Origin of the sequence: Mucilaginibacter psychrotolerans (assembly GCF_004519315.1) — a bacterium.
GTDB classification, from domain to species: domain Bacteria; phylum Bacteroidota; class Bacteroidia; order Sphingobacteriales; family Sphingobacteriaceae; genus Mucilaginibacter; species Mucilaginibacter psychrotolerans.
Genome location: NZ_SOZE01000005.1, coordinates 49,190 through 277,487 on the forward strand (window position 1 = coordinate 49,190; position 228,298 = coordinate 277,487).

At 45.1% G+C, this 228,298-nt stretch carries 190 protein-coding genes, 1 tRNA gene and 1 pseudogene; 87 read left to right on the plus strand and 105 right to left on the minus strand.

The features are described 5' to 3' along the window. A partial coding sequence (locus E2R66_RS28775) for a hypothetical protein (RefSeq protein ID WP_204985880.1) occupies positions 1–216 on the plus strand: 216 nt, incomplete at its 5' end. Between the two features lie 411 nt (positions 217–627). On the opposite strand, the gene E2R66_RS07085 is transcribed toward E2R66_RS28775, so the two are convergent. The 4 genes from E2R66_RS07085 to E2R66_RS07100 all read right to left on the minus strand — a co-directional run bounded on the left by E2R66_RS07085 (position 628) and on the right by E2R66_RS07100 (position 3,137). Further along, entirely contained in the window at positions 628–1,089 is a 462-nt protein-coding gene (locus E2R66_RS07085; RefSeq protein WP_133228369.1) for a DUF3368 domain-containing protein, read from the minus strand. Further along, a complete protein-coding gene (locus E2R66_RS07090) occupies positions 1,073–1,300 on the minus strand; it encodes a UPF0175 family protein (protein ID WP_133228366.1) in 228 nt (75 codons plus the stop codon). Before E2R66_RS07090 ends, E2R66_RS07085 begins: the two co-directional genes overlap by 17 nt. Before the next feature lie 219 nt (positions 1,301–1,519). Continuing rightward, positions 1,520–2,413: a helix-turn-helix transcriptional regulator gene (locus tag E2R66_RS07095; protein WP_133228363.1), complete on the minus strand. Its 894-nt coding sequence runs from the start codon at positions 2,411–2,413 to the stop codon at positions 1,520–1,522. A gap of 55 nt (positions 2,414–2,468) precedes the next feature. Then, on the minus strand, positions 2,469–3,137 hold the full coding sequence (locus E2R66_RS07100) for an FtsZ/tubulin family protein (protein WP_133228361.1): 669 nt from the start codon (positions 3,135–3,137) through the stop codon (positions 2,469–2,471). Between the two features lie 250 nt (positions 3,138–3,387). Between E2R66_RS07100 and E2R66_RS07105 the strand changes: the two genes are divergently transcribed. From E2R66_RS07105 to E2R66_RS28935, 3 genes and pseudogenes are all read left to right on the plus strand, one after another. Continuing rightward, the gene (locus E2R66_RS07105; RefSeq protein WP_133228359.1) at positions 3,388–4,725 is read left to right on the plus strand and encodes an MBL fold metallo-hydrolase; all 1,338 of its coding nucleotides are present in this window, start codon (positions 3,388–3,390) and stop codon (positions 4,723–4,725) included. 161 nt (positions 4,726–4,886) lie between these two features. Then, positions 4,887–5,246: a helix-turn-helix domain-containing protein gene (locus E2R66_RS07110; RefSeq protein ID WP_133228356.1), complete on the plus strand. Its 360-nt coding sequence runs from the start codon at positions 4,887–4,889 to the stop codon at positions 5,244–5,246. Positions 5,247–5,567: 321 nt separating this feature from the next. Next, a pseudogene (locus E2R66_RS28935) lies at positions 5,568–6,110 on the plus strand (arylesterase). A gap of 144 nt (positions 6,111–6,254) precedes the next feature. On the opposite strand, the gene E2R66_RS07120 reads toward E2R66_RS28935, so the two are convergent. Next, a complete protein-coding gene (locus E2R66_RS07120) occupies positions 6,255–6,731 on the minus strand; it encodes a T6SS immunity protein Tdi1 domain-containing protein (protein WP_133228353.1) in 477 nt (158 codons plus the stop codon). 253 nt (positions 6,732–6,984) lie between these two features. On the opposite strand from E2R66_RS07120, the gene E2R66_RS07125 reads away from it, so the two are divergent. After that, a complete protein-coding gene (locus E2R66_RS07125) occupies positions 6,985–7,671 on the plus strand; it encodes a DUF4369 domain-containing protein (RefSeq protein ID WP_133228351.1) in 687 nt (228 codons plus the stop codon). 84 nt (positions 7,672–7,755) lie between these two features. Here the strand turns inward: E2R66_RS07125 and E2R66_RS07130 are convergent, their stop codons facing one another. Further along, a complete protein-coding gene (locus tag E2R66_RS07130; protein WP_133228348.1) occupies positions 7,756–8,400 on the minus strand; it encodes a hypothetical protein in 645 nt (214 codons plus the stop codon). Between the two features lie 382 nt (positions 8,401–8,782). After that, positions 8,783–9,715: a hypothetical protein gene (locus E2R66_RS07135; RefSeq protein ID WP_133228346.1), complete on the minus strand. Its 933-nt coding sequence runs from the start codon at positions 9,713–9,715 to the stop codon at positions 8,783–8,785. Positions 9,716–10,428: 713 nt separating this feature from the next. Between E2R66_RS07135 and pruA the strand changes: the two genes are divergently transcribed. Further along, positions 10,429–12,066, plus strand: coding sequence for an L-glutamate gamma-semialdehyde dehydrogenase (pruA, locus tag E2R66_RS07140; RefSeq protein ID WP_133228343.1), 1,638 nt, complete (start codon positions 10,429–10,431; stop codon positions 12,064–12,066). 127 nt (positions 12,067–12,193) lie between these two features. Here the strand turns inward: pruA and can are convergent, their stop codons facing one another. The 4 genes from can to E2R66_RS07160 all read right to left on the minus strand — a co-directional run bounded on the left by can (position 12,194) and on the right by E2R66_RS07160 (position 15,925). After that, on the minus strand, positions 12,194–12,868 hold the full coding sequence (gene can / locus E2R66_RS07145; protein WP_133228341.1) for a carbonate dehydratase: 675 nt from the start codon (positions 12,866–12,868) through the stop codon (positions 12,194–12,196). Positions 12,869–13,090: 222 nt separating this feature from the next. Then, complete coding sequence (locus tag E2R66_RS07150) at positions 13,091–13,825, minus strand: carbonic anhydrase (protein ID WP_133228338.1); 735 nt, start codon at positions 13,823–13,825, stop codon at positions 13,091–13,093. A gap of 15 nt (positions 13,826–13,840) precedes the next feature. Then, the gene (locus tag E2R66_RS07155) at positions 13,841–15,451 is read right to left on the minus strand and encodes a SulP family inorganic anion transporter (protein ID WP_133228336.1); all 1,611 of its coding nucleotides are present in this window, start codon (positions 15,449–15,451) and stop codon (positions 13,841–13,843) included. A 141-nt stretch (positions 15,452–15,592) separates the two neighbouring features. Then, the gene (locus E2R66_RS07160; RefSeq protein WP_133228333.1) at positions 15,593–15,925 is read right to left on the minus strand and encodes a hypothetical protein; all 333 of its coding nucleotides are present in this window, start codon (positions 15,923–15,925) and stop codon (positions 15,593–15,595) included. Positions 15,926–16,024: 99 nt separating this feature from the next. Here E2R66_RS07160 and E2R66_RS07165 point away from each other — a divergent pair, with 99 nt between their 5' ends. After that, complete coding sequence (locus E2R66_RS07165) at positions 16,025–17,566, plus strand: acyl-CoA carboxylase subunit beta (RefSeq protein ID WP_133228331.1); 1,542 nt, start codon at positions 16,025–16,027, stop codon at positions 17,564–17,566. Positions 17,567–17,770: 204 nt separating this feature from the next. On the opposite strand, the gene E2R66_RS07170 is transcribed toward E2R66_RS07165, so the two are convergent. The 4 genes from E2R66_RS07170 to E2R66_RS07185 all read right to left on the minus strand — a co-directional run bounded on the left by E2R66_RS07170 (position 17,771) and on the right by E2R66_RS07185 (position 22,300). Further along, on the minus strand, positions 17,771–19,132 hold the full coding sequence (locus E2R66_RS07170; RefSeq protein ID WP_133228328.1) for a lipopolysaccharide biosynthesis protein: 1,362 nt from the start codon (positions 19,130–19,132) through the stop codon (positions 17,771–17,773). Between the two features lie 149 nt (positions 19,133–19,281). Beyond that, a complete protein-coding gene (locus E2R66_RS07175; RefSeq protein ID WP_133228326.1) occupies positions 19,282–20,244 on the minus strand; it encodes a right-handed parallel beta-helix repeat-containing protein in 963 nt (320 codons plus the stop codon). 133 nt (positions 20,245–20,377) lie between these two features. Next, a complete protein-coding gene (locus tag E2R66_RS07180) occupies positions 20,378–21,145 on the minus strand; it encodes a WecB/TagA/CpsF family glycosyltransferase (protein ID WP_133228323.1) in 768 nt (255 codons plus the stop codon). A gap of 417 nt (positions 21,146–21,562) precedes the next feature. Then, the gene (locus E2R66_RS07185; RefSeq protein WP_133228320.1) at positions 21,563–22,300 is read right to left on the minus strand and encodes a ChbG/HpnK family deacetylase; all 738 of its coding nucleotides are present in this window, start codon (positions 22,298–22,300) and stop codon (positions 21,563–21,565) included. 377 nt (positions 22,301–22,677) lie between these two features. Here E2R66_RS07185 and E2R66_RS07190 point away from each other — a divergent pair, with 377 nt between their 5' ends. The 16 genes from E2R66_RS07190 (at position 22,678) to E2R66_RS07265 (ending at position 44,324) form a co-directional block, all read left to right on the plus strand. Beyond that, positions 22,678–23,457, plus strand: coding sequence for a polysaccharide biosynthesis/export family protein (locus E2R66_RS07190; protein WP_133228318.1), 780 nt, complete (start codon positions 22,678–22,680; stop codon positions 23,455–23,457). A gap of 9 nt (positions 23,458–23,466) precedes the next feature. Next, entirely contained in the window at positions 23,467–25,866 is a 2,400-nt protein-coding gene (locus E2R66_RS07195) for a GumC family protein (RefSeq protein WP_133228315.1), read from the plus strand. A 137-nt stretch (positions 25,867–26,003) separates the two neighbouring features. After that, positions 26,004–27,401, plus strand: a complete 1,398-nt coding sequence (locus E2R66_RS07200; protein ID WP_133228312.1) for a UDP-glucose 6-dehydrogenase — start codon at positions 26,004–26,006, stop codon at positions 27,399–27,401. Positions 27,402–27,434: 33 nt separating this feature from the next. Next, positions 27,435–28,877: a flippase gene (locus E2R66_RS07205; protein WP_133228309.1), complete on the plus strand. Its 1,443-nt coding sequence runs from the start codon at positions 27,435–27,437 to the stop codon at positions 28,875–28,877. A gap of 134 nt (positions 28,878–29,011) precedes the next feature. After that, complete coding sequence (locus E2R66_RS07210) at positions 29,012–30,073, plus strand: NAD-dependent epimerase (protein WP_133228306.1); 1,062 nt, start codon at positions 29,012–29,014, stop codon at positions 30,071–30,073. Between the two features lie 326 nt (positions 30,074–30,399). After that, entirely contained in the window at positions 30,400–31,758 is a 1,359-nt protein-coding gene (locus tag E2R66_RS07215) for an O-antigen ligase family protein (protein ID WP_158288350.1), read from the plus strand. 18 nt (positions 31,759–31,776) lie between these two features. Further along, positions 31,777–32,727, plus strand: a complete 951-nt coding sequence (locus E2R66_RS07220; RefSeq protein WP_133228300.1) for a glycosyltransferase family 2 protein — start codon at positions 31,777–31,779, stop codon at positions 32,725–32,727. A gap of 54 nt (positions 32,728–32,781) precedes the next feature. Next, the gene (locus E2R66_RS07225; RefSeq protein WP_133228297.1) at positions 32,782–33,918 is read left to right on the plus strand and encodes a glycosyltransferase family 4 protein; all 1,137 of its coding nucleotides are present in this window, start codon (positions 32,782–32,784) and stop codon (positions 33,916–33,918) included. 411 nt (positions 33,919–34,329) lie between these two features. After that, positions 34,330–34,857, plus strand: coding sequence for an acyltransferase (locus E2R66_RS07230; RefSeq protein ID WP_133228295.1), 528 nt, complete (start codon positions 34,330–34,332; stop codon positions 34,855–34,857). 148 nt (positions 34,858–35,005) lie between these two features. Beyond that, positions 35,006–36,106 (plus strand): glycosyltransferase family 4 protein, encoded by a 1,101-nt coding sequence (locus tag E2R66_RS07235; RefSeq protein WP_133228292.1) that lies wholly within the window; start codon positions 35,006–35,008, stop codon positions 36,104–36,106. A gap of 33 nt (positions 36,107–36,139) precedes the next feature. Further along, complete coding sequence (locus tag E2R66_RS07240; protein WP_133228290.1) at positions 36,140–37,156, plus strand: glycosyltransferase family 4 protein; 1,017 nt, start codon at positions 36,140–36,142, stop codon at positions 37,154–37,156. Positions 37,157–37,445: 289 nt separating this feature from the next. Beyond that, positions 37,446–38,828: a hypothetical protein gene (locus E2R66_RS07245; protein ID WP_133228287.1), complete on the plus strand. Its 1,383-nt coding sequence runs from the start codon at positions 37,446–37,448 to the stop codon at positions 38,826–38,828. A gap of 251 nt (positions 38,829–39,079) precedes the next feature. Continuing rightward, on the plus strand, positions 39,080–40,087 hold the full coding sequence (locus tag E2R66_RS07250; RefSeq protein WP_133228284.1) for a Gfo/Idh/MocA family protein: 1,008 nt from the start codon (positions 39,080–39,082) through the stop codon (positions 40,085–40,087). Positions 40,088–40,090: 3 nt separating this feature from the next. Continuing rightward, positions 40,091–40,954, plus strand: a complete 864-nt coding sequence (locus tag E2R66_RS07255; protein ID WP_133228282.1) for an aldo-keto reductase family protein — start codon at positions 40,091–40,093, stop codon at positions 40,952–40,954. 142 nt (positions 40,955–41,096) lie between these two features. Then, the gene (locus tag E2R66_RS07260; protein ID WP_133228279.1) at positions 41,097–42,599 is read left to right on the plus strand and encodes a hypothetical protein; all 1,503 of its coding nucleotides are present in this window, start codon (positions 41,097–41,099) and stop codon (positions 42,597–42,599) included. 324 nt (positions 42,600–42,923) lie between these two features. Continuing rightward, entirely contained in the window at positions 42,924–44,324 is a 1,401-nt protein-coding gene (locus E2R66_RS07265; protein ID WP_133228276.1) for an undecaprenyl-phosphate glucose phosphotransferase, read from the plus strand. 2 nt (positions 44,325–44,326) lie between these two features. Here E2R66_RS07265 and E2R66_RS07270 read toward each other — a convergent pair whose 3' ends face one another. From E2R66_RS07270 to E2R66_RS07285, 4 genes are read right to left on the minus strand one after another with little or no spacing between them, the layout of a single operon-like run. Then, complete coding sequence (locus tag E2R66_RS07270; RefSeq protein WP_133228273.1) at positions 44,327–45,514, minus strand: glycosyltransferase; 1,188 nt, start codon at positions 45,512–45,514, stop codon at positions 44,327–44,329. 4 nt (positions 45,515–45,518) lie between these two features. Continuing rightward, a complete protein-coding gene (locus E2R66_RS07275) occupies positions 45,519–46,379 on the minus strand; it encodes a glycosyltransferase family 2 protein (RefSeq protein WP_158288351.1) in 861 nt (286 codons plus the stop codon). Then, positions 46,363–47,640: a hypothetical protein gene (locus tag E2R66_RS07280; protein WP_133228270.1), complete on the minus strand. Its 1,278-nt coding sequence runs from the start codon at positions 47,638–47,640 to the stop codon at positions 46,363–46,365. Before E2R66_RS07280 ends, E2R66_RS07275 begins: the two co-directional genes overlap by 17 nt. 48 nt (positions 47,641–47,688) lie before the next feature. Beyond that, positions 47,689–48,360 (minus strand): CatB-related O-acetyltransferase, encoded by a 672-nt coding sequence (locus tag E2R66_RS07285; protein ID WP_204985883.1) that lies wholly within the window; start codon positions 48,358–48,360, stop codon positions 47,689–47,691. A 336-nt stretch (positions 48,361–48,696) separates the two neighbouring features. Between E2R66_RS07285 and rfbB the strand changes: the two genes are divergently transcribed. The 5 genes from rfbB (at position 48,697) to E2R66_RS07310 (ending at position 53,337) form a co-directional block, all read left to right on the plus strand. Beyond that, positions 48,697–49,749: a dTDP-glucose 4,6-dehydratase gene (gene rfbB, locus E2R66_RS07290; protein WP_133228268.1), complete on the plus strand. Its 1,053-nt coding sequence runs from the start codon at positions 48,697–48,699 to the stop codon at positions 49,747–49,749. Between the two features lie 9 nt (positions 49,750–49,758). Then, positions 49,759–50,313 carry a dTDP-4-dehydrorhamnose 3,5-epimerase gene (gene rfbC / locus E2R66_RS07295; protein ID WP_133228266.1) on the plus strand — a complete coding sequence of 185 codons (555 nt, stop codon included), beginning with the start codon at positions 49,759–49,761 and terminating at the stop codon, positions 50,311–50,313. Between the two features lie 48 nt (positions 50,314–50,361). Further along, positions 50,362–51,237 carry a dTDP-4-dehydrorhamnose reductase gene (rfbD, locus tag E2R66_RS07300; RefSeq protein ID WP_133228264.1) on the plus strand — a complete coding sequence of 292 codons (876 nt, stop codon included), beginning with the start codon at positions 50,362–50,364 and terminating at the stop codon, positions 51,235–51,237. Between the two features lie 9 nt (positions 51,238–51,246). Further along, on the plus strand, positions 51,247–52,107 hold the full coding sequence (gene rfbA, locus E2R66_RS07305; protein ID WP_133228262.1) for a glucose-1-phosphate thymidylyltransferase RfbA: 861 nt from the start codon (positions 51,247–51,249) through the stop codon (positions 52,105–52,107). 129 nt (positions 52,108–52,236) lie between these two features. Then, positions 52,237–53,337 (plus strand): endonuclease/exonuclease/phosphatase family protein, encoded by a 1,101-nt coding sequence (locus tag E2R66_RS07310; protein WP_133228260.1) that lies wholly within the window; start codon positions 52,237–52,239, stop codon positions 53,335–53,337. A 32-nt stretch (positions 53,338–53,369) separates the two neighbouring features. Here the strand turns inward: E2R66_RS07310 and E2R66_RS07315 are convergent, their stop codons facing one another. From E2R66_RS07315 to E2R66_RS07420, 22 genes are all read right to left on the minus strand, one after another. Further along, positions 53,370–54,626, minus strand: coding sequence for a WcaI family glycosyltransferase (locus E2R66_RS07315; RefSeq protein WP_133228258.1), 1,257 nt, complete (start codon positions 54,624–54,626; stop codon positions 53,370–53,372). Positions 54,627–54,831: 205 nt separating this feature from the next. Beyond that, entirely contained in the window at positions 54,832–55,644 is an 813-nt protein-coding gene (locus E2R66_RS07320; RefSeq protein WP_133228256.1) for a glycosyltransferase family 2 protein, read from the minus strand. Further along, positions 55,641–56,198, minus strand: coding sequence for an LbetaH domain-containing protein (locus E2R66_RS29250; RefSeq protein ID WP_133228254.1), 558 nt, complete (start codon positions 56,196–56,198; stop codon positions 55,641–55,643). The genes E2R66_RS07320 and E2R66_RS29250 overlap by 4 nt, the downstream gene beginning before the upstream one ends. 326 nt (positions 56,199–56,524) lie before the next feature. Beyond that, entirely contained in the window at positions 56,525–57,742 is a 1,218-nt protein-coding gene (locus E2R66_RS07330; protein WP_133228252.1) for a glycosyltransferase, read from the minus strand. Then, positions 57,739–58,854, minus strand: a complete 1,116-nt coding sequence (locus tag E2R66_RS07335) for a glycosyltransferase family 9 protein (protein ID WP_133228251.1) — start codon at positions 58,852–58,854, stop codon at positions 57,739–57,741. The genes E2R66_RS07330 and E2R66_RS07335 overlap by 4 nt, the downstream gene beginning before the upstream one ends. A gap of 9 nt (positions 58,855–58,863) precedes the next feature. Beyond that, complete coding sequence (locus E2R66_RS07340) at positions 58,864–60,225, minus strand: hypothetical protein (RefSeq protein ID WP_133228249.1); 1,362 nt, start codon at positions 60,223–60,225, stop codon at positions 58,864–58,866. A 33-nt stretch (positions 60,226–60,258) separates the two neighbouring features. After that, a complete protein-coding gene (locus E2R66_RS07345; RefSeq protein WP_133228247.1) occupies positions 60,259–61,500 on the minus strand; it encodes a glycosyltransferase family 4 protein in 1,242 nt (413 codons plus the stop codon). A 121-nt stretch (positions 61,501–61,621) separates the two neighbouring features. Then, entirely contained in the window at positions 61,622–62,743 is a 1,122-nt protein-coding gene (locus E2R66_RS07350; protein ID WP_133228245.1) for an acyltransferase family protein, read from the minus strand. Positions 62,744–62,797: 54 nt separating this feature from the next. After that, a complete protein-coding gene (locus E2R66_RS07355; RefSeq protein WP_133228243.1) occupies positions 62,798–63,955 on the minus strand; it encodes a glycosyltransferase family protein in 1,158 nt (385 codons plus the stop codon). Between the two features lie 7 nt (positions 63,956–63,962). Next, a complete protein-coding gene (locus E2R66_RS07360; RefSeq protein WP_133228241.1) occupies positions 63,963–65,093 on the minus strand; it encodes a glycosyltransferase family protein in 1,131 nt (376 codons plus the stop codon). Between the two features lie 435 nt (positions 65,094–65,528). Beyond that, on the minus strand, positions 65,529–66,647 hold the full coding sequence (locus E2R66_RS07365) for a glycosyltransferase family protein (RefSeq protein ID WP_133228240.1): 1,119 nt from the start codon (positions 66,645–66,647) through the stop codon (positions 65,529–65,531). A 9-nt stretch (positions 66,648–66,656) separates the two neighbouring features. Beyond that, on the minus strand, positions 66,657–67,721 hold the full coding sequence (locus tag E2R66_RS07370; RefSeq protein WP_133228238.1) for an NAD-dependent epimerase/dehydratase family protein: 1,065 nt from the start codon (positions 67,719–67,721) through the stop codon (positions 66,657–66,659). A 54-nt stretch (positions 67,722–67,775) separates the two neighbouring features. Beyond that, complete coding sequence (locus tag E2R66_RS07375) at positions 67,776–68,942, minus strand: glycosyltransferase family protein (RefSeq protein WP_133228236.1); 1,167 nt, start codon at positions 68,940–68,942, stop codon at positions 67,776–67,778. Continuing rightward, positions 68,932–69,786, minus strand: coding sequence for a DUF5672 family protein (locus tag E2R66_RS07380; RefSeq protein ID WP_134737912.1), 855 nt, complete (start codon positions 69,784–69,786; stop codon positions 68,932–68,934). The genes E2R66_RS07375 and E2R66_RS07380 overlap by 11 nt, the downstream gene beginning before the upstream one ends. A gap of 9 nt (positions 69,787–69,795) precedes the next feature. Further along, the gene (locus E2R66_RS07385; RefSeq protein ID WP_133228233.1) at positions 69,796–70,776 is read right to left on the minus strand and encodes a glycosyltransferase family protein; all 981 of its coding nucleotides are present in this window, start codon (positions 70,774–70,776) and stop codon (positions 69,796–69,798) included. A gap of 23 nt (positions 70,777–70,799) precedes the next feature. Then, on the minus strand, positions 70,800–71,414 hold the full coding sequence (locus E2R66_RS29200) for an acyltransferase (protein WP_204985884.1): 615 nt from the start codon (positions 71,412–71,414) through the stop codon (positions 70,800–70,802). Between the two features lie 55 nt (positions 71,415–71,469). Continuing rightward, positions 71,470–72,495: a glycosyltransferase family 2 protein gene (locus E2R66_RS07395; protein WP_133228231.1), complete on the minus strand. Its 1,026-nt coding sequence runs from the start codon at positions 72,493–72,495 to the stop codon at positions 71,470–71,472. Positions 72,496–72,536: 41 nt separating this feature from the next. Continuing rightward, a complete protein-coding gene (locus E2R66_RS07400) occupies positions 72,537–73,841 on the minus strand; it encodes an ABC transporter ATP-binding protein (protein WP_133228229.1) in 1,305 nt (434 codons plus the stop codon). A gap of 8 nt (positions 73,842–73,849) precedes the next feature. Next, positions 73,850–74,725: an ABC transporter permease gene (locus E2R66_RS07405; RefSeq protein WP_133228227.1), complete on the minus strand. Its 876-nt coding sequence runs from the start codon at positions 74,723–74,725 to the stop codon at positions 73,850–73,852. Positions 74,726–74,774: 49 nt separating this feature from the next. Beyond that, positions 74,775–77,255 carry a GumC family protein gene (locus E2R66_RS07410; RefSeq protein ID WP_133228225.1) on the minus strand — a complete coding sequence of 827 codons (2,481 nt, stop codon included), beginning with the start codon at positions 77,253–77,255 and terminating at the stop codon, positions 74,775–74,777. A gap of 14 nt (positions 77,256–77,269) precedes the next feature. Beyond that, positions 77,270–78,049, minus strand: coding sequence for a polysaccharide biosynthesis/export family protein (locus E2R66_RS07415; protein ID WP_133228223.1), 780 nt, complete (start codon positions 78,047–78,049; stop codon positions 77,270–77,272). A gap of 214 nt (positions 78,050–78,263) precedes the next feature. Next, the gene (locus E2R66_RS07420; protein ID WP_133228221.1) at positions 78,264–79,283 is read right to left on the minus strand and encodes a hypothetical protein; all 1,020 of its coding nucleotides are present in this window, start codon (positions 79,281–79,283) and stop codon (positions 78,264–78,266) included. A 201-nt stretch (positions 79,284–79,484) separates the two neighbouring features. Between E2R66_RS07420 and E2R66_RS07425 the strand changes: the two genes are divergently transcribed. Both E2R66_RS07425 and E2R66_RS07430 read left to right on the plus strand, forming a co-directional pair. Beyond that, a complete protein-coding gene (locus tag E2R66_RS07425; protein ID WP_133228219.1) occupies positions 79,485–80,081 on the plus strand; it encodes a GDSL-type esterase/lipase family protein in 597 nt (198 codons plus the stop codon). Positions 80,082–80,143: 62 nt separating this feature from the next. Then, the gene (locus E2R66_RS07430) at positions 80,144–80,872 is read left to right on the plus strand and encodes an esterase family protein (RefSeq protein ID WP_192901952.1); all 729 of its coding nucleotides are present in this window, start codon (positions 80,144–80,146) and stop codon (positions 80,870–80,872) included. 76 nt (positions 80,873–80,948) lie between these two features. Here E2R66_RS07430 and E2R66_RS07435 read toward each other — a convergent pair whose 3' ends face one another. The 7 genes from E2R66_RS07435 to E2R66_RS07465 all read right to left on the minus strand — a co-directional run bounded on the left by E2R66_RS07435 (position 80,949) and on the right by E2R66_RS07465 (position 96,128). Then, positions 80,949–82,577, minus strand: a complete 1,629-nt coding sequence (locus E2R66_RS07435) for a M1 family metallopeptidase (RefSeq protein WP_158288352.1) — start codon at positions 82,575–82,577, stop codon at positions 80,949–80,951. A 141-nt stretch (positions 82,578–82,718) separates the two neighbouring features. Beyond that, positions 82,719–83,486: a 3-keto-disaccharide hydrolase gene (locus E2R66_RS07440; RefSeq protein ID WP_133228216.1), complete on the minus strand. Its 768-nt coding sequence runs from the start codon at positions 83,484–83,486 to the stop codon at positions 82,719–82,721. A gap of 107 nt (positions 83,487–83,593) precedes the next feature. Further along, the gene (locus E2R66_RS07445) at positions 83,594–85,594 is read right to left on the minus strand and encodes a c-type cytochrome (protein ID WP_240049251.1); all 2,001 of its coding nucleotides are present in this window, start codon (positions 85,592–85,594) and stop codon (positions 83,594–83,596) included. Between the two features lie 10 nt (positions 85,595–85,604). Then, positions 85,605–87,440, minus strand: coding sequence for a 3-keto-disaccharide hydrolase (locus E2R66_RS07450; RefSeq protein ID WP_240049252.1), 1,836 nt, complete (start codon positions 87,438–87,440; stop codon positions 85,605–85,607). Positions 87,441–87,534: 94 nt separating this feature from the next. Continuing rightward, entirely contained in the window at positions 87,535–91,116 is a 3,582-nt protein-coding gene (locus E2R66_RS07455) for a VCBS repeat-containing protein (protein WP_133228214.1), read from the minus strand. 137 nt (positions 91,117–91,253) lie between these two features. Further along, complete coding sequence (locus tag E2R66_RS07460; protein ID WP_133228212.1) at positions 91,254–92,981, minus strand: RagB/SusD family nutrient uptake outer membrane protein; 1,728 nt, start codon at positions 92,979–92,981, stop codon at positions 91,254–91,256. Between the two features lie 21 nt (positions 92,982–93,002). Continuing rightward, complete coding sequence (locus E2R66_RS07465; RefSeq protein ID WP_158288353.1) at positions 93,003–96,128, minus strand: SusC/RagA family TonB-linked outer membrane protein; 3,126 nt, start codon at positions 96,126–96,128, stop codon at positions 93,003–93,005. A gap of 958 nt (positions 96,129–97,086) precedes the next feature. Here E2R66_RS07465 and E2R66_RS07470 point away from each other — a divergent pair. The 5 genes from E2R66_RS07470 (at position 97,087) to E2R66_RS07490 (ending at position 101,785) form a co-directional block, all read left to right on the plus strand. Beyond that, on the plus strand, positions 97,087–98,250 hold the full coding sequence (locus E2R66_RS07470; RefSeq protein WP_133228208.1) for a hypothetical protein: 1,164 nt from the start codon (positions 97,087–97,089) through the stop codon (positions 98,248–98,250). Positions 98,251–98,544: 294 nt separating this feature from the next. Continuing rightward, positions 98,545–100,281 carry a phospho-sugar mutase gene (locus E2R66_RS07475; RefSeq protein WP_133228206.1) on the plus strand — a complete coding sequence of 579 codons (1,737 nt, stop codon included), beginning with the start codon at positions 98,545–98,547 and terminating at the stop codon, positions 100,279–100,281. Between the two features lie 83 nt (positions 100,282–100,364). Continuing rightward, positions 100,365–100,820 carry a hypothetical protein gene (locus E2R66_RS07480; RefSeq protein WP_133228204.1) on the plus strand — a complete coding sequence of 152 codons (456 nt, stop codon included), beginning with the start codon at positions 100,365–100,367 and terminating at the stop codon, positions 100,818–100,820. Positions 100,821–100,952: 132 nt separating this feature from the next. Then, complete coding sequence (locus E2R66_RS07485) at positions 100,953–101,354, plus strand: hypothetical protein (protein WP_133228202.1); 402 nt, start codon at positions 100,953–100,955, stop codon at positions 101,352–101,354. Positions 101,355–101,386: 32 nt separating this feature from the next. Next, positions 101,387–101,785, plus strand: a complete 399-nt coding sequence (locus tag E2R66_RS07490; RefSeq protein WP_134737913.1) for a hypothetical protein — start codon at positions 101,387–101,389, stop codon at positions 101,783–101,785. A 213-nt stretch (positions 101,786–101,998) separates the two neighbouring features. Here the strand turns inward: E2R66_RS07490 and E2R66_RS07495 are convergent, their stop codons facing one another. Beyond that, a complete protein-coding gene (locus E2R66_RS07495; RefSeq protein WP_133228198.1) occupies positions 101,999–102,694 on the minus strand; it encodes a porin family protein in 696 nt (231 codons plus the stop codon). Positions 102,695–103,100: 406 nt separating this feature from the next. Here E2R66_RS07495 and E2R66_RS07500 point away from each other — a divergent pair, with 406 nt between their 5' ends. After that, positions 103,101–103,568: a hypothetical protein gene (locus E2R66_RS07500; protein ID WP_133228196.1), complete on the plus strand. Its 468-nt coding sequence runs from the start codon at positions 103,101–103,103 to the stop codon at positions 103,566–103,568. Between the two features lie 6 nt (positions 103,569–103,574). Here the strand turns inward: E2R66_RS07500 and E2R66_RS07505 are convergent, their stop codons facing one another. Both E2R66_RS07505 and E2R66_RS07510 read right to left on the minus strand, forming a co-directional pair. Next, complete coding sequence (locus E2R66_RS07505) at positions 103,575–104,168, minus strand: hypothetical protein (RefSeq protein ID WP_133228194.1); 594 nt, start codon at positions 104,166–104,168, stop codon at positions 103,575–103,577. A 431-nt stretch (positions 104,169–104,599) separates the two neighbouring features. Then, entirely contained in the window at positions 104,600–105,193 is a 594-nt protein-coding gene (locus E2R66_RS07510) for a hypothetical protein (protein ID WP_133228192.1), read from the minus strand. A gap of 146 nt (positions 105,194–105,339) precedes the next feature. On the opposite strand from E2R66_RS07510, the gene E2R66_RS07515 reads away from it, so the two are divergent. Then, complete coding sequence (locus E2R66_RS07515) at positions 105,340–106,593, plus strand: alpha/beta hydrolase-fold protein (protein WP_158288354.1); 1,254 nt, start codon at positions 105,340–105,342, stop codon at positions 106,591–106,593. A gap of 255 nt (positions 106,594–106,848) precedes the next feature. Here the strand turns inward: E2R66_RS07515 and E2R66_RS07520 are convergent, their stop codons facing one another. The 3 genes from E2R66_RS07520 to E2R66_RS07530 all read right to left on the minus strand — a co-directional run bounded on the left by E2R66_RS07520 (position 106,849) and on the right by E2R66_RS07530 (position 110,374). Then, complete coding sequence (locus E2R66_RS07520; protein WP_133228188.1) at positions 106,849–107,535, minus strand: PAS and helix-turn-helix domain-containing protein; 687 nt, start codon at positions 107,533–107,535, stop codon at positions 106,849–106,851. A gap of 317 nt (positions 107,536–107,852) precedes the next feature. Next, a complete protein-coding gene (locus E2R66_RS07525; RefSeq protein WP_133228186.1) occupies positions 107,853–108,926 on the minus strand; it encodes a lysylphosphatidylglycerol synthase transmembrane domain-containing protein in 1,074 nt (357 codons plus the stop codon). A 29-nt stretch (positions 108,927–108,955) separates the two neighbouring features. Next, complete coding sequence (locus tag E2R66_RS07530; protein ID WP_133228184.1) at positions 108,956–110,374, minus strand: alkaline phosphatase family protein; 1,419 nt, start codon at positions 110,372–110,374, stop codon at positions 108,956–108,958. 176 nt (positions 110,375–110,550) lie between these two features. Between E2R66_RS07530 and E2R66_RS07535 the strand changes: the two genes are divergently transcribed. The 4 genes from E2R66_RS07535 to E2R66_RS07550 all read left to right on the plus strand — a co-directional run bounded on the left by E2R66_RS07535 (position 110,551) and on the right by E2R66_RS07550 (position 114,098). Beyond that, positions 110,551–111,105, plus strand: coding sequence for a hypothetical protein (locus tag E2R66_RS07535; RefSeq protein ID WP_133228182.1), 555 nt, complete (start codon positions 110,551–110,553; stop codon positions 111,103–111,105). A 101-nt stretch (positions 111,106–111,206) separates the two neighbouring features. Further along, positions 111,207–113,384, plus strand: a complete 2,178-nt coding sequence (locus tag E2R66_RS07540) for a TonB-dependent receptor family protein (RefSeq protein WP_133228180.1) — start codon at positions 111,207–111,209, stop codon at positions 113,382–113,384. Between the two features lie 143 nt (positions 113,385–113,527). Beyond that, entirely contained in the window at positions 113,528–113,746 is a 219-nt protein-coding gene (locus E2R66_RS07545) for a hypothetical protein (protein WP_133228179.1), read from the plus strand. Then, positions 113,739–114,098, plus strand: coding sequence for a type II toxin-antitoxin system RelE/ParE family toxin (locus E2R66_RS07550; RefSeq protein WP_133228177.1), 360 nt, complete (start codon positions 113,739–113,741; stop codon positions 114,096–114,098). The genes E2R66_RS07545 and E2R66_RS07550 overlap by 8 nt, the downstream gene beginning before the upstream one ends. Positions 114,099–114,175: 77 nt before the next feature. On the opposite strand, the gene E2R66_RS07555 is transcribed toward E2R66_RS07550, so the two are convergent. Together E2R66_RS07555 and E2R66_RS07560 are read right to left on the minus strand one after the other, a co-directional pair. Next, positions 114,176–114,541: a response regulator gene (locus tag E2R66_RS07555; RefSeq protein ID WP_133228175.1), complete on the minus strand. Its 366-nt coding sequence runs from the start codon at positions 114,539–114,541 to the stop codon at positions 114,176–114,178. 247 nt (positions 114,542–114,788) lie between these two features. Then, positions 114,789–115,373, minus strand: a complete 585-nt coding sequence (locus tag E2R66_RS07560) for a thymidine kinase (protein ID WP_133228173.1) — start codon at positions 115,371–115,373, stop codon at positions 114,789–114,791. Positions 115,374–115,450: 77 nt separating this feature from the next. Between E2R66_RS07560 and E2R66_RS07565 the strand changes: the two genes are divergently transcribed. Beyond that, entirely contained in the window at positions 115,451–116,611 is a 1,161-nt protein-coding gene (locus E2R66_RS07565; protein WP_133228171.1) for a hypothetical protein, read from the plus strand. An 11-nt stretch (positions 116,612–116,622) separates the two neighbouring features. On the opposite strand, the gene rodA is transcribed toward E2R66_RS07565, so the two are convergent. From rodA to purH, 6 genes are all read right to left on the minus strand, one after another. Then, positions 116,623–117,900, minus strand: a complete 1,278-nt coding sequence (rodA, locus tag E2R66_RS07570) for a rod shape-determining protein RodA (protein WP_133228169.1) — start codon at positions 117,898–117,900, stop codon at positions 116,623–116,625. Then, entirely contained in the window at positions 117,893–119,905 is a 2,013-nt protein-coding gene (mrdA, locus tag E2R66_RS07575; protein ID WP_133228167.1) for a penicillin-binding protein 2, read from the minus strand. Before mrdA ends, rodA begins: the two co-directional genes overlap by 8 nt. Next, complete coding sequence (locus tag E2R66_RS07580) at positions 119,905–120,420, minus strand: rod shape-determining protein MreD (protein WP_133228165.1); 516 nt, start codon at positions 120,418–120,420, stop codon at positions 119,905–119,907. Before E2R66_RS07580 ends, mrdA begins: the two co-directional genes overlap by 1 nt. Further along, positions 120,413–121,246 carry a rod shape-determining protein MreC gene (gene mreC / locus E2R66_RS07585; protein WP_133228163.1) on the minus strand — a complete coding sequence of 278 codons (834 nt, stop codon included), beginning with the start codon at positions 121,244–121,246 and terminating at the stop codon, positions 120,413–120,415. Before mreC ends, E2R66_RS07580 begins: the two co-directional genes overlap by 8 nt. Before the next feature lie 105 nt (positions 121,247–121,351). Then, positions 121,352–122,374 carry a rod shape-determining protein gene (locus tag E2R66_RS07590; protein ID WP_067054626.1) on the minus strand — a complete coding sequence of 341 codons (1,023 nt, stop codon included), beginning with the start codon at positions 122,372–122,374 and terminating at the stop codon, positions 121,352–121,354. A gap of 292 nt (positions 122,375–122,666) precedes the next feature. After that, complete coding sequence (gene purH, locus E2R66_RS07595; protein WP_133228161.1) at positions 122,667–124,193, minus strand: bifunctional phosphoribosylaminoimidazolecarboxamide formyltransferase/IMP cyclohydrolase; 1,527 nt, start codon at positions 124,191–124,193, stop codon at positions 122,667–122,669. A 186-nt stretch (positions 124,194–124,379) separates the two neighbouring features. On the opposite strand from purH, the gene E2R66_RS07600 reads away from it, so the two are divergent. The 4 genes from E2R66_RS07600 to E2R66_RS07615 all read left to right on the plus strand — a co-directional run bounded on the left by E2R66_RS07600 (position 124,380) and on the right by E2R66_RS07615 (position 126,261). Beyond that, positions 124,380–124,814: a hypothetical protein gene (locus E2R66_RS07600; protein WP_133228159.1), complete on the plus strand. Its 435-nt coding sequence runs from the start codon at positions 124,380–124,382 to the stop codon at positions 124,812–124,814. 200 nt (positions 124,815–125,014) lie between these two features. After that, a complete protein-coding gene (locus E2R66_RS07605; protein ID WP_133228157.1) occupies positions 125,015–125,569 on the plus strand; it encodes an STM3941 family protein in 555 nt (184 codons plus the stop codon). Positions 125,570–125,629: 60 nt separating this feature from the next. Beyond that, positions 125,630–125,824 carry a hypothetical protein gene (locus E2R66_RS07610; protein WP_133228155.1) on the plus strand — a complete coding sequence of 65 codons (195 nt, stop codon included), beginning with the start codon at positions 125,630–125,632 and terminating at the stop codon, positions 125,822–125,824. A gap of 41 nt (positions 125,825–125,865) precedes the next feature. Next, positions 125,866–126,261, plus strand: a complete 396-nt coding sequence (locus E2R66_RS07615) for a hypothetical protein (RefSeq protein ID WP_133228153.1) — start codon at positions 125,866–125,868, stop codon at positions 126,259–126,261. Here E2R66_RS07615 and purN read toward each other — a convergent pair. Continuing rightward, positions 126,258–126,836, minus strand: a complete 579-nt coding sequence (gene purN / locus E2R66_RS07620; RefSeq protein WP_133228151.1) for a phosphoribosylglycinamide formyltransferase — start codon at positions 126,834–126,836, stop codon at positions 126,258–126,260. The two genes, E2R66_RS07615 and purN, sit on opposite strands and share 4 nt — an antisense overlap. Positions 126,837–126,881: 45 nt before the next feature. Next, positions 126,882–127,385, minus strand: a complete 504-nt coding sequence (locus E2R66_RS07625; protein ID WP_133228150.1) for a hypothetical protein — start codon at positions 127,383–127,385, stop codon at positions 126,882–126,884. Between the two features lie 175 nt (positions 127,386–127,560). On the opposite strand from E2R66_RS07625, the gene yiaK reads away from it, so the two are divergent. Genes yiaK through E2R66_RS07640 form a run of 3 tightly spaced genes read left to right on the plus strand, consistent with a single transcriptional unit; the run spans position 127,561 to position 129,292 of the window. Then, positions 127,561–128,589: a 3-dehydro-L-gulonate 2-dehydrogenase gene (yiaK, locus tag E2R66_RS07630; protein WP_240049253.1), complete on the plus strand. Its 1,029-nt coding sequence runs from the start codon at positions 127,561–127,563 to the stop codon at positions 128,587–128,589. Between the two features lie 11 nt (positions 128,590–128,600). Then, complete coding sequence (locus tag E2R66_RS07635) at positions 128,601–128,930, plus strand: type II toxin-antitoxin system HigB family toxin (protein WP_240049254.1); 330 nt, start codon at positions 128,601–128,603, stop codon at positions 128,928–128,930. Positions 128,931–128,935: 5 nt separating this feature from the next. Further along, positions 128,936–129,292 carry a helix-turn-helix domain-containing protein gene (locus E2R66_RS07640; protein ID WP_133228148.1) on the plus strand — a complete coding sequence of 119 codons (357 nt, stop codon included), beginning with the start codon at positions 128,936–128,938 and terminating at the stop codon, positions 129,290–129,292. Positions 129,293–129,314: 22 nt separating this feature from the next. Here the strand turns inward: E2R66_RS07640 and E2R66_RS07645 are convergent, their stop codons facing one another. Further along, positions 129,315–130,112, minus strand: coding sequence for a Fic family protein (locus E2R66_RS07645; protein WP_133228146.1), 798 nt, complete (start codon positions 130,110–130,112; stop codon positions 129,315–129,317). Positions 130,113–130,238: 126 nt separating this feature from the next. On the opposite strand from E2R66_RS07645, the gene E2R66_RS07650 reads away from it, so the two are divergent. Further along, a complete protein-coding gene (locus tag E2R66_RS07650; protein WP_133228144.1) occupies positions 130,239–130,457 on the plus strand; it encodes a hypothetical protein in 219 nt (72 codons plus the stop codon). Positions 130,458–130,510: 53 nt separating this feature from the next. Here E2R66_RS07650 and E2R66_RS07655 read toward each other — a convergent pair whose 3' ends face one another. Beyond that, positions 130,511–131,233 carry an RluA family pseudouridine synthase gene (locus E2R66_RS07655; RefSeq protein ID WP_133228142.1) on the minus strand — a complete coding sequence of 241 codons (723 nt, stop codon included), beginning with the start codon at positions 131,231–131,233 and terminating at the stop codon, positions 130,511–130,513. 122 nt (positions 131,234–131,355) lie between these two features. After that, positions 131,356–132,171 carry a 3-methyl-2-oxobutanoate hydroxymethyltransferase gene (gene panB, locus E2R66_RS07660; protein ID WP_133228140.1) on the minus strand — a complete coding sequence of 272 codons (816 nt, stop codon included), beginning with the start codon at positions 132,169–132,171 and terminating at the stop codon, positions 131,356–131,358. Between the two features lie 147 nt (positions 132,172–132,318). Here panB and E2R66_RS28285 point away from each other — a divergent pair, with 147 nt between their 5' ends. Both E2R66_RS28285 and carA read left to right on the plus strand, forming a co-directional pair. Continuing rightward, positions 132,319–132,489 carry a hypothetical protein gene (locus tag E2R66_RS28285; RefSeq protein WP_158288355.1) on the plus strand — a complete coding sequence of 57 codons (171 nt, stop codon included), beginning with the start codon at positions 132,319–132,321 and terminating at the stop codon, positions 132,487–132,489. A gap of 180 nt (positions 132,490–132,669) precedes the next feature. Next, positions 132,670–133,770, plus strand: a complete 1,101-nt coding sequence (carA, locus tag E2R66_RS07665) for a glutamine-hydrolyzing carbamoyl-phosphate synthase small subunit (protein ID WP_133228138.1) — start codon at positions 132,670–132,672, stop codon at positions 133,768–133,770. A 325-nt stretch (positions 133,771–134,095) separates the two neighbouring features. Here carA and E2R66_RS07670 read toward each other — a convergent pair whose 3' ends face one another. Further along, positions 134,096–134,629, minus strand: a complete 534-nt coding sequence (locus E2R66_RS07670; protein WP_133228136.1) for a hypothetical protein — start codon at positions 134,627–134,629, stop codon at positions 134,096–134,098. A gap of 263 nt (positions 134,630–134,892) precedes the next feature. Here E2R66_RS07670 and E2R66_RS07675 point away from each other — a divergent pair, with 263 nt between their 5' ends. The 4 genes from E2R66_RS07675 (at position 134,893) to E2R66_RS07690 (ending at position 138,260) form a co-directional block, all read left to right on the plus strand. Continuing rightward, complete coding sequence (locus tag E2R66_RS07675; protein WP_133228135.1) at positions 134,893–135,213, plus strand: DUF6686 family protein; 321 nt, start codon at positions 134,893–134,895, stop codon at positions 135,211–135,213. A gap of 705 nt (positions 135,214–135,918) precedes the next feature. After that, a complete protein-coding gene (locus tag E2R66_RS07680; protein ID WP_133228133.1) occupies positions 135,919–136,131 on the plus strand; it encodes a hypervirulence associated TUDOR domain-containing protein in 213 nt (70 codons plus the stop codon). 75 nt (positions 136,132–136,206) lie between these two features. Next, positions 136,207–136,971: an ABC transporter ATP-binding protein gene (locus E2R66_RS07685; RefSeq protein WP_133228131.1), complete on the plus strand. Its 765-nt coding sequence runs from the start codon at positions 136,207–136,209 to the stop codon at positions 136,969–136,971. 95 nt (positions 136,972–137,066) lie between these two features. Continuing rightward, positions 137,067–138,260 (plus strand): ABC transporter permease, encoded by a 1,194-nt coding sequence (locus E2R66_RS07690; protein WP_133228130.1) that lies wholly within the window; start codon positions 137,067–137,069, stop codon positions 138,258–138,260. Between the two features lie 326 nt (positions 138,261–138,586). Here E2R66_RS07690 and E2R66_RS07695 read toward each other — a convergent pair whose 3' ends face one another. Together E2R66_RS07695 and lspA are read right to left on the minus strand one after the other, a co-directional pair. Continuing rightward, the gene (locus E2R66_RS07695; protein WP_133228128.1) at positions 138,587–139,939 is read right to left on the minus strand and encodes a DEAD/DEAH box helicase; all 1,353 of its coding nucleotides are present in this window, start codon (positions 139,937–139,939) and stop codon (positions 138,587–138,589) included. Between the two features lie 368 nt (positions 139,940–140,307). Further along, positions 140,308–140,853, minus strand: coding sequence for a signal peptidase II (gene lspA, locus E2R66_RS07700; RefSeq protein ID WP_204985886.1), 546 nt, complete (start codon positions 140,851–140,853; stop codon positions 140,308–140,310). A gap of 146 nt (positions 140,854–140,999) precedes the next feature. Here lspA and E2R66_RS07705 point away from each other — a divergent pair, with 146 nt between their 5' ends. Then, positions 141,000–141,800 carry a hypothetical protein gene (locus tag E2R66_RS07705; protein WP_158288356.1) on the plus strand — a complete coding sequence of 267 codons (801 nt, stop codon included), beginning with the start codon at positions 141,000–141,002 and terminating at the stop codon, positions 141,798–141,800. A gap of 52 nt (positions 141,801–141,852) precedes the next feature. Here the strand turns inward: E2R66_RS07705 and E2R66_RS07710 are convergent, their stop codons facing one another. From E2R66_RS07710 to E2R66_RS07725, 4 genes are all read right to left on the minus strand, one after another. Beyond that, positions 141,853–142,221 (minus strand): type II toxin-antitoxin system HicB family antitoxin, encoded by a 369-nt coding sequence (locus E2R66_RS07710; protein WP_133228124.1) that lies wholly within the window; start codon positions 142,219–142,221, stop codon positions 141,853–141,855. After that, positions 142,214–142,477: a type II toxin-antitoxin system HicA family toxin gene (locus E2R66_RS07715; protein ID WP_133228123.1), complete on the minus strand. Its 264-nt coding sequence runs from the start codon at positions 142,475–142,477 to the stop codon at positions 142,214–142,216. Before E2R66_RS07715 ends, E2R66_RS07710 begins: the two co-directional genes overlap by 8 nt. Positions 142,478–142,732: 255 nt before the next feature. Next, positions 142,733–144,028 carry a phosphopyruvate hydratase gene (gene eno / locus E2R66_RS07720; RefSeq protein ID WP_133228121.1) on the minus strand — a complete coding sequence of 432 codons (1,296 nt, stop codon included), beginning with the start codon at positions 144,026–144,028 and terminating at the stop codon, positions 142,733–142,735. A 105-nt stretch (positions 144,029–144,133) separates the two neighbouring features. Continuing rightward, complete coding sequence (locus E2R66_RS07725) at positions 144,134–144,868, minus strand: DUF2490 domain-containing protein (protein ID WP_133228119.1); 735 nt, start codon at positions 144,866–144,868, stop codon at positions 144,134–144,136. Between the two features lie 454 nt (positions 144,869–145,322). Here E2R66_RS07725 and E2R66_RS07730 point away from each other — a divergent pair, with 454 nt between their 5' ends. From E2R66_RS07730 to E2R66_RS07740, 3 genes are all read left to right on the plus strand, one after another. Beyond that, positions 145,323–145,610 carry a hypothetical protein gene (locus E2R66_RS07730; RefSeq protein WP_394347173.1) on the plus strand — a complete coding sequence of 96 codons (288 nt, stop codon included), beginning with the start codon at positions 145,323–145,325 and terminating at the stop codon, positions 145,608–145,610. Positions 145,611–145,786: 176 nt separating this feature from the next. Beyond that, positions 145,787–146,083, plus strand: a complete 297-nt coding sequence (locus E2R66_RS07735) for an FtsB family cell division protein (protein WP_133228116.1) — start codon at positions 145,787–145,789, stop codon at positions 146,081–146,083. A 262-nt stretch (positions 146,084–146,345) separates the two neighbouring features. Beyond that, positions 146,346–148,754, plus strand: coding sequence for an ABC transporter permease (locus E2R66_RS07740; RefSeq protein WP_133228114.1), 2,409 nt, complete (start codon positions 146,346–146,348; stop codon positions 148,752–148,754). Between the two features lie 659 nt (positions 148,755–149,413). On the opposite strand, the gene E2R66_RS07745 is transcribed toward E2R66_RS07740, so the two are convergent. The 8 genes from E2R66_RS07745 to E2R66_RS07780 all read right to left on the minus strand — a co-directional run bounded on the left by E2R66_RS07745 (position 149,414) and on the right by E2R66_RS07780 (position 157,121). After that, on the minus strand, positions 149,414–149,971 hold the full coding sequence (locus E2R66_RS07745) for a hypothetical protein (protein ID WP_133228112.1): 558 nt from the start codon (positions 149,969–149,971) through the stop codon (positions 149,414–149,416). 4 nt (positions 149,972–149,975) lie between these two features. Further along, complete coding sequence (locus E2R66_RS07750) at positions 149,976–150,545, minus strand: MarC family protein (protein WP_204985887.1); 570 nt, start codon at positions 150,543–150,545, stop codon at positions 149,976–149,978. 13 nt (positions 150,546–150,558) lie between these two features. Continuing rightward, entirely contained in the window at positions 150,559–151,719 is a 1,161-nt protein-coding gene (locus E2R66_RS07755; protein WP_133228108.1) for an MFS transporter, read from the minus strand. Positions 151,720–151,794: 75 nt separating this feature from the next. Next, a complete protein-coding gene (locus tag E2R66_RS07760; protein WP_133228107.1) occupies positions 151,795–153,351 on the minus strand; it encodes an amino acid permease in 1,557 nt (518 codons plus the stop codon). Positions 153,352–153,730: 379 nt separating this feature from the next. Beyond that, a complete protein-coding gene (locus tag E2R66_RS07765; protein WP_133228105.1) occupies positions 153,731–154,759 on the minus strand; it encodes a YncE family protein in 1,029 nt (342 codons plus the stop codon). 92 nt (positions 154,760–154,851) lie between these two features. Continuing rightward, positions 154,852–155,172, minus strand: a complete 321-nt coding sequence (gene trxA, locus E2R66_RS07770; protein WP_133228103.1) for a thioredoxin — start codon at positions 155,170–155,172, stop codon at positions 154,852–154,854. A gap of 108 nt (positions 155,173–155,280) precedes the next feature. Further along, positions 155,281–156,087: a phytanoyl-CoA dioxygenase family protein gene (locus tag E2R66_RS07775; protein WP_133228101.1), complete on the minus strand. Its 807-nt coding sequence runs from the start codon at positions 156,085–156,087 to the stop codon at positions 155,281–155,283. A 257-nt stretch (positions 156,088–156,344) separates the two neighbouring features. Continuing rightward, positions 156,345–157,121 carry an SDR family NAD(P)-dependent oxidoreductase gene (locus E2R66_RS07780; protein WP_133228099.1) on the minus strand — a complete coding sequence of 259 codons (777 nt, stop codon included), beginning with the start codon at positions 157,119–157,121 and terminating at the stop codon, positions 156,345–156,347. Positions 157,122–157,502: 381 nt separating this feature from the next. Here E2R66_RS07780 and E2R66_RS07785 point away from each other — a divergent pair, with 381 nt between their 5' ends. Further along, positions 157,503–157,688, plus strand: coding sequence for a histone H1 (locus E2R66_RS07785; RefSeq protein WP_133228097.1), 186 nt, complete (start codon positions 157,503–157,505; stop codon positions 157,686–157,688). Between the two features lie 6 nt (positions 157,689–157,694). Then, positions 157,695–158,339 carry a redoxin domain-containing protein gene (locus E2R66_RS07790; protein ID WP_133228095.1) on the plus strand — a complete coding sequence of 215 codons (645 nt, stop codon included), beginning with the start codon at positions 157,695–157,697 and terminating at the stop codon, positions 158,337–158,339. An 86-nt stretch (positions 158,340–158,425) separates the two neighbouring features. Here the strand turns inward: E2R66_RS07790 and E2R66_RS07795 are convergent, their stop codons facing one another. Genes E2R66_RS07795 through E2R66_RS07810 form a run of 4 tightly spaced genes read right to left on the minus strand, consistent with a single transcriptional unit; the run spans position 158,426 to position 166,587 of the window. Beyond that, positions 158,426–160,702 carry a GH92 family glycosyl hydrolase gene (locus tag E2R66_RS07795; RefSeq protein WP_133228093.1) on the minus strand — a complete coding sequence of 759 codons (2,277 nt, stop codon included), beginning with the start codon at positions 160,700–160,702 and terminating at the stop codon, positions 158,426–158,428. Between the two features lie 3 nt (positions 160,703–160,705). Next, positions 160,706–162,826: an alpha-L-fucosidase gene (locus E2R66_RS07800; RefSeq protein WP_133228091.1), complete on the minus strand. Its 2,121-nt coding sequence runs from the start codon at positions 162,824–162,826 to the stop codon at positions 160,706–160,708. A gap of 5 nt (positions 162,827–162,831) precedes the next feature. Then, entirely contained in the window at positions 162,832–165,129 is a 2,298-nt protein-coding gene (locus E2R66_RS07805) for a family 20 glycosylhydrolase (protein WP_133228089.1), read from the minus strand. 12 nt (positions 165,130–165,141) lie between these two features. After that, positions 165,142–166,587: an alpha-L-fucosidase gene (locus tag E2R66_RS07810; protein ID WP_240049255.1), complete on the minus strand. Its 1,446-nt coding sequence runs from the start codon at positions 166,585–166,587 to the stop codon at positions 165,142–165,144. A gap of 202 nt (positions 166,588–166,789) precedes the next feature. Here E2R66_RS07810 and E2R66_RS07815 point away from each other — a divergent pair, with 202 nt between their 5' ends. The 6 genes from E2R66_RS07815 to E2R66_RS07840 all read left to right on the plus strand — a co-directional run bounded on the left by E2R66_RS07815 (position 166,790) and on the right by E2R66_RS07840 (position 179,311). After that, positions 166,790–167,425 carry an RNA polymerase sigma-70 factor gene (locus E2R66_RS07815; RefSeq protein WP_133228087.1) on the plus strand — a complete coding sequence of 212 codons (636 nt, stop codon included), beginning with the start codon at positions 166,790–166,792 and terminating at the stop codon, positions 167,423–167,425. 509 nt (positions 167,426–167,934) lie between these two features. Beyond that, positions 167,935–171,096 (plus strand): SusC/RagA family TonB-linked outer membrane protein, encoded by a 3,162-nt coding sequence (locus E2R66_RS07820; RefSeq protein ID WP_204985888.1) that lies wholly within the window; start codon positions 167,935–167,937, stop codon positions 171,094–171,096. Between the two features lie 5 nt (positions 171,097–171,101). Beyond that, positions 171,102–172,697 carry a SusD/RagB family nutrient-binding outer membrane lipoprotein gene (locus tag E2R66_RS07825; RefSeq protein ID WP_133228085.1) on the plus strand — a complete coding sequence of 532 codons (1,596 nt, stop codon included), beginning with the start codon at positions 171,102–171,104 and terminating at the stop codon, positions 172,695–172,697. Positions 172,698–172,818: 121 nt separating this feature from the next. After that, positions 172,819–176,136, plus strand: coding sequence for a VCBS repeat-containing protein (locus E2R66_RS07830; protein WP_133228083.1), 3,318 nt, complete (start codon positions 172,819–172,821; stop codon positions 176,134–176,136). Further along, positions 176,136–177,479 carry a vanadium-dependent haloperoxidase gene (locus E2R66_RS07835; RefSeq protein WP_133228081.1) on the plus strand — a complete coding sequence of 448 codons (1,344 nt, stop codon included), beginning with the start codon at positions 176,136–176,138 and terminating at the stop codon, positions 177,477–177,479. The genes E2R66_RS07830 and E2R66_RS07835 overlap by 1 nt, the downstream gene beginning before the upstream one ends. A 275-nt stretch (positions 177,480–177,754) precedes the next feature. Next, a complete protein-coding gene (locus tag E2R66_RS07840) occupies positions 177,755–179,311 on the plus strand; it encodes an FG-GAP repeat domain-containing protein (RefSeq protein WP_133228079.1) in 1,557 nt (518 codons plus the stop codon). Between the two features lie 77 nt (positions 179,312–179,388). On the opposite strand, the gene E2R66_RS07845 is transcribed toward E2R66_RS07840, so the two are convergent. Next, on the minus strand, positions 179,389–182,055 hold the full coding sequence (locus E2R66_RS07845) for a glycoside hydrolase family 2 protein (protein WP_133228077.1): 2,667 nt from the start codon (positions 182,053–182,055) through the stop codon (positions 179,389–179,391). A 420-nt stretch (positions 182,056–182,475) separates the two neighbouring features. Here E2R66_RS07845 and E2R66_RS07850 point away from each other — a divergent pair, with 420 nt between their 5' ends. Beyond that, the gene (locus E2R66_RS07850) at positions 182,476–183,597 is read left to right on the plus strand and encodes a FecR family protein (protein ID WP_133228075.1); all 1,122 of its coding nucleotides are present in this window, start codon (positions 182,476–182,478) and stop codon (positions 183,595–183,597) included. 113 nt (positions 183,598–183,710) lie between these two features. Here the strand turns inward: E2R66_RS07850 and E2R66_RS07855 are convergent, their stop codons facing one another. Then, entirely contained in the window at positions 183,711–184,580 is an 870-nt protein-coding gene (locus E2R66_RS07855) for an AraC family transcriptional regulator (RefSeq protein WP_133228073.1), read from the minus strand. Positions 184,581–184,919: 339 nt separating this feature from the next. Between E2R66_RS07855 and E2R66_RS07860 the strand changes: the two genes are divergently transcribed. The 3 genes from E2R66_RS07860 to E2R66_RS07870 all read left to right on the plus strand — a co-directional run bounded on the left by E2R66_RS07860 (position 184,920) and on the right by E2R66_RS07870 (position 192,389). Further along, positions 184,920–187,079, plus strand: a complete 2,160-nt coding sequence (locus tag E2R66_RS07860) for a glycoside hydrolase family 3 N-terminal domain-containing protein (protein WP_204985889.1) — start codon at positions 184,920–184,922, stop codon at positions 187,077–187,079. 360 nt (positions 187,080–187,439) lie between these two features. Continuing rightward, positions 187,440–190,880, plus strand: a complete 3,441-nt coding sequence (locus tag E2R66_RS07865) for a SusC/RagA family TonB-linked outer membrane protein (protein ID WP_133228071.1) — start codon at positions 187,440–187,442, stop codon at positions 190,878–190,880. Positions 190,881–190,889: 9 nt separating this feature from the next. After that, complete coding sequence (locus E2R66_RS07870) at positions 190,890–192,389, plus strand: SusD/RagB family nutrient-binding outer membrane lipoprotein (RefSeq protein WP_133228069.1); 1,500 nt, start codon at positions 190,890–190,892, stop codon at positions 192,387–192,389. Positions 192,390–192,395: 6 nt separating this feature from the next. Here the strand turns inward: E2R66_RS07870 and E2R66_RS07875 are convergent, their stop codons facing one another. Both E2R66_RS07875 and E2R66_RS07880 read right to left on the minus strand, forming a co-directional pair. Beyond that, a complete protein-coding gene (locus E2R66_RS07875; RefSeq protein WP_133228067.1) occupies positions 192,396–193,475 on the minus strand; it encodes a sialidase family protein in 1,080 nt (359 codons plus the stop codon). 105 nt (positions 193,476–193,580) lie between these two features. Next, positions 193,581–193,651, minus strand: a tRNA-Gln gene (locus E2R66_RS07880). A gap of 163 nt (positions 193,652–193,814) precedes the next feature. On the opposite strand from E2R66_RS07880, the gene E2R66_RS07885 reads away from it, so the two are divergent. The 5 genes from E2R66_RS07885 to E2R66_RS07905 all read left to right on the plus strand — a co-directional run bounded on the left by E2R66_RS07885 (position 193,815) and on the right by E2R66_RS07905 (position 197,315). Next, positions 193,815–194,783 carry a hypothetical protein gene (locus E2R66_RS07885; protein ID WP_133228065.1) on the plus strand — a complete coding sequence of 323 codons (969 nt, stop codon included), beginning with the start codon at positions 193,815–193,817 and terminating at the stop codon, positions 194,781–194,783. A 4-nt stretch (positions 194,784–194,787) separates the two neighbouring features. Beyond that, positions 194,788–195,543 (plus strand): nucleotidyltransferase domain-containing protein, encoded by a 756-nt coding sequence (locus E2R66_RS07890; RefSeq protein WP_133228063.1) that lies wholly within the window; start codon positions 194,788–194,790, stop codon positions 195,541–195,543. After that, positions 195,540–196,613 carry a DNA polymerase beta superfamily protein gene (locus E2R66_RS07895; protein ID WP_133228061.1) on the plus strand — a complete coding sequence of 358 codons (1,074 nt, stop codon included), beginning with the start codon at positions 195,540–195,542 and terminating at the stop codon, positions 196,611–196,613. The genes E2R66_RS07890 and E2R66_RS07895 overlap by 4 nt, the downstream gene beginning before the upstream one ends. 145 nt (positions 196,614–196,758) lie before the next feature. Further along, positions 196,759–196,953, plus strand: coding sequence for a hypothetical protein (locus E2R66_RS07900; protein ID WP_133228059.1), 195 nt, complete (start codon positions 196,759–196,761; stop codon positions 196,951–196,953). Then, the gene (locus tag E2R66_RS07905) at positions 196,947–197,315 is read left to right on the plus strand and encodes a type II toxin-antitoxin system VapC family toxin (RefSeq protein ID WP_133228057.1); all 369 of its coding nucleotides are present in this window, start codon (positions 196,947–196,949) and stop codon (positions 197,313–197,315) included. The genes E2R66_RS07900 and E2R66_RS07905 overlap by 7 nt, the downstream gene beginning before the upstream one ends. A 24-nt stretch (positions 197,316–197,339) precedes the next feature. Here the strand turns inward: E2R66_RS07905 and E2R66_RS07910 are convergent, their stop codons facing one another. From E2R66_RS07910 to E2R66_RS07920, 3 genes are all read right to left on the minus strand, one after another. Further along, complete coding sequence (locus E2R66_RS07910) at positions 197,340–197,753, minus strand: contact-dependent growth inhibition system immunity protein (protein WP_133228055.1); 414 nt, start codon at positions 197,751–197,753, stop codon at positions 197,340–197,342. A gap of 8 nt (positions 197,754–197,761) precedes the next feature. Then, positions 197,762–198,247 (minus strand): DUF1801 domain-containing protein, encoded by a 486-nt coding sequence (locus E2R66_RS07915; protein ID WP_133228053.1) that lies wholly within the window; start codon positions 198,245–198,247, stop codon positions 197,762–197,764. Positions 198,248–198,375: 128 nt separating this feature from the next. Continuing rightward, the gene (locus tag E2R66_RS07920) at positions 198,376–200,550 is read right to left on the minus strand and encodes a carbohydrate binding family 9 domain-containing protein (RefSeq protein WP_204985890.1); all 2,175 of its coding nucleotides are present in this window, start codon (positions 200,548–200,550) and stop codon (positions 198,376–198,378) included. 433 nt (positions 200,551–200,983) lie between these two features. On the opposite strand from E2R66_RS07920, the gene E2R66_RS07925 reads away from it, so the two are divergent. The 3 genes from E2R66_RS07925 (at position 200,984) to E2R66_RS07935 (ending at position 205,850) form a co-directional block, all read left to right on the plus strand. After that, positions 200,984–202,177 carry an aspartate aminotransferase family protein gene (locus E2R66_RS07925; protein WP_133228051.1) on the plus strand — a complete coding sequence of 398 codons (1,194 nt, stop codon included), beginning with the start codon at positions 200,984–200,986 and terminating at the stop codon, positions 202,175–202,177. Between the two features lie 390 nt (positions 202,178–202,567). Then, positions 202,568–204,844 carry a glycosyltransferase family 4 protein gene (locus tag E2R66_RS07930; RefSeq protein ID WP_133228049.1) on the plus strand — a complete coding sequence of 759 codons (2,277 nt, stop codon included), beginning with the start codon at positions 202,568–202,570 and terminating at the stop codon, positions 204,842–204,844. A gap of 1 nt (position 204,845) precedes the next feature. Then, complete coding sequence (locus E2R66_RS07935; protein WP_133228047.1) at positions 204,846–205,850, plus strand: glycosyltransferase family 4 protein; 1,005 nt, start codon at positions 204,846–204,848, stop codon at positions 205,848–205,850. A gap of 29 nt (positions 205,851–205,879) precedes the next feature. Here the strand turns inward: E2R66_RS07935 and E2R66_RS07940 are convergent, their stop codons facing one another. Both E2R66_RS07940 and E2R66_RS07945 read right to left on the minus strand, forming a co-directional pair. Further along, a complete protein-coding gene (locus E2R66_RS07940; RefSeq protein ID WP_133228045.1) occupies positions 205,880–206,266 on the minus strand; it encodes a hypothetical protein in 387 nt (128 codons plus the stop codon). 161 nt (positions 206,267–206,427) lie between these two features. After that, a complete protein-coding gene (locus E2R66_RS07945; protein ID WP_133228043.1) occupies positions 206,428–210,597 on the minus strand; it encodes a hybrid sensor histidine kinase/response regulator transcription factor in 4,170 nt (1,389 codons plus the stop codon). A gap of 205 nt (positions 210,598–210,802) precedes the next feature. On the opposite strand from E2R66_RS07945, the gene E2R66_RS07950 reads away from it, so the two are divergent. From E2R66_RS07950 to E2R66_RS07960, 3 genes are all read left to right on the plus strand, one after another. After that, positions 210,803–211,480: a response regulator transcription factor gene (locus E2R66_RS07950; RefSeq protein WP_133228041.1), complete on the plus strand. Its 678-nt coding sequence runs from the start codon at positions 210,803–210,805 to the stop codon at positions 211,478–211,480. Next, positions 211,477–212,724 (plus strand): sensor histidine kinase, encoded by a 1,248-nt coding sequence (locus E2R66_RS07955; RefSeq protein ID WP_133228039.1) that lies wholly within the window; start codon positions 211,477–211,479, stop codon positions 212,722–212,724. The genes E2R66_RS07950 and E2R66_RS07955 overlap by 4 nt, the downstream gene beginning before the upstream one ends. Positions 212,725–212,844: 120 nt before the next feature. After that, positions 212,845–213,441, plus strand: coding sequence for a tetratricopeptide repeat protein (locus E2R66_RS07960; protein ID WP_133228037.1), 597 nt, complete (start codon positions 212,845–212,847; stop codon positions 213,439–213,441). Position 213,442: 1 nt separating this feature from the next. Here E2R66_RS07960 and E2R66_RS07965 read toward each other — a convergent pair whose 3' ends face one another. Beyond that, a complete protein-coding gene (locus E2R66_RS07965; RefSeq protein ID WP_133228035.1) occupies positions 213,443–214,447 on the minus strand; it encodes an MBL fold metallo-hydrolase in 1,005 nt (334 codons plus the stop codon). A gap of 96 nt (positions 214,448–214,543) precedes the next feature. Here E2R66_RS07965 and E2R66_RS07970 point away from each other — a divergent pair, with 96 nt between their 5' ends. Continuing rightward, positions 214,544–214,849 (plus strand): hypothetical protein, encoded by a 306-nt coding sequence (locus E2R66_RS07970; protein WP_133228033.1) that lies wholly within the window; start codon positions 214,544–214,546, stop codon positions 214,847–214,849. A gap of 4 nt (positions 214,850–214,853) precedes the next feature. Here the strand turns inward: E2R66_RS07970 and E2R66_RS07975 are convergent, their stop codons facing one another. Beyond that, positions 214,854–215,948, minus strand: coding sequence for an AI-2E family transporter (locus E2R66_RS07975; protein WP_133228031.1), 1,095 nt, complete (start codon positions 215,946–215,948; stop codon positions 214,854–214,856). 199 nt (positions 215,949–216,147) lie between these two features. Between E2R66_RS07975 and E2R66_RS07980 the strand changes: the two genes are divergently transcribed. Both E2R66_RS07980 and E2R66_RS28670 read left to right on the plus strand, forming a co-directional pair. After that, positions 216,148–216,795: a CatB-related O-acetyltransferase gene (locus E2R66_RS07980; RefSeq protein ID WP_133228029.1), complete on the plus strand. Its 648-nt coding sequence runs from the start codon at positions 216,148–216,150 to the stop codon at positions 216,793–216,795. Between the two features lie 52 nt (positions 216,796–216,847). Beyond that, positions 216,848–217,024: a DUF6496 domain-containing protein gene (locus tag E2R66_RS28670; protein ID WP_192901953.1), complete on the plus strand. Its 177-nt coding sequence runs from the start codon at positions 216,848–216,850 to the stop codon at positions 217,022–217,024. 10 nt (positions 217,025–217,034) lie between these two features. Here E2R66_RS28670 and E2R66_RS07985 read toward each other — a convergent pair whose 3' ends face one another. The 8 genes from E2R66_RS07985 to E2R66_RS08020 form a co-directional block, all read right to left on the minus strand. Beyond that, complete coding sequence (locus E2R66_RS07985; protein ID WP_133228027.1) at positions 217,035–217,556, minus strand: hypothetical protein; 522 nt, start codon at positions 217,554–217,556, stop codon at positions 217,035–217,037. Positions 217,557–217,563: 7 nt separating this feature from the next. Further along, positions 217,564–219,663: a M48 family metallopeptidase gene (locus tag E2R66_RS07990; RefSeq protein WP_133228025.1), complete on the minus strand. Its 2,100-nt coding sequence runs from the start codon at positions 219,661–219,663 to the stop codon at positions 217,564–217,566. Positions 219,664–219,665: 2 nt separating this feature from the next. Next, on the minus strand, positions 219,666–220,640 hold the full coding sequence (locus E2R66_RS07995; protein ID WP_133228023.1) for a Gfo/Idh/MocA family protein: 975 nt from the start codon (positions 220,638–220,640) through the stop codon (positions 219,666–219,668). 171 nt (positions 220,641–220,811) lie between these two features. Continuing rightward, positions 220,812–222,833, minus strand: coding sequence for an NAD-dependent DNA ligase LigA (ligA, locus tag E2R66_RS08000; protein ID WP_133228021.1), 2,022 nt, complete (start codon positions 222,831–222,833; stop codon positions 220,812–220,814). A gap of 115 nt (positions 222,834–222,948) precedes the next feature. After that, on the minus strand, positions 222,949–223,791 hold the full coding sequence (locus E2R66_RS08005) for an endonuclease/exonuclease/phosphatase family protein (RefSeq protein WP_133228019.1): 843 nt from the start codon (positions 223,789–223,791) through the stop codon (positions 222,949–222,951). A gap of 341 nt (positions 223,792–224,132) precedes the next feature. Further along, positions 224,133–226,259, minus strand: coding sequence for a hypothetical protein (locus tag E2R66_RS08010; RefSeq protein WP_133228017.1), 2,127 nt, complete (start codon positions 226,257–226,259; stop codon positions 224,133–224,135). A gap of 87 nt (positions 226,260–226,346) precedes the next feature. Beyond that, on the minus strand, positions 226,347–227,024 hold the full coding sequence (locus tag E2R66_RS08015; RefSeq protein WP_133228015.1) for a hypothetical protein: 678 nt from the start codon (positions 227,022–227,024) through the stop codon (positions 226,347–226,349). Between the two features lie 69 nt (positions 227,025–227,093). Then, entirely contained in the window at positions 227,094–227,456 is a 363-nt protein-coding gene (locus E2R66_RS08020; protein WP_133228013.1) for a winged helix-turn-helix transcriptional regulator, read from the minus strand. 89 nt (positions 227,457–227,545) lie between these two features. Here E2R66_RS08020 and E2R66_RS08025 point away from each other — a divergent pair. Beyond that, the coding region (locus E2R66_RS08025) for an NmrA family NAD(P)-binding protein (protein WP_134737914.1) at positions 227,546–228,298 on the plus strand (753 nt) is incomplete at its 3' end.

The following is a 228,298-nucleotide window of genomic DNA, read 5'->3' on the forward strand; positions in this document are numbered from 1 at the left end:
TTGCAACTTATCCGTTCCATAAATGAAACGGCAATGAAGGTGCATCAATTTATCACTATAGGATTTACGCCCATCACTGCAAACCAACCTTCATTGCCGTCGACTTTAGTCGACGGAATACAATGGAACGGGAATGAAGGTGAATTGCTTTTTACTATACTTGATTTAAGCCTATCACCGCAAACCCAGCTTCATTGCAACTTATCCGTTCCATAAATGAAACGGCAATGAAGGTGCATCAATTTATCACTATAGGATTTACGCCCATCACTGCAAACCAACCTTCATTGCCGTCGACTTTAGTCGACGGAATACAGCTGCATTCGGGGTTAGCTAGTTTCAAATCAATCGGTAACTGCTTGACCACTATGCGCCGAACATTCGAGGTTTAAAACCCATCGGTATATTGCAAATTATTTCATAAGCGATTTGCCGCAGATGCATTTAGAGGCTTACCACTATTAAGAATGAGTATTTATAAGCTCCTGAGATAATAATTTACCTGCAGGGCGTTTATAAGTGTATCGCAGCACAGATATGAAAACAATCCCTGTAAATCGTTTCCTGGCAGCTTTGCTTAAATTATCGAGATTATCGGTAGTGCTGAGGTGGTTTAATAAATAGGGATTATAGCTCATTAGCGAGCGAAAGCATTTCTTGCAATACTTCTTCGGAATACCAAAAATTAGTTTTTCGTATTTTTTCGATTATCGGTCCTATGGCGGCGATGATGCCAGTTCGTTTTGCTTTTAAAAGTACGCCTAACGTTCCGGTAACGTGTAAATTTAATTTGCGTGCAGCTTTTCGCCCTTTGTTGTCGTCTAAAATAAGAAGAGACGCTTCTGATTCTATCGCAAGTGCGATAGCACTGGCTTCACCAGCATCGATATCGAGCGAGTTTTGAAAATGGGTATCTTTTACATTGTGTATTATTACCCATTTAGGTAGCGGTGTGCCAAACTCCTGTGCAATTACCGCTGTAGTAATTACTTGCCCAAAAAGAGCTTTTAAAAGTGTTAACTCACCAATTTTGTCGAGCAGTATAAAACAAGTGGTATCAGCAATAACTATCTTATATTCCGTCGGCATCGCTAAGCATCTCAGAAACAGGATAATTTTGCAAGGAAACGCCATAATCGCCCAACAATTCAGCAAAAGTACGTTTGGATAAACTTGCCATATCGGCAGCCTGGCCCAAAGAAAGTTTGCCCGACTCGTACAATTTTGCAGCGATAAACCTCACGGTATCATTCTGATACTCGCCAAGGCTATCGGGTACTTGCAGGGTTATCGTTGTCATAATGGTAAATATACGGATAATAAAATATCAGGTAAAATTCCAAACCCAATTCTTCACCCCGCTCAACATTCCCCTCTCCCACCATTGCGCCCGAAACATGAGCTTGTAGCCACAATCGGCTATGATAATACCCAGCTTTACAATAAGAGTTTGGCCTAGCATCATACGCTTTCATCAGCAATACCTGCATAGTAGTGATAGACCCTGCCCGCAATGTGCCTACTGCTCCGCAGCTCTTTTAAGCCGCTGTTTTATACGCTTTGCAAAATGTTCGGGCGACAGCACTTTTACCTGGTCGCCATAGCTTAGCAGTTCCATTTCCAGGTCGTAGTTGAGGCAGATGTTCAGCACGGTGAGTATCTCTCCATTCGGTCCTTTGATGTCGCGTTGGCTTTTGTGCAGCGGGTAGCTGGTAACGTACCGATGCTGCTGTTGCGAAAAGGCCAGTACCAATTCTTCGGGCTGCTGCCCATGGTACGGTGAGGTGATGCCGAAACAGTTTTCAAATAATTGCTGCGGGTTGTAGCTTTCGGGATAGTCGAACTTCTTTTTGGTAATCTCCAGCATGCTCATCCTATCCAGCCCGAATGTTTTGGTTTGCAAATCGGCCATATCCAGCGCCATCAGGTACCAGCGGCCTTTAAACTCCTTCATTGCATAAGGCTCGGCAAGGCGCTGGCTGTACGCTTCCTCATCAAATTTTTGATACCTGAATTTCACCAACACGCACTTTTTAATGGCATTTAACAGGGGCTGAAAATGCGCCATACCCTGCGCCCGGCGATGATCGAACAATACCCTGCCGGCAAAATCTTCCGTTTGCAATACGGCATTCAGCAGCTCAAAGGCCTCCATGGCCTGCCGGCCAACTTCGGCAGGGGTGTTTACGATACGGTACAGCTTATCAGCAGGGTTATACGCAATATCAACCTTGTAATTATCCAATATTGCCTTTTTATCCCGTTGAAAAGTGCGATCCAAATATTTATCGCCATCGATACACATCCTTGCCGCTATATACTCCCCTATTTGTTTCAAACTTGCACCAAGGCGCTTACTTTGAAGGAATTGGATAAGGGAAATGTGGCGGAGGATGGGGTGTAGGGCGGACATGGGGGGGATTAGTTATTTAAGCTTATTTCAAAAATGGCGATTAAACTAATATATACTATTCTCCCAGCATGGCGCTCATATTTTCAATCAATATTTCATCCATTTTATGGTAGCATTCCTTTAAAAACAGGTTGGTATTTTTAAATATTTCGGGGAAGTACAAAACAGTTACCGGCACGCCCGCCTCCCTAATCACATTTACGCACTTTGCGGCTAAGTTGGTCCCGGTTGGGTGCCATGTAAACCCATAAGGCATGGATGCCACCACCCTTACCCGGTTACCAGGAATTTTATCTAAATACTGCGCCAACATACAAGCCGCATGGCTACCTGTTTTACCGCCCATATTGGCCAGTAGGATAATATCACCAGTAATGTAGCTGGGCTGCGATTGAAAATATGGGCGGGCGATGTTGTGGTTCCAGTCGGCTGCTAATTGTTCTTCCAGCCTGCTTTGGTCCGGTAAAAAACGGCTGGTGATTTGCGATTCGTACCAGCAGGTTATATTCCCCTCCGAATTAACATTATTTGTACTGTCGATGCCATGATAATTCACAGAAAAACGCAGATTTCCGCAGATTTTTGCGGCAATACGGCAGGCACTCGTGCCAACGCCGATGAGGCAAACTTTAGCCCCGGGTGGCTTGGGTTTTGTTGTGAATGGCCACACTAAACTGCCTGTTAGGGCGAGCGTGGTAGTGTTGAAAAAGTCTCGTCGTTTCATTCTTTTGTTGTTTCAACACAAAATTAGGGGCCATGTACGACAAACCGTGTCGTAGTAAAAAATAAAAATATAATCATAACTATTTTATTATAAGTAGCTTAAATTATAAAATTAGGTTTATCGCACTTTTGTTTCGCCTTGGTCAGGCAAATTAAGTGAAACACTTTGCTGCAATAATCTTTACCTCCATCCAACATTCTCCTCCCCCATCATTTCGCGCTAAACATTATCTTTGCGGCCACAATCCGCTATGATAGTTAACCAGTTTTACGATAAGGGCCTGGCCCATGCATCATACGCCATCATCCGCAATGGTCGCATGGTGGTGATAGACCCTGCCCGCGACCCACAACCTTATTACGATTTTGCAGAGATCCACAGCGCCGATATCTTGGGCGTGATAGAGACCCACCCCCATGCCGATTTTGTAAGCTCGCACCTGGAAATACACCAAACTACCGGCGCGGTTATCTACGTAAGCAAACTGGCCGGTGCAGAATACCCGCACCAAACGTTCGACGACGGTGACGTAATAAAGCTGGACGATGTAAAGCTGAAAGCCATCAACACCCCCGGCCACTCGCCCGATTCTATCTGTATTTTGCTGGAAAACGAAAAAGGTAAAGACTGCGCCGTATTCACCGGCGATACCCTCTTTGCCGGCGACGTCGGCCGCCCGGACCTGCGCGAGAACGTCGGCAATATCACTGCCAAAAAAGAAGAACTTGCCCGCGATATGTACCACAGCACCCGCGAAAAACTGATGGTGCTACATAAGGACGTTACCGTTTACCCGGCGCACGGCCCCGGCTCGCTCTGTGGCAAAAGCATGAGCCCGGATTTACAGACCACCATCGGCAAGGAGCTGCGCGAGAACTACGCCCTGCAATTGATGGACGAGCTGAAATTCGTGCAAACCCTCATGGCCGACCAGCCTTTTATGCCCAAATACTTTGGCTACGATGTAGAACTGAATAAAACTGGCGCCCCCGGCTTTGAGGAAAGCATCAGCCACGTGGCAAGGGTCGACAGTAATTCCGATTTGGAAAAAGGGATTTTGATCATAGATACCCGCCCTAACACATTGTTCCGTAAGGGCCACGTAAAAGGCAGTATCAACCTGCAGGATGGCGAAAAATTCGAGACCTGGCTGGGTTCGGTAGTTGCACCTAATGAGCCGTTTTACCTGATAGCTAACAGCGAAGTGGAATTGGATATCGTAATCCGCAAGGCGGCCAAGATAGGCTACGAAAGGAACATCAAAGCAGCCCTGCTTACGCCTGAAGATGCCACGGAGAAATCAGTAACTTTCCACGAAGAAGAATTTAAAGCGCATCCAAATAACTATACCATTATCGATGCCCGCAACCGTGGCGAGATAAACGCCGGCAAGCTATTTGCCAATGCGCTACCCATCCCTCTGCCCGAATTGCGCGAACGCTTGAACGAAATTCCGACGGACAAACCAATTGTGGTACATTGTGCAGCTGGCTACCGTTCTGCCGCCGCAGCCAGCATCATCGCCGCCAAAATAAAAACCGTACCGGTTTATGATTTAAGCGAGGCGGTGAAGGAGTTTAGTCTATAGACAATAGTCGATGGTCCATAGTCGATAGCCGAAAAGCATATTTTCCATGGACTATCGACCATAAACTATGGACTTCGCTATAGCCAAACGTCAATATATATTTTTCTATAGACTATTGACCATAGACTATGGACTATTCGCTATAATTGCAGCGAAAGATTATGTCGGACGACGCAGTTGTAAAACGGATTAAGGTTATTGTAAAGGAGCATGGCGGGCAGCTTGCCCTAGCCAACGCTATAGGTGTAGATCAGGGTTTCATTAGCAAGGTGATCAACAAAAAGCAGGACATCAGCTACTACCTCATCAGCAAGCTATGCTTTCAGCTTAAATACTCACCCGAGTGGCTCATCCTGGGCACCGGCGAAAAAAACATCCACAAGCCCGAATCGGCCAAGCTTATTACAGAAATACAGATGCTACGTACCGAGGTAGATATCCTCCACGCCCGCATGCGCGCCTACGAGCTCGAACTACAGGAAATTAAAGGCCTTGCTGAACAGCAAAAGGCCGCAGGGTAAGCGGGCGTAAAAAAAGCTAATCCGGGCTTTCAGGACGAGACAATCGTTGCGGGTGTTCCGCTTTTGTAAGCGAAACAACTCAAAATTCGTTTACTATTGATTATCAATACATTAAGCAAAAAAGCGAAACATTTCGAAACACCCCTGTCCTTTCATTAAAACCCACAATATATTCATTATTAGTATATTATGAATGTCAAACATAAATAAGCGAAACACTTATTTATGCTAAAGCGAAACACTAATACCACGGCAGGTTTACACTGATGCCCCCTAAAACATCTGCAACTTTATGGCGTTAAACAAGTCATTCAGCATATTTTGTTCTTCGGCGATAGCTTAACTGCGGGTTACGGGCTTGCCGATGAGTCCTCGCAATCCTTCCCTGCACTGATAGGCGCAAAACTGAAAGCCGCGGGCACGCTATACCACATTACTAACGCCGGCCAAAGCGGCGATACCACCGCTGGTGGCCGTGCGCGGCTGGATTAATGGCTGAGCCAACCCGTAGCTATTTTTGTGCTGGAGCTGGGTATCAACGATATCCGTAGAGGCGTATCGCCAAACGTTATCGCACAAAACCTGCAAGCCATCATTAATAAAGTGAAGGCCAAATACCCACAGGCAAAACTGGTGATGCTGGGCATGGAGATACCTGTGTTTCTGGGTGGCGACATGGCCGTGCAGTTCAGCACCATTTATCCCCGGCTGGCCAATGCCAAAAACATGGCGTCGGTGCCCTTGCTGCTAAAAGGCGTAGCGGGTAAAAAGCATTTGAATTTATGGGACAGGGTGCGCCCCTCTGCCGAAGGGTACAAAGTAGCGGCAGATTTAGTTTGGCCCGTGCTGAAGGGGATGTTGTAGTTTTTTCTAAAGTTAACTATATGCAACCTTATGAGAATTTCGATGGTGCGGTGATAACACCGACCATAGGCTGAATATGCAACCGTAAAAGCATTTCGATGGTGCGGTGATACCTCCCATCATGGGCTGATGTGTTATAATCATCTAATCAACCAGTTTGATGGTAACTTTTGTTCCATTGGGCAAATCCTTTATCTGCTCTAAAATTTGCCCTGTAAAAGCAAAATGGACGCTTACATCAGTAGTTTTTAGATTAATTGCTCCGTATTCGCCACCTATTACCGGTGGCTTAATAAAACTGTAAACTTGGTTCTTAGCCAATATTTGGCCACTATCTTCAAGCGCCTCAATCAAGCGTGGAAGAAACCAATTATCAATATTGTCGTCATCTTGCAGTGCCAAATCAAATTCGTCGCTGTTACCGGCGACTTTCATTAGTTCGCCACTACTTGTATCCAGCCAATATATGGCGTCATCCTTTCCTTTCAGAAACATATCGCCCAATTTGGATATCATTAGAATTGCTGTCATATCGGCTATTAACCAGTCCCAACTTTTCCTTAAATCGGCTAAATTTATATTCGAGATATTGATTGTCAGGTCATCTAAATGAAGGTCCATGTTTGTTTAATTAAAGGCATAAGTTACAAATAAGATTACATTGCTTTACTTATCCTTTTTGTTTACCAGGGCTTGGTGTAATCATCCTGCTTACAGACATTACAATAACGCCTTATCATCATCCCTCTTCCATGCATTTTAGCCAGGCAAAAACACTTAAACCTATACAATTTGAAAACAGTTTTTATATTTGGGTAATGGTTAAACCTGATACCTTTTTTGCCTATTAACTACATCACAAAAACCCCAAATAATGAAACTACACACTACCATCTGCACAGCGCTTTTACTGGCATCTCATTTTTGCCTTGCACAAACGTATAAACTAAAAGGCAACGTAAAGGGCCTGAGTGTTGATAGTCTGTTGATACTGAAGTTTAAAGGCGATAAAGTGGAGGGTGCCAAAGTGAAAGTAAGCAAACAAAAGTTTTACTATGAAGATGCGATAACAGAGCCCTATTTTATCCAGATACTGAAGCTAAAAAACGGCAGCACAGAAACCACTGGTAAACTGGCCGACATACTGGTTGAGCCCGGCACCATACAAATCACCGGCACTGCCGACCAGTACGACAGCATAAAAGTAAAAGGCTCCACCGCCGATCTGGTATTGAAAAATTATCTACAGGAAGATAAAGCCCTGCTGGCGCGATGGGATAAACTAAAGGAAAGCTACGACGTTTACGTGGCCAACGGAGATACCGCCAGCCGCAAAAAAGTTGGTAAGGAATTAAACGCCATTACTTTAAAAGAAAGAGTACCCCTGCTGAAAGCGTATGTGGCCAAATACCGCAGGCAAATTGTTGGCGCGCTGATACCCAACTTTTGCACGCTTAAAGAGGTTTTGAAAAAGGAAGACTATTTAGAAATGTACAACTCACTTAGTCCTAAAATGCAGCAGACGGGTTACGGGCAAAGTGTTTTTAATAATAGTAAGTAAAGATCGTTTAGCTATGGTTGGCGAAAGTTCCAGCCTCGTCGGCGTTGCGATTGTGCCGGCGATAACATCGGCCATGTACTGAAATCAATAACCCGTCTTAATTTTGTAATCGCCGTTCTTTTGTATAATCACACCTACCGGAATACCCAAATCAGTCGCCGGGATGGAAAGGGAATAACTCACCTCAAAGCTATCTTCATCGTTACGATGCGACACACCCGGCCCCAAAAGGCTGCCATATTTTTTTAAGGCCCCAACAAATGGGTCTTTAAAAAACGGGTAAAAATCTTTGGCGGTAAATTGCTTGTTTAAAACGGTATCAGTGCCGTTTAGTAATATCACATTAGACACAAAAGGATGGGTTATAAAATCTGTTGGATTTTCGGCATCATAATACCTTTTTGGGATTACGATATTACTATCCTTTAAACAGTAATATTTCACACGCAATCCAATGCGTTCTTTGCCGCTATCGAAAACGGTGTCTATAACCTCCACGTTATCGTAAGTGCCTTCCAGCCGTATCCGCTCTTCCGCCTGTGATGGGGTAATGTCGTCACTCGCCAGCCCTATGCTATCATCTTGTGCTATCGGGGGCTTAGTCGATTTAACCGTACCACTATCAGTTGCTTGGCCCCGTTCTTTTACATTGCTACTGCAACTTGCAAACAGCACAATTGATAAAAAGGTAATAATTTTACCGAATACAGGTTTAAGTTTAATACTCATTGATTTGAATTTGTAATTGAGGCTTATGGGTACTAAAATACAAAATTAGGCTTTAAAATGCATTGTGGATTTGGAAGTGGAGAGAAAAGACGGTAGGGCATTATGCATTTATTCGGGTTTCCGAAGGTCGATTTCGGATTTGGCATTTCAGCAATTCTTCCCTCTGCCACACGTGTCCCCACCGTATGCAAGGTTGTCGATTGTAAGGCCGCTCTGCTTGCATAGAGATTGCTTCGTGCCTCGCAATGACGATGTGGTGATGAGGGGTGGCGATTAGATGCTTCATTTTAGCACATGCCCGCGTTAACTAAACCCGATAGCAGCGTAAAAGCGCTTCTATCAGTGGCTAGCAGCGAATAGCGGGGCTGGCGGAACTAAGGTGCTACTCCCCTGCTAAAAAACTCAGCATTGCTGTAAACTTGTCCGTTGGGTAAAATTGGATGGTATTATCTTCAATTTTATAGGGCAAATCCTCAAACCCTTGGTTTGTGTACCACAGCAAGGAGTTGCTGATAGAACCCGGACCTTCCTGGTTCATGCCGTTTATGAGCGGTATCAGTTTATTGATGGCATTTACTACATCAATATCGTTTATAGGGTAAATGATTGCGCCATGCCTGTGCGGTATGCCTATGAGCGAGCCATGCGCCCCTATCAGCTGAGGATAGTTCTCCAGATGGAAAACGATATTGCCGGTAAAAAAGTGGTCGCCTTCTGCAAGCCAGATAATAGTTCCGTCGAAATCTTCCTGAAAGGTGCTTATCGGGCAATTTGCCTTCACGTTGCTGATACCGGTAGCTATTAGTTCCTCAAACCCCTGGTCCCATTCCTGCCCCTGCTCGGGTGTTATTGAGCTGATACCATCGGGCAAATCGAAGACTAGCGCCATGTAGATATTAGCCACAAAATGTTTGCCGATAGTGTTCTCCTTACCTACTGCGGAAAAGTAAACTTCATCATATAACCGTACTGCGAGGTATTGTTTCACCTCCTCATAATTGCCAATTACCTTTCGGAACTCTTTATCGAATTTATTCGCACGGATCATGGTTTCGAAGTGGTCGTTAACCACTTGGCTGTATGTCCTATCCTCATCAAACTTGCACATCTGGGCAACATTCACCAAGCCCAGCCTGTCGAATTCGAAATCGTTAGGGCCTGCAACTATCTCGCCATCACCCATGATGTAGGTAATGTTTTTATCATAGAAGTATTTTTCTATTTCTTTTAAGAAACTGGTGTACTCATCAGGCTTGAAAAACGATGCCCAGTTGGGCACTTCAGGCTGTTTTTTTCGTTTCAGGAAGGAAAACATGGTCGATAGATTTAGGTTAGCAATATATGTATTAGGCAGATGAGTTGGAGTGGTGAGAGGTGGATAATTTGCAATAAAAACACGACCATATCATTGCAGGCACTACGCAATCCCTTCGCAAATGTCCCCGAATTGTGGCCCGAATTTAAGATTGCCGATTTGCAAGTCGCCCTGCCTATCGAGGATTATTGATATTTTTAATTTTTCTTTTTCAGGCATCAATGAGCTCCCTTCGGTCGGTTGTCTTTGCGCCCCGCAATGCCGTTGTGGTAAGGATGGGTGTGAATAGATACTTCGTTCCTTAGCAAGACAAGGATTCCTGAGCACAAGCCCGCGTTAACTAAACCCGATAGCAGCGTAAAGCCCGCTTCTATCAGCGGCTTGGAGAGAATAGCGGGACTGGCGATGCCGAAGCAACACTGCCTTTGCTTTTCAAATTACCCTATCTATCGTCGGTTAAAACCGACGGCAATGAAGGTGGCTGGCTAACTTATTTGGGCAATGTGGGAGGGATTAAGGATATGCATCAGGAAATCAAATAATCATGCGAATCAGGGTTCAGACATTAAGCGTAATAGCCCCCTATCCTATTCCCGATGCCCGCGCTATCAGAAATACGACGTGTTGAACTGCCCACCGCAATCCGCCTACTGCAAACTGAATTCGCACATCTATATATTTCCCCTTATCTTTGCGGCTTTAAATCATTACCTATGTTAAAAGGATTTTTTAATGTTCCGGCGCCGGTAAACGAGCCTGTTTTAAACTACGGTCCGCGCAGTGTGGAACGTGCAGCGCTTAAAGCGGCCCTTGCCGATGCCCGCGCACAGCAATTGGATATACCCATGTACATTGGCGCGGATGAAGTACGCACCGGGAAACTGGTAGAGCTTCGCCCCCCACATGATCATAAACACCTGTTGGGCTCATTCCACTACGGTGATAAAACACACGTTACTGCCGCTATTGATGCTGCCCTGGCCGCTAAAGCCGACTGGGAAAAACTGCCCTGGGAGCAGCGTGCAGCCATATTTTTAAAAGCCGCCGACCTGATTGCCGGCCCCTACCGCTACAAACTGAACGCGGCCACTATGCTTGGCCAAAGCAAAAATGCTTACCAGGCCGAGATAGATTCGGCTTGCGAACTGATCGATTTCCTGCGCTTCAACGTGCAGTACATGACGGAGATTTACGCCCAGCAGCCCCCAGTATCGGGCAAAGGCGTTTGGAACCGTTTAGAGCAACGCCCTCTGGAAGGCTTCGTTTTCGCGCTTACGCCATTCAACTTTACGGCAATTGCGGGTAACCTGCCAGCCAGCGCAGCCATGATGGGCAACGTAGTGGTTTGGAAACCTGCCGATACACAGGTGTACGCCGCCAACGTAATTATGCAAATATTTAAAGAGGCCGGTGTGCCGGATGGTGTGATCAATTTGATCTATGCCGATGGACCTGAAGTTGGCGATGTGGTATTTAACCACCCCGATTTTGCGGGCATCCACTTCACCGGTTCTACCAAGGTTTTCCAGCACATTTGGCAAACTATTGGTACCAACATACACAAATACAAAACCTACCCGCGCATTGTTGGCGAAACCGGCGGTAAAGATTTTGTACTGGCTCACCCCAGCGCCAATGCCGATGCGGTTGCCGTTGCCTTGTTACGCGGCGCGTTTGAATACCAGGGACAGAAATGTTCGGCAGCCAGCCGTGCTTACATCCCGGCAAGCCTTTGGCCTGCGGTTAAAGAGCACATGCAGCGCGAAATGGCCACCTTTAAAATGGGTCCGACGGAAGATTTCGAGAATTTCGTTAACGCGGTAATCAGCGAAGTAAGCTTTGATAAACTGGCTAAATACATTGATGCTGCTAAAACAGACGAAGGCGTAGAAATCATCTCCGGCGGCGGTTACGATAAAAGCCAGGGATGGTTTGTGCAGCCAACCGTACTGCAGGTGCAGGACCCGTACTACGTTACCATGTGCGAGGAACTCTTCGGCCCGGTACTCACCATTTACGTTTACGAGGATGATAAATGGGATGAGACGTTAAGCATCATCGATAAAACATCGATCTATGCCTTAACAGGCGCGGTGTTGTCGCAAGACCGTTACGCCATTGCCGATGCTACCTACAAACTTCGCAATGCTGCCGGCAACTTCTACATCAACGATAAACCAACCGGTGCCGTAGTAGGCCAGCAGCCATTCGGCGGTGCCCGTGGAAGCGGTACTAATGACAAAGCAGGCTCCATGATAAACCTGCTGCGCTGGGTATCACCAAGGACGATTAAGGAAACCTTCGATTCGCCAAAGGATTACAGGTATCCGTTTTTGGAGCCGGAGCGCTAAGCTGAGCCCCCCACCCCCCTGAAGGGGGAGCTTTTGATTAGCATAGACAAAACAAAGCCCGAAATTTAGATATTTCGGGCTTTATATTTGGGCAATCATCAGGGACAGAGAAACTTCTGCTCCCCCTTCAGGGGGCCGGGGGGCTAAACCTAAAAACCTCATCCAGTTTAGAGTTGTTGTCGGCACTCACGTTCATATCGGTAATAATGCCGGTAGCGAGGCTATACACCCAACCGTGTACGTTCAATTCCTGGCCGGTTTCCCAGGCATTTTGCACGATGGATGTTTTACACAGATTGCTTACATTTTCAATCACGTTCAGTTCAACCAGGCGGTCGCCGCGCTTTGTTTCGTCTTCTATGGCATCTAATTCGCGGGCGTGCACACGGTAAACATCTTTAATGTGGCGCAACCAGTTGTCTATAAGTCCAAATTGTTTATTGCTCATGCTGGCGATCACGCCACCGCAGCCGTAATGGCCGGTTACAATTACGTGGCGCACCTGTAGTACGTTCACCGCATAATCCAATACGCTAAGCATATTCATATCCGTGTGTATCACCATATTGGCAATATTGCGGTGCACAAATATCTCGCCCGGGTTGGTATTGGTTATCTGGTTGGCCGGTACGCGACTGTCAGCACAGCCTATCCACAAAATCGGCGGTTTTTGCCCATTGGCCAGCGTAGTGAAATAATCAGGGTCTTCCTGCAGCGTTTCTTCAACAAAGCGGCGGTTACCCTCCAGCAGGCTCTCGTAGGTAATATGGCTGGTATCGTGTATGAGGTGTTTTGGGCACATAGTGTTATTTGTTTCTTGTGGATGTTATCACGTCAACGGTACTTTGCTCTGCAAGGAAGCATCGTATTATAAAGCTGCTAAAAGTACTCTAAAAAGAATAATTTATAGCATAAATAGCCTAAGCCCATTATAATACCGCTATAGCTGCATATCCAACAAAAAACCCCCGGGTTGCATCGCGCAAACCGGGGGTTAAACTTAAACCTCTCACAATGAGAATCGTTAGTGCACGGCTAATGCCTCTGTGCTGTCAAGCTCGTAAAAATAGCCCAGGTTATCCGGGCTGCTGCTGCTTAGGCCCAGGTCTTTAACCTTGCCGCTGCCTAAATCTATCACCCAACCGTGCACTTCCAAGTCCTGGCGTTCCATCCAGGCGTTTTGTATGATAGATGTTTTGCACAAATTGTAAACCTGCTCAGTTACGTTCAACTCCACCAAGCGGTTTACCTTTTGGGTTTGATCGGTTATTCGGTCAAGCTCGTTGCTGTGCAGGCGGTAAACATCTTTAATGTGGCGCAGCCAGTTATCAATAATACCGAACTGCTTGTGGGTAAGCGCGGCTGCAACGCCGCCGCATCCATAGTGGCCGGCAACAATTACATGCTTTACCTTCAATACGTTTACAGCATAATCCAGCACGCTCAGCATGTTCATATCGGTATGGTTGCATACATTGGCAATGTTGCGGTGCACAAACACTTCGCCGGGCTTGGTGCCAGTAACTTCGTTGGCAGGTACGCGGCTGTCTGAGCAGCCTATCCATAACACCTCGGGGCTTTGGCCCTTCGCCAGCTTGGTAAAGTATTCAGGGTCCTCCTCCAGACGAGTACTTACCCAATTTGCGTTGCCCTCTTTCAGTTTTTCGTAGCTATGTTTTTGTGCAAGCTTTATCTGGCTTACATCTAATGTTGGCTTCAGGCTAGGGCTGCTGCCGTTTTTGTTTTCTATGGTCGACATATGGAATGTTTTTAATTAAGCTTTGTAAATTAATTCTTCGAAGGGTGGCACATCGTACCTGTCTTTAATATCAATCAGTTGAACGATGATCCCCTTAGTGTAAGCATTGTGTTTATAATTATGGATTGTTTCGAGCACATCGGGATCTATGTACCTGGAGTTGGAGCCATCTATAATAACATCGCTACCCTTGGGCAAGCTGGTCAATGTTACCTGTATGGCGGCCTTGTTCAGGAAAGACACCTCTTCGGCAAGCCTTATGGTGATTGTTTTTTTATCGCCTTTGGTGCTTATCTGGTAAAAATATGGGTTGCGCAGGTTGGTGCGCAGTATATAAAATACGCCTACCAGCATACCTATACCCACGCCTATAAGCAAATCGGTAAAATACACGGCTATGATGGTTACCACAAAAGGTATGAACTGATTCAACCCCTTATGCCACATATGCTTGAACAAGCCAATGCGGGTTAACTTATACCCAGTTAGCAGTAATATAGCCGCAAGCGACGAGTACGGGATTAAATTGATGAGCCTGGGTATAAAAAGCAACGATAACAATAACAATACGCCATGCACAACGGCGCTCACCTTTGTACGCGCGCCTGCGTTAACGTTTGCTGAGGACCGCACGATAACGGCTGTCATAGGTAAACCACCAAGCAAACCGCTCACTAAATTGCCAGCCCCCTGAGCAACCAGCTCGCGGTTTGTAGGTGATATTCTTTTAATAGGATCTATTTTGTCTACAGCCTCCAGGCTGAGTAAAGTTTCTAAACTTGCCACTACCGCTATTGTACCGGCCGTTATCAGCAACTGCACCAGGTCAACCTTGCTGAGGAGCGAAAAATCGGGCGTTTTGAACAAACCAAAAAAGTCGCTTCCGTTGGCCACTACCGGGATAGTTACTAATTGATCGGTATCCAGTGCAAGGCTCGTTCCTTTAAATAAAAGACTAAGCACCACCCCTGTTATTACTACTAATAAGGGCGCGGGCACTATAGCTACCCTTTTTATTTTAGGCCAGTAAATAAGCAATAGTATGGATACCGAACTGATGATGATGGCACCGTAATTTACCCTTGCAAGTGCCCTGTACACTCCCGAAAACGTGTTGTGTGTATCCATCTGAGCAAAACCCTCATCGCCCTCAAAGTCTTTGTCGTAACCAACGGCGTGCGGCAGCTGTTTCATGATGAGAATGATACCTATCGCAGCCAGCATACCTTCTATTACGGCGGATGGAAAATAATTAGCGATGGTACCCGCCTTAATAATGCCTAACAGCATCTGCATCAAACCGGCTATTACCAGCGCCAACATAAACGCCTCGTACGAACCTAGTTTAGTAATTGAATTAAGTACAATAACGGTTAAGCCCGCTGCAGGCCCGGCTACGCTCAGTTGCGAGCCGCTTAGCATGCCAACAACAACGCCACCAATAATGCCTGCCAATAAGCCCGAGAAAAGTGGCGCGCCCGATGCCAGTGCTATGCCCAAGCATAAGGGCAATGCCACCAAGAATACCACGATACTTGCAGGCAGGTCTTTTTTGAGGTTTTTAGACAGGAAATACTTTTTCAGGTTAAGATCGCCTCCGGCGATGCCTCCTTGATTAATTTGCATATTAGAATTTTTAGAATGTGTTGGGGACTAAACAAACATCAGCCACGCCGAAGCAGAAGCATACAATGAATGCCATTTGAGCGTACGCATAAAAACGTACAGCGTTTTTGCCCGGTCAGCATCGCTAACCGGCAATTAGAATTAAGCGTTTGGTGGAGGGGTGGGTACTATCGGGTGATAGACTTGCGCGTAAAGTGTATTTTCCTGGTTGTGCAGTACATTGGTTTCAACAACAAATGTTCTGTATGCAACAAAATGCATGAAGTTTTCGTCAAAAACCTTTTTTTCTTTAAAGGTATCCTTTTCGGGATCTTCTTTTTCGGTTTTGGATTCGTGCTCCAGTTGCATAATAACCGCATTCACTGCTTTATTATCCAGGCACAAAAAAGCAGGCGCTATGGATATGGCCATCTTTGCAACAAAGATGCTCATAAACAAAATAACTACCGAAAGTTTAAACTCTCTTGCTTTCATGCGTGGCAAATATAGTAAAATATGGATACAGAAAACAACGCAATTACAATCTTACATTTTAATTACTAATTTTAACGCCACAGCTAAAAAACCGTCGTAGTGAATAAAAAGTTAGAAATCTTAGCAGAAAAACGTCAAAAAGCTATGGAAGGCGGAGGCCTTGCCCGTATAGAAAGCCAGCATAAAAAAGGGAAACTAACTGCACGCGAGCGGCTTCACTTCCTGCTTGATGAGGGGAGCTTTCAGGAAATAGGCATGCTGGTGTCGCACCGCTCTACCGATTTTGGGATGGAAAAAGAAAAGTACCCCGGTGATGGCGTGGTTACCGGCTACGGCACGGTAAACGGTAGGCTGGTGTATGTTTTCTCGCAGGATTTTACCGTTTTCGGCGGCTCCTTATCAGAAACCCATGCCGAAAAGATATGCAGAATAATGGATTTGGCGCTTAAGAACGGTGCGCCTGTAATAGGCCTTAACGATTCGGGCGGTGCGCGCATACAGGAAGGCGTGGTATCGCTTGGTGGTTATGCCGATATCTTTTACCGCAACACTATGGCCAGCGGAGTGGTGCCGCAATTATCGGCCATTATGGGGCCATGCGCGGGCGGCGCGGTTTATTCGCCCGCCATTACTGATTTTATATTGATGGTGGAGCATACCAGCTACATGTTTGTAACCGGCCCTAGCGTAGTGAAGACCGTAACGCACGAAGTGGTAAGTTCAGAGGAGTTGGGTGGAGCAAATACCCATGCCACCAAAAGCGGCGTAACGCACTTTGCCTGCAGCAACGAGATAGATGCCCTACAGCACCTAAAAAAGCTACTGAGCTATATGCCGCAGAACTGCGAGGAAAGGGCTCCGACTTTGCCATATGAACCAGGCAACGAAAGCCGGCCAGCGCTTACCGATATCATGCCTCTAATTGCATCGCAACCTTACGATATCCGCGAGGTGATAGAAGAAGTGCTAGACGAGAACTCGTTCCTTGAAGTGCATAAAGAGTTTGCCGCCAACATTGTAGTGGGCTTTGCGCGCCTGGCCGGCCGTAGTATTGGCATGGTGGCCAACCAGCCCGCATTTTTGGCCGGGGTGCTGGATATCCACTCCTCGCAAAAAGCCGCCCGTTTCGTGCGCTTTTGCGATAGCTTCAATATCCCCCTACTGGTGTTCGAAGATGTGCCGGGCTTTTTACCGGGTACTGATCAGGAATGGAACGCCATTATTACCAACGGCGCCAAGCTGCTGTACGCATTTTGCGAGGCCACCGTGCCGCGTATTACCGTTATTACCCGCAAAGCCTATGGCGGCGCTTACGATGTAATGAACTCCAAGCACATCGGCGCGGATATGAACTTTGCCTGGCCAACAGCCGAAATTGCGGTAATGGGTGCTAAAGGCGCTGCCGAAATTATCTTTAAACGCGAAATAAGCACTGCAGAGGACCCTGAAGCCAAATGGCGCGAAAAGGAACAACAGTACGCCGATATTTTCACAAATCCCTACCGCGCTGCCGAGCGTGGTTTCATTGACGAGGTGATAGAACCTGCCGAAACCAGAGCAAAGCTTATCCAGGCCTTTAAGATGCTGGAGAACAAAGTTGTGAACAATCCGAGGAAGAAACATGGGAACATACCGCTGTAGGATTTGAGAAGTTGGAATATGATGACAAACAAAAACCAGTGCCTTTTACGAAGTATATAAACAAATATGCCGCTGAAGCTTTGCATACCGTACTCATCACAGCCTAAGTGATGAGGTTGTTTATCAGATACTGAACATCAAACCAAGGATAGGCGTGGAAATGGCATAAATTTAATTTATCAAGGATAGGTTTATGAAGAGGCATTATTTTGCCCAAATACCGGTTGCTTTATTAGCAATTATGAGTTTACATTGCCAGGTGATGAATACGTTGGTTACCAGCATCACGATAATGTTAGCCAGAACGGTGCCCGGTAAACCTATCTGTTTGATGAGGAATATAGACAAGGGTACGTTAATAATGCCGGTTGCAATTACTAATATCAGCTGCACGCGCAGTTTACCTACGCCATTGAGCAGGTAGGCGTGTATCACCATCCAGGTTTGCAATATGGCATACACCGCCATACTTAACGATAACATGTTGGGTACAACTATTCCGTTGCCTATCCAAAGCCTATAAACGATGCCCGAAAACAGGTACAGCACAAAAGCAAATACGGCAGCGGCTGCCCAAAGCTTGCGCATCTTGCGAATGGAGCCGCGTATCCACCCAAAATCTTCACGGGCGTACGCATCCGTAAACGCACTCCAGTAAGGGGTTATAATAATGTAGAATACAATATTGATAATGGAGAAATATTTGAACGGTATATTAAATGTAGTAACCTCGTGCGGGCCAAGTATACGGCTGATGACTATATTATCAGTCTCGTACAATATAAGCGCGCCTATCTGTATAAAGAAGAATGCTGCACTTACGCTCATGAGGCTCTTGGCATTCAGCAGCAATACGTTCCTAAGCCGGGGTATAAATGCTTTAAGACTGGTAGCAAACAGGTAAATATTTGCCAACAGCAGCACCAGAACCGGCGAGCCGGAAGCGACCAGCACCAACAAGTACAAGTTGCCCTTGGTAAAAATGGAGAGTACCCATATCAGTACGTAAGTTAGCACCTGCCCCAGCAGTAATATCAACGAAGCTTTAAATGGCTGGTGCATAGCAATAAGGATGCTGTTTACCGGCTGCAGTATAAATTGTATGCAGAAAGATGCCAGGGTGATAACCAGCACGGGCCAAATATCGAATTGCATGGTAGCGGGTACCCGCAGTAGCCAGTTCCAGTTGAAAAACAGGCCAACGCTATAAAACACCACAAATACCGCTACAGCTATTCCGCAAAGCAACGCATAAGTGGTACTAATGTCGCGCTGAACGGCATCATGCTCTCCAAGAGCCAGAGAGTGCGCTAGCTTATTGCGCAACCCGTTACTAAGTCCTATATCGAAAGTGTTTATCCACGCCACTAATGATGCTATGGTTACCCAAATGCCGTACTGCGTGGCGTTGAGGTAATTGATGGTTAAAGGTAAAAGCAAAAAACCGATAAGCACGCTTAGACCCCGTATTAAAAAAGTATATACGATATTCCTTTTTACCTTCAGGCTGCGCTCGCTGCCCGCGCTCCAGAATGCCTGCGCCTTATTTTTGATGAAGGAGCGCATTTTATAGGGGATAATTTATACGGATACTTTTTTTTGATTGCATAGCTATTTGACGCTCCCGCAAATTTATATAAACCAATAACATTATCGCTTTAAAGCGTTTGTTATTTAGTACCGCTTTTGTAAGTACATCATCCAGTGGCTGCAATTCATTGCGTTTGCGCCGGAATAATTTCTCCCGGCAATATCGAAGCATCTATTTTGGCATTGAAGATATTGGTATCCCAACCGGCAACTTTGCCGCAGTTACCCTGGTTCCAGCCTGCATTTGGCTTACCATTAGCTTTAGTAAAATTAACATGGTTACTGGCCATAGTATTTAATGAGCAGCCAGAGGTATGCTGTTTCCAGATATAAAGCCCCACATTGGTAAACTTTTGCTGTTTGCCGTATATCGTATTATTGATGATGCTGATATGGTTGCCCCCCGCTATGGCCATGCCATACTGTCCGGGATTTACGAGGATGTTGTTTTTGGCAACTATGTACGCGCCACCGTTGTCGCCCAACATAATCCCACCGCCTATGGTACTAGGGCCGCCGCCCCTTATGCGGTTGCCTATAACCTGTATAGGGCTGGCAGGCGTGCCAGCGCTTTTGAATACGTTTATAGCATCTTCAGGGGCGCTTTGGCCGGGTACGTTTTCGCCGTTGTTGTAGTTTATTTTACTGCCGGGGCCAATTACCTCGTCAAACTGTACCATCTGGCCGCGCGGAAAGGGGCCTTGTATATTTCTGAAATTATTGTAGCTAACATCTATCTGCCGGCACTCTACCGCGTACACGCCCGAGGCCAGCTTCTCAAAGTAACAATTCACCACCTTTATATTACATGAGCTTAGCAATATGATGCCATTTTTTTTGGAAAAACGGAAGCGGCAATTTTTTACGGTGATGTTATAACAATTGTTAAGCTCCAGGCAATCCAACGTGTCGCCTTGTATATCCAACCCGCTTATCACCCTGTCATGTGCGCCGTTCAGCTTAACAGGTTTTGATGACCGATAGCTTACAATCCGGGTAGTAGCACCGTTGCACGCAAGCAATAAGGATATCATCAACAAAGCTGCGGTAAAAATATAAGCCGCTTTCAACCTGCAAACAACATACATAATAAGTGATATATCAAATTCCGAAGGTACAACAACGAGTAGAGATTAACCTAACAACCCGGGCTTTTAGGCTAAAGGCCGAGGGGGACGGCCTGCCTGTTTAAACACATGATCCAACCAGCGCCAGAATCAGTCATTTGTCATATAAATACTTCTGCCCTTTGTTTCTCATGCCTATTTTTTCTTTAAATACCAGGTAAATAAACACCGGACCATAAACCAAATACCTGCGCCACAGGTGGTTTGGCTCGTGCAATAAACGGATAAACCATTCCAGTCCAAGGTTTATCCAGAATTTCCCCGGCCGCTTAACCGTTTCTGAATAGAAATCGAAAACAGCCCCAATAGAGCAAATTATATCAACATTAAGTTTGTCTTTATGCTTATAAACCCATTTTTCCTGCTTAGGCGCAGTCATGCCCACAAAGAGCACATCGGGCTTAAACTCATTGATATGCTTTACCATATCTTCATTATCAGCATTGCTAAACGTTTCCTTGAAAGGGGGTGAGTAAACACCAACCTTAATAGCTGGATACTCTATAGATAACCGCTCGCGTATGCCGGCAAGCGTTTCATGGGAAGAACCAAGATAAAAGCAACTGCCGCCAACTTGCTGCAACGATTTAAGAAGGTGGTTGTGCAAATCTGCCCCGGCTATTTTCTTAATCCTTTCGCCAACTAATATTTTTACCGCACCAACTATACCAACGCCATCAGGAAGCAGTAGCGTTGAATTAGTAAGTACCGTTTTAAACTCAGAATCTTTCTCTGCAATTACGTAAGAATATTGGTTTAGCGTATTTATAACACACTGCGACTCTTGTTTAAGGCCAATGTTGCTTAAGCTCGAGTTAAAAATATCGTAGTCGAATAATTTCAAAGTGCGGTATTTATCCATTGTTTCATTAAAAAGTAAATAAATCTGCGGCGCCCTGGAGTTTAATACCTTTCATATAAAAACACATCCGATAAACATATGAAAAATGCTTTGAATATCTCTAAAAAACTTCACTTAACACCTGGCTTACTGCCTACGGTTATCAACTATTCGATTTTTTATCTATCGCCCGTGTTTTATTAATTAAAATTAACGACCTACACGGCGCTAAAATTATAAATTTTATAACAAAACTGAATTTTCATTTTTAACTTAATATTATTTATTTTTAATAGATTACTAATCAATACGTTACTAACGCATAGCTTTACCGATCGGTTGAGTTAATAACTCAATATAAATTTAATAAACCATCAAATAATAAGTAAAAACGCGTTTTTTTATACAATAGAACGGCCTTCGAACAGACATACGAAATTAAACGTTTTGCAGTTGCCTAATATAATTTATCCAATTTTGCATAGTTGGCTTATCAAAATGATCGGTAAGGTCACCGGCAGCGTCAAAAGTAGGGTGCAGCATCACCTCTACCTTTTCACCGGCGGGGCGGGCTTGTACGTTAGCTAAAAAAAGGGCCACAGTTTCGAATTTATGGGTATAATTTAATCCATTATCTATAAGCTTTTGATTGATATACTTTCGATACCAGTATTTAAGATAGCTCCCTTCGCGGTAGGTTTGTGCCAGCCTTAGCTTCAGCTGGTAGTGGCGGGCGGCCTGCAAAAACAATCCGTTGAGCGAAGGCAAGGTGTGCAGGTGATAATGTGAATCGATGTGGCTTACGGGCACGCCATGCTGCAGTGCATTATTTATTTGCGCGTGTATCTCCTGTAACAGCGCTTTTTGTTCTTGCCTGCTAAATCGCGCAAATATATTGTTAGTTTGCTCCAGGCTCCAGGTTCCATCGGCATTCAACAGGCGCGCGGGTACATTGGTTAGTGGCCGGCAGTCGGCCAGGTTAACGTGCACGCCAACATTAATGATGCAGGAATTATCCTCAATTATCTGCACAGCTTCTTCAAAACCCGGGGTATTCGTTAACAAAGTGGCACTATTAATATATTCTTTTTCGAAGCAAAATAATATAGCTTTGTTTACCGAGGCGTTGAGGCCAAAATCGTCAGCGTTGGCAATGATATTTGAATTTAATGGCATAAAAATTATAAATTTACTAAAGAAAAGCAGAAGTGGAAAAAATAGCTAAAATTAAAAATTCGTAAACATATAGGTACTTAAACTATAATTTAAGCAAAAAAAATCTTTTAAAATTCACCTTTTCATATTTTTTGTTATTTTCGCATGAATTATATCGACGACATAGGAAATTTATAATCAACAAGAATGACTGGCTGTTTTAAAGAGATTTACCCCTCCCCTATCTTTAAATTAGCCCAATTATATTTAGTTTCATTAAAAATCATATCTTTCATCGCCCTTACTTTTAATATATTTAGCGCAAAAACCACCAATTATACCACCTTCCTTATGCAAACAGATCATTACCGTTTAAATCTATTGTTAAATTACTAAATATGAAATTGAAACACTTATTTGCCATTTTTATTGCTGCTTTAGTTCTTTTCAATCTGGCTTGTACTCCTTATAAAAACATCCCATATTTTCAGGATTTAAGAAGAGACAGTATCACCACGGAAGACATTACAAATTATAGCCCGGTTACCATCCAGCCGGGCGACCAACTGGGGTTACATTTCACAAGCTTAAACGTTGAGGCATCGGCGTTATTCAACTACAACCTGGAGCGGCCATCTGGTGGCAGTGGCAATTTAGACAGGAGTGAGCAAAACGCCGTTGTTGGCTATTATGTAGATACGGATGGCAACATAGTGCTTCCTCTTGTTGGCAAGGTGAAAGCAACAGGATTCACCACAACAGAGTTCGCAAAGGTAGTTGAAGAAAAAGTGTTGCCCTATTTAACTAAACCAACAGTTAGTGTACGCTACCAGAATTTCAAGGTATCGGTTTTAGGCGATGTTAGATCACCTAATCTTTTCAATATTTATAACGAGCGGACAACCGTATCCGAGGTTTTGAGTATGGCCGGCGATTTAAATATTACCGGTATCAGGCGGGTTGTACTTATAAGAGAACTTGAGGGAAAAAGGCAGTATATCCCATTGGACCTCACTTCTAAAAACATATTCAGTTCTCCTTATTACTATGTTAAAAAGAATGACGTTATATATGTACAGCCTAACGAACAACGGGCTGCTAACGATGGGTCTACATTCCAAAGAGCAAGTTTAGTCATTTCAGTTTTATCAGTTGTTGCTGTCCTTTTAACCAGATAATTATTTAGTATGAGCAAGCAAAAATCTCAATTAACAACGTTTACTTTACCTGCAGGAGATACCGAATCATCTGCATCAGGAGATGTTATAAAGAAATACCTTTTCCATTGGCCCCTGTTCGTATTGGGGGTAATTCTATTTATTATTCTGGCTTTTTTTTATCTACAAGTAACAAAACCCACCTACCCAATATTAGCTACCCTTGAATTTAAGGGGCCAACAAGCTCTGAAGGTACCGTAATCAATAAAAATGGCGACAATCAACAATTAGACCCTATAAGCACCCCTGTTATTGTGGAAAACGAAATAGAGGTAATGCAATCTAAGAAGTTAATGTACAAAGTCGTAAACGACCTTCAGCTTTGGGCTACTTATAAAGCAAAGGACGGCGGGGTAGACCTTTATAAGGAAACCCCCGTAAAATTTTCATTTGTAAAAGCCGTAGGTACTATTGACGGAAAAGGCGAGAAAATAGAGGTAATCTTAAAAGACGCAAACTCATTTACCCTTCTTGACAACGAAAGCGGCAATAAGGACTATGCTTATGGTAGCGCTATCAAAAGCTCTTTTGGGACATGGAAGCTAACTCCAACAACTAATTTTAATTCGTTTAAGGGCAAAACAATAGATATAACCGTTAGCGATCCAGATCAGGTTGCCGATGATTACCAAACCAGAGTAAAAGTTGAACTTGAAAATAAAGACGCACCGTTCGTGAATATTTCTACTTCCGATCAGGTACCTAGCCGTGGAAAAGACATCCTTAACGAGTTGATGGCGCAATACAAAGAAGACGCAATGTCATCCAAAAACAGGGACGCGCAAAAAGCCATTGATTTTATAACCCTGAGGCTTGATTCGCTTGACCGGGATTTAAATATAGATGAAAGGCAAATAGAACAATTCAAAAGTGCTCAAAGCATGACTGACATCAACTCGCAAAGCCAAGGATTCAGAGATATTAGCCAAGCCAATATTAAAGCGAATAATGAGGCCGATGTGCAGCTAAAAATCCTAAACGACATAGAAAAAACGATGAACAATCCGAAGAATTTCGGAGCCCTACCGCCTACAAGCGCGCATTTAGAAGACCCGAGTTTAATGGCTTTGTATGAAAAACTTACTGCCGTTCAGTTGCAAAAAGCGCAATTGCTTGCCACTACTCCGGAAACTAACCCTTTGTTCGACCCTATCAACCAACAGTTAGCTGCATTGCAAAAGGCATTCAAAGATAAAATTACGGCTATGAAGGCTTCGCAGGTAGCCATTAAAGAGCAGATAGCGAAATTTCAATCAGGAATTCAAACAGGCCTGAAAAAGATACCTGAGCAAGACCGCTTGTACACTTCGATGAAACGTAAACAGGAAAGTAAAGAAAAAATATATACTTTTTTACTTGAAAAACGCGAGCAAATATCACTAAGGTATGCATCTACCGTTTCAGATTCTGAAATAGTAGATGATGCCCATGCGGGCAAAGCAAAATGGCCAAAGCCAGCTATAGTTTATGCTATAGCATTACTGCTAGGTTTAGCATCGCCAATAGGATTGCTTTATGCACGTGAAAGCTTAAATGAGCGTATAAGCAACCGTAAACAAATTGAGGACGCTGTTAACGTACCAATTTTAGGAGAGCTTTCTTACCAGGAAGACACCACCCCTATCGTGGTTACGCAGGGTCGGGGAAAATTCGCCATCGGCGAGCAGTTCAGGGTATTGCGTACCAACTTATCGCATTTACACGGCAATAACGAAAAGGGCCGCGTAACACTGTTTACGTCAAGTATTGGCAGCGAAGGCAAAAGCTTTGTAAGCTCTAACCTTTCCGTTACACTTGCTTATGCATCCAGAAAAACCATCATTTTAGAAATGGATCTTCGCAAGCCGAAAATATCCGGAATATTCAATTTATCGCCGGAGCACCCCGGCATCAGCGATTACCTGGTAGAAACTCATAAAGATATTTCGAAACTCATACAGCCATCGGGCATACCCGGGCTTGATGTATTAGGCTGCGGCCCAATACAACCCAACCCGTCGGAGTTGCTTGAGAAAAATAAACTGGACGAGTTAATCAACACGCTAAAAGAAACCTATGATGATATCCTAATCGATTCGCCGCCAATACACCTGGTAACCGATTCTTATATTATTGCACGAACCGCCGGTGCCGTTGTTTACATGATAAGGCAGGGCCATACGCTTAAAGATGAGCTTGAATTTATCAACGGCGTTGACGAAGCTAAACGGTTCCCGAAATTCACTTTGGTGTTTAACGGTATAAAGCGCGATTCCTTTAACTACGGCTACGGGTACACTAACAGTTATTACAGTTCGTACAACACTAATGCAGTGGAAGAGAAAGACACCTTTGGATCTAAAATACGAACGTTTTTAAGAAGATTTTAAATTAACTTGATACCTGCTACTCCAATTTCAGCGTTTGCAGGCAACTTTAACATTAAGCTGATATGTCGATTATTTCGGCATTTAGTTTAAACTTAAAAAATTAAAATCCGTACAATACACTACCTCAAAAAATAAATATGGCTAAGAAGATAACTAAAATTTGCTGCATTGGTGCAGGATATGTGGGCGGGCCCACAATGGCTGTAATTGCACAAAAATGCCCCGGTATAAAGGTTACCGTGGTTGATTTGAACCAGGCGAGGATAGAAGCCTGGAACGATCCTGACACTAATAATATTCCTGTATACGAGCCTGGCTTAGCAGAAGTGGTAGCCGAGGCCCGTGGGCGCAACCTATTCTTCTCCACTGCCGTTGACGAAGCAATAGCCGAAGCAGAAATGATATTCATCTCGGTAAACACCCCTACTAAAACCTATGGCACTGGCAAAGGCATGGCAGCAGACCTTAAATATATCGAGCTTTGCGCACGCCAAATAGCACGGGTTTCAAAAACTGATAAAATAATTGTAGAAAAATCCACCTTGCCTGTAAGGACTGCCGAAGCTGTAAAAAGCATATTGCAGAATACCGGCAACGACGTACAGTTCCAAATTTTATCAAATCCCGAATTTTTGGCCGAAGGTACCGCAGTAGAAGATTTGCACGCTCCCGATCGTATTTTAATTGGCGGAGACACCACCCCCGAAGGCCAGGACGCTATACAATCTCTCGTTGATGTATATAGCAACTGGGTCCCTCGCGAAAGGATTCTTACAACTAACCTTTGGTCGTCTGAGCTGTCTAAACTTACGGCTAATGCATTTTTGGCCCAGCGCGTTTCGTCTATAAACGCCTTGTCCGAGCTGTGCGAGCACACCGGTGCAGATATTTCTGAAGTATCGCGCTCCATTGGTACCGATAGCCGCATTGGCCCCAAGTTTTTAAATGCCTCGGTAGGTTTCGGCGGCTCGTGCTTTCAAAAAGATATATTGAATTTAGTTTACATAGCGCGGTCTTATGGCTTACAACAAGTTGCCGACTATTGGGAACAAGTGATTATCATGAACGACCATCAAAAAAGGCGTTTCGGTAACAAAATTGTAAAAACACTTTACAATACCGTATCGGGCAAGAAGATTGCGTTTTTAGGTTGGGCTTTTAAAAAAGACACTAACGATACGCGCGAGTCCCCAGCCATATTTGTTGCGGATAATTTGCTAAACGAAGAAGCTAAAGTTGCAGTATACGATCCGAAAGTATCTGAACAACAAATCCTGGGCGATCTGAATTACCTGCAAAGCCGCAACGAAGCCAAAAATGCAGAACTGGTAACCACCTTTGATAATGCTTACGAGTGCTGCAAAGGCGCACACGCAATAGCCATTTTAACCGAGTGGGACGAATTTAAAACTTACGACTGGGAGCAGATTTACCAAAACATGACCAAGCCGGCCTTCTTGTTCGACGGGCGAAATGTAGTGGATAAGAAAAAGCTTACTGAGATTGGTTTTAAGGTATATACGATTGGCAAGTGAACACCCTTGTCAATCAATTAACCTACTTACTAAATGAATATAAAAAAGAACTTTCTATATAATAGCATTTTACTGGTCTCGCAATACATTTTTCCAATGCTTGTTTTTCCGTACACATCACGTGTATTAGGAGTAGATAAGATTGGTTTGGTAAATTTCGCCGATGGGATTGTTAATAACTTCATACTTTTTAGCACAATGGGTCTCACCATAACCGGTATTAGAGAGGTTGCTAGATATAAGAACGACCGGCTTCAAATAAATAGAGTTTTTTCTGAACTTCTTGTCATTCATTTAATAATGACTGCAATCGTATCGGTTATTTACGTTATAGCGATTTATAATTACGCAAAATTCAGTGATCATAAAGCATTGTATTTGATAGGGTTATCTAAGTTAATATGTAATGTATTTTTAATTGAATGGTTCTTTAGAGGAATTGAAAACTTTAAGTTTATTACCTTAAGAACTGTCATAATAAAAACGGTATATGTGGCGCTCGTCTTTTTGACAGTTAAACAAAAGGATGACTATAATATCTTCTTTATTTTAACATGTGGCATGACGGTTATTAACGGACTTGTTAACTGTTGGTACGCAAGAAATTACGTGTCGGTAGCGTTCAAAAATTTGGATTTAAACCGTCACTTTAAATTCTTTTTCACGATGGGCTTGTACCTGATTTTGACAAACATGTACACAACATTTAATGTAGCTTATCTAGGATTCGTTGCCAACGATACTTCGGTAGGACTATATTCAACATCGCTAAAAATCTTCACCATTATATTGGGATTGTTTACCGCATTAAATACTGTTTTAGTTCCGAGATTATCCTCGTTAATTGCCGAAGACAGGCATGAGGAATTTATCAGTTTGATAAATAAATCAACTATTTTGATATCTGCGATTTGCTTCCCTATTATAATGCTTAGCGAAGTTTTAGCGCCTCAAATTATTCATATCATAGCCGGAGAAGGTTATGATGGCGCAATTATTTGTTTCAGAATAATTATCCCTCAAATATTTTTAGTGGGTATTTCTCAGATTTTATCTAATCAAATATTAATGTCGCTTAAGTTAGACAACAAGTTGGCAATAACATCCTTCTACGGAGCAGTAGTCGGAGTTTTACTAACAATTATCTATGTACCCCGATACAGAGAAGTAGGAACTTCCATCGTTGTTTTGATTTCAGAGCTTGTTGTTACTTTCGTCCTCTATTACTTCTGCACCGTAACGGCCCGCGTAAAGTTGCCTTTACTTAACATATTAAAGAATTTGGTACTATCAGTTCCTTATTTATTGATTGCCTATTTGTGCGCAATATCCATTTCCAACGGATTGGTAACCTTGCTACTTGCAGGCACTATTTCTCTGATATACTTCGCTTTAAGTCAAATTTATTTAATGAAAAATGAAATCTTGTTGGCGTTTGTAGCAAAAGGACGATTAAAATTAGCCACGCTTAAATGATAATTTATCGTCATAAGCTTAAAACCTTGCGGTGTAGGTAACTCACCATAGTAATATTCTCAAGGCAAAATTTTACCAAAGCGAGCTAGACAAATTTCTCGCTGGTGATATTAAATTACACAATAAAAAATATTATGAAAATATTAGTTACAGGTAGTGCTGGTTTTATAGGGTATCATTTGGTAAAAAGTCTGGTAGCATTAGGCCATGAAATAGTTGGAATCGACAACATAAATGATTACTATGATCCGGAACTAAAATTCGGAAGACTTGCAGATTGTGGAATAGGCAAACCCACTATACATTGGCATCGGGAAGTCACCAGTACCACGTATCCTAACTACCGCTTTATCCGAATGAACCTCGAAAGTAAAGGCGAACTAATGTCGCTTTGTGATCGTGAACAATTTGACTATATCGTTCACTTAGCAGCACAAGCGGGTGTAAGGTATTCGATTTTAAATCCCGACGCTTACGCCCAATCTAATTTGGTTAGCTTTTTAAATGTATTGGAAGTTAGCAGGCATACCAACATAAAACATCTTGTTTACGCAAGTTCATCAAGTGTTTATGGTTTAAATGCAAATATGCCATTTTCAGTTCAGGACAATGTTGACCACCCTGTATCACTGTACGCTGCCAGTAAAAAAGCGAACGAATTAATGGCGCACACCTACAGCCATTTGTATAGAATACCGACTTCGGGCCTGCGCTTTTTCACTGTATATGGTCCTTGGGGGCGGCCCGATATGGCTTATTACTCATTCACCAAAGCGATAACAGATGGAACACCCATACAGGTTTTTAACAATGGGCAAATGAAAAGAGATTTTACATATGTAGACGATATTGTAGATGGGATAATAAAGATTACAAACCATATAGCAGAACCTGATACAGACTGGGATGCCAAAAACCCTGACCCTTCTAGGTCGACGGCACCATACAGGTTATATAATATTGGTAACAACAGCCCTGTTGAACTCATGGATTTTATCAGCGAGTTAGAAAATAACATTGGTATAAAAGCGAGAATAGAGTATAAGGAAATGCAAGCAGGAGACGTGACCTCCACCTGGGCTAACGTTGATGATTTAATCAATAACTTTAATTACAAACCCAATACCTCAATCCAAAAAGGTATCGCAGAATTCATCAACTGGTATAAAGATTTCTACAAAACTGCATGGCAATAATTATGCAAATAACGCCAAAAATGAATCCTTTTTTGGGGCTGATCCTGATAAAAAGTCGGCAAATTCGTTTATAATCATTTGCTCTGCTTATACCTGGAGTACTCTTGATGCAATAATTACCTGCCGCAAAACAATGTAAAATGGTCATCATGATAAGTTCATTACATACAAGTGTATTTTTATTTTAATTATGTTATTTGCACTTACAATAAATAATATAGCCAAATTAAAGAAAAGGTATTTCTAATTAATCGGTTACAATGGGCAAAATTATTTTCATACTTATCGCTGCAATCTTTGCAATCCAGTTAATAAGGTTACCTGGGGTGAAAAAACTCCCGTGGTTTTTTACGGGCATACTGCTATTCCCGCCATCGTTAGTTATCATCCCTTCGCCCAGTATGCCTTTCCCCAGGCTGATGTTATACATTTTACTATTTGTTACGCTTTTTAAGGAGAAAAACTGGATAAAACAATTTAAACAATTCCCATTTAAAGTACCGCTTATTATTCTGTTTTTTTTGTTGCTTTGCGTAGGTTTATTTGACGAACGCCTCACTTTATTCCTACAATTATATCGCCCGGTAACCTACTTTCTCGAGAACTTCTTCATCGTTTTTTTAACTTTCTATTATGTTAAAAACATCAATGACGGCTTATATGTGTTTGATTTTATAGTTAAATTATTTTTGCTGTTTGCTATATATGGGATGCTAAATTATGTTACTCGCAACAACGAGTACTCCGCTTATATTGCTAGTTTATATGGTACCCACGATTTTGCAAACGATAACATGATTACGGGTATTAAACGGTTTAGGGTATCGTCTTTCGCATGGCATGCTATCTACTATGGCTATTTGGTTATCACCGTTCTTTTATTGGAAACATTTATGTTTACTTCATTAAGACTGCCAAAAGCTAAAAAAGTATTTTACATCATTATAGGTGTAGCGCTGCTGATTAATCTATTTCTTTTAAATTCCCGAACACCAATATTATCCCTGGTTGTAGGCGCTTTTATTTATATAACATTTGCTATCAAATTCACCAAAAAAATTGCCATTGTGTTTTTCACAATTGTAATAGGTGCAGGTGCCATTTTCTTTATTCCGAAGGCGCAGGACGTTATGATGAATACCATAAACATCTTTACAGGGCGGGGTAATGTTAAAGAAGATGGGAGTTCAATGAGCATGCGTCAGGCACAACTGCGGGCATCTGAAAGGGAATTTATGAAAAACCCTATTTCAGGGAACGGTTTTGAATACATCACTGAAGGGTTGGGCTACTCCAGTGAAGAAAAGGACCGAAAAAGCAATAAAGATTTACAGGGCTTTGAAAGCTACTATTTTAAATTGCTGATAGAGCAAGGCATTTTAGGCATGGTGGGCAACCTGATTTTATTTGTCGCCCTAATTGTGTGGCTTGTAAAGCAATACTTAAAAGTAAGTACCTTCGGGCGTAAAGTTATCGTATTTACCTCGGCGGCAACAGCCGCATTCCTGGTGTTCATTTTTGGTACCGGCGATATGGGCACTTTCAATGTCTTTATGGCGCTGCTGGGCATTTGCATAAGGCTCGTTATGCTGAACGACCAACGTAAAGTTATATATTATTCTACAGTAACAAGGGAAGTTTTAGAACCAGCCGATAGCATCGGCCTTAGTAGTCAAAGTATTTAAAATAACTGTCAGCACTTTATGTTTTCAATAGCAATTCCCGCATATAAGAGTGATTACCTTTATGATTGCATCCAGAGTATACTTAATCAAAGTTATGCAGATTTTGAATTAATCATTGTTAATGATTGTTCACCCGAGCCAGTTGATGAAATAGTTGCCAAATTCACTGATAGCAGAATCAGGTATTTTAAAAACGAAACCAATATTGGTGGCAAAAACCTGGTTGATAACTGGAATAATTGCCTCAATATGGCCACAAGGGAATTTTTTGTGATGATGGGAGATGATGATAAACTCGATCCGGATTTTTTTACCGAGTTTGCCGCTTTAATTGCCAAATACCCGAATTTAGATGTTTACCATTGCCGATCGCGGATAATAAACAGCCAAGGAGAATTTATAGGCCTATCTCCATCCTGCCCGGAATTTGAATCAGTTTACGACAATATCTGGCACCGTTTAAACGGACACAGGTTACAGTTTATTTCTGATTTTGTATACCGAACAGCATCACTTAAACAAACCGGCGGTTATTTCAAGCTACCTTATGCCTGGGGATCAGATGAGATCAGCGCCTTTATTGCCTGCGGGCAAAAAGGCATAGCGCATACCAATAAACCGGTCTTTCAGTATCGTAAACATGCCACCAGTATATCAAGTTCTGGCAGCCAATTGATAAAAATGGATGCGGTGATGGCGCAATCTGCCTGGTACGATGCTTTTTTAAAACTACAACCTATTAATATTGATGATCAAATACAATATCAGGTTTTAAAAAAAACCATTAAAAAGTTAATGCAAAAAAAGAAAACTGTAGTGCTTACGAATGCATTGGAAGGCGGCATTACAAAAAATTTCTTCAGATGGTTTACTAAAAGAAATCAATACGGCTATTCGGTGTTTGAATTAGGCTATGCTGCTATAGAAAGTATTAAAAGAAATATTGCGAAATCCAGGTTTAAAAATTAAATACCACTGAAGTTTTTGGAGCCGTTTAGGCTCAATTTGATTTACGAACTCACAATGAAAAAAAAAATTGCCTATATATCACCAGACTATTTTGCTGATGTTGATATCCCCGTTATCAAATCGTTATGTGATATATATCAGATTCATTGGATAATCGCTTTCGACGTTCCTACGAAAGGTTATTCTAAGTTTGCCACCGATGAGCTTAAGCAATTTGCGGCCGATCACAACATCACTTGCGATATAATGGTGAAAAAATTCAGGCGACGCAACCCTTTGAACATATTTTACAATATTTCGCTTATTTACAAGGCTTTAAAATTTAAACCAGATCTTTTTTATATTGAGACGTTAACAGATATATATTTTTCGTTGATGTGTTTTTGCTTTAATAGAAAACGATCTGTATTGGCAATCCACAACGTCACAGAGCATACTACCGCAAAAAGAACAGTGTCGGATATTGTTATCGATGTATCTAACTATATCGAACGGCAATATTTTACAAATGTGCAGTTATTCAGTAAGTCTCAGGCCGAAATTTACAAAATTAAATACCACGGTAAGCAAATTTTTGTAGTTCCCCTATTCCTAAAAAAGTTTTATAATATTGAGCAACTACCTAACATTGAAACACAATATTTCTATTTTCTAAATTGGGGAACATTGCGTTATAATAAAGGCATCGATTTTTTAATACTCGCTGCGGAGAAATTGTATAAAGACGGATTCAAAAACTTCAAAGTTACCATAGCGGGCAGAGCAACAGAGGAATGGGAACAATGGAAGTCCCTCATTGTGCATCCGGAAATTTTTGATTTGCACATTGGTAGTACACTACTACCCATAGAACAAATTCCTGCATTGTTTTCCACCGCTAAATTCATGGTACTGCCTTACCGGGACGTTACGCAAAGCGGACCGCTTTTATATGCGTTAAATTATAGTCTCCCAGTAATTGCATCTGCCTTACCTGGTTTTGAAGAATATATAAAGGATGGCAAAAATGGTTATTTGTTTGAGAGTGAAAATGTAGAATCGTTATTTAAAGCAATGAAGCAAGCCATCACCCTGTCTCCACCATCACTAGTAGTGATGAAAGATAATTTAAGGGGTTTTGTTGCGGACAACGTATCTGACAAAAGTATCGCAAATAAGTATCAGCAAATGTTTCTTGAAATATTGTCTTAACTACAATTATTGCAACTTCAAAAATTCGATTATTTTTTACTAATATTGCAATAAAAATAACCCCATGTTAAAAATAAATAATCAAAAACTTTAAAAACTTATTAATTTTCTATTTTTAATGTAATTTTGGAGGTATAGCTTTACAAATATATTTATATTTGTAAAGCTATACCTTAGGTAGACAATACCGTCAACACATTGTAGTTAGATGTATATCGTGGAATTTAGTATTAAAGAGCGAATCTTATCGTCACTACTTATTGTTTTCAGTCTATTGGATGGCATGCTGAAAATTAGACTTTCCTTTTATAATAATTCCGTATTATCTATTTCAACAGGATTCGATTAAAGTAGAACGATAAGTAAAGTATAAATGACAGTTCTATATATAATATTAAAACCTAATTACCTATGATCAAAAAGCTACAACGGCTAATTTTTGAATTAAGAGTGCTTTTAGCCGGAGAGTATACACGGGCAAAAGTGTATGAAAAATATTTAGGCGTAAAATTTGGTAAAAACGTAAGAATGACCGGTGTACCTTTTTTTTCGAGTGAACCTTACTTAATTTCTATTGGCGATAATGTGACTATTACCCAACATGTTACATTTCATACCCACGATGGCGGAGTTGGTTTATTGCGACAAAAACATCCGGGCATAGAACTTATTGCGCCAATAACTATTGGAAATAACGTTTTTATAGGCAGCCATACCATTATTTTACCTGGTATTACCGTGGGCAACAATGTCATTATTGGCTCGTCAAGTGTAATCACTAAAAATATTCCAGATAATGTAGTCGTGGCCGGGGTACCCGCCCGAATAATAAAAACCATGGATGAATATGAAGAAAAATCTCTTGCAAACTGTGATTATACGAATAAACTTTCTCCCGAAGAAAAAAAGAATTTCTATCTGAAAAAATTCCGGTCTTAATATTCAAAATAGCTATACGGATCAAGATGCAAACCATTGGCCATTACTTTCAACATTAGGGCGACGAAGATTAAATTATCGAGCCACAATAGTGAATAGATTATAATAATTTTATAAACAGGCAGATTTTCTGCTGTAACAACTTTCTATGAAGGTAGTCATTCTATGTGCTAATTATGAACCCGGCGGAGCCCAACGCGCAGTATTAAGGCTTCATAATCAGCTAAACAATAACAACATAAAATGCATCTGCATTTTTATGCATCGCAAAAGCATGGATTTTTCTGACAGCCCTACCCTGCTGCTCGAAAAAAAGATCAGCTCAGCAGGCGATGTTTGGACGGTATGTAAAAACTGGTCCCGGGTTTTGAAGGCAGAAAAACCGGATGCCGTAATTTCTTTTCTGCCTTATGCAAATATCCTCGGGCAGCTTATCAGCTATTTCAGCGGTGTTAAGGTTCGTATCAGTTCGCACCGTAACCTAAGTGAAAAAGAACTAAGCAAGCCGATAAAAACACTTGATTATTTGTGGGCCAAACTGGGTATTTATACAGGCATTACAGCCGTGTCAAAATCCACAAAGAACTCATTTAGCTATTATGGCAAAGCTATTTTCAGCAAATTAAAAGTAATTAATAACGGCATATCATTCGCCCCCTCTGCCCTCTCCAAAGATGAGTGCCGCAAAAATCTTGGCATTGATCAAACCGCTTTTATTATAGGCAATGTTGGGCGGCTGGTTGAACAGAAGAACCAAATACTCCTGATCAATATCCTACCTAAGCTAAAAGATATTTTGTTGGTAATTGTTGGCAAGGGCCCGTTGCGCGCCGAGTTGGATAACAGGGCTGCCGAGTTGGGCGTTAAAAACCAGTTGCTCTTTATAGATGAACTCACTACCCATCAGATCCCGCTTTTCCTGAAAGCGATAGACATATTTGTAATGCCGTCTAATTTTGAAGGAATGAGCAACGCCCTGGCCGAAGCGCTTTACGCAGGCCTGCCGATTGTATCTAGCGATGTTGAATCGCAAAGCGACGTATTATTGCGTGATACCGACGGGTTAGAATCTGGTATAATGGTTTCTAACGATGATCCGGAAGGCTGGATAATACAGATAAATGCCATTAAAAACGACGAGGCACTACGGACCAGCTTGTCAGAGCGTGCTATTTTAAGATCAAAGGACTTTACTGTACAGCACATGGCAAATGGCTTTATAACCATGCTGCACCAAACGAAATCATAATTAGTAACTAAACAGGCCAAACACACAAATACAATGCTGAAAGTTTTACATGTTGGAGCAAAAAACTACCCACCAGCCCATGGCGGCACCGAGCGCGTTGTTTATAATATCGTAAAATCCATTGACAAGGTTGACTTTTATATTTTAGTAGAGTGGGACCAGGAGCAAACCGACCGCATCTTTATTTTGCCAAAAAACCTGGGTTACCTGGGCAAAATGAAGTATATCTCTGCATTTGCAAAACAGCACGGTATAGATATTATACATTTTCATAATGAAAAGTATATCCCTATGGCTCTTTGGTTATCAATTACGTTTAAAAAAATTGTATTAACCATACATGGCGTCCATTTTAGAAGCCCAAAATTCAGCATGCTTAGTCGTGTAGTATTTTGGTGCGTAGATGTTATTGGCACCATCTTTTTGCCGAGACAAGTTTACTGCTCTGAATACGATGAAAAAGCCTTTGCAAAATATATTTTTTTCAGGAAAACCTATTTTATAAACAACGGAACCAACATAAGCGAAACTGCACAAACTAAAGACGATATTTTGTATGATGATACCTACATTTATTTAGGTAGGGTAACTCCGGCAAAAAACGTGGTACGGCTGGTAGAAGCGGCAACCGAGCGCAACATAAAACTGCATATATATGGCGTGTTGGATAAACAAACTCCCGAATATTGCGACTTGGTGTTATCTAAAATAAACGAGAGCAACTGTGTAGAGTATAAAGGTGTTGTGCAATATGACCAGGTTTTTGAAACCATGAAGCAATATAAAGCTTTTTTGTATATTACCATTATGGAGGGGCTTCCGCTTGCCGTTTTAGAGGCGGCTTCTTGTGGTATGTATCTTATCCTTTCGAATATCCCACACCACACGTTTTTAAAAATGCCTAAAGTTACCTACGTTGACGTGAAAGATCCGCAGATACCTTACCCCAATGAAATAACATCGGGCTTAGAAAACCGTCAGCACGTTTTTGACCATTTTTCCAATAAACAGATGGGCGACGAATATCTTAAAATTTATAACTCTTTATAAATGATAATGTGGTCAAAAATGGTTGGTGAAATCCATGTAATCCCATTGATTATCAGTTAAATACAACAAGTCGATTGAGATCTATTTCAATGAGCTTTATTAAGATGAGTTTTTTAGCCATTGAAAGGAACAGCCAAAAAGAAATGTGCCTAAAAAGGCTTAACAAGCGTTTTGATTGGCTTTTAAATAAAACTATAGAAAATTATTCCAAAGCCGTACCAACCATTTTTGACCACATTACCTTATACACTTTTAATAACGTTTGTCGTTTAAGTCTGAAAAAACACTAATGAAAACGATCATTTATTGTATAATTTTATTTTTAGCACCTAGTTTTATTGCAAATGCTCAACTAGTCAAATCTATAGACTATCGTAATTTTTATGGAATAAGCTGGCGCGGATCGCCTCATGATAATTTGGTTTATGCTAAACAAATGGGATACCAATGCGTATTTTATCAAAAGGGAATGGAGTATGACTCACTTTCTAACGGAATGTATTTCTACTTAGAAACGCCAGAATATTTTGCTTATGAAAGGATTATAGATGCAAACAAAATATACACCGATCAACAAAAAGCATTTTACCAAACCTACTGTTGCCTTAAAGACACAGTAGCACAATTTCCTTATAACCTGGCAACTGGCTGGGAATGGAAACCTGGGTCTGGCGTTTTTACTGCAATTTTAGATTTCCAGCAGCAAAAAGTTATTTCTTACGCGGTAAGCGGCATTCTAAACATGGTTGCAAAGATAGAAGCGACGAATAATAAATTTCATTTCGCAGGATATGCATGGGACGAACCAAGGGCAAGTGGTGACTTTTGGGAATCGAGCGATGGAAAACGGAAATCAGTTAAATTAGACCATTGGAGAAAAAGTAAAAAATTAAACTATCTGCAAACTAAAGAAGACTTTTCTGACTATTCGGAAGGGCACTTTGCCTTTTATAAACAATTGTTTAGCACCACAAGAAAAATTTATCCCCACGCTCATTTTATGAGCGAACCCTATAGAATATATGAAGATTGGATTTCTTCTGTGGAAAACAGGTTGGACGCAAAGGACTTAATGCCCGATTTTATAAGCCAAGAAGGCCCCGGCACTCAATTTGTAGACGACGACAGGATTTTCAGACATAATTTGATAGAAAAATCAAATGTTTTTTGTACATCACCCGATGTATTTGGCGAGGAGAATAATAGAATATTGGCCGCTAAAGCGGCAATTAATGGTGCAGGATTCGCCTGGTTTGGACGATTTGGAGGAACCGGTAACATGCCAGATTATAAAAACATCACCGAAGTTCCCGCAAGGTTAAAACTCGTCAGAATGCTTACAACTTGGGAGAACGGCAATAATATCCCATTAACAAAAAGGCTATGGGATGGGAATGTGTATCAAAGTCCAACATCATTTGTTAGTTCCGATTTGATTGCTATTACGCAACCTGGTACCGGGAAAGTCTTTGCGGTGTTTTTAACAACTAATAAATCCTACCTACTTCCAGCCAAGAAAGAAATTAAAGCGATTTTCTCTACGGACGATTTTTCAAAAGAGAACCTACATGCAGAAAACAATTTCCGGATAGGTAATGAAATGATCAAACTCAAATCCTCCGAAAACATCAATAAACAGTATATTATACTTCTAAAAAACAATCTGAGATAACATTATTTCAATCAGGTCAAAATAAAATAGTCCAAGTAAGCTCGCTATATTTTGGATTTAAATCGAACATTTGTAAATAATTTGTCAATAATATCCGTTAATTGTTATTAAAATGCTATTTTTACCTATCAATTTTCAATACTACTTTGGTTATAAATTAAAGTAAATTTTTTTAATTGATACGATTGCTGCACATACAATCTTTGATTACAATATTGAACAATAATCTAATCTTTTAATATAATATAAGAATGCTTAAAGTTGCAATTATAGGTGCCGGTAAAATGGGGATATCTCATTTATCCATTTTGGGAGCTCACCCGGACGTGGATGTTGTAGGTGTTTGTGACACCTCCAAAATGGTGAATGATTTTTTATCGCGCTACGGAAAATTCAATTGTTTCACCGATTACAAGAAAATGATGAGTGAAACCAAGCCCGATGCGGTTGTGGTTGCGGTACCTACCAAGTTTCACTATAGCATGATCAAGGATTTGCTTTTGAGCAAGGTGCACATTTTTGCAGAGAAACCATTCTGCCTTACGTCTGCACAAGGCGAAGAATTAGTAAAACTTGCCAAACAACAGGGTATTGTAAACCAAATTGGTTATCACAACAAGTTCATCGGCACTTTCAGCGAAGTGAAACGACTGGTTAACAGTGGGGTTCTTGGAAAAATATACCACTTTGTGGCAGAATCATACGGGCCGGTTGTGATACGGGCGAAACAGGACACTTGGCGGTCTGATCCATCTGAGGGCGGCGGTTGCTTAATGGATTACGCTTCGCACGTGATCGATCTGGTAAACGATATCCTCGCGCCCGTTGCTTCGGCTAAATCAAGTTTATTGAAGAAAATTTATTCTACTAATGTTGAAGATGCCGTTTACTCAACCCTCGAACTTGAAAATAAACTAACAGGTTTACTTTCTGTTAACTGGAGCGATGAAACTCACCGTAAAATGACCACCTCAATTACCATTGTTGGCACAAACGGAAAAATAGAGTCTGATGCTAATGAACTGAAGGTCTATTTAAAGGAAAATCCTCCAGAAGGCTACACCAAAGGCTGGACGGTTAAGTATATTACCGATTTAACGGAAGAAGTTGACTTTTATCTACGTGGCGAAGAGTATTCTGCACAGCTTGATTACTTTGTGAAGGCTGCCATGGGCAAAGTACCTAATACCATAAACACATTCGAATCGGCCTGGAAAACCGACAGAGCAATAGAAATGATTAAAACAAGCGCTATTTAATATATGGAACGAATTTTATTTGGAGATAATCAGTTTTTCGCGGTTAATCATATATCAGATGAAAAGTCACGCGCGCAATCTATCAAATTCAGAGAAGATGCCGCTATCATCAAAACGTTGGATGATGCACGCTCTTTAGGCATCAATACCTTTATGTGTACAACACACGAAAGGATTGGTAACATTTGCGACGTAATCCGTAGCCAGCCTGAAAAATACAAGGATTTCAAAATATTTCCTTGCATGCCTTACGCTCATAAGTATGCCAATGCCGTAACCGAACTTGGTATTGCGGGTACACTGAAACAGTATGTACCAGGCAATTTTTTTGGCTCCATGTTCAAAGGAGGTATGGCTTACCTGTCAAAAGACTATCTATCGATTATGGAACTTTTGGTCGACTCTGAAATGAAAATGTTTAAGGGCATCAGTACACCGGTAGTTTTCTTACAAAATGTAATTACCGATCTGTTCCTGGGTTTACGGGCGTATGAAGTGCTGGCCGCATTTCAGCATTATGTAAAAAAGAAATACGATGCGGAGGCCGGATTTATTACGATGAACATGCCTAAGCTGTTGGATGCATTAGAGGGCGAAGGCATTAAGAATCCGATTATCTGTTCATCTATCAACAAAGTTGGGTTTAGAATGTCTGGCGGGAAAGAAATTTATGAGGAAACGCTAAGAACGCGCCAGGTTAGGGCAATAGCGATGCAGGTGCTGGGCGGCGGAGCGATCGCCCCTAAAGAAGCCATTGAATACGTATGTGGCCTTCCGAATATCGAATCCATATTGTTTGGTGCGTCATCAAAAGCCAATATCCAAAACACGGTTGAAAACATTCATTTGTTCGATTCGAAAAAATAGAGCCTGTATCGTATTGTCCAATCGGCTATACCAACAGTTGTTTTAAATAGATATTGATAATAAAAAAGGCAATAACCGTTATACATGTAATGGTTATTGCTTTTTTTATTTAACACAGCGCCAACAAACCATTTTACTGCTTATGTGCATCAAAAACTACGCCCTATTTTTTACAGCTTGTCTAGTGTTACTGATTTCTTCACAAGCTTTTATGATCAGCGCCAAACATCAGGTTCCGGTCATAAACAGCCATTTGCTGATTGATAATAATCAGGTTATTCAAAATGATTTTTTGGGTGTCAATGCGGTGTATCACGGCTTTACTTACATGCCTGATAATATTATGGCGCCTTTAAGCGCAACTGAAAAGAACCGTGAGTTTGCGCGTGTGCGCGCTATGGAACTCAAAATAGCGCGGACCTGGTATAGACCAAATTGGGCATGTGCAACAAATTTGTTTAGCGATTTTGATTGGAACAGTATGCGAATGCAAGCGTTTTATCAGTGGCTCGATAAAATGAAAAAGTTAAATGTGAAAGTTGCATTACAAGCAGGCTGGTTTTTTCCACAAGACACCTATTTTGGTCATATAACACCAGATAGCACTAAAAATGTCGAAAGATATGCCGAATGGGTGTCGGAGTCGCTAAATCAAATGATTAATGTTAGAGGGTATAGCAATATTAAATATCTCATGCTTTTTACAAAACCTCTTAACAGTCATTCCCAAAAAGGGCCAGAAGGGGGCTTTTCTGAACCGAATTTTTACGCAAAAGTTTGTACAGAAATAAACGAAAAACTCATTAAAACAAACCTACGCTCGGCGGTAAAACTGGTTGGCCCTAATAGTGGCAGTACAGACACAGCCGCTTATGTTGGATGGAGCGTAAATAAACTAAATAACGTGATAGATATATTTAGTTGGCATACCTATAACGGGCAAAAATACAATACAAACCCGCCTTCGGAATATGATGGCTGGAAGCAGATAGTAGACGCAGGAAAAAGAAAGGTGATCAAAACAAATAAGCCGTATTGGATAGATGAATACGGAGCTAATCAACCCAACGAAAATGTTAGGCGTACAGCCGATTATGGTAATTATATTGCACAAGCCGTAGCAGCCTTCACCAACAGCGGTGCTCAAACTTCCTTATTGTGGATTCTGTTCGACCAAAAATATGAAGGCCACACAACCAACCACGATAGCTTTTATAAAGGAATACAGAGATGGGGACTAACGCAATCTCCTCAGGATAGTCTATCAGGCCCACCAAAAGTTTACCCGGCCTGGTATTCGTTTGCGATCATGAGTAAATATTTGGGGAACTATGCGCCTACAAAAGTTTATAAGACTACTAGTGCGGATAGTTTGTACGTCGTGTCAACAAGTGCTGGATCAGACTTAACCGTTATGGTGGTTAATGCCGCTCATTCTGCCAAACGATTTGACGTTAAATTTGCGCGCCCCGTTTACCGCCCCGTTTACCGCACCTTTAACAGACACGTTTACGACCCGGAGAAAATCCGGCAATATATAGGTATCGACATAATACCCTCGGATAAAAAATTCGCTGCGATTGCTACTGTTTTTTCCGATCAAATACCCGCCAGGGGTGTAAGTATTTATACAACAAAAAAATAACAACCAGATGGAACAAAAACTTCAATTATCGGCTGCCTACGGTACTATTGATCTTTCACCTGTAATAAAAAAATAATATATTTGCAGGGTTATAATTAATACGACCTTTATTTAATCATGACTACAAAATGATTTTCCTTTTTCACGCGGCTCTACAGCTTCCGAATACAACCAGGCTTCATTAAAGTTTCCCTTAGCGTAAAAATAATAGTGTATTATTGTTGTTTTTATATAATTTCGCCTATTATCATATCAAACTCAAAATAATTGCAATTATCGCCGATCAGGAAGACAATGCAAAACGTTTATATTAATTTATATTAAATGGTTCATCGCTACGCTACTTTTATAAAAACTATTAATCTTACGTTCGATTATCTTGTGTTGAACGCCAGTATGGTAATAGCTTACTATATTGTAGATAAAGTACACATACTGTGGGCTACTAATAAAAATTACCTCCCTATTGTTTTAGTATTTAACCTTACATGGCTGTTATCCGCAAATTTAACCCGCCTGTACGATAAGGTACTGAATCGCGATGCCGTTAATACCTACCGCAACGTAATTAAAACATACCTCATCTTCATCGCCCTTATCTGCATGATCGTAACCATAATAGGCATAAAAGCCTATTACATAACACCGGGCTATCTGGTTTACTCGTGCACGTTGTTTGCAATAACCTTATGGATATGGAAGCTTATATTCCTGAGCATCCGCAAGAGCGACAGGGCTTCCCTTTATGATTCGCGCAAGGTTATCATCGTAGGGAGTGGGCGTATAAGCAACGATCTGCATGATTTTTTTAGGGGCAACCCCGATAGGGGCTATAAACTGGTAGGTTTTTTTGACGATAATCCCAATTCGGTTGGCGATATAGACAAATACCTTGGCTCTACAGATGATTGTATAGATTATGTGCTTAACAATAAAATAGACGAAATATTTTGCACGCTGCCGGTTGCCGAAAGCCAAAAGATAGAGAAGCTGTTATCAGACGCAGAGAAGAACCTGATACGTTTCCGCATCATACCCGAATATTACGATTACGGCATAAAGCCCGTGCTTATCCAAAGCTTTGGCCATATACCTGTGATATCCGTAAGGGCAGAACCGCTGGAGAATATGCTCAACCGTTTCGTAAAACGCTTGTTTGACATTTGCTTTTCCATATTCATCATCGTTTTCTTTTTTAGCTGGCTTTTCCCTATACTGGCCATATTGATAAAGTTAGAATCTAAAGGGCCGGTACTGTTCAAACAGTTACGTTCGGGCCGCGATAATAATCCTTTTTGGTGTTATAAATTCCGCAGTATGCGCGTAAACAACGATAGCGACAGCGTGCAAGCCGTACGCAACGATAGGCGCATAACCAGATTGGGTGCCATTATGCGCCGCACCAGTATTGACGAGCTGCCGCAATTCTTCAATGTGCTAAAAGGCAATATGAGCGTGGTTGGCCCCCGCCCCCACATGCTAAGCCACACTATACAATACTCACAGTTGATAGATCGCTTTATGGTGAGACATTTCTTAAAACCCGGCATTACCGGCTGGGCGCAGGTGAAAGGCTTGCGCGGCGAAACCCGTACTACCGAAGCTATGCTACAACGTGTAGAAGCCGATGTATGGTACCTTGAAAATTGGTCCTTTCTTTTTGATATGAAGATTATCTTCCTTACAGTTTGGAATGCCCTAAAAGGCGAAGAAAACGCCTTTTAAGCCTACAGTTTATCCCAACCAGCCGTATTATATCGGCCATGCCAGCGCCCTATAATAACCGCTGCCACCAAGTCCGGTTTTCTGTACGGCTTAACGGCAACGTGCTGCAAAGCATCCTTAAGCTGAAAGCCCATCTTTTGATAGCTCATGTTATCTATCATTTCAAGCGATTTTTCGCTCATCAACCTTTTTTCCTCACCCGGAAGCTCGGTATATCGTAAGATCGCTTTAGCTATATCCTGCGTGTTGAAGGCATCGAACCCAAAGCCGTTTACCCCCTCTACCAACAAATCGTTAGCTGCATTTACCGTGCGGCTAAGCAACACGGGCAAGCCAGAAGCCATAGCTTCATTAACCACCAAGCCCCAGGTTTCAGAAAAGCTGGGCAGTATGAATGCTTCTGCCCCGCCAAAATACGCCGGCAACTCATCATTGCTTACCGCATCTATAAACAAAACGCTCGTGAGACCCATCCTCTGCACATCGTCCTTCAGTAACTCTTCTTCGGGGCCGTTGCCAATAATCATCAGGCGATAGCCAGTGTCCTGCTGTTCTATATCATACCAGGCTTGCAATAACCCATGCAGGTTTTTTATAGGTACCAGACGGGCCACGCAGACAATTATCTTATCTACAATATGGGCCTCCCTATCTGTTTTAAAAAGGTCGTTATCTATACAAGCAAAACCATAGAAAAAATGTACGCCTTGAGCCCTAAACATGGCATAATCGGTATCATAGCTTTTTGTTGGCAACCAAAGGGCATCGGCACTGATGGTGATGAGGTTTTTTACCCATTGTACCACCGCGTTGCGTTTTACTTGAGCAGGGCGGGCATCATCAAACATGATGAATTTTTTCTTATTCTTTTTTGCCCAGGCTATACCCAGCGCGCCCGCAAAAAAAACGATCGATGGGCCTATAATCACATCGGGCACAAGTTTATCCAATTGGGCAAACAAATCCTTTTTAAGCTCCTGTTTTTGGATATCGACCGCGCTTTTATCAGGATAGAGGCAGCCCCACCAATTATGCGCGCTGTTCACCGTATCGAAAGCGTATGGCGAACCCTTTCCAAATAGCTCTAAAGCATTCAGTTCTATGCCCTGCGTTGCAAGGTAGCCACGTAAATACACCAGCCGGCCTTTCCAATAAACCCTGAAATCATTATTTAATATCACTACTCTCATCAGGTCATTTTTTCAACTTATCCCATATAATAGGGAATAACGTTTTCATCCATAATTTAGCGAATGCGCCAAAATAATCGGCTGGGAAATGCTTTTTGATGTAAAAAAGGTATTCTTTATAAGCCAGTCCTTTGGGACTATATAAATAACTTATACGTTTTTTTAGGGAATGTTTGCCCGACAACCAATTAACTCCATGGTCGTCTTCGCAATAGCCGTAAAAACCCGGAGCAACTAAAACCTGCAAGCCGGCCTTGAATGCCGTAAGGGTGTAGTCGTAATCGGCCAGGTAGTGCGTGTAGTCATCGCAAAAGATGCCAATTTTCTCTACTACTGCAGCGTCTACCAAAAAAACGTTGGCGTTGCCCAGTTGGCATGGCAGCGTACTGCTATCGAGCGGTTGAATGGCGTAATAGGCCGCATGGTTAAGCTGATATAGCGAATGCCCACCATAGCTCATTTTCTTGCTGTTTGGGCTCAGCGTTGAACCTACCAGCACCGTGCCCGTAGCTGGCTGCGCCCTATAGCAATCAATCAACCTAGCCAAGGAACCCTCCAGCAAAACAACATCGTCGTTGTAAAGCAAAAAAACATCGTATTTTTTTTGCGTTATGGCATGCTGCCATAGGGTACGCATGCCTCCTGCCCAAAATAGGCTACCTGTTCCGGCAATTAATTTCACCTTGGGAAAAGCCGCCGCCACCGCTTGCGCGGTACCATCGGTAGAGGCGTCGTCCATCAAATAAATATCCGGATCAAGACTATCGAAACCCAGTTGGCTGATTAAACTCTTGAGGAAACAAAGTGTTTTTTGTTTACGGTTATAGCAGGCAATTAATACTGCACAATTAATATTTTGTTGCATAACGGTTCGGGGCTTCATCTTCTTCGTCGCGGCCGTATCTGTTAAACGCCTTTTGCTTGTCCTTTAAAAATAAGAATATCATTACGATAGGCAAAAACAATATCGGTTCTCCAAAGCTCAGTATCAGCAAAATAAGCACACAGTACACAACGTTTTCTGTAGTAAGCACATATTGCCGACAAAACTTGCCGTATTTATACAATAAGAATATTAAGCCCACAAGGCCAAATTTGGCAATAAAATCGCCCACGCCGTTTGAGATGTTTATCGGGTATTGCTTGTTAAGCACATCGTTATACCTGTTGCTTACACCTAATATAAGTTTATCGCCAAAACTATTTATGATGTGCCACAAGCTGGAGAAGCGGTTTAGAGGGATATCCATGTGGATGCGGTGATAATATGTTTTGAGCACCCCAAGGCGGTTAAGGTCGCGCATATCTTCGTTGTAAGTTTCGATAATCTTATCGCCCAAAAAGGGTATAAAAATAAGTGCTAAAATAATTGCGGGAACCAAGATCAAAACATAAATATTAATTTTGGGCACCTTGTACCTGTATGAAAGGAATATCAGCACCAGCAAACCCAGGTAGTTTGTTGTAGAAAATGTGGTGATGTTAGCTATGATGAGCAATATGGTTATATTATCGTACTTGAATTTATTTAAGTAGAAATGGAACATCAAAGTAATTACCAGGAAGCAGCCAAATGCGCCGGGTTCCCAAACAAAGCCAGAGTTGGTGAGCTCGTGAAAGCCTTGCGTGTATGTAAAAAACAAAGCATTGGTATAGCCCGGTATGTTATTGCCTGTTGGGAAATTAAGTGTGGCAAACAATTTATACATAGTGGCCGGTGATAGCAGTTGCAGCGCGTAGAATACAAGTGAGAGTATAGTGAGATGCACCATCACCTTAACAAAGTAAGCCAGCAATTTCTCTTTCAATACAACGCATATCAAGAAACTAACCAGTAAATATTTAAAAAGGAACAGGTAATCGCTATAGAGGTAATCGGTCTCCAAATCGTTAAAAAGAAAAAACCGTACAGTTACTAACAACACGTACACGCCCGAGAATATGCCGAAACTGTTAACGTCATTGCGGCTTATCATTTTGTTAATTATTGCGTAAAACAACAACGACGATATGAAGGCCGCCCATGCTATAGCTGTGGAAGATATAATATTGGCATTTGCAGATAACAGCAAAAAAACCAGCATTATGAAATAATTGATGTCAATTTTCTTTTGTTTACGCGCCATGTAGATGAGCTTTTTTATACAGATTAAAAATGCAGCCTAAAAAGGCAATTAAATTATGTTTTGGGTAGTGTTGACAAACTGATCCATATTTTTGAAAACGGCACTATTCTGCTTGAGTTTCTGCATATCCCAGTCCCACCATTTTATAAGTAGAAGCTGTTCTATTTCGGCAGGTTGGAAACGGTATCTCAGAATTTTTGCGGGTACGCCTGCAACTATAGCGTAAGGCGGCACATCTTTAGTAACCACAGCACCTGCGGCTACTATTGCCCCATCGCCTATTCTAATGCCATCGGTGATAATGACGTTATTGCCAATCCATACATCATTTCCTATTATCGCTATCAGCTTTTTTTCGGTATCGGCATACACAAACTCTTCAAAGCAGTTCTCATCCACAAAAGTAAAACCTGCCTGCTTTTCAACCGAAAAAAAGGCCGGATGAGTGGATACAAATACTCTTGAAGGATGCGTTCCCATACCCGTTTGTATGTTGCTGCCTATTGAACAAAACCTGCCAATCAACGTGTTTTTGATAACAGAGCCATTAGCTACGTAAGTACCTCGCCCAATATGCGATGTACCCACAACCGCCTGGTTGCCTATAACATTAAACCCCTCGAAAAAGTTACGCATGTTAAACACCACGCCGCTGCCAATTTTTACACTATTGTTGAAGTTAAGCAACCTGTAATAATTCCGCTTGAGCCAATTCCTCATTTTGTACGGTAAACATAAATATTTTAGTGCATTAAAGGTTGCTAAAGATAGCAAGTAGTCGCTTTTTTTTGCTATATTAATTATTCATCAAATATTTATTAATTAATATAATAAACGCTTGCTACCTATTTGCTTTTAAACCAACACGCACATAGTTAATTATAAAAACTTACCCTGTTAAGGGCGGACACCAAACACTCTAAAATATTATTGTCCACTCCATATTATACGTTAATTTTATAAAATTAAATAAAAATTAGATATACTTGCATCGCAAGATGCATTTCATTGCGATGTTAGTAAATTTAAACATCGCAATTTATATAATAGTGATCTATGAAAAAAATATTAATTACCGGAGGCGCGGGTTTCATCGGCTCGTGCGTGGTGCGCAGATTCGTAAACAATTACCCCGATTACTTAATAGTTAATCTGGATTCTTTGACCTATGCAGGGAATTTGCAAAACCTGATCGATATTGAAGACTTTCCGAACTATCGGTTTGAGAAAGCCGATATTAGAAATAAGGAAGAAATAAATAGAATTTTTGATAAGTATGACATTACCGATGTTGTTCACCTGGCGGCAGAATCGCATGTCGACAGGTCTATAACCAACCCGCTCGACTTTGTACTTACCAACGTTATTGGTACGGTAACCCTTTTAGAAGCGGCAAAAACAAAATGGAAAGAAAACTACGGCGAGCATTTATTTTACCACGTTTCTACCGATGAAGTTTATGGCGCGTTAGGCTCCGAGGGATTGTTTACCGAAGAAACGCGTTACGATCCGCATTCTCCTTATAGCGCAAGCAAAGCCGCTTCTGATCACTTCGTCCGCGCTTATCACGATACCTATGGTATCAAAGCAGTAGTATCAAACTGCTCTAATAATTACGGTCCCTACCACTTTCCCGAAAAGCTGATTCCCCTGATGATAAATAACATCATCAACCATAAACCTTTACCTGTTTATGGCGACGGCAACTACACCCGCGATTGGCTGTATGTAAAAGATCATGCAGTAGCCATTGACCTGGTTTTCCATGAAGGCAAATCCGGCGATACCTATAACATTGGCGGCTTCAACGAATGGAAAAACATCGACTTAGTTTTGTTACTCTGCAAACAAATGGATGAAAAATTGGGCCGTGAACCGGGTACCAGTAACAAATTAATTACCTACGTAAAAGATCGCCCCGGGCACGACAGACGGTACGCCATAGATGCCAGTAAAATAAACCGAGAGCTTGGTTGGAAGCCATCTGTAACTTTTGAGCAGGGACTTTCTGAAACCATAGATTGGTTCCTGGCTAATGAAAAATGGCTCAATGATGTAACAAGCGGCAACTACGCCACTTATTACGATAAGCAATACGCGAACATTTAAAAAAAATATATGACCATTACGCCTACGCCGCTCCAAGGATGCCTTGTTATAACTCCACGGGTATTTACAGATGACCGAGGGTACTTCTTCGAATCATTCAGCGCCAAAAATTTTAATGATGCTGTAGGTTACGAGGTAAATTTTGTTCAAGACAATCAATCGTTCTCTACAAAGGGCGTTTGCAGAGGCCTACATTTCCAAAAAGGCCAGCATGCACAATCAAAATTGGTACGGGTTACTCAAGGCGAAGTACTGGACGTGGCTGTAGATATAAGGGAATCTTCGCCTACATTCGGCCAACACTTTGGCGTAAGATTATCCGGCGAAAATCATCAGCAATTTTTTATCCCACGAGGCTTTGCTCACGGCTTTGTAGTATTAAGCGAAACAGCCGTTTTTCAGTATAAATGCGATAATTATTACAATAAAGCTTCTGAAGGTGGCTTGCTATATTCAGATCCTGAATTAAATATTAATTGGGAGATGCCTACGGCAAACCTGTTGGTATCAGAAAAAGACCTTGAGCTTCCCTTGTTAAAAAACGTCGGCGTTATGGGCCTTTAGGCTTCCTTAAGTTATTAAAACCTAAACTGAAGCATTTAACTACACCGCATGGAAAACATCATTGTATTCGGCGCATCTGGGCAGTTAGGCCAGTGCTTAGAAAAAGCCGCCTGGCAAAAAAAAATAACATCAGTGGTATTCCCTTCCAAAAAGGAAGCTAATATACTTGATAATGAAGCACTGGCCAGGTTATTCCAACAATACAAACCTGCCTTCGCTATAAATTGCGCAGCCTATACTGCGGTTGACAAAGCCGAAGACGATGCAGAACTTGCCCGTAAAATAAACAAGACAGGTGTACAGAACCTGGCGTTACAGTGCAAAGCCCACGGCGCAACGCTGGTGCACGTATCAACAGATTTTGTTTTTGAAGGCAACAATCCCCTACCGTTGGGCGAAGATGCCGCTACCAACCCAACAAGTATTTATGGCCTTACCAAGCTGGAGGGCGAGCAGGATATCATTGCCATACTGCCCAAGCACTATATACTGCGCACCAGCTGGCTATATTCTGAATATGGCAACAATTTCGTAAAAACAATGCTGAAGCTGGGCTCTGAGCGCGATGAGCTGAAGATAATTGCCGATCAAGTAGGTACCCCTACTTACGCAATAGACTTAGCCAACGCAATATTAGATATCATATCATCAGGCAAAGAAAATTACGGCGTATACCATTACAGCAACGAGGGCGTAACTTCCTGGTACGATTTTGCCAAGGGCATCTTCGATGTGGCCGGTACCAATGTCAAACTATATCCTATTCGGACTGCAGAATACCCTACCAAGGCCACAAGGCCGGCATTTTCTGTGATGGACAAGGCTAAATTTAAGAAAACCTTTGGTTTAGAGGTACCTTATTGGCGCGATAGCTTAATTACCTGCATAAAAGCTTTAGAGATAAACACAATAAACAAACCATAAACAAGTACTATGAAAGGAATTATCCTCGCCGGCGGTTCGGGCACACGTTTGTATCCTATCACCAAAGCCATAAGCAAACAGTTAATGCCTATATATGATAAGCCGATGATATACTATCCGCTATCAGTATTGATGTTGGCGGGAATAAACGAAATTTTGATTATCACGACTCCTGATGATCAGGCAGGCTTTGTGAGGCTGTTAGGCGACGGAAGTGAGTTAGGCTGCCGCTTTGAGTTTGCTGTACAGGAAATCCCTAATGGCTTGGCGCAAGCTTTTGTAATTGGTGCCGATTTTATAGGCAAAGATAAGGTAGCTTTAATCTTAGGCGACAATATTTTTTACGGATCTGGCTTTAGCACGTTAATTCAAAGCTTTAGCAACGTTAGTGGCGCTGCCATATTTGCATATCCCGTTGCCGATCCAGAACGGTACGGCGTAGTAGCTTTCGATAAAGACTTCAAGGCCCTGTCTATAGAAGAAAAGCCTTTAAAACCCAAATCTAATTACGCGGTACCGGGTTTATACTTTTATGATAACCAGGTTGTAGAAATTGCTAAAAACATACCGGCATCGCCCCGTGGCGAGTACGAAATAACAGACGTAAACAGGGTTTACCTGGAAATGCAAGAGCTACACGTAGGCGTAATAGATCGGGGCACAGCTTGGCTTGACACCGGCACTTTCGACTCTTTGAGCGACGCAACCGAATTTGTACGCGTTATAGAAAAACGCCAGGATACGAAAATTGGCTGCATAGAAGAAGTTGCTTACCGGATGGGATTTATTAGTTACGAAGCCCTGCAGCAACTGGCAATAAAATATATAAAAAGCGGTTACGGCAAATATTTGCAAAATATTGAGAAATAAAGGCTTGCTTTACTCTACACCATCGCATAATAATGATCATACGATAGTAATGCGTTAAACGAATTTTTTAATTTTTATTTCTTATAATCATTACAAGCAATTAGTTTTAGGCAACTTTACGGGTTACCCATGAAACCAAAAAAAAGCAAACGAAAATTTCACCTTATTGATAAGATTGCTCTGGGGCTAAACATAGTAACAGCAATATGCCTTCTGTTGAGTTACCTGGCTCCTGGCACAGATCCGCGCGACTCTGTTATTATTGCCACACTGGGTTTTGGGTATTTGTTTTTAGTAGGTGCCAATCTGATTTTTGTAATTTACTGGGTTTTTAGAAAACCGCTATTAATGTTGATATCCTTGGTATGCGTGTTATTTGGATTTCAAATGATGAGCGCGCAATACGGTTTTCGCAAGCAGGTTATTGCTAATGAAAAAATCGATTCGAACAGCGTAAGGGTGATGCAATATAATGTACATGGCCTAAAAGGTATAGATAGGTTTGAAGACATGCCTATTCAAAATGAGGTTTTAGATATTATCGGTAATAAACAACCTGATCTTCTTAATTTAGAGGAATTTGTAAAATACAAAGTAAACCGCGATTCGATTAGCAATCAAATAAAAACCACCTATAACCTCAAGTACGCCTATTTTAATATAGATAAAGTATTTAGAGGGGATTCAACTGGTAATATCATGTTTTCCAGGTATCCAATTATTAATGCCGGGGAGGTAGATCCTCGTAATTTAGTAAATACTAAAGCCATATTTATTGATATAAAATACAAGGGTAAAATTGTGCGGGTTTATTGTATTCATTTAATAGCCGTTCAAATTAAGGCTCGATCAAAGAAAAAGATTTTAAGCGGTAGCGCAGGTATAGATAATACAACATTTATCTTTAATAAGCTAACCGGGGCTTTTGTCACACGCAGCTATCAGGTTGATCAGATAAAAAGAAGTTTCGACTCGTGCCCGTATCCTTTTATCGTTACGGGAGACTTTAATGATACGCCGATTTCCTATGCCGTTAATGAGTTAGGCGACGGGCTAAAAAATGCATTTATTGAAAAAGGCAGCGGGCTACAAACAACTTATTATTCCACTTTACCCTTGCAAATTGACTACATTTTTGCAAGCAAGCAGTTTGATATATTAAACTATCAAGCAGTTAATAAAAAAATATCTGACCACAAAGCGATTATTAGTGATCTAAAACTTAAGTAAGAATATTCTAATAATAAGCAGTATTTGGGAATTTATCCTAAAAAATCCTCAACAAATTTATTCATCACCTTATCAACGTTAAGGTATTGCACAGCATATTTGCGGGCATTTTCTCTTTTCTCTTCCAGTTCCCCGTCAAGCTTTATTTGCAATATTTGGTTGGTAAGCAAATCTTGGTTGTCCCTATCCTGAGGTTCCACAACGTAGCCAAAATCATAATCGTGCACCATATCGTACAAGGACGTACCCGGCGAAGCGGTAATTATACTGGCACCGCCTACGGCCAATATGGTGGTAAGCTTAGATGGCATCACCAAATCGCCCGCATCTGCTATTTGCAGCACAAGGTGTATATCGGCCATGTTCAAAAACTCGTTGAATACATCTTTCTCCTGCACCTGCAGGAAAGAGATATTGGTAAGACCTTTCCGCATGGCTTGCTCATGTAGCTGATCTTTATAAGGGCCGGATGAGCATATGATAAATTTGATATGTTCCATGTGCAGCAATTCCTCGGCTGTTACCAATATACGTTCCAGCCGTTGCTTTACCCCTACCGCGCCCGAGTACAGGTACACTATATCGTCGGGCTTGTAGCCCCATTTGATTTTAAGCTTGTCGCGATTAGGCAACGGAAAAAAGTAATCTGTATCTACCCAATTTGGAAAAAAAACGATATCCCGGCTAAACTTCGCTTTTATCTTTTTTATCATCCCATCAGATATACTGCTCACAAAATCGGCCCTCTTCAGTATCTTATGCTCTACTTTAAACAAGCCTGCCAACACCATCTTTTTAGAAAACAGCTTAAGGTCGCGTGCTGCCTCTATCTGCATATCCTGAATATGATAAAGCAGCTTACCACCGTTGAATCGCTTCAGCATAAGGCCCAGGTACGCTAAATGGAAAGGCGGGGCAATGGTTATGATGAGGTCGAACTTTTGTTTAAATAAAATAAGCTTAAAAACCATGAAAAATTTGGTAACCCAAAACGAGAAATCCTGTAAGGCGCGCTGCTTGCCGGTAGGATCACTGGGAATATAAGATGGGCACCTGTAAATAGTTAAGGTAGCGCCACTTTTTTCGTTATATATTACCTCTTTTTTATACCAATGGTTAGTGTAAGGCTCTTGCACCTTCCAAAATGGGTAATACGGAAAAGTAGTAATTACTGTACAGTCATAGCCACGGTTTACCAACCAACTCAACATCTCACCATTATATTTTCCAATACCAATTGGTTCAGGAGAGAAATTATGACTAATTAACAGTATTTTTTTCTTATCCATTTATAAACTAAGCCTTTGGCCTGTAACACGTGTGGGCCGGTAAACCCGGCAAATAAATATTTAAATATAACGGAATTAACTGAAGGCCACGTCCTAAAACACATATTAAGTTAAATCAACCGTTAAATGGGAAGTGATTTTCAAAAACATACTGCTAACCATAACGTTGCCAATGATATGATTACGTTGTTTTTAGGATGCCACTTCATTTCCTCAACATTTCCTTCGTTTTCAGCACTATAAAATATTCGTAGATGGCTTGCATAGTGGCGTACGTAACACCGGCTGCGCCATCTAAAAAAGCCCGCCTTACCACCACCATGTAAATCCATTTAATAACAGGCCGACCAGGCAATTTGTAAAAAAGGCCTTTTTGGTGATAACGGCGCTGTGTAAAATCGGCACTAAACAATGCTTTACGTACCGAGAATCTCTCATTTGTGTTAATTTGCTGCAACCGCATAGCAGCTTCCATATCCGCATACCCCAAGTGCCGGCTAAACCAATACTTAAAACCCTTGCTAAAGGGATAATGGTCAAGGTAGCCATCCAGCCTGCCTACTGCGCCATCAGGTATCGATAACGGGTTTACCAGCCTTTCGTACCGCATTTTGCCAGGGCGGAAAAGCCGCAAGTAAAATGGCGATACCTGAGCATGTTTTAGCCATTTGCCATTCCAGGCAAAATCGCGCCGGCGTATTTCGTACGCTACGTTTATATTCTCTGTATCAAAACCTTGAAGCGCGCCAACTAATTCTTTAGAGACACGTTCATCGGCATCTATATATAATACCCATTTATACTTAAAAACAATATTGGCAAGGCCCCAATTTTGATGGGCCGACCAGTTATCAAACTTGCGGCTGGTTATTTTTGCTCCGGCCGCCTTTGCTATTTCAACCGTTTTATCATCACTCAGCGAATCATACACGTGTATATCATCGCACCATGCAACAGATTCAAGGCAACCCGGCAAATCCTGCTCCTCGTTTTTGGTAAGTATCAATACAGATATCATCGATCAATATCATTAACCATTACCCTTGCCTTAAGAGGCTTGCAAGGATGCCCGGCGCATACCGTCCATTCTGGCATATCATTTATCACTACCGACCGGGCTCCAATTACACAGCCGCTTGCAATAACTACACCGGGATGAACAAATGCTTCGGCTGCTATCCACGCATTGTCGCCCACATAAATGGGCCTAGTAACCAAGGGGGAGCCTGCCTTTGTATAGTCATGCGTACCGGTACACAAGTAAACCCCCTGTGAAATTACCGCCCTGCGCCCTATAGTAATTTTACCCTGCGAGTATAGTGTGGCACCACTGCCAACTCCGCATTCATCGTGCAGTTCTAAATTCCAGGGTGCCCAAATTTTCACGCCCGGATACACATGCACCCCCTTGCCAACTTTTGCCCCAAAGCAACGGAGCAAAAACGAGCGCCACACATGAAAAGGCCTAGGCGAAGGCCTAAAAAAAAACAGCGACGTAATTTGCCATATAACCCTGGCCGCACGATTGGCTAACGAAAAAGATGGACCGGTGTATGTATCCTGATTAATCATTCAATAAAAAAGAAATACTCAAATTGGATACGCCACTATAACATTTATTTAATTCGAGATGTGGGTTCAATAAAAAAATGTTAGCTTATTTTACACAAAAGCATCCTGATACAGCAGTTACTATTTTAAGCAATAATACTAAACTTATACAATTTTTACCAATACTATTTATTTATAGCAACAGATTGCCGAAATAATTAAATTTTCAATATATCATAGCACTACATTAGTATTTACAGGCGAGCCTGGGTATAAGCAACAACAGGCAAAACGATTACAAAAAAAGAAAAACGTAAATTAACAGAAATTGACCCATTGTAAACCCGCTAGTGCCCCTCAAAAATTGCTTTTATAAAGTGCTTGGCAACACGTTCTATATCAAAGTGTTCTTTAAATACAAAAAGGGATTTTTGTGCCATGCTTGCTTTTTGGGCAGGAGGCAAACTTACCCAGGTGTTTAGCAGTTGCCGGGTGCCATCAAACGAATCGGGAGCCGTTATGCCTCCGCCACCACTTTCTATCTCTTTCCAAATATTTACCTGCTGCGACACCAGCACAGGCTTTCCGCAGGCAAGTGCTTCAACAACGGCTATCCCAAAATTTTCCTGATGGCTGGGAAGTACAAACGCATCACAATTGTAAATAGCGCCCCATTTTACATCTCCGCTAAGCATGCCCGTAAAATGTATGTTATCTTTTATATCTGGGTAATGAGCTAGCAGCCGCTGTAATTCCTTACCGTAAGATGTATTTAGGCCAGGCCCCGCAACAATTAATTTGTAGCAAGCGTCTGTGCCGTTTATTTTTCGATTCACTATTTCGGCATAGGCCTTTATCAATAGGTCTACCCCCTTCTTTTTATGTATGCGGCTAAAAAAAAGCAAAAAGGGCTTACCTATTGCATCGGGGCACTTATTATAAAAGGCTTCGTCCATTTGAGCGGAATGCAGTGGCGGCGCAATTATGCCGTATCCCACATTCATCTCTTTCTTCGGGTGATATGGCGAAAACGCCATTCGCGCAAGTTCCAACTCAGTTTGGCAGGTAAAAAACAGGCCATCTGCATCGTTTACTACTTTGCTTTCTATAAACTTCCAATAAAACCAGTTGCGTATGGCTTTTAGCCTGCGATCTGCGGCGCGCTGAAAGTACGGATCGAGCATGCCATGCGGCATTACGTATAACTTGGGTGGCGCCACCAGTTGCGCATTTTTATGGATTTTTTTTTCCAGTTCCCGCTTTACACTCCAGCCCGCATAACTCGAATATAACCACAAACCGTTGATGATAACTACATCAAACCGCGCCATATTAGCCAACAGCCAAGGGCGTAATTTATCAGAATATTGCCACTTACCCCGGGCTGGGCCTAAAGCATGTATAGTAAAATTGTCCATACCTAAAAATGGACTATCGGGCGCATCCAGACTCACCACTTCTCTGCTGATGCCATTATGCATTAGCTGAGGATTGGTATTGCGTATGCCCTGGCAGGGGCCGCCACTGGCCGGATCCATACTTGCAATAATGTGCAACAGCTTCATTTAAATGATATATTAGTTTTGTTATGCCCCTTTGCTTTAAGTATATCTATGACAGCACCTATCACTTCATCGGGCGTTATCGATAGGATACATTTCTTATGCTGTATAACGCACACATCCAGGCAGCATCCGGCGCAATCTGTTTTATGGTATATGATTTTATTGCCATTGCCACGCGGGTACCATTGCCTCGGGTGGTGCCTTGCCGAAAAAACTGCTGCGCAAGGCGTACCTACTGCTGCGGCCATATGCATAGGCCCGCTATCGTGACCAATAAATACCTCTGCTTGCTTCATTACCGCTCCGGAGACTCTCGGCGTGGTTTGCCCACATAAATTGATGGCGTTGCCGCCCCATGCGGCAATACATCCATCTGCCCTTGCGGCTTCATCTGGCCCGCCAAGCATTACCAGCTGCCAACCGGGTAGCAGCATCCCCAATTGCTTAAGCATACTTTGCCAATTAGCTTCCTCCCAATCGTTCACCTGGTTTTTAGTACCCGTGCTTGCCGCTATTATGGGTTGCCCCGCCTCAAGAATACTAAGCTTTTTGTGGGCAGTTGCCAATTCCTGCTCTGTAAAACGCAAGTCCCAGTATTTATTATCATCCAACGGTACAGGCCCAAGCGCTCCTATCCTCCGGGTCAGTCTTTTAGCTTCCCATTCCAAATCACCAGTCAACTCATCTACCGACAATAGAAAATCAGGTAAAACCCGCGGGAAACCTACAGTATTTTTGATGCGGGCAGCTTTAAAAAAACACCGGTCTCTAAAAACAGTGAGCTTGGTTTTAAAAAGCGTATTCAGTGCCCGCACGCCGGCAAGGTATACTACGGTATCTATTTGGAGAGCCCTTATCTGCTTTAATAACTCAAATAAAACCTTTACATTACGGGTGCCCACCGGGTAAGCCAATACCCTGTCAAAGAAATAGCCACGTCCTAAAATACTCTCTAGTGGGGCTGCCTTTGCAGCTACGGGAGTATTTGTTAATAGCGTTATATCTGCATCGGGATAAGCCTCTCTTATTTTATGAAAAGCGGGCAAGGCAATAACGGTGTCGCCAAGACTGCCTAACCTGTATATTAATATTCTTTTTGCAGGGTTACCCATTAATGTAGCCTATTGAACCTGCCGTGGAGCAGGGACTTTCATTGCTGCAATAGTTAAGCCTGCCATTATGACACCAAACCCTAGCGCTGTTGGCTGCGCCCACTGCCCTTGCGCTACTGCCTGGAAGCTAACGCTAACCATAAGCCATGGCAATATATTAGTGAATCGCAAGCGTTTATAAGCCTGCAACAATATCTTCATACTCAACATCATGCGCGCTACAATCGCTGCAATGCCAAAAATGGCACCCATCTCGCCTATCATTCGGCCCCATTCGCCTTCAGAAATCAAAAAACCGTCAGATCGGCCAGTAAGCAACTTGGCACCGGCGTTGGTACCCATCCCTATGCCGAAGCCAAAAAAGGGCAGGTCTGAGTTGACGAAAGGCTCCAGTACACTGGCACCCATGCGATTAATGATGGTGTTGTTTATAGTACCTTCGCTTTCTTTTGCTGTATCAAAGCGTGCAGACAACACGTTGATTGCGTTATTGAAAAATTGCAGATTACTTAGTAAAGCCAAAATGATGGCCAACCCAATTATTGTAGCTAACATCCTACCAAGAATTTTCGGGGTGCCTGATACAGAGGCCAGGGCGAACAACCCAGTTAAAACAACTTGTATAAGCAAGCCACGACTTAGAGAAATGGGGATTGCGGATATGAGCGCAGCAGTAGCAGATATCAGCAATATCCGATTGATATTTTCCCCAATACTCAGCCAAAAATAAATGATAAAAACTGCAACGAATGAGAAGAACTGCGTATTACCCGTAGTGAAAGAAAAGGTACCGGGCGGCCTGAAATAACCAAGGGCACCGCTAAACCCCCCGCCTTGGGAATCTGCGCCTATACCTTTATTTACAAATGCCGATTGCGGGCTGTAAAACTGGATGAGTATAAGAAAAAACATCGGGATAGCCATCCACAGCACAATTTTTCCAATCTTAACAACGTCGTCTTTATCAAAAATCTTCCCGATTAAAAATATAAGTGGAAAGTGAAAAAGCAAGATCCGCGTGCCGTAAACAGCTACCACCAGGCTGTGATGCCCAACCAGGATAGCTGTAAAAAAGGCGAAGATGCCTATAAAACCAATCATATTAAGATAGTTGCTTGATGGCATGTACCCGTTGCGCCAGGCGGTAAAAAGCAGCCAGATAGCAACCGGATCACGCACTACCAGTAGCGGGGTAGCCAGTTGCGGAAGTACCCATTTACGCAGACTACCTTCAAAAATCAATAAGATGAAATATACCCATATCCCCTTCTTCAGCGATGCTACGATGGCTTCGTGATCGACCCGGCTCTGAAATTTCTGTGCCGAATCCAGGGTTACTACAGCTATATTGTTATCGGGGCTAGTACTCATTAATATCGATAGATTATGAAACCCTAAAAATAATCAATTATTGCGGATAATAGCACCAACTAATTGCTGCCCATACGCCGCCCAGGGCCTTTTTTGCGCCGTTGCCATTGCCGACCTACCAACGGCCTCAATAAGTTGGGGCTTCATCAATATATTTTCTATTGCGGCACGAAGGCTTTCGGTAGAGCCCGCTTCTATCAACCAACCATTCTCGTTATGGGTTATAATATCTGGTCCGGCGGTCCTATCGGTAGTTATTACCGGGGTACCTTGTGCCATGGCTTCTGTTATCACCAGCCCAAAACCCTCAAACAATGATGGGAAAAGCAACACATCGTTCTCTCTCATCAATTTTAAAACGGCTGCATGCGGCAAGCTTGGGATCCATAAGTGCTGCGCCAGGGCTTCGTTCAAAACAGCGCAATCATCAACCATTTTACTGCCTACCACTGTAAGCTGCACCCTGCTGCCAAATATTTTAACCGCTGCAAACAAATCGGCAATGCCTTTGCGCTGCGATAACCCTCCCACAAAAAGTAGTTTCAATGGCCTTGCAGCAGTAACGGTTTCATAGCTGCGTTCACCCAAAACCGGCGGGAAAGCATAAGGTATTACCTGTACTTTTGGCAAATTACCAGGGAAATACCCAAGCGTTTTTGCCGTGAAGCTGCTAGCTACGAAAATACTTTCGGCTAGTCGTAACTCCTCATCCTTACATTCGAGTTTGAGTTGCGAATCTCTCAAACCAGTTAGAGTTTCCGCCCAATCGGGCCAGCGTTCGCGTTCTGCTCCCAGCATTTCGCGTGCTGCGCGCCAATAGCCAATGGGCAAATCGTAAATGCATTTGATGCCTAGCTGTTTTGCCCTGGTAAAAGAATGCAGTGCACCATCTTCATAAGCATAAATGGCATCGGGTTTACTGCCATTTTTCAATGCGGACAATCTATCGGCCACTTTGTGATCAAGGCTACGGTACACAGCATCTACGCTGGCCCATCCGGTTTCGTGCTTTACAGCACTTTTCAGCCCCAGCCGTGGCAGTATCATCCGCCCCAGTTCGCGTAAGGGATGTGATACTATTTCATTTTGGGGAATGGGGTAAGTGCGCCGCAGCCACTCCTTCCTTACGCTGCCCGGCAGCACCTTTATCCAGGGCGAAGCAGGATCTGCAGCAACCGTGGTATCAAACTCGGCCAGCATGCCTTGTTGCGACAATGCATTTATCAATGCCCGTACAAATTCATTACCCGTTGGATGCGACAGTAATAACTTCATAAATACTAATCCAAACTACATTGGCTAAAATCCTTTATATACAACATCTTAATTTATCATAATGTCAATAGAATACAATTATAATCATTGAAGTTTTAATTACGAGCTTAATTAATATTTATTATAGCTTTTCGTGGGCGTTATAAAACGCGACTTCGGCCGCTTCGGGTTCCTTTTTAATAACCAGAAGCCTTTTAAAAAACCTTGTCCAAATATGGCGCTGCATTTCCATCACCCAACCCAGAAGCGATGCCATTATCAGCACTGTAATAAGCACCAGCGATAGTTGCACCAAATCATAACTTTTATAGCCGAACAGTGCACGCCATAACACAAGCAACGGAAAATGGAGCACATAAAGTGGGAAGGTGAGGTCTGCCGCCTTACGGAATACTGTAGCAAATTTAAAATCGGCAATGAGTTGGTTGCCAGTAGGTAAAATCCACAAGGCAGCTCCGATAAACAACCCAACTATCCAATCGGTTACAAACTGGTTTGCATAAAATAAAGGTTTGTAGCCTATCTTATAAGGTATAAAAGGCACGTAAACAACAGCCAGCCATGCACTAAAACAACCTATAAATACCAAACACCATGCGATAGCTACTTTTAGAGTAGGCCGGGGTATTATATAGGCCGCATAGCCCAAAAGCCACACAGGCATCATTGCTAAAATTTTTGGACCAGCAATTAAAACTGCTGCAACTGGCAACAAAAGTGTTTTCAGCCCTCCCTTACGAAAAAACCAAAGCCCAAAAATGGCATAATACCAAAACTCGAAACTTAATGACCAAAGTGAAATGTTTATCGGCGGCGCACCCGAGAAAAACCAAAGCTCGTTCATAAAAAGCCCGGAGACCAGGTAGCGCACCCATTCATGCCCACGCGAGTAGGTTGCAAAGAGTGCCGGGTTAACTTCCTTAACAATTACCGCCATAATTGCAGTAATTACGAGTGCCGGTATAACGATGGAGCATAGCCTACTCAAACGCGCCTGGGCATAAAGGATAGCACCACGATTCCTGCTGATTGTGGTATGCGCTATTACGTAACCCGATAATACAAAAAAGATAACCACGGCGGCATGCGATGGTTCCCCAGGCTCATATTGCGGATGGGCTAGCTTTGGGAACCACATATCAAACGCGTGAATGTATAAAACCGTTAAGGCAGCACCGATGCGCAATGCATCTAAAAAGATGCTTGAATTACCTATGATAACGCGTGGTTTTATATTTATCATTTTGTTTGTTTGGCGGTTTGATGCTGTAAGTTATTAAATCTGCTTTATTTAAGTTCAATCCATTGACCCATGTTGGTTCAACGCCTTGTTCATCACCTCCAAATTCTTCTCGCCGAAGTATCGCTTACGGGCCTCCTGCCAATCGGCATGCGAAGGTTGTAAGGCACTTATGGCTTCAAGCAATTCGAAGCCCTTTTGCTTATCAGCAGCGCTCCAAATAGCACCTAGTTTTGTGGTGCCCAGGAACTCGGCCAAGGTACTGTCAGAAGGCCCGTGACCAAATATGGGGCGAGCCGCTTGCAAATAGCTGCTTAGTTTGGTTGGAAGGCTGGTTTTAGAAAAAGTATGCAGTGCCTTGCTTAGGGGGTACATGCAATATACAAAATGGCATTTAGCCAATTGGGGTATTACCTTTTCCTCGGGCAAAGTATCGTAAAATTTAATATTGGCCTGCAATGCAGCAGGCACATCTGCAGGCTTTAAATGGCAGCCCCACATTTGCAGTATTACCGTTTTGTGTTGTTGCTGATAAAACGCCTTTGCCAAGGCCAGAAAGGCAAACAAATCTTTCTTATCGTAGATGGAGCCGATATGGCCTATCAAAATACTATCCCCGGTTTCTGGTTCAGGGGTAAACAATATGGTGCTCTCAAGCAGATAGCGGTGGCAGACCTCGCCACGGCGGGCGCTTAAGCCCCGGTAATAATTACGCATGCCCCCACTGATCAAATCGAAAGAGGGTACTGTTTTTAAGGCCTTAACTGTCAGTTTTTTTGCGGCGCCGCCCATCAGCCGGTAACGTACCGAACGGGCGCAAAGGGCACCAGCCCAATCATCGTGAACGGTCATATGCACTGGCCGCTTATGCTGGCGCACAGCAAGTTCAATCGCAATGCGCAGCCCCTCGTTGTGCGATACTATCCAGTAACTATCGCAAGGTATATTCAGCAGCTTTTGGTACAGCTCATCAATAAAAGGCAATTTGCCACCGTTGAGCATCTTGCGCGTTTGAGTAATATCTTTTAGCATAGCCCCCCCCATCAAAGCCGGGCCTAGGTACCCGCTTTCGTAACCTACCACCGGGCCGCTGCCAATATAATACCAGCGCACATCAAGGCCGGGCAGGTTGGCCAACAAGCTACGCAATATGGCACCGCCGCCCCCCACGTTTGGGGCATGCGCTGTAAAAAGGCATATTTTGGGTTTTCTCATCAAGTGTCTAGTCCGCTTTATAGTTATCTAATGCCATGGCAAATTTAATTGACAGGGCGGTAACATCTGTGCCATAAGGCGTAAAAATGCTGCTGGAAATACAATCCTCAAAGTTACCAGGGATGTATTCCGTTACACCCGGTGGTACAGCCGGCCGGGCAACACTGCGAGGTGTCCAGGGTTTGGAAACAGATATTACGGGCAAGCCGTGTTCGCGCATGGCCGCATAAGAGCCGCTTTTCTCTATCACCGCCAATGCCGTTGCCGATAGGCCAATGGTGGAGGCCGAGAGTATCTCCGAAATGCGCTCCGGCAACAACTCTTTATAAAGATGCAGGGTTAAGCCGACCTTCTTCCATTCGTTTGCCCATCTTTCCTGCTCGCTGTTGCCGCGACCCATAATGGTAAGGCTGACAGCTGCTTGATGTGTTTGCTGGTATAAGGCCACCTCCCGCGCGAAAGCGGCGATTGGTGCCCTATCATGTATTGCGCCAAACACCACAAAATCCAACCTTTCTTTTGGTGTCCGCTCTTGCCCGGCCTCCGAAGTTACGGGTATATTGCCATAAAGCGGCAGGTACCCGGCTTCGAAACCTATTTTTGCCAACAATGTTTGGTACAGTGCGGTTTGGGTATGGATAAGCGCAGGCTTAAGGTTTGCTGCCAGCGATTTGATAAGCATACGCTGCGCCTTGCCCCACCACTTCAGCTTCTGCGATTCTTCTTCGGCTATGCCCACCCAAAGCTCGTGGAACATGATATGCCACCTACGGCCATGGCCCAGCCCGAGCAACAATTTGCTCAGACCAGTCATCAATCCCTTGGGGTGATAGCCAAAAGGCACAAACTGTAAGCTAAGCCATTCGGGGTTGAACCCATCCACCCAGATTTTAGCCAGCGCGAACCTTTGTTTTATTTGTATGGCCGATGAAAGACGCATTACAGGTACATCTACGCCATCCGCCTGCTGTGTGCCCACATGTTGTTCCGCTATATGCCGATCGGCAAGCGATAACACCATACAGTTATGACCGGCCTTAATCAAAGCCGCCGCCAGCCGGCGCGAATAATCGCCAACGCCATCGTGTCCCGGCTCTAAAGAGCTGCATATAAAAACTATCTTAATTTTTTTTGCCATGAGGCTAAAAGAGCACTGTTAATTTCAGGATTAAATAAAATACATTACGCTAAACGAAAACAATATTCACAAAAAATCGTTATTTTATGAATTGTATCGTAAAATTTACCTTTTCGTTAATTGCATTCAAAAGCGATTTAATACATTTGCGTTGCATATCCCTAATTATACTGCTATTGTTTAAGTAAAAGCAAATACTTTAACATCTAAACTGTACAAAATACAGTATATACTATTATGCAAAAACCGTTTCTCTATTGCGATTGCTGCGGTCAGCCCTTTCATTACAAAAAGCCTTTGCCACTTTTATTAAAGCCGGTTGCCTTTTTTGTGCCTATTCAAAGGCTTTTCTGCGCTAAGTGCCTTACTTCGAGCTATAAAATCATCAGCCACAAAGAGTTTAACAAATACCATGTTTAATATAGCGGCTTATTACTATCCGTTTGCAACTTGCCGCCAAAAACGTTCCTGTATATGTGTCAAACTAAACTGCTCTTTCGCCAGCGTTTTGGCGTTGGAAGATATAACTGACTGCTTCGCCAGCAAACTCAAAATATCCTCCGCCAGTGTTGCAGCATCTAAACTACCGCAACACACCGCCGCGACATTTTTGGTTAGCAAATTGCACGCGGCACTATCCTCTGGACCATGGTACAATATAGCACCAGCCCCGCCCAAATAGCCTACCATTTTTGTAGAAAGACTATATAAGTAAAAATCGGGCCGGGTAAACTTAATAGGCAAATATAGTATAGCGCTCTTATCCAATTCGTGTTTCAACTCGGCATCATCCAACGTCATCGGGCGGTAATCGGTCTTAAACGTGCGATTTTCTAAAAAGGGCATGTGTTGCGTAGCCCTCAATATTAATTTGAACTGATGCCCCTGAGCCACCAACAAGTCAAGTGAATCGGCAAGTACTTTAAACAAGGGGATATAGTCCAGATGCAACAGCCCCGCAAAGTAAACGGCCATAGGTTGCTTATTATCCTGCTTTGGCACGCTCACTTCATTGTTGGCTACGCCATCAGTAATTAGTTCGTAATCGGCCTTGCCAAAAATTCGGCAGTACTCATTTCCCAATTCTTCTGATATTACCAGCCTGCGGTCGGCCCGTTTCCAAAGGGCTTGGCAGTTTTCTGCCAGGCCATAGGTTGTAGAAAAATGGTCGTGAAAGGATACCCAAAGTGCTTTGTTTTTGCAGAAGGTATCGTTACATAAGGCGGCCGAAAAGGGCCCATGGTCTACCACGTGCAGTATCTCATAGTCAATCTGGGCGGCGGCCTGCTGTATTTTTTTGATTGTGGATGCCTTAAACAACCCGTATCTGAGCCAGGTGCGGAAATTGCGCACTTTCCAGCGGGCCCATTTGCGTACCAGAGGCGCAGCAAATACAATTACTTCGGCAATGGCGCCATGGCGCGTGTGCAAACGGCTTTCCTCTACAACTAAAGATACCACATCCTTTTCGCGGCCCATAAATAAGCGGCGCAGGATGCGGTTTCCGCCGCCATTGGAGTATAAAGAGAATGGCTGATAGGTTAATAGCTTCACAAGGTATGTTTATATGTGAGTGCCTTGCGCTGCCACTATCTGCCTTATGGTTTCTTCCAGGGAAATAGTAATATCCCATGTTGGATAATGCGTGCGCATTTTATCGAGATTAGAAATGTAGCACATATGGTCGCCTATGCGATTCTCATCTACATATTTATAAACCTGTTCTTTGCCGGTAAACTTCTCGGCAATTTTAAAAGCTTCCCAAATAGAGCAGGAGTTGGCGCGACCACCGCCTATGTTGTACACCTCGGCAATGCGTGGCGTAGCAATAAAGGCATCAATAAAGCTGGCTACGTCGTAAGAGTGGATATTATCGCGCACCTGCTTGCCTTTGTAGCCAAACACTTTGTATTCGCGCCCCTCTACGTTGCATTTAACCAAATAACTTAAAAAGCCATGAAGCTCCACGCCCGAATGATTTGGCCCGGTTAGGCACCCCCCACGCAGGCAGCAGGTAGGTATGCCGAAATAGCGGCCATACTCCTGCACCATAATATCCGCTGCCACTTTAGAGGCACCGAACAGCGAGTGCTTACTTTGGTCGATAGAAAACTCCTCGTTAATACCATCGGCGTAAAGGGGGTCGGCATAATCCCAGCGGGTTTCTAATTCAACCAAATCAATGGTGTTTGGCCTGTCACCATACACCTTGTTGGTGCTCATGTGCGCAAAAGGTGATTCGGGGCAGGTTTGCCTTACGGCTTCCAGCAGGTTTAAGGTGCCTACTGCATTGGTATCAAAATCATCGAAAGGAATCGCAGCTGCGCGATCGTGCGACGGCTGAGCGGCGGTATGCACAATGGCGTGGGGTTTCACCTCTTTCATTAATGCAAGCACGCCCGCACGATCGCGAATATCTACTTCGTGATGGATGAATTTCGCACCCAGATCGGTTTGGATGCGGTTTTGGTTCCAGCGGGTATCGCCCTGCGCGCCAAAGAACACAGCACGCTGGTTATTGTCTACGCCATGTATTTCCCAGCCAAGCGCTGCAAAATGACAACAAACTTCTGAGCCTATTAAGCCGGACGACCCGGTTACCAGTAATTTTTTAGCTGAATTTGCCATAGTATTTAAGCAAAGGTTATGTATGTTGTATGTTAAAATAAATTTTGGCCCGGGTTATCCGTTCACAACGGCTTGCCAAACCCCACGCATTGGCATCGAGCCAACTTCATCTACCACTAACTTTTGGGCATTTTTTAAAATCCGGGCAACAAGCTGCGGATTGCGCAAGTACTTAAAGCCATCCCTGATGGCGTTTTCTTCTGTGGATACTACCGTAATGGCGGCATCGTGCTCATCAAGATAAGCAATCATGGCCGCGTATGCCGGCCCTACGGCCAATATGGGTACGCCGCAAGCCAAATACTCGCTCATTTTGGTAGCGATGTTAAACTCCGACATATTACGCATTTTTTGCTTAAAACTGATGGGCAAAAGCACCGCGTCATAATTTTGCATATGGGCCAGCACCAACTCCGGTGCTACGCTACCTTTAAAATGCAACCCATCAACCTCCAGTTCGGCGGGCAGTTTCTCAATGCCGGAGTAAATATCCAGTTGCACATCGGTACCTTTAAGTGCGGCAGCAACTGCTGCTAAAGCATCTTTTTGCCAGGCAGCAACAGCACCAAAGTAGCCTATTTTTAAAGAGCCTTGCTTTACCTCGAATTGCCCCGCACCCTGTAACAGGCCGGATGAACCGAACAATACGGTAGATACCACCCCAAAACGCTCTTTGTAGAAGCGTTGCATAGTGGGGCTTATCACCAACACTTTCTCCGCCCCGCGCAGGTGCCTGGCAAAAACACCTTCCGTCCCCTCGGGGTATTGCCAACGGTCATCAACATACCGTACCAGGTGGTCGTCCATCACCCAGGTGATGTACTTTACCTTCTTCCTCTTTTTTAAAGCCTCCAGAGCGAAGATGGCATTGGCCCCCTGCGGACAAACCAAGCCGGTAATTACTTGTTTATCATTAAATATCGCCGCCATTTTGCGAGCAGCCATATTGGCCCGCGTTTGTATTGCCCAAAGCATCATGCTTATTTTTGATGCCCGCGAACGCCCGATAAGTTTTCGCATAAAATCTGATTCCCATACGGATAGTAAATCCTTACTCCGTTTCAGGAATTCGTTCCTGGCGGGTAAATCAGCAGCGAAACGGTTTACATGAATAAAATGGGCAATATCGTCCAAATCATCGCCCAGGATGCGCTGTAGGGTTAATCCACCTCCGTGCTTATCCGATACCGACATCTCCGAAAGATAAAAATCAAACTTCATCAATTTTCTCCTTTCTCGTTAAGCTTTTGATGTTGATGTACTTGCTCCAGAAATCGAGGTGCTTGGCCCAGGCATGGCAGCCCAGTGGCAGTGCTCCTTTATTTAACTGAAGCGATTCATCAAGATTATATTCGAAGCTGAAGCCCAAGGCACTCATCGGGTCGGCTACGGCAAATGATGGCACCAACTTTGGTATCACCTCAGACCATATCAAATCTTCGTTTAAATGAAAGTTAGCGAAGTTGAATGCAAATCGCCCCGTCACGAAAACCTCGTATCTGCCGTTGGTCCACTCGTTAACTTTTTTACGCAAGCGCGATGAATGCAGCAACGACAATCTGTAAAGCAACCATTGCCAGCGAAGCCCGCTCACCACCTGCAATGCTTTGATGCAAGCCTGTATATTACGTACAGAAAAGCCCGAGTTGCAGCCCTTCATGAATTTAGCACCGGGCCGCGCCGCCCAGTACCCTTCAAAAAACGGTGCACCAATATAATCGAACGCAAAAGCCTTTGCGGCGTCGAAACCATCATTAAAAATAAAGGCATCCAGCTCGTAAGTAAGCATATACTCATACCTAGCAAACAATTGATAAAAGCCGGTGCTTACCTTCATTTTATTATATTTTTCTATAGACGAAAGCCAATCGGGGTTAACCGGGTGCAACAGCAAACCTGCGTGTAACGCCGTGTATGCTTTAGTATCCATCCCTTCCGGGTATAGCAGGTAACAATGGTACCCACTTAAATGTGCTTTACAGGCAGCCAGGGATATTGCCTCGTCTGCTGAAATAGCCGACTTATGCACCGGTATTATTACACACATTTTTGTTGTTGCGGGCATTGGCTGTTGCTAGAATATTCGTTCCACTATCTTCGTGAGCCTGTTCCTTATTTTTTCCCTAAGCGGGCGTGCCGCAAACATCTTCAGTTCCTGCACCAGAAACTGTTCCTGGTAAAAGGCAGGTATTTCTTTTACTTTATCAGCGCCAGCGGCTTTCAGGCTCGTGTAATATTCATCCACCACTTCGGCAATGTCGGGCCGGTTGAAGCGATTGTAACGGGTATTATACTTGCAAAGCACCATTGGCGTTGCATAGCGGTAGCTGCTGAAGTGGAAAAACACCAGCGGGTATTTACCGTTTACGGTGTATCCATCGCCGCTTTTGGCTAGCGTACGCTCGTGCCAGTTCCAGTTGGCCACGTTATAGCCATAATGTTTCAGGATATGGTAATTATCGAACATCACCGGGATATAGTTGGCCCATATCTGATCGTAAAACATGCCCTTATCCCAATTGGTATAGCCATAAACCAACAGGCGTTCGCCCCACCAGTTCAAAAACTTATCCAGTTCGGTGCCTTTGGCCAGGCCTAAAAAGCCAAGGTTGAAAATACCAGTGCGCAGCGTGTAAAAGTCGCTGGGTATCTTCCCATCGTCAACCGGGTTCATCAGGTGCGGGGTTAATACAAAAGTGTGTTTCTGCAGTGCCTCCCAAACATCCGTCATCGGCGCATATACTTTTATATCCGGGTCGATGTAAACAACCGTGTCGTATTGCTTAAAAAAATACTTGAAAACAAAAGGTTTTACCGTGGTGCAAAGCTCCGCAAGGCTAAATTTCAGGCTGAGGGCATCTATATCCAAATCAACCAGTTGGTCTACAAAAAGAATACTATCGCCACAAAACTCATCGTAATCAAGCACCGGCGATTTCTTATCTACCAAAACAATAAATAAGCGGGTATCGGGGTGATGCTTTGTAAAACTCTCCTTTAACACCTTTGCCGAAGCCAGGTAATTATTAGCACATATGGTATAAGCTACCTTCATTTATCTCTATGTTGTTTTAAGGCTTATGCCTCAACCATTTTTATAATTTTCGCAGGTACGCCACCTACTACGGCGTTGGCTGGCACATCCTTAGTAACTACCGCATTGGCACCTATTACGGCGTTTCTGCCCACGCGCACGTTGGGCATAATACAGGCTCCCTCGCCTATCCAAACGTTATCTTCTATAATTACCGGCCCGCGCGAAACCAAAGACCTCTTTATGGGCGGCAAGGCAAAATGTTCGGTAGTGGTTTCGCCATGACTATGGTCGCTAATGTAAATGCGGCTGGCCATTAGCACATGGTTGCCTATAACTACTTTATTAATGCAGCCGATGTGTACATCGGTACCCATGCTTACCCATTCGCCAATAGTAAGTTCGGGCTTAAAATCTTGCATTTCGTATTTATCCCACGCCTCCAGACGAAGGTTGTACAACGCCGAAAATTTTTTTCCGATAGAGATATATTGCGGGTTTTTAATGATGGCCTGCAAAGGCAGGGTGCATTTTTCTCCGCGGTATTTAAGCTTGCCATATATGGCTAATTCGCGGGCATCGTTGGTACGGCCGGTGTATGAGCCCGACTGAATTACTTTATAAAATATCTTGCCGATAAAATTATTGAGTGCTGACATTTCAAAGTTAATTACTAACCAATAGGCCGAGTGAATAAATTTCCAATAGTAAGCCTTAGAATATTGGAGGCTGATGTTTTATCAACTTTTTTATCTGCTGTTTTATTAAAAAAAACAGCAGCCCTTTCAGTTGTCTCCTAAAACACGCATATTTAAAGTACTTTTTAATATTATTTTTCAATTCCAAGTTAAACCAGGCAGGCATCTCAACATCAGTATATAACCTGTAGTAAGCATTAAACGAGTCATTAAAAATACGCTGGCGGTATTCCTTTAAAAACCCTTTACTCGCTCCATTACGCTCAAACAAATCGGTAAGCTCTAACACCCTTGTTGCTAACAATAACTCCCACTGGTGAAACCAATCCTGGCTTCCTACAAAAAAAGCCAAATATGGATGATTTACATAGTAAACCTTGCTTCGCATTAACTGAGCACTTAGTACTACGCTGTGAGGGAACGTGTTTGATAATACTTCGAAAGTACCGGTTGTTTGATATCCAATGAAGTTATCCTGCCAGATTTTTTTTTTGAAAATAAAACTGGAAATACACGTAAACAAAGCGTTTTGAGTTGTATAGCCTAAGATCGCTTCGCCGTTTGGAAGCAATTCATCTTGCCCGTGCCGACACATCAAGCTACCTTGTTTAACAGGCAGTTTCTCTTTTATTTCGTCGCGGATTTCGTCTGATTCAAATGTATGATTTAAATAAAATACATTAATATCCTGATTTTCCCGTATCAAATTAAGATAGTGATTTACACCGCCTTCTCTTATCAAATCGTCGTCGCCGAGTATCCAGCAATATTTGCCTTTTGCCAACTCGTTACCGATTTTTAATATATTGTTGTTTGCACCTATATTTTTATCATTACAAGAATAATCTATCAGCATGCCATTGTTACGGTAAGCATCAACAAGCTTTTTGGTATCGTCTGTTGACTGATTATCCGAGATAACAATTTGCACCTCCTCCTTGTTCAAGCCATTGAGCTGGTTAGCAATACAATTCAGGAGTCCGTCGAGTAGTTTACAGCGATTATAAGTAGGGATGCCTATGGTTAATAATACTTCGTCCATATATCGCTGTTTTTAAAATCTATCTTACCAACCTATGGCAATTACATACGTTCGGTACTCCAATACAACCGGGGCCTTACTATTCCCCACCATTCGCCGGTATACTCTTTGCGCATAGCACCAGTTTCTTCCATTGAGAACGAAAGCACTTCTTCAGCAATCCCTAAATCGTCCATGTTTTCCGGAACTAAAAAAGCATTTATCGAATAGTTTTTGGTATTCAAAAAGCTGGGGGGAATTTTACAAATCGATTTATATTTCCCTTTCACAAGCGGCTTCCCGTAAAACTCATCCACATTTATGGTGGCCGATGGCCCGTTAAACGTTGAGAAAACACAGGTGCCCATATTATCAATTAAATGGATACTTGCAGACAAAATGGTATTATCAACTAGTATCTCATATTCAAATTCAATAACTACTTCTTCGTCTGTTGCGAAATTTGTTGTTATACCCCTTTTTGATGATACCAGCCTTAAAGCGCAAAAAATTGCACGGCTACAAAACTTTTTAACCTGTATATCGGCACCTAAAACTTCGGCCTGGCTCTCTTTTCCCGAATTAATGTATTTATCGATAATCACCCGCGTGTCATCGTAATCCTGCAACAGCCCATGCTTCAGTAAAAGGGATTTATTGCAAAGGTTATTTATGGCCGCCATATTATGGCTAACGAAGAGTACCGTACGGCCTTCGCCCTTGCTCACCTCACCCATTTTACCGAGGCATTTCTTCTGAAACTCGGCGTCGCCTACGGCCAGCACCTCATCTACAATGAGTATCTCGCTCTCCAGATGCGCGGCCACTGCGAAAGCCAACCGCACATACATACCACTGCTGTAACGTTTTACGGGCGTATCTATATAACGCTCTACTCCCGCAAAATCTACGATGGCATCGAAGTGTTTTTTTATCTCGTGCTTGCGCATGCCCAAGATAGCCCCGTTCAGGAAAATATTCTCTCTCCCGGTAAGCTCCGGGTGAAAACCTGTACCAACCTCCAGCAAACTTGCCACGCGGCCCATAATTTTAACCGAACCCACTGTGGGTACCGTTACCCTACTAAGTACTTTAAGCAAGGTACTTTTACCTGCGCCGTTGCGGCCTATAACGCCAACGGCATCGCCTTTTTTTATTTCGAAGTTTATGTCTTTCAAACTCCAAACCACATCGCTGCTGCCAGCGGTAGAGCGGTCGTTGGTTTCGCCTACGCGTAAAAAGGGATCTTCTTTCCCTCGCAGCAATGCCCACTTGCGTTCAATATCACGACTAAGAGTGCCGGTGCCAAAATCGCCCAGCTGATACGCTTTAGATAAATTCTCAACTTTTATAGCAATATCGCCCATAGCAAAAATTAAACGGTATCAACAAAATCTTTTTCTACCTTATTAAACACAATCAAGCCAAGCAGGCATATGACCAAGCTCGAAACAACGCTATATGCAAAAGCATCGGCATAAAAATGGCCCGAGCCCGTAAAACCATACCTGAAAGTTTCTATCAAACCGCTCATAGGGTTATACCTGATAATGCCGTGATATTTATCCAACGCGGTCGACAATGGATAGATAATGGGCGTAGCATACATTGCCAATTGCATACCAAAAGTTACCACAAAAGCCAAATCGCGGTATTTGGTAGTTAGCGCAGTTACGATGAGACCAAGGCCAAGACCAAGCAGGGCCATAAGCAGCATAATAACCGGAAACAGCAGTATATACCAGTTTGGTAAAACGGGTTCTTTGGAGCCCAGAAATTTATACTTAACTAAATAAACCCCAAAAACGATAACGAACAAGCCAAATTGCACCGAGAATTTCACGAGGTTAGAGACTACTATACTTAGCGGCATAATCAACCTGGGGAAATACACCTTGCCAAATATGCTGGCGTTATCCCTAAATACCGTAGACGTTTTGGTGAGGCAGTCAGAAAAATAGTTCCAGGCTATGGTGCCAGCCATATAAAACAATGCTTGCGGCGCGGCACCTGTTTCTATATGAGCCAGCTTACCAAATACGAATGTGAAAACCACTGTCGTAAATATAGGCTGGATAAAAAACCATAGCGGCCCCAGAATGGTCTGCTTGTAAAACGATACAAAATCGCGGCGTACCAGCAACCAAAGTAAATCGCGGTAGTTCCAAACATCCTTTAAATGAAGATTAAAAACGGTATCATGTGGTTTAATTTCCAGATCCCACTCCTGATGTGACGTATTTTGCTCCATTAGATTTTATTACTGTAAGTCGTCTTTCGCATATTAAGCCGAGTGGCCTTTAATTTTGCGATTTGTTAGTCTTCTTTTTGGCCGGTTTCTTAAAAATGGCCGAAATCAGCCCGCTTATGCCTCTTTTGCTCTTGTCGTCTTCCTGGGTGTAACCGTAGCCGTAACCGTAGCCATAGCCGTAGCCGTAGCCATAGCCATAGCCATAACCGTAGCCGTAGCCGTAACCTGCGCCATAACCCTGGCCATAGCGGCCTAATATCCCACGTAGCTTTAAGCCGTTGAAGATTATATTAATGTTACTTAGTTCTCTATTGGCGTAAATATGATCAATGAGGTTTAAGTAGTACTTAGGCGTATACTTGTGCCTTACCATGTATAAACAAGCATCAACATATTTGTTCAGTATCTTGGCATCGGTAACCAAACCAATAGGTGGCGAATCAATCAACACGTAATCGAAATCGGTTTTGATTTTTTCCATCAGCACATCCAGCCTACCGTTCAACATCAGCTCGGTAGGGTTTGGTGGTATGGTTCCGGCAGGTAGTATAACCAGGCCAGGGATATCCCTGTCTTGCATAGAAATGCATATCTCTTCGTAAGTTGCCAGCCCTGCCATATAATTACTGATACCCGGCTCTTGGCTAATTTCCAGCATCTTGCTAATTTTAGGCTTGCGCAAGTCAAACTCAAGTATAACTACTTTTTTGCCCGTTAACGCCAAACTTACAGCAAGGTTAATGGCTGTGAAACTCTTTCCCTCGCCTGATATAGAAGAGGTAACTAAAATCGTTTTTTTATCGCCCTGTATGCCTATGAAGTTAAGAGAGGTACGTAATGCCCTAAATTGCTCTGCAATAACGGTTCGGCTGCCGTCTTTGATTACCAGAGTTTCGCCACTATCATCGTGCAAAATCTCTGCCAGTACGGTAGCGTCAGTCCTCCGTTCAATCTCCGAGCGGAACAGCACCTCCTGGTTGTACTGCTCTCTTACCAATACAAACAAGATACCTATGATAACGCCAATAGAAAGGCCAACCAGATAAATGTTTACAGGTATAGGCTTTACCGGAGTTCCCTTGCTTTCGGCATAATTTATAATGCGGCTATCTGCTACAGCTGCAGCCTGCGATAGTGCAACCTCTTCGCGCTTGGTTAGCAGCAAGGTGTAAATATTGTTTTTGATAGCCTGTTGACGGCTTATCTCCAAATACTTGCGTTCTTTTTGAGGTACACCACGCAATTGCGACGAATTGACACTGCCCTCCGTTTTTAAACGGCCTTGTGTAGTGAGCAAGTTTTGGCGTAGCGCATTTAAGTTCTCAAGCAACCCCGGTTTTATTTGATTAATACGCTCCTGAACGGCGGCTACGGGTGGCGAGTTCTCGCCGGCAGTTTGTCGCAGGTTAGTCAGCTCTAGCTCGGCAGCGTACAATTTATCAAGCAATTGCAGCAATATAGGGTCTTGTATGCCCAAGGTAGAAGGTACCGTACCGATAGTGTTACCCTTGCGAACAATATATTTTTCTATCTCGGCAAGTACATCCAGCTGTATTTGAATCTGTGCCAACTGGGTGGTGTTTTCCCTGGCGTTTTCTATATAGTTACGCCCTTCAGCCGTTAAATCTACTATACCCTGGCTTTGGCGATAATCCTGCATTTCGCCCTCTACTCCAGATAGTTCTTTAGTTACCAGTACCAAACGGTCGTTAATAAACTTTAGCGTATTTTGAGCTGTCTGCGTTTTTTCGGTAATGCCCGCTTCATTGTAAACACGTACCAGATTATTAAGAATATCCTCGGCCCTGAGAGGTACCTGATCTACCAATTTAAGCGATATCAGCGACGATGCCTTTACTGCAGCCGCTACAACCAACGCGCTTTGCGCGAATTTGGCAGCCGTTTTTATGTTACGTATCTGAATATAATAATCGCCCTTAGTAGATATCGGTTTATCCTGCTTTACTGGGTTAATGATAAAATCGCCATAGGGGGTACGCACGGGCGAACCCAGCGCATAATCTTTGCCGGCAATCTTTACTGAATTTTTTGTTGGAAGGTACTCGAACGCGATAGGCAAGTCTGGCGAGTTCTTCAAATCCTCGGGATTGAGGGCGATAAATTTAACTGGGCTAGGATAAATCAAGATATCGCGCAAAGCACCTTTGTTATATACATTTACGTACAAGCCCAAATCCTTAACTACCTGCTCCATCAGTACGCGAGATTTCAACACCTCCATTTCGTTGTCTACAGATTTAGCGCCATTGGCCAAACCTAAGGCTTCCAGCACATTAGCACCATCTGCCGACCCACCCCTCGAATCTTTAAGCAAAATAGTTGTGTTTGACTCGTAGATAGGTGTTTGGTAGTGAATATAGAAATAACTAATGGTGAGCGATACTACGATAGTAAATACGAATATCGGCCAAAAGGGCAAGTACCTGAACGCTATAGCACCAACTGCGTTTTTTGAAGTGGTTCCTTCAAACGGATTGGTGACATTGGTAGACTGGGTAGTGTTTTTCATTAACAGGACAAGTGTTATTTTTTGATAAACTGTAGGTAGATAACAATCAAAAGCGAAGCTGTGCTAAAAAAGTAAGGTATCAACTGGGTGGTACGATCAGATGATGCGGCCTTTGCACTATTTGGTTCTACGTAAATAATGTCCTCATTTTGCAGGTTATAAATACCTTTATCAAACAATTGGCTTTCGTTAAGACTAAATCGCGTCCAGGTACGCTTGCCGTCTACTTCTCTTATGAGTAGCACATTATTACGTTTACCAAAACTAGTAAGATCGCCTGCCGAAGCCAGGGCTTCGGGTAGTGTAATGCGTTCATTTGGCACAGAAATCACCCCTGGGCGTCCAACTTCACCTAAAACCGTAACTTTAAAATTTACAATCCTTACATTAACGATAGGGCTTTTGGCTAACTGATTATCTAACAAATTTGTTGTGATAAAATTGGCAAGTTGTATCTTAGTAAGACCTTCTGCCTTTACTGTGCCCAATAAAGGCAACTTGATGTTACCTGTTTCATCAACCAGATAACCACTTACCCCACCCTGTCCCGAATTTATCGCCGTAGCCGAATTTAAAATAGCCGTAGTTATCTGATCAGGCGTTGAAATATTTATCTGCAACAAGTCTCCTACGTTGATCTTTGCCTCTAACCGCTGTTCATTTATTGTAGCCGAGCTATCCCGCTGGATGTTATTAAAATAAGCCAGCTTACGACCGCTGATGCAAGAACTTAGCATTAATGACGCTACAAAGGCCAGCGAAATGGCAAGCAAAGAGTAGGTGTTTTTTTTCATAAATATTACAGCGATGAAGCCACTATACAATTTAAAATAACTATAGCTTGTTGCAAACTTAAAAATAATTAAGCAATATTATTTTACTTTTTTAATGCAATAGACTTATTTTCTAAAAATAATAAAATTCAATGTGTTCTTTATCTTAAAATAATTAGCTTAGAATAAACCAGTATCTGACGCGGCCAAATCTAATTTGATGCGCTAATTTAGTTTATTTTCTCAGTATTTTCTTAACCCTGTCGCGCACGCTGTTTTTATATAACTTAGCCCTGCGCACCCAATTATGCGCCTTAGCCGAAACGTAATTATCGGCACGCTCGATAAAGTTTTGCGGGCTGGCATGTAGCGGTATCAGCGTTTTAGTTAGATATCCCTGAAAGTGCAGCGTATAAAACTTATAGTATAGCGGCTCGCTTTTGCTATCCATAACTTTTGCGTACAGCCCATCCTTACGCCGGTGCATCTTCTTTATTTTGGTGCCGGCTGTAGTTTCAAAATAATGCGTGCAGCCATTAAAGGGCACATTTACATTAAAATCAAAGCTAATGTCTTCGTTTTCCAGCGAAAGTAAATTGAGGGTATTGGGTTTTACTTCGGTACGGAAAACATCCAGAAGGATCATATCAGATACGTTTTTGTTATCCAAAAATTTACCGGCCAGCGTATCTTTCAACACCAACTCAAACGCAAGCTTATCGGCATACCTGGCTAAAACAAAACTGCAAAATTCGTTGATCAGTTTGGCATTCCAAAAAGAAGTGTGACCGGATGTTACACTCCGCTCGTCCAGTTCAAAAAACATCATAGTGCCATCGTACTTATCTTTGATGTATTTTTGGTAAATGGGCTTCAGGTCCTGCAGAATCAACACGTCGCAATCGGCATGCACAAAATGCGCTATGCCGCGTTCACGGGCAATATCGTTTATAATGAACCACCTGTCGAAACAGGCTTTCTCAAAAAAAAACGGATTGACGGAGTGGTGCTCATAAACCTTATCAAACTCCTTTACGCCTTTAGTGTACTTAGAAACATCGATGCAATTGTAATTACGGTAGTCGGCAAAATTGGTATCGGTAAGTACGTAAACGTTATCCCTACCGTTCGATTGCACGGCCTGCTTCAGTATCTTGTCGAAAAACAAGCTGGTGTTTTCGCCTAATTGCAAAAAGAAAACAGGCAATTCCGGCTGTACTATTTGTGCAGGATGCGCCGTATCTTTTAGTTCCATTCGATAGGTATTTTGAACAAAAATAATATTTTCGGTCGTCAAAGCAATAGCGCCTGGAGGGTGTCGAGGTATAATAGCGTTGTAACCACATAAAATAATTCGCCTTGCCGCTATAAACTATCCAAAGAATTTTTAGGTTTGGAACATCCGGAACGATAGCACACTACCATTTTTGCGTGCCGGATTAAACGTAAATGCAGCATGTATTGGTACGAAGATGATATTAAAGGCCTCGAAAGGAAAAGCCTGAAAGCAGGCTACAGCGCCGAAACTGTTTTTTACGGCAGTTCCTCGGTACGCCTGTGGACTACACTTAACGAGGATTTTGCAGACCTCAACCCTACTAACCTTGGTTTCGGAGGCTCTACACTGGCGGCATGCGTTTGGTTTTTTGATAGGGTGATGACTAACTACAACCCAAAGCGATTAGTGATATATGCCGGCGATAACGACCTTGGCGATGGCCGCCACCCCGAGGAGGTGTTTATTTTTTTTCAACAAATGGTAGTAAAGGCAAACCAGCGCTTTGGCAATATCCCTTGCTATTTTATTTCGCTTAAGCCAAGCATAGCCCGCTGGCCTATGTCAGATCAGTTTAAGTACACCAACAATATCATCGAGAACGAACTGATAAAACGGGGCAACAACTGGCAATTCATAGATATTTTTAAGCCCATGCTGGATGCTAACGGCTACCCACAGAAAGGCCTGTTTGCGGCCGACGGCCTGCACCTGAGCAGTGCTGGATACCAGGTTTGGAAGCAGATTATCAGGGGTAAAATTATTGTCGATAGTTAACTTGTTATTTATCTGCAGGTAACATACAGTAAAGATATTTCGGCACGTTAGGATATAGTGGAATGAACAGGGAATATCATAAATGGTACAGCCCCAGGTTGCAGCGCAATATGGAGCTTTTGATCTTCGGCCATGCCGGGCGGGCGGTGCTCTTTTTCCCCACCCGTATGGCCCGGTTTTACGATTACGAAAACTGGGGTATTGTAGATGCCCTGCAGCAAAAAATAAACGGCGGCGAAATACAGCTTTTTTGCGTAGATAGCATAGATGCCGAAAGTTTTTATAACCGTTGGGCTCATCCCTCTACACGCATGGCCAGGCATTTGCAGTACGAGGAGTATTTGCTTAACGAGGTTTTGCCCCTCATGAGCCAAAAAAACAGCAGCGGATATTTCGAAACCGCGGGTTGCAGCATGGGCGCGTACCATGCGCTCAACATCGGCCTAAAATATCCGCATATTTTTAAGAAGATAGTGAGCATGAGCGGCCGGTACGATCTTACCCGGCAGATAGATAACTTCAACGATTTGTTCGATGGTTTCCACAACCCCGAGGTTTACTTTAACATGCCTGGGCAATACGTGGCCAACTTGCACGAGGAACAGCTGCTAACGGCCCTGCGCAGGCTCACCATTATATTAGCCATTGGCCAAACCGATCCTTTCCTCTACAATAACCGGGAAATAAGCCAACAACTGTGGGACAAAGGCATCTCCAATGAGTTCTACGTGTGGGATAACTACGCACACCGTCCCCGGTATTGGAAAAAGATGGTGCAGTTGTATTTGTAAATATCCAACACGGAAGACCGAGTATAGAACTATGAAGTGAAGAAAACGGCCTTTCACCGCCCTCCTACTCACTCATTTACTGCATAATCACCCGTTTAAAATACCACCCTTTAGGGTCAATAACCGGCAGCGTTTTGCTCGTGATTTTTAGCGGCGTGGCCTTGTTGGCTTTGATAGTTGTATGGACCATGCCTGTATCGGTGAGGATATCCAGGTCGAGGTCCATCGGGCTGTTTTTGATGCTGAGGGTGTAGGTATCAGGCCGTAATTTCCTCAGCTCAAAGTCCATGGTATTGGTGGTGCGCAGGTAAAAATCAAACAAAGCGTTTAAATCACGACCCGAGCCTTTGCAAAAGTACTCCTGCACATCCTGCGTGGTAAAAAAGCGGTTATAGGGGTACTTTACATCGGTAATAAACTTCTTCAGTAACGGGAAAAACACGCTGTCGCCCAGCACATGCCGCATGGTATGCATAAAGAAAGAGCCTTTGGCATACACATCGCCGGTGTACACTAAGGCCATATCCAGTTCTTCGCCCTGTACTACGGGCTTCAGGTTACGTATCCCCGCCCGCTGGCTCACCATTACCGAATCGTACGCCGTTTCGCCCATGGTTTCTTTAAAAAATAAGGCTTCCGCATAAGTGTTAATGCCCTCCTGTATCCACATATGCGCCCAATCTTTATTGGTTACCTTATTGGCCCACCACTCGTGCCCAAATTCGTGGAACAGGTTGGCTGAGTAATCGAGCCCGTTGGGATATTTATCGTATTTAAATTTATCGCCATAGGTAACCATGGTTTGGTGCTCCATACCGGGGTTGGGTACTTCGGCTATGCCAATTTTTTCGTTCACCCAAGGGTATTCGCCAAAGTATTTCTCCAGTATGCGGGTATCGCGGGCGCGAATGTCGATCACATGGCTGGCATTAGCAGTATCCTCTTCCAGCACATAAAATTGTATGGGCACGGTATGTCCATCAACCGTGGTATAGGGTCGGCTGTAAACTTTGTATTTGGCAATATTGAACACCATGCAATAGGTACTAATGGTGTAATTAGTTTTCCAATGCCAGGTGGCTTTGTTGCCGGCCACATTCTTTACGCCCTGCAGCAAACCCGGCCCGGCTACCGATAATCCTTTGGGGATGGTGATGAACATATCAATACCCTCGTTGGGTTCGTCGCTGGGGTGATCTTTACAAGGGAGGAATAGCTTTGCGCCTTGCAACTGACAGTTGATAACTACCCATGGGTTGCCTGCTTTATCGGTTGTCCAGGTGAAACCGCCCTGCCATGGCGGCCTTACGGCAACCGGCGGTTCGCCGCCATAGTTGATGCGGATGATATGCTTGCCCGCTTTATAACCCGCTTTGTTGATGATGAGCACCGAATCGCCTTTTTGCTCAAACGCAGCGTTACCCTTATCAACGGCAACTTGATGTACATTTAGCAAATGCACCAAATCGAAAAGTAAGGTATCGGTAGGTTTGCTTAGAATTAGGCTTATTTCGCAATAGCCATCGATACTTTTCTTGGGGATATCCACATCCAGCGCAATGGTATAATGGCGGATATCCATAATGGCCTGCAATGGGCGCAGCTTGCCGCCAGCGCTCATGTAAGCAATGCTGCGGTCTTGCGCCGATAAGCGGCCAACGATACAAACCATCAATAAAAAACAAAGCGTCTGGGAGAGTTTCATGGGGATACGTTTAAGGCAACAAAATAAGCATTTATAGGGAAAATCTGCCATTCCACTACCCGACTTAACAAATATCAAAAAACCAAAATGGCGCATAACTACAATGCGCCATTCTATCTTAAATATTTAATTTTTAGCTATTTACAAATTCCTCACCCAAATATTGCGGTAGCTGATAGGCTTGCTTGGGTCGCCGTGCGATTGTAGTTTTATTGGTGCCGGGCCGTGCTTGCGGTACTGCGGCGCGCCGATGTAAGGGGTATCGCCTTTTAGTTCGTAGTTGTTTTGTACCAGTAAACCGTTGTGTATCACGGTTACGCGGGCCGGGCTTTTAACAGTTCCGTCTTCGTTGAAGCGGGGGGCCGTCCACACCACGTCGTAGTAGTTCCATTCGCCGGGTTTGCGGCAAGCGTTTACCAGCGGCGGCGACTGTTTGTACATGCTGCCTGCCTGGCCATTGGTGTAGGTTTTGTTCTCGTAGTTATCCAGCACCTGCAATTCGTAGCCGCCTGCGCCCCAAGGAAGGGCTGCCAAAAATATGCCGCTATTACCACGAGCCTGCCCGCTACCTTCAATATCAGCAGGGATGCGATATTCTATATGCAACTGAAAATCAGTGAATTTACGCTTGGTACAGATATCGCCATTCTTTTTATTTACTGTAAAAAAGCCTTTATGCAGATCCCATTTCTGGGTAGCGGAAGAATCATTTACCAGTATCCATTCGTCCAGATTTTTGCCGCCGAATAATACGATGGCATCTGCCGGTGCATCGCCGGGGGCTTTGCCCGGACTAACAACAGCCGGCACTGGGGTGTAAAATTCGGTATCTTCGGGCTTGGCAGTTTGTGCATTTGCCGCGAAGCTTGCACCCGCAAGCAGTGCGGTTGCTATCAATCGGTATCTCATATACTTCATTTTATGGTGTACTTTTACTTTAAAAACCTTTAAAAATCGGAGAAAAATCGGGGTATTTCTTTGTTTTCCTTTAGTCCCCGATTATCCTCACTTATACGCTATTTTAACGACCTTATCCATGTGGCAATCTTCACAGCATCGGCGTTAGCAACCTGCGGCATCGGCGGCATCGGGGTAGAATAATCCGGCCAATGCTCGGGCTTGGGGTTCTTTATCAGAGCCACAATCTGCGCGACCGTGTAGCCTCGTTTGGCTATATCCTTAAACGCCGGGCCAACCTGCTTTGCATCCGGGTTGTGGCAGGCCGAGCAGGTGTTTTTGGCCAATAGCGGCTTCACATCATCATAAGTTAGCGCCTTAACCGGCAACGCAGCAGTTGTTTTTAACGGCTTACCATTAACCGGTGCTACCTTAACCGGGGCCGCAGGTGTTTTAGCCGAGTTTTTGGTGCTCACATCGCTCATGCTGAGTTTTGCTCCTTCGGGGATATTGTTGAGGCTATAGTAAGCAGTTGGGTGTACCAGGTTAAAGTAGTTCTCGCTATCGCGGATGCCATCTAAAGTAATGGTATGGATGTAATGCTGGCGCAGGTTACTGATCACCAGGCGCGCCTTTAAGCCATCTTCAGATACCTTAACGCCGGTAATGATGCACTTTTGATTATTCACCGGCGGGCTGCCGTAAACTGCCTGGTATTTGTAGATGTAGCTCTCTACCGAATAAGAGGCAATATCCTCCGCTACTTTCCTGTCAACAGGTTTGGTAAATTCTATCTCAAAACCATCGGGCATGGCGCGGATAGCACGCATCTCGAAAGGGGTTTTATTGTTCCATATCAAACGCTGCAGGCCCATCGTAGCCTCCCCGGCCGAACCCCAGCCCCTGTTGGTTTCGCCGGTGGCTAAAGAACCATCGGGCAACCAGGCCAAACGGACTATACCCGACTGGAAACCGCTGCGGAACGCCCAGGCAGCTCCCTGGTATTCGCCGTTTATTTTCTCGAGGAATACCCTATCTACCATACTTTGGCCTTGATCGCACACCAGCAGCTGGCCCGCAAACGGCCCGAACACGCCATCGGGTATCTTCACTATCTCGGAGTTGGAGATACCCAAAATGCCATGCGGCAGCCAAACGGCTGGCACCTGCAACTCGGGGATCTCCTTTTTAGCCTCAAATTCGGTTTTGAATTTTTCGTCGACAATGTTTAACGGCTTAAATGGCTGGCCGTTTTTGTCGAACTCAATACGTGGGTTGTTTTTGGCGAAAAACTGCTCGGAAGTCAATTTCAAAGGCGAATTTGGCAGGTTAGTCCACACCAAACTGGCCGGGTGCCCCATAAAGGCCCCTTTATTCACCGGCATAATGCTGCCCGAGCCTACCCAGTCGCCCTGGTTATCGCTGTACCAAAGCTGGCCATCGATCATACTGATACCGCATGGCGAACGGAAACCCGCAGCCCATGGGGTAACGGTACCGTTTTCGGTAATATTGAGCGCCCAGCCACGATAAGGCACCAAGCTTTTAGGGTGCCACCAATCCGGCGGGAAGCCCAGATTAAGGGTTACAAAGAAAGTGCCATCGGGTGCCAGTTTCGGCCCGAAGCTGTACTCATGGTAATTGCCCGATAATGGCCAGGCGTAAACGGTTTCGAATACATCGGCTTTGCCATCCATATTGGTATCTACCAGTTTGGTAAGCTCGCCGCGCTGTACCACGTAGAGTGCGCCATCCTTATAAGCCGCGCCCAACACCTCGTGCAGACCCGATGCAAACTTGCGGAAGAAAGGGTGCTGACTGGTAGGGTTCTCTACTATAAATATATCGCCGCGGCGGGTGGTTACAGCCAGGCTGCCATTGGGTAGCGTACATAAGCCGCCCACCTCTAATATGGTACCCTCGGGAGCGGGCACCTTCATTATCTTAAAAAAGTCGTCTTCCTTAGGTGATTCGGCCTGTGCAAAAACTTGCTGACCAAACGATAAAGCAAGCATCAACGCCCCTATAACTTTCGCAGTTCTCATCATATTAAAAACCTTTTTAACATCTCCACCTTTAATAAATCTTCCAACTTCTTTAACTTCTATTAACTTTTCCATAGCCTGTTTCTTAAAAAATGATGGAATAGGTTAATTTCTTTTGGATGGGGATAATCAGCTCCTGCATGCCACCCGATGTGCGGATTACAGGCTTATCGGTAAGGCCATCATCCAGGCGAATGTAATACTGGTCGTCCACGCTGTAGTAACCGCCTTTCAGTAGTTCAATCTTGCTGCCTTGTGCCAGGCGCATGGTTAGGGCTGCAACAGGCACTGCGATGTTCACTTCGCGGTGGAGGCCCTGTGCGCCGGATATAACTAAGCTGGCATCTGTAACCAGCGATCCATACAGCATGTATTTAAAGGTTGGGCGGCCATCGCTATCCAATACGTATCCTTTGGGTTTGTAGGCGGTGCCGTTGGTATCGGTGGGCCATGCAGCATCGGCAGTGGCCAGTTTCGCTATGCCAGGTGCCGATCTGCCAAAAAATTGTACAGAGCCTGCCGGGCGCGAGGAGCCGTCGCCCCTTTCGTGCCACATGGGGGTAGCGTCAAGAAAGCCGCCACGCCATATCTGCACAATCATGCCTTTATCGGCATCGTATGTATAATGCAATTGTTCGGTGCTGCCAACGCCAATGCCATGGGTTACACGAAAGCCGCCCGGCAAATCGCTAAAGCTGCGCAGGATAATATTTTCGGTAGCGTTGATGAGGATTGGGTCTACCGCGTCGTTAGAACTTACGTTGCCATCGCTCAGTAAATACTCGCGCACACCGGGGCCGCTTACGGTGAGGCCCAGGGCCGCTTTGGCCCAATCTACGCTTTTGGTATAATATAATTCGAAAGGCAAATCGCCGGCAGGCAAAGTTGCCGTACCTGCTCCCCTGAAACCACCTGCCGTTACAGCTGGTGCGCCGTTGATGCGCAAAGCACCCTTACCGCCGGGTACGCTCAGTTTAAAGGTGTAATCGCCAGGCTCGTAAACATGTATGGTACCAGTGTATTTCAACAGAAAGTCATTAGCCAGTTTCACCTCGTTAGAAGTAAGCATAGGCGGCACGCCTTCGGCTACGGGCTTTAATGTTTTATAATCCGGCTCGGCATCAAAGTTGCCTTTATAAACCGAATATTTCAGGTTTGATACCGTTGGGTGTAGCTTATCAAAATTGGTGTAGCTGATGTTTTTAAACGCCACTGCGCCGTGGTCGCCCTGCAACCGCAGCGGACCGGTGGCGCTTTCTTTAGCATCGAATGCGCCGCGGGTTGGGCCTGATAATTCTACATTCTCCTGTATCAGCACTCCGTTTAGCCAAACGTACAATATTTTAGCATTGGAAACTTTAACGCCCTTATCATCAAACCTGGGTGCCTGAAACGATATGCGGATGTGCTGCCACAAGCCCGGCGCACGACTGGCGTTTTGCCTTGGTGCGTGGCCCTCATAGCCTTTCATACCATCGGGTTTGGCATCGTCCCAACGTTCGTAAATACCACCGTTATCGCTCGATTTTGGATTTACTGTACCCCAGCTATCCAGCAACTGTATCTCGTAACGGCCCTGCAAGTATATGCCCGAGTTGGCACCTTTGGCCACCATGTAATCCATCTCCATATCTATGTCGCCATGTTGGAGGGTAAAGTACAGATCGTGCCCGGGGTTCTTTTCGTCTACCTTGTTTACCAGTATGCCATTACCGGGCGTTAAGGCAAATTCGTTTACCTTATCCATATCGGCATGCACGGTAGCAGCCAGCTGCCAGTTTTTCGGCGCGGCGGCAAAGGCTGATAGGTCTGTTAACGATACCTGGCTTTTTAAGGTCTGCGCATGGGCTTGTCGCAGGCCTGCCGTACCAAGGAACAGCAGGGCCATCCCAAGGGCAGTGTAAATTTTTTTATTCATCATTGTTAGCGAGGCGTTACCCTTTTGGTGGCGGATTACGCTATAATTTAGTTTTAGTTACTGAACAAATATATTCAAAAAACAATCGATTGTATATTTATTTCACATCCCTTTTTTGCCCCGAATTATCGAAAACGGTAATACTTGCGATACCATCGGTCCAGGTAATAAACCGGGCCGATTGCGACAGGAAGGAAGAGCCAAAATAAAACTCCTGTTTCTCGATGTTCCCGTCCTTATATTTAATCAATGCGTAGGCATCGTTTGCCTTAACAGCAATGGTTCGCCCGGTGGCTTTCCACTTGAATATTTTCATAAAATCGCTGTTTTGGCTGGCGGCCAACAGCACCCTACCCTTGTTATCGCGCAGTTTTACCAAAGCCTTACCGTTGCCGGGGATGTAGATACCGCTCTGCAAGATGCTCAGCGGCTTAAAGTTGCCTTTGCCATCGCCTTTCAGCATCAACCCGTTGAAGGCATCGTAACGGCCAATGGAAGCCTCTGTGCCAAAATCGTTGCCGTTCATCACCACATCCAGATTGCCATCGCCATCAAAGTCGCCGGTTTCCATGCCGTTTATGGTAGATATCTGCGCCTGAACAGGTAACGGCATCAAGGTGAACTTGCCGTTGCCATCGTTACGCAAGTAGGCCGATTTCAACATATTGGCCTTTAACCTTAATTCGCCTTTGCGCTGCTCGGGCGTAAGGATGTCATCCATGGTAGCCGTAGCGTACGATTTGTAGTTGGTGTACTTCTTTTTCATGCTGATCATCTGCTTCGTCATGTCGTCGCGGCCCTGCACCGGGAACTCTTTGCGCTCGCCATCCTTATCCAGCAGAAAAATAGACGGGATGGCGCTAAAGGCACCGCTCTTGTCGAAATCCTTGGCGCTGATGTAAACAGGGTATTTATCGCTGGCTTGCATCAGACTATTTTGCCCCACGTTGCCAACGATATAATCAATACGGCCCGTGTGGCGGAAATCGCCCGCGGCGATGGAGTTCCACCAGCCCAGTTGGCCCGCTACACCTGTGTCTTTGGTAACATTCACAAATTTGCCCTGCTGGTTCTTGAGGAAGGTTACCGGCATCCATTCGCCTGCCAACACCAAATCCGGCCAGCCATCGTTATCAAAATCGGTAAACAAAGCATCGCACACCAGGCCAATATCCTTTAGTTGCGGAGCTACTTCGGCAGTAACATCTGTGAATTTGGGGTGGCCGTCTTTACTATCATTCCGTAAGATGATACTCGATACCGGTTTTGGGTACTCCCATGGCCTCACCCTGCCCGATACAAACAGATCCAGCTTGCCATCCTTATTGTAGTCGAATGCGCGCACGCAAAGTTTGCTGGTAAAATTGGTGGGCACTGCATCTTTGGCGAGGTTAAAATCACCTTTGCCATCGTTCAGGTATAGCCTGTCCTGATACTCGGGGTCGTTAGGGCCTGCCTCGTAGCCGCCGCTGGCAACGTATAGGTCCAGCTTGCCATCGCCGTTGGCATCAAACAGCAACAGGCCTGCATCTTTAAAAATTATCGGCGGGAAAGTGGTTTCGGGCAAGAGATTGCGCTGCCTGAATTTGCCGTTGGGCAACTGAAAAATCACCTGCGCCTGGTTGTAAGAATCGCCCCCTACTACCATATCGTCTAACCCGTCGTTATCAATATCGCCAACGGCCAGCGCCGGACTATAATCTGATAACTTATGCGGCAGCAGTTTCTGCACGTTGAAATCGATAAAAGGCGTAGTGGTGTTAAAGCAATGCAGACCCACAGAATCTGTTACCTCGGTAAACAATGCATTAGTAGCAATTAAAGGTTGAGCGATAGTATAGTTACCCTTTGCATCAGCAATATTCACCACCAGCTTTTGATTAACTTTTACGTTGACCAGTTTCTGCATTTTGCCGCCGGGCCATTTGATCAGTACCGAATCGACCTTAGTAACCTTACCCAGGCCAAAGTGTGCTATATTCTCTACCGATGATAAGTAACCCCTGTAAGGCGTGTTCTCATACATCTGTTGTTTGCCCTTGTCGTAGTAGATGTTTACGATGGTGCCCAGCCCGTTGAGGTTTTGCTTGTCGCCCTTGAAGCTTACCTGCAAGTAATTTACCCTGGCCAGGTCCTTGCCTTCATCGCGCGCGGTGTTGCGGTAAACCAATGCCTCATCGTTTACGTTGTTGATTACCATATCCATTGCGCCATCGTTGTCCAAATCTGCATAAACGGCACCATTGCTAAAGGTTGGAATATCCAGGCCCCAGGCTTTGGAAACATCCTTAAAGGTAAGGTCGCCGTTGTTTTGAAATGCGTAGTTGGGTATTTTGATTTCCGGTATTTGTTTCAGCACCGTTTCCTTGGGCGCGGCTACATAAGCCTGCTGGCGGTAGATCATAAAATCCCTGTCAGATACATCCTTGGGGAAGCCGTTGGTAATGATCATATCACGGTAGCCATCGTTGTCGAAATCGGCCAGCAGCGGGGTCCAGCTCCAGTCGGTTTGTGCGATGCCGCTTAAAAATCCAATCTCACTAAAGGCAGGACTGCCTATTTTACCCTGCTGCCCCAGGCGCGGGCCCTGGTTCAATTGCAGGGTATTGCGCACGTATTGGTACTGATACCCAAAGGCATCGAAGTTTTGGTAGGTTTGGTAGCTGCTTGGGCCCAGCATCATTTTTTTGCGGTAGTTATCGGCCGGGTTCATATCCAGCTCCACTACATCGGCAAGGCCATCGTTGTTTATATCGGTTACATCCTGGCCCATGGAGTTGAGCGAGGTATGCTTGAAGTATTCTTTGGAATGATCGGTAAAGGTACCGTCGTGATTGTTGATGTACAGGAGGTTATTGGAGATAAAATCGTCCGACACGTAGATATCCTTCCAGCCATCGCCGTTAAAATCTACCGTTGAAGCACCGTGGCCAAAGCCGCTGATGGTAACGCCGGCTTTATCGGTAACATCGGTAAAAACGGGGTGTTTAAGTTTGCTGTCCCAATCGTTGCGGAAAAGCCTGCCGGTAATTATGTGCGGGCCACGGTTAATAGCCGGGCCAAAAACATTAGGGTTGTAAGTTGAGCTTGCATTGTTTACAGTGAGGTACATGTCCAGGTCGCCGTCGTTATCGTAATCGAAAAAACTGGCCATGGTTGATTGGGTACCTACCTGCAAATTATATGCTGCGGCCAAATCTTTAAAATGAGGTACGCCATCTTTATCGGCACCCTGGTTTATGTACAGCAGGTTATAACGCTGGGTAGAATCGGCTTTAATGGTATTGCAAACGTAGATATCCATCAGGCCGTCGTTATTGATATCTACTACGGCAACGCCACGGCTCCAGCGGCCTGCGCCGTTAACGCCGGCAGCATCGGTAATATCCTTAAATTTAAAATCGCCCTTGTTGAGGTACAGCTTACTGGAAACCATATTGCCGGTAAAGTACAGATCCTGCAGGCCATCGTTGTTAAAATCGCCCACGCCTACCCCGCCGCCATTGTAAATATTTACCACATCGAGCGGGTTGATAGAATCGTTCTCGGTAATGGTGTTCTTGAATTCGATACCGGAATGTGAAGAACTAATTTGTTCGAACTGGGTATTAGCTTTTTTGCCACAGGCAAACAGGCAGCACAGGGCAAGGAAGAAAAAGATACTTCGAAGGATTCTCATACAGCACAATAAGTTTACCGGTTCAACACGGCATAAAACGGAATTTGCCTTTAAAAATAGGTTAAAAAAACTGCTAAATCAGCAAAAAAGAGGCTTCCCCTTTTCAGGAAAAGCCTCTTTTGCAATACCGGCTTTATTTATTGGTAAGCCGGGTTTTGGGTTAGGTTCGGGTTTAAACCGATAGCCTGTTGCGGTATAGGCAATATATCGCGTCCTTCAGGCAAAGTAGTGATATAAACACCATGTGGCTTACCATCGGCAGTTGGGCCATATGGATAAGGCTGCGGTGTAGAAGTACTGTTGGTACCGTAAGCAGCTTTGATGAAAGCCGAAGCAACACCCGGACCAGCGCGGCGCAAATCGTAGAATACCGAGTATTCTGCAGTAAGCTCATGCCTGTACTCGCTCAATACCATCTGTAATGGATCGGTAATAGGCGCAGCAGCGGTACCATCGTATTTTAAGCCGTCCTGCATTACTGCCGGTGCGGTGCCGCCAAATGCGCGGTCCCTAACCAGTTTCAAATCGGCCATACCGCCGGCTACATCACCGGTACGTATTTTACATTCTGCACGGCTAAGCAATACTTCGGCGTAACGCATCAGTATCTGGTTTTGCGAACCAAATATTACCTGTGCGCCGGTACTGCCTGTTAATTGCGGATCTCTCCATTTTTTAGCGTTGTAGTAGCCGGAACGTAACTGATCTGACACACCGTACCATGGTTTGGTTAGTGTACCAACTGTATTGATGATGGTTCCGTCATCTGCTTTATAGCGATCGTTACCGCTAGAAAAGCCTGCGGTTACGTTAGGGTAACCTTTTATGCCACCCCATTTTGCAATAATGCCCGGGCTTTTTATTTCGTCGCCAGGACCTGCAACGGTTGCTTCTCTGCGTTTATCGCCTGCCTGATATGAGTACCAAAGACCCGGGTTTGCGTAATCGTAACCAAAACCCGATATTTCTTCTGGCCAGCTAAAGTCGTCTATCCAGGCAACTTCGCCGCCATTTTGCCAACCGCCATCCCAGCTTTGTGAGCCGGATACTTCAAATTGGATTTCGAATATCGATTCATCGTTGTTCTGATGATCGAATTCGTGTACATCCATAAAGGTTGGCAACAAATGGTAGTTATTGGTTAGTTCGGTATTGTTGAAAGCGGCTAATGCTGCAGTGTAGTCTTTCAACCACATTTGCGCAGCGCCTTCGTATGCATAAGCTGCTCCTTTTGTAGCACGGCCCAAATCAGCGGCAGGTAACACAGATTTAGATACCAACAGCGTTTCTGCCTTCTTCATATCGGCCACAACCTGTTTAAACACATCGTCCTGTGAGCTACGCGGGGTTAAGCCGTCTGTAACGGAGTTCAGTTCCAACGGTACACCACCAAATGAGCCTGCAAGGTAATAGTAAGTCATGCCGCGCAAAAAGTAAGCTTCGCCGGTTAACCTATCTGCAAGGGCCGAAGTAACGATGCCTTTTTCCTTGGCATTCGCGATGATGCCGAATGCCGCATTGGCACGGGCAATGCTGATGTAGGCGTTGTTCCAAAGGGTAGAAAGCGCACCAAAGCTAGAGTTGATCTGGTAGTTGTTCCAGGCCACATCGGCTCCGTAGTTATAAAAATCGTGCGTTTGGAAGTTAGCATAGTACCATATTGCTTTTTTAAGCAAGTCGCTGTTTTGGTAACCATCGTAGATACCGTTTACCAACGCTACTACGTCTCCTGATTTCTGGAAGGTAGCTTCTGCGGTAGACTTGAACCTGTTGGTTTGCGACAAAAAGTCCTTCTTACAAGCCAGTGGCATCATTAACGCCGCAGACAATGCTAAGAGGGTGAAGTTTTTCTTGTTAATTTTCATATCGTTAATATTTTTATCTTCTTATTTAAAAGTTACGTTTAAGCCCACAGTGTAGAATTTGGAACCCGGGAAGGTGCCGTTATCAATACCGTTTTGGGTTGCGTTACCGCCCTGAATGCCGATTTCCGGATCTAAGCCAGTGTAACTTGTAATTGTGAAGAGGTTCTGGGTAGAAACATACAACCTTACTTTAGCCACATTCACCTTGTCAGTAATAGACTTAGGCAGGCTGTAACCAACAGTAACGTTTTTCAATTTAAGGAAGCTTCCGTTCTCAATCCAGGTGCTTGATGGTACGTTGCTCAGGATCAATGCATCGCTATAAGTAGCCCTTGTATAAACGTTTGATGGGTTTGTAGTCGTCCAGCGGTTTTCATAATATTGACGGCTAACGTTTTCAACGCCCACAAAACTTCTGTTCTGGAAACTTTGCAGCGAGCTTTGCTGATAGTTGAGAATTTTATTACCATAAACGCCGTAGAAGTAAGCGTTAAAATCAAACGCTTTGTACGAAAGATCAAGGTTTAAACCGCCATAGAATTTTGGAAGCGGGCTACCTAAACTCACCTGATCGTCTGTTGTTACGTGTCCATCGCCATTGGTATCTTCAAAATAACGGTCGCCCGGCGATGTAGCAGATTGGTAATAGTATGGATTAGACGGGAATTTAGCAGCTGCGGCTGCGTTAAGCGCATTTATCTGCGCCTGGGTTTGGAAGATGCCTACGGTTTTATAACCATAAAACGAGCCTACAGGTTGACCAATATAAGTTTTGGTGTAGGTAAGATCAGACCAACCCGGGCCGGCTAATGTAGAACCACCGGCTAAGCCACCAAAAACGGTAACATTATCGGTACCGGAAGTAAGGCTGGTAAGCCTGTTTTTGACAGCCGAGAAGCTTAAAGCAACGCCGTACTGCACTTCGTTTACTTTATGACGGTAGTTGATACCTATCTCGATACCTTTATTCTCCATACTACCAACGTTGCGGGTAATATAGTTATACCCCGATTGAGCAGGAGCCGCCAGTGTCAACAAAAAGTCTTTTGAATCCCTTTTGAATAAATCGACAGTAAGGGTTAAATCGCCGTTTAATAAGCCTAAATCCATACCTATATCGGTCTGATAATCGGTTTCCCAACGCAGTTTATCATTTGCCGGCTGGCTTTGTGCTATACCACCCTGGTACAATTTATTAAAAGGGTAACCTAAGTTACCACTGCTGGCTGCCGGTAAACCTGTTGAATAAAGCGCCTGGTACTGGAATGAACCAATAGAGCCCTGGTTACCAACTTTACCATAACTTCCCCTGAATTTCAGGTCAGTTAACCAGTTAACATTTTTCAGGAAAGGCTCTTCTTTGGCTCTCCAGGTAGCGCCGACAACCGGGAATACGCCGTATTTGTGGCCTTCGTCAAATTTAGAAGAACCATCGCGCCTTACCGTACCATTAATAGAGTACCTATCCATAAAGCGGTAGGTTAACCTGCCGAACTGAGACGCTAAAGTAGTAATGGTTTTACCGTTGCCTTCAGCATCGAACTGCATGTTACTCAACTGGGCCAAATCGCGGATAACGCTGTTCTTTGGAATACCGCTGCCACCATTTGCAACATACGTAGTGCTTTGCTCAGAAACACCGCCTACAAAACTGATAGCATGCTGGCCAAAAGTTTTATCGTAAGATAAGGTGTTTTCCCAAAGCCATTCAAAAGTATTGTTCTGGCGTTGGCTATACAATGCATTGGTTGGCACGGCACCTGGGTATTGCTGCTGTATGCGCGTATCTTCAGGCTGGAAGTAAGAACCTGAATAGGTGTTAAGCCGTACACCTGCGTTTGTTTTGATCTTAAGCCCATCAATAATCGTAGCTTCTAAAGAAGAGTTGGTTAGCAAAAGGTTGCCAATGTTCTCATATTCGTTGTTTTCGATACTGTAAAGCGGGTTGTTATACTTAGCAGTATAGGTATTGATAGGGTTGTAAAAACCATAATTGCCGTTTGCATCTTTAATCTGGCTGGTTGCGCTGTTACCACCATCTAATGTTGGGATAAGCTGCGTTAAGTTACCCAATGCACCGGTACCGTAAGGATTGCTGCTGGTTTGGTAAGTGTATTTGGCACTCGTAGAAGATTTAAGCCATTTTGTAGCCTGGTAATCTGAGTTAAGACCCAATGTTACCCTTTTGAAATACGAACCTACTACGATACCTTTTTGATCGTAGTAACCGATAGATGCCGCAGTTTGTACCTTGTCGCTACCGCCACGTACAGCTATGCTGTAGCTTTGGGTTTTACCGGTACGGTAAAGTGCGCTCTGCCAATCGGCAGTAGTAAGCGAGCTTGGGTTGCGCCAGTTGGCCAGTTCAACAAAGTTTGCGTCTGCATCACCAATTTCGTTGGCCAGTGTAGCCCATTGCTGTGCATTCAAAAGATCGTATTTTTTAGGTTGCGCCTGGAAAGAGTTGTAAGCGTCAACAGTTAGTTGAACGCCATCTTTCCGGCCTTTTTTGGTAGTAATGATAACAACACCATTTGCTCCGCGTATACCGTATATGGCGGTGGCCGATGCATCTTTCAATACATCTATAGTAGCAATATCATTAGTGTTGAAGTTGTTAATACCTCCATCAAGCGGGTAACCATCTACCACATAAAGTGGGTTGTTACCGCCGCTGGCTAAACTACCAACACCCCTTATCAGGATAGTAGTATTACCGCCCGGCGCGCCGTCGTTAGCCGTAACCTGCACACCTGGCGCGCGGCCCTGCAAAGCAAGATCTAACGATGGTACAGGCAATTTAGCAATGGTTTCGGCACTTACAGAGCTCACGGCACCGTTAAGGTCCTTACGTTTTGAGGTACCGTAACCAATAACCACCACTTCGTTCAGTGCGCTTACGTTAGATTCGAGCCTGATGGTGTAAGTATTAGCGGCACCAACGGCAACTTCTTTAGTAGTGTAGCCGATAACACTTACCAAAAGGGTTGGGTTACCCGTAACTGATAATTTAAACGCGCCGTTAATATCGGTCATAACGCCGGTGGTTGTTCCTTTGATAGAAACAGACGCACCGGGAACCACTCCATCGGCAGAGGTAACGGTACCTGAAATCTGCCTGGATTGGGCAAAACTGGCTAAACTCATCAAGCAAAATGATAAGCTTAAACCAAGTAGTACCACAAGATTTTTCAATTGTAATTTTCTCATCATACATTAATTTTTCTAATAGTTTAATTGGTTGTGATAAAAAGGCGCTACGGTTTGCACCTTAATCATCGGAAGTAAAAGTATTGGAGTAAATTAGGAGATAATACCACAAATGTTAACGTTTATAGAACAAATGTTAAGGGTTGATTTTTAAACCGTGGATTAATCAATTTCTCTTAAGTAGTACTATAAACATAGTAATTTATTTTTGATTAAAATTATTTCTTTTTGAAAAACACAAAGCAATCGAATGCATAAATAAAGACGATTAGTTAGCCAATAAGCGCATTATTGGTTATCAAATAGCGTATTGCAGGGCCGGTGATAGCTACGGAAAGCAAAATGCGTGGCAAACCAAAAAGGGGGGGATAAGCGTGATTAATTATCAGGGTGCGCTAATTGGATTGATATAGTATTGCGTGGTTACTTTTTAAAGAAGGTAAAAAAGCTCTTGACTGAGGTAGCGAAAAGTGCGCTTTTCAAACGCCATTTAAAAGAAATCATATCGACGCACTTTTTAAAGTATTTTAAGAAGACCGAAGTAACATGTACAGGTTGAGCAATAAAACACCAGGAAATATGTATTGATGCATGTTTTATCAGAAGCCCGCCCTATCCATTCACCAGTTGCATGGCCAGCCCAGGAGCACCTTAGCAATCGATATATAGAAAGGGCTTAGCAATGCCGAATAAGCTCCATCATAAAACATGGAATTATGCGCATATAAGGTTGGTACTGCCTTTAGTACGCACAGGGTATTTGCAGACATGCTTTAGGCAGTCATCCCGGTCAAATCCGTCGGCTTTGTGTAAAAAATAAGTCGTAAATGGGTTTGGTGGCGAAGTAAGTATATCAAATCGGTTCGTATTGGCTATATTGCACAAGCGCAGCATAATGTTAAAGCCAACCCGCTATATCACACCTAAGGTAAAAGCAGTAGTAATTACGGCCTTGTTGCTGTGCGCGCAATTATGCCTTAAGGCGCAGGTATATTCGGCTGCTAAATACGATGCGGTTGATACCACGGGGAGATACCTTAAAGATGCGCAAAACCCTGGCTTTAGCATAAATAATCAGCCTGCAAGTAACCTCGCCCTGAAGGATCCCGGCCTGGAGCAGGATTTGCAAGTAAAACTGAGCAAATCGGCCGAACGGAAACTGCTGATGCAGCGCCTTAAGCAACTGAACATTAGTACCGACGTTGATGCCAACCAATCCAACAAAAAGCTGCTTTATAACCTGGCCAACGCATTTGCCAGGCTAAAAATGTACTCGCTGGCCATGAAATGCTTTTTCAAAACCATGCAGTACAATCAGCACGATACCAGGGCTGATACATTGATGCAGGCCCCTGCAGATTCTCTCGCCGCCGATAGTACCGATCTGGACGAACGCTACCTTAACTTCAATGCGGTAGATGATACCCTGCTGGCCCGGCAGCCGGCAGTGCTTTTGCCTGCAACCACCGAGCCGCGCAGCCCTAAAATAACCTACCAACGAATATCAGATACCTTTAAGGATGGCAAAAAGGCAGTAGTCTACGCCATGCTGATGCATGTAAAACAGCCCGTTGCCGGCAAACCCAAGGTTTATCGTTTCACCAACTCGGGGCATACCTTTATTACGCTCATCAAATACAACAGCGATTCTACCTACGTATCGCTGTCGTTCGGCTTTTATCCCTATAAGAACCACCCGCTTGCCGGCTCGCCCTTATTCCCCTCATCCCCATCTGGCTACCGCGACGATACGCAGCACAAGTGGGACGAAGTGGCGGGAAAATTCATTTCGCGGCGTAAGTTTGAGAAAATACTGGCACTTACACAGAAATACGCAGGACTAAAATACCACCTCAGTAAAAACAACTGTACCGATTTTAGCCTGAATGCTGCCCTTGTGGCCGATTTAAAGGTAAACGGAACCACAGGCAAATGGCCGCTTGGCCATGGCAATAACCCCGGCACTACCGGGCAAAGCATGCTGCAAGGCAAGATAACTGACGGCAACAAACCCGATTTGGATGAGGTGTTTGTTGACGATACGGTAGGGAAGCCGTAAAAATTTTGTCTGAACTCGAATTTTAAGGAATTTTCTGAATAGACAGAATAAAATCCCGGCATTTGAAAAGCTTCTGTAAATTCCATGAATTCCCCCAAATTCGAGTTCAGACATTTCTCCCTCTCCTACAAAAATCTCCCCCCTCTGCTAAACAAAATACTGCTTTTGCTTATTCTATTATTCCTATGTTAATATTGTGTGATAGAATAAACCTCGCCATTCTTAAAATACAATTTTATTATCATATTTGGATGTAAGAATCCTATTAACCGAAAAATACAACCAATAACTACTATGCAGGAATTAGACCCTACCATCCTTCAGAAAGCCAACTCATGGCTTGAGGGGAATTATGATGCCGACGTAAAGGCACAAATTCAGAAACTGATAGACGATAAAGCGTATACAGAACTTACCGACTCGTTTTACCGCGACCTGGAGTTTGGTACCGGCGGCCTGCGCGGCATTATGGGCCCTGGTAGCAACCGTATCAATAAATACACCATCGGCTCGGCTACCCAGGGTTTGGCCAACTACCTTAAAAAGACCTACCCCGGCGAAAAAATAAAAGTGGCCATTGCGCATGATAGCCGCAACAATGCCGACCTGTTCTCTACCATTACTGCCAACGTTTTCTCGGCAAACGATATCCACGTTTATTACTTTAAGGCCCTGCGCCCCACGCCCGAGCTTTCTTTCGCGGTGCGCCACTTTGGTTGCAAAAGCGGCGTGATGCTTACCGCATCGCATAACCCTAAAGAGTATAACGGCTACAAAGCCTACGGCGACGACGGCGGCCAGTTTGTGGCCCCGCATGATGCTGCCGTAATGGATGAAGTTGCCAAGATAAAAAGCATCGATGAGGTGAAGTTTACCCGTGTTGATGCCAACATAGAAGAAATTGGCGAAGAAGTAGACGCCCTTTACCTGGATAACATCACCACCCTTTCGGTTTCGCCGGATGCCATTAAGCGCCAAAAGGACCTGAAGATCGTGTTCTCCCCTATCCATGGCACGGGTATCACTTTGGTGCCGCAGGCTTTGGAGCGTTTCGGTTTCGAGAACGTGATTTTGGTAGATGAGCAAACCACGCCCGATGGCAACTTTCCTACCGTGGTTTACCCTAACCCCGAGGAAAAAGAGGCCCTTACCCTGGCCCTTAAAAAAGCACAGGACACCGATGCCGACCTGGTACTGGCTACCGACCCGGATGCCGACCGCGTGGGCATAGCCGTAAAAAATACTGACGGCGAATTTGTACTGCTGAATGGCAACCAAACCGGTACCATGCTCATCAACTACCTGCTTACCGCCTGGGAAGAAAAAGGCAAGCTTACCGGCAAGGAGTACATCGTAAAAACCATTGTAACTACTTACCTGATAGATGCTATAGCAGCAGCCAAAAATGTAACCTGCTATAATACGCTCACGGGCTTTAAATACATTGGCGAGCTGATGACCAAATTCGAAGGCCAACAAACTTTTATCGGTGGTGGCGAAGAAAGCTACGGTTACCTCATTGGCGATTTTGTGCGCGATAAGGATGCCGTTGTTTCCAGCGCATTTATTGCCGAGATGACCGCTTACTATAAAGACAAAGGCAGCAGCCTGTTCGAAGCCCTGCTGGATACTTATGTACAATACGGTTTCTACAAAGAAAAACTGATATCGCTTACTAAAAAAGGAAAGACCGGTGCTGAGGAGATTGTGGCCATGATGGAAACTTTCCGCAACAACCCGCCTGCCGAGTTGGGCGGCTCTAAAGTGATTACCCTGAAAGATTACGAAAAGAGCGTGGAAACCGACCTGACCACCAACACCAGCAAACCGATAGAACTGCCAACCTCAGATGTATTGCAGTTTATAACCGCTGATGGCAGCATCATCTCGGCCCGCCCAAGCGGAACCGAGCCAAAGATCAAATTCTATTGCAGCGTAAACGGCAAACTGGCCAGCAAAGAAGCCTACGCCGAAACGGATAAGCTGCTGGATGAAAAGATTAATACGATAATGAAGGATTTGGGGGTGTAAGCTCTCCGTTCATTTGACATTTGAAAGCCACCGGTTGAGAGACTGGTGGCTTTTTTTGTTGAGCAAATTATTTAATTTAGTGTATGACAAAGTATCCCAATGTTGAACAAATTGATTTGGAAGATATTTATATAGCCGTTGAATTTTCGAAAAGAAAAGAAAGTATAGAGCAGTTTACTGAAATCTATCTAAGCGGATTTAAGGAGTCAGCTACTTACTACGAATTCCCAAGGTTTCGAGGCGAAACCGAATTTGAAACAGACGATTACAAGTTAATGATGTCATACGTTCTAACTCGGGAAGATATTGGATTCAGGTTTTATTTTGATAACGCGGCCAATAAAGAAACGCCTTTTGCTATGATATTTTTTAATGAAGATGGGTCGTTGTTTTTAGGCCTTAGTGTATATCCACAGTTTATGTCTAAATATGAATATCAACTAAAAAAAGACTTTCAGTCGTCGTTGATTATGGTTTGTTATAATACTACTCCGCCTAATAACTTAGACGAATTCAAATCCCAAATAAAACTCAATTGATGTACCTCCCGTCCCCATAGAGTCTCTCTGAAAAAGACCCCTTCGACAGCACGGCATATCAGCAAAGTGCATCCTGTTGTTAAAATAAAGCACCTTATGTATAGAACCTGCGGAAACGGCAAAATCTTTAATATGACAACTATCGAAATTCTAAATTTATACGGGATCAAATTCACGATATTTATCAGCCCTAGGCCAGTTCTGGGTAAGAATAGAGTTAGAAAAGGTTTTATAGGAGGTGGGAGCATGGAAAATTATTTTGGATCAGACTTTGACACACTAGAGTCAATTACTGAAGACGTACTGCCCATTGTACAGCATTATATAAACGGGAATAACCCTGAAATGAACCATATTAGTTCCGAATTGGGAGGTAGTGTGGACTATGCCATACCTGATATTAGTAATGTAACCTTTCATAATCCAAATGATGGTGAAATTGTCCAAACAATACCGATAATTCATTTTACGGTTATTGCGGAGGCATGGCGAGAATTTTTACTACAGAAACCGATTGTGGGAGATGCTATTTGAAAGGCTGACTATACAACAAAAATTATAACGGCTTGGCAAATACAGTAACTACAATGAGCAATATCTTAGAACAGTACAAAATAAAATTTAGCACTTCCAGAAATTACGGAACTCTAAACCGAATTCAGTCTATTGATGAATTAATGACCCAATTTATTGGTGATCATTATAGGATATCGGAGGTCGATGGTCTTTTGGCAGGAATAAATCGAGTAATTAATGGCGATGTGAATGAATGTGAAGACTATACACAAAGTTTAATAATTGCTGTGATTACTCCGTTTCATGTTAAAATTTATGAAGACTTAGATGAATATGAAAATAACAATTCCATAGAACCACGCTTCACTATTCCTCTGTTAGATTTCAAATTAATCGTAGAGGCTTGGAGGTCTTATTTAAATTACTCGACACTAAACAGCCCCATTTAATCTTTCCCGTCCCCGCAGGGTCTCTTTGAAAAAGGCCCCTGAGGCGGTAGGACATTCCCGCAAAGCATATCGTAAACGAAAATCATTCCGTCCAGAAACGCAGGATACTCTGCCGAGAAACCCCGCGCGGAGACAGTAGCTTACCATATTGGGGTGGAACCAATGCTGGGCTAAGCCAGTACCAGTGCGAATGTCCGAAAGCAGATACTTCAACTACGGTATCTGATACCCTATAGAAAAAATAAAGCTGCGGGTTTTGGTGCCGGTATAATAAAAATTATTGTAGGAGTTTTTGGTTTGGATATTAGCGAGCCCTATTTCGTAACCAAAATTAAACTGAAGACCACTGCTTATCCTAAACCCGGCCAACAAGTTGGCACCATAGTCGAAACTCTTAAAAGTGCGAAAACTTTCATCGCCGAATTTGTAGGGTATAGGCTTAAAATCGCCGTTGTTTTCGGAGGCGTTATCGAGTGACACGGGTGTGAAACTTGCCTTTAATCCTTTTGCTATATACGGGCCTCCGCCCAAAAAGAAGTTGCCGCCAGGTACAGCAATATTATAAAGAATGTTTACCGGCACCTGCAGGTAAGTTAGCCGCAACTTTCCGTAAGTGTTGAACACAATATCGCCTTGGTAGGTTTCTTCGGTGGTTTTTCCGCCCTTGGTAACGTAGTTTATTCCGGGCTGAAGCGAGATATTGCCAACAGTAAAACTGGCATAAGCACCACCGCTAAAACCGAAAATGGATTTATCAGCATCGTGTATAACGATATCTTCTTTTCGTGGCCGTGAAAGGGAGGCAGTACCAATACCCGTTTTAAAGCTAAAAGTAACAGGCTTTTCTTGCGCGAAAGACGATAACCCTGCCAACAAAAGGTAAGCGATAAGTAAAGGTTTAAGTTTCATAGTAGATAGTGTTTTCAAACCTTACGCTGCCCAAGGTACATACGCTACAAGCAAGATAGCTTTTAATGATTTGTTAACATGCTACCAGGAACCACGGGGCCGTCTATCGAGGAAGCCAGTCAAGACCGTAAAGTGCTTTAACTATACAAAGTACAGTACTAGTATATAGGCCATAATAGCCCAGTGGCGGATAACCCTATTACAAGCACGAGTAACTTTTTAACTGTAAGCAGAGTGACTTGCAGAGTGGATTGTCCTGCGTAGAGATTGCTTCGTTCCTCGCAATGACGAGGTGATGAAGGGAGATTTGCTCCCATATCAGCTATGATTACCTTAGCTCAGCAAAAAATTATTCTTAATGCCTTCTGCTTAAAATTTTTACATTTACAGCTAGCCATAGCCTTACATGAATTTCAGCAAAAACAATTACATCTTTACCGTAAACCAAAGCCTGCCCGCAACCAGGGCAATCTTAAACAGCAATACGTTTTACAAATCGTCGCTGGCGCGGGTAGTGACCACCAAATATTTCATAGGGCAAATTAATGATACCGATTTTAAGATTATCGGCTCATCAGCCAAGTCGCCGGCATGCGTGCTTAGCGGCAAGTTGATAGCCTTAGATGACTATACTACGCTGGTAGAAATTGATACCACACTACACAAGGCCTTCCGCATCCTGTTTGTCATTTGGGTGGGGTTTGTGGCACTGGCTATGATTATCCCGGGCTTTGTTCATTTCAATCTGCGGCAGTTGTTATCGGGTATTGCGGGCGCAGTTGTTGGCGCTATCGTATTTCGGTTGATGCTCCACCTGTTTTATATCAGGGCAAGGAACAGAAGCATCCGCAATATCGAAAGCATATTACAGTAGTTACTGCTAATTCACCGTGTATTTCGTCCTCGAGTGATATTCTGCCAATAGCTTATCCAGGTTTTTAAACTTAAATTCTTTGTTTTGAAGTTGTTGCACAAGGCCGGGCACGTCGGCAAATGCCTTGCTTAATACTTTAATAAAATTCCCTTTGGTTAGCTCGTAAGTGGTATTACCATCCTGGTACATCGGTATCATCTGGGTGGCATCGTAAGAAGGAGACATTCGCCAGCCGTAATTATAAGTGATGTGTGAGGTTGAGGTAGGCGCACCAAAAGACGGTGCCGGTGTTTGGGTCATCGTCATCCCGCCACCGCCGGAAACTGCTTTGAATTTGTAATACAGATGAGTGGTTGGGGTAACTGCAATAGTTTTGCCGAAGTATCTTTTGTTGGCGTTACCGCCTTCGGTAAGTACCGTGAGGCTGTCGTTTTCATTCAGGCGCACCATTACCAGGGCTTGTATGTTTTCAATCTTGATTTTCTCTTTGTCGGCATTCTTTGCAGTTTTGTAATAAAAGTTATCGCCCGATGGCTGGAACGCAATCAGTCCTGCAACCTTCTTACCGTCTCTATCAAAATAATAACCGCTATGAAACATTTTCTGTGAACAGGCAGATAAAAGGCTACTACAACAAAGGACAATCCAAATAATTTTGCGCATCAGGTTTTGGTATTTTCTGCGTAAATATACCACCAGGAAATCAAATTATACCAGAAATGCGATTTTTTGCCAGGGAAATCGCGTTTAAAAAGGAGGCACCTACGGAGCCATCAGCATTACTGGTAATTCTATAAACACGATGCTCCTAATGGAGCGTAAAACCAATTCGGACTAAACACTCCGGAGGAGTATCGTGTTTATAGCATCAAAACAAAAGTCAGAAGGCTCCGTAGGTGCCTCCTCATCGTCCACAACTTTAAACGCGATTTCCCTGGATTTTTTGCCCAGTAAGATTTATTTGAAAACGGAACTCCGACTTCAAAATCCGTATCCTCGGTAAAAAATTTGAACTATTCCGAACCTCTGGGTTAATTCTTCATCGCCCTTTTCCCATCCCCAATCATCTTAACAGCATAAGCCGATGTAGCAAGCGAACACCCAATACATACCCAGGCGCTGGCATGAGCCGGTGGGTAGTGCCCAATAATAGTTAAGAGGCCCCAAACAGCAATGAGTGAGGTCCACAAGCCAACAACGTAATCAAACTTGCGCTTAAATACCAGTCCGAGCGGAAAAAAGTGCAGGCCCACAATCAGCGCAAAAGTGGGGACAAATAAATTTTGATGACCAGTGTTTAGCAGTACAGTATTGGCCACAAAAATAGCTATCCCTTCTGCCGCAAAAATAAGGTTGAACCATTTGCTCCTGGCTTTTTCTTTGCCGGTTTCGGCGTCGCTATCTCCTTCGGCCATCGCTTTCAAAGCCGTGTTCAGCTTAAGGTATTGCAACAGGAAGGCAGCAATGAGCAAGGTAAAGAAAACAGCGCCAACCCAGTAATCGCCGCCTGCAAAAATTGATTCGGCAATAGTGGCCCAAATCGCCGTAAATAATATCATCATAAACAAACCGCCTACAGCATTCTTTAGCAATTGTTGGTTTGAAGGTAAGTAGGGAGTATCCATAAGGTTGGTAGTAAGCAGGTACTAATATAAAGGTATTAATGCTAAATAGAAAGTTGCCTGCATCTTTCATTCCATGCTTTGTAAAGTATCCTGTAACACAATCCACAATCCAGCGTCTGTTATATCAAACACACAAATCCTCCTTCATGAAGTACCATCTACCCGGCTTTACCCCCAACCCCCTTATTAAGTCTTTTTTTTGCAATATCATCTTACTCTTAATTACTGTTTACGGCCACGCGCAGGAAAACAGCCCCTTTAATACAGGTTTCGAGGAAACAATCCCTTCGAAAATATTAGGCCAGCAACGTAAAATATGGATACATATCCCTACAAGTAACGGCGGTAATAAAATTAAAGATCAGGGGCATTACCCGGTTATATATTTGCTCGACGGCAGCGAAAACTACAACACCGTTGTGAGCATTACCGAGCACATGGCCGAATCGAGCCTTTGCCCGCCGATGATTGTGGTTGGCATTGTGCAGGAAGACAGGCTGAGCGAACTTACCATTGGTACCGATAAAGAATTGCCTGATGTGATTGGCAATGGCGAAAAATTTATGGCCTTTATAGAGAAAGAACTCATCCCCTATATGGATGCCAACTACCCCACCACTACTTATAAAACCCTCATTGGCCACTCGCTTGGCGGCTTAACGGTTATAAACACCCTACTGCATAAACAGGAGCTGTTTAATGCCTATGTTTCGCTGGAAGCATCCCTATGGTGGGACCATCAAAAACCGGTGAGAGACGCAAAAACCATTTTGCCCGCCCAAAATTATAAAAGCAAAACGCTTTTTATGGCCATAGCCAATCGCATGGAAAAAGGTGTAGATACGCTAAGCGTGCAAAAAGACACCAGTGAGTCTACTGCGCTTATTCGTAGCAATTTAGAACTGATTCATGACATTAACAAAAACAAAAACAACCAGCTACGCTTCAAATACAAGTATTACGAGAACGACGATCACCCGTCGGTACGGTTAATTGGCGAGTACGATGCGCTTCGGTTCATCTTTGATTTTTACAAATTAAGAATTTACGAAAGCGAATTGAAGAATCCCGATTTTAAGATAGAATCGGTATTGGTAGCACATTATAAAAATGTTTCGGAACAAATGGGATATATGGTTAAGCCCGGTGAGAGCCAGGTTAACAGCCTTGGATATCAAATGCTGAATGCCAAACAGTATAAAAAAGCACAAGCTTTATTCGAGCTTAATATTAACAACTATCCCGAAAGTGCCAATTGCTATGATTCTCTGGGCGATTTATATCTTACAAGCGGCGATAAAATCAACGCGATAAAAAGTTTCAAAAAAGCCTTATCGCTGAAAGCTATACCCGAAACAAAAGACAAACTGGATAAGCTATTAAGCGAGCGTAAAAAATAACGCCACAGGAATTAAGGAGTTTCGGTACCTCATCGCTGCTTCATTGGCCTGAGCTTATCACTTCGGCCAATGACAGACAGTCGTACTACTGCACCACCCGCGCTACTAAAAAAGCAATCTAATGTGATAAGGTTTAGGTACAAATTCTTTTATGCAACAGTACCTTTGCAAAACTTTTAAAAGTAAAACGCGCGACCAAGCCCTGCAATACTTACAAGTAGGTATTTACTCAAAATAAGAATAAAGCATTTGTAGCTATATCAAATCGAAAGCCCGGGCGTATTCTGAGAGTTCGAAATAGGTATTCGCCTGTAATTTGCTTTTGATATTACGGCGGTGGGTTTCAACAGTAGTTTCTGCAATAAAAAGTTCGGCGGCAACTTCGGCAGCGCTTTTTCCAAGGGCGGTTAAGCGCAGCACCTCTCTTTCGCGAAGGGTGAGCCGACTGAATGTCTTAAAGTTCTTTCGCAGGAAATTATTCTCCTGCAATAGCCGTTCGGCCTTAGTAGCCATATGGTGCATAGCATCTACAGGAATTGCCAGGCCAATCAGCAAACGGGGTCTACCATCAGCATCCCGGCTAAAAATCTTTAAACTGGATAAATGCCAGTGCCAGTTATCGCTCCCGGCAAAACGCACCTGCTGAAAAAAAGAAATTAGCTCTTCATCGCTGTTGCGACTCATGAAATCAAACAGCTTAGGTGCGTAATCCTGGGCATCCTCGTCGTTAAAATATCTTCGGTGATACTCTTCCGTAGTTATCAATGCTATTTCCTCCATGCTGGTATTCAGCAGGGTAAGTCCTCTTGGCGATAAGTAAGCCACAAAACCATCCACTATATCGTGAATGATGACTACGGCGGGTAGTTGCTCAAACACAGGTATATATGCTTCTACTTTGGCTTTAAGGTGATCGGGCAGTTTAGGATTAATAGCTAGCATTTACAGGGGACGTTGTAAGCACATAAATATAAGGTATAACATGCAAATAACAAAGGAGTCACTTAACCTTTAAGATAATTTCTTTAAAAATAAAGTAAGTGAGTCCTTATTTTTTTCTAAAGTCCCGGTATCAGGTATGCTATTAACATGAGGATGAACAATGGCAACAAAATCCACCATTGTACCCGCCTGCTGTAACCAGACACGAAAGCGCTGCTATAATCCTTCCACCTTGCGCGCCCGTGGCTTTGATGAGCACAACCGAGACACTTAATCAGAAAGCGCCGATGATGATCTTTGTCCGTTTCAACCTGGGTTTATGCTTTCTTCAAGGTTTGCTTCCGCAGCAAATTGATCACCACGTAAGCCCCGACCATAGCCGGGAAAAACAACAGGAACGAGCGTTGAAGCAAGGTAAATATAGGCAACAAGGTAGCCGGAATAATGGTACCGAACAGCTTGGATATCAGCACCTCGGCAAAGCCGCTGCCACCCGGGCTGGGCGCAAAATAAATACCGAACTGGATAATCACCTGGAAAGCGATCACCTGCACCAGGTTGGCATTTACACCCAGGCCCATCAATATAACCCATTGCAGGCAATATTTATTGAGGTATAAAAGCGTAGTTATCAGCAAACTTAAGGGGAACAAAAACGGATGCTGGCGTATGATAACGCTGCAGGTTTGCTGGTATTTGCTGATACTGGCAAACGAGTGCTCTGCCCAATGGCTTAGTTTCTCTTTACGTTTCGGGAACACCTTTGAGAGACCATTCGCGATTTTTTTGATAATCATCCCAACCCAAAGCGGTTTCCAGAAAGCCAGGATAAAGGCCGCCAGGAACAGCAGGAAGAAGGTAAAGCCAAACTTAAGCATCTGCGGAACAAAGCTGCTAACACTGCTGGTATCCATGAGCATAATAGCCACAAAACCAGCCAGCGGCATAAATATCAGCGTGGCACCCAGGTTAATGAGGCTGATGGCAAAGGAATCTATAAAACTAACGCCATTGCTGGTGTACACGAATATTTGGGCCGGGCCCGCACCCCCGTGGGCCGGCGTAACCGCCCCCATAAACATATTGGCCACGTTTGCCCTAAAACTTACCCAGTGCGAAACGGAAGGTGCCAGTTTACGCACATAGATATGATTTCGCCAGCTGCCCAATTGCAGATCTACAAACAGCATCACAAAACAAATGGCGATATACTTATAGGAGATATGCTGAAGTGCCTTTACGGTATCACCGGTATTGTTGTAAAAGAATATGCCGGCAATGGTAATAACGGTTATCAACGCGAACCAAAGGGCTCCTTTAATGATAACGTTTTTGTTGAATACCTTATTTATCTCCTGCTTATCTTCCTTAATCGCTTCCTGATCAGTCATTTGTATAGGCTAATTTTCTCTCTTTGAAATTAAAACAATGGTTCGCCTTCAGATTTTTCGGGCGTGATGCCTTTCCATTTCAGAATGGTATCGAACAGGTCGGCGGTACGTGCGGGTTTGGTGCCCCAACCCTTTTGGTTATAAATCATCGGTACATGGATGTGCTGGCGATGCAGCGAACCATGCGATCCCACGTGCTCGGGGTATTCCCAAAAATCGCGCAAATCGTAACCCACTGTGGCGCTTATCACAATATCTCCGGCCCTGCGGCTTTGGAATAATTGATATATCTGGAATATAGCGTCCGGGTAATCCGTTTCGAAGGTTGCTTCCAAAATGGCGCGATGGCCCGTCGCTTCAACCTTGCCGCCATACTTCAGTACATCTGTAGTTATCGGCTCGTAGGTGAATACATCGTTTCTAACCGATATTTTGGCCTTGCCATTACGATTATGAGTGATGAACGTCTGCTCGTCGTCGCCGCGGTAAATGGCAAAATCTACAGCGTCTTCTTTGATCAGTTTCTCCAGGCGTTCGCTGCCCATTATCTTTACTATTTCGGCTTCGCGCAGCACGTGGTCGCCCTCATGATCCAACAGGTGTATGCTACCGAAGGAGTTTCCCGATATCATTACTGCCGATTTGGGCTTGCGTCGCCAGATAACCGGGTAATAAACAGATTTAAGACCGTTGTTGGTCATCCAGTCGCCCAGATCTAGGTGTTTAGTCGTTGGCGTAAGGCCATGGTCGGATGTCATCACAAAGAGGGTATCGTCCCACCAGCCTTTGCTTTCGAGTTTAGCGCGAACAGTACCCAGGCTTCGGTCTACAATACGATAAGCCTCTATGGTGCGCTCATCGCGGATGTGGTGATAGTGCGAATCCCAGTCAACGCTGGGGAAAACCGCGAAGAGGAAATCAAAATCCTTGCCGCTCTCCAGCATCTCCATAATGCGGGCGTGGCCCTGCAAATCTACCGGGTGGTGTATTTGTTTAAAATGTGCCTTGGTGTACAGCATACCCTTGCCTTTTTTGCCCAGATCGTATTCATCGGGCACATTGCGGGTTATCATATTGTACATGTTGTACGATTCGCCCATTAACTCGAACAGTGTGGGTTTATCAGGATGCATATCCGTATTGAACCAGGCAGCCTCTGGTCCGCAATAGCTGCGCATGGCATTCTTGTTCCAACGGGTGCGTTTGAATTCTTTTTTGTCGAACCAGCGGATGCCGGTAATATCCTGCGTGCCGGGGAAATGGCCGGTTAAAAACGGGAGGTACGCCGGACCGGTAGTACTTGGGAAACAGGTAGTGGCTTTTCGGTAAGTGCCTTCGTCTATTATCCTTTTTATATTGGGGAGTATTCCCTGCGCTAACAGTTCGGGGAGTACTTCACTATGGGCGCCGTCTACCAGATAAAACAGCACTCTTTTTTTACTTTGCATTAAAATCAATTATGTTAACAACCATCAACATTGACTAAATGCAGTTTTTAGTCAATTGCGCAAAGGTAATTTAATTTAACAACAGTAAAATGCAGTATTAACAATGTAACTGATAAATAACCATTGCATGCTGATAATTTTTTGTTAAAATTGCGATTGTTTAGAATCATTATTGATTGAAGCGACTGGTTGCCATATTGCTCATCAGCATCCACCTGTTCAACGCCGGCGGGTATATGCTGGTGCAACAATACCAGGTTTACCGCACAGATAAGCGTATGAACGAACTTATCAGCCAAAACCTGTACAATCCAAACGCGCTGATAGAAGTAAAGATTGCCCAGCACCTCCCCGGCATAACCGAAACCTGGGGCGACTATAAAAACATCGACGGGCAGGTACAACTCAAAAACGCCTGCTACAACTACGTAAAGCTAAAGGTAACCCGCGATACGCTTTACCTGATGGTGATACAGAACTACGAAAAAACCAAACTGATAGGCAAAAACATCATCTACGCCAAACAGATAAACGATATCCCCCAAGGCAATAAAGACCATGATGCCTCTATAAAGAAAGGCGGACTTGATGGGAAATACAGCCTCCCGGTACTTACTTACCAGTTTGCATCATTTAAGGATATCGCGCCTTTAACCATTAAGCCTGTGCAAAACGGCTTAATCCATCCATTTATCCCAGTAGCAGGCCAACCACCCGAGTATTTGGCTTAAATCCCCCATTTAAAGCAGCTATTTAACATGCCTGCGCACCATGTTGCGGCAGGTGGCTGCTATTATACTATTTATTCAAATTTTTCATCAACGAATTACACATGAAACATTTATTTATCATGTTGCTGTTGACCGTTTTTATGGGCGGCGCAGCACAGGCACAACAAAAAACCGCCATAGACACCGTAAAGCTCGATAGCGTTATTATTAAAGAGGGCCGCAGCAAAAACCTGCCCGACCAAAGCGGCACTTACCTTTTCTCGGGCAAAAAAACCAACGTAATATACGCCGACCCGGGCAAGGCGAACCTATCGGGCAATGTGGCGCGTACTTTATTTGCGCAGGTGCCGGGCATCAATGTTTGGGAAATGGATGGCGCGGGTTTGCAGCTTAATATTGGCACCCGCGGTACCGATATGCACCGCTCTATAGAAACCAATATCCGCCAAAACGGATACAATACCAACTCGGATGTATTCGGCTATCCAGAAAATCATTACAACATGCCTTTCCAGGCTATTGGCGAGGTGCAGTATGTGCGTGGTTCGGCAGCCCTGCAATTTGGCGACCAGTTTGGCGGGATGGTTAACTTTAAAATAAAAGAACCCGATACCACCAAAACCTTCGGGCTGGAGAGCGAGCAAACCATTGGCGCTAACCGCTTTTTCAATACCTATAACGCCATTGGCGGCAAAGTGGTCAAAATTAGCTATTACGCTTACTTCGATGCCCGCAACGGCGATGGCTGGCGACCGAATTCCAAGTTCAATTACCATGCGTTTTATGCACACATCAAATACCAGTTCAACAGCAAAGGAAGCCTGGCGTTCGAGTTCTCCCGGTCTGATTATGTGCAGCAGATTGCCGGTGGCTTAACTGATGCCCAGTTTGCCCTTACCAGCCGCCAGTCGAACCGTTCGCGTAACTTCTTCAACCCGGTTATCAATATCCCGGCATTACTGTTCAACTATAATTTCAGCAAACACACCAAACTAGAGGTTACCTCACATATGCTTGCGGGCCAGCGCAACAGCGTACAATTTATTGCCACGCCAAACGTAAGCGATACGGTAAACACCGCCCTTAAAACGTATAACCCCCGCCAGGTAGACCGCGACTATTACAAAAGCTTCACTACCGAGGCGCGCCTGGCTACCAGCTACCTTTTAGGTGGCCACGTGAGTACGTTAAGCACAGGCGTGCGCTATTCTAATACCCTTACCAAACGCCTTCAAAAAGGTGTAGGCACAACCGCATCTGATTTTGATTTGAGCCTGGTGAAAGATTACGGTGTAGATACCCACCTGAAAACCGATAATTACGCCGCCTTTGTAGAGAACCTTTTCCGCATTAGCAAAAGGCTCTCTTTTACGCCGGGTGCCAGGTTAGAAGTGATCAAATCTAACCTAACCGGCCTGGTGAATAACCGTAACACGCCTATCGATTTCCGGCAGAGCCGCAACTTCCCGCTGTTTGGCGCGGGGCTGCAATACCAGGTGAGCAACAGCAGCCAGTTATATGGCAACGTTTCGCAGGCTTACCGCCCTTACTTATATGCAGCAGTAGTGCCCGCCGACCAACATACCATTGTGGACCAAAATATTAAGGATAGCCGCGGGTACGACATCGATCTTGGCTATCGCGGCCGGATTGTGCAAGTATTTACGTTTGATGTAAACGCCTTTTACGTAAAATATAACAACCGGGCCGGCACCCTCACCATAACCGATAACGCCAACGTAAAACACCTGTATTTAACCAACATAGGCAATGCAATATCTAAAGGCCTCGAGGCTTATACCGAGCTATCTTTGCTACGCGGATTCAACCTGCAATCGGGCACCGATATCATGTTGTTTAATACCCTGGCTTACACGCATGCCAGGTACGTTACGGGTGCTATCAATGTTTCGGGCGTAAACAACAGCCTGGTGGGCAATCAAATAGAGGGTACGCCAACCTGGACTAACCGCACCGGCCTAACCTTCCTCAGCGGAGCGGTAACCAGCACGGTATTGTTTAGCTACGTGGGCAAAAACTTCAGCGATGCCAATAACACCGCCTTTAACCCAACAGGTGCCAGCGGCGTGGTACCGGCCTATCATTTAATAGATTGGAGTTTCAATTACAATTTTCTTAAAAATTACCACGTAAACTTCCATATAAACAACCTGCTCAACGAGAAGTACTTCACCCGCAGGATAAACATGTACCCCGGCCCCGGCATCCTGCCAGGCGATGGCAGGTCGTTCAATGTGGGATTGGGGGTAAAGATATAGGCGCTAGCCCCCGGCCTCCGCTGATTAGCGGAGGAGCCATTGAAATGCAAAAAGCCCGTCTGAATTTTTCAGATGGGTTTTTCTATGAATTAAATTCCGCATGATATTTGTTATATTTGTTATGAACTTTAAAAGAGAATATCATGACAACGCTAACTATTAGCATCCCTGACGACAGTTCAGATATCATATCTGATATAACCTCGTTGGTAAAAAATGCAGGTGGAGAAATATCGATTTCTTCTGATGAGGGATTAAGTGAGCAAGAAATGGACTTACTAAAATCCTCTTATAAAGAGGCCTTGCTAATTAAGGATGGCAAACTAAAAGGCATCCCGGCATCCGAATTGTGGAATGACTAATACCGTAATTGTTTCGCATTCTTTTAAGCGGGAAGTGAAGCCTTTAGCCAAAAAGTATCATACCCTTAAAGATTCTGTAGATAAACTAATAAACGATTTGATTGAAAATCCTTATCTAGGAGAGTCTTACGGAAAAAACATTTACAAAGTACGGCTGGCAGACCCGAGTAAAGGGAAAGGCAAGAGTGGCGGTTTCAGGGTGATGTATTACCATCTGAATATTTCAGAAGATGGAATAGACGTTTTGTTAATGACGATTTTTAACAAATCGGAAATGTCAACAATTAAAAAAGCAGAAGCAGACAAGATTTTAAAGGACGTGTTATCAGAACATAAAAGAGAAAACAATTAAGGCACTTAATTAGGTAATATTGTGTCTTTTTGAGTTTTGTGTCAGGAGTTCTTCCTGCTGATTCTATGCCCTAGCTGTTAAGCATATTTCTTCACTACCGCAGCCAAATCATTCAAATCAAACGGTTTTTTGAGGTAACCATCTGCAAGGCCGGCTTCGGCAACTTCTGCAATATTGCTTACGGCTGATACGATAATTACCGGTATATGGCTGGTTGCAGGGTCGTTTTTTAAGCCCCTGCTTATTTGCTGCCCGTTGGCATCGCTGCTCCAATCGGTAAGCCAGTTATCCAGCAGGATAACATCGGGGGCGTGTTCGTTTAGCTGCTTCAGTATACGGGCATTATCAGACGATACCACCACGTAACCTTCGTCTTCCAAGGCAAGCGTAACGGCATCCCTTATATCCTTATCATCCTCAATAACTAAAACTTTCTTAGCCATAATCTTAACCCTGTAATAATGTTAATTTCGCAGGCTCGCATTCAACGCCCTGGTATATTTAACAATAGCGCACATAATTTGTTTATTACGACAGGAAAAAAAACCGTTGATTTTAATGATTACGTTGATTCCGCTGATGATGTCCTCCGGGAATTTAGAATTGACTTACAGGGTCGCGAACAAACAGCCACCGCATCCTACAAAAACACGGCTAACCGTAAACTGCCCACTGCAAACTGCCAACTACTTATCCGGCAATCCCATCCAAATTGAAGCAGTTGCGGCAACGGGGTTCGTAACTTTCTTTTTCGCCTAGCAGTACCTGGCTTTCATCGGGTACCAGGCGGTATGAGTTTAGCGCAGGGCTGCCGCATTTTACGCATACGGCATGTAGTTTGGTTACTGATTCGGCCATAGCCATGAGTTCGGGCATCGAGCCAAAGGGGCGGCCCTTAAAATCCATATCCAAACCGGCTACTATCACGCGTACGCCGCTATTGGCCAGCTTGCTTACTACGTGCGGCAGATCGTCATCAAAAAATTGCGCTTCATCAATACCAACCACCTGTACATGCGCTGCAAGTGGTAATATGGCTGATGCATTGTCGACAGCCTTAGATGGGATAGAGTTGAGGTTATGCGATACCAGGGCGCTTTTGTCATAACGGGTATCGGCCACGGGACTAAAGATTTCTACATGCACTTTGGCAATACGGGCACGGTTTACCCGCCTGATAAGTTCTTCGGTTTTGCCCGAAAACATCGACCCGCAAATTACCTCTATACTCCCGCCTACCTCGTTACGCCGCCTGAAAACTTCCTCTATATACAAATCGCAAAACTTTTGTGAGGGGCTAATATCAGAATTTTATCCTATTTTTGATTAGCATTTTTCCTAACATAATAGCAATGAAGCAGCAGGAAGTATTTAAAAAGATAGGCATCATTATACAGGAACTGAACGAACAGTATGAGTATCTGCAAACTACAGTAAACGACCTGAACGACCTGGAGCTGGAGCTTTTTGTTGCCAACACGCATTTTTTGAAGGACCACGCCGAGATTCTACGCAAGCTCAACGCCGTAAAAAGCCAGCCGGCACCCAAAACCAGTATTAAAGACGAGCCCAAATGGTTTGAACCTATGGTGCAGCCCGTAAAACCCGCCATTGCACCTTTTAAATTTGACACGCCCAAGCCTGTAAACAACGACGGTATACAGTTTGAGATAGTGCAGCCCAAAGATGAACTGCAATTTGAACAACCTGAACCTATTGAAGAGCCTGAGCCGTTTACAGACCTTGTTGCCGATGCGCCGGAATTGGAGGAAGAACCCGAAACTATTCGCCACGAACTATTACTGGATGAAGCAGATAATTTTGAGGATGAAGAAGAAGGCCAAAGCCAGGACGAAACTTTGCTAACGCCTGTAGCGGAAATAGAAGAAGAAGCTGAAGAAGAAGAACCTGAGGCAGAAGAAGAAGCAATTGAGGAGGAAGAAGAATGGGAGCCAACTGTGGCTGAAGTTGAACCAAAACCTTTGATTGAAGAAATACCCGAACCCGTTGCTGAGGCCATTGAGCCCGAACCGGTAATTGAAGAGAAAGAAGATACACCTTTGGTGCCTGAGTTTACACTGTTTAACGAGCCGAAGAAAAACGGCAACAAGGCTTTGGCCGAAAGTATGGAGGATATACAGGTAGAGAGCCTGATGCCAACAACCAAAAGCAAAAAAGCCGGGGAAGAAAAAGAAGCTGAGCCGGTGCTTACCCTTAACCAACGCCTATCAGCACAGAAGAAAGAAATTAAACCCGAGTCTGTTGAAGTTTTAGAGCCACTGGCCGATATCAAATCTGCCATTACACTCAACGACAAGTTGCTTTTTGTGAAGGACCTGTTTAAAGGCTACAATTTGGCTTATACCGAAGCAATAGAAATTGTAAACCGCTTCACTACCTTTGAAGAAGCCGACCGCTTTTTGCAGAACAATTATGTAACCAAAAACAATTGGGAAGGCAAAAAGGAAACCTCGGATAAGTTTTATGCTTTGCTCAGGAGGCGTTACGCGTAAATAGCCACTCCCTATCCGTGGATAACCCCCATACGGTTGCTATCCAGCTTAAGCAGTATAAAAAGGAGGATGGTGAAGCTAAGCAATGATGACCCACCATAACTGATGAAGGGTAGCGGAATACCAATCACCGGCATTACCCCAATGGCCATAGCTATATTGATAAGCACGTGGAAGAAAATAATTGAGGCCACGCCATACCCGTAAATACGCGAGAACGGCGCACGCTGCCGCTCGGCTATATGCACAATACGCAACAACAAGAACAAATACAGGCCCAATACCACCACCGAGCCCGCGAAACCCCACTCCTCGCCTATGGTACAGAAAATAAAATCGGTGCTTTGTGCCGGTACAAAAGCATATTTGGTTTGTGTACCCTGCAGGTATCCTTTACCCCATGCCCCGCCCGAGCCGATGGCTATTTTGGCCTGGTTCTGGTTGTAGCCAACGCCTTTAATATCTCTGGTAAGGCCCAATACCACATCTATTCGCTTACGCTGATGCGGCTTTAAACCATGCTCGTACAAGGGCTTCACGCCAAACACGAAGGCTATGCTGATGGCCGCCCCAATGATTACTTTAAATATCAACGGCCGATTCCTTTTGATGGTTAGCGATATGAGTACGGTTGCAATAACGATTACTGCAACCACATAAGCACTGGGGAAAAGCAGCGAGGTAATGAAAAGCGTAACCAGCAAGCCTACTACAATAAGAAAATAAGGCGACAAACCCTCGCGGTATAAAACGAATACCAACGAGCAAAACACGAGCGTGGAGCCGTCGTCGGGCTGCATCTTAATAAGCACCATGGGCAGCAGGATAATACCCCCTGCTATGATGAAACTCTTTGGATCGGTTACTTTGACGTTGGTTGCGCTGAGGTATCGCGCCAGTAACAAACACGTCGCAAATTTGGCAAATTCAGAAGGTTGCAGCCTAAAGCCGCCGCCCATATCTATCCAGGCCTGGTTACCGCCCACATTGTGGCCCACTACCAACACCAGCAGTAGCAGCAACACGGTAGTTACGTAAAAAAAGGGGGCAAGGGCTGATAAGAAGCGGCTCTCGAGCAACAGTATCAACATAGCCAGCACAATAGCCACTACAATATAAATAAACTGTTTGCCGTAGCGGGTATCGGTATCTATAATACTGGGCTTGTTCTCATCATACACTGCTGCATGTATATTGAACCAGCCGATAACGCACAACGTGATGAACAGGAAAACCGTTAGCCAGTCTACATTAGAAAAAAAGCTGCTGCGCTGATTGCTGTTATTCATTGTCCTTTCGTTTTGGCAGCATAGCTGTTGGTTGGCTTAAGGGTTGTTTGCCCTTAGGTGCGCCGGGTACCTGCTGGTTCGCAGCAGCCTTAAGTTTAAGTTTGCTTAGCGAATCTACCTGCGCCTTCTTGAGGCTATCAACGTGCCGCTGACGTTTTTCCGTAGCTGTAAGCACAACGGGCGGAAGCAGGTTAGCATTCATATAATACTCGGGGAAGATGCCCGACGCACGTGTTGAAATCTTGCCGGTTAAGTACTTTTCTACGATGAAGCTGGCGATAGGTGCAGCCCATGTTGCGCCCTGGCCAGATTTCTCCACTATCACCGCTATGGCAATCTTAGGATTATCTCGCGGGGCAAACGCCACGAACACCGAGTTATCTTTTTGGTTTGTTATTTGCGCTGTACCAGTCTTACCACACATAACAATACCGGGTATTTTTGAGCCATTGGCGGTACCCACATCCACCACCTGCTGCATGCCATCTATTGCATACCGAAAATAACCCGAATCTACCCCTACATAATTACGTACCGTATATTCCTTCTTAATAATGCGCTTATCGCCTATGGCCTTGATGAGATGGGGCTTGTAGTAAAAGCCTCGATTAGCAATAATGGCTTCTATATTGGCTAATTGAAGGGGCGTAGCAGATAACTCGCCCTGCCCTATACCAAGAGAAATAACCGTACTGGAGCGCCAACCGCCTTTACGGTACATTTTGTCATAATAATCGGCCTTGGGCAAAAGCCCCCTGCTCTCGCCGGGCAAATCAAGATCAAGCCGGGTGCCGAGGCCAAATTTAGCCACGTTGTTGCGCCATGCTCCGTAACCCGTATCAACGTTACGCGTTCCAAAGCGGTTCACTAATTTCTCGAACACCATGTCAAAATAACCGTTGCAGGAGTGCGCAATAGCGGAGCTAAGATTCACCGCACCATGCACCTCGTGATGGAAGCAGGGTATGCGGCGATTACCCGCCTGGTAATAGCCCGGGCACACATAAACAGTCTGTGGCGTTATCATCCCCTCCTGCATAGCTATCAAAGCACTCAGCGGCTTAAACGACGAGCCGGGCGGATAAAGCGCCTGCACAGGTCTCACGAAGAATGGTTTGTAGGGATCTTTATATAATGCCGCCGCGTTGTTGCCACGTTGTTTGCCTACCAACAAGTTAGGGTCATAGGTGGGGCTGCTAACAAAGCAGAGAATCTCGCCGGTGGAGGGCTCTATGGCAACAATGCTACCTATCTTATTGCGCATCAGTTCCTCGCCAAGCTTTTGTATGGTCATATCTAATGACGATACTAACTTTTCTCCCGCTACTGCCACGGTATCGAACGCGCCATTGGCGTAAGAGCCTTTGGGCTGATTACGCGAATCGACCATCTTATTGAGCACACCACGTTGCCCACGCAATACGGTTTCGTAAGATCTTTCTACGCCGCTGATGCCGATGTAGTCGCCCGGACTATAGTACCCGCCCGAACGTTTGATAATGGGATCGGTAACCTCGCCTATATAGCCTAAAAACTGCGCAGCGGCAGAATCGGGATAAGAACGCACAGGCCGCTGTTGCGGGAAAAAGCCAACGAACTCTGAGAGGCGTTCCTGAAAAGTGGCATACAGCTGCGGCGATAGCTGTTTCTCGAAAACCGAGGCCCGGTATGGCGAATACTTACGCGCTTTGGCCATGCGTTTATCGTAGCCTGCCTTATCTATACCCAGCAGCTTGCAGAATTCAATGGTATCAAACGGTGTTACCTGTTTTGGTATCACCATAATATCATAGATGATATCGCTCTGCACCATAATCTTGCCGTTCCTATCCAGGATGGGGCCACGGGCAGGATATTGTATCATCTTGCGGATCACGTTCTGACTGGCGTAGAGGGCATAGCGGTCATCCACCACCTGTATGTAAAACAGGCGGCCCAGTAATAGCAAAATAAAAGCGATGAAAATACCGGCGATTATATACCGCCGCTCAAAAAAACTGTTCATTAACGCTGTTTTCTTCTGAAAAATAACAAGCCCGAAACGACCATCAAAAATACGGTAAATATTGAACTCGATATCCAGCGTATTAGTGTGTACTCGAATTCATTTATCCTAAAAACCTCCAGGTTGAACAGTACGAAGTGATGCACCAGCGTAAGCACCGAGGCGTAGAAGAAAAACCAGCGGAACCCCATAATACTTAGGGTTGGCTCGGGTTCATTATCAAAACCATCCTTCTGCACGGTTATACTGATGAAAAGCACGCGCACCAGGGCGAGCACCGTACAGGCCGCAGCATGCAGCCCCGGCGTATCGTAAAACATGTCGATAGTGAGCCCCACCACAAACGACAGGATAAACAACATTACGTTGGGTATCTCGAAAGGCAGCAGCAGTATAAAAAGGATATACAGGTATGGGATGCTCAAATCGTATAGCGCAACATTCTTCAGCAAGAAAACCTGCAGGAAGATGAGCAAAACGAAACGCACCAGGTTGATCAGGATTACCCTACTCATCTTTCTTCTCCTGGGCCTCCAATCCCGTTTGCTCGGTAGCAAACTTGTTGTTTATTACGTAAACGTATTCCAGCTTACTGAAATCTACGGCCAGTTGCACTTCCATCTTCAGGAAGAAGCCTGTGCCTTTAGCGTTGAGGCCGCTTACTTTACCTACAGGGATCCCCGCCGGGAAAAGCGATAACTGCGAAGTTACCACCTGCTCGCCTACTTTTGGCGATGCGTTGTTAGATACATCCTCCAGCAGGGCCTTGTGCGGATCAAAATCTTCGCCCCATTGCAGGTAGCCAATTTCTTTATGGGTAGCCAGCATAACGCTGAAACGCGAATCTTTATGCAGCATCGACTGCACGATAGAAACATGCTCGCCTACCAGCACTACTTTGCCCACTATCCCCGCGCCGGTTATTACGCCCATGCCCTTATCAAGGCCGTCTTTTCTGCCACGGTTGATGGTAAGATAATTATTCCGCTTGTTAACCGAGTTGTTGATAACCTTGGCTTCTATATACTCGTATTGTTGTTTGTAAATGGTATCGTTCACCATGTGTTTGGCAACCGAATCTGCGTATTTAGAGGAGCGTAGCTGGTTACGAAGCTCGGCGTTTTCGCGGGCCAATTGGTCGTTTACCTCGCGTAAAGAAAGGTAGCCTTTTAGCTCGTCGGCTCTGGCGTAGAACTCGCTGGTAACCTTGTTGGTGCTGTTGATGAAGCTGGCCTTTTGGAAGGAGTTGTATTTGATATAAATAACCAGCGATGCAACAAAAAAAATGAGAAACAAAAAGAATGCGTTGTACTTAGTGATAAATATCAGGAGGTTACGCATCTACTTAAAAATTGGAGTTTAGAATTAAGAGTCAAGAACCAAGAGACAAGACAGGATTTCCTTTTCTTCTTGATTCTTGGTTCTTATATCTTGCCTCACTAACAGCTATTGCATTAAAAACTTAAAGTTACCAATATTCTTAAGGGCAGTACCGGTTCCTCGTACTACAGCGCGCAACGGGTCTTCGGCAACGTGCACGGGCAGCTTGGTTTTTGCCGCTACACGTTTGTCTAAGCCGCGTAATAACGCGCCGCCACCTGTAAGGTAAATACCGGTTTGGTAAATATCTGCAGAAAGTTCCGGAGGGGTTATCTCCAATGCCTTCAGTATTGCTTCTTCTATTTTGGAGATTGATTTATCCAGGCAATGCGCAATTTCGGTGTAGGATACGGTGATTTGCTTAGGCACGCCGGTCATCAAATCGCGGCCCTGTACGGCGAAATCTGCAGGTGGCTCAGAAAGCTCTGGAAGAGCGGCACCTACTTCGATTTTTATCTTCTCTGCGGTACGGTCGCCAATCATGATGTTGTGCTGGCGGCGGATGTACTGTACAATGTCTGAGTCGAAGTTATCACCGGCTACGCGGATACTCTGATCGCAAACGATACCTGATAAAGCGATAACAGCAATCTCAGTAGTACCGCCACCAATATCGATAATCATGTTACCCATCGGCTCTTCTACGTCGATACCGATACCCACGGCAGCAGCCATTGGTTCGTATATCAGGTACACTTCTTTAGCACCTGCAATTTCGGCGCTATCGCGTACCGCGCGTTTCTCTACCTCGGTAATGCCCGATGGGATACAAATAACCATACGCAGCGATGGGAAGAACCACCCCTTGCCCTGGTTAATCATTTTGATCATCCCGCGTATCATCAGCTCGGCGGCATTAAAGTCGGCAATTACGCCATCTTTAAGCGGGCGCACGGTGCGGATGTTATCATGGGTTTTACCCTCCATTTGCATGGCCTGGCGGCCAATGGCAATCACTTTGTTTGTGGTACGGTCGAAAGCCACTATCGAAGGCTCATCAACAACCACTTTATCATTATGTATAATGAGGGTATTTGCAGTACCCAAATCTATGGCGATTTCTTGTGTGAAAAAATTAAATAAACCCATGTGGCGTTATTTCAAATATTTTGCAAAGTTAATAATAATGAACACTAATTATCACCAATAGGTTAAGCAATCTATGGCTTTAACTATTTATTGAGTAAACACGAATTTCACGAATGAAGGCGAATTTTCACAAATCTTAACCTAAATTCAACGCAGCCCTCAACACTATTCTATTGGTGTAAATTAGTAATTAATAACTCCCTTTTGGGGGAATTAGTGTTTTTATTTTAGTTTTAATTAATATGGGTTATTGTAAACCATTCACTATTCTCAACTCGCCATTCACTAAAACTTAGTGCTTAAAGTGCCTCACCCCGGTTGTAACCATGGCAATGCCTTTTTGGTTGCACATGTTGATAGAATCCTGGTCTTTTATTGATCCGCCCGGCTGTAAAACAGCAGTGATGCCCGCATCGGCTGCTATCTCCACGCAATCCGGGAAGGGGAAGAAAGCATCAGATGCCATTACAGCACCCTTCAGGTCGAACCCGAAGCTTTCGGCTTTGATGATAGCCTGCTTCAAAGAATCTACCCTTGAAGTTTGGCCAACGCCACTTGCCATCAGCTGGCTGTTTTTAGCGAAAACAATGGTGTTAGATTTGGTGTGCTTTACTACTTTGTTGGCAAAGAACAAGTCTTTCAGTTCCTCCGTAGTGGGCACCTTTTCGGTTACCGGATTCATTTGCAACGGGCCTTCTATCACCAGGTCCATATCCTGCTCTATAACGCCATTCAACAGGGTTTTGAATTGCTTTGTCGGCAATTCAACCTTGTTGCGGATGAGCACGATTCGGTTCTTTTTAGCCGTCAACACTTTTAGCGCATCGTCGGTATAAGCAGGGGCAATCAGTACCTCGTAAAATATCTTGTCTATTTCCAAAGCAGTTGCCTCGCAAACTTCAGCGTTGGTGATCAGTACGCCGCCAAATGCCGAAACCGGGTCGCAAGCCAGGGCATCTAACCAGGCCTCTTTGGTATGTAAGCGACTGGCAATACCGCAGGCGTTTGTATGCTTCAGTATAGCAAATGTTGGTTCGGTAAATTCGTTTATCAGTGCTACTGCAGCATCCACATCCACCAGGTTGTTGTAGGAGAGTTCTTTACCGTTCAGCTTGGTGAACATAGCTTCCAGGTTACCGTAGAACGTGCCCTTTTGGTGCGGATTTTCGCCGTAACGCAAAGTCTGACTGGTTTGGATACTCTGTTTAAAAACAGGCATCGGCTCAGTTTGGTCGAAATATTGGAAAATGTGCGTATCGTAGTTAGACGATATATTGAACGCTTTTTGCGCGAAAGTGCGGCGTTGGTCGATAGTAGTGGCACCATCCTGGCTTTTCAGGATATCCTCTAAAATACCGTAATCGTTTTTAGAGGCTACGATAACCACATCTTTAAAATTCTTTGCTGCCGCGCGGATAAGTGAGATACCGCCGATATCTATCTTCTCGATGATATCTTCCTGGCCTGCGCCCGAGTTAACGGTTTCTTCGAAGGGGTACAGGTCTACGATAACCAGGTCGATCTCCGGGATGGCGTATTGCGCTAATTGCTGCGCATCGCTATCCAACCCGCGGCGCGATAAAATGCCACCAAACACCTTGGGGTGCAGGGTTTTTACACGGCCACCCAGTATAGATGGGTACGAGGTAAGATCCTCAACGGCAATCACATCAACCCCAAGGTCGCGGATAAAAGTTTCGGTACCACCGGTTGAATATATGTTGACACCAAGGCGGTTCAGCTCGTGAATGATCGGCTCGAGGTTGTCTTTGTAATAAACAGAAATAAGGGCGTTTTTTATTTGAACGGACTGGCTCATTTGCAGGGCTTTTTTTGAGCCGCAAAGGTATGAATTACAGATTAGAGATTAGAGACTTAGGGTTAGTTTTTTTTATTGCGTTTGTAATTGATGCTTAGGGATATAAAAAGGATGTTTTGGCATAAAAATTCGCCTGGGTTTGTTGCACTTTGGGCACGCTATCCGTAAAGATAAAAAAACAATCTTATGAAGACTTTAGCTAAACTATCTGCGTGCATTATCATCCTGTTTGCTGCGGCCTGCACCAAAATGCAGGAAGTGGTACTCATTAACCAGCCGCTCACCGGCACCTGGAAATTAAATGCCACTTATATGGACCCGGGCGATGGCAGCGGTACTTACCACCCGGTTACCGCTGCCGGCAACAACAGCATCACCCTCAAAACCAACGGAGAATTAGAGATTAGCGGGCTAGACGATACGGAGAACTTTTTACTACATTTTTCGCAATACAAAAGCTTTACCATACAGGATAGCGTAACCCTTGTATTTAAAGAACACGCTAACAATAACACCCAGAAATTCATTTATAAAATAGAGGGTGATAAGCTATCGCTAATACCCGCCGGCCCCGTTATGTGCATAGAAGGCTGTGGTGTACGGTTCGTGAAAGTGAATTAGGGGTTAGAGGTTAGAGGTTAGAGGTTAGAGGTTAGAGGTTAGAGGTTAGAGGTTAGAGGGGCAATGCTCCGCAAAGCGTCTTGTTTTAAATTCTGTCAATTATTTAAATTCCGTAAAATTCGAGTTCAGACACTTCTTATAATAATTCTATAAAAATTCGAGTTCAGGAATTATCTTTACCCTACCAAACCCAATCCATCATGCCTGCAACCGCTACCACCAGTGCCCCATTAGAGATACCGCTTAATAAAAGTAAAATAGCGCTCATGAGTATCGGATCGCTTGCTTTTGTTGCTGCCGGGGTGTGGTTCATCATTCATCCGACTATAAGGCTTTTTGGCAACAAACCGAACCCAATACTGGGTTATGGATTAGGCATTGCCGCAATAGCATTCTTCGGGTTTTGCGCCTTTTACCTTATAAAAAAATTATTCGATACCCGCCCCGGCCTTATCGTAAGCGAAGAAGGCATTACTGATAATTGCAGCAGCTATACTTTCGGCCTGATACCCTGGACAGATATAGCCGGTATAGACGTAATTGAAATAGGCCGGCAAAAGCTGATTATGATACCGGTGCATAACCCTGCCGAATACATGAACCGCCAAAGCAACGCCATCATGAAGAAAATGGCCGCCATTAACTATCGACAGTACCAAACACCGGTAAGCATTACGGCTAATACGTTGCAGTATGAATTGGAGGACTTGTATACTTTATTGAAAGGTAAGCTTGCTGAAAGTAAAAAGCTGTAGTTTCCCGGTAATGAGACTGGCGATATTTTGCGTATTCGCGCAAAACCCGTAAATTGATTTATGACAACTGTAATCATCAAATCCGATTCTGATAAAAAGACGCTTTTGCTCATACAATTGGCTGAAAGGTTGGGCTTACCGGCAGAGGCACAACCATTCAGAGAATTAACTGTAGAGGACATGATACACGGCATGGGGAGGAAAGCAACCGATGAAGAACTAATTGCCTACCTTGAGAAAGGAAAAGATGCGTAGCCTATAGACTTAGAAGTTGCGTTGGCTAAATGTGATAAGTTATGACATTTATCAAAACAGTAACAGGTGTTACATTTCTTCTACTTTCGGCAATAGCTTTGGGCAATTCGGATTACCGCAATACAAAAATAATAGGTAAATGGCGATATTTTGGCTTTTCAGGGAATGATGGCGCAAAAAACTATATTAACAAGTCTCCCGATTCCATAAACCGATATTTGATTTTTTATAAAAATGGCATATTGGGAGGGAATTATTTTAAAAACGGGCCGCGCCATTATCAATTGAAAAAACACACGTTAATCGTTAAATCAAATAACCAATACGTAATAAAATATCTTTACGGCATAGACAAAAAAACACTCTATTTAGGTTTTACTGAAAATATGTGCGACGAAGGCTGTGCAGAGGTATTTACCAAAGTAACCAATCCCTAACTCCTCATCTTCTTCAGCAAATTCTCAATCACTTTGGGGAAGTGTAGGTGTTCCAGTTGCTGGCCTTTGAATTTTATTACCTCCAGCGTATCGCCGGGCTCTATTTTGAATTTAGATTGGTGGATGGGTTCGCCCTCGTCGAACTCGGCATTTACAAAGTGGATGGTAATACCCGATTCCTCTTCGCCCGCCGCCAATACCGCTTTGTGTACGTTATCGCCATACATGCCCTTGCCGCCAAATTTGGGCAACAGCGCCGGATGCAGATTAATGATTTTATTAGGGAATGCAGCTAACAAATTTTTGGGCACCAACCATAAGAAACCCGCCAACACAATAAGATCTACCTGCAGGTTTTTAAGCAGGGCAATCACTTCGTCGGTATCGTAAAACTCGGTGCGTGTAAAAACATGCGATGGTACTTCGAAATTATCGGCACGCTGCAATACGTAGGCTTGCGGGTTATTGGTGAGTATCAAAACTACCTCAGCTTCGGCGTTGCGCTTAAAGTGCTCCATTATCTTCTGGGCGTTCGACCCCGAACCTGATGCAAAAATGGCTATTCTCTTTTTCAAAATGGCTTTCAGCTTTATTACTGCAAAATATAAAAAATTAACCGGTTATCGTGTCAGAACTTCTTTTTGACGTATAAATCCCCAGCGGTAAATGGTACGAGGCTGTGTGGACGTATAATACGTTTGCGTATCGCCGGTTTGCAGCACCATAGAAAACTCGCCCAGGTTGTTTATCTGCGCATTGGCAAATGGCTTGGAGCTACCAGCGGTACTGCCGTCCTTGCATACCATATCTGCAAATAAGATGAGTTTAGTATCGCTGAGACTGTAAGTCCCCTTGGCAATATCCTGCACGGTACAATCGAAATTGGTGTAAGTGCAACTGCCATCCTTGAAAAACTTAAATATTTGTGTGGTATCGCAGGTGATGGTATCGGTAGATTGCTGGGTATCGCCTATATAATGATACACCAGTACCGATGCCAGCTCCCACTGCCGGGTGGTAAGCAAATTGGGAATATTGCTTTTATCCTCTTTTTTGCAGGAATTAGCCACCAACCCAATCAGCAGCAATAACGCCACACACCAAAAACCAATATTTTTCTTCATCCTTTAATCAGCCGCAAAAATAGGAATTACATTTATATACACTTGCCCGGCCAATCAATATAACTCTAATAAGGCCGCATTATTTTGTTTGTAGTTGATTAGGTTAAGTGGTGAGGGGGTGATTGGCTTGTAAAAATCTTAAATTGCGGCTATTAATCTTATTAGAAGAATTTTGATGCTCAATCAGCCCATTAGCCACTCGCCAAACCAACAGAGCCTGCGTGTGCCTTACCAGCAACTAAAAGCCGAATTTAAGCGTGTATTGCTTTCGCTTGGTTTTACCAACGACAAAGCCGATGACTGCGCCGGCATATTTGCCGATAACAGCCGCGACGGCGTGGCCTCGCACGGCCTAAACCGCTTCGGTGTTTTTATTGAATACTTGAAAGAAGGGCTGATTACCCCCAATGCCGAACCATCCTTGGTGACTTCAATGGGCGCGATAGAGCAATGGGACGGCAACTTTGCCACCGGTATGCTCAATGCGCGATTCAGTATGGATAGGGCTATTGCGCTCGCCAAAGAGAACGGCATAGGCTGCGTGGCCATCAAAAACACCAACCATTGGATGCGTGGCGGCACCTATGGCTGGCAGGCCGCAGAAGCCGGCTGCGTGGGCATTTGCTTTACCAATACCATAGCTAACCTGCCGCCATGGGGTGGCACCCAACCCCGATTGGGCAATAACCCGCTCATCATCGCCGTACCAAAGAAAGGCGGCCATGTGGTATTGGATATGGCCATATCGCAATTCTCTTTCGGCAAGCTATGGCAATATGAAGCGCAAAACAAGCCCTTACCCCTACCAGGCGGCTACGATAGCCAGGGCAAGTTAAGCACGGATGCCGCAGCCATACTCGCAACAAAGCGGGCATTGCCTATAGGCTTCTGGAAAGGCTCGGGTTTGTCGTTAGTGCTCGATCTGCTGGCTACCATTCTCAGTGGAGGCAGCTCTACCGCATCCATTACCCAAAGCGGCAGGAAAGAAACCGGCGTATCGCAGGTGTTCATAGCCATAAAAGCTGATGCGGAGCAAAACGAGGCGCTGATAGCGCAAATTCTCGATTACACCAAAAGCAGTGCTACCGAAGGCGGAAGCGAAATTTTATACCCCGGCGAAAACATGCTGCGCACCAGGGAAAAAAGCCTGGCCGAAGGCGTGCTGGTGGATGAACGGATTTGGGAAGAGGTGAAAAAGTTATAGACAATCCCATATTGGGAACTTTTCACTATATTTGCTTAAAGCTTAATGTGAGGGTTATATCTAAAAAAATATTACGGGACTTCTGGGAAAAGCACGCCGATTGTGAGCAACAATTGAAAGCGTGGTATCAGGAAGCGGAAGAAAGTAATTGGAGAAGTCCTAATGATATCAAAAAGGAATTCCCAAGTGCGAGTATATTATCAGATAACAGGATAGTTTTCAATATAAAAGGCAATAGTTACAGGCTTATCGTTAAGATAACCTTTGAAGGCCAGATGGCATGGATAAGGTTTATTGGTACCCATGCCGAATACGATAAAATCAATGCAAAAACGATTTAAAAGTTATGACCATCAAACCAATTAAAGACGAGCGGGATTATCAACAAGCTTTAGAAAGACTTGAATTAATCTTTGACGCGAAGAAAGGCACGGAAGATTTCGACGAACTTGAAATATTAGGAATACTTATTGATAATTACGAGAAAGAGCATTTTCCAATTGGATTGCCTGACCCAATAGAAGCTATAAAATTCCGTATGGAGCAAATGGGGTATAACCAAAACGACCTTGCAAATATGATGGGTTTAAAAAGCCGGGCCAGCGAAATTTTAAATAAGAAAAGGAAATTGTCGTTAAATATGATTCGTCTATTACATGAAAATCTAAAAATCCCGACTGAGGTTTTGATTCAGGCTTATTAATCTCTTTTATTTTATTACACTTCTAAAACAAAAAACTAAACCCACTCCCCTTACCCGGCTTTTGCATCTCTTTAAACTTTTCGATTTCCTGTTTCAGCATAGTGACGTACTCACCAGCCATAAATTGCCTGAATATATTAATGTCCTTCTGCTGGCGAGTATCCACAAGCGCCTGTATGTAAGCAGCCTTGTTTTCGCTTCTAACTATAGCCAATGGCAAGCTATACAAGGCTTGAATATAATTCATCAGCAACCTTGATGTACGGCCGTTGCCGTCGTAATATGGGTGGATACTCACCAGGTTGAAATGCGCATCAAAAGAAAGATTCAATTGTTGTTCAACAGTGAGTGGTTTACCCATCGACTCATTAAGTTTTTTCACCAGCTCATTTGTAAGCCGTTCCACCTTATCAAAATTGGGGAAATAAGAAACGCCCGCTGTAACATTCCCTTTCCTGAACGCCCCCGTTGCCGAATCTACAGCGCCAAGCATGGTGTTATAAACCTTGCCCGTGCGCTTCATAACCAGGCTATTGATGTTTTGTAAAAGCGAAACGCTTAGGCTATTTTTGACTTTCGCGTTCTCTAACGTAAACAACAGCGCGGCATGGTGGTCGGTCACCATAAGGCTTTCTTCCATAGGCTTGCCGTTGGGGGTGCGGCCCTCGTTTATCAAAACCTGCGTTTCAACCTCGGTAAGCGTAGAGCCTTCTATACGGGTGGAATGATGGTCGATAGCAATCAAATTAAACCGTTCGTGGTCTATCACATCGGCTATGCCAAGGCTGTTATATTCCGCTATGAGTTTAACCGCTTCCATTGTTTGATGAAGCGAAAATACTTATAAAATGTTTGTTTACGGGGTTGCTACATTGGGAATTAACCGGCCATCTGCACTTTTTTGAATGCTTTATAAGTTTTATATTTGTTATGAGGAGGAGAAATAATGAAATCAGATATAACAAAAAATGCAGAAACATTCAGGAGCCATGAGTCATACTCTCCGGAAGAGGTTTTAACTGCAGGCGGCACGACCGCATTTGGTTTAAAAGCCGGCAAAAATAACAGCACGCTGATTACGGCGCTTGAAGAGGCCCCACCCATAGAACCATTCACAGAGGAAGAATGGACCGATTTATTAGATCAACTGGAAAGGGATAAATAATCTAACCAAATAAATCATCTGCACATCTGAAATCTAAAATCTGCACATCTCCCCTACCTTAACAAGCCATCAAACTTATCCCAAAAGCCATCTTTTGGCAAGGGTGCCACAATCATAACCGGTTCGTGTTTTACGGGGTGCTCAAATTGCAGGCGGCGGGCATGCAGGCATATGCTTTTGCGCAGGCTGCCGCGGGGGTAGCCGTATTTGTTATCGCCTACTATGGGGCAGCCCAGGGTACTTAGCTGCACGCGTATCTGGTGCGGCCTCCCGGTGATAGGGTCAACTTCAATTACGTAGTAGCCATCCAGTTCACCAACCAGTTTATAGTTCAGTTCAGAGCGGAGACTGCCTTGCACTTCTTTATCATGTGCCTTGGTCACGTTCTTTTGCGGATTTTTCACCAGCCAGTGTACCAGGTTGCCTGCCTCGGGCTGGGGGCGCTTACGCGTGATGGCATAATAGGTTTTATGCATCTCGCGGCCTTTGAACAGCTTGTTTATCCTATCCAAAGCTTTGCTGGTTTTTGCGAAGAGGATAACGCCGCTCACGGGCCTGTCTAACCGGTGCACCACGCCAAGGAAAGCACCATTGGGCTTATTGTATTTGGCCGCAATGTATTTCTTTACCTTCTCGTCCAGCGGCTCGTCGTTGGTATCATCTACTTGTACAATATCGCCTGCGCGTTTGTTCACGGCAATCAGGTGGTTATCCTCGTATAGGATATCCTTATCAGTAACATCGAAGCTGGTATAATTATGTTCGGGGCGGGCCAATTTGATTTCGGATTTAAGATTTTCGATTTCGGATTTATTTATCCGCAAAGGGCATCAATTTATCTAATAGGTTTATTGAAGCTTCATCTGCACATCTGCACATTTGAAATCTGCACATCTACCTAATATTCTTCTTTTTCGTTCGGGAAATCACCTGCTCTTACATCACTTACGTAATGTTTTATGGCGCCGTCCATTACGCTGTATAAATCAGCATATTGGCGTAAAAATCGGGGTTTAAAACCTTTGTTCAGGCCAAGCATATCATGTATCACCAGCACCTGGCCACTGCAATGCTGCCCGGCACCTATGCCAATGGTGGGTATATTCAGGCTATCGCTTACTTCTTTTGCCAGTTTAGACGGGATTTTTTCCAGTACGATACCAAAACAGCCCAGTTCCTGTAATTTTAAAGCATCTTCTTTCAACTTGGCAGCTTCGGCCTCTTCTTTGGCCCTTACGGTGTAAGTACCGAATTTATAGATCGATTGCGGCGTTAATCCAAGGTGCCCCATTACGGGTATGCCTGCGGTAAGTATGCGGCTAACAGATTCTGCAATCTCTACCCCACCCTCTAGTTTTATAGCGTGCGCACCGGCTTCTTTCATAATGCGTATAGCCGATGCAAGGGCTTCTTTAGAATTCCCCTGGTAGGAGCCAAAAGGAAGATCGACCACCACCAGCGCCCGTTTAGCAGCCCGCACTACCGATGCAGCGTGGTAGATCATTTGGTCGAGCGTGATGGGCAGGGTGGTTTCATGTCCGGCCATAACGTTGGAGGCAGAATCGCCAACCAGAATAATATCTGTGCCGGCATTATCCACAATCAGTGCCATCGAATAATCGTATGCCGTAAGCATGGCAATTTTTTCGCCCCGGTTCTTCATTTCCTGCAAGGTATGCACCGTAATGCGCTTTACTTCCTTATTTACCGACATACTGATGATGGTTTTGTGAGCCGCAAAGTTAGGAACTCATCCGGTATTTTTCATGCTGAAAAATTGACGGGCTATTTTCCTCATATTTATATATTATTTTATATTTTAGTGCAACCCCAATTATAAATATTATACTATTTGATTTTAATGGACGAAAGAATTTACCCCTGCGTGTACTGCGGGAAACCCATGAACCATACCGACCGCAAACCGCGTAATTTTTACCTGAAAAAATTTCTGCCCTTTTTACCCATCAGGCCATTCTGGTGCACGCATTGCTTAAAAACAACTTTCTTTTGGGGCAATAAAGGCAAGTAGCTAAACCAACGCCTGTTTGTTGTGCATAAAAAACAAGTGGTAATAACTTTTGATTTAAAAAATTAAATCCTACTTTTGCGGCGTGAATAAAGAGGTGCTCTACTTCATTTTTCAGTGCTGTTCATACGGAGCTTCGTGCCAGGAAATCCGAACAAATTACCCTTTAATTTTTTTTGCAACATGAACCATTACACCAAGCTGCCCGCAGTATTGTTATTGGCCGATGGCACCGTTTTTAACGGTAAAGCCGCAGGTAAAATAGGTACCACCACCGGTGAGATATGCTTTAACACCGGGATGACCGGCTACCAGGAAATTTTTACCGACCCATCGTACTTTGGGCAAATAATGGTGGCTACCAATGCGCACATTGGCAACTACGGCATTTCTGCCCAGGAGGTAGAATCGGGCCATATACAGATAGCCGGCCTGGTTTGCAAAAACTACAACATTGCCTACAGCCGCAAACAGGCCGACGAATCGATACAGGATTATTTCCAGGAACAAAATATCGTGGGCATATCTGATATAGATACCCGCCAGCTGGTGCGCCACATACGCGATAAAGGTGCCATGAACGCCATTATCTCCTCTGAAATATTAGACCTTGATGAGCTGAAAGCCAAACTGGCCGAAGCGCCGGATATGGATGGCCTGGAGCTTTCTTCGCAGGTATCTACCAAAGAAACCTACACCTTTGGCAACGAAGCAGCTGCCTATCGCGTGGCCGTTTTAGACCTGGGCGTAAAGAAAAACATCCTCCGCAATTTTGACGACCGCGACGTTTTCGCCAAAGTGTACCCCGCCAAAACCACTTTTGCCGAAATGGAGAAGGATTTTGCGCCGGCAGGTTACTTTATCTCTAATGGCCCCGGCGACCCATCGGCTATGCCATACGCTATCGAAACCGTAAAAGAAATCTTAGCTGCTGATAAACCTTTGTTCGGTATATGCCTGGGTCACCAGTTGTTGGCTTTGGCCAACGATATCCCAACCAAAAAGATGCACAACGGCCACCGCGGCCTTAACCACCCGGTGAAAAACGTAATCATCAACCATTGCGAAGTAACCTCGCAAAACCACGGTTTTGGCGTAGTGCCTGAGGCAGTAAGGGCATCTGAAAAGGTAGAAATAACTCACGTAAACCTCAACGACCAATCGATAGAAGGTATCCGCGTTAAAGGTAAAAAGGCATTTTCGGTACAGTACCACCCGGAATCATCTCCAGGCCCGCACGATAGCAGGTATCTGTTCGATGACTTTATTAATTTGATGAAGTAATTGTTTCGAACCATGATGCTCTTGATTAAAGGATTTTAAGATTCGCTCTGTCAGGAAATCCTTTAATCAGGCAGATCAAGGTTCAGAGATGCCAAAGGCCCGTAAGCTCTGCTTACGGGCCTTTGGCATTATATATCCACCAAGTCATTGCGAGTCGCGGCGCTTGGGAGGGCGTGGAGGGGCTACGTGGCAATCCTCGGCAAGCAGGTCAAACTTGAAAGCTATTTGTTAATTAACGACTATTGTCTTATAACTGCAAAGACAACGAGCGCTATAGCCCTTCATTTGCACATCTGTAATCTGTAATCTGCACATTTAAAACTTACTACTTCAAATAATACGCAGGCACCGGCAAATCCTTCCTTTCTACATCCCAAATAATACTGCTCACCTTCCAGCCTTTAGGCGTTTTTATCAGCTGAAAACTGTTTACGCCGCGCTCAGCTAGGCTGTCGCGGGTGTTGAGGTAGGTGTTATAGGTGCTGATGCGGTGCGCCACCTTGCCGAATTGCTCGTTGCGGCCAAAAGCTTCCTCTTCATAAAACATCTCGATATGTCCATCGGTAACAAAATGCTTATATAAATCGATAAACTGTGGCAAGGCGGTAATATCGGCGGTATCCGTACGGAAGTTGATGAGCTGTGCCTGCGGGATAAAGTAATTGCCGATTTCGTCAAACCGGGGCTTCTCCCCTTTCTTAAAGCTGATAGCGGCATAGGCATCATGCACGGCTTTGGTAATGGCGCTATCGTCGGGAACGGTGTAAGTTATAGGGGTACTTATAGCAGACTTTTTGTCGGCAGTTTGGCAAGCCGACATGGCCAGCACAAAGGCAAGTATCACTAAAAGATTTTTCATTATGATAATTATTTGGTTTACAACGAAAATAGCCAATCGTGCGGAGTTTTCCTAAAGCCAGTGTAATAACCCTATCGCAATGGTGCTTAAAACGTCAAATTAAAATTCCTTATTTTTATTTGGATTTATTCTAAATAAGGTTTTACTTTGTTGGCGTGAGCAGTTAATATGCTCAGAAAAACTTAAGCCCTGCTTTTTCGGTAAGTAAAGTTCATGGGGGACTCCACCGTTTAAGCAGGCACAAATTTTAATATCACCTACCTATGTGCGACGCAAAAGTGCTCAGTCAGAAAGGGGCATCGGTTATCAGCCGGTGCTCCGAATGCCGCTGTGTTTTCATCTGGAACCACAACCTCATCCTCAGCTTTACGCCCGAACAGTTCGCGCAGTTCAGGGATTTTGCAGCCGACCTCGATTTCTACGGGCACTCCTTCCCCTTCCCCGATGGGCAGGAACGCATGGTAATGCGCACCCCCGTAAGCGATATACAATTCACCTTCACCCCCCACGAGTGGGAGGACTTCCATGCCGCTATGGAGGAAGCCGCCTATATGCAGGAAGTTTACGGGCTGATGGAGGGCTAGTAAAAAGAGATTAGAGGCAAGAGGTTAGCCTTACAGTCCTCGCGCTGTCATCCCGAAATCTTTCCGGGCCCCCACACGACAGGTCGATGGCAAGCAGAGCGGTTTAACATGGTGGCCACTTTTATGATGGGGTGTTGAAAAAATTTCAACATGACGTAGGTCTTGTTCCTTCGTCATTCGATGTTCAGCATTCGGTGTTCGATATTAATTTGCACATCTGAAATCTGAAATCCGCACATCATCCCGCATTCGGTGTTCGACATTGAATCTGTGCGTGCAGTCATTAATCCCCCCTTTCGCACACCAAATTCCGCCGCTTACCGATAGCCGGCGAATTCACCGATAAAGCTTCTCCCACTCAATCCCCCTACAAATCCGTTTACCGACGATTTGCCGTGCTTCGCCTAATAACGTTAAACAAAATTTGTGTACTGATGCACCTTTGTAGTGTTAAAACAACGCAACAATATCATGACAACTCAACTTACCATCCCATCACTTTACTCCATCATGGCACTTGTAGTAGCCGTGCTGATCATTGGTGTAGGCTGCCTCACCTGCTAATCATACCTCTATCATATATCCGTATGTTTTGGCCTGTAAGCCAAAACATACGGTAGAATTTCCCACACAGCCTTATCTCATCACCACCAACCGTAGCAAAACTGGCAGGCATATTGCTTTCTCCAGCTAAACACATCGAGCATGAAAAAGGGAGATACCGTACATAGGCAATGGGGCGCCTCAGAGGCCGAGGGAGAAATAGAAAAAAAGCATACCGAAACCGTTACAAAAACCATCAAAGGCACCAAGGTAAAACGCAAGGCAACCGCCGATAAGCCGGCCTACGAGATTAAGCAAGCTGATGGCAGCAAAGTGCTGAAATCTGAAAGCGAACTGAAGAAAGGCAGCAGGTAAAAATCTAATGCTATTTTAATGTGCTAACTGCTTATATCGTATGGATATTCCACAAATCCATCGCATATTTACGCTATGGAGAAACAACCTATTATCACGGTTAACAACCTTACCAAAAACTACGGCGATTTTGCCGCTGTAAAAGGCATTAGCTTTGAGGTTTATGAAGGCGAGATATTCGGCCTGCTAGGCCCCAACGGGGCGGGCAAAACCACTACGCTCGAAATTATTGAAACCCTGCGCGATAAAACCTCCGGCGAAGTTACCGTGGCCGGTTTCGACATTAGTAAGGATGCCGACAGCATCAAGAAAATAATAGGCGTGCAATTGCAGGCTGCGGGCTACTATCCAAACCTCAACTTGTCCGAACTGATCGTCCTGTTCTCCGGCCTGTACGGCATCGACAAAACGCCTACGGAGATGCTGGAGAAAGTGGCCCTTACCGATAAGGCCAAAGCCAGGTACAAGGACCTATCGGGCGGGCAAAAGCAACGCTTCTCTATAGCAACTACGCTGATAAACGACCCCAAGATCATTTTCCTGGACGAGCCAACTACCGGCCTTGATCCTCAGGCCCGCCGCAACCTGTGGGACCTGATACGCGAGATACGCGATAATGGGACCACTGTGGTGATCACCACGCATTATATGGATGAAGCAGAAGTACTGTGCGACCGCGTAGCCTTTGTAGACGGCGGCCACATCGTAGGCATCGACACCCCGGACCATTTCATAGACCAACTGGTGGCTACCGGTTTCGAACGCAAGAAACAAGTTAAAGAAGCCAACCTGGAAGATGTTTTCATCAACCTAACCGGCAAAGAATGGCGGGAAGGGTAATCAGTTTGCAGTGGGCGGTGTGCAGTTAGCTTTGCCAGTTTAACCCTCTCCCCAATTTACCAATGACCCAATGACCCAATGACTTTTTTGAACTAATGAAAAAATACAGTAATACGCGCGCCACGCTGGCCATTGCCAAAGCAAGTTTCCGGTCGATACTCCGCAGCCCCTCGGCGGTAGTATTTAGTTTGGCCTTCCCCCTGATATTTATCGTGGTGTTTGCCAATATCGGCGGCAGCGGGGTTAAGGTAGATGTGGGTGTGGCCAAAGGTACGGACACGCTGAGCCCAATATACCAGGCGCTCAAAAGATCGTCAGTTATTAATCTGGAGACCAATGTCTCGTCCGATGATATGAAGAAGGACTTGTCTAAAGGGAGTCTTGATGCCATTATCGAGATCAAGAAAAATGCTTCGTCTAGCCAGGGTACAACATCGCCGAGCGAGGGCATAACGATTTACCCGCCGCTCTCAGCTCAGGGAAATACAAAATGGCCGGAGAAATTCGTGTCGCCTTATACGGTTACTGTACAATATACCTCTTCATCGCAAAAAGGCGGCATCCTTAAATCGGTACTAAGCAGCAGCCTGATGCAGATAAATGCAGAATTCGCTAAGAAAATAGGCCTTCTTACCTTACCACAGGTAGCGGAACTAAATGAAACTACCGTAACAGGCCGCGAATACAAATACATCGATTTTATATTGCCGGGGCAATTGGGCTTCTCTTTATTAAGCAGCGGGGTCTTCGGTACGGCGTTCGTATTTCTTAGTCTTCGACTTACGCTGGTTATCAAACGCTTTTTTGCCACGCCGGTTAAACGTTATAGTATCGTATTGGGCGAGGCTTTGGCCAGGCTGACCTTCTCCCTGCTGGGCGCGCTGTTCATACTAATGGTGGGCCATTTCGCGTTCGGGTTTACGTTGATCCATGGCGTCGTCACGGTGCTGAATATGCTGGTGCTTTCTGCAATCGGACTGATTATATTTATGGGCTTTGGCTTCACCATATCGGGCATAGCTAAAAACGAAAGTACGGTGCCACCACTATCCAATATCATTACCTTACCGCAGTTCCTGCTATCAGGTACGTTCTTTTCGGTAACGGCGTTCCCAAAATGGCTGCAATATGTAAGTAATGCGCTTCCCCTCACCCACCTCAATAACGCCATGCGTAAGGTAGCCTTCGAAGGCGCGGGCCTGGGCGATGTTTCGCACCAGTTATTCATCCTGCTGTTATGGGGTATAGGCGTTTACGCGGTAGCAGTAAAGACGTTTAAATGGGAGTAGATCGTGAGTAGTGAATAGTGAGTGGTTGACTAGTTTTCAATTCGTTTCTTGCCGCTCGCATATTTGACTCACCCCGACGGCCCGCAATACGCGGGCGTCGACCCTCTCTGCTTCGCAAAGAGGGTTTTAAAAAATAAAAGGATCCCAGGCCCTCTTTACGAAATAGAGAGGGTGGTCAAACGAAGCAAAGACCGGGCCGGCCTGCCGACAGGCAGGTGAGTCGACTCGCGACGCAGACACGATATAAACAGAAATGCCCGGTTTTGCCGGGCATTTCTGTTTATGTTTTTCAATAAGTTCCCTCTTTAGGGGGTTAAGGGGGGCTTTTATCGCCTACCCATCCTGCCGCCGGCACCGCTCATACCGCTGGCGCCGCCTGCTTTGCGGCTGCCATCGGCCCTGGTACCGCCGTTGCTACGGCCACCGCCGCCGCCGCCACCCGGGCGACCGCCACGTGAACCACCGCCGCCACCACCGCTTTTGCTTTTCGCGGGAGCGTTTTTGGCTTTGCTCATCATCTTCTCCGTCATGGCTTGGATGCTCAAGGGGTAAGGATGTCCCTCTTCTACCGGGATCTCTTTCGCAATCAGTTTATGGATGTCTTTCAGGTAATCTATTTCTTCCTCTCCATCGCAAAACGTAAGAGCTATGCCACTTGCACCTGCGCGGCCGGTACGGCCAATACGGTGTACGTAAGTTTCGGGGATATTAGGGATTTCGTAGTTGATCACGTGCGTCAACTCGTCGATATCAATACCGCGGGCAGCAATATCTGTTGCGATAAGCACGCGCGTAGTACGGTTCTTAAAGTTGGTCAATGCACGCTGGCGGGCATTCTGCGATTTGTTACCGTGGATAGCTTCGGCAGTGATGCCGGCTTTTACCAGGTCTTTCACCACCTTATCGGCACCATGCTTGGTACGGGTAAATACCAGTGCCGTTTTAATGTTTTTATCTTTCAGGATGTGGTTAAGCAATAAACGCTTATCGTTCTTCTCCACAAAATATAGCGACTGCTGAATAGTATCAGCCGTAGACGATACCGGTGCAACCTCTACTTTAGCAGGTTTCTGCAGGATAGAATCGGCCAGGCTTTGGATTTCGTTCGGCATGGTAGCGCTGAAGAACAGCGTCTGCCTGTTTTGCGGAACTTTGGCTATGATCTTTTTCACATCGTGTACAAAACCCATATCCAGCATACGGTCGGCCTCATCCAAAATCAGCATTTTTATCTGATCCAGGTGAACAAAACGCTGGTTCATCAGGTCCAAAAGGCGACCTGGGGTTGCGATCAGGATATCCACACCGCGGCGCAAAGCATCCGTTTGCGGGCCCTGTGACACGCCACCGAAGATAACCAGGTTTTTCAAGCCGGTATGCTTACCGTAAGCGGTAAAGCTCTCGCTAATCTGGATAGCCAGTTCGCGGGTTGGGGTTAAAATAAGTGCCTTAATGGCCTTTTGCTCCTTGTGTTTTTGCTTATCTAAAAACAATAACTGCAAAATCGGGATGGCAAAAGCTGCCGTTTTACCTGTACCCGTTTGGGCGCAACCAAGCAAATCGCGGTGTTGTAATATAAAAGGGATTGCTTGTTCTTGTATAGGGGTTGGCGTAGTATAACCCTCTGTTTTTAAAGCCTTTAAGATAGGCTCAATTAAATTTAAATTTTCGAATGACATGTAATGTAATAAATGTATTGTATTGTGTGCTAACGCGAAGCATTAAGCGGATCTGAAGAGTGTCTATTGATCAAAACCGTAAATCAACGGGTAATTATTTCTGCAAAGATACGGTTTTTAAATCAGATGTGCAGGTGTCCAATTTCAGATGTGCAGTAGTACAAATTTTGACGTACAGAGGGGGCAGAAAGAAGCAAGCCCAACGAGTTTGTATTAGTAAATTGCAAGGAAGCTGCTTACTGCCTTCTAAAAACTGCTTACTAATTGTGGGCGTTGCCTGCGGCCCACGCTTTCCGCTCATACTGCACAAGCCTTAGCCACAAGGCCGGTATCCGCTGCAATCGTTAACGCGGGGTGTGGAAGAGGGATTATTCTGCGTCTGTAGCCTCTATCGGCGGCTCGGTTTGTTGCTGTAGTTTCTTTTCCTCCATTTTCTTCACCAAAGCATCAAGCAAAATCAGGCCAATGCCTACCATAATCGATACATCAGCCACGTTGAAGATACCGGTTTGGAAGATGCCGAAACGGATGTGCATGAAATCGGTAACCGAACCATGGGCAATACGGTCGTATATGTTGCCGATGCCCCCGCCTAATACGCATATCATGCCGGCCAGTATAAGCCTGCTGAAATTCTTTTGCACGATGAGGAAGATTACCCCCGCCAGCAGCGACAGCACTGGCAGCAGCGTAAGCAATATAAAGCGGTATGGGTTGCTTAGGGTTTCACCTACGCTTAAGAAGGCACCGGTATTTTCTATTTTGATCAGCGTAAAATGGTCATGGATAAAGCTGATGGGTTGCTCGTAGCTCAGTTTTTGGCGCACGATAGATTTGGAAACCTGGTCGCAGCCGATATTGAGGGCCAATACCACTAAAATAACAATAGCCCTATACACTGTCTTCATCTTCATTACCACGAAAGTAAAAAGAGAAAATGAGAAATGCTAATTATGTTGCGGGTGGGTATTCCTGGCAGGGTTACATCAATGAAACTTTTAGGAGTAGTTCCGTTATAATTTAAACTATAGTGTTACCTTTAAGCACCTAATATCACGTGATGAAAGCTAAACCAATGTCATTTTTTTTCGTGCTGGCCGCGCTGATGATTGCGGGCTGTTGTTTTGGTAGCGTCGCCCCTGCAAGGCCCAATGGCTTATATAAGTTTGAAGGGAAACTGAACGGCAAAATCCCCGTGTTTTTATGGTTTACGGTAAAAGACAGCGTTTTAAAAGGCGAAGTAACGTACACAAATACCGCTAAACGCATACCTATTATAGTTGCAGGTACACTGGAGAAAACCAGCGAGGCCATCAGCTATGACTTATCGGCAAAAACAAATTTCTTAAGAATTAGGGAATTTGCCGGGGACGGAACTATCACAGGCGTATTTTTAGGCGAAATTACCGCAGGCACTTTTAAGGGCTTGTGGCAGGCCCCAAATACAGAGAAGCAATTACCCTTTATTTTAACGGCAAGCATTACAGCCCTACCAAAAGCCATAGATTTTACGCTAAAACCCATTAGTTTGAACGGGGCCTACACCTATCACTACGGCAAAAACGGGTACGTTGGCGGTGTAGATATCAACCAAACCAAATCGGGGATGGTAACGGTTGCCTTAAACAGCGTTACAGCAGGGCCGGCTTACAATATTGCCGAGGTAGCTGCACAGCCTGCCACAGTTAGGGGCAACATTATCAATGTCAAACTGCCGCATGTAAACTGCAAATTCCGCATACGGGTGTTTAAGGACTTTTTGGTCGTAAATTTACTAAACGACCTGGACAAATGCGAATGGGGCAATAATGCCACTGTAGAGGGTATATACCTCAAAACGAGCGCCGTTGGCAAATTCTAACAAAAAAAGCCCCGGCAACACCGAGGTTCAAATAAATGTTTAAACAAATCGATTATTCATTATCCAAAGCAATATGCATTTCATCTTTCCTGTCCAGCGAAAAGGCAAGTGCTTTCTTCACGAACTCGTTCAGGGTGATGTTGTGTGCCGCGGCAAATATCGCGGCATTTTTATGCAGGGATGAAGGCACCCTTACGTTGAAGGTACCTTTGTAAGCCTTCTCAGGGGTTTTGCCAATTTCGGCACAGGTTTCCAGGTAATCTTCAACAGCTTCCTCAAATGCGGCTTTGAGTTCTTTCACAGATTCGCCTTCAAAGTTTACCATGTCGCTTATGCTTAAAATTTTACCATGAAAAACTTCATCGGCTGCACTGAACTGCACCGATCCAAAATAGTTTTTATATTGTAAGATGTCACTCATCTTTTATGTGGCCGCTGGCCTTTAAATGTTCAATTGCATCGCGGAGCGAATATTCTTTAAGAATGCTGCCCGGGTGAGGTTTATGAAGCCTGAGCATATGATTATCCCCATCTACAAAGCGCCTTCGCGAACCGCCCGTTTTTCCGCCTGTTAATTCTTTATAGCCGTAAAAAGCTAATACTTTACATAATTCTTCCCAAGTAAAGTCCTTGGGGATAGATAACAGTCGTTTGATTAGTTTTTCGTGTTTTGACATAATTAACTGTCGTTAATGTTTTTTCTATTCTATCCATAATACAGTAAAATTAAATAGCCTCGATTGGGCTATAATTAGTAATATTAATGAGTAACCACCTTGAATACTCATGGTATACAACAAAATTAGAAAAAGGAAATCGCATTTGCAACTAGAATTCAGTTACAAAAAGATTTTCCCACAAAAAAGCCCCGGCAAAACCGGGGCTCTAATAATTCGTGAAATTAGACTGAATTCGAAAAAATTCGTGTCTATTTATTTCTTCAAAAACTTAAAGTTCTTGCCAATGAAACGGGCACTGTCGCCCAGTTCTTCTTCTATACGCAATAACTGGTTGTATTTTGCAATCCTGTCACTACGTGAAGCCGAACCGGTTTTGATCTGGCCACAGTTAAGGGCAACAGCTAAATCGGCAATGGTAACGTCTTCAGTTTCTCCCGAACGATGGCTCATTACTGAAGTGTAACCGTTAGTTTGGGCCAAAGTAACCGCGTTAATGGTTTCGGTTAAGCTGCCTATCTGGTTCACTTTTACCAATATAGAGTTACCTGTATCGCTGTCTATACCCTGTTGTAAACGTTTTACGTTGGTTACGAACAGGTCATCACCTACTAATTGTACTTTGCTGCCCAATTTTTCGGTTAATAATTTCCAGCCGGCCCAGTCATCTTCGGCCATACCATCTTCAATAGAAATGATAGGATATTTACCTGCTAACTCGGCAAGGTATTCTACCTGCTCTTCGCTGGTGCGGATAGAACCTTTTTCGCCTTCAAATTTGGTGTAATCGTATTTGCCGTCTTTGTAGAACTCAGATGCAGCGCAATCGAAAGCGATGTAGATATCTTCGCCTGGTTTGTAACCGGCTTTTTCTATCGCTTGTAATATGGTTTCAACGCCATCTTCGGTACCTTCAAAAGTTGGTGCAAAACCGCCTTCATCGCCTACTGCGGTAGAAAGGCCGCGATCGTGCAGGATTTTTTTCAGGTTATGGAATACTTCGGTACCCCAACGCAAAGCTTCAGAGAACGAAGATGCGCCAACCGGCATGATCATGAACTCCTGGAAAGCAATAGGCGCATCAGAGTGCGAACCACCGTTTACAATGTTCATCATCGGGATAGGCAAGGTATTAGCGTTTACGCCGCCAATGTAGCGGTATAAAGGCTGGCGGCTTTCCTGTGCAGCAGCTTTAGCCACGGCTAAAGAAACGCCAAGGATAGCGTTTGCACCCAGGTTACCTTTGTTCTCGCTGCCATCAAGATCAATCATGATCTTGTCGATTAGGTTCTGCTCAAAAACATCGATGCCCTTCAGTTCGGCAGCAATTTTATCATTTACGTTAGCAACGGCTTTTAAAACACCTTTGCCCATGTACACTTTTTTGTCGTTGTCGCGAAGCTCAACAGCCTCATGCACGCCGGTAGAAGCACCCGATGGTACTGCAGCACGGCCTAAAGCGCCATTTTCGGTTAAAACATCTACCTCTATTGTAGGGTTACCGCGCGAATCAAGTATCTGGCGCGCATGAACATCAATTATCAAGCTCATAATTTATTTTTATTGTGTTTTTTGGGATTACTATACCGTTTTGGTCGGCTAAGTTAAGCGCAAAAACAGCAAATCGCAACGTAAATTTTGCATTTGTGATGATTATTAATCGGTTGTAGTAGGTAATTGCTCCCTTTGCTGGCTGTTTTTACGATTTATACGATACATTAACATCAGCATAACATTATTTTTACCACTGCTGGTGCGCTCCGTAAAGTTTGTTTGGTTTAACCACCCTGCCTGCGCTATCCATTTTTGATCAAACTGGTAACCCAACGCTGCCGAAACCCGGTTACGCTCGAAATTAGGCGCCTTATTGTTGATGAATATTTCGTCGAAAACGGAGATGAACCAGGTTTTGGCGATAATCTTTTTGTTATTCAGCGGGATGAACATATTCAACCGGTAACGGAAACGGTTGCGGTAAACGTCGTTCACTATGCGTTGCTCGGCACGGTAACGGTGCTCAAACTTAAGGCGACTCAGGTATTGGTTAATCGTCATCTGCTCCCAAAAACGGGTTTCGTTGGTAATGGCACCTTTACTTAAATCATTGTAATCAAAAGTGTGGTATGTGCCTGTGCCCAGTAAAGCAATAAAGTTCTTATCTATATTGTAGCTAAGGCCCACCTTGGCTTCATAATATTGAAATTGACTCAGCGGACCGTTCATACGGACCTGAAACTCGGTATAACCTCCCCAATGGCGCACACTATCGCCCGGCATTACCACCGTGGCTATGGCCCAGGTGCCCAGTTTAGAATCCTGCGCTTTAGCGGTAAAAACAATTAGGGTTAGTACAATAAGTACAAAAGAGACTTGCTTCAAGGTTTTAAGCATCGATATTCATTTTTATAGCGCAAATATATAACGCCGAACTTCAATGTTAAATTAATATTAAGTATTTTAATACTATTAACATACTTCATCGAAGAGAATGACTTGGGCGTTCCCCTGCGGGCCTGCCTCCAGGCGGGCAGGTCAGGCTATCCGCTGCAAATCCTCGCCCTTTTACCGCCCTCGTCTCCTCCGCTCGGGCTGCGGGTTTTCCGCTGCTATCCTTAACGCGGCATCCTCTTCCGTAGAGACGCAATATTTTGCGTCTCGAACAAATATCAGACGCAAAATATTGCGTCTCTACCCCTTATTTAGACGCAAAACATAGCGTCTCTACAGATATATGACCTGTTTCGCCCCGCAACCTGTCGCTTATGCACCTCACTCAATTCCAATAACTTGTGGTAGCTTTGATTAAATTAAATCAAAACAACCAATCATCATACAACATTCCATTATCCAATACACCGTAAAAGAGGGCCGCGCAGCAGAAAATGAAGACCTGATTAAAGATGTATTTGCCCAATTGCAGACCGATAAGCCCGATGGCATCGAATACGTAGTATATAAAACCGGCGACAGCTCTTTTATGCACATGATATCTTTCGATAATGAAGGCGATAACGCCGCATTTACCGAAATGCCCGCCTTTAAAGCCTTAAGGGCGGCATTAAAAGAGCGCATAGAAACCCCACCCGCGCGTACAGATGTAAGGCGGGTAGGGAATTATCAACCAAAAACCTGAAACTGAAACCAACATTTTCCGCACCATTTATATAGGGGGAACGGCTAAGGTTTCCCCTGTTAATCTGCATTTTAGCCACAGCCACAGGCATAGCAGTGTTAATAAGTTGATAAAGCGGCTTGCAACGTTCGAATAAATTAAATAGCTTTATAATTAAATTCAGTCGGCAGCACTATATGAAACGTTTCATCAACCTTATCAAGAACAAATATTTCCTGATAACCGTAATATTTGTGGTATGGATGATCTTCTTCGATAACAACGATATCTTTTCACAATACCAATACCGCCAGCAACTGGCAAAACTGGAGCAGGAGCGCGATTTCTACAAAGCCGAAACGGCCCGCATAAACAAGGATTTTGCCGAACTCTCCACCGACAAAACCAAACTGGAAAAATTCGGTCGCGAAAAATACTTCATGAAGAAAGACAATGAGGATGTTTTCGTGATAGAGCATCCGAAGAAGGATTAGGTTGCCCACCTGGCCCTTTAGCGATAGCGCGTACTAAAAAACATGTCGTCATGTTGGAACTTGTTTCAACACCCCATCATAAAAGTAGCCACTGTGCTTAATCGCTTTGCATATCGTAGACCTGCCGCGTGGGGTACCGAAATAAATTCGGTATGACGGTAACCCCGATCTAAGCGTCCAGGCTTACAGCCTTGTTAAATAATGTTAATCTTTTCATTTATGGCATGTTAGCTGCGTAATTTAGGTGCATAAACCCACACCTATGCTGCACAACTACTTCATCATTGCCTGGCGCAACATTATCAAGCATAAGCTTTTCTCGCTCATCAACATATTCGGGCTATCCGTCGGCATTGCATTTACCATGCTTATCGCCGCTTACGTATGGCATGAGGCGGAAGTTAATGCCGACCTGAAGAACGCCGAAAACCAGTACATCATCCAAAGCAAATGGAAAGACCCTAATATGGGTTACCCGCTCACCGCGCTGGCACCAATGCCCAAAGCCCTTAAAGACGAATACCCCGGGCTTGTAGCTAATTACTACCATTGGGATGGCGTAAGCTCCAACGTATCTAAAGGCGATATGCACTTTAGGGAAAGCCTGCAGGTAGGCGATAGCACCTTTTTAACCACCTATGGCTTTAAGCTTTTGCACGGCAATGCGGCCACCGCGCTCAACGACCCATTTTCGGTAGTGATTACCGAAGATCGGGCCGTCAAATATTTTGGCAAAACCGATGTGGTAGGCGAAACCCTCAGCATCGAAAACTTCAAGGGCGAGCGCCACGATTTCGTGATACGGGGCGTGTTGGATAAATTGAGCAAAAACTCGGTAACCAACGTAATCGAACAAAGCAACAGCACCTTCTTTTTGCCCGGTGCTGCTGCGAAATTCATGGGCAGAAATTTAGAGGGCTGGAACAATACCGTAATAGTTGGCTTGGTAGAACTACGCCGCGGCGTAAACCCCGAAGCATTGACCGCGCCGATGCTTAGCCTTATTAAAAAGAATGCGCCACCCCAAATCAGCGCCAATCTTACCCCCTACCTCGTGCCCCTATCAAAATATTACCTGGAGGGCAATAACGGGCTGGTAAAAAAGATGCTTTACACGCTATCGTCCATCGCCTTGTTCATCTTGCTGATGGCGGTAATCAATTTCGTCAACATTTGTATAAGCCGCTCCTCACAGCGCATGAAAGAGATGGGCATCCGCAAGGTTTTGGGCGGCTTGCGAAAACAACTCATCTGGCAGTTTTTGACCGAATCAGTATTGATGGTGCTTATCGCCACGCTTGTTGCCCTTGGTATCTATGGCCTGGCCCGCCCCTACTTCGCCTCGCTGCTGGCTACAGATATCGGCGGGCTATTCTCCTTTCCACTTTATTTTTACCTGATGCCTTTTGCATTGGCGCTGGTCATTGGCCTCATCGCCGGACTGTACCCTGCTTTGGTGCTATCGGCTTTAAAATCGGTCGATTCGCTAAAAGGCAAGCTGAATCAGGTGAAAGATAACGTGCTGTTCCGCAAGGGGCTCATCGCCTTCCAGTTTGCCACGGCGGCGGTGGTGCTGATAGGCGCGATAGTGGTGTCGAAACAAATCAACCTGTTCTTCGGTAAAAGCCTGGGCTACGATAAAGATTATGTAGTTTATGCCCAACTACCGCGCGACTGGAGCAAACCCGGCGTGCAAAAAATGGAAGGCATTCGTTACCGACTGGCTCAACTGCCGCAGGTAAGCGCAGTTAGCCTTTCGTGGGAAATCCCCGATGGCAACAACGGCGGCAGCTTCCAGGCAACAAAAATGAATGCCGACTCTGCATCGGGTTTCACGTCGCAAGTACTGGCGGCCGATAACCAATACGCAGCAACCTACGGGTTGAAGCTAAAGGCCGGCCAGTTCTTTATGCCGCAATACGTGCAGGCCGATTCGGCCAAGGTGGTCATCAACGAAATGCAGGCCAGGATGCTCGGCTTTGCCAACGCAAAGGATGCCATCGGCCAGCAATTCAGGGCGCTGGGCAGCCGCGACCCGTTATTCATCTGCGGCGTAGTAGCCGATTTTCAGTTTGGATCTATGCAAGCGAAGATGCAGCCGGTAACGTTTTACAACGTAAATCAAACAACGCTTTACCGCTATTTCTCCATAAAGCTAAGGCAGGGCAACATCCAAGGCAGCCTGGAGGCCCTGCAACGCAAATGGGCCGAAGTAATGCCCGGCGCACCGTTTGAGTATAACTTTATGGACGATGCCATCGCCAAAATGTACAAAACCGAACTGCAATTGAAACAGGCTGCCTACCTGGCAACGGGTTTGGCCATCATCATCGTACTACTGGGCGTATTGGGGCTTATATCGCTAAGCGTACAAAAACGCACCAAAGAGATAGGCATTCGCAAGGTGTTGGGCTCTTCGGTAAGCCATGTGATGATGCTGTTTATGAAAGAATTTTTAGGTATAGTATTGATTGCCGGTTTGGTTGCTTGTCCGCTGGCCTGGTATATGACGCAGCACTGGCTGGATAATTATGCTACCCGCATCAGCCTTGGCCCGGCACCATTTGTGCTGGCCGTACTGGCATTGACTGCTGTTACTGCGGTGCTCATCAGCCTGCAAACCCTGAAAGCCGCATTGGCCAACCCGGTGAAGAGTTTGAGGAGCGAGTAGCGGCTGTAGAAAGAATCAAGTGGCAAGAATCAAGAGACAAGAATTAAGAGCCAATAAGAAAAAACAAGCAAAACGCCAAAACATTACCACATCGTCATTGCGAGTATCCATCAGGGTGTGCCCTGAAAAAAAAGGTTATGACGTGTAAAAAAAAACATACTGATAATCAACAACTTAATGCCACGTCATTATAAGGCACGAAGCAATCTCTACGCAGGACAATCGGCTATGCAAATTCGCCGTGCTTATCGGCGCAAACTTCCGGCTTTCGTCAGCTGAAAGCTGACATATGTACGCTATGGAGCATAGACGCACGCCAATATTAATTAATGAAGTTTAAACCGAGAGCGACGGTTAAAACACAGATAAAAACCATGGCGAAAAAGATGAGTATGAAGGTTAGCACACTCCAAAACTTTGCTAGCTTGTTACCAGCGTTTTTGGGGTTATATAGCAAACCTCTGGATGCAAAATAGGCAACGACAGCAGAGACGACTAAAATTAAAATGAAAATTACGATACCATACAAGTCGATTCCCATGGTTGGTTTGAAGATAAAATTATGTTAGAACTAAGTTAGTAATCTTCATTTATTTCACACCCGTACACTTAATCCGCTACCGCGAGTTTAGCGCAGCGTATCTCGTGGTAGCAGGAGATTATTTTTCAAATACAACTGCAACTTGGTTTTCTGGTTCCCACTCCTGCAACTCATTAATTTCAAATTCATTTCTACACTCGATTAACAGGCCTGTGTTTATCTTACTGGCAGATGGATCCAATAGACCTTCCACTCCACAGATTTTTCTATGCCATATATAAAATGGCGTAACAAACTCAATGGTATTCCCTGAGGACAACGAGCCATCTTCTATATACCCGGCAAAAACAATACCCCGGCCAGTAACCTTAAACGTTTTAGTTATCACAAACTTCCCGGCTATTTTCCCGGATATCGTATTGATATATTGTTTTGCAACGCTCTCCGCTCTTGCTCTCGAGACCTCACCGTCAATGAAACGCTCATCTGTACTATTAGCGTCGTCTATAATAACATCGGCTCTTTTCGTATCACAAACACGCCACCACCAATAATCTTCTTCCATCCATTCGGCACGTAGCATTAACCCGCACCAAAGGGCTGTACAGTCGTCCTCGAGGTTACCTGTCCAAACAATTGGATCATTAACATTAAAGCTGCGAATTGGTGCATCCATACCCCTACAACCCGCTATTACTCCTAAACAGTTTAATCGCTATAGCCAGCAATATCACCCCGAAAGCTTTACGGAGGATATGCAGCCCGGTTTTACCTAAAAGCTTCTCCAGCCATTGCACGTTCTTGAGCACCATGTAAACAAATATGGTATTGATAATGATGCCTACTACGATATTCTGGGTTTGATATTGCGATTTGAGGGAGAGCAGCGTGGTCATGGTGCCTGCCCCGGCTATGAGCGGGAAGGCCAGCGGAACGATGGACACCGAATCTGGCGCCTCCTCTTTAAAAAAATCCACACCTAAAATCATCTCCAGCGCAATAATGAATATTACGATGGAGCCCGCAATGGCGAAGGATGAGATATCCAGCCCGATGACCGCAAGCAGTTCATCGCCCAGAAATAAGAATGCGATCATGAGCACCAACACCGCTATGGTTGCCTTTTCTGATTGGATATGCCCAGCGCGCGGCCGAAGCTGTATAATTACGGGTATGGCGCCCAGAATATCAATGATGGCGAAGAGGATCATCGTAACCGATAATATCTCTTTAAAAATAAAGTGTGGCATAGGCATCAGGGTTTTAATCTCTCGACTTTAAGCGAATACTGAACAAAAGTGCGATTAAAATATATAAAGACGATAAAAAGAAAACACTATGTACCGAAATAACCGTAACCAGCCCTGCGCTTATCGGCCCCAGCGTTTGCCCGATGGAGGCGTACGACTGGTTAACGCCCATCACCTCCCCTTGCCCGGCATCGGTATTATGGTCGGCTATGATGGCGTTAAGCATAGGATTGCGCAAACCGTTGAACAGGCCGTAAACAGCTATGGCAGCCGCAAACAACACTATGCCCGATGCGAAGCCGGTGAGTATCATCATGCCCAAGCACACCAGGGTAGAGAGCAAAAGTATAAGTGCCTGCGAGGGGATGGCCTTTTTGATGAGCGGCACGGCCAACTGCATCAATATGCCCGTTATGCCGAAACCTGCATACAGCAGCCCGATTTGGGTGGGGCTGATCTTCAGCACATCTACCGTAAAGGTTTGGAAACCGATAATCATGGTGAACTGTGCCATTGTCAGCAAAAAACCTACCAATATTGCTGTGCCGATAACTGGCTTCTTCACCGTAGTGACCAGCAACATAAAGCTGAATTTGTGCGCTTTATCCGCGCCACTCTTTTTGATATCGTTGGTTTCTTTCAACAGAAAAACAGAGAGCAAAGCCCCGATCATGGCAACGACAGCAGCAAAAAAGAAGGGCACCCCCTCGCCCAGCCTGCTCAGCAAGCCGCCTATCGCCGGACCAATAACAAAGCCAAACCCAAACGCCGAACCCAGTATCCCGAAGTTTTTGGCGCGTTCTTTAGGCGAGGAAATATCCGACACCATGGCTTGCGCAACCGAGATATTACCGCCAGTGATGCCATCCAGTATCCGCGCGGCAAAAAGCATCCAGATGCTACCCGCCAAGCCAAACAAAATGAACGATGCACAGGTGCCCACCAGGCTGATGGCCAACAAGGGCTTACGGCCAAACCGGTCTGACAGGGATCCCAGCACCGGCGTGGCAAAAAACTGTGCTACAGAAAATGCTGCGGTAAGCAAGCCGATGGTTTGTTCGGTAACGCCGAACTTTTTGCCATAGGAATACAAGAGCGGCACAATAATGCCAAAGCCCATGGAGTTGATTACCGCAATAAAAACAAGCATCCATAGGGTTTTGTTGGTTTTCATTAGCTACAAAAGAGATTAAAGCAAAAAAGGTTCTGTTTGCACAGAACCTTTTTTGTTTATAAGGATTGACCCCTACTATTCAACATACTTAGGGTTGATAGGGTCGTTAGCCGGTTCTACAACACCCCTGCGCACGTGAGAACGTTTGATACTGTAAGTAAAGTAAATTACAAAGCCAATCAGCAACCAAACAATTAAACGCGCCCAGTTCTCCCAGCCTTCGCTTGCAATCATACATAAGCAGATCGCAGCACCCAGCGGACAAACTACCATATACCATGGCGTTTTAAACGGACGAACCAAATTAGGATCGGTACGGCGCAGGATGAAGATACCCAAACATACCAGTACGAACGCAAATAAGGTACCGATACTAACCATGTCGCCTACATATTTATCAGGGATGAAACCTGCAAAAAGCGATACGAACACGAAGAACAACCATTGAGATTTGTATGGTGTACGATGTTTAGGGTGTAATTTAGAAAATACTTTAGGGATAAGGCCATCAACGCTCATGGTGTAGAACACACGGGTTTGGCCCATTAGCATCACCAGGATAACCGAAGAGAAACCAGCTAAAATAGACACGGTAACAAAAGATGCTAACCAGCCGTAACCAGGCATTGCCGCTTTGATAGCATAGCTAACAGATGCTTCTTTACCCTGGATAAGGAACTCTTTGTAAGAAACCAAACCGGTTAGTACGTGAGAGAACAGAATATATAAACCAGTACAGATAGCCAACGATATCAAAATACCTTTTGGCATATCGCGTTGCGGATTTTTAGCCTCCTGCGCAGCGGTAGATACCGCATCAAAACCGATGAATGCAAAGAACACCACGCTTGCACCGCGCAATACGCCCAGCCAGCCGTGGTTAAAGGTATCGGCGTAATCAACAGTGCCTGCGCTTACTTTGATAGTACCTGCATCAGCAGGGATCATGTAAGGTGTGTGCAATGCGGGGTTGATAAAGTGCCAGCCAAAACCGATGATCATTAACACGATAGCCACTTTTACAACAACGATAACGTTGTTTACAATTGCCGATTCTGCAGTACCACGGATAAGCAACAAGGTAAGCATCAGCAGGATAAAGATAGCCGGGAGGTTAACAAAGCCATGCTGCCCGAATTCCGCAGCGTACATGCCTGTTGTGGTATTAGAAATCTCGAGCGGAGAGTGCGACCATACAAACGGTATATGCACATTAAAGAAGGTATGCAAAAACTCGTTAAAATACTGCGACCAGCCAATAGAAACGGTTGCGGCACCCAGCGCGTACTCCAGCACCAAATCCCAACCGATGATCCAGGCGATAAACTCGCCCATGGTAGCATAAGAGTAAGTGTAAGCAGAGCCGGCAATGGGTATCATACTCGCAAATTCTGCATAGCATAAACCAGCCAGCGCACAACCTGCCGCTGCAATTAAAAAGGAAATAGTTACGGCGGGCCCGGCATGTTCACCTGCTGCTGCAGCTGTACGCACAAATATACCCGCGCCTATGATGGCACCAATTCCCAGCGCGATAAGCGACCCTACGCCTAACGTTCGTTTTAATGTTTTTTCCGATTCCGCCGACGCAGCCATTAATTGCGCTATCGGCTTCTTTATGAATAACTTCATTTTAATTTTTAGTATGATCAGTAATAGTTTAAATCGTATAGCCCAAACGTACTTAAATTTATTGAAAAGTTAAAGCGCAGAATGTAACAACAATATGTTTGTAATAAACCGAATATAAAATTGAAGGACTGGTGGGTTCGGCGGGCAGTTTGCAGTGGGTATTTTGCAACTATCCGGAATTGGAAATTCATCAGTCTCCCACGCGATTATAGGTTGCCAATACCCCCACCCTGCGGTTTTTCTCCTATTTTTTGCTCGTTAAAAAACCAGCTCGAAAAAAGACGCGAATTGCGCGAAAAATGCACCTAAATATTGTGCATTTGAGCAAAAACGCGGAAAAATCCGAAGGTTTTTTTCCGCGTTTTTGAGATGCATGATGCTATTTACCCACCTCAATTACATGGAATGTTCCGGGCACCATCTTTGGCCTTGGGTTGGCATTAGTGGCCGTTGGGGCTACTGCTTCCAATTTGGCAGTTGGTAAAAACAGGTGATGAGTAAGCACATCTATGCCGATGGTGCGCGCCCCTTTTTCGGTGTTGATGTTTTCTACGAACGCGAATTTATTCGCATTGATTTCTTTGATTACGGATATAGTCCCCTCGTTATTAGAGGTGTATGCCAGCTTCAATTCCGGGTCGAAAGCCACACCATCGCAATCGCCAATGTGAAATTTGGCCAGGTTCTTGCCATTGCCCGCATCTATCACCACCAGGGTTTGGTTACCGCCGCAACCCACGAAGAGGCGATTGGTTGCCCTATCTATAGCCAAGCCGCTCGGCTCGTCGCCATCGGTTATCTTATAACGGGCAATTACTTTGTAAGTAGCTGCATCTATGGCAATTACCTCGTTTGTGGTTTCAGAATTTACAAATATTTTGCCTTTGCCATCAGAAACGCCAGTCTCCGGTTTGCCGCCTAAGGGTACGGTAGCCAACACTTTATCGGTAGCCGGGTCTATCACCGAGGCATCACTGCTGCGACCGTTAAAGGCATACACTTTTTTCGAAAAATCGTCGTAAAAGATAGCGTCGGGGTTAGTCCCCACCGGGATAGTCGCTATTAAAGCATTGGTTTTTAAGTCGAAAGCTGAGCATGTATTGTCCCGCCCGTTGCTGGTATACCCCTTATTCAGGGCAGGCACAAGGGCAATGCCGTGTACCCCGTTGGTATTGGGTATCACGCCGATAGAATCGCCCGTGGCGGTGCTCAAGATGTTTACCTGCGTGCCGTGCGATACATATATTTTCTGGTTCGGGGCATCTACAGTTACATAATCCCAGCCGCCGGGGCTATTGATAATGTGACTTTTAAGGATGTGCAGGCCTGTTTTATTTTGTGCAGAAGCAGTATAAGAGGCCAGCGCGAATAGCGCAATGGCAATTGCCTTTTTGTTTTTAATCTTCATGGAGGGCTGTTAAACTTTCAGCCATAGTACAGAGATATTCTGTAGGAATGTTGGATGATGAGCAAGAGGCAAAAACAGAAAAGTGGCAGCAATTATCTCAATTGCTTATCCAGCTTCTCGGCAAGCAGCCGTTTGGGCACGGCACCTATCTGCTTATCTACAATCTCGCCCCCCTTAAAAAATAGCAGTGCGGGTATATTGCGTATGCCGTAGCGCCTGACCGCTTCGGGATTGGTGTCTACATCTATCTTACCCACTATGGCCTTACCTGCATATTCGCGGAATATCGCCTCCACAACCGGGCCTACCATATTGCTGGATCCGCACCAATCAGCCTCGAAATCAACCAGTACCGGTTTATCAGCACTCAGTACCAGTTCGTTAAAGTTATCATCAGTAATAATAAGCGACATAACTTTACGGATTAAGTGTTTGTATGGTAGGCTGCAACTGTTGCCTCGCCGCTGCCAGCTTACGGCGACGGATAAAGTACCCTATTATCAATGCTATCAACATATTACTTATTTTACTAAACCTGCAAATTTCTGGTAAAAAGCGGTAGGGCTGTTCTCGTTCTTAGGCTGATATTTACCTGCAATAATAGGGATATAAATAACCCTGCGGCGGCTTGGCTCGCCAACCACGGTAGATTGCGCTACGCGGTGCCAAAGGCGACCATCGTGTATGGTAAGGTCGCCTGCGGCGGGCGCTATGGCAATTTCGGCGGCATCGGCATCATTATCCAGGAAGTATCGCTTTTTGAACAGCATACTGTAGATACCCTGCTTATGCGTACCGGGCAATATGCGCAGCCCGCCGTTATCGGCGTGCAGGTTATCCAGATGGATGCCCACATTGAGCATCGGGTTAAGTTTGCCGCCCAGGAAAATATCGCGCAGTCCATCGGTATGCCAGCCCATTTTGGTAAAGCCGCTCTCAGGACCATTTACGTAGTGGTTAAATACCATACCGTCCTTTTCGTCCGTACCCAGCCTGGCACCGGGGCCTATGATATCCAGCAACACATCAAAACGCGGGTCCTGCGCAAACTCGCCCAGCAGGCTGTGGTGCTGGTTGACAAAGGCAAAGCGCTGCACTATCTTACTGCCGTTAAGATCTTTACCGTATTTTATGGGCACGCCGTTCACTTTCTCTGTATTGTTGCTGATCCACTTTTGCTGCACCTCTTCCGAGGCACGCAGTATATCGGCCACTGTTTCGGGCTTAATGAAATTACGAAAATGGATAAACCCGTGCTCGTTAAAAAAGGCTTTTTGTTCCTGGGTAATCTGGCTGCCCAGCGTAAATTTTTGGTATATGGCCGACATGAAAAGAAATGTTAAAATTGATGGAATAGTATAGTTCTTTAAAAGAATCTATAACCTGCAGAACTAAATGGGCTGGCGGAAATCAACAACAACAGCAACACATTGCCGCGGTTGGCAATTGCATTCGCATGGGGCATGCGATGATATTTTGGCTGTTGAAGGTCATCTGTTTTATAGACTATAATGTCTATGTATTTTATATACATTACAAATATAAGGAGTTAAACCAATCCTGCAACAGTTTCTTAAAATAATTTTTACTTTTTGTATAAGCTCGCTGTAATACGCTCAACCAAGCTCTTATTCAAGTGCCTGGCAGCAATGGCCGATACCCTGTTCAGAAACCCCGGCACTATTTCTGCTTTTTTGCGGAACATGGCTTTTAATCCCACACGAGCAACCTCGGCGGGCGACATATTGAATTTTTCGGCAAGTTCCTGTAGCGCATCCATGCCTGCGCGTTGGGCAAAGCCGGTTGCCGTTGGGCCGGGGCAAAGGCAGGTTACGCTTACTTTACCCTGTTTCTGCTCGTATCGTAAAGCGCGACTAAACGACAAAACGAAGGCTTTGCTTGCAGAATACAATGCCAGCGACGGCACAGCCTGGTAGGCCGCAACGCTGGATACATTGAGCACAAACGCCTTACTCTGCTTTTTTAACAAAGGCAACGTATAATAAGTAAGTTCTACCAGGGCACTGATATTCAGTTTAAGCATATTCATTTGAGCAGCTAAATCAAGCTCATCAAAATTGCCCCAGAGCCCATAGCCGGCATTGTTCACCAGGATACTCACCGGCACACCCAAAGTTTTGCACCAATCCGCAACGGCCAGTGCAGCGCCGTCTGCAGAAAGGTCGGCGCTGAGACATAGTGCCTTCACCTGATAATTTGTTGCCACCGTTTGGGCAAGCGCGTCCAAATCGCCTTTAGAACGGGCTACCAACAATAAATTATAGCCACGTTCGGCCAGTTGTAAAGCCAACTCTTTACCTATCCCCCGGCCCGCCCCGGTAATTAATGCGTACTCATTCATTGTTAAGCCTCGTTTGTTGGCGTCAAAATAACGAAAACGGATCGGCAAGGTTTCAGTGTGGGCAGTATATTGTTTTGCAAGGATACCATTTGCCTCGTGTCATAACATCCGATCATTTTTTTAAAATAAAATTTGCATGCAATTGGGTAATCTTCCTACTTTTGATAATATCTATTAAATCTATAGACATTATATATAATGAATAAGCAAATACATTCATCACACACTATGTACCGCTTCCCCAAAGGTGTACAGTATTGTTGTTGCTGTTAAACTCTTCTCCTTTAACGGCCTAAAAGCGGCCGGAACATCATAAATAATTTCACAACTCTATCTGTTATACAGCTGATATACAGTAACAATTTAAAGAACTCAGCCCAAATGAGCAAATACACCGATCTGAAAAACCTCATTGCTGCCATTGAGCCCGATGCAGAAAGGTTTTACAAAAAAGGCAACCATGCAGCGGGTACCCGTTTGCGCACCGGCTTGCAGCACGTAAAAGCATTGGCGCAGGTGATAAGGCTGGAAGTACAAACATTAAAAACCCAAACCGAAAAACAATAATACGCCATGGCATCAACCTACTACACCCAGCATAGCTTCGATTTTTTAGAAATTATTAGCGAACTCGAACTTCCATACAAAAAATATCAACCGCTAAAACCGTTGAAAACCGGCCAAAGCATACCCGGCTTTGCCCTTAAAAAAGAATTCAACAACTGGCGACAGTTTTTCAATGGCTCGCAGGTACATGGGCCTGTTGTATTGCGCCAGCTACTCAACAAACCGCTGGTCATCAGCTTTTACTCGGCCCATTGGGGCGAAAGCGGCACCGTCCGTCTAAAGCAACTGAATGCCATACAGCACGAAATAAGGGCCGCAGGCGCAAACCTGCTGATTATTACGCCAGACGAGGACAGCAAAGCTTTCGAAAATATGATATGGGATAACAGCCTCTCGCTCAGTTTCTATTATGATGAGGAAAACGTCATCGCACAAAAGCTGAAGCTGTTTTCAGAGGCATCACCGGTGTGGAACACCTATTCGGGCATTGATGTAAATGTGCCATTGCTGGCCACCTATGTACTGGATACCAACAACCAGATTTTGTACGATGAGGTGGACAATGAGTTGAACGGCACCATCCCTTCTCCCCAAATACTGGATGCACTGCACAGCTCGTCGTTATATCAAACTACCCGCAAATCGGCATAAAGAAGAAACAAACTGAACTGATATGATAAAGCGCAAAAGGCCGGTTGTGGATACCGGCCTTTTGCTTTATTGGTGATCTTATGCTCCTAATAAACCGACTTCGGCCTTGCCGATGGGGCAACGCCGAACACTGCCGATGGCTTGCTGCCCATGGTAACAGTGAGGTTTCCGCCTTTAGCTATCTCGCTATGCAGCAGATACGCCTTCGGATACCGCTTCCCGTTGAGCGTGACGCTTTGGATATATTTATTCGCACCGGTGTTATTTTTGATGCTGATGTGGAACGATTTTCCACCAGCCAGCTTCAGTACCGCATCATTAATTACCGGGCTACCGAAAACGTATGCGCCATTTGCCGGGTTCAAGGGGTAAAAACCCATTGCCGATAACACATACCAGGCTGACATTTGACCAACATCCTCATTGCCTATGATGCCATCTTTTTTGTTAGTGTAAAAGCTATCCAATATAAAGCGCACCTTCTCGGCAGTTTTGTATTGTTGCCCTGCATAGGCATACATATAGGTGATATGATGGCTCGGCTCGTTGCCGTGCGCGTACTGGCCTATCAGGCCGGTTATATCGTTAGAAGCCTCGTTGCCCATATCGCCTTTTGCGATAAACAGCGAATCGAGCTTCTTGATAAAGGCATCACGCCCACCTAATAGTTGCATCAGCCCTTCTACATCCTGCGGTACCAGCCAGGTATATTGCCAGGCATTGCCCTCGGTGAAATCATCCTTCATATGCCTTGAAACAAAGGGACTAAACGGACTGCGCCATTCATTTGCACCCAGCCTACCGCGCATAAAGTGGGTTTCGCTGTTATAATAGTTAGCATAATTACGGCCACGCTTACTAAAGTATTCGTAGTCATCCATCTTGCCAAGCTTTTTCGCCATTTGGGCTATACACCAATCATCTATGGCATATTCCATACCGGTAGCCACGCTCTCCGTTTGGGTGTCTGCAGGGATATAGCCCAGTTCCTTCACAAATTTAAGCCCGCGGCGATCGCCCATGGCCGTAGTTTTTACGGCCTCGTAAGCCAAATCGCGGTCGAAGCCGGTGTAGCCTTTCAAAAAGGCGTCGGCAATTACAGGGATAGCGCTGTTACCTACCATGCAGTCGGTTTCGCTGCCCATCAATGGCCAAACGGGCAGCCTGCCCTGCTGCTGGTATATGGCCAGCATCGAACTGATCTGGTCGTTAACACGCTGTGGCTGGGTAATGGTCATCAATGGATTTTCGGCCCGGTAGGTATCCCACAAACTCATGGTAGTAACGTTGGTAAAGCCCGGCTTGTGGTACACCTTTTTATCGGTGCCTAAATAATCGCCGTTGTAATCGTTATACACCGATGGCGCTATCATGGTATGATAAAATGCGGTATAAAAAGTACGCATACGCGCCGGGGTAGCCTTAATGGCAATTTTGCTCAGTTCGTTATTCCACAAAGTGTTCGCATCGTTCTTTACTTTGTCGAAATCCCAGTTGCATGCTTCGGCATTGATATTGGCCAGGGCATTCTCCATGCTTACGGGCGAAATGCCTACTTTGATTTTCACCTTTTCACCGGCAGCAGTAGCAAAATTCAGCACGCCCTTTACGTTACGGCCCTTCAATTCGGTACCGCCTGCTTTGGCAAGGCTATCGTACACCGCGAAATTGCTGATCCGTTTAGAGAAAATGGCTGCAAAGTAAATACGGTCGTCTACCGACCAGCCCGAGGAATGGCGGTAACCAATTACCGTAGTATCATTAACCTGCTTGATGTAGGTTTCCACAGGATGATCCCAGCCGATGCCTTTTTGCAGGTCGATAACAATATGCGCGTTATCCGATTTTGGAAAGGTATATTCGTGAAACCCTACCCTTGTGGTGGTAGTTAACCGAACGCCGATGTTGTAGCGTTTGAGTTTTACCGAATAAAAGCCCGGCCTGGCCATTTCTTCTTTATGACTGAAGAGCGAGTAATAGCCGCTGTTATAGCCACTGAGATCGCCGCTTAATACTTTTACATCGCCGGTGGTAGGCATAAACTGGATATCACCCAAATCGCCAATACCGGTACCGCTAAGGTGGGTATGCGCAAAGCCGGCAATGGTACTGTCGGAATAGTTATAACCTGAGCACCAATCCCAGTCGACCGCTTTGATGTTGACAGGGCCCAACTGCACCGCACCAAAAGGCACATTGGCCCCCACAAACACGTGGCCGTGCAATGCAGAACCGATAAAGGGATCGACAAAGCTGGTGTAACCGGTAGTTTTAACTGCTTTCTTTTTTGTTTGTGCCGATATGCTAAGGCTTAAACTGCATACAGCTATAGAGACGAGGAAATATATCGAGTACTTTTTCATGATTTATTTTACTTTGATACCCAATTCGGCCACTGCAACGCCGTTCCCTTTGGTTACGTGCAATACCGAAAATTTAAAATACCGGGCCTTTATGGGCTGTGTCAGCGTAACTACTTGTTCTATCGGGTTCGATTGAATATTGGCGAACTCGCCCTTGGCAATCGGGTCCCATATTTGCCCGTTACTGCTGGTGTATAATGCGTAGCGGTCCACAATACCGGGCGTTTGCTTATCCTGCCGCGGCAGGTAAGTGAAGGCAGCAATATTTTGCTCTTTGCCCAGGTCTATTGTAATTTCCAGCGGAAACTGCGGTTTGGCCAGGGTATCTTTCGGCAGGGTGTTCCAGTTAGTGTTGATGTCCTCATCGATGACATACTCCGGCTTGCCATCAGCAGGGGGCCATACTTTCACAACTTTCCAACCCGTTTTAGAGAGTCCAAATTCTTTTGCACTTGCCTCGCCTGCTTTGCCTGCATCAAAGCTAATAGCTTTTACTATACCGCCATCTGCCAACAGAAAGGGCTTTTGATAGCCCGGCGAAGCAAGCGTTGGTACCGTGCCATCTACGGTGTAATGAATACTACTTACAGGAGCATCGGTAGCGATATTGACCATACCCGCCTTATCGCGGGCAATAATGGGTGCGCTAAGATGTGCAGGTTCTTTAAACAGAGCGAAATCGCTTAAGGCAACGCAGGCAGCCGAACTGGTTACGCGTAGCCGCACCTTGCTCGCCGTAACATTCTGCGGCAGGCGAATGAGCCTGTTGGCGCCGATGCTGGTAGCCGTCGCTATTTCCTTCCATCCTCCATTGACAAAGGCATCTACGGCCACTGCGTTGATGCGCTGCCCAAGTTTAATGTTCTCGCGCAGGCGTATTACGTTAAAAGTTTTGGCCGAATGCATATCTGCAACCAGCTGCGGGGTGGTGATATTATCGTTAGTTGCCCAATAGCTGTAGCGGTCAGCGTCAGTCAAAAACGCCGGACCAAACTTTTGCTTATTGCCACCACGCACATTACTTGCCGTAAAGGCCGCGCCCTTAAGCATATTTACCGCGAAAGTTTGTTGCAGCAACTCGCCAAAGGTTTTCAGCGATGCCACATCCCTGTCATCAAGCAGGCCTTGCGGGTTGGGTGAGAGGCCGAGGTCCAAATCGGCACCGCGACCTACGCTTTTGTAGTAAAGTTCTAATAATTGATAGGGCGTTTTCACCTGCTCGTTTTGCGCGGCATGGTAAAACCATCCTGGTCGCAGCGGCACATCACATTCGGCCGGCATCCAGTTGCCCTGGCGGGTACCTTCTGTTGCTTCCCAATATTTGCTATATCCGTTTGAGGGCTTTTTACCTGCATCGGGTGCCTGTGGCGAATAAGTGGCCCAACTGGTTATGCCCGCTTCGCCTTCCTCGTTACCTACCCAGCGCACATCGGCACCAATATCGCCAAATATGGCGGCGTTGGGCTGCCATTTGCGTATCATCGCCCAAGTGTTATCCCAATCGTAGTAGCTGGTACGGTCTATCTTGCGCTCTTCGCGTTTGCCACCGTAGTAGCCATCGCCGCCGTTCGCGCCATCGTGCCAGGAAATAAACAGCGGACCGTAATTGGTGTACAATTCTTTCAACTGTGCGCGATATATCTCCAGATACTCAGGCGTACCATATTGCGGGTTGTTCCTGTCCCATGGCGAGCAGTACAGCCCCAATTGCATACCCAATTTCTGGCAGGCTAACTGATACTCGCGTACCATATCGCCTTGTCCGTTCTTCCAGGTGGCCTTGGTGATGTTATGCTCTGTGGTTTTGGTTGGCCAAATGCAAAGCCCATCGTGGTGCTTGGCTACAACCACCACGCCCTTAAAGCCACCGGCCTTGGCCGCGCCTACAATCTGCATGGCATCAAATTTCGTCGGATTTACTATCGCGGGGTCCTCATCGCCAAAGCCCCACTCTTTGTTGGTATAAGTATCTACCCCAAAATGGATAATGCAGTACATCCCCATTTCGTGCCAGTTTAGCTGTGCCTTACTGGGTAGTGCACCATAAGGTTTCGGCGGGGCCTGCGCAAATGCGGCAGGCGTTCCACCCATCAAAAAACCAAAAAGCAATAATTTCTTTAGCATAACGCTTAATTTTTTAACCATTCCGCCGGTATATCTTTCGGTTCGGAACCGTTTAGGCTATATTTCAATTTCAGGGTGTATCCGCCGCCACCTTCTATAAAATCAAGGGCGATGGGTTGCAAGCCTTTTTTCAGGGCCACCTGCCCGTTCTTTTCTATCGCAGCGTGGAGGCCATCGTTGTTCACTACATCCCGCCCGGCTATCTTCAGGGTTCCGCCATCGTCGCAAGTTAAATAAAAACTGTAGATGCCATCCGTCGGGATCTCTAAATAGCCGCGGTATTTTATAGCGAAGCTTGGTGCTTCAGCCTCTTTAGGCACGGTGATGCTTTGTACGGTAAAGGTAGTATCCGGCTTGGTATTGGGGATAAGCGTGGTGTTTTTATACAACTGCCTGTATTCGCTGCAAAGCAATCCTTTGGCGGGGCTGGCTATGGCCACCGGTTCGGCGAGCGTTTGTTTTTGGTATTGCAGGTCATACACATCGCCCATCGCACCATCGGCTTTAAAGGCTGCCAGGCGTATGTGCTGAGAGGTTTTGATGACCAATGGCTCGCTCAGTTTGGGTGATAACATATCGGGCAGTGTACCGTCGGTGGTGTAGTGCACGGTCAGTCCCGGCAAGGGTATTTGGACATCCAGTTTGGTCACATCCGTAAAAACATTCGAGGATAAAAACCCACCCAAATCAGGTAAGCGGTAGTGTACTTTCATTAAATCCAAACGCGGATATTGCGCTAACAGACGCTGTTGATAAGAGGCAAAATCCTGCTTGTGTGTCCACAGCACCTCCGCAAGGGCCGTCATACGGGGCATGATCATGTAGTCGGCGCGGTTTTCGGTGGGTACGTATTCCGACCAGAGGTTAGCCTGCGCGCCGATGATGTTCTTTGCTTCATCCGCCGTTAAACCGTTCGGGATGATCTGGAAGTTATAAACGTTAGGTATTGAATTCTTATCGGGCGGCGAATCGAAATACAGCGGGTTACCCGGGGTCATGATTACTTTGTTACCCAGCTTGGCCGCTTCTACAGGTGCTTTGGGCACCCAGCTACGCCAATACATAATTACGGCGGTATTGGTTACGCCGCCCTCCAGCACTTCGTCCCACCCTATGAGCTTGCGGCCTCTGGAGTTGAAGAATTTCTCCATATTGTTGATGAAGTAGCTTTGTAGTTCCGCCGTGTTCTTCAGGCCTTCCCTTTTCATCAATGCTTTGCAATCTTCAGATGTGGCCCAGGTAGAGCGGTCTACCTCATCGCCGCCGATGTGCATGTATTTAGATGGGAATATATCCATTATCTCACTATAAACATCCTGCGCAAAGGTAAAGGTTGATGGCAGGCATGGGCAGATTGGTTTAGTGAACAACTCTCCGAATTCGCTCTTTTTGCCATCGCTGCTGAGGTAAGGGTATTCGTTTATGGCAGCCATCATGTGGCCGGGCATATCAATCTCGGGGATGATATCTATTTTGCGTGCTGCCGCATAAGCCACCAGTTCTTTCAGTTGCGCCTGGGTATAAAAGCCGCCATACAGGGTTTTGCCATCTTTATGGATGATGTGCGCTTTATCTATCTCGAAATCCGGGTTATCAACGGCTTTTTTCATGCAGGCCGTATCCTGATTATTGAAGGTGCGCCATGCGCCGTTTTCAGTAAGCTTGGGGTATTTTTTTATCTCTACGCGCCAGCCCTGGTCGTCGGTTAAATGCAGGTGCAACTTATTGAACTTGTAAAGCGCCAGCATATCCACATACTTATGCAGGTAGCCTATAGAGAAAAAGTGCCTTGATACATCCAGATGCATGCCGCGGTAAGCGTAAGCCGGCTGATCATGTATAGTTACGGCAGGCAGGGCAATGCTTTTCAATTTGCCTCCCTTAAGCTCTGCTGATGCAGGCATTAGCTGTCGTAAGGTTTGCACACCCATAAATATCCCCTTAGCCGTTTTGGCCGAGATGGTTGCACCATTTGCATTGATGATAAGGCTATACCCCTCTTCGGCTTGTAAGCTTCCGTCGTAGGTAAGCCTGATGACTTTACCTGCACCCGACTGGCTCTGCTTTAGCTTGGTGCCGAAGCTATTACCAAAAAATGTATTCAGCATGGCCGCTTCGTTGGCAAATGCCGCAGGGGCAACTATAGTTGTGTTTGGCGTAACAACAAAAGTTCCTGTTGCACGCACTAACTGTGTAGGATACGGAATAATTGGGTAACGCGCATCCTTTTGTTGCGCGGTAGCGGTAAGGGTGGCAGTTGCTGTAATGATAACAGCCAAAGCCACGGCTTTATATAATCTCATTTAAGCTTTTGGTTAGTACGTTATTTTAAAGGTTGCTGCATATTGGTAGCCTGTATTATGCTGTATAGGGGCAGGCAGGCTCACGATCAGTTCATCGCCCTTCAGTTTATATTTAAGTTTTTGCTTTTGGCCTAACAGGCTTACGCCTTTAACAGCCTTTATATTATTAAGCTTAATGGTAACCGTTGGCTCAAACTTAACCGTACTATCCTTGCCCGCCATTAAAAAGGCATATAAGGTATTGCTGTTTTTGGCCTTGGTATAAAAAATATCGCCGGTAGAATACGGCGCTACCGATTGCGAGCCGTAAATACCCTCGCCGTTGGTTTCCATCCAGCCACTTACCTGTGCCAGGCGCGAGTACGCTACCGGGTCCCAGTCGCCATCGGGGCCGGGGCCAATGTTGAGCAGTAGGTTGCCGCCGCGCGATACGATCTTTACCAGCAACTGCACTATTTGCTGTGCCGATTTATAATGGTCGTTCGGCACGTAGCTCCACGAATCACCCATGGTGATACAGGTTTCCCAGGGATGATCAAGCGGCACGCCGGGTACCTGCTGCTCGGGCGTAGTGTAGTTTTCAAATTCGCCTGCTACGGTGCGGTCTACTACGATTAGGCCCGGCTGCTTAGCGCGGCCCATGGCGGCAATCCTGGGCATATCTATGTCCTGGTTGAATTTAATGCCGCGCTGCCAATCCACCGCGGTATCAATGGTGCTTTTGGGGCGAACCCATCCGCCATCGAGCCATAAAATATCCACCTTGCCATAATCGGTCATCAATTCGCTGATTTGGTTATAGGTGAAATCCTTGAATTTTTGCCATTTATCAGGATGCATGGCCGGGTCGTAGTTTACGTTACGATCTTTAGGCGGAAAGTATGGCCACCAATAATCGGGCGAATGCCAATCGGGCTTGGAAAAGTAAGCACCTATCATAAAATTCTCCTTGCGGAAAGCATTAAATATCTCTTTAGTAACATTGCTGCGCGGATTAGCAGAGAAAGGCGTTTTTGCCGATGTTATCTTATAATCGGTTTGCTTGGTATCGAACATGCTGAAACCATCGTGATGCTTGGTGGTAAATACCACGTATTTCATGCCCGCACGTTTGGCGGCAGCCACCCATTTCTCGGGGTTAAAGCGCGTAGGGTTAAAGGTAGTCTGCAAATTTTCGTAAGCTTTTACGTAGCCGTTATAGGTTTCGCCGTAAGGGCCTTTGCGTTGCGTCCAACCTTCGTCTTCGGGGCAAATACTCCAGCTTTCTACCACCCCCCATTGGCTGTAGGTACCCCAGTGCATAAAAAGCCCGAATTTAAGGTCCTGCCATTGGCTGAGTTTCTGCTGCACCAGGGGATCGGCAGGTGCCTGGTAATTTTTAGACATCTGGTGCTCCTGCGCCAGCAAAACGCCGGCATTTAGGGCCAACAGGCAAAGTACCGCTAACTTCTTCATCATCTTACAATTAGGTTTTGCAAACAATATTAAACTATTTATATATAGTGTAAGACAAAATTAAATACTGTATTGCCTACACTAAGTTCCCATTCTTTTTAAAATTTTTTAAAAATTCACTCCAGCTTATTTGATTATTATACTAAATGTACTATTATTGTTACGTAAATGTTAAAGTTTACTGCGTACTATAATTAAGGATACTTTGAGAAACAAAAATACCAATATCGCTGAATTATGGAGCCGTACCTGCCACCAGGACGATATGAAAGCCTTTGAGCAGCTTTTCTATGCATTAAACAAACCCCTCATTAAATTCTGCGTGCTTTACGTAAAGCAAAACGAGGTGGCCGAGGATATCGTGTCGGAATTATTCGTAAAATGTTGGGAGAGCCGCAAAAAACTTACCGGCATACTTAACCCTGCCACCTACCTTTATATAGCTGTAAAAAACCAAAGCCTCAACTACGTAAAAAAGTATTCTAACATACACATGGTGCAAATTGAAGACACCGACGAGTTTGCCCTGGTAAACACCTATAACCCGCAAAAGGAGCTCGAAAAAAAAGAGCTGGTGTTTAAGCTTGATAAAGCCATAGCCTCGCTGCCACAGCAGTGCCGCATTATTTTCAGGCTGATAAAAGAAGACGGCATGCGCTATAAAGAAGTGGCTGAGGTTTTGGATATTTCGCCCCGCACGGTGCAAACGCAACTCTTCAGAGCCCTTAAAAAACTTACCGCCGTGCTTGATCCTGATCAACGCCGCATACCACAGTCCGCTACCGACAAAACCATTTTCGGTATCATATCCATACTGTTATCCCTCCCATTGTTCTTCTAATCAATTTCTGTTCCTCATCCCCCGCTAAAAAGCAATCTTTCATTTGCCCCGGTACACTAAGCCGTTGCTTTTCTCATTAACAATGCGTCGCTGAATACCTTATTCGTGCATTTCGCCGGTATCGTTATTATTTCCTTTTAAGCAACAAACAGCGAACAATAATCTAAAAACAGCACCCAGGCTTCTTAATAATTTTTAATAAGTGGGATTTCTTTTTAAAAAAATAAAAAATATTTTGATAACGTGTAGGCAACATCCAGTTTTTATTTGTCTATACCATCAGAACACATCATGCGCGGTTATATAACCGCATATGCTTAATAACCAAACTCAAAAAAGTATGATCACTAAATTAAAACTCAGCAACTTGCCTATGTAAGAAAAACCTACCTCCACTCCCCAAAAAGCATGGTTACCTGGTAGGGACTACTGCTGATAAAAACTAAAACTGTTTAAGCAATCCCCGCAATCGGGGCGTTGAATTTAACCCCTTTTTAAACTAATTAAATATGGAATTTTTTAAACATCCAATGGGTGTAAGAAATAGGTACCGGATGTCGCCTGCGATACCGGTATGTAAAGTTGCCCTGGCATTTTTAATAATTGCCGGCACACAGCTACCTGCGGTTGCAGCCACTGCAAAAACGGTAAGCGTAAAAACCAAAAGCGGTGCGTTTGTACCTGCTACGGGTTTAGTTACCGACGAAAACGGCGAACCCCTTATAGGTGTTAGCGTTACTGTTAAAGGCACTTCAAACGGTGGCCAAACCGATGTAAACGGTAAGTTTGCATTTGATGCCCCTGTAAATTCAACATTAGTATTCAGCTACGTTGGCTTCACTACCCAGGAAGTAGCATTTACCGGCAAAGCCCTGAAGGTTACCCTGGTATCAAACACCAAACTGAACGAAGTTGTAGTAACAGCCCTCGGTATCAAAAAAGACGAGCGCAAATTAGGTTACTCTGTAACAACCGTAAAAGGCGACCTTTTAAACACAGCTAAAGAAACCAACGTGGCGTTGTCATTGCAAGGCCGCGTAGCGGGCTTAAGCATTAGCGGTACCAATGGCGGCCCTGGTTCATCGGCACGTATATTACTGCGTGGTGTAACCAGTTTAACTGCAGGCGGCCCGTTATTTGTTATTAACGGCGTACCAATGGACAACACCCAAAGAGGCCAATCGGGCGAATGGGGTGGTGCAGACTACGGTGACGGTATCAGCAACATCAACCCTGATGATATCGAAACAATGACTGTATTGAAAGGTCAGTCGGCTTCGGCATTGTACGGTACACGTGCTGTAAACGGTGTTATTTTGATCACTACCAAATCAGGCAAGAAAAATTCTGGTTTTGGCGTTGAGTACAATAGCAACTACCAGGCAGATAAGGTTTATGACAACACTGATTTCCAAACAACCTACGGACAGGGTGTTAACGGTGCAAAACCTACTACTGCTGCAGGCGCATTAGCATCAGGTAACCTGGCATGGGGCGCTAAATTAGATGGCTCATCTGTAATACAGTTCGATGGCAACAGTTATGCTTACTCAAAAACCAACGACGATTACACCAAATTCTACAAAACAGGCAATACCTTTACCAATACGGTTTCATTAACCGGCGGTAACGAAACCGGCGCGTTCAGGTTATCAGCATCTAACTTAACCAACCACGCAATTACACCAAATAGCGGTTTAACCAGAAAGACTTTTAACTTCAACGGGTCGCAAACTGTTATCAAAAACCTGGATATCAATCTTGTAGCCAACTACATTTTAGATAATTCGAAAAACCGTTCAGGCTTGAGCGATGGCCCGGGTAACCCTAACAACGTTCAGTTCCTGGCACCAAACGAAGGACAAAGTATCCTTGCGCCCGGCACTAAAGCCGATGGTTCCGAGCAATCTTTTACTGATGATATCTATGTAACCAACCCTTATTTTGCTGCTTACAACTTTGTAACCAACACTACCAGGGAGCGTTTGATCTCTTCTATATCGGCTAAGTATGCCATAACCCCATGGGCTTACATCCAGGGCCGTGTAGGTTATGATAAAATAAACGATAAGCGTTTAGGTATAACCCCAACAGGTACTGCTTACACCGGCAACAATGGCAGTATGTCTACTCAAACTACTCAGATCACAGAATTAAACTCCGACGTTTTGATCGGGGCAAAACATGACCTGATCAAGGATTTGTTAAACCTGGATGTATCTGTGGGTGGTAACATCCGCAAAAGCGATGCATCGGGTACATACATTAATGCAAACCAATTCATCATCCCTTACTTCTACGATCTGTCTAACGGTAAAACCCGCGATTCAGGTAACCAGGGAATCAGCAAGCAACAAGTAAACTCTGCTTACTACACTGCTGATTTTGGTATTAAAAACTACCTGGTGTTAAGTACAACAGGTCGTTATGATGCTTACTCAAGTATTGGCAGCGACGTTGGTTACGGTATATTTACACCTTCAGTTTCCGGTAGTTTCATCTTTTCTGAGCTTACTCATATTAACGGACTGGATTTTGGTAAATTGCGTATTTCTTATGCTAAAACCAGTGCCGGTGCAGATCCTTATGCTAACAGAGTTTATTACAATGTAAACAATTCAATAAATGGCATAAGTGCGGGTAGCTTTGATACATCGTTGCCAAACCTTTTCTTAAAACCTTATACATTAGGGGAGTTGGAAATTGGTACTGCGTTGAAATTTTTTAATGACCGCGTAGGCTTAGATGTAACTTACTTCTCTAAAAAAACCAAGAACGAAATCCTAAGAGGATCGCTTGATATCTCCAGCGGCTACACCAGCTATTATGTTCCAACTGGTTCTACCCAAAATAAAGGTTTAGAGGTTGAATTACACGGTTCCCCATTAAGAAGCAAGGACTTTAACTGGACCTCGTCATTCAATTTTACTTATGTTCAAAACAAGGTATTATCAACAGATGCCAATAATAGTAATATTGGTTTAGGTACATATCGCCCATTGAATGCTACAACAGCCTTTATTGTTGGTATGTCGGGTCCGCAAATTTTGGCTAACGATTACCTGCGCGATGCAAACGGCAACATCATCTTTGATGCACAGGGTATCCCTAAAGCTACAGGCCGTAAAGCCATGGGTAGCGTTATGCCTAAATTCTACGGTGGTTTTAACAACGATTTCAGCTACAAAAACTTTAACTTCTCGTTCCTTATCGATTACCGTTTTGGCAACAAGGTGTTATCGGCTACAAACTACTACAGCATCTACCGCGGTTTAAACAAAATGACCTTAGTTGGTCGTGAAGGCGGTGTTGTTGGCCAGGGTGTAAACGAAGCAGGCCAGCCAAATACAGTGAACGTATCTGCCCAAACTTACTACCAGAACTTAGCGCGTAACATTTCTGCACTAAACGTTTTGGATGGCAGCTTTATTAAACTGCGCCAGGTTACTTTAGGCTATTCTGTACCAAAAACTTCTATAGCCAACACGCCATTTAGTTCCATAACATTATCATTAGTTGCACGTAACTTGTGGACTATCATGAAACATACCGATAACATTGATCCGGAATCAAACTTTGCTTCGGGCATCAACTATGCTGGTATTGAAGGTACAAGTGTACCCGCTGTTAGAACTTACGGGTTGAATGTAAACTTTAAATTTAAAAAATAACAAAGATGAAAAAACGACTTATATATAGTTGCCTTGCTGTAGGTGCCACCTTTATAATGGGTTGTACTAAAAACTTTGAGGAAATCAACACCAACCCAACCAAAGTAGACGCGGCTACATTTCCACCAAACTTTTTGTTGGCTCAAGCTCAGATAAAGTTTTCAAACAGCGGTTACGACCAATTACTTTTTCAGAGTATGTGGTCGCAATCATTAGCAGGAACGTATTCATACTACAGCAATGGCGACAAGTATGTTTACGGAGGTAGCGGACGGGGTTACCTGGAGCGTACCTGGAACACCAGCTATGGCGCGTCGACCCTGGTTGATGAAATGAAAAACCTGATAGCAGGCAAACCAGAGTATGCTAACCTTGATGCCGTTGGCACCATTATGCGCGTATTGATTTTGCAACGTGTTACTGACGCTTACGGCGATATCCCTTTCTCTCAGGAAGGCCAGGCAAAATCGGGCGTTATTACCCCGGTTTTTGATACGCAGCAAAGTATTTACACCTCAATGCTTTCTCAGTTAGAAACCGCTACAGCTGCTTTAGATGTAACTAAAGACAAACCATCTTCCGATTTAATGTATGGTGGCAACATTGCGCAGTGGAAAAAACTGGGTTACTCTTTAATGTTGAAAGTTGCTATGCGCTTAACCAAAGTTGATGCGGCTACTGCACAGAAATATGCAGAGAAAGCATACGCAGGCGGCACTATGGCATCTATTGATGATAACGCCAAAGTAAAAGCCGACGAAGCTAACGGTAATAGCAACAGCGATGTTAACGCTCTATTGGTAAAAGACGATTTCAGGGAAGTTAGATGGTCAAAAACTTTGATCAGCTACATGCAGTCAACCACAGACCCACGCGTCAGTGCCGTTGCAGAGATTTCAGCAGGTACCGGTAAAGCGGCCAACGAAACTTACGCAGCAGGTGATAATACCGCTTCTTTACAAATTGGTATGCCAAACGGTTATGACCTAAACGGTGGCACTACCGACATTGCAAATGCACCAGGCTACCCGGGCACCTCGCCTGCTGACCCTGCCGTAACAGGCGACGTTGCAGCACCAGATGGCAAATACTCACGCCCAAGGTTTGAAGTTTATGACGACCGTAGCCGTATTAACATGCTGTACACCTATGGCGAAAGCGAATTGCTATTGGCCGAAGCTGCAAGCAGAGGCTGGAACACCGGCGTTGCCGCTACCCACTATGCCAATGCACTTGCTGCCGATATGGCAAGTATTGCACAGTTCAATGCCGCAGGTACTGTACCAACAGCAAGTATTACAGCTTATGTAGCAGCACACCCATTGGTGCCTGCAACTGCATTGCAGCAAATTAACATGGAGTACTTCGTAGTAACCTCTACTACGTTCAACTTCAACGAAACATGGGCTAACTGGAGAAGATCTGGTTTCCCTGTGTTAACTCCGGTTACTTACATCGGCCAGTTTACCGATGGTTCTATCCCTCGTCGGATACCTTATCCACTGGGCGTGCCATCTACCAATACAGCAAACTACAACGATGCTGTAGCAAGGTTAACCGGCGGCGACGTATTCACCGCCAGGGTATGGTGGGATAAATAATCTCCCCGACTCCCCTTTATAAAAAACAAGGCTGTGCAAGCAGCCTTGTTTTTTTGTTTAAAGTAGAAAGCAATTGCTATTTTTAAAGTTTACGTTATTGATATATAATCCCCCTAATTACATGCGTTACCGCTGCTGCAATTTATTAGAGTCCACCAAAAAAAGCCTCCGGATATCTATACTGGCATTATCTGCAACAGGTATTGCCCAAAAAAGCCTTGCACAGCAACCGCTGTTTAACCTTCTCCCTGCCGAACAAACCGGCATTACTTTCCGTAACGACCTCAAAGAAGACGAAAAACTCAACGTACTCTCATACGAGTATCTATACAATGGTGGAAGCGTTGCCGTTGGCGATATTAACAACGATGGCCTGCAGGACCTCTTCTTCACCGGCAACATGGGGCAAAACAAGTTGTACCTTAACCTGGGAGGCTTAAAATTTAAAGATATTACCAACGATGCTGCTCCGGGCCTGGCTGGCCGCAACGGCACCTGGAAAACAGGTGCAACCATGGCCGATGTAAACGGCGATGGTCTGCTGGATATCTACGTATGCTACTCGGGCACGGGCGACCCCGCCCTACGCCGAAACCAACTCTACATCAACAAGGGCAAAAATAAATTCGTAGAAAAAGCAAAAGAATACGGGCTGGACGACCCGGGTTACAGCACCCAGGCTGTCTTTTTTGATTACAACAACGATGGCAAGCCGGATATGTTTCTGCTTAACCATAACGTCAAAAAAATAAACAACATCGAACTGGCCCAGGTTAAAGGCCAAACCGACGAACTGGCCAGTAACAAGCTCTTCGAAAACCAGGGCGGCCATTTCACAGATGTATCTAAAAAAGCAGGCATCATACAAAACCCGCTCACCTTTGGGCTTGGCGTTGCCATAGCCGACATTAACAAAGATGGCCTGCCTGATATTTACGTAACCAACGACTATAACGAACCCGATTATATATACATCAACAAAGGCGACGGCACCTTTAGCGAAGATTCGAAAAAAATGCTGCGACATATGTCGCAATTTTCGATGGGAGTTGATATTGCCGATATCAACAATGATGGCCTGCCCGATATCCTGACGCTGGATATGCTGCCGCCAGATAACCGCAGGCAAAAGCTGCTGCAATTGCAGGAGAACTATGAAACCTTCGAACTGATGCTGGGACAGGGCCTGTACAAACAGTATATGCGCAACATGCTACAGTTGAATAACGGCGACGGCACCTTTAGCGAGATTGGCCAACTGGCGGGCCTCTCTAATACCGATTGGAGTTGGTGCCCCCTTATTGCCGATTTTGATAACGACGGCTACAAGGATATTTTTATATCCAACGGCTACCTGCGCGATTATACCAACAAAGATTTCCTGCGCTACTGGGGCGATTATAAAATGAAAAAAGCGATGGACCGCGAACCGGCCCTGCTGATGGATTTGGTGCAGGCCATGCCTTCCACAGCCCTATCCAACTACATCTTCAAAAACAATGGCAACCTTACTTTTACCGACAAGAAACAGGATTGGGGCATCAATAACCCCGGCATATCCAGCGGCGCGGTATATGCCGATCTGGATAACGATGGCGACCTGGACATCATTACCAACAATATCAACAATGTTGCTTCGGTTTTTAAAAATACCAGCCGCGAGGCGGCTAACACCAATTACCTGGCAGTTAGCCTAAACACACAATCGGGCAAAATGACTACCACCGGGGCTAAAGTATATTTGTACACCGGCAAAAGCACCCAATACCAAGAGCTTAACCCCAACCGTGGCTACCTTTCCTGTGTATCCACGGTGTTGAATTTCGGGCTTGGCGATGCGCAGACGGTAGATTCAGTAAAGGTTATTTGGCCCGATAAAAGCGTGCAGTTGCTCCATAATATTAAGGCCAACCAAAGGCTTAATCTATCCTATGCCGATGCCAAAAAGCAGGGCAATGATGCTGCAGCAACGGTACCCAAACAGGTATTTAGCAAGGTAAAATCGCCGGTAGATTATACCCATACCGAAAACACCATCAACGATTTTAAGCGTCAGCCACTGATGCTATTCATGGCCTCTAAAACAGGGCCGGTAATAGCGCGTGCCGATGTGAATAAAGACGGGCTGGAAGATATGTTCATCGCCGGTGACCAGGCCAACACCGGCAAATTATACCTGCAAACCAAAGCCGGTAGCTGGACGGTAAAAGAAATTGCCGATTTAAACGCCGAAAACACCTCTGCCGCCGCCTTTTTTGATGCTAACGGCGATGGCTTCCCCGATTTGTACCTGGCAAAAGGCGGCTACGCCCTGCTGGAGCCCAACACCAATCAACTACAGGATAAACTGTACCTTAACGATGGAAAAGGTAACTTTACCTTTAATAGTGCAGCCTTGCCCCTGCTTATTGCCAGCAGTAAAAGTTGTGTGCGCCCCTGCGATTATAACAACGATGGCAAAACCGACCTGTTTGTGGGCGGTCGCATAATACCAGGCCAATACCCGGTTGCACCGCAGAGCTACCTGCTTACCAATAACGGCGATGGCACCTTCGCCAACACGCCTGCTCCCTTTGGTACTGTAGGTATGGTTACCGATGCGCAATGGGCAGATTTGAACGGCGATGGCCGCAAGGATTTGGTTACTTGTGGCGAATTTATGCCGATAACCGTTTACATCAATGCCAAAACCGGCTTCGTTGATAAAACGGCAGATTACTTTGATAAACCCCAGGCAGGTTTTTGGAACAGCATTACTATCGCTGATGTGGATAGCGATGGCAAACCCGATATAATTGCAGGTAACCTGGGCAACAACACCCAGATACACGCCAACAGCAACCAGCCCGCTGAAATGTACTACGCCGATTTCGACAACAACGGCTCGATAGACCCCTTCCTGAATTTTTACGTACAGGGCATAAGCTACCCATTTGTAAGCCGCGATGAACTGAACGACCAGATATTCCCCATGCGCCGCCGGTTCAGCTCCTACAAAGCCTATTGCGATGCTACAATGAAGGAGGTGTTCACACCCGACGAACTGGCAAAAGCCACAAAGCTGAGTGCAACTAACGTAAATACAACTTGCTACTTAAACCGTAATGGCAAATTCGGGGCTGTGGAACTACCCATACAGGCGCAATTCTCTTCGGTATCGCAAATACTCAGCGGCGACTTTAACCACGACGGCAAAGCCGACTTGCTATTATTTGGCAACCATACCGATAACCGCCTTAAACTAGGCAGCTTTGATGCTAACTACGGCGTGGTACTCACCGGCGATGGCAAAGGCGGCTTTACCTACCAAATGCAAACGGTTTCGGGCCTGAGCGTTGATGGCGATGTAAAATCGGCCACCGAGATATCCATCAGCGGCCTGAAATACCTGATGCTTGGGGTATCGGGCCAACCTTTACAATTTTACAAGGAAAACTAATGATTAAAAGAATACTTATACTGGCTTCGGCCATCATCATCGGTCAGTTTAGCCACGCACAACAGGCCAAAACGCCCCAACCCGATTACCTTGCACTGGATAAAGCCATCAATTCGGTATCGGCAGTAATGATCCATGATGTGGTGAATCCGCCTGCTGCGGCCCGTTATTACAACTATTTTATGATGGGTGCCTATAACCTGGTTACCCTGCATAATAAAGATATCGTGCCTATTGGCAACTTCATCAAAAGCTACAAGATAGATAATACCATCAGCCTGCCTGCCAACAGCTACGATTACCGCATTGCCGCTGTGTACAGTATTTTAGAACTGGGCAAGCAAATGCTGCCATCGGGCTTTATGCTGCAGGACGATGAGGACAAATACATCGAACTGTTGAAGAAAAACAATATAGCCGAGGCTGTGATCAAATCATCGGTTGCCGTAGCCGTAGAGATGAGCAACAAAGTAATTGCCTTTAGCCGCAGCGATAACTACAACCGCTTAAGCGGAAAGTTGCGCTACACGCCTGTAAAAGGCGGCAAAAACTGGTACCCTACGCCGCCCATGTATATGGAAGCGGTAGAGCCCAACTGGAAAACCGTTAGGCCCATGATGATTGATTCGGCTCAACAGTTTATACCGGTACGCCCAACGCCTTTCAGTACCGATAGCACCAGCGAGTTTTACCGACAGGCTTACGAGGTGTACAAAATATCACAACACCCCAGCACCGAGCAACTCAACATCGCGTCGTTTTGGGATTGTAACCCCTTTGCGGTGACCACATCAGGCCACATGATGATTGGCTTTAAAAAGATTAGCCCCGGGGGCCACTGGATGAATATAGCAGGCATAGCCGTGAAAAAAGCCAACCTTAGCTTTGATGCTTCGGTGCAGGTGCTGGCATTGGAAGGCATAACCCTGATGGATGCGTTCATCAGCTGCTGGGACGAGAAATACCGCAGCAACGGCATCCGCCCCGAAACCTACATCAACCGCTATATCGATGTAAAATGGATGCCTTTTTTGCAAACACCGCCATTCCCCGAATATCCTAGTGGGCATGCCGTATTGTCTAACGCATCGGCAACGGTATTATCTTATTTGCTGGGCGATCATTTTGCGTATGCAGACGATTCGGAAATACCCTACGGGGTTGGCCCGCGCAGCTTTAAATCGTTCATGCAAGCCGCCGAGGAAGCATCTGTTTCCCGATTTTACGGCGGCATCCATTTTAAAGATGCCATAGAGAACGGTAACAGCCAGGGCAGGCAGGTAGGTGCAGATATTGTAAAGAAGTTAAAAGCTGCACAGCTAAAACCATTGATGAGCAACTAGTGCGATAGCCTGTTTTGTAAGAAAGTTCGGCCTCCTGGCATCCATTGCGCTTCTCAAACGCCGCGACAAGCGTCTACGCTTGTCTCAATCGCGGTGGTGAGCGTCCACGCTCGCGAGACGGCAAAGGTTGTTGGTGTTGTCACCAACAACTTTTGCCGTCTCGGATTCGGTTTATTGGTCACAAGACCAACAAAGGCGCAAATAATTGGTAATTTATTTATTACAAGGCATCCATAAACCTTATAAACGCGTTTTTGTTGTTTATAGACGCGCTTATGGGATGGAGAGGATTTGTGTTAGCCGTATGTTTTTCAGTCACCTTGTTCATCAGCCTTAACTCGTTCACCAACAAGCGGTATATAGCCGCCACCAAAGCTACCGGGCCCGAACTGTTTGCACGCTACTGCAACCTTTGCCACATGCAACCCGATGTACAGAGTCTCACCAAAGAAATTTGGAAGAACCATGTGCTGCCCATTATGGCCAGCCGCATGGGTATCATCTACCCCAATTACGACCCCTTGCGCGGCCTTAGCGACGAAGAAAAGGACATCATAGCCAAACACGACATTATCCCCGCAACGCCCATCATCAGCAAAGCCGATTGGGACAAACTGGAAAACTATATCGTAAGCAATGCCCCGGACTCTATCCTCTACGATGAAAAACGCCTTACAAGAAACATCCCGCTTACTCAGTTTACCCGCAAAAATATCCAGATAGACGAGGAAGGGGCATCACTGATCACCGGGCTAAAATATAACATCGATACCAAAACGCTTTGGATAGGCAATGCGCATAATAAAGTTATCAACTGGCAATACCAGGCAGGCATTACCAAAAACTACGATGTTGCCAGCACCGGGGTCGATTTTAACTTTTACCAAAACCACACCTATCTTACCGAAATTGGCAAGCTTTACCCTACGGAACTAAGTACAGGCAGTTATGCGCAATTAGTTAGCGATGCCGAAACGCCCCTCCTTACCAACCTGCACCGCCCCGTACATTCCGCAATGGAAGACCTGAACGGCGACGGCATACCCGAGATTGTGGTGTGTAACTTCGGCAATAAGACGGGTTCGCTATCGCTATTTAAAAAGAATAAAGCCGACGGCACATATAAGGAAGATATTTTGTTACCGATGCCCGGCGCCATTATGTGTTATGTTAAGGACATGGACAGCGACGGTAAAAAGGACATCGTGGCCATGTTTTCGCAGGGCGATGAGAGCGTTTACATCTTTTACCAGCAGGATAATCTTAAATTCAAGCCACAGCGGGTACTGCGTTTCCCGCCCAATTACGGCACTACCGATATGGTACTGACCGATTATAACCACGATGGGCTGACAGACATTGTTACGGTGCATGGCGACAATGCCGATTACTCCAATATCCTGAAACCTTACCACGGCATCAGGTTGAACATCAACAAAGGAAACGATGTGTTTGAAGAGGCGTTCTTTTATCCCATTTACGGCGTTACCAAAGTACTTGCCGAAGATTTCGACAACGATGGCGACATAGATTTGGCGGCCTCGGCCTTCTTCCCAGATTTTGGCAGGCTGCTCAACGAATCGTTTGTTTACCTGGAAAACACCGACAGCAAAGCCTACCGCTTTAAATCCTATACGCTGAGCGGTGGCTTGCCCATCAAATCGCTCACCATAGAAAAAGCAGATGTAGATGGCGACGGCGATATAGACATCATCCTGGGTAACTTTGCGCAAACGCCTGGTGCCGTACCCCCAACATTAGATAAACGCTGGAAGAGCGCACAGTACGGGCTTATCCTGTTAGAAAATCAATTGCTGCAACCCAAAATATAAAATGCACCATAAAACGAAACAGGCGTTACGCCCTCAAATTAAGGGTAACGCCTGCTAAGCATATAAGGATCTTTGTTTTATTGTCCGATAGCGATAAACCGCTCAGGCCCGTTCCATCCGCTTACGCTTATCAGCGGTTTAGGCGCATCTTTTACCGGCGTGTATTCAACCATCACCTTTTTGGTTTCGCCCGGCAACACCGTAACGTAGTTATCGCTGTAGAACGCAGGCAACAGCCTTGCCTTGGTTGTTGCATCCACTACAGATAGCCTGTTGAAGAAAGCAAGCGGGCCTTTAGCGGCATTGGTAAGTGTTACCTCTATTTTACCATTTGATAGATTGGTGGCTGTTACCTGCAGGTTGGCCTTGTCCATCTTTTGTAGGCCGGTGTAATCGCCTTTTTCGTTAGCTACCCAGTAAATATTTTGGCTCAGCAAGGTTTTATCCTGCGCCAAAAGCTCCAGCACCACAAATGCGCCATCTTCCTTGGCAGCCGCATCAATATTTGGTTTGATGGATAGGTACCGCTTGGTAGTAGCCGCCGTAACATCGGCAAACACTTGCGTTATCAGGGTTTCTTTGCCGGCCATATCGTATATTTTAGCCACCAGCATCAGGTTGGTCAAGGGTTTGAAAGTATTGTTGGCTACCATTACCATGCCATCCGTTGGGTTGTACATAATGTGGAGCGGTGCGCTGCCGTTGTGCAGGCCGTAGAGGCAGGCATTGGGGTCAAGGTAGTAATCGTACATCTGCCCGCGCATGGCCGTCCATGGGTTTTGCGTTTTCCAGATGATGGTGCCCGTGTACCAATCCCACATATGCGAACTGAAGCCTTCCATCAGCGCACGGTACTGGTCGTAATTTACCAATTGCGCCTTATTGGCAAAATCCTCCGCATCCTTTGGTTTGCCGTATTTATTGATGAAGCCATCATAACCGATGTATTTATGGTAATCCCAAACCGGGTCGGTTTTGGTTTTATGGGTATTTTCGTCATAAACGGGCGGCACTAGGTTCTCCGCCGGTATAAACCTTTTCAGTGATTCGTAATCGCTCACCCCTACCGAACCTACTTCCGAGTTGAACGGGAAAGTACGGTCGTTCCAGAACACTGATAAGGGTTGGATCCCGTAAGGCCCATCGCCATTGCCGCCCGCCACATTACGCGACATGTTTTCTGAGTTGGAGTATTCTATAAACCAGCGTGTGTTATCCAAAGCGGGCATAATCGTGTCTTTCAATGCTTTCAGGATATCCTCGGGCGGGGTAATTTCGTTGCCACCGCACCATATGGCCAAAGATGCATAGTTGCGTATCATCTTCACCTGATCTTTGATAGATGCGAGGTACAGGTCGTGGTCATCAGGATATTTGCGGCGAGTCCATTGATCTTCCAGCTTCATCGGGTCTATCCAGCGGCCGTTACAATCGCCGGAGCCCCACATATCCTGGAAAACCAGCATACCATATTTATCGCATGCCTCGTAAAACTCGGGGCGTTCTATCAATGCGCCGCCCCAAACCCTTATCAGGTTCAGGTTCATATCGCGGTGAAAGCGCACTTCGGCATCGTAGCGGGCATCGCTAAAGCGTAGCATCTCATCAGAAACTATCCAGTTGCCGCCTTTGATAAAAACACGCTGACCGTTTACATTTATCTGGCGGCTCTCGGTGCGGGCGTTCCATTCGGTAGTAAGTTGCCTCACGCCAACCGAAATATCCTGCTGGTCAGACACCTTGTTATCCGCTACAAATTGCAGCCTAAGGTTATACAAATTCTGAGGGCCATAGCCGTTTGGCCACCATAGCTTAGGATTCGCAAGGCTATAGTCGTCCAACTTTATCTCCTGCGTTGCATTTGCTTTGAGCGTGACTTTCTTCGATATCGTTTTACCATCTAATATATACTGCAGCGTGCCGCTCACTGGCGCATTGCCGGCGTTTTCCAGTTCGGTGCTTACTTTAATGATGGCCGGTTGCTGAGCGCCATCAGGCTGGCGGATGCCGGGGACCAGTGTTACCACGTGCGGGTTGTTTATTTTTACAGCACCGGTAGTCTGTATGGTTACCTTATCCCAAATTCCGGTGTTGCGGTCGCGGATGGGCTGTATCCAGTCCCAGCCTGCGGTGTATTGTATGCCTACGTTTTTGGCAATGGTACCATCGCCGCCCTGGCCGCCATTGGCATTACCCACCACATCAGGCGGGTAAACAATCACCGCCAGCCTGTTGTTGCCTGCCGCTGTAAGCCATTTGGTAATATTAAAACTGCGGCGCATAAACATGCCGTTATTCAACTGGCTATTTAATTTATGCCCGTTCAGGAACACATCGAAGCTGTAATTTACTCCCCTAAAGTTAAGGTACACCTGGTTGCCTTTTGTCGCGGCAGCCTGCTTAAAATCTTTCACGAACCAATAGGTATAATAATCGCGCCCGGTTTTGTAGATATCGGGTATCTGCTCGTTGTTCATCCCGTAAAAAGGGTCGGGCATTTGCTTGTTGGCTACCAGGGTGGTAAGCACGGTACCGGGTACGGTGGCGGGCATCCAGTCATTGATATTATAGTTGATGGAGGATATAGCTGTTCCCGGGTCTTTTGTATTGGCAATGGGTGCGCAACGCCAGCCGGTGTTCAATTCGTAACTGTTTTGCGCTTTTACAGATTTTGTAGGGGCAACTAAAGTAATTACCAGCGCAGAGATGAATAGCGCCTTGGCAATGGTAAGGGATTTAATCATGTTTTTTTATGTGATGTGGGGATTTCAAAAGCGTCGCGCTTTTTGCAGGCTGTTATGCCAAGGATGCAGCAATAAACGCCGTTTGCTTAAATGACAACGAATAGCACCCTATTGCCTACAGGCAAATTGAAATACTTTTTTAACATTTTACAGTACAGAATGCTATTTAATGTAACCGGATGCTAAAAATCAGCGTCTTATATGTAAATTAGCGTTTAAAATGCCGCTTTTTCAATGTCTTAATCGGAAGAATACAAAAAAGCCTGCAATTTAAACCTGAAGAAAATATTTTCTTAATTTAATGGCAATAACGGTGATGGTTAAAAGCATGATTATAGTTTTACTATATTTTTTTTTCATGCTTGTAAGTAATTCCGTTAAAAAGTTGTCCATATTAAAAAGTGCGGGTTACTAATAACGATGGGCAACGATAAATTTATTGAACTGGTTTCAAAACAACTTACAGACGATATAAGTCCGGCGGAAAGCGCCGAGCTGAAGCACCTCATCAGTACCTATCCTGCCTATAAAAAGCAATACGACGAACTTTCTACCTATTGGGAGCACACCGATACCGAATATACCGACGATGCTACCGCTTTCCAGAAAATACAGGATAAAATAAGTAAGCGAGAAACTGCCGGCGAAAACAAAGCCGAAGACGAAGACGAGATAGCGCAAATCGTGCCCCTGCCCCTTGTAAAAAAAAACAATAGCATAACGCGTTTTTGGCCAGCAGCAGCTGCCGCAGTAATTTTATTGGCGGGGGGGGCGTACTTCTTCAAAGAACGCGCTCCGCAGTACAAGACGGACGCATCCACCTTGGGCTGGCAGCAAAAAACCACAAACAAGGGCGCAAAATCAATCATCACCCTGTGCGATGGAACCCGCGTTACGCTCAATTCAGAAAGCACGCTCAAATATCCGGCAGCCTTTAACGGCCAAACCCGCGAAGTTACGCTAACCGGCGAAGCTTTCTTTGATGTTACCAAGGACCATCAACACCCATTTATCATTCATACCAATAAGATGAACGTAAAGGTTTTGGGTACCGCATTCGATGTAAAATCGTACCCCAACGATGATGTTAGCGAAACTACCCTAATACGCGGAGCCATAGAAGTTACACTGAAAGACCGCCCGTCAGACCGTATCATCCTGAAACCAAAGGAAAAACTGATTGTGACGAATGCTGCGGCAACCATTAAGAAATCTCCGGGCAAAGGAGCGGCTAATGATACCACTCCTGCTGCTCAGTATGTGCTCACCTCGCTTAGCTATATCCGCCAGAATGATAGCACCGTATCCGAAACCTCCTGGATAAACAATCGATTCGCGTTCGATAATGACAACTTTGCTACACTCGGCAAAAAAATGGAACGTTGGTATGGCGTCGACATTGTTTTTAACAACGAAGCAGCCAAGGAATACCACTTCAGCGGCGTTTTTGAGAACGATACCGTTGCCGATGCCCTTAAGGCCCTGCAAAGGATTGAGAAATTCCGCTACAAAATAGAAGGTAGCACCATTTATATCAACTAAAGGGTTGAGTAGTGCGTGGTGAATAGCGAGTGGTTGCTTATCCTTTTAATTACTGCTGCTTGTTTACTGCCGTTTATCAAACTATTCACTACTCACACCTCACTACTCACCAATTAATAATTCTTAAACGTTTTTTGATAAGTTAACGGGCTTTTTCCGGTTATCTGCTTAAAGTATTTATGAAAACTGGCGAAGTTGTAAAAGCCGCTTTGGTAGCATATCTCTTTCACGTGCAGTTTGTCTTCTATCAGCAATTTGCAGGCGTGGCCAATTCTTATCTCATTGATAAAGCGCGAATAAGTTTTTCGGCTCCTGAGCTTAAAGTACTTACAGAACGATTTGGGACTGATATTGGCAATGGCGGCTATTTCCTCTAAACTTATCTTTTTGCGGAAGTTGGCTATAGAGTAGTTGTAGATATCGTGTATCCTGTCTTTCTCCGGCTCCTGAAAGTTATGACTGAAACCAAGCGAAGCCAGTTGCACTACATCTTTGCAATCGCCAATGGCCAGTAACGCTTCCATCAACAGGATAATTTTGCGTGCGCCATCTGCAGAAAGTATTTTTTCCACCAATTCGCCAATGGCTTGCTGGTTTGCCCCGGTTATTTTTATGCCGCGCTGGGCCAGTTCTATTATGGTACGTATACCGATGTTTTCGGGAAGACTCATGAAAGCTTCGCCCCAAAAATTTTGGTCGAAATGCACCACGCTAATATCCGCAGCAGCGGGTTGTTCCTTGTTGAAATACTTATCGTCGAACTTCCAATAATGAGGCAGGTTTGCACCCAGCAACACCACGTCGCCACTGCTAAAGCTGCTTATATTGTCGCCAACGAACTGCGTACCGTCGCCATTTTTAAAATACACCAACTCCACTTCAGTATGGTAATGCCATCGGCTGTTCACGTTGGGCATGGTATCCCGGCGGGCGCTGAACGAATGGATGGCGTTCTGAGATAATTTCAGGAGCTGTGGTTTCATTTATCTGATGAAGGCTTACAAAAAGTATGTAAAATAAGTGGCTCTCTAAAGTAAGCTAATTATACTTTAAACCGTGCTGTTTTTTGCATTTTTTTCCAATATCGCTTAATAATATGATAAAAACGTTAATTTTTTAGCACATGGTTATGCCTTTATTTGTAACGCTTATACATACGCCAAAGTAAAAAAAGCCGTGCAAACAGAACACCCGTCCTGTAAAATCGGTACCTTCAGACGGCATAGCAACAACAAGTTTTTTACGGTAAAGATGGATTTGTCCCCTCCGGAAATACTGCTTAATTATTAAATAATTTTTAAAGGAAATTTACTTAACGCTTCATGAAAATCCTCTTATCTGCATTACTTTCGGTAACCATGGCCCTTAGTTTTGCTGCCGATTGCAATGCGCAGCAGGCCCCTTATTTAAACAGTAATCTTAAGGACGAAGACCGGGTGAAGGACCTACTGAGCAGGCTCACCTTAACGGAAAAAGCCATGCTGCTGGGTTACCGCAACCAACCTGTGGAACGGCTAAACATCCCCGCCTACAACTGGTGGAACGAGGGCCTGCATGGCGTGGCCCGTGCCGGCGAGGCAACGGTTTTTCCGCAGGCGATTGCTATGGGGGCAACCTTTAACCCTGCGCTGATCAAACAGGTGGGCAACGCTATATCCACCGAAGCGCGGTCTAAATACAACCTGGCTATTGCTAAAAATAACCACGGCCAGTATGTGGGGCTTACCTACTGGTCGCCCAATATCAATATCTTCCGCGATCCACGTTGGGGCCGCGGGCAGGAAACCTACGGCGAAGATCCATTCCTTACCAGCCAAATAGGCATGGCGTATGTAGATGGTATGCAGGGCAACATACCCGGCCAGTTTAAAATTGCAGCCACCGCCAAGCACTTTGTAGCCCACAGTGGCCCCGAAGCCACCCGCGACTACTTCGATGCGCTGGTAAGCGAACAAGATTTGCACAACACCTACCTGTATGCTTTCAATAAATTGGTAAAAGGTGGCGTATCCAGCGTAATGACGGCCTACAACAGCGTAAACGGTACGCCCAACTCCGTAAATAATACACTACTACAAAGCATCCTGCGCAAAGAATGGGGCTTTAAAGGCTATATCGTTACCGATTGTGGTGCATTAGATGATGTATATACCACCCACAAATATTTAAAAACCCGCGTAGAAGCCGCTGCAGCGGCCATCAAAGCCGGCATCAACCTCGATTGCTCCAGCGTACTGCAGACGGATGTGGCCGAAGCCGTAAAACAGAAACTAATAACCGATAAAGATGTGGATGCCGCGTTGGCTCCCATGCTGCTCACCCAGTTCAAGCTCGGCTTTTATAACGACCCAAAGCAATCGCCGTATTATAGTTTTGGTGCCGATAGCATACACAATGTCGGCCATATTAGCCTGGCCAGGTTAGCTGCGCAACAAAGTATGGTATTGCTAGAGAATAAAAATAACCTGCTGCCTTTAAAAAGCAACTTGTACAGCAGCATTATGGTGGTTGGCCCCAATGCGGCATCGCTTGATGCGCTGGTGGGTAGCTACCACGGTTTAAATGCCAATATGGTAAACTTTGTTGAAGGCATATCAGGCGCGGTAGATAAAGGCGTAAGAGTAGAGTATGACCTCGGCGTTGGCGAAAGCGATACTACCCACTTCGGCGGGATATGGGCTGCGGGCAATGCCGATATTACCATTGCCGTGCTTGGCCTTTTGCCGGTAAACGAGGGCGAAGCAGGCGATGCCTTCCTTTCACCATCGGGCGGCGATAAAAAAACATTAAGCCTGCCTGCGAGCCAGATTGCCTTTATGAAAGCCCTGCGTAAGGATGTTAAAAAGCCGATTATTGCGGTGATTACCGCAGGCAGCGATGTAGATATTGCAGCAATAGCCCAGTATGCCGATGCTGTTGTGTTAGCCTGGTACCCTGGTGAGCAAGGCGGTAATGCTTTGGCAGATATTCTTTTTGGGAAGGTGCCCCCGTCGGGCAGGCTACCGCTTACTTTTTATAACACGATCAACGATTTACCCGCTTTCGATAACTACGGCATGGCTGGCCGCACCTACAGGTACCATACCGGCAAGGTGCAATATCCTTTCGGCTACGGGTTGGGTTATACCACTTTTAGTTACCAGGCCGCCAGTACTATTAAAAAAGAATATAAGCTAAAGGACACCATAACTATAAGCTGCAACGTAGCCAATACCGGCAAGGCAGCAGGCATAGAAACCGCGCAGGCCTACGTTGTTTATCCGCAAATCGCTAATCTGCCCTTACAGGAACTTAAGGATTTTACGAAGGTAGAAATAAACGCCGGCGACACGAAGTTGGTGCAATTGAAGATACCCGTAGCCGAATTGCAAAAATGGGATGCGGTACAGCATAAGTTTAGATTGTTTCCGGGGAGCTATGCCATAAATGTGGGCAGCAACTCGGCAGACGAGGCCATCGTACAGCGTTTTATTATCAAATAAACGCTGCACATTCAATGTTTTTCGCAAAAAAATATGTTAATTTAAACATTAATTTTTTAATAAAGAACACACATGCTGGTGAAGCAATTAAGCTTTGGCTTAGGTGCATTACCGCAGATATTATTGTTATAATAAGGACAAAAAATAAGCCGGGGACTCCTCCCCGGCTTTCAACTAAATCTCTGATGGAGTAAAGCGCCTAATTAAACCAATTTTTATGATCAAAACACATCAGTATATAGCAAGAACAATTTATTTAACAACATTGCCTACAGGCATTTAAAAAAAATCGCAATAAAATTCATACCATCTATCTCCTATACAAAAAAACTACTGCAGCTTAATAAGTAGCTATTGATAATGAAGTTGAAGTTTATATTAACCGTATTCTTGAATATCACTGCAATTGCCACAGTATGCGCACAAAGTAAAATAACGCTTAACTTGAAATCGATGGATTTCAAGAAAACATTATCAGCCATAGAAAAGCAAAGTAGTTACCACTTTGTTTACAGCGAGCGTAAGATACCTGCCGATAAAAAAGTAACTATAAACGTACAAAACCAGGAAGTAGTAAAGGTTTTAGACCAGATATTAGCAGGATCGGGCTTTACTTATAACGAACTCCCAAACAACCTCATTGTAATTTTGCCGCTGGGCGAGCAAATGAACACCGGCAATGTTACCGGCCGTGTAATTAACGAAAACAACCAGCCGCTGCCCGGTGCCACTATCCAAATCAAAAAAACTTCCTTCGCCACCCTTACGGATGCCGACGGCTATTTCGCGGTAGATGCGCCGGATAATGCCGTATTGTTAATCACCTACATTGGCTATGCTCCGCAGGAAGTTACCGTGGATGGCGCAACCAACCTGGATGTAAAGATGGCACCATTGGATAAAGCGTTGGTAGAAGTTGTAGTAACTGCACTGGGCTTTAAGCGGGAGGAGCGAAAACTAGGCTATGCCATTACCCAGGTAAACGGTATAGAAACTGCAGAAACGCGAGAAGCAACTTTTATCAACAGCCTTGCAGGCAAGGTAGCGGGCCTTACTGTGCAATCCCCACCTAACGGCCCGGGTGGCTCATCAAGGGTTATCCTGCGTGGCTACTCGTCATTCTCGGGCTCTAACCAGCCTTTGTACGTAGTAGATGGCGTGCCCATCAACAGCAACACCAAAGAAAATACCGACGAGCCCTTGAAAGTATTCGGCGGCGGCGATCCGGGCGATGGCCTATCCTCCATCAATCCCGACGATATAGAATCTATAAGCGTGCTGAAAGGTGCTTCGGCAGCAGCCCTGTATGGCGGCAGCGCGCAGGCGGGCGTAATCTTAATCAGCACTAAAAAAGGCCTAAAAAGCCCCGGCGTAGGCATTTCCTTCAATAGCAATACAACTATAGAACGAATGGTGCCTTACGGTGATCTGCAATACGAATACGGCCGCGGCAATAACGGCAGGCTGTACACGGCGGCAGATAACATCCCCAACAGCAGTTACTTAACGGGCCAATCATGGGGGGAGCGCTTTGCAGGCCAAATGGCACTGGGTGCCGACGGCAAAATAGAGCCATACGTACCACAATTCGCTTCAACACGTTTCGATAAATTCTTCCGCACCGGGTTTGCCACCACCAACACAGTTGCCTTTACCAAAACTACCGACGATAACAGCTTCCGGGCATCTTTATCGCAAACCAGTAACAATACACCCATGCCAGGCTCCCGGTATGAAAGGTATAATGGCGTGTTTCGTTTTGTGCAAGACTTTGGCACTAAACTACATACCGATTTCAAGGCCGACCTCTCGCGCACGCTTCGTTTCAACATCCCCCTGCTCAGGGGCGATGACAGGGGTTCGTTCGTAAAGTACTTCATCCGCTCGGATAATGTTACCGATATAGCCTTTTTGAACCAAAAGGACGATGCCGGTAATTACCTATACACCTACACCAACCCCTACTTACAACTGCAGAAGGTAGTGAATAACCAAACGCAAAACAGGGTGCTGTCATCGGCCAATATAAGTTATGATATTACCGATAAACTGCATGCCAACCTGATAAGCGGCATTGATTATGTAGTTACAGAAGGCCTGCTGGTAAACCTCACCAACAATAAAAACGGCAATGGTGAGCTAAACAATAGCACCATTTACCAGCAACGCAGCGATGTGCGCGGACTACTGAGTTACGACGATGCGTTTGGCAATTTCAGCCTGAATGCCATTACAGGCTTCGAGTTCCAAAAATCCACCTACCGCTCTTTAACCCTCACGGGCACAGGCCTCGCCGACCCGAATTCTACCGCCTTGAGCAATGTAACCCTTGGTCAACCGGTGCAGGTGTCAACACCACGTTCAAAAACAAATTCTGTTTTTGCGGCAACGCAATTTGGGTATAAGAATTATTTGTTTCTGGAAGTTACCGGGCGGAATGACTGGTATTCGGCACTATCATCCAAACGAGCCGGCTTCATCAATTACATTTTTTACCCATCGGCCAACCTTAGCTATATTTTTACCGATGCGCTTAAGATAAAGCCAGGCATATTATCTTACGGCAAACTGCGGTTGGCCATAGGGCAAACCGGCAGCAACCCTAACCCCAACCAAACCGACCTTTCTTTCAAATTTACGCCAACGGTAAACAATATCCCCGGACAGGAAGTGAGCAACGTATCGTTACCGCCGAGTTCGCTGAAACCCGAAACCACTAACGAAACGGAATTAGGTACCGAGTTGCGTTTTTTTCGCGACAGGCTTTTTATAGACTTTGCCTGGTATAACAAAGTATCCAGGAATTTCCTGCTGCCAATTTCGTTGCCCGCAGCTACGGGATTCAATTCATCATACCAAAACGCCGGCTCTATGACAAACAAGGGAATTGAGCTACTTGTTAACGGAATACCCCTAAAAACCTCCGATTTTTCATGGGAATTGGGTATCAATTACGCAAAAAATAAGAACCGCGTTACTGCACTCAACGATGCCTCAGCAGTTAATGGCGTGGCTTTTTATTACAACATCAAAGCCAAGGTGGGGTACCCTTTGGGCTCTATATTCGGTACGCCCCTGCGCCGCGATGCTAACGGGCAACTGCTTTATAAAGCCATAAGTACCGATGGCACGGGCGTAAACAACGCGGTAGTAATTGATAAAGGAGCCTTAACTTACGACCCGTCGGGCAATCCTCTAAGGCAAAGCAATGGCTCGCTGGCGGTAAACAACGAAACTTATTTGGGCACTGCCAACCCGGATTGGTCGGGCGCGATAACCAACACTTTCCGTTATAAAAACTTCAGGCTGAGTATTTTAATAGATGGACAATTTGGCGGACAAGTGTATGAAGATGGCGCGCGCTGGGCATCATTCTTCGGCAACTCCAAATGGACGCTACAGGGCCGCGATGGTAAATATATACCACAAGGCATGGTAAACACCGGTACCGATGCTGCACCAAATTATATCAAAAATACGCTGCCGTATAACCCTTATCAGCAATATAACGCAGCGGGCACGCTGGCTTATTATGCAGACGAGATGTCGGTTTTTAGCCGCACGTTCATCAAATTCAGGCAAGTAGCTTTAAGCTATACGCTGCCCAAAGGATTTTTGGCGCATACGCCGGTAAAAACAGCTACTTTCTCGCTTATCGCGCGTAACCTCTTCTACATTCGCAAGGACCTGCCCATTTTTGATCCGGAGGCATCGGATAGTATAGGCAACGGTTTTGGGTATGATACAGGAGGATTACCCATCAGTCGTACATTTGGGTTCAATTTAAACGTCAACTTTTAGCAGCAGTCCATGAAAGCCACGATAAAAAAGATCTTCGCCCTTTTATGTACCGTTGCACTTCTGCCAGCTTGTACTAAAGATTTTGCCGATTATAACCTGAACCCCGATGGCGTGAGTACGCCCCAGCCCGCCTATTTACTATCAGACGCGCTGGTGAGAACCTCACAGGCCGATATGGAGCCACGTACCAATTATTGCCATGCTTTTATGCAGTATGGATATTCAGATTTTTGGTCGGGTACTAAGTATGCCCTTTCAGATGATATCGCACGCCGTTACTGGAACAATTTCTACATACCCGTGCTGCAAAACCTGGAATACGTGCTGCCGCTGCTAAAAGCCGATGCAGGACTGGTAACCACTTATGCTGCGGCGCGTATCTGGCGGGTTTTCATCTACCAAAAACTAACCGATTTTTATGGTGACATCCCCTACAGCCAGGCGGGCAAGGCGCTGGCCAACGGCATTTTCACCCCGGCTTATGATACTCAGCAAATGATATATGCCGATTTGGTCAGCGAGCTTAGAGCCTCCATCGCCTTGATACGCGCCAACCCAAGCGTAGCCGTGCAGGGCGATCAGTTTTACGGCGGCAGTGCCGACCAATGGCGCAAACTGGCTGCATCGTTGTTACTAAGAGTTGGCATGCGCCTGATAAAGGTTGACCCGCAACAGGCAAACGCGTTAGCGAAAGAAGCCTATACCGAGGGCGTGATGACCTCCAATATGGATATGCCCGTATTGAAACACAACAGCTCGGCTCCCAATGGCTTTGCGTTCAACCTGAACGATCAGCATTTCTTCCTGCATCAAACGCTAATAGACCATATGCGCGCAAGTGGCGACCCGCGCCTCAATATCTACGGCGCGGTTTATAGCAAAGAGGCTTTTTTGGGCGGCGTGGTTACCTCTACCGACACCTCGAAGTTTATCGGCTATAGCTTCAAAGCTGCCGCCCCGGCTCCAAATACGCGTGTAAATTACGCGATGTTTCAACCAAAAGAGACGGTTTTCTTTGATTTCCAATACGCAGAGGTGGAGTTTCTATTGGCCGAGGCCATTTTGCGCGGATTTATTACCGGTGATGCCTCCGCGCATTACCAGGCAGGCGTAACGGCACACATGCAATCCTTAACACTGTTGCCTACTGCGCCAAATATCAGCAACGCTCAAATAACTGCTTACCTTGCCAAGAATCCCTTAATAAACCCGGCAAACCCTACTACTGAAGGTTCTATAGAGCGGGTCAATACCGAATTTTGGCTGGCGGGTTTTATTTTTGATGCCGATGAGGCTTACGCTAACTGGAGGCGTACGGGCTACCCGAAACTTACCCCCAACCCGAACACCATCACCGGGCCAAGCGATTCGCATGGGGTTATACCACGCAAGCTGCCATACCCCCAACAGGAATTTACACTTAACAGCGACAACGCAAACCGTGCCCTCGCCCAATACGGCGGCCTTAATGATTTTAACCCGCAGGCGAGGGTTTGGTGGGATAAGTAACGGTAATCAATTTCCCTCTTTCAAAACCACATGCTTGATGTTTTTGCGGTTGAAGGTATAGGTGATATGTATAAGGCCATCTTTGGTTTGGATAATGGCGGGGTAGCTGTATTCTTCTGTAGTGCCATCCTCTAAAACTGCTACATCGCGCCAGCTGCTGCCATCTGTAGAACAGGCCACCCGCAGTTTACTGCGCCCATTGTACCATTCTTTGCCCGGCACATCGGGGTTGTAAACGATAAGTTGTCTACCGCTTTTGAGGGTCACCGCATCTGTGCCCGAATTTGGGTTCAGCAGCATACTAGTCGAGAGTGTGCCCCAGGTTTTCCCCTTATCGTAAGACCAGGCCTGAACAACTGTACCCTGTTTGCTGCGGCACAATAGCTGCAAGGAGCCATTTTTATATTTTAGGATACTCGGCTGTATCACATCGAACTTACCAGCGGTATCTACCTGTATATTCGCCCAGGAGGCACCGTTATCAACAGAGCGTTCGATATGTACCTTCCATCTACCGTTATTTTCTTCGATGCTGGATGGGGACAATATGCTGCCATCGGCCAATTGGATGGGTTTGTTTTTAATTGGGCCTAATATACCCTTCGGCAATGCCTTTGCTACCGACCAGCTAAGGCCGTTGTCATCAGAGGTTTTTACCATCCCCCACCACTCCCTGGGGTTGGGGCCAACTTTGTAAAACAAGAATAACCTGCTGGTTTTTAGTTTGAACAACACGGGGTTCCAGGTGGGATAACGGGTTACGCTGTCGATAACGCCATCGGCAATCATTACCGGTTTCGGTCCTTCTGAAGCATCGCCAAGTTTCTTGAGCCATATAGAAACATCGGGCCTGCTCTCTGCAGAGCCGCCGAAACAAGCAATCAACAGTTCGCCCTTTTTTGTTTCTACAATGGTGGAGGCATGGCATTGCGCAAAGGGCGGCGCATCGAAAACCAATTCGGTCTTTACCTTTTCCCAGTCGGCTTGTGCCGAGGCATTGGCGAAAATTAATACTGACAACGCGCAAAGCAGCAGTAACTTAGCGGTGACGCGCGAAAGGGCTCTATTTATAGTGAGGAATTTCATACGGATTGCTTTCTTCAGTAAAAATAAATACTGCAGAAACATTAAAGGCCGGATAAATACTCCGGCCTTTAATGTTTTGATAAATCAAGTTCGCAAGGAGCGACGTTTTCGCAAATGGATTCGAACCACTACTAGCAGAGTCAGAGTCTGATGTGCTACCGTTACACTATGCGAAAGTTTCGGCTTTAAGTACCGCCGGAGCACAAAAGTAATAAAATTTACAGATTTTCGAAAAAAACCAATTTGAAAAGGCGGCCTGCTATCCATTAAAAATTTTAAGCGACAAGATTTAAACCGCCCGTTTTGCGTTTAAAGCCATTATCCTATCTTCGCAATTGTATGATGTACACCAACTTCGCCAAACATAAATCCAGCATCTTTGCCATACTTGCCTTAGTTTTTTTGCTTAATGCCTGCGGCGGTTCCCCAAAAAAAAACAAAATTTATACCAGCATCCAAAGCGATGAATCTGTAAAACCGACTTTTATGCCCGTAAAGGGCATCCGCTTTACCGAAGTGCGCCGTACCTTTAAAAACGGCGTAGCGTTTAACGAAGATGGCTACCAGTTGGAGCCCGAGTGGCGTTTTTCTTTCCTCTCAGACGACTCGGTGAACATCTATAACCCCAAGCGCAAGATGTTCGTGAACGCCCCGGTGCTGTTCGACCATGATTCGCTTTTTAACATCGCATGGTCGTGGATGCGCCTGCGTAAACTTACCCGCGATAGCATCTCCTTCCAAATAATGAAAGTGGAGGGCCGCTCGCTGATGCGCGATCAATCGGTAGTGTACATGACGCTATATGCCGATGACTATATCAAGAATAAACTTCACACCACCGCCGCAGCGTTAATGAAACCCACACGAGCCGACACCTTGTTTATCCAACGAAAAACGGCACTGGCCAATAAAGACACCTCCAAGGCATTCTCTGCCCGGGAACCCGCAGTACTTACCAGTAAAACTAAACTGCTTACTATAGAACGAATAAACAGCCTAACCGTAGATGAAATACGCGAAGGCGTAAACCAGGATTATATGCTACCCGAGTACAACATTAGCATTAAAAACGCCTACGACGACTTTAAATACTCATTCTCGGTACGGGTAAATGCCGACGGTTCCCTACATTTCCTGCGTTCTGTAGTCTTCTTGTTTCCTGAATTTGTGGCCTCGTATAACCGGGCCATGCGCGGGATAACCGATGGGTACTTAAAGGCATACCTCAACGTAAAACCCGGCACTACCCTGGGTATACCGCATGCCTGCTTTATTATCGTAAATGTAAACGGGACTAAGAAAGGGTGATGAGATGCGGGAAACAATAAAGCAAAAACTATCAGAGTTGGAGCAACAACAAAACATCAGGATACTTTATGCCTGCGAATCGGGTAGTAGGGCCTGGGGATTCGCGTCGCCCGATAGTGATTTTGATGTGCGCTTTATTTATGCGCGCCAACTGACCGATTATCTGAACATCGCCGACGTAAAAGACGTTGTTGAATTACCAGTTAACGAGGTGCTGGATATTGGCGGCTGGGATATCCGCAAAGCACTTAAACTTTTCCTAAAATCCAACTCCCCGCTTTATGAATGGCTGCAGTCGCCTATTATTTATCAGCTGGATGATTTATTTACCGCTGAACTTAAGGCTTTGATGCCCGATTACTATTCGTTGCGGTCGGGCGCTAATCATTATTTATCCATGGCGTTCAATACGCTAACCAACGATTTGCAGTGCGAACAGGTAAAAATGAAGCGTTATTTTTATGCACTGCGCCCTGCGCTGGCTTGCCGTTGGATAATTGAACGAGAGACGGTTCCGCCGATGGAGTTTGCGCATTTAAGGGTGCTTATAACCGATAGCGCTATCCAGTCAGCTATTGATGAATTGATGGAGCGGAAATTGATATCAGACGAAAAAACGATGATAAGCCCGGTAAGCCTGTTGAATGAATGGCTTATCGATACACTCAGTACCTGCAAAATTAAAGTGCCCCAACTGCCTTCTACGAACAAGGACACCGACGAACTAAACGTTATCTTTAGAAAACACATAGTTAGATGACTTTCGAGGGACTAAAACAACAGCCCGGATTTTTACTGCTCGATTGCGTTAGCGGCAGCCATGCCTACAATCTGGCTATTGAAACCTCCGATATCGATAAAAAAGGGATTTTTATTTTGCCCCGGCGAGAGCTATATGGATTTGGCAATACAGAACAGGTTGCAAATGCCACCAACGATGAAGTGTATTTTGAGATTGCCCGCTTTCTTGACCTGCTAACTAAAAACAACCCGAACATATTAGAATTACTCAGTACGCCTCCAACTCATGTACTATACCGCAACCCGTTGATGAACTTTGTGCGGGCCGAGGATTTTCTATCGAAACTATGCCTTGATACTTTCGCAGGATACGCACAAACACAAATTAAGAAAGCAAAAGGCTTAAATAAAAAGATAAACAAAAGTATTGAAGCGGAACGGAAGTCGGTATTAGCGTTTTGCTATGTAGTAAGGGGAAATGGAAGCCTCCCGATAACCGAGTGGCTTGCAGAAAACAAATTTAGCCAGCAAGATTGCGGACTGACCACCTTACCACATTTCAGAGATGTTTATTTGCTTTATCATCGAACACAGCTAAATGGCGAAGGCAAATTCTACGGAATAATTTCCGGTCCGCATGCCGAAGATGTACAGTTGGCCCATGTTCCAAAGGGTATTGAGCCATTGGCGGTGATGAATTTTAACAAAGATGGCTACTCGGTTTATTGCCGCGAATACCGGGAATACAAAGAATGGGAGGAAAAACGCAACGATGCCAGGTATAAAAGCACCGTATCTCATGGGCAGAACTACGACGCTAAAAACATGATGCACACCTTTCGTTTACTCCATATGGCTGATGAAATTGCATTGCATCGCGAGGTTAATGTGCACCGGCCCGACCGTAATTTCTTATTAAAGATAAGGAACGGCGAATATTCGTTTGAGCAACTGATGCAAATGGTGGAAGAAAAAACGGAAGAAATTAAAGTGAATTATAGTAAATCTTCATTGCCAGAGAAACCGGATGCTGCTAAAGCAGAAAACATTTTGGTAGAGATTAGAGAGCAGTTTTATTCTGGGCAATAGCTATTTTTAATATTATCTACTTACCCGCGCTAAGTTTACACGATAACAACATTTGTGTTGAATTTCCTATCTTTGGTATAATAAGCTGCAAAGTGTGATGTTCAGAACAATTTTAACCCCGGATAAAAAAAACCACAGCATCGAAATGCCAAAAGAGTTTTTTGGCAAAAAAGTGGAGGTAATTGTTACAGAGATAATAGAAGACAAGACCGCGGCGCACCCTATACCTCCTGGCAACAAAAAAACTTCTGCTGCTGAATTGTTAAAAGATTTTGGCACAAACCCTGATTTCCCAACTATTGAAGAGATACGAGCTAAAGCCTGGCCATCAAAATGGTGATTTTTGATACTAACATCCTAATTGAGTTATACCACGGAAATCCCCAAATTAAAACAAAGATTGAAGTCCTCGAGGCCGAGACGTTTTATGTAAGCAGTATTACCGCTGCTGAATTTTTAGTTGGTGCGAGAGATAAAGTCGAGTTTAGTCGAGTGGAAAAACATTTGGCAAAATACAACGTCATCCCAATTACACCGGACATTTCTGAAATCTTCCTCAGCCTCTTCAAAACCTATAGCCTAAGCCATAGGCCTGGGATAGCTGATGCTCTAATCGCGGCAACTGCATTGTACTACCAAATTCCTTTATTCAACTTAAATAAAAAGCATTTTCAATTTATTCCGGGCATCGAACTAATTTGATTAAACCGCAGCTAACAACATCGCTCACTGCGCCTCAAGGTTTATTTTCGTAAATACGGCAATATCTATCCGCCGCTCTTCAATTCTTTTCACATTCCCTGCAACCAAATCGTTTAAGGTCTTCCAATAATCTTTGTTTTCGATCCAAAAACCAACGTTCACCCGCAATACACTCTGCAGTAAATCGCCTTCGTATATATCTCCCTCCGCAAGGATATCGTTGGTAAGTACCCCAATTGCTAAAGGAATTAAATAATCGAGGCCTTCATTTTGACAAATCATTAAACGCATATCTTCTACCGAAAAATCATTAAGGGGAATTTTTCTTAGTGCAGCAATTCGATTAACTAAACGATAGTCAGAATCATCGTCGGGCCATTTATTTTTCTCTAAATTTTCCAGCGTTTTGTAACGCCAGTTGTTTTCGAATTTTTTCAATGTACTGCTTATTTCTTATTCGCCACTTTAGCCTTTAACTCCCTTTTCACCGGCGAAATTGATTTGGTGATGGTAAATCCTTTGATGATGTCTTTCGGGTTTTTCACTTTGGCAAGAGAGTTGATATAGGCATCGGCCATTAGCTTGTAGATATATTCCTTAGGAAAATCTTCCTTGCTGGCAACTTTGATATAGCGGAACTGCTTGCCGTTGCCAATCAGCATCTTTTTCGGGTCTTCCAGTTCGCTACCCCAGTTAAAACCGAATATCACGTTTTGGTTGGTGCGCCAAATAGCGACGTTGCAAAATACCTGCCCAAGCTTCTCCGTTGGCGACCACCCAAACGCAACGGCATTATAGGCATCGTAAACCAGTTCATTGGTATCGGGGAACATATCCCAGGCAAAATCGCGCAGCCATAAAGCCAGTTCAATCGTTTCGGGCTTAAAGGGCTCCATGAATTTAAGCAGGTCGGTAGTTTGGTCTTTGCTCACTGGCTTAGAGATTAGAGGTTAGCGACTTGAGGTTAGTATAAATATACAATTTAAGATATACCTTGGCAATTCCAACCTTTTACCTTCTCCAACCGTTCTAAATTTTTAACCCTCCTTTAACCACACAACTATATATTCCACCAATACGTCCACTTCACCGTCAGTTGCCTGTTTTTAACCATAAAGGGCGACGGTATAGAATTATCGCCATACACGACGAATAGATCCGAAGCGGGTTTATAGCGCCATTGCAGGCGGGTGTTGATGTTCATGTTACGCGCCTGCTCGTTATACTGCACAAAGGTGGTAAAGTAAAGATTGTTGGTGAAGGTGACATCGGTACGCGGGCCAATAAGCCAGAAACTATTGCGGCCATAGGGCTGCGGCAAGCGCAAATCGTTATAAGAGGCAGTAACAGCGATATTTACATAGGGTTGAAAACGGTAACCCAGTTGGCTGCTAAGGGTGAGTTTGGTGCCATCGTCATAGTAGCCGCCGTAGGCCGCTTCAAACACATAAGTAAACACGCTTTGCGGCTTGGAGATGTACTGCACATCGGCAGTGTTCCAGTGGCTCTCGAAACCGACCGGCAGGTTGCCCTTGCCTATATTGGTAGGGTCGTAAGGGCGCAGCAGCTTTACGTAGGTATCTACCCCCGAAAACCACAGCTGGCTGCGGTTGCGGAAGGTAATAATATAGCTAAAGACACTCTCGTTATCGGTACGTTTGAAATGCTCATCGAAGAAATAATTAGACGATAGCTGCAGGCTGTGTATCAGCACCGAGCCATTCTTAGGGAAGAAATTATGCAGCAACAGCGGACTAAGCTTGTTATATCCCCGGCGCGGCACGTAACCTACCTCGGCATTGTAATTGCTGCCTACGTATTGCTGTTGCAGGTACAGCGTCCAATACTTACTGAGGTATTGCAGGTGCGCCGCCTGTACATAATCGTGCCCTTTTACACCGGGGCTGAAAGATTTCAGGCCCAGCAACTTACCCGTCCATAAATTATTGGATGATGCCAGGTTGTACTCCAGCCCCAGGTTACGGTTATATGCCGGTGCAGTATTGCCGGCAACCGGCGCGCTGCCTGTTGCATCCTTGTTAATGAACATAATACCGATGTTGGAGCGGGAGAAAACCCTTCTTTGCAAAGTGACCACACCAAAGTTTTGGCCCGGCAGGTTGTTGATATCGGTTTGGCCGGTTTGCACGTCCATTACGCCTACGCGCCAATCTTTATTCAGCTTACCGGTAAGTCTGGTACCGAAGCGGATAGGCGCATTGAGCCCCACCCTGCGCGAAAAGAACGGGCGTATATCGGCATAGCCGAAGTTGGAGAACAGGTCGCCATTCTCCAAAAAGAACTGCCGCTTTTCGGGGAAGAAGAGTTCGTAGCGGTTGAGGTTGATCACCTGCTGATCCACATCTACCTGCGAAAAATCAGGGTTTACAGTCATATCCAGATTGAGCGACGAGGTGAGCCCGATCTTTACGTCGCCGCCGATATCCTTGCGCCAGCTGGTTGGCGTTTTGTTCTGATAATCTTTACTTACACCACCCAAAACGTAGGGTATGATAGATACGTTGCTGCTGGCAACGGGTGGCTCTTCGTCCCAAACCAGCGTACCGGTATAGGCGAGCGATGCCGTAGGGAACTGCCTCGGCACGGGTGCCCAGCTCGATTTTTCGGTAGATTTCAAATCGTTACGGCTGAAGTTGATGCCCCACTCGCGGATGCCTTTTTTATAACGGATGCTTTTGAAAGGGATAGCCGCTTCCCATATGTACCTGTCGGGATAATTCTTTACAACAGAAGACCATTTGTTATCCCAGCTCAAATCTACCTTGCCGCCTTCGTACATGGTACCATCCCATTGCGCACCGGCTGCGTTTGCGCCGAAGCTGAAACCATCGGTACGGGCATCAAAGGGGTCCATAAACAGCAAAAAGTTATCGTTTTTACCGAAGCTAAAATCGCGCTTAAGTGATTCCACCATGTTTTGACCGGGCAGGCCGCCGTAGCAAATGGCTACAATGTACAGGTTATCATTATCATAGGTCATCTTCACTGTTGTTTTTACCTTGGCGTAGCTGGTGTCCATAGGCAAAACCAGGTAGAAATTACCGGCAGAGTCGGCGCGCTGCCAATCGGACTCATCTACAATGCCATCAATTTTAATTGGGGCCAGTGCCCGTTTGATATGGTATTGGTAAGCGGCGTTCTTTTTTTGGGCAAGGACGGCAAGGCCCGGCAGGCACAAGCAAAGCAGCAGTAAGGTGAGTTTTCCTGTCGACAATGGGCGGAAGCTAATAGTTTGAATACTTGGTAATGAGTAGCAATAATATACATATTATAGCATAAAACGATGGCTTTGTGTTATTTAAACACATTTGTTACCAATAGGCCAGAAGCGGAAAAGCGGGCGCTACTAATTTTTTAAAACCATTTAAAACCCTACTCAAAACACCTGCTAAAATCTCCGTGTTTTTCCCACAATACGCATTTTTTGGGAGCTTTTCTCCGATTTATTCCTCCTGGTATGGTCAACAAATCAACGTGTAGTATTTCCCAACAAATTGAGCGGGGTTTCCGGGTAATTCCATCTCTACCGATGGTTGTTGAGACTGCTAAAACTTCCTTACCGACTTTGTAACCGAAAAGAAAAACAGACCTTCACAACACGCCCCCAATTCCTCCCCCCAAACCCGATATATTATTACCTTTGCCACATGCTTACCCTCCGCCAGCTATTTTTAAATCACAACGCCCAAACCACCCACTTCCCGCTGTTGCTGGAGTTTGAGCGTGCGCAGGGCGTTTATCTGTACGATAAGGATGGCAAACCCTTTACCGACCTGATCTCGGGCATTGGCGTGAGCAACCTGGGGCATGGCAACCAACGCGTTATCCATGCCATAAAGGATCAGGCCGATAAATACATGCACCTGATGGTTTATGGCGAATACGTACAAACCCCGCAGGTGCGCTTTGCCGAAAAACTGGTTGCTATTTTACCTGAAAGCCTTAATTCGGTGTACTTTACCAACTCGGGGAGCGAAGCAGTTGAAGGGGCGCTCAAACTGGCCAAACGCTTTACCGGTCGGACGCAAATTGTGGCCATGCACAACTCCTATCATGGCAGTACCCATGGTGCGCTCAGCGTAATGGGCAACGAAGAATTTAAACAGGCTTACCGCCCGCTGTTGCCGGGCGTAAACTTTATCCGTTTCAATGAGGCGGATGAACTGCAATACATCACCACCGAGACCGCCTGCGTAATCGCAGAAACCATACAGGGTGAGGCAGGCATAAGTGTGCCCGATGCTGTTTACATGCAAGCACTTCGTGCCCGTTGTACAGAAGTAGGCGCACTGTTGATATTGGATGAGATACAGGCCGCATTTGGCCGTACGGGGAAGCTTTTCGGTTTTGAGCATTTTGGCATCGTGCCGGATATTTTACTGCTGGCCAAAGCCCTTGGCGGCGGCATGCCCATTGGTGCGTTTGTTGCTTCGGGGGAGTTGATGGCGGCATTTAAAGAAAACCCCATACTTGGCCATATTACTACTTTTGGTGGGCACCCAGTAAGCTGTGCCGCCGGCCTGGCTGCGTTGGAGGTGCTTTTAGATGATTGCCTGATAGATGGTGTAGCCGAAAAAGAAGCCCTGTTTCGAGCGAAGCTTACGCACCCAGCTATCAAAGCCATCCGCGGCAAAGGCCTCATGCTGGCCGCCGAATTCGAAAGCTTCGAACTGAATAAAAAAATAATTGATCGCTGTATAGAAAATGGCATCATCACCGACTGGTTTCTGAATTGCAGCAATTCCATGCGTATTGCGCCGCCATTAATTATTACCGAAGCGCAGATACTTCATGCGTGTGAGGTGATTATGGAGGCTGTTGAATTTTATTCGCCGGCGTAATAAACAAAACATAGTTGTTATTTAACCGCAGAGGGCGCGGAGTAGCCACAGAGGTGCACAGAGACTTTTTTTGAATTTTAAAGCTCTGTGCACCTCTGCGTTTTTTCTCTGTGTAACTCTGCGGTTAAATAAACCACTAACCCACAATTGTTTAATCTTCGGCCTCCTCCTGCAATTTTAATTAATACTATAATTCAACTGTAAAAACACGGTTACTTAATTTTATTACGAGTTAATTGGTATAGTTTATGCACTATGCTGTATGCCTGTATAAATATTGCTTTTTACCCCCGTAAGTGCGCCTTTTTAGCGAACAACTGCATATTTTTTGGGTCACAAGGTTCAATTGTATCACAAAAAACCAATCGTATCGGCATCTAACATCTACTTATGAAAATCGCTTATATCTCTACCTACCCGCCCCGCGAATGCGGCATTGCTACGTTCAATAAAAACCTGATGCTGGCCATCAACGCCAATTTTCCTAAAAGGAAAACTTTGCTCGACGGCGGCTTCGTAGTCGCCCTAAACGACTCCGAAAACCTGCAGGAATATGAATATCCCGAAGACGTAAAGTACGTCATCCGCCAAAACCACCAAAAGGATTATATCCGCGCGGCAAATTATATCAATACCAGTTCTGTGGATGCGGTAATTCTGGAGCACGAGTTTGGCATCTACGGCGGCGAAAGCGGTATCTATATATTGCCGCTCATCAACCGGCTGGAAAAACCACTCATCTCTATCCTGCACACCATCTTAAAAGATCCAAGTTACGTGCAGCGTATTATCATTCGCGAAATTGCCGAGCAATCGTCAAAGATCATTGTGATGAGCAAACGGGCCGTAGAATTTTTGGTGAACATTTACGATATCCCGGTAGAAAAAATACAAATTATAGAACATGGCGTCCCCGATTTGGAAGCGCCTGAAGTGAACCCGGTTAAAAGCCTTACGCCGTTCAAAAACAAACGCGTAATGCTCACTTTTGGCCTGATAAGCCGCAACAAGGGTTTAGAAACCGTTATCAAGGCCCTGCCTAAAATAGTGGCTAAGCATCCGGACGTGATGTATGTGATACTGGGCAACACCCACCCTGGCGTGGTAAAACACTCGGGAGAAGAGTATCGGGATCACCTGAAGAGCCTGGCTGCACAACTAAAAGTGTCGCAACATCTCTCCTTCATCAACAAATTTGTGACCGAGGACGAGTTGATGGATTACCTAACCGCCTGCGAGGTGTACGTAACGCCTTACCTTAACGAGGCGCAAATAACCAGCGGCACATTATCCTACGCCGTGGGTGCCGGTGCTGCTGTGGTTTCAACCCCATACTGGCATGCTACCGAACTACTGGCTAACGACCGTGGCCGTTTGTTCGATTTTAAAAACGCCGATGCGCTTGCCGAAACCGTTATCGAATTATTGGATGACGATGCCCTGTTGAACGAATTAAAAGAAAATGCCTACGAATACGGCCTGCACCTGCGCTGGCCGGTTACAGGTTCTGAATTTATAAAGGTTGCGCAGGAAGCTGCCGCCACACACGATTTTAGCGATAAGATACTCAAAAACAGCATTGTAGACCCGGAAGTATTGCCAAAATTCAGTCTGCAGCACGTACAGCGTTTAACTGATGATACCGGTATTGTGCAGCATGCCAAATATGGCATTCCGAATTTAAAGGAAGGCTATTGCGTAGATGATAACTCAAGGGCGTTGATTATGGCGCTGATGGCCTACCAGCGTAACGGCAGCCAGGAAGCTTTTAAGTTGTTGCCTATCTACCTGAGTTACATCCACTACATGCAAACAGAAGATGGCAACTTCCGTAACTTCTTAAGTTTCGACCGGCGCTACCTGGATGAAGTGGGTACCGAAGACTCATTTGGTCGTACCATTTGGGCATTGGGTCATTTGATCAGCTGCGCGGCCAGCAATTCGTACCGCGAGTTTGCGCTTGAACTCTTCCACCGTTCTTATCCGCATTTTAAAGCACTGCGGTATCTACGTGGGATGGCGAATACGATTATCGGCATAAGCCTTTACCTGCAGGCCTTCCCTACCGACGAAGGCATGGTGAATGAATTAAAACGCATGACTCAGCCTTTGTTAGACGCTTACGATAAAACCCGCAGCGACGATTGGGAGTGGTTTGAAGAAAGCATGACCTACGACAATGCCATTTTACCTTTAGCGCTGTTACACTCCTGCGAAATAACAGGCGATGAAAGAGCCAAAAAAATCGCCCTCACTACCATGGCGTTCCTGGATAAGTTAACCTTATCCAACGGCTATTTAAGCCCTGTTGGTAACGATGGCTGGTACTACCGTGGCGGCAAGTTCCCTACTTTCGATCAGCAGGCTATTGAAACCATGGCGATGGTGCTGATGCATTTTCAGGCGTACCAGATTTTCCGCAAGCCGCAATATATCGAGAAGATGTTCCTGAGCTACAAATGGTTCCTGGGCGAAAACACCTTGCGTGCCCCGCTGTACGATCATGAAACCAAGGGCTGCTGCGATGGCCTGCTGCCCACCGGCATCAACCGAAACCAGGGTGCCGAAAGTACGCTGGCTTACCTCATCTCCCATTTAACTGTGCTGAAAGCCTTTGAATTGGAATATGAGTACAACAAAATGGACGAACGCGTAAAGCTTTGTTAAGTTGAGGGCCGCCATATTAGCACCCGTTGCCTGGCGCACGCCGCCCAGGCACTACGGGCCCTGGGAACAGGTTGCATCAAACATTGCCGAAGGACTAATCAAACTGGGCGTAGAGGTAACACTCTTCGCAACCGGCGATTCTATCACTGGTGGCGAACTCGAATCCATTTGCAAGGCAGGTTATGAGGAAGACCGTACACAGGATGCCAAAGTACTGGAGTGCCTGCACATCAGCAACCTGATGGAGAAAGCCGATAAGTTCGACATCATCCACAACAACTTCGATTTTTTACCGCTTACATATTCGGGCTTGATCAAAACGCCGGCGATTACTACCATACATGGTTTTTCATCGCCGCGTATTATCCCGGTTTACAAAAAATATAATTCTATAGGGCACTATGTATCCATCAGCAATGCCGACCGCAGTGCCGAACTGGAATACATCGCTACGGTGTATAACGGGCTGAATACCGAAGAATTTACCTTTACGCAAGTACCTGAGGATTACCTATTGTTCTTTGGCCGCATACACCATGATAAGGGTGCTGCCGAAGCAATACAGATAGCCAAAAAAGCAAAAAAGAGGCTACTGATTGCCGGCATTATACAGGATGAAAATTACTGGAAAGAAAAGGTTGAACCCTACCTGGATGAACAAATAAAATACATTGGCCATGCCGGTCCCGAAAAACGGAATGAGCTTTTAGGCAAGGCCGCTGCCCTGTTGCACCCCATTAACTTTGCCGAACCATTCGGCATGAGCGTAGCCGAGGCCATGCTTTGCGGCACCCCGGTAATCGCGTTCAACAAAGGCTCGATGCCCGAGCTGATACAGCATGAACGCACAGGCTTTTTGGTTGATAACGTTGAAGAGGCTGTAGATGCAGTGGAGAAATTGAGCAGCATTAGCCGCGAACGTTGCCGGGATTGGGCAGCTTCGCAATTTTCTGCAGAGAAAATGGCGGGGGATTACTTTAAGTTGTATCAGCAGATACTCCAGTAAAACGATATGAGTTATGAAATGATACCAGTTTAACGCATAATCAATTGCAAATCAGAAGCTTTTTTAATTTCGATTTGCGGTTCACCATATAATTTAATTAAACCGTAAACTTTCATCGTTTGTCCTTTTAAATTTGTGGTCAAGTTCTTTTCGCCCAACTTGTATTTGCTCCATATTTCATACGGAACCGTTATACCAAGACCTACCCTAATTGAATCAGTAGTAATATAAAAAGATATCGAGTTTAAATATCCAGGACCTGCTTGTGCCTTAATTTGACCTACTACAAATACCTTTTGTCCAATATGCTTGTAGGCATCCTTTGCCTTTATTGTTTTTTGAGCTGATGCATTGAGGTGAAAAAAACAACTTAAAATGATTGAGGCATAAACGTTCTTCATTTCTACAGGTACCATCTAAATAGGGATTTGGAAAAAAATTAAAGCAATTTCTTCGCTGCCGCGAGATTAGCGCAGCGTATCTCGTGGCGGGCATTGTGTAAGCTCCCAGCTTGCATTAGCTGAAGCTGACCTTGTGCACACCAGGGGCTGAAAGCCCGCGGCAGCAGTATGTACTCCTACACCATTTCGTTTTCCTTTTCCTTGTTCTTTAGTTCGGCAATATATTCCGATGGCAGTATGCCATACTCCTCGCGGAACACCTTGGCAAAGTAGGCAGCATTATTGAAACCCACCTCATAGGCCACGTTGGCTATACTTAATTTGCTCTTTTCCAGCAGTTGCACCGCGCGTTTCAGGCGAATGGTACGGATACAGTCCACCGGGGTTTTGCCGGTGAGCGTAAGCAGCTTTTTGTACAGCGATACCCTGCTGAGGTTGAGGTGCCGCGCCAGTTCCTCTACTGAAAAATTGAGGTTAGTGATATTCAACTCGATGTACGCGAAAGCAGCCTTCAGGAATTTATCGTCCTCAGATACCACGCTGATATCATTGGCCTTCACCTCAATCTGTTTCTGATAGGTTTTCTTGAAGGTTTGCTGCATGCGCAGCGAGTTGTGTATTTTGCTCAGCAGTATCTCGAAGTTGAACGGTTTTACAATGTAGTCGTTAGCTCCGCTATCCAGGCCCGCCAGTTGGTCCTGCTCTGTGCCCAGGGCGGTTAACAACAATACGGGTATTTCCGCAGTGCGGCTATCGGCTTTTATCTTTTTACACAGTTCGATGCCATTCATTTCAGGCATGCTGATATCGCTCACGATCAGCTTAGGATGCATAGCCAGGGCCTTCTGCCATCCATCCTTACCGTTTACGGCTTCTACTATGTGGAAGCTGTTCTTCAGGTTGTCTTTCAGGTAAAAGCGCAGGTCATCGTTATCCTCTACCAGCAAAATCGTAGGCTTACGTGCCGCCCCCGGACCGGCAGGTTCAGGTTCTTTCAGCATGGCAGGTACGGCCTCCTCTGGTTGCACTTCTACCACAGGCTGTACTTCCTCGCATTTTACGCCTATAGGCAGGTTAATGGTAAAGCAGCTACCGTATTCGGGCTCGCTTTCCAGCTGTATAGTACCGCCCTGCATTTTCACGAATTCGCGGGTAATGGATAGACCGATGCCACTACCTTGGTTCAACAAATTCTCGGGCAGGTCATCCTGAAAGAAACGCTCGAAAATACGTTCCTGATTTTCTTTGGCTATGCCTATGCCGGTATCTATCACCTTTATTTCCAGCATGGTTTGTATGGGTTGTGTTTCATCGGGGCTGGCCAGACTAAGCAACACGCTGATATGCCCGCCCGATGGCGTAAACTTAAAGGCATTGGAGAGCAGGTTGAACAGGATACGCTCTATCTTATCATGGTCGAAATCGGTAACATAGGCGCAAATTTCGCTCTCTACCAAAAACTGTATCTGCTTTTGGCTGGCCACATCTTTAAAACTCCCGCATACTTCGTTGATGAACTGGATGACATCGCCCTTCTTCAGGCTCAGCTTCAGCTCGTTGTACTCCATCTTACGGAAATCGAGCAGCTGGTTTACCAGGTTCAGCAAGCGCTTGCCGTTGCGTTTAATAGTTACCAGCTGGTTTTGCTGGTCGGCTTTTTCGGCGCTTTTGATGAGACTATCTATAGGCGATAAAATAAGCGACAGCGGCGTGCGGAACTCGTGGCTTACGTTGGTGAAGAATTTTATCTTCATCAGATCTAACTGGTGCATGCGGCGGGCTTCTTCTCGCTCCTGGGCAATCTTGCGCTCGGCTTCCATTTTAGCCTGGCGGGCATCAAATTGTTGCTTTATTTTTTGAATACCGCGGTGGCGAATTAACAGCAAGCCACCTATCAGCACAACAAAATAACCTAAATAAGCCAGTGGCGATTTAAAAAAAGGTGGCATCACCGTAATATTAAGCGATATGGTATCATCGCCGCTCAATGCGTTTTGCGTGCGCACTTTAAACACATAGTCGGCACCATCCAGGTTGGTGTATGTTGCCTTGCGGTTGCCGTCTGTAGCGGTTATCCAGTTTTTGTCGAAACCTTCCAGCTTGTACTCGAATTTTACTTTATCGGGGTTAAAGTAATCGCAGGCGGCAAACTCTATATCAAATACGTTTTGACTATGGGCCAGGGTAATCTCCCTGGTTTCTGAAAGGGCCTTGGTAAGCACTACGCCACCGTTTACCGTATCGCCAACGGTTACGTTTTTGTTGAATACGTGCAGATCTGTAAAGATAAGGCGGGGCTTAGGCTTAAAGGTGTTGACGATGTTCGGATCGAAGATATTGAATCCGTTTATCCCGCCAAAAACCAGTTCGCCGCTTTTTAGTCTCATGGCCGAGTACAGGTTAAACGCGCGGCCCTGCAAACCATCCAGCTCATTATAGTTGTTAAGGCGAAACTTGTATTTACCATCAACCAGGCTCAGTTCTATCTTGGCCAGCCCGTTGGTGGTGCTCACCCACATTTTGCCCTGCTTATCTTCGATGATGTTGCTTACGTTGTTGGCAGGCAGGTTTACGCCCTCTTCGATATTAAGGAAATTATTGGTTTTGGTATCCAGTATACTCAGGCCGTCCTTAGTACCTATCCATATCAGCCCGCGTTTATCCTGCGTAATAGCGTTAACATCGTTACCTACCAGGCTATTGGCGTTTTTTGGCTGCGCGGCGTAGTGGCGCACCGTGTTGGTTTGGTACTCAATCACATCAACTCCTTTATCGCGGCCTATCCATTTGTTGCGGTCGCGGTCCTCGTAAATAAAGGCCGTGTACTCCGAATGCATGGGATATTTGGGGTGCTTAAACGAGTTAGTCTTTGGGTCGAAGACATTGAAGCCGCCCTGAAATGTACCAACCCACATTCCGCCTTTATAATCCTCCATAATGGTATAAATACGATCATCGGTGATGCTGGCGGGGTCTTTTTCGTTATGGCGGTAATGGGTAAACTTACTGCCGTCGTAGCAATCTAACCCACCAAAGTAAGTACCTATCCAAAGTTTATTGTTACGGTCTATATATAGCCTTACAATGATATCATTGGCCAGGCTGTTGGCATCGGCAGGGTTATGCCTGAAACGGGTATAGGTGTTGGCTGTGCGGTTAAAATATACCAGTCCGTTGCTGTTGGTACCAATCCACAGGTTTCCTTTAGCGTCTTCGGCAAAGCTATTGATATCCTCGTAGGGCATACTTTTGGGGTCGCTGGTGGAGTGCTTATACAGCGGGAACTGCATAATGCCGCTATGGTAATAGTTTAAACCCTGTTTAAACGTGCCTGCCCAAATAGTGCCGCTGTTATCTTTATAAAGATAAAGGCTGTTGCCGCTAAGCGATTTGGCATCGTCGGGCTTGCTCACTACGTAGTTTACCGTATTGGTTTTCGGGTCGATGATATTGAGGCCGCCATGATCGCTGCCTAGCCATATCTTGCCATCATCGGCCTGTACCACGCTGTTGATGACGTTAGAATTTAGCCGGGCCTGCGGGGTATCCTTGCTGTAATGTGTTAACGTGTTGGTAACCGTGTTGTAGCAAAACGCACCTATGGGCGCAGCCTCCGAGCTTATCCACAGGTTGCGGCGGTTATCCATCAGCATGGTATATATGCGTGGCCGGGCATCTATAGCTTTGGCAAAACCATCATAACTGCGGGCAACTTTGTTGGCGCGGGTGTCCAGCTCTTCCAGCACGGCATCGTTATACAGCACCCAAACCGAGTGCTGGCTGGTGGGCAGTACATCCATCACATAATTAGCATGCAGCATAGCTGCCGAGTTGGATAGCGTACTGTAAAATAACGTAGTTTTAGTCGCCGGGTTGTAGCAATACAGGCCCGCACGGTTGGTTACGAACCAAAACCGGCCCTCCGCATCGGTGCGCACATGCGTAATCTGGCTGGTGGGCACATGGTAACGGGCTGCCTCTGCGGCAATGTTGTTGGTTATTTTTTCGGTATGAGGGTCGTAAACGCTGATATTGTTATGGGTAAACACCCACATTTTATCGTCGGGTCCCTGCTCTATCCGCACCACATGATTTTCGGAAAGGGAATTGGGGTTTTTGTTATCGCGCTTGAAAACTTTGAATTTTGAGCCGTCGTAACGGTTAAGGCCGGAGGTAGTGCCAAACCAAACGAAACCTTTGCTATCCTTAAAAATGCAATTTACCTGGTTATCAGATAATCCGTTAGTGATATCCAGGCGCGAAAATTCGTAATTATCTTTTTGAGCAAATGCACGCTGCTGCAATATTATACACAGTACAAAAAACACGTATAGCTTTAATCTCATCGTAAATTATAATTGGCAACGGCAAGGCTTTGGAGAGTATTTACCGTAGTTAAAATTAAAGATTAAATGTCATAAGAACACGCATCGTGAGGATATATTTTTTCAAAACCGACCCATTGCCCATATTATCAGCACATTAACGGCACAGAAACTCACATCCGCTACCGTACAGCATTTCTACAAATTTTACGCTTAACTTTATGCTGTGAAGATTTTAATAGTAGAGGACGAGGCAGGCTTGCGCGATAGCATAGAGGCCTATTTTACCGGTGCCGACAGCGTTTGCGAAACCGCGCCCGACTTTGCCGTGGCCCTGACCAAGGTAGGCATGTACCGCTACGATTGCATTATTTTAGACCTCAGCCTGCCCCATGGTAACGGCCTCGATATTGTGAAATACCTTAAGAAAAATCAGCATAACGACGGCATCCTCATCATATCGGCCAAAAACTCGCTGGACGACCGTCTTACCGGGCTGGACCTGGGTGCCGACGATTACCTCACCAAACCCTTCCACCTTTCGGAGCTGAAATCGCGGGTGGCAGCCATTGTACGGCGCAAAACCTTCAATGGCAACAACATGCTACAATATAACGAGATAGGCATAGACCTTACCGCCAAAACAGTAACCGTACACGGCTACCCGATAAAATTTACCCGTAAAGAGTATTCTCTGCTGCTATACTTTATTGCCAACAAGGGCAAAGTTGTATCAAAAAACGCTATTGCCGAGCACTTGTGGGGCGACAATATCGACGTGGCCGATAACTTCGACTTTATTTACTCACACATTAAAAATATACGCAAAAAACTGGTGGAAGCCGGCGGAAACGATTATATACAGGCCGCCTATGGCATGGGCTATAAGTTTGCCGGCGCATGAAACTGCTGAACAAATATAACCGCGTAAACATTGCCGTTACTATTGCCACTATGCTGGTAACCGGCATTATCTACTATTACGCCATCAGCCATATTTTAACCAACCGGATAGATAAAGACCTGGAGCTGGAAGAGCAGGAGATTTTCAACTACGTAAGTCTGAACCATGCTCTGCCCGAGGTGTACGAATCAAATCATCAGCAAATTACCTTTATGCCGCTGGGCAACCAACAAGTAGAGCGGCGGTTTGTAGATACCGTTTATAAAGAAATTGATGAGAACGACCTGGAGGCGGGTCGCGCGCTCATCAGCATAGTGAAAGTAAAAGGTCAAAATTATCGCATACTGGTAACCCAATCTAAGGTAGAAACGGAGTACCTCATTAAAATCATTTTCCAGATTACCATTGTAGTGATATTTGTTTTACTGGTGCTGCTAACCGTGTTAAACAGGTTTATCCTCAAAAGCATCTGGCAGCCATTTTATAGCGTACTGGCCCAGCTAAGGGGTTTTAGTGTAGCCGATAAGGTTACGATAAACAGCACGCCATCGGGCATTGACGAATTTAACGAACTGGACCAGGCCGTTACCGCCATGGCTGGCCGCGTAAAGCACGATTACCAAAACCTGAAAGCCTTTACCGAGAATGCGTCGCACGAGTTGATGACGCCGGTATCGGTGATCAATTCCAAACTGGATACCCTGCTGCAAACCGATACCTATACCGATAAGCAAAGCAAGCTGCTCAACGATATTTACGGCACGATGGCAAGGCTTACGCGCCTAAACAAATCGATGCTGCTGCTGACAAAAATAGAGAACGGCGTAATTGGTGCTGATGAGCAGGTAGACATCAGAGCCATCATCGAAGAAAGCCTTTACCAGCAGGAGGAGCTTATCCACGGTAAGAACATTAACCTGGTGACCACACTGGAGGACAAACAATTAAAAACTAGCAAGCTGCTGATGGAGGTACTGCTGAATAACCTGATCAGCAACGCCATCAGGCACAATTACCCGGGCGGCGAAATTGCCATTACCCTAAACGCAACGCAAATAACCATTGCCAATACCGGCAAAAATATTTTTGATATTACCGAGGTGCTTAAAAGATTCCATAAATCAACCGATTCTGAAGGCATTGGCCTTGGCCTAACCATTTGCAAGCAAATTTGCGATAACTACGGTTTTACGCTGCAATACAACCTGATTGATGAAAGGCATGTTTTTTCGGTAGGATTTTGATGGGGCCGCAATGGGTATAAACCGATCTCAATAAATTCCAGTTGGCAGTCTCGAAAAACACAGATACAATCAAATCTCAATTATTACGTTAGCTGGTTATATTTGCGCCAATTGCTACCTATGATAAAGAAGACTACCCTGCTGCTATTAACGGTGTTTGCCATGGCAAGCGCCAAAGCGCAAACCGCCGAAGAAGTTTATAATCATTACCTTGATTTTAACCTGGCCCGGGTAGATGGAACACAAGGCAACGCCATACAACTTGGCGAAAACCTGATACCCGATACCGCCAAACTGCCCGCCAAGGCACGCATCAATTTTTATAATTCGATGGGGAAGTTATATGAAGATGACTCGCAAACGGTTAGGGCGAAGCAGTTTTATGAAAAGGTTGCAGAAGCCGTTCCCAACTATTACGTGGCGCAACGGGCGTTAGGGTATATTTACGCTAAAGAGGCCGAAAGCTTTGCCGATAAGCTGAATGAGACCGCAAATAACCCTACCGAAAATAAGAAGGTAATGGCATTATATACCGCCGCGGCTAAAAAGGCCCTCCCCTACCTGGAAAAGGCACAAGCCTGCGACCCGGACGATGATACGCTCGCGCGCATCAACATCCTGTTGAAAAACACAAAAGATACTGCCGGCTTAGCCAACCTCAAAGCAAAACTCGTTGAGCTATCTAAAAACTGCATCGACCTGCTCGACGATAAGTAGTTTAAAACACCAGCGGCTTGCCTTGCCTTGGGTAAATGAGGTTCATTTGCCTTTTGTTGGCATAGTTAAGCTGTACTTTTATTTTAGTGATGCTCCTGTAAGGAGGTTTCATGTGCGTTACTACAACATTCAACCCTTTTAATGATGTACCTGATAGCTGCGCGAGCACGTCCATTTCATTCATCAATAGCCTTGGCGTAAGGTGGCCGAAAAGGTTTTTATCGGGCTGATCGCTGGGGTAGCTTACTTCTATCATCAGCGCTTTTAGCTTGCCTGCGGCCACAAGCGGCGCCACGGCTTCCCACAATTTATGTAGGTTCTGGCTTTTTTCTATTTCGTCGGCACCGGTATCACCGAGGTATAAAACGTAGCTATCCTTGCTACGCAGTAAAAAAGCAGTACTGGTAAGGTTTGAATGACTCAGCGGAAAGGCCTGCACCTGCATATCTGTGTTATCCACCGCACTTTCTACGCCAGGCAGCAGGGGGCTGTAATGATATTTTTTGAGTTGTGGCTTGCCGCCGTCATCGGCAAAGTTGGCCCAGCTTTCCCAGGTAAAATAGTGCGTCTTCAGGGTCTCGAGGGTGCTGGCAAGTCCGTAGATATTTTTGGTGCTATCCTCGGGCGAGTTGATGATGAGCCCTGCCAGGTGATCTAAATGCGCATGCGAAATAAAATATCCTTTGATGTATTGCTTCAGCACCTTATCGCCCCGCACATCAAAGGCTTTATTGTCGATTGCTTTTTCGATGCCTGCGTGCAGGGTGCCGGCATCCAGGCATACGTAATTATTCGAACCAACGGGCGCCACCATGTAGGCAGAGAGGTTGCTCTCGTCTATGCCGCCCAGCACGCCCAGCGGAACTATGCGGAATGACCCTGCATCGGAGCTTGTTGGTGCTGCTACAAGTTTAGACCTATGCTTCGCCTTGTGTTTGCGCTGTGCAAAAACAAACGCCGGCAAAAGTAATAAAAAGGTAATGGCTAATAATTTACGGTGCAACATAGGGGAATTGTTTTGCTCAAAAATAAACATCCGGCGCAATAACCGAATTAATTTATAAACGCGATTTGCAGGAAAAACTTTTACTTTGCCCTTGTTATGAAAACGAGCCAAATAGCCGCCAAAGCCGTAGTACGTGTGTTTTTTATTTTGTTACTGCTTGCGCTTATCCCCTTTCTACAGGGCGACACGGCTAAATGGCAACACCTGTACCTTGCACCCAAACACACCTATATGCTGGCCTTCCCCATTTTGCTGATACTGGGCTTTATTACACTGTTGGTACTTTGCTCCATTAAAAAATACAGCAAGGCCGATTTGAACTGGTTATTGGTTATCAATACCGTAGTGTTGATTGCCTATGCGGCTACCTTATATTCCAGCATTTACAGGTTGGTGCAATAAAAGCCTACTCCGTTTTCATTTCTTCTTTAGCGCTTTTCTTCACTTCGTAATCGCCGCCAAGGAGATAGCCCCATGGCTTCAGTGCCTCTACCCTGTCGAAGATTATCTTGAAGATGGCAATGATGGGAATAGAAAGGAACATGCCCGATAGCCCCCACAGCATTTCGCCCAATATGATGCCGATGAAGGTAATCAGCGCATTCAGCCGCACTTTAGACCCCACCACGGCAGGCAGCAGGAAGTTTGCATCCAGCGCGTGAATGGCCACCACGCAAACCCCGACGGTAAAAGTATCGCTGATGGTACCCGTGGCAAAGGTAATGACCACGCTAAGCAGCAAAGCCGTAAAAATACCCAGGTATGGGATAATGTTGAACAGGCCGACGATGAGCCCAAGCAGTGCTGCGTATTTGATGCCGATGATCCAAAAGGCTGTAATGGCTACCGCCGCTACGATTACCATCTCCAACAATAGCCCGAAGATGTATTGTCGCAATATCTTCTGCACATTCTCTGCAATATCCACCACCACGTGCGAGTTATCGTCCTGGAAGACAGATATCACAAACCTGAACAGCAAGCGCCGGTAAAACAGGATAAAAAACGTAAACACCATAATGAACACGTAGAACAACATCAGCGATGATATGGCACCGAAAGTAGTCTCTAGCACCACCCCACCCGATGCCATTATTTTTCGGGCGGTAGTATCTACATAACTCATTTGTTGCGTAGCATCTATCTTAAAAGTGTAGTGTACCCATTCCTGCAGGCCGCTTGCAGATTGCTCCACCTGCTTTTTAAGCATGGGCCAGTCGTTATTAAGGTTAGATATCTGCGCACCTACCAAATACAGTATGCCGCCCACAAAAGCGACCAACAATATGATTGATAAAAAAGAAGACGCGCTACGCGGCAGCCGGAGCTTTTTCTCCAAAAATTCAGATATGGGCAGTAGCAGCACCGCAAACAAAAAGCCGAAGATGAGTGGGTCTACCAAATCTTTGGCCAGTATAAGCAGGTAACCTAATATGCAAAAGCCTATGAGTATGAGGGCCAGCCGCTCATAAAATGGGGCTATTATCTTTTTAGTGGGCATACAAAGTGGGTATGTGTTTTTATCATGTTGAACATAGTTAAAAAAGCCGACAAATTTTTAAGCAAGCCAAATTTTTGTATGATTTTTCAATGCGCCGCAACCGGGACGTTTTCCTGCACCAACGCTTTTAAAACATGAAACAGTGCTGTAGCTTTGTTGTTTTTAAGCAAATACCTAATTTCAACTAAATTTCACAACTATGCTTAACGGACCAAACCCCGGTATGCGCTACCCTATGGAGCCGTATCAAAACCTCGTATTCTTAAAAAACTTCATTACGCGCCCCAATATTATCGTTGGCGATTATACATATTACGACGATTTTAAAGATCCGCTAAACTTTGAGCAAAACGTGATCTATCACTTTGATTTTATTGGCGATAAGCTCATCATAGGTAATTTTTGCGCCATTGCATCGGGCGTAAAATTCATCATGAACGGTGCTAATCACGAGAGTGCGCCCATCTCTACGTTCCCCTTCGCCATCTTCCGCAACGGTTGGGAAAAGATAAACGATAGCGCCCACCCGACCGGTAAATTCCCCTATAAAGGCGATACGGTAATTGGCAACGATGTTTGGATAGGTTACGAAGCTACCATTATGCCAGGCGTTACCATTGGCGATGGCGCTGTTATCGCCTCCAAAGCTGTGGTAACCAAAGATGTTGCACCTTATACCATCGTAGGTGGCAATCCTGCAAAATTGATACGTAGACGATTTGACGAAGCCGATGCCGCCCGCCTGCAAAAAATAGCCTGGTGGCACTGGAGCGCCGAAAAAATAACCGAACACCTGCTGGTCATCAATTCGGGCGACATAGATGCGCTGGAGAAAGCCGCCCTATAAAACTGGCAGCAGCTTTGCTATGGTATTCGTATTCATTTAAACCGTAAAAAACATGGCAAAATATGCTGAAAAAGCAAGCGAAAAGGTTGAAGAAGTAATGCACGAAATGAAAGAGGGCAAGCTGAAAAGCGGCAGTGGTGAAAAAGTTACCAGCAAAAAACAGGCAATAGCCATCGGCCTCTCTGAGGCGCGTAAAGAGGGCGCAAAAGCACCAAAGAAGAAAGATTAGGAGTTTCGACTTATCGTTCCTCTGCCGAAAACATGGATATCACCCAATCGTTCAGCTCGCCTTTTTTGTCGAGTTCTATCAGGTGTTCTATATCCTCATCGGTTTTATGGGCTGGCTCGGCATTGTACTTATCTACCACGGCCCTTACCGCAATGATATTGGCGTTGTTTACATCGAAACCGGTTTTGTGTTGCAAAACAAACTTAGAGAAAGCAGCCATGTAAACAAAACCTAACTGGGGGTTTTTATCGGAGAGATTCATCACCGCTTCGGTAAGCCTAATGGTTACTGCCGGCGTTCCTTTTATCCACTTGAGAAAGAATTGCGTGGCTTCCTCCATTTTTGGCGGCTGGGCCTTCCATGGCGTTTGCTGCAGCCAATCGGCAGTGCGAATGATATCGGTTTCATAGCGGGCATAGTCATCCCTGGTTTTCAGCACGTAGTTTTTAGGCACCTCGTAGGTCTGCGCAAGGGCAGATGAACCCGTCGCCAGCATCAGCAGCAATAAACCCGTTATGGCGAAACTCTTCATTATTTGCTTAAGCCGTGTTACCTAATAAATTAAGCTGAAAATTCAGCAAATCTTTCTTCATTTCAAAATGGCATTTCGAAATTGCTTTAATATAGGCTTGCGTGCCCTTATTAAATACTGCAATTGCCTCGTTATTGTAGTTGGGGTGGATAAAATAAGCAGATGTGCCATCTAAATAGGCGTTTATGGCTTCGGTATCGCTTTCTGTAAGATAAGGTTTCACCTCCGCTGTTGCGATGGCTTCGCGTATCGCTGGCTTAAATATCTTTTCTTTGGCATAAATGGCATCTACCGTTTCGTGTATTTCGGAATAGGGCATACTGTGATAGATGTTGTTGAAGGTAGCCAGCACATCATTATATTGATCGTAGCGTTTCACCGCCTGCGGCTGATACGCAAAAAGTTTGCGGTACTTATCTGCAAGCGCCTGTTTATCGCCCTCAGCGGCCAGCGATAAAAAATAAATAAATACGTCCTCGTCCAACACGGCTATGGCATTTTGGGTTTGCTTTAGGTCTTCATCAATCAACGTTTTTACATAACCGGCATCGCTACGGCTGTATTTAGTGCCTTTGTAATCAAAGGTTTTAACATCATCCCTAACCGTTATAATCATATCCATCAAGGTGATATCGTTCTCCATACGCTCCACCGCCTCAGGCAGGCTGCAGTTCTCCGTGGCAAATAATCCCTCGAAAGTTAACTTTTGATAGGTTGCAGCTTTGGCTTCAGCAACATCCACGTCAAATGCTGTGATGTTGCGGTCGTAATAGTTACGGTAACGTTTATCCAGGGTATCGGTGTTAACTGTTGCATCAAAATCTGCTTTAAAGTCTTCCAGTTCCACAAAGTTGGTGCCCTTTGCCTTTTCTACGCCAGCATACAAATACTCGGTTAAGCTTACCTGCAGGTCGCGGGCATTATCGAACAGCGCCCATGCCGGTGTTTCATCCGTGTCAGTTACCAGGTTTATCTTTTCGAGGGCAAGTTCGCGGTCTTCTGTTGATGGGTGTGAGCTCCATTGGTCGTCTATCACTATCTCGCTGTTGTTTACCAAAGCATCCCCTTTTTTGATCAGTGGCAACCCGGCTGTGTCCGTCGGCATTAAACGCCTTTCGGCAAACTTCCTCATTACCTCTAGCTGCTGCGGGTAAAAATTTGCCGACCGCATATTGTCGCCCAGTTTGGTATTCCAGTAATCCAGCAGGCGCGTATAGCAAAAATTGCTAATCTCCAACCTTTTCAACGAAGTTACCAGGTGGTTGCCCCCGCTTACATAGGCTGCAACGGCATCGGCATGGAACTCCATTTCGCGCGAGAGCGCCATATGGCTCTTATTGAGCACCACATACACCTGGCGCAGCACCCACTGCATGCCCTCTACTATTTTAATATTCATTACAGCCGTCAGCCGCAGTATCGAATGCCAATTGGCCCAGGCATTCAGCATTTTGCCATATCCCTCGTTATCGTAAAGCATGTTGTATATCACCTTGTTCAGGTTATAAACATAGCTGCCGAATTTCATACTGCGCTGCGAGAAATGCCCAAACTCGTGCGCCATTACCGCCTTAAATTCCGAAACGTTTATGCTGTTGACCAAACCCAACCCTATCTTCAGGTTCTTTTTCACAGGGAAAAACATGCTCCAGAAACTCGAATCGTAAAAAACGGCTGCGTTTACATCTGCTGTTACATATATGCGCTTAGGTTTTGGTGCGTTTGTTTCTTCAGCAATTTTATCTATGAACGCGAAGAGCTGCGGCTGCTCCCCTCGGCTCAGCTCCATCATGCCCGAGTAATCCTGCTTTGTTTTCTTGAAAAGGAATTTGATGACAAAAAACACCAGCATCAAGCCGGATAACATTAAGCCTATGCCTAAAACCAGCGACATGAACCCCGCTTTGCCGATAATAGCCATGCCCAGTGCCCCAAAAGCAATGGCGATGCCTATGGCCATGAGCAACAAAAAGATATACGACAATACAAACAAGCCAATGGAGGCAATTGCTCCGTAAACCTTTTTTGTAAAAGATGCAGAGGGCTTGATGATGTTTTTATCCGCGCCCTGAGGCATTGGCGGAAAGGATAAGGTTAGGTTGTTCATTGTTATTTGAGGGTGAAAGAGTCGATTATTTTCATCAGTACCACGGCCTCGTCTATAGTGCAGGGGTTTGGCCCCTCGTCTTTAAAGTAAGCCACTATTTTCTCTATCATGGGCTGTTGTATATGCATAGGGTGCGTAAAATCAATGGTTTCCTCACCCTTTTCGGTTTTAAGGGTTACAAACTTGCCGAAGAACGGGAAGGTGATTTTGCCTTTGGCACCCACTATTTCGCAGGCATCTATGGTTTCGCTCTGGGCTACGTTGAAGCTCCAGGAGCCGTTTACCACTACTTTGTTCTTAAATACAATGAGGCCACAAACGTGGTCGTCTGCCGGGCTGGTATTGGCCTGGTTCAGGCTGTAGCCGGTAAAATGTTCCGGCTCGCCAAAAAAGTAAAGCATCAGATCGAGCTGGTGCGGGGCCAGATCATGGAAGTAACCGCCACCTGATACCTCGGGATCCAGCCGCCAGTTAGTGCCGGGGTAAGTAGGTACCGTTGGTTCGCGATGTTGCCACATGCGTATCTGGGCAGTGCGAACCTCGCCTATAGCACCCGAATCTAATAAGTTTTTCACATGCAAAAACATGGGCAGTGCGCGGCGGTAATGGGCTACTACCAGTTTTGCGTTACCTTCTTTTACTGCTTCGGCCATGGCTTCGGCTTCGGCAGCATTGCGGGTAACCGGTTTCTCTACGTAAACATTCAGGCCTTTTGCAATGGCGCGTTTGGCATATTCCAGGTGCGATGATGGAGGCGTGGCGATAGACACGGCGTTAACCTCCGGGTCGTCCATCAATAGTTCGGCATCGCTGTACCATTTACCCACGTTGTGACGGCGGGCGTAGTCGGCTGCTTTTTCGGCATCGCGGCGCATTACGGCCACCAGGCTGCTATCAGCTATTTTATTGTAGGCCTGCCCGCTTTTTAGTTCGGTAACGTCGCCGCATCCGATAATGCCCCAGTTTATTGCACTCATATTTATTATTATTCTGATTACACAGATTTTATTGATTTCACCGATTATTTCAGTTTACACCGATTGCACCGATTTTTTTGATTGCACCGATTTTTGTTTGGATGACACTGATTATTTTGATTGCGTCAATAGGATAATCGGTGTAATCAAACTAAGAATCGGTGTAATCGTTTAAATCGGTGTAATCATTTTTAATAAATCCCCATCGCTGATTATCGGGATATTCAGTTTGTTTGCCTTCTCTAATTTGGCCGGGCCCATGTTTTCGCCGGCTACCAGGTAGTTCAATTTGGCGGATATGCTGCTCAATATCTTCCCGCCGTTTTGCTCGATAATGTCTTTCAGCTCGTCGCGCGAGTATTTTTCGAACACGCCGGAGATGATGAAACTTTGGCCTGTTAACTTATCGCTGGCGAGGGTTACTTCTTTTTCTACCGCTACCAACTGCAGGCCTGCGGCCCTTAGTTTTTCTATTTCTTCGCGATGGCTGGCATCCTGAAAATACTCCACGATGCTTTGGGCAATACGTTCACCAATTTCGTCGGCGGCGGTAAGCTCCTCTGCCGTAGCCGCCATTAGCTTATCGATGGTTTTGAAATGCGCCACCAATTTTTTGGCCACGGTTTCGCCCACGTACCGGATACCCAGGCCAAAGAGCACCTTTTCGAAAGGCTGTTCCTTTGATTTCTCCAGGCCATCCAGCAGGTTGTTGATGGATTGCTCGCCAAAACGGTCGAGGCTCTTCAACTCTGCAACATGGTCTTTCAGCGTGTAAAGATCGCTGATATGGCGTATCAGTCCCCGGTTGTAAAACGTGTTGATGGTTTCATCGCCCAGGCCATCTATGTTCATTGCCTTACGGCCAATGTAGTGCTGCATTTTGCCTACTATCTGCGGTGGGCAGCCCTCATCGTTGGGGCAGTAAAACGCCGCCTCGCCTTCCTGCCTTTTCAGTTCGGTATTGCAGGCGGGGCAATGGGTGATGTACTGTATAGGCTCGGCACCGGGTTTGCGCTTTTCCAGGTTTACACTAATGATTTTGGGGATGATCTCCCCGCCTTTCTCCACGTAAACGGTATCGTGTTCGTGCAGTTGCAGGCGCAGCATTATTTCGTCGGCATTGTGCAGCGTGGCGCGTTTTACAGTGGTTCCGGCAAGTAAAACCGGCTTTAAGTTGGCCACCGGGACCACGGCACCGGTGCGGCCCACCTGGTAGGTTACGGCAAGCAGCTCGGTCTCTACCCGTTCTGCCTTGAATTTATAGGAGATGGCCCAGCGCGGCGACTTGGCCGTAAAGCCCAGCTCCTGCTGCTGCGAATAGTTGTTTACCTTGATCACGATGCCATCAATATCATAGCTCAGGTGATGTCTTTCGGTATCCCAATAATTGATGAACTCCAGCACGCCGTTGATATCGCTGACCAACCGGCTATGGTTATCTACATGGAAGCCCCAGCTCTTTACCGCCTCGAGGCTTTCCCAATGGGTTTTGAACAGGCTTTTCTCGGTGTATAAGCCATACAAAAAGCAATCCAGCGGGCGGCGGGCCACCTCGGCAGAATCCTGCAGTTTCATGGTGCCCGATGCAAAGTTACGCGGATTGGCGTAAGGTACTTCGCCGGCATCTGTGCGTTCTTTATTCAATCTCTCGAATGCCTTAAGGTGCATAAACACCTCACCGCGTATCTCAAACAAATCGGGGTAATTACCTTCGCCTAATTTCTTGGGGATGGTGTGGATGGTGCGCACATTGGTGGTCACTTCATCGCCCTGTGTGCCATCGCCGCGGGTAACGGCGCGGGCCAGCTTGCCATGCTCGTAGGTAAGACTCATGGATAGCCCGTCGAACTTCAGCTCGCAAACGTATTCGAAATTATCGCCGATGGCCTTGCGCACGCGTTGGTCAAAATCTACCAGTTCCTGCTCGTTATAGGTGTTCCCTAACGATAGCATGGGCCAGCGGTGCTTTACCGTTACGAATTCCTTGGTGATATCGCCCCCAACCTTTTGTGTAGGCGAATCGGCATCCAGAAACTGCGGAAACTCTTTTTCCAGCTTGCCAAGCTGCTCCAGTTTTTGGTCGAAATCGTAGTCGGTAATAGTAGGCATAGCCAGCACATAGTAGTTGTAAGTGTGCTGTTTAAGTTCGGCAGTAAGGGCCTGTATCTGTTGTTGGGCTTCGTTAGGCGACATGATAGCGAAGATAATAATAGTTGCTTGATTGAATATCGAATAATGAATGACGAACGCCGAATATCGAAGTTTTTTAATTCATCATTCGACATTCAGGATTCGATGTTCGACATTATTAATATCTCAGCGTCACCACCACCGGGTAATGGTCAGATGGCAAGCGGCCATGGTAGGTATTGGTAAGGATACCGTATCGGGTTACCTTGAATTTATTGGTAACGAAGATATGGTCGATACGCTTATCGCCTGCAGTGTTTACATCGTAGGCATTGTAGGTGTTCGACGGTGCCAGTTTAACGGGCGAAAGCTCATAACTATCGCGAAGTAATCCCGAGGTATTGATGAGCATGTAGCTCTCGTTGGTTTGGTCTACATTAAAGTCGCCGGTGAGGATAGTGGGCGTATTACCGGCCATGGCCTTTATTTTATCCATAACCAATTTGGCGCTCTCGCGGCGGGCAACGATGCCGATATGGTCCATATGCAAATTGAAGAAGTTGAACACCAGGCCGGTTTTGAGTTCTTTAAGCTGCGCCCAGGTACAGATGCGCGGCAAGGCGGCATCCCAGCCTTTGTTGGGTTTATCGGTAATGGTCGACATCCAGAAGTTGCCCGATTTAAGCACCCTGAACTTGTCGGCTTTATAAAATATAGCCGAATGCTCGCCGCCGTGCTGCCCATCATCGCGGCCGGCGCCCAGCCATTTGTAGCCCGGCAGGCTATCGTTCAGTTGCGTTAACTGGTGATATAAGCCCTCCTGCGTACCAAAAATATCCAGATCGTTAAAACGGATGATCTTAGCAATGTTGGGGTATCTTGCCCTCCAGCCATTGCCGGCTATGGAATCGTCCTTACTATCGTAGCGGAGATTATAGGTAGCGATATTGAGTTGCTGCGCTTTTGTGAAAGTGGCAGTTGCCGTAAGCAATAGCAGGAAAAGGAGGATTTTGATTTTCATGATGGTAATTGTTAATTGGTCAAAATTACAAATCATTGGCGTTAACCTGCAAAGTGTAGTGTTATGATTATGTTAGGGAAGGTTTCGTCAGCTGAAAGCTGACGCTATGCAAGCCACGAGTTGAAAACTCGCGGCAGTGGGAAAGCATGAAGTCCTTGCATAGCGGATTTGCATCGCCAACAAGTTCTCTCCTCGCCCATGCGCGCACTGCCCCGCTGCTCGTTCGAGATGACAAAAACCAATATCCATCCGTTGGTTGGAAACCAACGGCAATGAAGGTGGGTTGGAGGGCAATGCTATTTTCAACCACTGCAAACTGCCCACCGCTAACTGCCAACTGCCTATACCTCCCCTTCCCTTTTTCTCAAAAACCACTCTGCACTTAGCAATACAACCAATAAGCCGAATATCCACTTCAGACTAATCATATCGTTGTAGCGCTTATCTTCATAAACTACGGTTTTGATGTTATCATTTTTGCGGATAAGATTGGCCAGTTGATCTATTTGCGCGGGTAACAGCATTTGCCCGCCAGAGCGTGTTGCAATGGCCTTCAGTAACTGATGATTGGCTGTGCTTTGGCGCGCCTCCAGGTTTAGTTGCTTTACCGTGATTTGCCCGTGGGCGGTAAACTGCTGCTTGCCGTTTTTAGCGGTGGCGGTATAGCTATATTCGCCTACCGGTAGTGCGCCCGCATTTAGCTGGTAACTTTGCCCGCTACGGGTAAACAGGAAGCTGTAATTTTTGCCGTCGCCGCTTTTTAGGGCAATGCTTACATCGGGCGTGTTCACCAGTTCCAGCGCATCGTTGTATAGCTCAGCATTAAGCAGCACATTCTCGCCCTCATCAAATATATTCTTAGATGGGTACACCCTGAAACGTTCGCGGTTGGCATTGGCGGTAAGGTATTGCACGGACTGACTAAACAGTTCCTCCAGCGCATGGTGGTTGCTGTATTCGCGGTATTCGGCCAGTTGCCAGCGCCAAAGCCCCTCGGCGGTAAGCACTGCGGTTCGGCGCCCACCCTCTTCGCTAAAAGCAAGCAGCGGGTAGGCCGTGGGTACGTTACCTATCTTTTGTTTTAGCAAAACCACGGTGTTAGCCTGCGCCTCGTAGGTGCCATAAGCTGACATCAACGGCGGCAGCCTGGCTATTTTGTTTTGAGTAGAGTCTGTAAGGGTGAAAGCTGTAAATGTGGGCATCGGCTGCGCAAAAACCTCCTGGGCATCGTCGCTGCCGGCATTGATGTTAACCGTTTTTTGTGCGCGGTTAAAACTGTTTATATCCGCCTGTGTACCGGCAACCAGCCACAACGGCATTTTGCCGCTTAGTATATTTTGCACTTTGCCATAACTGGCGGCAGATAGCTGGTACAATAGGACGAGGCTATAATCATTGGCGCTGATGGTGCCAAAATCGGCCATGGTGACTGATTTTACCTCGAAATTACGGTTGCTTTCTATCGATTGTTTAATAACGCTGATATCGGGGTGCGGACCATCGTACAGCAGTAATATCTTCTGCCGGGCATCCAGCACCTCCACGTAAAAGGTTTCGGTATTGTTTTGTACCGATAGCTCATTTTTTAAAGGCGAAAGGCTTAGCGTAAACTTGCGCAGGCCTTTTTTATCAGCATTCAATTTTAGCGGTATCACCTTTTTGAATGCCGCAGAGGTGATGCTGATGTTTTGGCTGCTGAGTTGCCGGCCATCTTCGGTTACCGTGAGCCGCATATTTTCGCCTGTGCTCTGGTAAGCTTCGGCTAAAATCTCTACCTCAAAATCGTTACCCAGGTAGGCGGTTTTGTTGTAATTGACGTTGCCGATAAGCAAATCGCGGCGGGGGGTTGTATCGCCCAGGGCTATGGTATAAATGCTGGTTTTGATGTTACGAGCCTCGTATTGCGGGTCGGCACCGAGGTTGTAGAGGCCATCGGTAGCCAGTATAACCGCGCCGATGTTGCGGTTTACAAAGCGATCGTTCAGTTGATGCAAGGCCGATGCGATATCGGTTTGCTTGCCGTTGTAAGTATTGGAGAGACCATCGTGCAAATCTCTATCAAAATTGAATTCGTGTACCTCGAAGCCATCGCCGAGTTGGGATTTGAGGGCGGCGAGAGAAGCAACACCCCGGCCCTCTCCAGAGGAGGGGGAGTAAGAAGCTCTTGAAGTCCTCTCCTTTGGAGAGGATTTAGGTGAGGCTACCCCAAACAGCTTCACCGATTCGGAATTATCCTGCGCAATCAATATCAGCGGCTTTTGCGGCTGGAGGCTCACCGTTTTTATCAGGGGCGATACCAATAGTAAAGCCAGTAAGGTTACCACTATAGCACGTAAGGCAAACAGCCCATACCGCGCGGCTTTGGCCAGTTGCACGGGTTTCCTATAAAGTAGCCAGGCATACAGCAAGCCAAGCACCATACAGGCAGGCAGCCACCACCCCGAAACAGCACCCCAGCTTATAGACATGCCTGATTAGTAGTGAATGGAAAGTGGTGAGTAGTTCGCATAAAAACCATACCCGCAAAATGCGAAATTATTGTGGAATGGGTTTAATTAATTTTCGGGCTGCCGACGTGGGTCAACGTAATTGATGCCTTGCGCCAAAAAGAAACCTTTCAGCATGTCGGATTTTTGTTCGCAATCTGCAGTGTATCTAATTTTACGCGAACTGAGGTAATAGCGATGGCACATAAAACATAATTCGATGTATTGTGTAAGGTTACCAGCCGCATCAAAAAAAAGGATGGCGTTGCGGGGTTCATAGCATGAATATCCATGCCCGGCAATCTCAAACGTGAGGTTTTTAACGGGTGTGAAGCCAACGTTATACAGGATATCGGTAAGCGAATCTAAACCCTTTGCACTGAGTTGCTTTATCTCCTTTATCTTGCGATAGTTCAGCTTAAACCTGTTTGGGGCCATCGGCGTTATCACCTCCTGGGTATCGTGCGGCATTGGCGGATTGATTAAGTTTCCGGCAGTATCCAGGATTTCAGCATCATGGTACAACACAAACTCAAATGATATCAGTTTAACGCTGCCCGCGGTGCTAAACGGAAAAAAAGACCGACGTTGCGCCGCAGTGTAAGTATTCCGATGCAGGCATTGGTCGTGCAGGATTGCTGCCCTGTCCTCGGCTTTTGTTGGCGGGCCTAATGGCCGCTTAGGCTTTTGGGCCATAACAACGCCCGGCAAAATCAACAGGCAAAAGATTAAAAGGTTTTTTTTCAAGTGGCAAGGTTTATGCACCTAATATACAACATTCTGAGTTGTTTATATTCGCAGTGCCTGCCGGTCCAATTAAATCATCTCCGCATTCCATTGCTCATAACCCCAGGCCGCAATGGCTTTCAATACCGGCTGCAGGCTCTCGCCTTTGGTGGTGAATTGGTAAACCACGTACGGCGGCACAACAGCCTCGGCTTTGCGACTAACCAGGTCGTCGGCCTGTAGTTGTTTCAGGTGCTGTATCAACATTTTCTCGGTAATACCGGGGATGGCGCGCCTAAGTTCGCTATAGCGTTTGGGGCCGCTCATCAACTGGTAAAGGATAATGGGTTTCCAATGCCCGCCTATTTTATTCATCACGAAGCTTACAGGGCAGGCCTGCATGCTCAGCTCTTTATTGAAGTTCCAGGTGGAGTTTTCTTTTATCTGTGTCATGGTCGATAACTGCTTACTTAAGGGTAAGTACTTGTATAAAAGTAAGTACAAATATAACTTTGTCTCAACAAATAAAAAATAAAAAAAACATGAAAATCATCGTAACAGGCTCATTGGGTAATATCAGCAAACCCTTAGCCATCAACTTAATTAACGCAGGCCATTATGTAACCATAATCAGCAGCAGTGCAGATAAAGCCGCCGAAATAGAAGCCCTTGGCGGCACGCCGGCCATCGGCTCGGTTAGCGACGTGGACTTCCTCACCAAAACCTTCACTGGTGCAGATGCCCTCTATGCCATGATTCCGAACGACCTCTCTTCCGACAACTTCCGTAAGCACATCGGCGGCGTAGGCCTCAAATATGCCGAAGCCATTAAAGCCAGCGGCATTAAAAAAGTAGTGCTTTTGAGCAGCCTGGGTGCGCATATCGATGGCGGAACCGGGCCAATATCGGGCGTATACGATGTGGAGCAGGCCTTCAATCAACTCGATGGCGTAGACATCCGCATCCTGCGCCCTGCTTTCTTTTACTACAACTTCTTCCACAATATCGAGTTGATCAAACATGCCGGTATCATTGGCGCCAACTATCCGGGCAACAAACCGCATGTAATGGTGCATCCTAACGATATCGCCGAAGTTGCCGCATACGAATTGCAGCAATCCTTTACCGGCACAACCGTGCGCTACATCGCCAGCGACGAACGCACCCTGGATGAAGTGGCGTCAGTTTTAGGCAAAGCGATAGGCAAACCCGATTTGAAATGGGTGGAATTTACCGACGAGCAATCCCTACAAGGCATGCTGCAGGCCGGGCTTCCGCAGGAGTTTTCCCGTAGC

Coding starts and splice junctions, on each gene's coding strand:
- E2R66_RS07085 (WP_133228369.1), bottom strand. CDS start 1,089: ATGCCGACGGAATATAAGATAGTTATTGCTGATACCACTTGTTTTATA.
- E2R66_RS07090 (WP_133228366.1), bottom strand. CDS start 1,300: ATGACAACGATAACCCTGCAAGTACCCGATAGCCTTGGCGAGTATCAG.
- E2R66_RS07095 (WP_133228363.1), bottom strand. CDS start 2,413: ATGTCCGCCCTACACCCCATCCTCCGCCACATTTCCCTTATCCAATTC.
- E2R66_RS07100 (WP_133228361.1), bottom strand. CDS start 3,137: ATGAAACGACGAGACTTTTTCAACACTACCACGCTCGCCCTAACAGGC.
- E2R66_RS07105 (WP_133228359.1), top strand. CDS start 3,388: ATGATAGTTAACCAGTTTTACGATAAGGGCCTGGCCCATGCATCATAC.
- E2R66_RS07110 (WP_133228356.1), top strand. CDS start 4,887: ATGTCGGACGACGCAGTTGTAAAACGGATTAAGGTTATTGTAAAGGAG.
- E2R66_RS07120 (WP_133228353.1), bottom strand. CDS start 6,731: ATGGACCTTCATTTAGATGACCTGACAATCAATATCTCGAATATAAAT.
- E2R66_RS07125 (WP_133228351.1), top strand. CDS start 6,985: ATGAAACTACACACTACCATCTGCACAGCGCTTTTACTGGCATCTCAT.
- E2R66_RS07130 (WP_133228348.1), bottom strand. CDS start 8,400: ATGAGTATTAAACTTAAACCTGTATTCGGTAAAATTATTACCTTTTTA.
- E2R66_RS07135 (WP_133228346.1), bottom strand. CDS start 9,715: ATGTTTTCCTTCCTGAAACGAAAAAAACAGCCTGAAGTGCCCAACTGG.
- pruA (WP_133228343.1), top strand. CDS start 10,429: ATGTTAAAAGGATTTTTTAATGTTCCGGCGCCGGTAAACGAGCCTGTT.
- can (WP_133228341.1), bottom strand. CDS start 12,868: ATGTGCCCAAAACACCTCATACACGATACCAGCCATATTACCTACGAG.
- E2R66_RS07150 (WP_133228338.1), bottom strand. CDS start 13,825: ATGTCGACCATAGAAAACAAAAACGGCAGCAGCCCTAGCCTGAAGCCA.
- E2R66_RS07155 (WP_133228336.1), bottom strand. CDS start 15,451: ATGCAAATTAATCAAGGAGGCATCGCCGGAGGCGATCTTAACCTGAAA.
- E2R66_RS07160 (WP_133228333.1), bottom strand. CDS start 15,925: ATGAAAGCAAGAGAGTTTAAACTTTCGGTAGTTATTTTGTTTATGAGC.
- E2R66_RS07170 (WP_133228328.1), bottom strand. CDS start 19,132: ATGCGCTCCTTCATCAAAAATAAGGCGCAGGCATTCTGGAGCGCGGGC.
- E2R66_RS07175 (WP_133228326.1), bottom strand. CDS start 20,244: ATGTATGTTGTTTGCAGGTTGAAAGCGGCTTATATTTTTACCGCAGCT.
- E2R66_RS07180 (WP_133228323.1), bottom strand. CDS start 21,145: ATGGATAAATACCGCACTTTGAAATTATTCGACTACGATATTTTTAAC.
- E2R66_RS07185 (WP_133228320.1), bottom strand. CDS start 22,300: ATGCCATTAAATTCAAATATCATTGCCAACGCTGACGATTTTGGCCTC.
- E2R66_RS07190 (WP_133228318.1), top strand. CDS start 22,678: ATGAAATTGAAACACTTATTTGCCATTTTTATTGCTGCTTTAGTTCTT.
- E2R66_RS07195 (WP_133228315.1), top strand. CDS start 23,467: ATGAGCAAGCAAAAATCTCAATTAACAACGTTTACTTTACCTGCAGGA.
- E2R66_RS07200 (WP_133228312.1), top strand. CDS start 26,004: ATGGCTAAGAAGATAACTAAAATTTGCTGCATTGGTGCAGGATATGTG.
- E2R66_RS07205 (WP_133228309.1), top strand. CDS start 27,435: ATGAATATAAAAAAGAACTTTCTATATAATAGCATTTTACTGGTCTCG.
- E2R66_RS07210 (WP_133228306.1), top strand. CDS start 29,012: ATGAAAATATTAGTTACAGGTAGTGCTGGTTTTATAGGGTATCATTTG.
- E2R66_RS07220 (WP_133228300.1), top strand. CDS start 31,777: ATGTTTTCAATAGCAATTCCCGCATATAAGAGTGATTACCTTTATGAT.
- E2R66_RS07225 (WP_133228297.1), top strand. CDS start 32,782: ATGAAAAAAAAAATTGCCTATATATCACCAGACTATTTTGCTGATGTT.
- E2R66_RS07230 (WP_133228295.1), top strand. CDS start 34,330: ATGATCAAAAAGCTACAACGGCTAATTTTTGAATTAAGAGTGCTTTTA.
- E2R66_RS07235 (WP_133228292.1), top strand. CDS start 35,006: ATGAAGGTAGTCATTCTATGTGCTAATTATGAACCCGGCGGAGCCCAA.
- E2R66_RS07240 (WP_133228290.1), top strand. CDS start 36,140: ATGCTGAAAGTTTTACATGTTGGAGCAAAAAACTACCCACCAGCCCAT.
- E2R66_RS07245 (WP_133228287.1), top strand. CDS start 37,446: ATGAAAACGATCATTTATTGTATAATTTTATTTTTAGCACCTAGTTTT.
- E2R66_RS07250 (WP_133228284.1), top strand. CDS start 39,080: ATGCTTAAAGTTGCAATTATAGGTGCCGGTAAAATGGGGATATCTCAT.
- E2R66_RS07255 (WP_133228282.1), top strand. CDS start 40,091: ATGGAACGAATTTTATTTGGAGATAATCAGTTTTTCGCGGTTAATCAT.
- E2R66_RS07260 (WP_133228279.1), top strand. CDS start 41,097: ATGTGCATCAAAAACTACGCCCTATTTTTTACAGCTTGTCTAGTGTTA.
- E2R66_RS07265 (WP_133228276.1), top strand. CDS start 42,924: ATGGTTCATCGCTACGCTACTTTTATAAAAACTATTAATCTTACGTTC.
- E2R66_RS07270 (WP_133228273.1), bottom strand. CDS start 45,514: ATGAGAGTAGTGATATTAAATAATGATTTCAGGGTTTATTGGAAAGGC.
- E2R66_RS07275 (WP_158288351.1), bottom strand. CDS start 46,379: ATGCAACAAAATATTAATTGTGCAGTATTAATTGCCTGCTATAACCGT.
- E2R66_RS07280 (WP_133228270.1), bottom strand. CDS start 47,640: ATGGCGCGTAAACAAAAGAAAATTGACATCAATTATTTCATAATGCTG.
- E2R66_RS07285 (WP_204985883.1), bottom strand. CDS start 48,360: ATGAGGAATTGGCTCAAGCGGAATTATTACAGGTTGCTTAACTTCAAC.
- rfbB (WP_133228268.1), top strand. CDS start 48,697: ATGAAAAAAATATTAATTACCGGAGGCGCGGGTTTCATCGGCTCGTGC.
- rfbC (WP_133228266.1), top strand. CDS start 49,759: ATGACCATTACGCCTACGCCGCTCCAAGGATGCCTTGTTATAACTCCA.
- rfbD (WP_133228264.1), top strand. CDS start 50,362: ATGGAAAACATCATTGTATTCGGCGCATCTGGGCAGTTAGGCCAGTGC.
- rfbA (WP_133228262.1), top strand. CDS start 51,247: ATGAAAGGAATTATCCTCGCCGGCGGTTCGGGCACACGTTTGTATCCT.
- E2R66_RS07310 (WP_133228260.1), top strand. CDS start 52,237: ATGAAACCAAAAAAAAGCAAACGAAAATTTCACCTTATTGATAAGATT.
- E2R66_RS07315 (WP_133228258.1), bottom strand. CDS start 54,626: ATGGATAAGAAAAAAATACTGTTAATTAGTCATAATTTCTCTCCTGAA.
- E2R66_RS07320 (WP_133228256.1), bottom strand. CDS start 55,644: ATGATATCTGTATTGATACTTACCAAAAACGAGGAGCAGGATTTGCCG.
- E2R66_RS29250 (WP_133228254.1), bottom strand. CDS start 56,198: ATGATTAATCAGGATACATACACCGGTCCATCTTTTTCGTTAGCCAAT.
- E2R66_RS07330 (WP_133228252.1), bottom strand. CDS start 57,742: ATGAAGCTGTTGCACATTATTGCAAGTATGGATCCGGCCAGTGGCGGC.
- E2R66_RS07335 (WP_133228251.1), bottom strand. CDS start 58,854: ATGGGTAACCCTGCAAAAAGAATATTAATATACAGGTTAGGCAGTCTT.
- E2R66_RS07340 (WP_133228249.1), bottom strand. CDS start 60,225: ATGAGTACTAGCCCCGATAACAATATAGCTGTAGTAACCCTGGATTCG.
- E2R66_RS07345 (WP_133228247.1), bottom strand. CDS start 61,500: ATGAAGTTATTACTGTCGCATCCAACGGGTAATGAATTTGTACGGGCA.
- E2R66_RS07350 (WP_133228245.1), bottom strand. CDS start 62,743: ATGATAAATATAAAACCACGCGTTATCATAGGTAATTCAAGCATCTTT.
- E2R66_RS07355 (WP_133228243.1), bottom strand. CDS start 63,955: ATGAGAAAACCCAAAATATGCCTTTTTACAGCGCATGCCCCAAACGTG.
- E2R66_RS07360 (WP_133228241.1), bottom strand. CDS start 65,093: ATGGCAAAAAAAATTAAGATAGTTTTTATATGCAGCTCTTTAGAGCCG.
- E2R66_RS07370 (WP_133228238.1), bottom strand. CDS start 67,721: ATGGCAAATTCAGCTAAAAAATTACTGGTAACCGGGTCGTCCGGCTTA.
- E2R66_RS07375 (WP_133228236.1), bottom strand. CDS start 68,942: ATGAAGTTTGATTTTTATCTTTCGGAGATGTCGGTATCGGATAAGCAC.
- E2R66_RS07380 (WP_134737912.1), bottom strand. CDS start 69,786: ATGCCCGCAACAACAAAAATGTGTGTAATAATACCGGTGCATAAGTCG.
- E2R66_RS07385 (WP_133228233.1), bottom strand. CDS start 70,776: ATGAAGGTAGCTTATACCATATGTGCTAATAATTACCTGGCTTCGGCA.
- E2R66_RS29200 (WP_204985884.1), bottom strand. CDS start 71,414: ATGTCAGCACTCAATAATTTTATCGGCAAGATATTTTATAAAGTAATT.
- E2R66_RS07395 (WP_133228231.1), bottom strand. CDS start 72,495: ATGGACGAAGTATTATTAACCATAGGCATCCCTACTTATAATCGCTGT.
- E2R66_RS07400 (WP_133228229.1), bottom strand. CDS start 73,841: ATGGGCGATATTGCTATAAAAGTTGAGAATTTATCTAAAGCGTATCAG.
- E2R66_RS07405 (WP_133228227.1), bottom strand. CDS start 74,725: ATGGAGCAAAATACGTCACATCAGGAGTGGGATCTGGAAATTAAACCA.
- E2R66_RS07410 (WP_133228225.1), bottom strand. CDS start 77,255: ATGAAAAACACTACCCAGTCTACCAATGTCACCAATCCGTTTGAAGGA.
- E2R66_RS07415 (WP_133228223.1), bottom strand. CDS start 78,049: ATGAAAAAAAACACCTACTCTTTGCTTGCCATTTCGCTGGCCTTTGTA.
- E2R66_RS07420 (WP_133228221.1), bottom strand. CDS start 79,283: ATGGAACTAAAAGATACGGCGCATCCTGCACAAATAGTACAGCCGGAA.
- E2R66_RS07425 (WP_133228219.1), top strand. CDS start 79,485: ATGTATTGGTACGAAGATGATATTAAAGGCCTCGAAAGGAAAAGCCTG.
- E2R66_RS07430 (WP_192901952.1), top strand. CDS start 80,144: ATGAACAGGGAATATCATAAATGGTACAGCCCCAGGTTGCAGCGCAAT.
- E2R66_RS07435 (WP_158288352.1), bottom strand. CDS start 82,577: ATGAAACTCTCCCAGACGCTTTGTTTTTTATTGATGGTTTGTATCGTT.
- E2R66_RS07440 (WP_133228216.1), bottom strand. CDS start 83,486: ATGAGATACCGATTGATAGCAACCGCACTGCTTGCGGGTGCAAGCTTC.
- E2R66_RS07445 (WP_240049251.1), bottom strand. CDS start 85,594: ATGGAAAAGTTAATAGAAGTTAAAGAAGTTGGAAGATTTATTAAAGGT.
- E2R66_RS07450 (WP_240049252.1), bottom strand. CDS start 87,440: ATGATGAATAAAAAAATTTACACTGCCCTTGGGATGGCCCTGCTGTTC.
- E2R66_RS07455 (WP_133228214.1), bottom strand. CDS start 91,116: ATGAGAATCCTTCGAAGTATCTTTTTCTTCCTTGCCCTGTGCTGCCTG.
- E2R66_RS07460 (WP_133228212.1), bottom strand. CDS start 92,981: ATGAAAATTAACAAGAAAAACTTCACCCTCTTAGCATTGTCTGCGGCG.
- E2R66_RS07465 (WP_158288353.1), bottom strand. CDS start 96,128: ATGAGTTTAGCCAGTTTTGCCCAATCCAGGCAGATTTCAGGTACCGTT.
- E2R66_RS07470 (WP_133228208.1), top strand. CDS start 97,087: ATGTTAAAGCCAACCCGCTATATCACACCTAAGGTAAAAGCAGTAGTA.
- E2R66_RS07475 (WP_133228206.1), top strand. CDS start 98,545: ATGCAGGAATTAGACCCTACCATCCTTCAGAAAGCCAACTCATGGCTT.
- E2R66_RS07480 (WP_133228204.1), top strand. CDS start 100,365: ATGACAAAGTATCCCAATGTTGAACAAATTGATTTGGAAGATATTTAT.
- E2R66_RS07485 (WP_133228202.1), top strand. CDS start 100,953: ATGACAACTATCGAAATTCTAAATTTATACGGGATCAAATTCACGATA.
- E2R66_RS07495 (WP_133228198.1), bottom strand. CDS start 102,694: ATGAAACTTAAACCTTTACTTATCGCTTACCTTTTGTTGGCAGGGTTA.
- E2R66_RS07500 (WP_133228196.1), top strand. CDS start 103,101: ATGAATTTCAGCAAAAACAATTACATCTTTACCGTAAACCAAAGCCTG.
- E2R66_RS07505 (WP_133228194.1), bottom strand. CDS start 104,168: ATGTTTCATAGCGGTTATTATTTTGATAGAGACGGTAAGAAGGTTGCA.
- E2R66_RS07510 (WP_133228192.1), bottom strand. CDS start 105,193: ATGGATACTCCCTACTTACCTTCAAACCAACAATTGCTAAAGAATGCT.
- E2R66_RS07515 (WP_158288354.1), top strand. CDS start 105,340: ATGAAGTACCATCTACCCGGCTTTACCCCCAACCCCCTTATTAAGTCT.
- E2R66_RS07520 (WP_133228188.1), bottom strand. CDS start 107,535: ATGCTAGCTATTAATCCTAAACTGCCCGATCACCTTAAAGCCAAAGTA.
- E2R66_RS07525 (WP_133228186.1), bottom strand. CDS start 108,926: ATGACTGATCAGGAAGCGATTAAGGAAGATAAGCAGGAGATAAATAAG.
- E2R66_RS07530 (WP_133228184.1), bottom strand. CDS start 110,374: ATGCAAAGTAAAAAAAGAGTGCTGTTTTATCTGGTAGACGGCGCCCAT.
- E2R66_RS07540 (WP_133228180.1), top strand. CDS start 111,207: ATGAAACATTTATTTATCATGTTGCTGTTGACCGTTTTTATGGGCGGC.
- E2R66_RS07545 (WP_133228179.1), top strand. CDS start 113,528: ATGACAACGCTAACTATTAGCATCCCTGACGACAGTTCAGATATCATA.
- E2R66_RS07550 (WP_133228177.1), top strand. CDS start 113,739: ATGACTAATACCGTAATTGTTTCGCATTCTTTTAAGCGGGAAGTGAAG.
- E2R66_RS07555 (WP_133228175.1), bottom strand. CDS start 114,541: ATGGCTAAGAAAGTTTTAGTTATTGAGGATGATAAGGATATAAGGGAT.
- E2R66_RS07565 (WP_133228171.1), top strand. CDS start 115,451: ATGAAGCAGCAGGAAGTATTTAAAAAGATAGGCATCATTATACAGGAA.
- rodA (WP_133228169.1), bottom strand. CDS start 117,900: ATGAATAACAGCAATCAGCGCAGCAGCTTTTTTTCTAATGTAGACTGG.
- mrdA (WP_133228167.1), bottom strand. CDS start 119,905: ATGAACAGTTTTTTTGAGCGGCGGTATATAATCGCCGGTATTTTCATC.
- E2R66_RS07580 (WP_133228165.1), bottom strand. CDS start 120,420: ATGAGTAGGGTAATCCTGATCAACCTGGTGCGTTTCGTTTTGCTCATC.
- mreC (WP_133228163.1), bottom strand. CDS start 121,246: ATGCGTAACCTCCTGATATTTATCACTAAGTACAACGCATTCTTTTTG.
- E2R66_RS07590 (WP_067054626.1), bottom strand. CDS start 122,374: ATGGGTTTATTTAATTTTTTCACACAAGAAATCGCCATAGATTTGGGT.
- purH (WP_133228161.1), bottom strand. CDS start 124,193: ATGAGCCAGTCCGTTCAAATAAAAAACGCCCTTATTTCTGTTTATTAC.
- E2R66_RS07600 (WP_133228159.1), top strand. CDS start 124,380: ATGAAGACTTTAGCTAAACTATCTGCGTGCATTATCATCCTGTTTGCT.
- E2R66_RS07605 (WP_133228157.1), top strand. CDS start 125,015: ATGCCTGCAACCGCTACCACCAGTGCCCCATTAGAGATACCGCTTAAT.
- E2R66_RS07610 (WP_133228155.1), top strand. CDS start 125,630: ATGACAACTGTAATCATCAAATCCGATTCTGATAAAAAGACGCTTTTG.
- E2R66_RS07615 (WP_133228153.1), top strand. CDS start 125,866: ATGACATTTATCAAAACAGTAACAGGTGTTACATTTCTTCTACTTTCG.
- E2R66_RS07625 (WP_133228150.1), bottom strand. CDS start 127,385: ATGAAGAAAAATATTGGTTTTTGGTGTGTGGCGTTATTGCTGCTGATT.
- yiaK (WP_240049253.1), top strand. CDS start 127,561: ATGCTCAATCAGCCCATTAGCCACTCGCCAAACCAACAGAGCCTGCGT.
- E2R66_RS07640 (WP_133228148.1), top strand. CDS start 128,936: ATGACCATCAAACCAATTAAAGACGAGCGGGATTATCAACAAGCTTTA.
- E2R66_RS07645 (WP_133228146.1), bottom strand. CDS start 130,112: ATGGAAGCGGTTAAACTCATAGCGGAATATAACAGCCTTGGCATAGCC.
- E2R66_RS07650 (WP_133228144.1), top strand. CDS start 130,239: ATGAAATCAGATATAACAAAAAATGCAGAAACATTCAGGAGCCATGAG.
- panB (WP_133228140.1), bottom strand. CDS start 132,171: ATGTCGGTAAATAAGGAAGTAAAGCGCATTACGGTGCATACCTTGCAG.
- E2R66_RS28285 (WP_158288355.1), top strand. CDS start 132,319: ATGGACGAAAGAATTTACCCCTGCGTGTACTGCGGGAAACCCATGAAC.
- carA (WP_133228138.1), top strand. CDS start 132,670: ATGAACCATTACACCAAGCTGCCCGCAGTATTGTTATTGGCCGATGGC.
- E2R66_RS07670 (WP_133228136.1), bottom strand. CDS start 134,629: ATGAAAAATCTTTTAGTGATACTTGCCTTTGTGCTGGCCATGTCGGCT.
- E2R66_RS07675 (WP_133228135.1), top strand. CDS start 134,893: ATGTGCGACGCAAAAGTGCTCAGTCAGAAAGGGGCATCGGTTATCAGC.
- E2R66_RS07680 (WP_133228133.1), top strand. CDS start 135,919: ATGAAAAAGGGAGATACCGTACATAGGCAATGGGGCGCCTCAGAGGCC.
- E2R66_RS07685 (WP_133228131.1), top strand. CDS start 136,207: ATGGAGAAACAACCTATTATCACGGTTAACAACCTTACCAAAAACTAC.
- E2R66_RS07690 (WP_133228130.1), top strand. CDS start 137,067: ATGAAAAAATACAGTAATACGCGCGCCACGCTGGCCATTGCCAAAGCA.
- E2R66_RS07695 (WP_133228128.1), bottom strand. CDS start 139,939: ATGTCATTCGAAAATTTAAATTTAATTGAGCCTATCTTAAAGGCTTTA.
- lspA (WP_204985886.1), bottom strand. CDS start 140,853: ATGAAGATGAAGACAGTGTATAGGGCTATTGTTATTTTAGTGGTATTG.
- E2R66_RS07705 (WP_158288356.1), top strand. CDS start 141,000: ATGAAAGCTAAACCAATGTCATTTTTTTTCGTGCTGGCCGCGCTGATG.
- E2R66_RS07710 (WP_133228124.1), bottom strand. CDS start 142,221: ATGAGTGACATCTTACAATATAAAAACTATTTTGGATCGGTGCAGTTC.
- E2R66_RS07715 (WP_133228123.1), bottom strand. CDS start 142,477: ATGTCAAAACACGAAAAACTAATCAAACGACTGTTATCTATCCCCAAG.
- eno (WP_133228121.1), bottom strand. CDS start 144,028: ATGAGCTTGATAATTGATGTTCATGCGCGCCAGATACTTGATTCGCGC.
- E2R66_RS07725 (WP_133228119.1), bottom strand. CDS start 144,868: ATGCTTAAAACCTTGAAGCAAGTCTCTTTTGTACTTATTGTACTAACC.
- E2R66_RS07735 (WP_133228116.1), top strand. CDS start 145,787: ATGAAACGTTTCATCAACCTTATCAAGAACAAATATTTCCTGATAACC.
- E2R66_RS07740 (WP_133228114.1), top strand. CDS start 146,346: ATGCTGCACAACTACTTCATCATTGCCTGGCGCAACATTATCAAGCAT.
- E2R66_RS07745 (WP_133228112.1), bottom strand. CDS start 149,971: ATGGATGCACCAATTCGCAGCTTTAATGTTAATGATCCAATTGTTTGG.
- E2R66_RS07750 (WP_204985887.1), bottom strand. CDS start 150,545: ATGCCACACTTTATTTTTAAAGAGATATTATCGGTTACGATGATCCTC.
- E2R66_RS07755 (WP_133228108.1), bottom strand. CDS start 151,719: ATGAAAACCAACAAAACCCTATGGATGCTTGTTTTTATTGCGGTAATC.
- E2R66_RS07760 (WP_133228107.1), bottom strand. CDS start 153,351: ATGAAGTTATTCATAAAGAAGCCGATAGCGCAATTAATGGCTGCGTCG.
- E2R66_RS07765 (WP_133228105.1), bottom strand. CDS start 154,759: ATGAAGATTAAAAACAAAAAGGCAATTGCCATTGCGCTATTCGCGCTG.
- trxA (WP_133228103.1), bottom strand. CDS start 155,172: ATGTCGCTTATTATTACTGATGATAACTTTAACGAACTGGTACTGAGT.
- E2R66_RS07775 (WP_133228101.1), bottom strand. CDS start 156,087: ATGTCGGCCATATACCAAAAATTTACGCTGGGCAGCCAGATTACCCAG.
- E2R66_RS07780 (WP_133228099.1), bottom strand. CDS start 157,121: ATGAATGAGTACGCATTAATTACCGGGGCGGGCCGGGGGATAGGTAAA.
- E2R66_RS07785 (WP_133228097.1), top strand. CDS start 157,503: ATGAGCAAATACACCGATCTGAAAAACCTCATTGCTGCCATTGAGCCC.
- E2R66_RS07790 (WP_133228095.1), top strand. CDS start 157,695: ATGGCATCAACCTACTACACCCAGCATAGCTTCGATTTTTTAGAAATT.
- E2R66_RS07795 (WP_133228093.1), bottom strand. CDS start 160,702: ATGAAAAAGTACTCGATATATTTCCTCGTCTCTATAGCTGTATGCAGT.
- E2R66_RS07800 (WP_133228091.1), bottom strand. CDS start 162,826: ATGCTAAAGAAATTATTGCTTTTTGGTTTTTTGATGGGTGGAACGCCT.
- E2R66_RS07805 (WP_133228089.1), bottom strand. CDS start 165,129: ATGAGATTATATAAAGCCGTGGCTTTGGCTGTTATCATTACAGCAACT.
- E2R66_RS07810 (WP_240049255.1), bottom strand. CDS start 166,587: ATGATGAAGAAGTTAGCGGTACTTTGCCTGTTGGCCCTAAATGCCGGC.
- E2R66_RS07820 (WP_204985888.1), top strand. CDS start 167,935: ATGGAATTTTTTAAACATCCAATGGGTGTAAGAAATAGGTACCGGATG.
- E2R66_RS07825 (WP_133228085.1), top strand. CDS start 171,102: ATGAAAAAACGACTTATATATAGTTGCCTTGCTGTAGGTGCCACCTTT.
- E2R66_RS07830 (WP_133228083.1), top strand. CDS start 172,819: ATGCGTTACCGCTGCTGCAATTTATTAGAGTCCACCAAAAAAAGCCTC.
- E2R66_RS07835 (WP_133228081.1), top strand. CDS start 176,136: ATGATTAAAAGAATACTTATACTGGCTTCGGCCATCATCATCGGTCAG.
- E2R66_RS07840 (WP_133228079.1), top strand. CDS start 177,755: ATGGGATGGAGAGGATTTGTGTTAGCCGTATGTTTTTCAGTCACCTTG.
- E2R66_RS07845 (WP_133228077.1), bottom strand. CDS start 182,055: ATGATTAAATCCCTTACCATTGCCAAGGCGCTATTCATCTCTGCGCTG.
- E2R66_RS07850 (WP_133228075.1), top strand. CDS start 182,476: ATGGGCAACGATAAATTTATTGAACTGGTTTCAAAACAACTTACAGAC.
- E2R66_RS07855 (WP_133228073.1), bottom strand. CDS start 184,580: ATGAAACCACAGCTCCTGAAATTATCTCAGAACGCCATCCATTCGTTC.
- E2R66_RS07860 (WP_204985889.1), top strand. CDS start 184,920: ATGAAAATCCTCTTATCTGCATTACTTTCGGTAACCATGGCCCTTAGT.
- E2R66_RS07865 (WP_133228071.1), top strand. CDS start 187,440: ATGAAGTTGAAGTTTATATTAACCGTATTCTTGAATATCACTGCAATT.
- E2R66_RS07870 (WP_133228069.1), top strand. CDS start 190,890: ATGAAAGCCACGATAAAAAAGATCTTCGCCCTTTTATGTACCGTTGCA.
- E2R66_RS07875 (WP_133228067.1), bottom strand. CDS start 193,475: ATGAAATTCCTCACTATAAATAGAGCCCTTTCGCGCGTCACCGCTAAG.
- E2R66_RS07885 (WP_133228065.1), top strand. CDS start 193,815: ATGATGTACACCAACTTCGCCAAACATAAATCCAGCATCTTTGCCATA.
- E2R66_RS07890 (WP_133228063.1), top strand. CDS start 194,788: ATGCGGGAAACAATAAAGCAAAAACTATCAGAGTTGGAGCAACAACAA.
- E2R66_RS07895 (WP_133228061.1), top strand. CDS start 195,540: ATGACTTTCGAGGGACTAAAACAACAGCCCGGATTTTTACTGCTCGAT.
- E2R66_RS07900 (WP_133228059.1), top strand. CDS start 196,759: ATGCCAAAAGAGTTTTTTGGCAAAAAAGTGGAGGTAATTGTTACAGAG.
- E2R66_RS07905 (WP_133228057.1), top strand. CDS start 196,947: ATGGTGATTTTTGATACTAACATCCTAATTGAGTTATACCACGGAAAT.
- E2R66_RS07925 (WP_133228051.1), top strand. CDS start 200,984: ATGCTTACCCTCCGCCAGCTATTTTTAAATCACAACGCCCAAACCACC.
- E2R66_RS07930 (WP_133228049.1), top strand. CDS start 202,568: ATGAAAATCGCTTATATCTCTACCTACCCGCCCCGCGAATGCGGCATT.
- E2R66_RS07940 (WP_133228045.1), bottom strand. CDS start 206,266: ATGGTACCTGTAGAAATGAAGAACGTTTATGCCTCAATCATTTTAAGT.
- E2R66_RS07945 (WP_133228043.1), bottom strand. CDS start 210,597: ATGAGATTAAAGCTATACGTGTTTTTTGTACTGTGTATAATATTGCAG.
- E2R66_RS07955 (WP_133228039.1), top strand. CDS start 211,477: ATGAAACTGCTGAACAAATATAACCGCGTAAACATTGCCGTTACTATT.
- E2R66_RS07960 (WP_133228037.1), top strand. CDS start 212,845: ATGATAAAGAAGACTACCCTGCTGCTATTAACGGTGTTTGCCATGGCA.
- E2R66_RS07965 (WP_133228035.1), bottom strand. CDS start 214,447: ATGTTGCACCGTAAATTATTAGCCATTACCTTTTTATTACTTTTGCCG.
- E2R66_RS07970 (WP_133228033.1), top strand. CDS start 214,544: ATGAAAACGAGCCAAATAGCCGCCAAAGCCGTAGTACGTGTGTTTTTT.
- E2R66_RS07975 (WP_133228031.1), bottom strand. CDS start 215,948: ATGCCCACTAAAAAGATAATAGCCCCATTTTATGAGCGGCTGGCCCTC.
- E2R66_RS07980 (WP_133228029.1), top strand. CDS start 216,148: ATGCTTAACGGACCAAACCCCGGTATGCGCTACCCTATGGAGCCGTAT.
- E2R66_RS28670 (WP_192901953.1), top strand. CDS start 216,848: ATGGCAAAATATGCTGAAAAAGCAAGCGAAAAGGTTGAAGAAGTAATG.
- E2R66_RS07985 (WP_133228027.1), bottom strand. CDS start 217,556: ATGAAGAGTTTCGCCATAACGGGTTTATTGCTGCTGATGCTGGCGACG.
- E2R66_RS07990 (WP_133228025.1), bottom strand. CDS start 219,663: ATGAACAACCTAACCTTATCCTTTCCGCCAATGCCTCAGGGCGCGGAT.
- E2R66_RS07995 (WP_133228023.1), bottom strand. CDS start 220,640: ATGAGTGCAATAAACTGGGGCATTATCGGATGCGGCGACGTTACCGAA.
- ligA (WP_133228021.1), bottom strand. CDS start 222,833: ATGTCGCCTAACGAAGCCCAACAACAGATACAGGCCCTTACTGCCGAA.
- E2R66_RS08005 (WP_133228019.1), bottom strand. CDS start 223,791: ATGAAAATCAAAATCCTCCTTTTCCTGCTATTGCTTACGGCAACTGCC.
- E2R66_RS08010 (WP_133228017.1), bottom strand. CDS start 226,259: ATGTCTATAAGCTGGGGTGCTGTTTCGGGGTGGTGGCTGCCTGCCTGT.
- E2R66_RS08020 (WP_133228013.1), bottom strand. CDS start 227,456: ATGACACAGATAAAAGAAAACTCCACCTGGAACTTCAATAAAGAGCTG.